The organism is Rhizobium sp. BK529, from assembly GCF_014194105.1.
In the GTDB taxonomy this organism is placed as follows: Bacteria; Pseudomonadota; Alphaproteobacteria; order Rhizobiales; family Rhizobiaceae; genus Rhizobium.
Map to the genome: position 1 here is coordinate 2,124,182 of NZ_JACIAU010000001.1, position 222,543 is coordinate 2,346,724.

A 222,543-nucleotide genomic window follows, 5' to 3' on the forward strand; every position below is an offset into this window, starting at 1 on the left:
GCCGCCTTCGGCCAACGCCGTAAGATGCTGCGCCAGAGCCTGAAGCCGCTTGGCGGCGAAGGCCTGCTGACCAAAGCTGGCATCGATCCGGCCCGGCGGGCGGAAACCCTGTCGGTTGAAGAATTCTGCCGGGTGGCGAACAGCCTTTAGAGCATTTCCAGGGCGCAAAACCGCTGCAGCTCTTGCTAGAATGCCTTAGAGAACCGGCGTCTCCTCGAGCAGTTCACGAACGAAGTCGAACATGCCGTGGCGGCGGTCGCGCCGCAGGCGTTCTGCCTTGACGATCGATTGCACCGCATCGAAGGCAGCGTTCAGGTCGTCATTGATGATGACATAGTCATATTCGCGCCAATGCGCGATCTCGGCACGCGAGTTTGCAAGGCGCGTCTGGATGACCTCCTCGGAATCCTCGGCGCGGCGATGCAGGCGGGACTGCAGTTCTGTCATGGTCGGCGGCAGCACGAAGATCGAAACCACGTCGGCCTGCATCTTCTGCTGCAACTGCTGAGCACCTTGCCAGTCGATATCGAAGAGCATGTCGCGGCCTTCCGACATCGCCTGCTCCACAGGCTCGCGGGGTGTGCCGTAGAAATTGCCATGAACTTCCGCCGATTCCAGCAGGGAATCCGAATCGCGCAGCCGCTCGAATTCCCGCACCGTTTTGAAATGGTAGTGCACGCCTTCCACTTCGCTAGGCCGGCGCTGGCGGGTCGTGACGCTGACGGAAAGGCCGATCTGCTTGTCGGTTTCCAGCAGCGTGCGCGCGATGGTGGATTTGCCGGCGCCCGAGGGCGACGAGATGACCAGCATCAGACCGCGGCGGGCGATCTGGATGGGCGATGTTTTCGCCGGGCTCATGTCCTACTCCAAATTCTGGACTTGCTCGCGGAACTGATCGATCACCACCTTCAGCTCGATGCCGGCTGCGGTGACGGCCGAGGCGTTCGATTTCGAGCAGATGGTATTCGATTCTCGGTTAAATTCCTGTGCAAGGAAATCGAGCTTTCGGCCGACTGGGCCACCTTTCGCCAGGAGATCGCGCGCGGCGGCCGCATGAGCCTTCAGCCGGTCGATCTCTTCACGCAGGTCAGCCTTGGTGGCGAGCAGAGCGGCTTCGGCGTGCAGCCGGTCGCGATCGAGGGAGCCGGTGCCTTCCATGAGTAGGGCAACCTGTGCGGACAGTTTTGCCACGATCTCCTGCGGAGAACGCGAAGGATCGGCCTCGATCGCGCCTGTCAGGCCTTCGATCGTCAAGATATGACCGAGCAGCACGCGAGCAAGTGCTGCGCCCTCCTGCTCCCGCATGATCTTGAGACCGGCAAGAGCAGCCGTCAGTCCTGACAGAATATCGGCATCGCGGGCGGCAACCGTCTCTTCGCTATCCTGCGTCTCTCGGAAATCGACGAGACCACGAATGGACAGAAGTGTGTCGAGCCTCAGCGGCGCCGGATCGATCAGGCCTTCCAGCTTCTCGCGCATCGCGAGAACGGCAGAAAAGGCGTCCTGATTGAGCACGGCCTCAAGTTGGCTTTCGCCTGACGTCAGCGTCAGCGTTGCCTGCAAATTGCCGCGGCTGAAATTCTCACCGGCGATGCGGCGGACCTCCGTTTCGAGCCGCTCCAGGCCGGGTGGCAGGCGAAGTCTGACATCGAGGCCCTTGCCGTTGACCGAACGCAGTTCCCATGCCCAGCGCCAGCGGCCGCTCGTTCCCTCGTGCCGCGCAAACCCGGTCATGGACTGCAATGCCATCAAAGGCCTCCCGATATCAGTTGATCTTCTTTTTCTTGGGCGGAACCGCGGATGTATTGTCCACAGGCTGCTCCTCCGGCTGTCCGTCGACGGCTATCTCCGGATCGGCGCCCTTGTCGGCTTCCAGCTTACGCCAGCGCTTGACGTTGGCATTGTGCTCTTCGAGTGTCGCAGCAAAGACGTGACCGCCGGTTCCGTCGGCGACGAAATAAAGGTCCTGCGTCTTCCAGGGATTGGCGACGGCTTCAAGAGCATCCTTGCCGGGATTGGCGATCGGCGTCGGCGGCAGGCCCTTGATGACGTAGGTATTGAAGGGCGTCTCTTTCTTCAGGTCCGACTGGTAGATCGGCCGGTCGGCGGGTTTGCCCTCACCACCGAAGAGACCGTAGATGATGGTGGGATCGGACTGCAGGCGCATGCCTTTACCGAGACGGTTCAGGAAGACAGAAGCGACATGAGCGCGCTCATCCGGCACGCCGGTCTCCTTTTCCACAATCGAGGCGAGCGTCACGAATTCTTCCTTGCTCTTCAGAAGCAGAGAAGGATCACGCCGTTCCCAGATCTGGTCGACGAGCTTCTGCTGGGCGGCGGCCATCTGATCGATGATCTCGGAACGTTTGGTGCCGCGCGAGAACTTGTAGGTATCAGGCCGCAGGCTGCCTTCCGGCGGCAGGGCGGCCGGCAGATCGCCTTCAAGAACCGGATCGTCCAGCATGCGATCGAACATCTGCCGTACCGTCAATCCTTCGGGGAAGGAGACGGAATAGAGGATCGACTTGCCGGATTTCAGGAGCTCCATGATCTCTCTCATGGACGCATGCGCCTTGATCTCATATTCACCGGCTTTGAGGCTTTCGCCGGCATTGAGATGCGTCGCCGTCAGATAGCGGAAGACGCGGGCGTCCGAAATGATGAGATTGCGCTCAAGGTTCGAAGAGATTTCGGCAAGGCCTGCGCCATTGCGGACGATGAAGTTGGTATTGGTCTGCAGCGGCCCAGGGCTCTGATAGGTCGTGATGGCATAGTAGACGCCGACGAGACCGGCGATGCAGACGATCACCGCCATGGTCATTACGAAATTCAGAAAGAGGACGACCTGGCTGCGGGCATTCCTGGAGCGCTTCGGCGGCTCGGGAACGCGCTCCGGACGCAGGGCTTCGTTCGGCGACTTCGGGATGATCGGCCCCTTCTGCGCCGACTGACCGTTCTGGCCGTTATCGCTGCTCTGGTTGGTCGTGTCGCTCACCGGCAATCCTCTAAAACTAGGCCCCGCTTCGCTATTTCGCGAAGTAATGCGGCAAAAACAGGTTCTGCCGCGCTTCATGACGCCGTTTGACGTTCGCCCGGGCTCGTGAACCGCCTGTTACGCCACGTAGCGGCGCAGCACCAGCGATGCATTCGTGCCGCCGAATCCGAACGAGTTGGATAGCGCCACGTTGATTTCTCTCTCACGAGCCTTGTGCGGAACAAGATCGATTGCGGTTTCCCGCTCAGGGTTATCGAGATTGAGCGTCGGAGGGGCGACGTTATCCCGGATTGCGAGGGTCGTGAAGATCGCCTCGATGGCGCCGGCAGCGCCCAAAAGGTGGCCGGTCGCCGATTTGGTCGACGACATGGAAATCTTCGACGCCGCATTGCCGACGAGGCGCTCGACGGCACCCAGCTCGATCGTATCGGCCATGGTCGACGTACCGTGGGCGTTGATGTAGTCGACATCGGCAGGCGTCAGACCTGCGCGCTTCAGCGCCATGGTCATGCAGCGGAATGCGCCTTCGCCGTCTTCCGAGGGAGCGGTAATGTGGTAGGCGTCGCCGGAAAGTCCGTATCCAACCACTTCGGCATAGATCTTGGCGCCGCGCGCCAACGCATGGTCCAGCTCTTCGAGAACCACGATGCCAGCGCCCTCGCCCATGACGAAGCCGTCGCGATCCCTGTCGTAGGGGCGTGAGGCCTTCTGCGGGTCGTCATTATGCTGCGTCGACAGCGCCTTGCAGGCGGCAAAGCCGGCGAGCGAAATGCGGCTGACCGGTGATTCCGTCCCCCCGGCGACCATGACATCGGCATCGCCGAGCGCGATCAGACGGGCAGCATCGCCAATGGCATGCGCACCGGTGGAGCAGGCGGTGACGACCGAGTGGTTCGGGCCGCGCAGCTTGTGGCGAATAGAGACCTGGCCGGAGACGAGGTTGATCAGTCGGCCAGGAATGAAGAAGGGGGAAATGCGGCGCGGGCCCTTGTCGCGCAGCGTGTAGCCCGCCTCGACAATGCCTTCGATGCCGCCGATGCCGGAGCCGATCAGCACGCCGGTGGCGATCTGGTCCTCATCGGTCTCGGGATGCCAGTCGGCATCCTTGAGCGCCATGTCGGCGGCAGCCATGCCGTAGATGATGAAGGGGTCTACCTTGCGCTGCTCCTTCGGCTCCATCCAATCATCAGGATTGAAGGTACCATCAGAACCATCGCCAACGGGAATGCGGCAGGCAATCTTGGCGGGGAGATCGTCGACCTCGAATTCGGTCACGAGGCGGGCGCCGTTTGCTCCCGCAAGCAGGCGGGACCACGTAACTTCTGTTCCGCATCCCAAGGGCGATACCATACCGGTACCTGTAATAACGACCCTTCTCATCGACTGCTTTCCCCCGTCTGTTATGTTTTATGGAGAAACATGCTCAAAAGAAAAGGGCGGACTCTTGGCCCGCCCTTTCTCGAATGCGCAGAATCAGGCCTGAGCCTTTTCAATGAACTTCACAGCGTCGCCGACCGTCAGGATCGAGTCAGCGGCATCGTCGGGAATTTCAACGCCGAATTCTTCTTCGAAGGCCATGACCAGTTCGACCGTGTCGAGCGAGTCTGCGCCCAGATCGTCGATAAAGCTGGCGCTCTCGACGACCTTGTCGGCATCGACGCCAAGATGATCAATAACAATTTTCTTTACGCGTTCTGCGATATCGCTCATGTCGGTTTCCTCGACTTTATGTCCTGATCGGAATGTCTTTTTGACACCCCTACCCTGTTTCAGCCTGCGATGTTGTCAGACATCCTCGGCAAACTCGTTTACCCGGCTTTAGAGAAGTCCCAGGCTTGCGAAAGCCCGCCGGTCCGTCTGCTTTTTACGGGACGACTGCACACAGTCATGGCCCGCTTAACATGCTTTAAGTCTGCCGCAAAGCCAGAAAATCAACCGTTCGTGATTGGTCAACACGCTATTGGCTGGAATCGGCGACTGCGGCAGCTAATCGCTTCAGATCATGGCCATTCCGCCGTTCACGTGCAGCGTCTGGCCCGTCATGTAGGCAGCCTCGGCGGAGGCGAGGTAGAGGACGGCGGACGCGATCTCGGCGCCGGTGCCCATACGCTTCATGGGAATCGCCCCCATGATCGCTTCTTTCTGCTTGTCGTTCAGCTTGCCGGTCATGGCGCTTTCGATGAAGCCCGGAGCGACGCAGTTGACCGTCACATTACGGGTGGCAATTTCCTGTGCCAGCGATTTGGAGAAGCCGATCATACCAGCCTTGGAGGCACAGTAATTGGCCTGACCCGGATTGCCGGTGACGCCGACAACGGAGGTGATGTTGATGATCCGACCGTAGCGACGGCGCATCATCGGGTGGGTAAGCTCGCGGGTCAGGCGGAAGGTTGCCGTCAGGTTCACTTCGAGCACAGCATCCCAGTCCTCGTCGCTCATGCGCACGAACAGGCCATCCCTGGTGATGCCGGCATTGTTGACGAGGATATCGACGCCTTCTAGATCGGTTTCCGCCTTCTGGCCGAGAGCCTTGACCTCGTTGCGATCCGACAAGTTCGCCGGGAAGATCTTGACGCGCTCGCCGAGCTCGTTTGCCAGGGCTTCAAGCTTTTCGACGCGGGTACCGTGCAAGCCGACTATGGCGCCCTGCTTGTGGAGAAGGCGGGCGATTTCCTCGCCGATGCCGCCCGATGCGCCGGTGACGAGAGCCTTGCGGCCGGAAAGATCGAACATGAGAACGTTCCTTATATAAAGTAGAGCTATCAGGCCGTGAGAGCGGCAATGGCGGCGTCGATATCGGCCGGACCATTGACCGCGACACCATTGATATTCTTGTCGATGCGGCGTGCAAGGCCGGTCAGCACCTTGCCGGCACCTAGTTCATAAAGCGTGGTGACGCCATTTGCGCCAAACCATTCCACCGTTTCGCGCCAGCGGACCTGTCCGGTGACCTGCTCGACGAGAAGCTTGGCAATCTCTTCGGCATCCGTGACAGGCGCGGCGCGGACATTGGCGATGAGTGGCACGACTGGGTTCGCCTTCTTCACGCCGGCGAGCGCTTCGCGCATGGCATCTGCGGCCGGCGCCATCAACTTGGAATGGAAGGGAGCGGAAACCGGCAGCAGGATAGCGCGCTTGGCGCCCTTGTCGGTCGCAAGGCCGGCGGCCTTTTCGACGGCCGACTTTTCGCCTGAAATGACGAGCTGGCCGCCGCCATTGTCATTGGCGATCTGGCAGGAGCCGATGGCTGCGGCTTCTTCGCAGACGACCTGCACGTCAGCATGTTCAAGGCCGATGATGGCGGCCATGGCGCCGACGCCGACCGGAACTGCAGCCTGCATGGCATTGCCGCGAATGCGCAGGAGGCGGGCGGTATCGGCGACGGAGAAAGTGCCGGCCGCACAAAGGGCCGAATATTCGCCGAGAGAATGGCCGGCGACACAGGCGACCTTCGACTTCAGATCGAGGCCCTTGGCTTCCAGAACACGGATGACAGCCATGGAGACGGCCATCAGTGCCGGCTGGGCATTGGCCGTCAGCGTCAGCTTGTCCTCAGGACCATTGAACATGACATCGGAGAGCTTTTCACCGAGCGCTTCATCGACCTCTTCGAAAACGGCGCGGGCTTCCGCAAAATTCTCGGCGAGCTCCTTGCCCATGCCGACGGCCTGGCTGCCCTGGCCGGGAAAAGTGAAAGCAACGGTCATTTTTTCGGTCCCTCGATAGTGCCTATTGGGCGATTTCGCCTCCAATTGACGTTCTTTCCTTCGGAGTCAAGTGGCGACGGATTCTCTCCAAAGCCTTTCGCCGCAGCGGGAAAGCCAGGTTTTTTCTCTTGCGCTTCATCAAATCCGGCCTAGATTTGCGCGGCCCTTCCCAAGCCCTTCCCTCCCTAGCTGACGTCCAAGGTTCCCGATGAAATACAATAAACTAGGCCGCACCGACATTTCCGTATCCGAAATTTGCCTTGGCACCATGACCTGGGGAACGCAAAACAGCGAGGCGGAAGCCCATGAGCAGATGGACTACGCCGTCGAGGAGGGCATCAATTTCTTCGATACTGCCGAGCTCTACCCGACGACGCCGGTTTCGGCCGAAACGCAAGGGCGCACGGAAGAATATATCGGCAGCTGGTTTGAGAAGACCGGCAAGCGCAAGGACATCGTACTTGCCACCAAGGTTGCCGGCACTGGCCGCTCCTATATCCGCAATGGCGAAGGCGCCGATGCCAAGAACATCCGCCTTGCGCTCGAAGCCAGCCTCAAGCGGCTGAAGACCGACTATATCGACCTCTACCAGATCCACTGGCCGAACCGCGGTCATTTCCATTTCCGCCAGAACTGGCACTACGATCCTTTCAAACAAGATCGCGCCAAAGCCATCGCCAATATGACCGAAATTCTGGAGACGGTGGGTGCGCTGGTAAAGGAAGGCAAAGTCCGCGCCTTCGGCCTGTCGAACGAAACGACCTGGGGCACACAGAAATATGTGACGCTTTCCGAGCAGTTGAACCTGCCGCGCGTCGCGAGCGTGCAGAACGAATACAATCTTCTCTACCGTCACTTCGATCTCGACATGGCGGAGCTCTCGCATCATGAAGACGTAGGTCTGCTCGCCTATTCGCCGCTCGCTGCCGGCATCCTGAGCGGGAAATACATCAACGGCGAGAAGCCCGAAGGCACGCGCGCTTCGATCAACGGCGACCTCGGCGGCCGCCTGCAGCCGCTGCAGGAAGCGCCGACCAGGGCCTATCTGGAGATTGCCGCCCGCCATGGCCTCGATCCATCGCAGATGGCGCTTGCCTTCTGCCTGACCCGCCGCTTCATGACGTCGGTCATCATCGGCGCGACGTCGATGGCGCAGCTGAAGACGGATATCGGCTCGGCCGATGTGAAGCTCAGCAGCGATGTGCTTGATGACATCGAGAAGGTTCACCGGCTCTATCCGATGCCGATGTGAGGGCTCGAGGGAACAGGCGCTACACCACCGGCGTCTTCAACTCGTAAGCGCATTGGCGGGCTTTTCTGCCATATGCGCTTGCCTTTCGCGGAAAAATCCGTATAAGCGCGCCTGTTCGTTAACCCGGTCTTCTGGCTGGTGGCTGAACGGAGGGCCGGTTTGCTTCTTGCGAACCGTTCGGAACGGAAGCGTTCCAGCCTCCCGTGTCTCCGCTCTCGACCGTCTCGGAAACGCTTTTCTTGCTTGGCGCTTATCGCCTCTCAGGAGCAGTCGTTGAGGCTTAGCCGCCGAATGCCGGGTTCTGATCAACGCAAGAAAGGCAAAGCTGTCATGGCTCTTTATGAACATGTATTCCTTGCCCGACAGGATATTTCCACCCAGCAGGTCGATGCCCTCGTAGAACAGTACAAGGGCGTGATCGAAGCTAACGGTGGCAAGGTCGGGCGCATTGAAAACTGGGGCCTCAAGTCCCTCACCTACCGCATCAAGAAGAACCGCAAGGCTCACTACGCCCTGATGGACATTGATGCACCGGCGGCTGCGATCCAGGAAATGGAACGCCAGATGCGCATCAGCGAAGACGTTCTTCGCTACATGACCATCGCTGTTGAAAAGCACGAAGATGGCCCGTCTGCCATGATGCAGAAGCGCGATCGTGACGACCGCGGCCCGCGTGAAGGCGGCGATCGTGGCCCGCGCCGCGAATTCGGCGACCGTCCGCCGCGTCGTGATGGCGATTTCCAGCGCGCTCCGCGTCCGGATCGCGCTCCCCGCGAAGACCGTGCATAAGGAGAAATAAGAATGTCTGAATCTTCCTCCGCTCCGGTCCGCCGTCCGTTCCACCGTCGTCGCAAGACCTGCCCGTTCTCCGGCGCAAATGCTCCGCGCATCGACTATAAGGACGTCCGTCTTCTGCAGCGCTACATTTCCGAGCGCGGCAAGATCGTCCCGTCCCGCATCACGGCCGTTTCCCAGAAGAAGCAGCGCGAACTCGCTCAGGCGATCAAGCGTGCACGCTTCCTCGGCCTGCTGCCGTACGTCGTAGCCTAATTTGATACCGAAGCCTCGGATCTTCGGATCCGGGGCTTCCTCCCTTCCGCGATGGGCGCGGATCGGAACTTTAAAACCCATGTTGAGGCATCTCCCGCACTTGCCCGGGGAAATCCTCTAACTGCTTTGTGAAGCAGGACAGCGAAGTGACACGATTGAACCTGAAAACGCTTGCGACCGGCGCACTCGCCGGAGTGACCGCCGCCTTGCTGGTGCTTGGCGCGAGCATGCAGCCGTCGTTCAGTGCCGTGCTTTACGCCGCTTCTGCGCTTCCGATTCTGCTTGTCGGCCTTGGCTGGGGCAATATTGCTGCCATTTCGGCCGTCATCACCGCCGCCGCGGTTGGCGCGATCGCCATCTCCCCCTCCTTCGCACTGGTCATGACGCTGGTGACGCTGCTGCCGGCAGGATGGCTCAGCCATCTTGCGAACCTCGCGCGGCCGGCTTCCGAACTCGGCGGCCCGGACAATCTGCTCGCCTGGTATCCGCTTTCCGATATCCTGCTGCATCTCTGCGGCCTTGTGACGATCGCCGTCATCGTGACCGGCATCATGATCGGTTACGGGCCTGAGATCACCGACCGGATGGTCGATGCACTGATGAGTTCGCTGCAAGAGCAGCAACCGGATTTCATTCCGGACCCGGCCGCGACCGCACAGACGAAGTCGCTGGTCGTTCTGATGTTGCCTGCGCTGCAGGGTGGCATCTGGGTCGTCATGCTCTTTGCCGCCTATTATATCGCCACACGCATCGTTGCGGCGTCTGGCCGGGGCCTGCGTCCGCGCGAGGACATTCCCTCGTCGCTGCGCATGAACCGCAATTCGATCTTCATCTTCCTCGCCGGTCTTGCCGCCACGTTCATGGGCGGCGTTCCGGCGATGATCGGCGCCACGGTGGTCGGAGCCTTCGGCGCCGGCTTCCTGATGTCCGGCTTCGCCGCCCTGCATTTCCGCACGCGCGGCAAGGACTGGCGCTTGCCGGCCCTCATCCTCTGCTACCTGGCATCCACCATGATGCTGCCAGCACTTTTCATCCTCGTGCTCGGTCTAGCCGATACCCGCAAGGCGATCGCCCTGACCCCGACCAAGGATGCCGATGCCCCCAAACAAACCGATACCGAAATCTGAGAACAAGAAAGGAAAAATACCATGGACGTCATTCTTCTCGAACGCATCTCCAAGCTCGGCCAGATGGGCGAAACCGTAAAGGTTCGCGATGGCTTTGCTCGCAATTACCTCCTGCCGCTCGGCAAGGCACTGCGCGCCAACGCTGCCAACAAGGCCCGTTTCGAAGCCGAGCGCGCAACGCTCGAAGCCCGTAACCTGGAGCGCAAGTCCGAAGCCCAGAAGGTTGCCGATGTTCTTAACGGCAAGTCCTTCATCGTCGTCCGTTCCGCTGGCGAAACCGGCCAGCTCTACGGCTCCGTCGCTGCCCGTGACGTCGTCGACGTTCTCGCCGCAGAAGGCTTCAACATCTCCCGCAACCAGGTTCACCTCAACACGCCGATCAAGGCGATCGGCCTGCACAAGGTCGAGCTGCAGCTTCATGCCGAAGTTGAAATCAACATCGAGCTGAACGTTGCCCGCTCCACCGAAGAAGCCGAACGTCAGGCCAAGGGCGAAGAGCTCACCTCGGTCGATGCCATCTACGGCGTTGACGAAGATGCCCTGCGTCCGGAAGACTTCTTCGATCCGGAAGCCGAAGGCCTCGACGAAGAGGAAGCATGATTTTTTCGAGAGGTTCCTCTCGACATGGACTGAAGCCCGGCTCGCGCCGGGCTTTCTGCTTATTTGGCTGCCGTGTTCTGTCTCGGCGCAGCGCTCTTGTCGACATCGACAACGACCGAGAGCCCTGGGCCGAGATCCTTGACCGCCGGCTGGTCTGGGTCGAAGCGGATGCGCACGCCGACGCGCTGGGCGATCTTCACGAAGTTGCCGGTCGCATTATCGGCCTTGATAACTGCGAATTCCGATCCCGCGGCGGGGGAGAAGCCCTCGATGTACCCGCGCAATTGCTGCCTGCCGAGCGCATCGACTGTGATGGTCACGGGCTGCCCCACCTGCATGCCGTACAGCTGGGTTTCCTTGAAATTCGCGACGACCCACACATCTTCGGGCACGACTGCCATGAGCTGCGTTCCGGCGGCCACATATTGCCCGAGCCGAACCCCGACTTCACCGAGATGACCATCGCGCGGCGCTACGATCTTCGTGTTCTGCAGGTCGATTTCCGCGAGCTTTACGACAGCTTCGGCGCTCGCGACATTCGCCTCCAGCAGCGAGCGATTGACGATGATCGTCGCTAAATTCTGGTTAGAAACCTCCAGCGCAGCCTTTGCCTGGTTCACGGCGGCCTTAGCCTGATCGAGCGTCGCCTGCGCAGCCTCCGTTTCACTCTGCGATGCAATGCCGCGGTTGCTCAGATTGTTGACGCGATCCCAAGCCTGCTGCGCCCGCGTCAGCGCTGCATTTGCGCTATCGACCTGCGCCTGGCTAGAGGCGATGCTCGCCTTCGCCGCGAGTTCGGATTGGCGGGAGTTCTCCAGCGACGCCTTCTGCCCATCGAGCGCGGCACGCGCCTGGGCAAACTTCTGGAGGTAGATGCGGTCGTCGATCTGGGCGAGCGTATCGCCCTGCTTGACCTGCTGATAGTCCTTCACCGGCACATCGACGACATAGCCGCTAACCTGTGGGCTTATGATCGTGACATAACCTCGAACATATGCATTGTCCGTCGTCTCTACCGAGGTGACGAACGGCGGCAGGCGCCATGCGTAGAGAACGAGGAGGACGCCGGCAATGCCGGCAAGCACTGCGATGATAGTCGAGGGGGATCGAACGTATTTCAACATGCCAGGCCCTCGACATCACGATTGAGCGGGAATTGCATCGGGCTCGCCTCTCCCTGACCAAGGCAGACGGCGCCATGCCTGATGCAGAAGAATGATGATCAGACCGAAGACGGACGAGTAGCCTATCACAAGGAAAGTATCGTTGTAGGCGAGAATATACGCCTCGCGACTGACCTGCTGGGCCAGCAAGGTCAGCGCTTCCGCATTGAGCAGCGTCTTGTCGCCGAGCACCTTGCCATATGCACCGCTCATCTGAGAGATGCGCTGCGCCACGATCGGGTCCTGCAGCAGAACATGCTCGACGAGAATGCTCGAGTGGAATTTTTCCCGGATCGTTACAAAGGTGCCAAGCATCGCGGAGGCGAAGAGCGAGCCGATGCTCTGCGTGAAAATGAAGATCACGAGGAAATTGACGATATATTGAATGCCGCGGGCGGTCGCCGCCTTAAAGCCGTTCGCCATGACAGGCGGCAGGAACATCGCTGCGCCTGCGGCGACCATTGCCTGGCTTAGATACATCTGAGGCGGCCGGGTGAGACTCGTCGACTGACTATCCAGAAAGGCGCCGCCTGCGATAAGGGCGAGCGCCAGCACGTGAGCGGTCTCGACATAGCGGGTAGTCATCAAAAATGCGCAGAAAAGACCACCTGCCAGAGAGGCGAGAAGGATGATCGCATAAAGCGTCACGGTCTGATCGTTCAGAAGCCCCAGTTGCTGATAGAAATTGGCGGCGGTCGACGACTGCTCGGAGGAGACGAAGCGGAAGAGCAGCAGGACACCTGCCATCCGCATGTTAGCGCCGGAGAACAGCCAGCGGAAATCGATCAGAGGATTGGCGCGCGGCAACTCCAAGGCAAGCATGAGCGCAAGCGCCCCTACCGATACTGCCAGCAGCACACCGATCCATGGCGCCTCGAACCACCAATAGAGCCGGCCGAGCGTCAGCACGACGGCGAGACAGCCAAAACCGACAGCCAGCAGAAGATAGCTCAATATGTCCTGCCGCTGAATGACCGTGGCCCGCGGCGGCGGCGTCAGCGGCAGCAGATAGATCACCGGAAAGGCTATAAGAGCGAGCCCCATCTCGAACGTATAGAGTGCCTCATAACCGCCGAACTGGAGCAGCGAGGGCGAGATGATTCGCGCGACCGGTGCGGCAAACAGCGTGCACATCAGGGCAAGGCTGAGCCCCAACGAGCGCTTCTCTTCCGGCGGAAATGGCTCCAGCATGTATAGGAAGCCAAGCGACGAAAGCGGTGCGGCGGCCATGCCGCTCAGAGTGCGCACGACGATCGCGGAGTGCAGGTCGGTGATGAAAAGATTGAGCGCGGCCGCGACGACAAAGCAGATAATGCTGAGTTCCGCGAAACGGCGGAGGCCGTATTGGCTGCGGATCTTGAAGAGCGCAATCGACATGCTGGCATAGGGTGCCATGTACGCCGCCGAGAGCCACGAGATTTCAGCTGTCGTTGCGGAAAACGAGCCCTGCAGCTGATTGATGTTGGCTGTCAGCAGGTTCATGCCAAGGCCCTGCGTCAGAAAGAGCAGGAGCGACGCCGCCATATAGAGTGGCCTTTTCCAGATGGGCATCAGCACGCCCCCCGCTGGAGGCGACGAAGATGTCTGTTGCGTGTCCGGCTCCCCAGCGGGCCTTAGCGCCACATTGTCGTTAGCGTTCTCGGCTAGGCTCATCGGCAGGATCTCAAACTCTCCAATGCCCTGCAGGTCGGTATGCATGGCTCATGTCAGGTCTAAATTAGTCTCTGGATCGTTTTCGGGAATAGCGAAATGACCTGCGCCCACACCTTCATTGCCATGCCGTGCGTCTCGCCTACCACGACCTCGCCATTTATTGTTTTCCAATGTTTGCAAGTGCCGACGGTCTCTGCCCGGATGCATGTCTCCTGCAACTGGCCTAAACTGCCGGACAAGGCCGATGGAAGTGAGTCGTTTTCGGCCGTGCTCTGCAGGTAACACCCCCGGTATTTTTGTACTTGCCAAAGTGTGACTGTGGAGAAGTCGAACAATGTGCACAGGGCAGCCGATTTGACGAACGCCTGAAAGCTGTTGCTGCAGGACACTTGATTTTATCTGGGCTGCCCTGCAAATCCCGGTTTTGGATAAAAGACAGTACGGATGACGATGAACGAAGCCGCACGAAAGATTGCCGCCGTTGCTCCTGCAGAGCAGCACTATCGCGAAGCGCCGAACAACATCGAGGCCGAACAGGCGCTACTCGGCGCCATCCTGATGAACAACGACGCCTATTATCGCGTCTCGGACTTCCTCAAGCCCACTCATCTCTACGAGCCGCTGCACCGGAAGATCTTCGAGGTCGCCGGCGACATCATCCGCATGGGCAAGATCGCCAACCCCGTCACCGTCAAGACCTTCCTGCCGGCTGACGAGAAGGTTGGCGACATCACCGTTTCGCAATATCTTGCAAGCCTCGTCACAGGAGCGGTGACGATCATCAATGCCGAGGACTATGGCCGGGCGATCTACGATCTGGCGATCCGCCGCGCGCTCATCACCATCGGCGAGGATGTCGTCAATATCGCCTATGACGCGCCGCTCGACATGCCGCCGCAGGCGCAGATCGAAGATACCGAACGCCGCCTGTTCGAGCTTGCCGAAAACGGCCGTTACGATGGCGGCTTCCAGTCGTTCAACGATGCCGTGGCGCTCGCCATCGACATGGCAGCCGTCGCCAAAGAGCGTGACGGCGGCCTATCGGGCATTTCCACGGGCATCCACTCACTCGACGCGAAGATGGGCGGATTGCAGCGATCGGACTTGATCGTGCTCGCAGGACGCCCGGGTATGGGCAAGACCTCGCTTGCCACCAACATAGCCTATAACATTGCCGCCGCCTACGAGGGCGAGGTGCAGCCCGATGGCAGCATGAAGGCGAAGAACGGCGGCGTCGTCGGCTTTTACTCGCTCGAAATGTCATCCGAACAGCTCGCCACGCGTATCATCTCCGAGCAGACGGAAGTTTCCTCCTCGAAGATCCGCCGCGGCGACATCAACGACGCCGATTTTGAAAAGCTCGTCGCCTGCTCAATGATGATGCAGAAGGTGCCGCTCTACATCGACCAGACGGGTGGCATCTCGATCGCCCAGCTTTCGGCGCGCGCGCGCCGCCTCAAGCGCCAGCGCGGTCTCGACGTGCTTGTCGTCGACTACGTCCAGCTCATGACCGGCTCCGGTAAATCCAGCGATAACCGCGTTCAGGAAATCACCCAGATTACCACAGGCCTAAAGGCGCTCGGCAAGGAACTGAACGTGCCGATTATCGCGCTGTCGCAGCTTTCGCGTGCGGTCGAAAGCCGCGAAGATAAGCGCCCGCAGCTTTCCGATCTTCGTGAATCCGGTTCGATCGAGCAGGACGCCGACGTCGTGCTCTTCGTGTTCCGCGAGGAATATTACGTGAAGAATATGGAGCCGCGCGATATCCACGATCCGAAATATCCGGAATGGGAAGCGCTGTTCGACAAGGTGAAGGGCACGGCGGACGTCATCATCGCCAAGCAGCGTCACGGACCCACGGGTACGGTAAAGCTCGCCTTCCAGTCGGAATTCACGCGCTTTGCCGATCTCGCCGATCCATCCTTCTCGCAATATGAGGAACATTGACGCGGGTTTTCCGCGTCAATCCTCCCTTACAAGCCTGCAGCCCGCAGCAAAGCCACTGTCGCTACGCCAATGACGACACTGACGAGCATCGGCAGACGGCGCGCGGCGATTGCCGTTGCGACACAGGCTAGCGTCTCCGCCCAGCCGGTCGCAAAGGCGGTCGGGGCAATGACGGCCATCAGCACGGCCGGCGGAATGGCTTCGATCGCCGTCTTACGGCGCTCATCGATCTCGACGTGACGGATCAGCACGAGACCACTGACGCGGGTGAAGACCGTGGCAACAGCCATCGCAAGGATGGCGATCAGGGTGTTGAGATCGAGCGTCATGCCGCCTGCTCCCTCGCCCTGCCCTGCCAGAGAGCGGTCGCCAACCCGGCCAGCGCGCCGGCCGCGATATACCAGACCCCCGGCACAAGATGGTGGACGGCAACGGATGCGACTGCGCTTGCTGCGAGCACAGCACCGGTTTGCGGCCCCTTCCAGAAACCCATGAGCAACACGACGAAAACGGCGGGAAACGCGAAGTCGAGGCCGATGACGGCGGGATCGCCGAGGAAGGCGCCAAGCAGCGCCCCTGTCAGCGACGAGCCGACCCAGGTGAGGTAGAAAGGCGTGACGATGCCGGCATACCAGGCGGGTGTCAGCCGCGTGCTGCCAGCGCGGAATTCCGCCATGGCCCACAGCTCATCGGCAAGAAACAGCATGGCGGCGTAGCGTTTGACCCCGGAGAAGGACTGCATCTTCGTACCGATCGAGGCGCTCATCAGCACATGGCGGATATTGACGAGCAGGGCCGCGAAGCCGACACCGATCCAGCTTGCGGGATGGTCCAGATATCCATCGCCACGAATTGCGAGCCGCCGGCAAAGACGAGCGCGCTCATCAGCGCTGTTTCCAGCGGAGAAAGGCCCTTGGTGGCCGCAACCGCACCGAAGACGAGACCGATCGGCCAGACGGCGACGATCAGCGGAAAGATGGTGCGCATCCCCAAAAGAAATTCACCGGCAAAGGATTCGCCGGCCGGCCGGCTTCGCTGCAACATGGCAACCTCCACATCAATATGGCGGAGAGGTAACCGAGGCTCTTAACGTGTGTATTGAACGAAAGTGATCAACCGACGCGGAACTGGCCGGGGGTAACGCCGGTGCGCGATTTGAAGTGGCGGGTAAAATGCGCCTGATCGGCAAAACCGCATTCCACGGCGACATCAGCCGGCATACGGCCTTCCCTCAGCAGCCGTCGGGCGACGAGGATGCGCCGGTCCGTCAGGAAGGCATGCGGGGTGATGTGATATTCCCTGCGGAAGGCGCGGATCAGGTGAGCACGGCTTAGCCCCGCCACCCCAGCCAGTTCCTCGAGATTTACGTCGCTGTCGAAATTTTCGATAAGATAATCGCGAGCGCGGGCAACGGCGCTGCGTTCCTTCGTATCGACCGGCACAACGATCGTGCTGCCGTAACGGGCGAAGATCGCTGCCAGCACCGAAAACATGTTCTCATCCGATTCCAGCGCGCCCGCGCCGCTTTCGAGTGTGCGGTGGGCTGCATGGAAGGCTCTGGCAAGCTGCGGATCGCGGGGCAGCGCGCCGGCAAAGGAAGGTGTCGCATTGAAAGCCTTGCCACTAACATCTTCCAGAACATCGATGAAGAGCTTCGTATCCGGGTAGATCATCCGATAGCGATAGCCTTCGCCGCCGGGAGCGCCGTCGTGAACGACGCCCGGATCGATCAGATAGAGGTCGCCAGGCCCGGTTTCCTCCCGCCTGCCGCGGAGCGTGGCGATCTGGCTGCCGCTCTCGATCGCGCCGATGCTGAACGTGTCATGAGCATGCGGCGCATATTCGTGCGTCAGGAAGCTGGCGCTCAGGCACTCCATGTCGCGGAAACGGCGATCCCGCCAGAAGCGGGCCGATTCCACCTTGGCAAGCGGCATGGCGTCTGCCGCCTCTTTCTGGGATACGTTCTGCATCACGCCAGATTAGCGCGGTGGCTTCCTCACGTCTTGAACAAAAGTGATCGCATGTGGGGAAAGGCTGGTATGTCGCCCCTCATGCTTTCTCTTTGCCACAATGCTCTCTAGAGTATTGGCAGCATTTTCCTTTCCCTTTCAGCGCGGCGATTCATGACAGATTTTTCCCTCCCCTTCGAAGACGACGACCTTTTCGCCTCCGCCGGCCTGCGGCTGACTGTCGACCTGACGGCGCTGACCGACAATTGGCGGGATATGGCGCGACGTTCCGGGAAAGCGCGCACGGGCGCCGTCGTCAAGGCAGATGCCTATGGGACGGGGATCGAGGATGCCGGCGAAGCGCTCTATCTCGCCGGCGCGCGGGATTTCTTCGTGGCGACCGTCGATGAGGGCGTGACGCTGCGCATGTTTGCGCCCGAGGCGCGCATCTTCGTGCTGGCTGGCATCTGGCCCGGCACGGAGCGGCGCTTCTTCGAAAACGATCTGGTGCCGGTCATCGCCTCGGAAGAACAGCTTGCCTTCTGGATGGCGGTGCTGGCCGATTATGGCGACTATCCTTGCGCGTTGCATGTCGATACCGGCTTCAATCGGCTCGGCCTGACGGTGGACGAGGCGATCGCGCTCGCCAACGACGTGTCGCGGCCGGCGAGTTTCGCGCCCGTGCTCGTCATGAGCCATCTGGCCTGCGGCGACGATCACTCCTCTGACATGAACAGGCAGCAGCTTGAATCATTCCGCGGGGTTAGCGCCGCCTATGAAGGTATCGATTCAAGCCTGGCTGCGTCCGGCGGCATCTTCCTTGGCGAGGATTATCACTTCGATCTCACTCGGCCGGGCATCGCGATCTATGGCGGACAGGCCGTCAACGGCATGGTGAACCCAATGCGCCCGGTGGCGACGGCGGAGGCGCGGATTATCCAGATCCGTACGGTCAAAGCCGGCGAAACCGTGAGTTATGGGCGGGCGCTGCAGCTTCGCCGCGACAGCCGGCTGGCGATCGTTTCAGCCGGTTACGCCGATGGTTATATGCGCAGCCAGTCGAGCGGCGGGGTGCCGCTACGCCAGGCCGTGCCGCAGGGCGGACAGGGCTTTATTGCCGGCCATAAGGTGCCGGTCGCGGGCCGCATCACCATGGACCAGACGATCTTCGATGTGACCGACCTGCCGGAAGGTGCGGTGCGCGCCGGCGACTATATCGAACTCTTCGGCAAGAACATCCTCGTCGACGATGCGGCCAAGGCTGCGGGCACGATCGGCTACGAGATGCTGACGAGCATCGGCCTGCGCCATGAGCGCAAGTACGAGATGGATGAGGAATAGTCTCAGCGCGTGGTGAGCGCGAGGCGAACGCCGAGCGTCACGAACAATGCGCCGAGACCGCGATCGAGCCACAGGCCGATCTTGACATTTCGCTTGAAGAGATTGGCGAGCCGCCCTCCCGCCAGGATCAGCGGCGGCTCGATGAAGAAAGCTACGACGATGATGAGGCCGCCGTGGACGGCGAGCTGCAACCATGCCGGGCCGGCGCCCTCGACGACGAATTGCGGCAGGAAGGCGAGGAAGAAGATCGCCACTTTCGGGTTAAGCAGCGAGACGAGCACACCTTGCCGATAGATCCGCCGCCACCCGAGCGTCTCGCCTGCCGCACGAACAAAACCACCCTCGCCTTTCGAGCGCAGCGCCTGGATGCCAAGCCAGACAAGATAGATCGCGCCTATCCATTTGACGGCGGAAAAGGCGATCGCCGAGGCAGCAAGGATTGCCGACAGGCCGAAGGCGGCGAGAAGCACGTGCATGCAGGCGCCGGTCCAGATACCGAAGACGGCCGAGAAACCGGCCCGCGTGCCGCTCTTGATCGTGTGGCCGAGAATGAAAGCCATGTCGGGACCGGGCGACAGATTCAGAAGAACCGCTGCCGTAAGGAAACCGATCCAGTGAGCGAGCGAATAATCGAGCATGGCCTAATCCTTGAAAGCCCGCTGATATTGCCAGCCCGGCCGCTGATGGGAAAATCATTAGTTTTGATCAGTGCCGGAAGCCATTATCTAGGGCAGAAATCCGATTCGGGCGCTTGAGCGCCCCTACCTGAAAGCAGTCATCGATGGCCAAGGCCAGAACACAATTCATCTGCCAGAGCTGCGGCGCGGTGCATAACCGCTGGGCCGGCAAATGCGATAATTGCGGCGAATGGAACACCATCGTCGAAGAAGACCCGATGGGCGGCATCGGTGGCGGCCCTGCGAAAACGCCGAAGAAGGGCCGACCTGTCGCGTTGACAGCTCTGTCAGGCGAGATCGAGGAAGCGCCTCGCATCCATACCGGCATTTCCGAACTCGATCGTGTGACCGGCGGCGGCTTCGTGCGCGGCTCGGCGGTGCTTGTCGGCGGCGATCCCGGCATCGGCAAGTCGACGTTGCTCATGCAGGCGGCCGCTGCATTGTCGCGACGCGGACACCGGATCATCTATGTCTCGGGCGAAGAGGCCGTGGCACAGGTGCGGTTGCGCGCCCAGCGCCTGGCAGCGGCCGATACCGACGTGCTGCTCGCCGCCGAAACCAATGTCGAGGACATTCTCGCAACGCTCGCGGAAGGCAAGCGCCCCGACCTCGTTATTATCGACTCCATCCAGACGCTCTGGAGCGAGCTTGCAGAATCCGCGCCCGGCACAGTGACACAGGTACGCACCGGCGTGCAGTCGATGATCCGCTTCGCCAAGCAGACGGGTGCGGCCATGGTGCTCGTCGGCCATGTAACCAAGGACGGCCAGATCGCCGGCCCGCGTGTGGTCGAGCATATGGTCGATGCCGTGCTCTATTTCGAGGGCGATCGCGGCCATCACTACCGCATCCTGCGCACCGTCAAGAATCGCTTCGGACCGACCGACGAGATCGGCGTCTTCGAAATGTCGGACAAAGGCCTGCGCGAAGTCGCCAACCCTTCCGAACTCTTCCTCGGCGAGCGCAACGAGAAATCGCCGGGTGCGGCCGTCTTCGCCGGTATGGAGGGCACGCGCCCCGTGCTCGTCGAAGTCCAGGCGCTGGTCGCGCCAACCTCGCTCGGTACGCCGCGGCGCGCCGTCGTCGGCTGGGACTCCGCGCGCCTTTCGATGATCCTTGCGGTTCTGGAGGCCCATTGCGGCGTCCGGCTCGGCCAGCACGATGTCTATCTCAACATAGCCGGCGGCTTCCGCATCTCGGAACCGGCGGCCGATCTTGCCGTCGCGTCGGCCCTCGTTTCATCGCTTGCCGGTATTGCCCTTCCGGCCGATTGCGTCTATTTCGGCGAAGTCAGTCTGTCGGGCGCCGTCCGGCCGGTTGCGCAAACCGCCCAGCGCCTTAAAGAAGCCGAAAAGCTGGGGTTTTCGGCGGCTCTTCTACCATCCGGCTCCGCCGAACTGCCAAGGGGCAGCGGTCGCTGGAGCGAGATCGAGAGCCTGCCGGATTTGGTCGCGCGTATTGCCGGGTCGAAAGGGGCGCTGCAGCGTGTGGAAGAAGACGTTTGATCCTTCATCACCAATAGCGGGGATGCTATAGGATCAGCCAAACAAGGCGCGACGCGGCCTGCAAGGCGGCAGTCTGGAGTGGAATTTACATGCCCATTACGATTTTCGACGGTATTGTCATCGGCGTTGTGCTCTTCTCCGCCGTTTTGGCAATGGTCCGCGGCTTCTCGCGCGAAGTTCTTTCGATCGCGAGCTGGGGCGGTTCAGCCGCCGCCGCTTACTATCTCTACCCCTATCTCGTGCCTTATGCGAAGCGATATACGGATGATGACCGCATCGCGATCGTTGGTTCGGCCGCCGTCGTCTTCCTCATCGCGCTGATCGTCATCTCCTTCATCACAATGAAGATCGCCGATTTCATCATCGACAGCCGCATCGGCGCGCTCGATCGCACTTTGGGCTTCCTCTTCGGTGCGGCGCGCGGCATACTTCTGCTCGTCGTCGCCGTGGCCTTCTGGAACTGGCTGGTCGATGCCGATCACCGCCCGGCCTGGGTCAACAATGCAAAATCGAAACCGTTCCTGGATTCCCTCGTCGTTCGCCTGCAGGCGGTCCTGCCGGATGAATTTGCCCAGATGATCCAGAAGAGCATCACCGAGAAGCTTGGCGGCGCGAAACAGACGGATGAAAATGCACCGGCTAACGATCAGGCGCCGGCGGAAGATGCAGCACCCGCGCCTAACAATGGCGCACAGCAGCCATCGAATTGACGCAGTGTTCACTAGCTTGACCCGCGGCCTGGCAATTGCCATTTGAGCGGGACGTAAGACCAAAGGTCCGGCCGGGCATTTCGCTTTGCCGGGCCTCAGCCGTTTCAGAGCCGGTGAGCGGATTTTGAGACAGGTGCCGTTCAGCGTGAGACTATCGGAAAGCTCAGAGATTTCCGCTATCATGCTTTTGGAAATGCCGATCCATTCTTGTGAGAGCAGAGGCCCGCAGAAATGAACCAGTCCCATTCCTTCCCGACCGACGATCCGCTGGACGGAGATACGCTGCATGAAGAATGCGGCGTTTTCGGAATCCTGGGACATCCCGATGCCGCCGCACTCACCGCGCTCGGTCTGCACGCCCTGCAGCATCGCGGCCAGGAAGCGGCCGGTATCGTCTCGTTCGACGGCAAGCGCTTCCATCAGGAACGCCATATGGGCCTCGTCGGCGACCACTATACAAACCCGATGACGCTGGCGCGCCTGCCCGGCAGCATTTCGATGGGCCACACGCGCTATTCCACGACGGGCGAAGTGGCGATGCGCAACGTGCAGCCGCTGTTTGCCGAGCTGGAGGAAGGTGGCATCGCCATTGCCCATAACGGCAATTTCACCAATGGCCTGACGCTGCGCCGCCAGATCATCGCGACCGGCGCCATCTGTCAGTCGACATCCGATACCGAAGTCGTCCTCCACCTCATCGCCCGCTCCCGCCACACGTCCACCGCCGATCGCTTCATCGATGCCATCCGCCAGATGGAAGGCGGCTATTCGATGCTCGCCATGACACGCACCAAGCTGATTGCCGCGCGCGACCCCACCGGCATCCGCCCGCTCGTCATGGGCGAACTCGACGGCAAGCCGATCTTCTGCTCGGAAACCTGCGCGCTTGACATTATCGGCGCCAAGTTCGTCCGCGACGTCGAAAACGGCGAAGTCATCATCTGCGAAATTCAGCCTGACGGCTCGATCAGCATCGATGCGCGCAAGCCCAGCAAGCAGCAGCCGGAGCGGCTTTGCCTGTTCGAATATGTCTATTTCGCCCGTCCGGACTCGGTCGTCGGCGGCCGCAACGTCTATACGACGCGCAAGAACATGGGCATGAACCTCGCCAAGGAATCGCCTGTCGATGCCGACGTCATCGTGCCTGTTCCGGATGGCGGCACGCCCGCTGCCCTCGGTTATGCGCAGGCAAGCGGCATTCCATTCGAATATGGCATCATCCGCAACCACTATGTCGGCCGGACCTTTATCGAACCGACGCAGCAGATCCGCGCCTTCGGCGTGAAGCTGAAGCATTCCGCCAATCGGGCTATGATCGAAGGCAAGCGCGTCGTGCTAGTCGACGATTCCATCGTGCGCGGCACCACTTCGCTGAAGATCGTGCAGATGATCCGCGAGGCCGGTGCGAAAGAAGTGCATATCCGCGTTGCCAGCCCGATGATCTTCTTCCCGGATTTCTACGGTATCGACACGCCGGATGCCGACAAGCTGCTCGCAAACCAGTATGCCGACGTCGAAGCCATGGCGAAGTATATCGGCGCGGATTCGCTGGCTTTCCTGTCGACCAACGGCCTTTACCGCGCCGTCGGCGGCGAAGACCGCAACCCGGCTCGTCCGCAGTTCACCGACCACTATTTCACCGGCGACTATCCGACCCGCCTGCTCGACAAGAATGGCGAGTCCATGGGCAACAAGATTTCCATGCTTGCCAGCAACGGCTGAGCCGTTCAGCTTTGACTTTCCTATCGGGGGCGCTTATTGCGCCCCTTATCTTTTCAAGCACATCCGGGATCGGGCAGATGAATATCAATCTCGAAGGCAAGATCGCGCTGGTCACAGGCGCATCGCGCGGCATCGGCTATTTCACGGCCCTCGAACTCGCCAAGGCCGGCGCGCATGTGATTGCCTGCGCCCGCACCGTCGGCGGCCTGGAAGAGCTCGACGATGCCATCAAGGCCGTGGGCGGTTCCGCAACCCTCGTCCCCTTCGATCTCGCCGATATGGAAGCGATCGACCGCCTCGGCGGCTCGATCTTCGAGCGTTGGGGCAAGCTCGACATTCTTGTTGCCAATGCCGGCGTGCTCGGCGTCATCTCGCCGATCGGCCATATCGAGGCAAAGGTCTTCGAGAAGGTGATGAACATCAACGTGAACGCCACCTGGCGGCTGATCCGCTCGGTCGATCCGCTGCTGACCCGCGCCGATGCCGGCCGCGCCGTCATCATGTCGTCGGGTGCCGCCCACAAGTGCCGTCCCTTCTGGAGCGCCTATTCCGCGTCCAAGGCCGCCGTCGAGGCTCTGGCGCGCACCTGGGCCGGTGAGACTCAAACGACGCCGCTGCGCATCACCAGCGTCGATCCGGGCGCCACGCGCACCGCCATGCGCGCACAGGCCGTCCCCGGCGAAGATCCGATGAGCCTGCCGCATCCCTCCGAAGTGGCGAAAGCGATCCTGCCGCTACTTGGGCCAGGTGTGACCGAAACCGGCAAGCTGTTCATCGTGCGTGAGAACAAGCTGGCCGATTACCAGCTGCCAAGATGAGGCTGAGTCCTCAGTTCGTAGCAACGGCCGGGAAGAGATGTGCAAAGCCCGTTTCCGATGGGCACAGTGCATTAAGGTCCACGGCCCCCTTAATGCCGTCCACCGTACCATTGTCGGCAAATTGCCAGATCGACCAGCGACCGCAGCTTTCCTGCGCAGGCTCCTTGAATACACTTCGAAGCCAGAGGTAATGATCGGGAAAGCGCGTTTCATTACCTTTCAGATATTGATCGAAAAATTCCTGCGTGACGTAAAAAATCGGCTTTTCGGGAAAGCCACTCTTCAGCTCGGTGACGAAGGCGTTCACTTCCATCGCCATTTCCTCGAGCGTTGGTACTTTGTCGCAATTGCCGACAAATTCCAGGTCGATGGCGATGGGCAAGGCGTCCGGCGTTTTCGGCACAGTTGCCAGGACATTCTGCGCCTGATCTCTTCCCGGGCGGCAGAAGGTGAAAAAGTGATAGGCGCCTCTCACCAGCCCCGCATCTCCCGCGCGCTGCCAGTTCTCGGCGAACCGGGAATCCCGGTGATCGCCGCCTTCGGTCGCCTTTATGATCGCGAAACGCACGTTCAGCTGCGCAGCCACGGTCTTCCAATCAACGGCACCCTGGTGATGACTGACATCGATGCCTTGGATCGGATAACGGGTCAGTGACGGATTGTTGAAGCGAAGCATTCCAAAATCGTATGCGAAATATGCAGCGGATGCGACTATTAGAATTGTAGTCGCTCCGATCGCCCACCGGACCAATCTTCCCACTCGTTCCCCCAATAATTTATAGCAGCGTCCGCTGGTTAAAGACGATTTGCGCCGCGAGAATGGCGGAAGCTTCAGAGCCTGCACCATATTTTCGCCTGACATCGGTCCCTTCAGTCAGCGCCTCGCAGGGATCGGTCGAGTTCCCGCCGGATGGGCTGTCGCCCTCTTGACCAAACGCCGATCCCACGCCATAAAACGCGTCATGAAAACGGTTACCTGCATTATTTGCCGGAAGATTATTCGCTAGCCCAAAGCTGGCCTGGCCGTTTTCGTCTCCCAAATGTCCAAAGATGCGAAACGCCCCGGCCTGCCGGTGGTGGTATTTTCTGCATATGCATTTTAGGAGAGTAAAATGGGCGGCACGCCGGAACTGAAGCTGTACAATACGCTGACGCGGGAGAAATCGGTTTTCAAGCCGATTGATGCCGAAAACGTCCGCATGTATGTGTGCGGCCCGACGGTCTATGATTTCGCCCATATCGGCAATGCACGGCCGGTCATCGTCTTCGACGTTTTGTTCCGCCTGCTGCGCCATGTCTATGGCGAAAACCATGTCACCTATGCGCGCAACATCACCGACGTCGATGACAAGATCAACGCACGGGCGCTACGGGATTATCCGGGCCTGCCGCTGAATGCGGCGATCCGGGCGGTGACGGAAAAAACCGAGAAACAGTTTCTCGACGACGCCTTGGCACTCGGCTCACTCGAGCCGACCGTGCAGCCGCGTGCCACCGACAATATCGCCCAGATGGTCGAGATCATCGAGCGGCTGATTGCGCGCGGCCATGCCTATCAGGCATCGGGCGAGGTGCTGTTCGATACGAAGTCGATGGCCGATTACGGACAGCTTTCCAAGCGCAATCTCGACGAACAGCAGGCCGGCGCCCGCGTCGCGGTCGATGCTCACAAGAAGAACCCCGGCGATTTCGTGCTCTGGAAACTCTCCGACGAGAACGAACCCGGTTGGGAAAGCCCCTGGGGCCGCGGTCGTCCGGGCTGGCATATCGAATGCTCGGCCATGAGCGGGCGCTATCTCGGCGACGTCTTCGATATCCATGGCGGCGGTCTGGACCTGATCTTCCCGCACCATGAAAACGAGATCGCCCAGTCTCGCTGCGCCCATGGCACGGACGTGATGGCGAATGTCTGGATGCACAACGGCTTCCTGCAGGTCGAAGGCCGCAAGATGTCGAAATCCGAAGGCAATTTCGTCACCATCTACGAGTTGCTGCACACGGAGACTTTCGCCGGCCGGCAATGGCCGGGCGAAGTGCTGCGTCTTGCCATGCTGATGACGCATTACCGCGAGCCCATCGACTTCTCGGTCAAGCGGCTGGAGGAGGCTGAACGCCTGCTTGCCAAATGGCCGGCAGCCGAACCCGGTAACGCCAAGCCGGACGAGACGGTGCTGAATGCGCTGGCCGACGATCTCAATACGGTCGCCGCCGTCCAGGCGCTGCATGCGCTGGCACAATCCGGCAACGATGCGGTCTTTGCCGCCAGTGCCGCGCTCCTTGGCGTGCTGCCGAAAAAGACCGAGATCGACGAGGCAGTGGCGATGGAAATCGATGCCCGGGTCAAGGCACGCCTCGAGCTCCTGAAGGCGAAGAATTTTGCCGAGGCCGACAGGATCCGCGATACGCTCGCCGCCGAGGGCATTCAGCTCAAGGATGGCAAGGATCCGGCAACGGGTGAGCGCGTGACGACGTGGGAGGTGAAGAAATGAACACCTATACTGGCGGCTGCCAATGCGGGGCGATCCGGTTTCGGGCACGCGGCCTGTCTCATCACGCCTCCATCTGTCATTGCCGCATGTGCCAGAAGGCGTTCGGTGCCTATTATGCGCCGCTGGTTTCGGTGCGCCAAATGGAGTTCGAGTGGACCAGGGGAGAGCGGAAGATCTTCCGGTCCTCCAACCTCGTCAGCCGCGGTTTCTGCGGCGATTGCGGCACACCGCTGACCTATGAGGCGCCGGATGGAATGGCGGTTGCGGCCGGTGCGTTCGATGATCCCGCGGCCTTTCCGCCGAGCATCCAGTGGGGTATCGAAGCCAAGATCGATTTTGTCGATCACCTGCACGAACTGCCGGGAGAGCGAACAGAGGCGGATCAGGAGGCTGAATCCTTCCTCCACGAGATCGTGTCCAATCAGCATCCCGACCACGATACACCCGACTGGCCTTCAGGAGCTCATCCATGACAGAGACGACAAGAACAGGCGGCTGCCAGTGCGGCGCCGTGCGCTTCCGCATCACCGGCAAGCTCGGACGCCCGTCCATCTGCCATTGCCGCATGTGCCAGAAACAATTCGGCGGATTCTTTTCTGCGCTGGTGACGGCGCCGGAAGAGGGCATGGAGTGGACCCGCGGCGAGCCTGCCTATTTCCAGTCCTCGGTCAACATCGACCGCGGCTTCTGCCGGGATTGCGGCACGCCGATGACCTATCGCCGTCCGGGCGGTCTGGAGCTTGCGATCGGCACCTTCGACGACCGTAGCGATCTCGCGCCGCAGATCCAGGTCAATTACGATTCCCGCCTGCCCTGGGTCGAGACGATCTTCGACGCTCCCGTCCACAAGGATCCGGATTTCTACGCCCGGCAGGAGGCGATCATCTCTTTCCAGCATCCCGATCACGATACCGCTGTCTGGCCCGCGAAAGGCGTGAAGATATGACCGAAGTGCTGCGCACGCTCTATCCGGAAATTGAACCCTATGCGACCGGCCACCTCGACGTCGGCGACGGCCATGTGCTCTACTGGGAACGCTGCGGCACATCAGGTGCCAAGCCGGTAGTCTTCCTGCATGGTGGCCCGGGCGGCGGCATTTCGCCCGCTCATCGCCGCGCATTCGACCCCAAGCTCTATGATGTCCTGCTGTTCGATCAGCGCGGCTGCGGCAAGTCCACACCGCATGCAAGCCTCGAGGCCAATACGACCTGGCATCTCGTGGCCGATATCGAGCGGTTGCGGGAAATGGTCGGTGTTGAGAAATGGCAGGTCTTCGGCGGCTCCTGGGGTTCAACATTGGCGCTAGCCTATGCCGAGAAGCACCCGGAGCGCGTCTCCGAACTCATCGTGCGCGGCATCTATATGCTGACGCGGGCTGAGCTCGACTGGTATTATCAGTTCGGCGTCTCCGAGATGTTCCCGGACAAATGGGAGCGTTTCGTAGCCCCCATCCCGCCGAAAGAACGCCACGAGATGATGCTCGCCTATAATCGTCGCCTGACCGGACCCGACCGGGCCGTCGCTCTGGAGGCCGCGCAGGCCTGGAGCATCTGGGAGGGCGAGACGATCACGCTGCTGCCGGAAAAATCGACCAGCGGCAAGTTCGAGGAGGCCGACTTCGCCTATGCGTTTGCCCGCATCGAGAACCACTTCTTCGTCCATGCCGGATGGATGGAAGAAGGCCAGCTGCTGCGCGATGCTTACAAGCTGAAGGATATTCCCGGTGTCATCGTCCACGGACGTTACGACATGCCCTGCCCGGCCAAATATGCCTGGCTTCTGCACAAGGCATGGCCGAAGGCCGAGTTCCACCTGATCGAGGGGGCGGGTCACGCCTTCTCGGAGCCCGGCATTCTCGACCAGCTGATCCGGGCAACGGACCGGTTCGCAGGCAAACAATAAAAGCCGCAAGCGGCGACAGGAAACACCACCATGACACGCGAAAGAATCTACCTCTTCGACACGACGCTTCGGGACGGGCAGCAGACACCCGGCATCGACTTTTCAGTCGAGGACAAGATTGCGATTGCAGGCATGCTGGACGAGTTCGGGCTCGATTATGTCGAGGGTGGCTATCCGGGCGCGAATCCGACCGATACCACCTTCTTCGCCGAAAAGCGCACCAGCCGGGCTACTTTCGTCGCCTTCGGCATGACCAAGCGTCCAGGTGTTTCCGTCTCGAACGATCCCGGTATCACCAGCCTGCTGCAGGCGCGCAGCGACGCGATCTGTTTTGTCGCCAAGAGCTGGGACTATCATGTGCAGGTCGCGCTCGGCTGCACCAATGAAGAAAACCTCGAATGTATCGCCGAAAGCGTCAAGGCCGCGGTTGCCGCCGGCAAAGAAGCGTTGGTCGACTGCGAGCATTTCTTCGATGGCTACAAGGCCAATCCGGAATATGCGCTCGCCTGCGCCAAGATTGCTTATGAGAACGGCGCGCGTTGGGTGGTGCTCTGCGACACCAATGGCGGCACGCAGCCGCCGGAGATCCGCGCCATCGTCGAAGCCGTGATCGCCGCAGGCGTGCCGGGCGACCGTCTCGGCATCCATGCGCATAACGATACCGGCCAGGCCGTTGCCAATTCGCTTGCCGCCGTCGAGGCCGGCGTGCGCCAGATCCAGGGTACGCTCAACGGCATCGGCGAGCGCTGCGGCAATGCCAATCTGGTGACGCTGATCCCGACGCTGGCCTTGAAGAGCGCCTATAACACCCGCTTCGAAACGACGATCGATGCGGAGCGACTCACGAACCTCACCCGCCTGTCGCATGCCTTCGACGAGCTCCTCAATCGCTCGCCCGATCATCAGATGCCCTATGTCGGCGCCTCCGCCTTTGCAACGAAGGCCGGCATCCATGCTTCGGCGCTGCTGAAAGACCCGCGCACCTACGAGCACGTGCCGCCGGAAAGTGTAGGCAATTTCCGCAAGGTCATGGTCTCGGATCAGGGCGGCAAGGCGAATTTCATCAACGCGCTGAAGCGGCGCGGCATCGACGTCGCCAAGGACGATCCGAAGCTTGATCTCCTGATTTCCATCGTCAAGGAGCGCGAGGCGTCCGGCTATGCCTATGAGGGTGCGGATGCAAGCTTCGAGCTTTTAGCGCGGCGCACCATGGGCACCATCCCGGATTTCTTCTCGCTCGATGGCTTCAGGGTGATGATCGAACGGCGCTTCGATTCCCACGGCCGTATAAAGATCGTCTCCGAAGCCGTGGTGAAGATCAGCATCGACGGGCAGACGCTGATGTCGGTGGCGGAAGCCGAAGGCCCGGTCAATGCGCTCGACCTTGCGCTACGCAAGGACTTCGGCAAATACCAGCATGAAATCGACGATCTCGTGCTTGCCGACTTCAAGGTGCGTATCCTCAATGGCGGCACCGACGCCATCACGCGCGTTTTGATCGAATCCACCGATTCCAGCGGCGTGCGCTGGTGGACTGTCGGCGTTTCCGACAACATCATCGACGCCTCGTTCCAGGCATTGATGGATTCTGTCATCTACAAGCTGATGAAGAACCGGCAGCTCGCGGGCAAGATCGCCGCCGAGTAAGATGAAGCAGTGCAGCAAAAGCGGCCGCGGTTTGCGGCCGCGATTGTGTGAAATATTCTATAGGAGGCCCCAGTCCTCCTCCGAATACCATTCGTCCTCTTCTGTTGGTGTCTTCCAGCGCAGCCGCGTGACCTCGTCCATGCCGCCACGCCGGAAGCTGGCTTCGAGCGTCTTGTAAGTCTCGAGCGTACCGGTCGCTCCATGGCCCCAGACGAAGACGGTAGAGCTCAGATAACGCGCGCGATAGTCACCCGGCGTGCGCTGGATCAAGAAAAAGCCGCCGCGGGCGCTGAGCGGACGCAAATTATCCCTGCCATCACGGGAGGGGGCGCTGAGCGGAAAGATCAGCCTGCCGCCGACAGCAAGATGGTCGATCCAGGTTTCGGCCGGTCTGTGAACCGCGAAATTGACGTAGATCACGTCGGATGACGACTGCGGCCATTCCAGACCGTTGCCGCAGATGACCTCGACATTGCCATAGGGAGCCAGACTGGCGGCGGCGCGGGCGGCGAGATCGCGGTCATACTCGATCGCCACGACATGGCCGTCGTGACCGACTAGATGCGACAGCATGGCGGTATAATAGCCACCGCCGGCACCGATATGGCAGGCCGTCTCGCCGGGTTTCGGCGCGAGCCAGTGAAGGCCGAGCGCATGCAGCGAGGGGCTGCCGTTGTTGACCTGCCGGTCCTCCTGCAGCGCAATCAGGACATCTTGATAGAGGATGACGGGATCGGTCGACGGCATGTCCTGATAGCCGATGCCGCTCGCCATACGCCATGGCGGCGGATCCAGGAAATCCTCGCGCGGCACCGTGGCAAAGACCTGCCGCAGCCGTTCGTCGCCCGCGATGCCCATCTTCGCGAGCATCTGAATGGCATAGGCTTGCCGGCAAATCAGCAGTTCCTGTTCGTCCATGGTTTGCCTCTGCCCGTCGCCGGGCAAGTGCCGATCCATTCACTGAAATGAATTGGCCTATTCACGCCGCTTAAGCTAATGCGGATCAGAAACAGAACAAAGATGGAAACACCCGATGTCTGTCGATGCAAGCGCCTCCTTGATCAAGAACGAAGACAGTCCACGCGGCTTTGCCTTCGCGCTGACGGCCTATCTTCTGTGGGGCTTTCTGCCGATCTACATGAAGGCGGTCGCGCACATTTCGCCGGCCGAAGTCATCGCCCACCGTATTCTCTGGTCGCTGCCGCTTGCCGGCATCGTGCTCCTGGTCCTGGGACGCACGCAGGATGTCGCGATTGCGCTACGTTCACCGCGCATGCTCGGCATGGCGGTCATGACTGCGGCGCTGATCACCGTCAACTGGGGTACCTATGTCTGGGCGATCGGTGCCGGCCATTCGCTCGATGCGGCCATGGGTTATTTCATCAACCCGCTCTTCAGCATCTTCCTCGGCGCGGTGCTGCTGAAGGAAAAGCTGCAGCCGATGCAGATCGCGGCGATCTGTCTTGCCGGCCTTGCAGTCGTCGTGCTCGCCTTCGACAGCGGCGGCATTCCCTGGGTGGCGCTGACGCTGGCGATCAGCTGGGGCTTCTATGCGCTGTTTCGCAAGACGCTGCCGCTTGGGCCGAACCAAGGTTTCTTTCTGGAGGTGCTGATCCTCAGCCTGCCGGCTCTGCTCTACATTCTCTATCTGGAGTTCGTCACCGGCGAGGGGCACTTGTACCGCACCGGCCTCAGCGATACCGTGCTCCTGCTCGGCTGCGGGCTGATCACCGCCGTGCCGCTGATGATCTATGCCAATGGCGCCAAGCTGCTCAAATTATCGACCATCGGCATCATGCAATATATCGCGCCGACGATGATCTTCGTCATCGCCATTTTCGGCTTCGGAGAGGAGCTTGATACGGCGCGCATGATCGCCTTTCCGCTGATCTGGGCCGGCCTCTTCTTCTACACCTGGTCCATGCTCAGGACATCACGCGGGCGTTAGGCTCGCGAGTATTTCTGACGCAATTCCGGACGCGAAACCGTTACACACTTTTGCTGGAATTGCTCACTACATCTTCGAGATCACGTCGTCTTCGCCGCTGCGGTCGGCGGCAAGCTCTGCTGCCTGTGCCATGATCGCGGGAATGATGCCAGAGATCTCGTCGACGACAAGCGGCTGGACGCGATGGGCGGTGTGCAGGAAGCCCTCGCCCGTCATGTGACGCAGGAGCTCCATCATCGGATCCCAGAAGCCGTTGATGTTGGCGAAAACCATCGGCTTCTCGTGACGGCCGAGCTGCGCCCAGGTCATGATCTCGACGATCTCCTCCAGCGTGCCGATGCCTCCAGGCAGGGCAACGAAAGCGTCGGAGCGCTCGAACATCGCGTGTTTGCGCGCATGCATGTCAGGAGTTACAATAAGCTCGTTGAGCTGGCCTAGGGAATGGCGAGTCGCTTCCATATCGATCAGGAACTCGGGAATGATGCCCGTTACCTGACCACCATTGGATAAGGTCCCGCTGGCTACAGCCCCCATGATGCCTTTCGTGCCGCCGCCATAGACGAGGCGAAGGCCATATTCGGCGATCTCTTTTCCGAGTGCGCGGCCGGCGGCCATATGGGAAGGATCGCGTCCCGGTCGAGAACCGCAGTAAACGCAGATGGATCGAATCGATACAGATTGTTCGCTCATAGGGGAAAAACAACTATTCCATTTCAATGCAGTCAAGAAAATTGACTGAAAAGCGGCGCGCCGGGCTTGTGTAATTGCTTTGAATGCTTGTGGAAAGCAAAGGGAATCGCTAGCAATTTCTGGATACTACGGCAATTTGCCGCCTTGGGAGACGTAATGATGAAAAACCGTGCCGGCTTGCTGGCCCTCGCAGTGCTCGTAATCGCAATCATACTGATGGTGTTTTTCGTCATGCCCCGTCTCGGCTCCGATGTGGCGAAAGTGGGGGACGCCATCAACCAGGCCGGCACCGAGGTCAACAATACGGTTAACGAAGCGTCTAAGACTTCCCGCTCGGCTGTCGCCGATGCCACGGCTGTCACCCAGAAGCTCGCCAGCCTCACCGCCGATGCCGGCCAGACCATCTCCGGCCTGAAAGCACTGTTTGCCGATGGCAAGGCGCCTGCCGCCGATGCGCTTGCAGGCGCCAAGACGGCAGCGGTGAATGCGCTGACCGCGATCGTCGATTTCGCCGCCCCCGAAGGCCTCGACACCGGAACCGCAGGCCTCGTTTCCAAGGCCAAGGACGGTGCGGGCAAGGCACGCGGCATCATCCAGAATCTGCCTGAAAATGCCGCCGATGCCCTGGCCGCGCTTGGAAAAGCTGAGGCCGCTCTAACCGGCGCGCCCGAGCCTGCGGGCACTGCCGATAGCGCTTCCAGCACTGGCCCGAAGATCCCGGCATTCGACGTGCTGCGCGTCGAGCCCGACGGCTCGACCGTCATCGCCGGCTCGGCCGAGCCGCATGGCAAGCTGGAAGTCCTCGACGGCGACAAGGTGGTCATGACGACCGATGTCGACGGCACCGGCGATTTTGCTGCCGTTCTCAACAACCCGCTTCCCGCGGGCGACCATCAGCTGGTGTTGAAGGTCACGGGCAAGGATGGCAAGACTACCCTCTCTGAAGAAGTCGCGACCGTTTCCGTGCCGAAGGACGGTAGCGGCAGCGAGCTGCTTGCCATGGTCTCCAAGCCCGGCACGGCAAGCCGTATCATCACAGCGCCGAAGGCTGAGATCGCCAGCGCCCAGCCGCCGACCGCCAATGATGCCTCTGCGTCTGGATTGAATGCTGCAGCAAACGACGAAGTCGCCATACAAACCCCGAATATGCCCGCAAGCTCAGGCGATGGTGCCAAAACGGCACCAGCCGTTCCCGGCACCCAGCAGGGCGGCGATAACACGGCCGACGTGGTGGTCAGCGCTGTCGAAATCGAGGGCAACAAAATCTTCGTTGCCGGTACGACGCGCGCCAATGCGAAGGTCGTCGGTTATGCCGATGATGCGATGATCGGCAAGGATACCGCAGGGTCGGACGGTCACTTCGTCATCGAAGGCGTGATGGATCTGTCGGTCGGCGACCACAAGATCCGCGTCGACGTCGTTGATGGCGCCGGCAAGGTGCTCGTGCGCGCCTCTGTCAATTTCAACCGTCCTGCAGGCGATCAGGTCACCGTTGCGGCCGGGCCCGGCAACAATGCCAACAGCAATCAGGCGATTGCGGCGGTTGATGAAGGCGAGCTTGGCAAACTCAAGGGTGACGCGACGAAAGCTTTCGGCCTACTGAAGGGCCTGTTTGCAGATGGCAAGATCCCAGGCACGGAACAGCTTGCGGCAGCCCGCTCGGCGACCGAATTTGCACTGCGCTCGCTCGTCGATTTCCATCCTGCCGTCGATGCGACCGACGCCTTCAAGCAGGCATCGGCATCCGCCTCGCAGGTCGCCTCGAATGCACTGACAGTGCTGCAGGGTCTGCCGAAGGATGCTAAATCAGTCGGCGCGGCGCTCGACAAGCTCGGCGCGATCATTGCCCAGCTGACGGTCCCCAATGCCACGCCGTCGAACGAGGTATCCGCCGCCGGCCAACCGAAGACGATCGAACAGGCACCTCTGACGGCAAACAACAATGCGGTCATCATCCGCCGCGGCGATACGCTGTGGCAGATTTCCCGCCGCGTCTATGGCGCCGGTGTACGCTACACAACGATCTACATCGCCAACGAAGACAAGATCCCCAATCCGGACCGCATTCGCCCTGGCCAGATCTTCGGCCTTCCGAAGGATGCGCTGCCGAATGCCGAGGAGCTTCACCGCAAGCGGCTCTCCGGCGGCCATCTCTAGAAACGATAAGCGGCGGCCTCCGGGCCGCCGTTTTGTTAGGGCCGGTCCGCAACACTGCGCTTATAAAGTTCCTATCAATGTTGTATTCCGCCAGCCGGTAACATATCTCGCTGGAACGGCGACAGACCGCGGCAATAGCGGCCCTCCGGGCTGGAGATAGGCATGGCAAACGGCAAGACAGTTTCGGATTCCAACCTGCTCGGAACACTCTACAATCTCTGGCCCTATATGTGGCCGCAAGGACGGCCGGATCTGAAGATGCGGGTCGTATGGGCCTCGGTCTACCTTCTCGTGTCGAAATTCGTCCTGCTGCTGGTGCCCTATTTCTTCAAGTGGTCCACGGACGCGCTGAACGGCAGGATGGATCTGCAGGGGTCGTCCCTGCCGCCGCTGCTCATCGGCGCTACTGCCCTTGTCATCGCCTATAACCTGACGCGTCTCATCCAGCTCGGCCTCAATCAGCTTAGAGACTCGCTGTTTGCCAGCGTCGGCCAATATGCGGTGCGTCAGCTTGCCTACCGCACCTTCGTGCATATGCACGAACTTTCTCTGCGCTTCCATCTGGAGCGCAAGACGGGCGGGCTTTCGCGCATCATCGAACGCGGCACCAAGGGCATCGAAACGATCGTGCGCTTCACGATCCTGAATTCGATCCCGACAGTCATAGAATTCCTGCTGACGGCTGCAATCTTCTGGTGGGGCTACGGCTTCTCCTATCTCGCCGTCACCGCCTTTACCGTTTGGGCCTATATCTGGTTCACGATCCGCGCTTCCGACTGGCGCATCTCAATCCGCCGGGCGATGAACGACAGCGATACGGACGCCAATACCAAGGCGATCGACTCGCTGCTCAATTTCGAGACCGTCAAATATTTCGGCAATGAGGAGATGGAGGCCAAGCGCTTCGACAAGTCGATGGAGCGCTACGAGAAGGCGGCGACCGATGTATGGACTTCGCTCGGCTGGCTGAACTTCGGCCAGGGCGTGATCTTCGGCATCGGCACGACGATCATGCTCGTTCTCTCCGCCTGGTCGGTCCAGCGCGGCGAACATACGGTCGGCGATTTTGTCTTCGTCAATTCCATGCTGCTGCAGCTTTCGGTACCGCTGAACTTCATCGGCTTCGTCTATCGTGAAATCCGCCAGGGGCTGATCGATATCGAGCAGATGTTCGATCTTCTGGAAGTGAAGGCCGAGGTTCTGGACGCGCCCGATGCGAAGGCACTTGCCATCGGCCAGGGCGCCATCTCCTTCAAGGATGTGCATTTCGCCTATGATCCGGCCCGGCCGATCCTGAAAGGCATTTCTTTCGACGTGCCTGCCGGAAAGACGGTCGCCGTTGTCGGCCCCTCGGGTGCCGGCAAATCGACGCTGTCGCGCCTGCTCTACCGTTTCTATGACATCCAGAGCGGTTCGATTACCGTGGATGGGCAGGATATCCGCGACGTCACGCAGAAGAGCCTGCGTTCGGTGATCGGCATGGTGCCGCAGGATACGGTGCTCTTCAACGATACGGTGGCTTACAATATCCGATACGGCCGGCCTTCAGCCAATGAGGCCGATGTTCGGCAGGCCGCCGAAATTGCCCAGATCGCGCATTTCATCGATACATTGCCCGAGGGTTTCGAGACCAAGGTCGGCGAGCGCGGCCTGAAGCTTTCAGGCGGGGAGAAGCAGCGTGTCGCGATCGCCCGCACAATCCTGAAGGCGCCGCCGATCCTCATTCTCGACGAGGCAACCTCGGCGCTTGATACGACGACGGAGCGGGAAATCCAGACGGCGCTCGATATCGTCTCCAAGAACCGCACGACGCTTGTCATCGCCCACCGCCTTTCGACGGTCATCGGCGCCGATGAAATCATCGTTTTGAAGAGCGGCGAGATTGCCGAGCGCGGCACGCATGCCGCCCTTCTCGAAAAGAACGGTCTTTATGCCTCGATGTGGAACCGCCAGCGCGAGGCAACACAGGCCGAAGAACACCTGAAGCAGGTTCGCGAGAGCGATGAGCTCGGCATCGTCAATCGGCTGGCGCCGGCAAGCTAAGCGCCGAAACGGGCAAACTGGCCCGTTTTGTTGTTCAGAACCAGCGCAAGGAAGGCTGCCTGAGGTCCGTGGCATTGCTCCTCAGGTCGTTTTTATGTAACCAGCGGATACGAAAAACGACAGGAGCCTGGCACACATGAGCTTGTTCGATACGGTTCGCAACACGATCGTTCCGGTGCACAAGGAAGGTTACCCTTTCGTCGCCGCCTTCTTCGTCGCGTCGCTCGTATTGGGCTGGATCTTCAAACCGCTCTTCTGGATCGGCCTCATCCTGACGCTCTGGTGCGCCTACTTCTTCCGTGACCCGGAGCGCGTGACGCCGCAGGACGACGATCTCGTGATTTCGCCCGCTGACGGCAAGGTCTCGTCGATCCAGATGGTGACGCCGCCTGCCGAGCTGAACCTTGGAGCCGAGCCGATGCTGCGCATCTCGGTCTTCATGAACGTCTTCAACTGCCATGTGAACCGCGCGCCGATGCGCGGCCGCATCGTCAGCATCAATTACCGCCCGGGCAGCTTCGTGAACGCCGAACTCGACAAGGCGAGCGAAGACAACGAGCGCAACGGCCTCGTCATCGAAACCCGTCATGGGCAGATCGGCGTGGTGCAGATCGCCGGACTCGTGGCGCGGCGTATTCTCTGCTTTTCGCATGTCAATGAACCCGTCGATGCGGGCGAGCGTTTCGGCCTCATCCGCTTCGGCTCGCGGCTCGACGTGTTCCTGCCGGCGAATGCCGCACCGCGCGTTTCGCTTGGCCAGACGGCGGTTGCCGGCGAGACCGTCATTGCCGAATTCGCTTCGGCGAAGGGTCCGGTCATCAGCCGCCGCAGCTAAGTTTCAGGAGAGCGCGATATGGAACCACCCTTTCCGCCCTTCGAACCGAATGGCCCGGTCGACGATTCCGCCCGTGGGCCGCGCCTGCGCGAGATTCCGATCCGACTCGTCGTTCCGAACCTCATCACCATTCTCGCTATCTGCGCCGGCCTGACCGGCATCCGGCTCGCCTTCGAGAGCCGCTATGAACTGGCTGTCGCCATGGTGCTCGTCGCCGCCTTCCTCGATGGCGTCGACGGCCGCGTGGCGCGGCTGATGAAGGCCACGTCGAAATTCGGCGCGCAGATGGATTCGCTTGCCGACATCGTCAATTTCGGCGTCGCCCCTGCCCTCGTGGTCTATGTCTATGCGCTTGACGAAGCGCGCTCGCTCGGCTGGATCGCAGCACTCATCTATGCGATCGCAGCTGGTCTGCGGCTGGCCCGCTTCAACGTGATGTCGGAGCGCGAGAACCGCGCACCCTGGCAGTCAGAATATTTCGTCGGCGTGCCGGCGCCGGCTGGCGCAATGTTGGTATTGCTGCCGGTTTATCTGGGCTTCCTCGGTCTCGCCACCGACCGAACCTTTGCCTTCCTCGCCTCGGGCTACACGGTCCTCATCGCCTTCCTGCTCATCAGCCGCCTGCCCGTCTGGTCCGGCAAATCCGAGAGCCGCATGCGGCGCGATCTCGTACTGCCGGCCATGCTCGGCGTCGTCATCTACGTCGCGATGCTGATGAGCTTCACCTGGGAAGTGATGGTCTTTACCGTCTGCGCCTACCTCATTTCCCTGCCCTTCGGGGCGCGAAAGTGGAGGCGCAAATATGGCACCCTGACTATCGAGGAGCCGGGTGTCGGAGAGGACGATATCGGTCGCCACATCTGAGCGTCTATTTTATTAAGTAAGTGTTAACGTACGCAGGCTTCGGTTAAGCCTCGCGAATTATGCTCCGTGGTTATATTTCCTGATAAGCAATGCCTCGCTTTTGTCGTTATTGAAGACAAAAGACCAAGATACATAAAACTCTAGGGAACCACGTGAGGAGAGTATCGTGACCTCGAAGAAGACCACGGAACAGCAGCAGGCAGCCAAGCCGGATCTCACTACCAACTATCGCCCGCTCGGCCTCAAGGCCGTGGCTGCGGCCTCGATGATGGCAAAGCCTGTAAAGGTCAAGAAGACCGCCTAAGCGGGGTTGAAGAAGCGGACGAGCAGGCTGATCCCCAGCAAGCTCATGACGATGCTGATAATGACATCCAGAACCCGCCATGCCGCGGGTCTGGCAAAAACGGGCTGCAAGAGGCGCGCCCCATATCCCAGCGCGAAGAACCAGACAAATGACGCCGTGGCGGCGCCGACGCCATAGGCCAGACGATCTGCGCCGTGATAGGCGGCCGACAGGCTGCCGAGCAGCACGACCGTATCCAGATAGACATGCGGATTGAGGAAGGTGAAGGCGAGGCAGGTTGCGACCGCCGCCTTAAGCCCCAGAGCCTGCGGCGCACCCGCCTGCATGGCGGCCGGACGCAGCGCTCGGCGCGAAGCCATGACGGCGTAGGAGCCTAGGAATATAGCGCCGCCGATCGTCACCACCGAAATCAGCATCGGCGATTGCGACACCAGCGTGCCCAGCCCGCCGACGCCTGCGGCAATCAACACGGCATCCGAAAGCGCGCAGATCAGGCAAAGAATGAAGACATGCGAGCGCAGCAGCCCCTGCCGCAGGATGAAAGCGTTCTGTGCGCCGATCGCCACAATCAGAGAAGCGCCAAGCAAGAAGCCGGCAAGCGCCGCGGATGGAGAAATCATCATATTTTCCGGTAGATGGGGAAGCGTTCAATTCTCGTTTTCACGGATCGTTATGGCGAAACCGCGGCATACTTCCGCGCGACATGCGTCAGAAGAAGCTGAGCTGGCCGCCATCGGGTGGCGTTTTCTTCTGGGGCGGCTTCGGCGGCTTTTCGAGCGGCACCGGTTCGTGCAGATCTGGCCCCATATTGGCGACCTTGTTGACCTTGTCGGAAACCGGGATCGCCTCGAAAAAATCATCCTGTACCGGCTGCATGAGGTCGATGACCTCACGCGGCTCCTGCGTCTTGCAGTCGAGCCAGCGGGAGAAATCCTCCGGCTGGATGACGACGGGCATGCGGTCATGGATCGACGAAATCGCGCTATTGGCCCTGGTCGTCAGGATAGCCCCTGTATCCACTTCCGAGCCATCGGCCGAGGACCATGTTTCCATGAGACCAGCAAAGGCGATGACGCCACCGCGGCGCGGCCGGATCCAGTAGGCCTGTGCCTTCTCGCCGCTTTCCTTCGAAGGGCGATGCCATTCATAGAACCCGGAGGCCGGGATGAGGATACGGCGATGGCGCATGGCGGCGCGGAAGGACGCCTTGCCGATCGCGGTTTCGGCGCGTGCATTGATCAGCAGCGGAAACTCCTTGGGATCCTTAACCCAGCCCGGCGTAAAACCCCAGCGCACCAGCAGGGCACGTCGGTCCGGAAGGTTGCTGCCCGGCTCCTGCCCCTCGCCCGAGATGACGACGAGAATCGGCTGCGTCGGCGCGATGTTGTAGCGCTCCGGGAAAGCATCGATATCAAGCGTCGAGAAAAACTCCTGCACAGCGGCATTGGAGCTCGTCAGGGCAAAACGTCCACACATGGGGATTTCTTTGCATCCTGCCCGGCATCGGTCAAGGCGCTTTGCTCCCGGGCATTCTCGCTGCACATCTTTTGCGGAACTGCCCTAGCTGCGTGGCGCAAAGAGGATGACTGCCGAGCCAGTGAGGCAGATCAGCGCGCCGCCGATATCCCAGCGGTCGGGAATGCGGTTTTCCACCAGCCAGAGCCAAAGCAGCGAGGCGACGATATAGACGCCGCCATAGGCTGCGAAGGTGCGCCCCGCTGCCTCGCTCGGCACAAACGTCAGCAACCACGCAAAAAGTGCCAGTGACACCAGGCCCGGCGCGAGCCACCACACCGGCTTTGCCAGCCGCAGCCAGGCCCAGAAGGCAAAGCAGCCGGCAATTTCGAAGACGGCAGCAAGAAAATAGATCAGATAGGTCAAGAGCATCTCGCAGGAATCGCAAAGGTCATATTCCACGCAATGCCGGCGGTTGCGCAAGGCGAGCGGAGCGTGAGATAAGGCGGTATTGCAGCAAAGCGTACGAAGCCATGATTTCCGAAGCCAGACCCGCCTCCTCCGCCATCCTCGAACGTGACGGCCGGTTTCTTCTCGTATTACGGCGAAACCCGCCCTCGGCCGATATGTACGCCTTTCCCGGCGGGCGCGGCGAGCCGGGCGAAAAGCCCGAAGAGACGGCATTGCGAGAATTCTTCGAGGAGACCGGCATTCAGGCCCGCAACCCCCGCCTCTTCTCCACTTACGACCTAAAGACCCATGCGCCGGACGGTAGCATCAGCAGCCATTTCTTCCTGTCCGTCTTCCGCGTCGAAGCAGACCGTCATCTTGTTGCCGAAGCTGCCGACGATGCGGCCGCGATCGGCTGGTACAGCGTAGAAGAGATCCGGCGCTTGCCGGTGCCGCAAAGCGTACTCGAATGTGCAGAACGGCTTGCGGCGGGAAAATGACGCGGCAACCGGGACAGTCTGCAGAATAGAAGTGGAAAGTGCGGCATTCGCCTTGTTCCCGTCATGCTCGCTGTATCAACTGTGAACATGATTCCCGTTGGACGCGTTGTCTTGTCATCTTTCGTCTTTATCGGCCTTACCTGGGCTGGTCCCACAATGGCGCAAGGCGGCAAGAATGCGGCCCCTCCGCCGCCGGCAGAGGTCGCACCGCAGGTTGTGACCGTGCCCTACGACGACAAGCTGGCGCGGCTGGCGGAGGTCCTGGGTTCGGTGCATTACCTGCGGACGCTCTGCAAGGCACCGGGCGCAGACGAATGGCGGACCGACATGCAGCAACTGCTTGATTCTGAAACGAATGGGGAGCCGCAGCGCAAGGAAAAACTGACCGCAGCTTTCAATCGCGGATACCGGGCATTCGCCTCGGTTTATACCGATTGCACACAGGCGGCCATCGTGGCAGAAGAGCGCTACCGTAACGAAGGTGCAACACTCGCCACAGAAATTACTTCGCGCTTTGGAAATTAACGATTAATTAACCTGTTTTCGCATGCGGACGTGTCGTTTTGGGAAAAGGCTGTTAGTCTTGTTAACGCAGCGGTAAGACATCAGAAGTTCTGAGGAAAAGACAATGGAACCAAGCCTCAACGACATCGACGACATGATCGTCCACGAAAAGATGCAGGCGGCTCTGGAATACCAGAACGAGGCTTGGGCCGACGGCATGGCCGATGGCATCGAGCCTGAAATCATTGCCGATGCTGCAATTGCGCATGCGCTGCGCGAGACGATCAGGCTGCATGGCGAGGGCAGCGCCGAGGCCTTGCTCGATTCGCTGCGCGATCGCATGCTGGCAGGTGAATTTTCCACCAACCGCACCTTGCAATAAGGGCATCACAGAGAGTCTCATGCGTACCGGTAAAGATATGTCCTCGCGAATTTCACTCGCGCCGGTTGTTCTTGCTGTCGGTCTCGTCGCTGGCAGCGTACTGTCCGCTTCTTCCGCCTACGCGCTTTCCGAACTTCAAAAGATTCCGGGCCAACCCGATGCGCCTGCTGCGACGGCGCAACAGGGTCAGACGCAGCCGGCTGCACCGCAGAACGGTTCTCCCGGCGTTCCCCAGCCTGATCCGCTCGTCAACAAGAACAGCGGCCAGGGCGTCGACAAGACGCCGGGCGCATCCGACGATTCGAAACCCGTCGAAGTCATTTATGACATTAGCAAGGTGCCGGAACCGGTTCGCAAAATGCGCGAACAGATCGTCGAGGCCGCTGCTTCAGGTGATCTGGAACGCCTGCGCCCGCTGATGGGGACCGGCGCCGACCAGACGCAGGTGACCGTCGGCGAGCCGACCGACGATCCGATCGGCACGCTGAAGGATCTCTCAGGCGATCCCGATGGCGATGAAATCCTCGCGATCATGCTCGATGTCATCTCGACCGGCTTCGTGCATGTCGGCCAGGGCACGGCGGACGAGATGTATGTCTGGCCCTATTTCGCCGAAAAGGACCTGAAGTCGCTGACGCCGCCGGAGCGCGTGGAACTGCTGCGCATCGTGACCGCTGGCGATCTCTCCGACATGCAGGAGTTCGGCGGCTATAATTTCTATCGCCTCGGCATCGCGCCCGACGGCAAATGGAAGTTCTTCACCGCGGGTGACTGACGCCGCAACGCTTGCACCGTCAACGTCAAAGACTTACCTCTGAGCGATCACCAACGCGACAGGTTTCGCCATGCCAGCCGTATTCCTGAAAGACCGCTCGCTCATTGCCGTTGGCGGCGCGGAAGCAGAATCCTTTCTGCAAAATCTCATCACCACCGACATCGTCTCGATGGGCGCCGATGAGGCGCGGCCGGGTGCGCTGCTGACGCCTCAGGGCAAGATCCTGTTCGACTTCGTGATCTGGCGCGACGGCGACGGTTTCATCATCGAAACGGACGCGGCCCAGCGCGAAGCCTTGCTCAAGCGGCTGACCATGTACCGCCTGCGTGCGCCGGTGACGCTGACGCCTGTTGCCGAGGATGGCGTGACCGTTTCGTGGGACGAGAATGCGACGGAAGGCGTCAAGGATAGCCGCTTCGCCAAGGCAGGCGTCACGCTTCTTCGCCGCGCCGGCCATCATGGCAACGATAGCGCGAGGTCCTACGATGCGCTCCGTATCGAGAATGGAATTGTCACGTCAGGGCCAGATTATGCGCTTCAGGACGCTTTTCCGCATGACGTGCTGATGGATTTCAATGGCGGCCTCTCCTTCAAGAAGGGCTGCTATGTCGGTCAGGAAGTGGTGTCCCGCATGCAGCATCGCGGTACGGCGCGCCGTCGCGTCGTCATCGTTTCGGCGGGGGCAGCACTGCCTGCCGGCGGCACCCAAATCACCGCCAGCGGCAAAGCGATCGGCACGCTCGGTTCCGTCGAAGGGCAGAGAGGGCTTGCGATCGTGCGCATCGACCGTGCTGGCGAGGCGATGGCCTCGGGAATACTGCTGCTCGCCGGCGACGTTTCCGTGACGCTCAGTCTGCCGGCCTGGTCCGGCCTCAGCTTTCCGACGTCTGCCGACGAGGCGAGCGCGTGACCGCTGCGAAGGCTCCACGCGCCTGGCAACGCATGCTGTCCGGCCGGCGGCTCGATCTGCTCGACCCCTCGCCGCTCGATGTCGAGCTGTCCGATATCGCCCACGGGCTTGCACGCGTTGCCCGCTGGAACGGCCAGACGTCGGGCGACCATGCTTTTTCCGTTGCGCAGCACTGCCTCGTCGTCGAATTCATCTTCCGGCATTTCAACGAGGCCACCCCGAGCGATTGCCTGATGGCGTTGCTGCATGATGCGCCGGAATATGTGATCGGCGACATGATCTCGCCCTTCAAGGCCGTTGTCGGCGGCGGATACAAGATGATCGAGAAGCGGCTGGAAGCTGCCGTGCACCTGCGCTTCGGCCTGCCGCCGCATCCCTCCCGCGAACTCAAGGACAAGATCAAGAAGGCCGACACGATCGCCGCCTATTTCGAGGCGACGGTGCTTGCCGGCTTCACGCCTGCGGAAGCACAGAAATTCTTCGGGCAGCCGCGCGGCATTTCCAGAGACATGCTGCTGATCGATCCCTTGCCGGCGATCGAGGCGCAGCGGCTGTTCTGCGAGCGCTTCGCCGAGATCGAGGCGGCGCGAGGCACGAAGCCGTGACCTTGATCGTGGTTTCTCCGCTGGCGCGTGTCGGCGAAATGGCGGTGCGGCACAAAGCGCGCGAGATGATCAGCCTGATGGCAAAGGAGCAGGCCTTTCACCGGCCGGGCGTCATCCGGGCCGACCGGCACCTGCTGCTCACCATGAACGATATTGCCTTCAAGGGCACCGGTGATCTCGTCGCCCCCGACGAAAAACATGTGCAGGCGATCATCGATTTCGCTGCCGGTTGGCAGCAGGAAGCGCCGCTCCTGATCCACTGCTGGATGGGCGTGTCGCGATCGCCCGCAGCGGCGCTGATTGCGACGCTGTCGCTCGCACCCGAACAGGATGAGCTAGCGCTTGCCCGCCGGCTGCGGGCGGCATCGCCCTATGCGACGCCGAATGGCCGAATCATCGAAATCGGCGATGCGCTGCTTGGTCGTTGCGGGCGGCTCGTCGATGCCGTCAGGGCCATCGGCCGCGGCGCGGAGGCTGACGGCAACGCGCCTTTCCTGCTTTCCGTTCGGGACAATTCAATCGGTTGACGCTCCTGGCCTCTGCTCCATCTAGCTGTCGACGAGGCATTTGTGGAGCAAGTGATGGAACAACAGGCCACCGACTTCATCATCGCAACGCGTTCAGCGCTCGGTCAGGCGAGTGCGCTTGCCGTTCAATATTCCTTTTCCATCCTTGGGGCGATCATTCTGCTCATCGTCGGCTGGGTGCTGGCGAGTCTCGCTAGCCGCTGGGTCTATGAAGGTATCTCGCGCGTGCGCGGCATTGATGAGACACTTGCCCGCTTCTTCACCAACGTCGTGCACTATGCGCTGTTGATGCTGGTGTTCATCACCGTGCTTGGACAATTCGGCGTGCAGACGGCATCGATCATTGCCACTCTCGGCGCCGCCGGCCTCGCCGTCGGCCTCGCGCTCCAGGGCACGCTGCAGAATATCGCTGCCGGTATCATGCTGCTGGTACTGCGGCCCTTCCGTGTCGGCGAATATATCGAGACAAGCAGTGTCAGCGGCACGGTGCTTGAAATCGGCCTTTTCGCCACGGAACTGAAGACGGGAGATGGCCTCTACCGGCTGGCGCCCAATTCGACTTTATGGAATACGCCGATCACGAACTACAGCCGCCAGCCGACCCGGCAGAACGACTTGAAGATCGGCATTGCCTATGAGGACGACCTCGATCTGGCGATGGAAACGTTGATGGGTCTCGCCGCCGACGATAAGCGCGTGCTCAAGGCGCCGGCGCCCACTGCTTTTGTCGACAGCTTCGGCGAAAGCGCGATCTATGTAACGCTGCGCTATTGGGCCAAGACCGGCGATTGGTGGGACCTCAGCCGTGACATGATCAAACGCGCCAAGCTTACCTTTGACGAGAAGGGGATAACGATCCCCTACCCGCAGGTGACCTACAATCCGGCGCAGGCGCCAGCGTCCAATGCTCCGGACCTTCACGCCACCCCGGAGGAGACCCCGGCCAAGGCTCCGGCCCGCAGGAGAGCGCCGAAGGCGTCCGCGCAAACCCAGCCATAGAGCTTTCCTGGTTACTTGATCACCCCGCAGGCGATCCTGTCGCCGGCGCCGCCCGATGGCTGGCTGCGGTAATCATCGGATTCGGCATGCACTATCAGCGCACGTCCGCGCACGCCATCCTCCTTGCCGTCGAGAGAGACCATGCTGTCGAAAATCTGGGCGCGCAGGATGCCGTCCTGTCCGACGTACTGGTTCGGCATGTCGCCCGCATGCGGCCCCTTGGCTGCCAGGAAGCCGTGTTCGGCCTTGGTCGGGTTGAAATGGCCGCCCGCCGTTTCATGATGGGTTGCGGCATCGCAGCGGCCAGTTTCATGGATATGGAAGGCAACCCATTTGTTGGCCGGCAGGCCGGAGATTTCGGCTTCAATGAAGACGCCGCCGTTGGCGGCAGCCGTCAGCGTGGCACGGCCGGAATCCTTGCCGTCAGGGCCGGTAAAATTTGCCGTCGCTGTCTGTTTGTCCTGGGCAAGGCCTTGAGACGCCGCCGCTAAGAGGCCGAGGGCAGCGATGGTGCATACGATTTTCATCAGGTTTCCTTCCGTTTCGGGGACTGTGTCCCAACGTCTCATGGAAGAAGGTGTTCCTGCTTGCCTAAAAGGCAAGAAAAAGCCGACCGGCGGCCGACTCACTTGCTGAGACAGGTGCGTAACGCTCAGTCGGCGATACCGAAATCGAATTCGCCATAGGTATTGCGATAGACCTGCATCGGCTGATCATTGGCATCGGGAGTGATCTGCTGCAGCGCATAGGGAACCGTCGAGCCTGTCAGCGATCCGTTGTCTTGATATTCCATCATCAGGGCAGCCAGATTGCTTCGATATTGCGTCTGGGCGCTGCCGGCATCGTCCACCTCAAGAAATTCACGGATGATGCCAGGCTTTTGATCTGCCGCGCGTTCGCTTCGGCTGAGCACGCCGTCGCCATTGGCATCGAGCCGTGTGAGCGTTGCCAAATATGCATAGGAGACGTCGGAAACCGATGAAAGATGAATCATACAAACCTCCGTTCACCGCTTCTTCCGGTGACAGTCTGTACGCAGTACGCGGGTGGAAAAGATCAAGGTCGATATGCTGGGTAAACTGATTTGCGATTTCGGTCAACAAGCTGTTAACTCCCGATTAACCATGGTTGACAAACTGTAACTGCGCCTTCCGACGGCGCTTTCAACCTCCGTCGGAGACCCCGTTTTTCTCGCTATTTCAGGAGTTTGCGAGATACAGACAAATTGCCGGCTAGGTATAAAGCATCACCCGGCTGCAACCGATTATTAATCGGAGCGGTAGATGATGCCGCTTGAGAGTTGCCGGAAACGGACACTTGCTGCTTATAAAAGTCGGTTCTTGTATTCATTTTAGAAAGGTCTTTTTTATGCCCGGCGCGATATGGCACTTTTGCCAATCGAAGACGCCTTTGCCTTTTGCTATGCTTTCATCGCAACCGTCCCTCAGGGGAAGTTGAGCGCATGAAAGCTGAGACGCTTTTCTGGCAACAGTGCACGCAAGCCGTCAGCGAGGATGGATCGATCGATGCAGAGCGCCTGATGGAGCTCGTCATCACGACCTATCGCAGCCATGAAAGCGAATATGATGAGCTCAAGCGCAACGCCGAAACGCTGCTCGTCGAAAACCGCGAACTGAAGAACACGATCAGTTCCGCAACGCAGGCGCTGGCAGAACAGCGCAAGCTCATCGAGATTGTTCTCAACAATCTGCCGCTCGGCCTCAGCGTCTTCGATGCGGATCAATGCCTAACCCTTTCTAACCTGCGCTTTCGCCAGCTCTTCGGCTTCACCGAAAACGATGTTTCGCCCGGTACCGCAATTGCGGAGCTGATAAGCAAGACGCGCGGCACGGAACAGGCCAATAGCGGGGCGCGCCGCAAGAAGGAGGGGCGGGAAACCTCCTCCAGAGCAGGGCGCATCCGCCGGCGCGAATGGCTGATGGATGACGGCCGCATCATCCAGAGCGTGGTTACTATCCTGGCCGACGGCAGCAATATCGCCATTCATGCCGACGTTACCGAAGACCGCAAGGCGGCCGAGCGCATTACCTATCTTGCCCATCACGATCCGCTGACCGGGCTGCCGAACCGCATTCGCTTCCGCGAGCAGCTGGATGCCGCCCTTGCCGAGCGCAAGGAAGGTGAGCAGATCGCGCTCGTGCATCTCAACCTCGACCGGTTCAAATCGATCAACAATACGTTGGGTGTTTCAGCCGGCGACAAGATTCTGCGACAGGTGGCAGAGCGCATCCGCGCTTCAGCCGGCTCGGAGAATATCCTTGCGCGTCTCGGCTCGGACGAATTCGCGATCCTGCAGACGCGCCGCCAGCAGCCGTGGAACATCACGGCGCTCGCCGACCAGATCCGCCGGGAGCTCAGCGAACCCTTCTTCCGCGGCGATAAGCAGGTGGAACTCAGCGTTTCCATGGGCATTTCGATCGCCCCTGACGATGCCCTCGAGACCGACAAACTGCTGCGCAACGCGGCCGTCGCACTTTCCCATGCCAAGGCGGACGGGCGCCGCCACGAGCGCTTCTTCATCGGCGAAATGGACGAGAAGATGCAGGCCCGCCATGCGCTGGAGGCCGATCTGCGCGCCGCCGTCCAGAACGAGGAATTCGAGCTTCACTACCAGCCGCTTTACGACCTGGCTCAGCATCGCATCTGCGGTTTCGAGGCGCTGATCCGCTGGAATCATCCGGTGCGCGGCCGCGTCTCGCCGATGGAGTTCATTCCGCTGGCCGAAGAGGTCGGCCTCGTAGTCGATATTGGCCGCTGGGTTTTGCGCCGGGCCTGCAACGATGCAGCGCAATGGCCCGAAGATATCAAGATCGCCGTCAATGTCTCGGCCATCCAGTTCTCGAGCAGCGACCTGCCGCAGGATGTCAACGAGGCGCTTGCTGCAGCCGAACTCTCGCCCTCACGTCTCGAACTCGAGATCACCGAAAGCGTGCTAATGGAAAATCGCGATGAGGTGCTGCCGATCCTGCATGCGCTCAAGGAGCGCGGCATCCGCATTTCCATGGACGATTTCGGAACCGGTTATTCGTCGCTCAGCTATCTCTCGAGCTTCCCCTTCGACAAGATCAAGATCGACAAGTCCTTCGTGAACGACATCGTCGAGAACAGGGAAGCGCATGCGATCATGCGCGCCATCATCCTGCTCGGCGATGCGCTCGGCATGCGCGTGACCGTGGAGGGCGTCGAAACCGCCGAGCAGATGGCGCTGCTGGAGCGCGAAGCATGCGACGAGATCCAGGGCTATCATATCAGCCCGCCGAAACCATTCGGCGAGGTGGCCCTCATGCTCTGCATGCCGCCGAAGAAGCAGGGCAACGTTACGCCGCTCACCAAATCCGGCGCTGATTTCGGCACATTGCGACTCGCCGGCCAAGCCGTTATCGACGGAATAGGATTTCTTTGAAAACCGGTGACAACGATGTTCAAGGCCGAAGCCTTCTCTCCTCACGAGGCGCTTGCTGTGGAGCTCATTCCACATGCGAGTGACGGCGACGACGGGTCGCATGACCTTGCCCATATTCTGCGTGTCTTCCGCAATGCCATGCGCATCCATTCCGCGGAAGGCGGCAAAGGCCGGGTGCTTGCGGCTGCCGTGCTGCTGCACGATTGCGTCGCAGTCGAGAAGAACTCGCCGCTGCGCGCCCAGGCCTCGGCGCTCGCCGCAGAAAAAGCCTCGCGGATATTGAAAGAACTCGGATGGGACGACGAGGATATCGCTGATGTCGCCCATGCGGTGACGGCGCACAGTTTTTCGGCCAATGTGCCGCCGGAAACGTTGGAGGCAAAGATCCTGCAGGATGCGGACCGGCTGGATGCCATCGGCATGGTGGGCGCTGCACGCTGTTTCTATATCGCAGGGCGCCTCGGATCGGGCCTCTACGATCCTTTCGATCCCGCCGCCGAGAGCCGGCCGCTCGATGACAAGCGTTATGCAATTGACCATTTCCAGACGAAACTGTTCAAACTGGCGGATGGTTTCCAGACCCGGACCGGCCGTGAACTGGCCGCGACCCGCGACAGAAGCCTGCGCGATTTTCTCGCGGCATTCATGGACGAAATCTAATTGGAACGAAAATCTAGGAGGAGCATGGGATGCGTGTCAGTGATCTCTTCATTTATCCGCTCAAGAGCGCCCGCGGCATTGCCCTGCCCTTTACGGAGATTGACGCCTATGGCCTGCCCGGCGACCGGCGGGCGATGGTGACGGATCCGGACGGACATTTCATAACGCAACGCGAACTTCCTGCGCTCGCCCGTATTGAGGTGCGGCCCGAGGCCGGCGCCTTCCGGCTGCTGATGCAAGGCAAGGCCGATATTGCCGTGCCGCCGCCGCATCCGGACCGGCGGCTCGACGTCATCGTCTGGAAATCGGCCGTCAGTGCCGCCGTTGCCGACGATGAAATCAATGCCAGGCTTTCGGAATGGCTCGGGCGCGACGTGAGGCTCGTCTTTTTCGATGGCCAGGCGCGGCGAACGGCCAATGCCGAATGGGCAGGTGAAGGTTCGCCGGTGGCCTTTTCTGACGGCTACCAGATTCTGGTGACGACGACGGGATCGCTGAAGGCGCTGAACGCAGATCTTGCCGCCCACGCCGAAGGCAGTGTCGGCATGGAGCGTTTCCGGCCGAATATCGTTATCGAAACGGACGAAGCCTGGGCGGAAGACCGCTGGGCGGCCATCGAAATCTCCGGTATCCGCTTCGATCTCGTAAAACCCTGCGCCCGTTGCATCATGACCACGCAGGACCAGTTGACGGGCTCCCGCGAGGTACCAAGCCCCATACCAGCCATGGGCAGGATCCGCATGTCGGGCGACCGGCGCGTGCCCGGCCCCCTTTTCGGCTGGAACGTGACCCCGCGCGGCAATGGCAGGGTCACGATCGGCGACGAGGTGAAAATCATCGAGTCGCGACCGGAGGGTTGGGCCTTCAAGGTTCGCGCCCGGGCATAGTCACACCCGCGCCAGCGCTGCGTCGATCTCTGCCATCACATTGTTGGGCAATGGACCCTTTTCCAGTGCGCCGGCGTTCTCCTCGACCTGCGCGACCGTCCGGAAGCCAGGAATAGGCAAGGTGCGCGACGAACGCGCCCAGAGCCAGGCGAGAGCACCCTGCGTCAGGGTGCGGCCCTCAGATGTCAGCAGGCTGCGCAAGGCATCGAGCCTTGCCGCAAATTCCGGCGCGATCCGGCCGTCCTTGAAATAGACCATCCAGTCGAGTGCGGCGCCGCGCACATCCTTGGCGCCGACCGCCTTGTCCGGCGTGAATTTGCCGGTCAGCAGGCCCATGGCCAGCGGGCCGCGATTGATGGAGATGAGTCCGTTCCTCTCGACGACATCGATCATTTGCGGCACGGGCTCGAAGACATTCATCGTATGCTGGATCGAAACAAAACCGGACCGGCCGACATGGCGGGCGGCACGATCTGGGAAATCCGTGCTCCAGCCGAAGGCATCGATCTTGCCCTCCGCTCGCAGCGCCTCCAGCGTATCGAAGACTTCGTCGGACTGTGCCAGCGGAAAATCGTTGAGATGAAATTGCAGGAGGTCGAGACGCTCCCGCTTCAGCCGGCGCAGCGATGTCTCGACGGACTGGCGAATGAAGGCCGGATCGGCAAAGGCACCGGTCGCCTGCTTCGTCTCCGGATTGGTGGCAAAGCCGAACTTGGTGGCGATGACGATATCGGCGCGATTGCCAATCGCCTGTCCCAGGACCTCTTCCGAATGGCCGGCGCCGTAATTCGAGGCCGTATCGAAGAAGCGGATGCCAAGGTCGATGGCACGGTTGATGGCCGCTATCGATTCATTGTCATCCACCTCGCCCCAGCCGAGCGGCGTGTCGCCTGCAAAGAAGGGACCGCCGATCGCCCAGCAGCCCATGCCGAGGCGCGGAATCTCCTGCCCGTTCCAGAGCGTGATGGTAGTCGATGTTTCGGGTCTGCTCAGCATGGCTTCCTCCTTGAGCGCTCAGTTCAAGGAGACATAGGGGCACGGCGCGTGGGGGTAAACCGCCAAAGCTGAAGGATGTTTTGCACGAATGAAAAGCCGTTCAAGCGGAAAGCTCATCCGGTCGCAAAAGCGTCCGCGCAGCCGGGTTCAGGGCCTTGAGCGCAGCCTGAACGAAGCCTTCACGCGCCGCAGAAGCCTCGAGACCACGCGGTTCGTAGACATGACGATGCAGAAAGAATCCAGTCAGACGGAATGCCGCCGTGAGGCTTTCGAAATCGGCTGCCTGGTTTTCCTGCACACTCAGGAAGGCCGGCAAAAGCAGCATCTTATCGGCCCAGGGCTCTCCGGCGCCGCGACTGACGGCGCGGCCGGACTTCGGCGAGACATAGGCGAGATCGGTGCGGGCTCCAGTCGCCGCACATTCAGTAAGGTCGAGCCCAAAGCCAAGATCGTTCAGCACTGCGAGCTCGAAGCGCACGAAAAGCTCACCGGCATCGGCAGGATTGTGGAGGTGATCGAGGATGATTTCCAGCGCTTCGAAGAGATGCGGGTGCGGATCACGCTCCGGCAGCAGGCGCAGAAGCGCGCCCATGGCCTGCACGCCATAGACGGCGGTTGCCGTCTCCATCAGCCGCGCCGCGCGCAGCTTGACCGGTTCGATGCGGAACTCACCGAGATGCTCGTCCAGCCGGGCACGCCAGATGACTTCCACCTCGTTGCCGGGTTGCAGCACTGGCTGCATGGTGCGCGAACGGCCGGAGCGGACGAGACCGAGGTGACGGCCGCGCTCGCGCGTCATCACCTCGGCGATGACGCTCGTCTCGCCGTGGCGTTTGACGCCAAGAATGATCGCCTGATCCTGCCATTGCATCGGAAAACCGTCCTTCAGCCTGCGGATTCACTCTAAAACCTTTCCGGGTCAGATTGAAGCATTCTGAGCGGGAAAGACTCTAAAGCAGGCTGAGGCCTCAAGTCATTCAGCTGGCGACGGGAAAAGCTTCTGGAGAAAGTCGCGCATCGCGTCCTCGTCGAAAGGCTTGACGAGAAGCGGCACGTCCTGAAGGTCGATCGGGAAATCCTGCGTATCGGAGTAGCCGCTGACGAAGCCAAAGGGGATATTGGCCTGCGACAGATCACGCGCGAAATCGAAGCTCATCGCCTCGCCGAGATTCACGTCGAGGAGCGCAAAATCATAATTTGCAACGCGGATCGCATCGCGCGCCTGATCGAGGCTGTTGGCGATATCGATCACGTCCGCGCCCACGACGCGCAGGATATCCTCCGCCTCCATGGCGATAATCATGCTGTCTTCCAGGACCAGGACACGGGTCTTTGCGCTCATGATCTTCATGCCCCTCGTGAAGCGCAAATTTTGCCGCACCTCTGCCATATCGTAAATATCATTTCCTGCGGTTCCCGCCTGGACCGTTGGGGATGGTTGCCCATCGCTATTGAATAGCCACATTTTTGCCTCCGGTCGATACGAACGAAAATCGAAGGAAAGATGACGTGACTGTATTTTTTCCGGCGTCACTTTGCATTTAAAAAAGACATTCAAGCTCATCGTCTGGCAAGGAACGACTTTAGACGAAAGGACGCTTTTCCTCGCGCAGCCCTTCCCAGCCAGCCATCTGCTTCAGACCTTCCCCATCCAGTACCTCGCAACCACGCTCCTGCCAGCGGATAAGGTCGCGTGCTGCAAGCTTTTTCAAGGTCTTGTTGGTATGAACAATCGAAAGCCCGAGCGTGTCGGCAATATGCTGCTGGGTAATCGGAATGAGATTGCGGCCGTTGAAAAGATTGAGCTTTTTGCCGCGCTCGAAGAGGAAAGCGATCAGATAGGCGGCTCTTTCGAGCGCGGTGCGGCGGCCGATGCTGAGCAGGTGTTCATCGAGAATACGCTCCTCCTGCGCCGCGATCCAGGTGATGTCGAAGGCAAGCGAGGCATGCCGGATATAAAGGCTCATCAGCTTATCGCGTTCGAAGATGCAGAGAGAGACCGGCGACAGGGCCTCCACGGAATGCTGCATCTCGCCCATGATCGTGCCCTGCAGGCCGATCAGGTCGCCCGGCATGACATAATTCAGAATCTGCCGACGGCCGTCTTCCAACATCTTGTAGCGGAAGCCCCAACCTGACAGCACGGTAAAGAGGTGGGCGCTGTGAGCACCTTCGACCAGAATGGTTGCACCGGCATCAGCCGCCAGTTCCCCTCTCTTGAACTTGGAGACGAATTCCAGTTCGTCTCGACTGAACTCCCGGAAATGCGGCAACGGCCGTAACGGACATTGCTCGCAGGGCGTCTTGAAGGAATGGGTGGGTTTTGCCGTCGGCATCTTGTCCCCGCGGTGCCAAAAACCGGCGCTCGCAAATCAATGCGCAGGCAGACCAATTCGTTCCTCGGAACAGACAGTGATTTTTACGCGGAAACAAGGAGCTGGACGCCGCTTGCCAGTTTCGTTGCCACTTTAAGGCTTGCATTTCCGCATGTCGTTACCGCAAAACCGCTGCACACTTTTGCGCGACATGCCTTTTATATTTGCCGCATGTCGTTACCGCAAAACCGCTGCACACTTTTGCGCGACATGCTTTAGTGCGGGAACTCGAGGCCCATCTCGCGGAAGCGTTCGGGATCGTCGCCCCAGTTCTCGCGCACCTTGACGAACAGGAAGAGATGCACCGGCTGTTCAAGGATTTCAGACAGTTCACGGCGTGAGGCCGACGAAATCGCTTTGATGGTTTCACCCCCCTTGCCGAGCGCAATCTTCTTCTGGCTGTCACGCTCGACATAGATGACCTGTTCGATGCGCACGGAACCATCCTTGCGCTCTTCCCATTTTTCCGTCTCGACATGCGAGGAATAGGGAAGCTCCTGGTGCAGGCGCAGAAACAGCTTCTCGCGGGTGATTTCGGCGGCAAGCTGGCGCATCGGCAGATCGGAGATCTGATCCTCAGGATAGTACCAGGGACCCTCCGGCAGGGTCTTTGCCAGATAATCCATTACGTCGTCGCAACCCGAACCGTTTTCTGCCGAGATCATGAAGGTCTGGTCGAAGTCGACCTTCTGGTTCGCCGTAGCAGCGATCGCCAGAAGCAATTCGCGATTGACACGGTCGATCTTGTTCAGAACGAGAATCTTCTTCTGCGGAACGTCCTTGAGGCCTTCGAGAATGGCTTCCGCATCGCCGCGCAGGCCACGCTCGCTATCGATCAGCAGCATGATGAGATCGGCATCCTTGGCGCCACCCCAGGCAGACGTCACCATGGCGCGATCGAGACGGCGGCGCGGCTTGAAGATGCCGGGCGTGTCCATGAAGACGATCTGGGCATTGTTGTGGATGGCAATGCCGCGCACGATGGCGCGCGTCGTCTGCACTTTGTGGCTGACGATCGAGACCTTGGCACCGACGAAGCGATTAACGAGTGTCGATTTTCCGGCATTCGTCGGACCGATCAGCGCGACGAAGCCCGAATGCGTCGGGTTGCTTTCAGCAGCGCTCTTGGCCGCCATTTCGTTTTCTTCTGTCATTAATCCCGTCAATTTCCGGCAGATGCCTGCTGCCAAATGCCTTCGCGCTCGAGCATTTTCGTGGCGGCGACCTGTTCCGCAGCGCGCTTGGAGCGCTCTACGCCCATCTCCGGTGCGACGCCAGCGACTTCGACAGTCACCTTGAAGCGCGGATCATGATCCGGTCCGCTGCGTTCTTCAACCCGGTAGACGGGTGTGACACCATATTTGGCGTGCGACCACTCCTGCAGCTCGGTTTTTGCGTCACGGCGGGCACCATCGGCGCGCACCGCCCTGCCCTCCCAGTAACGCAGGATGAAGCGGCGGGCGACTTCCAGTCCGCCATCGAGATAAAGCGCGGCGATCAGGCTTTCGACGACATCGGCGCGCACATTCATCATGCGCTTGCCGGTGAGTTTCTTCACGTCTGCGCCAGTGCGGATATAAAGATGAAGATTGAGTTCGTCGGCGACGGCCGCACAGGTTTCGGCACTGACCAGCTGGTTCAGGCGTACCGAAAGCTCGCCTTCCGTCGCAGCGCCGAACGTGCGAAACAGCAGATCGGCGATGCAGAGCCCGAGTACCCTGTCGCCGAGAAATTCAAGCCGCTCGTAATTGCCCTTGTCGGTGCGCGCGCTGGCATGGGTCAGCGCGCGATCCAGACGTTCCTTCTCGACAAATTCATGGCCGATCAGGGTTTCAAGCTTAGCGCGGTCCGCCGCTGAGAGCGTCTGCGCCTTGCTCATTCAACAACCTTGAAGAGGCGATCCCAGCGCATGTTGGTCGGCCACTTCCAGATTTCGCGGAAGGACGTGTCGTTGCCAAGCGAGAAGAAGATGACGCTGGCGCGGCCGACAAGGTTTTCCGCCGGAACGAAGCCGACATCGAAGCGGCTGTCGAGCGAGTTGTCACGGTTGTCGCCCATCATGAAGTAATGGCCTTCCGGAACGATGAACTCGCGGGTGTTGTCGCCGCGCGATACCGGCGACTGATCGAGCGTATCGTAGGTCTTGCCGTTATCGAGCGTCTCGCGGAATACCGGCACGTCCTGGCCCGGATCGAGCTTGTAGTCGGAATTGAAAGTGCCATCGGGCACCTTCGGAACCGGCTTGCCGTTGACGAAGAGAACGCCGTCGGTGACCTGGATATGGTCGCCCGGCAGGCCAACGACACGCTTGATGTAATCGACGTCAGGATTCGGCGGGAAACGGAAAACCACGATATCGCCGCGCTTCGGATCGGAACCGAAGATGCGGCCGCTGAAAATATTCGGCGAGAAAGGCAGCGAATATTTCGAATAGCCGTAAGCAAACTTGTTGACGAAAATATAGTCACCGACCAGCAGTGTCGGCATCATCGAGCCCGACGGAATGGTAAAGGGCTGGAACAATACGGTCCTGATAATCATGGCCAGGAGCAGAGCCTGGATGATGACCTTGATATTTTCCCAGAGGGCGTTCGGCTTGGTTTCGACTTTTTCGGACACGCAGTCTTATTCCTTCAAGACGCCGTAAAGGCGCATTTCTTTCTGACGTTCTCTCTAGCGGCTTCGGCTGGTGGCGGCAATAACGACAGCATTAAAAGCGACGAGAGGTCGCTATCATACGGCATCCGGCAGCGCTTCGATGATCACAAAAGCCTGAGCCAAGGGATAATCATCGGTTATTGTCAAATGAATGGCGGCCTTGTGGCCCGCCGGCAGCATGGCCTGCAGGACGACGGCGGCACCGCCCGTCAATTGCATTGTCGGCTTGCCGCTCGGCAGGTTGACGACGCCCATATCCTTCCAGAAGACACCCTGCGAAAGGCCTGTGCCGAGGGCCTTGGAGCAGGCCTCCTTGGCGGCAAAACGCTTGGCGTAAGATTCGGCGCGGTTGGCGCGGCGATCCGAACGGGCGCGCTCGATCTCGGTGAAGCAGCGATGCGTGAAACGGTCACCGAAACGCTCGATGGATTTCTCAACGCGGCGGATATCGATGAGATCGCTGCCAATGCCGATGATCATGCGAAGGGAGCCTTTCCGGATAAATTCAGCTCAGACGGTCGGCAAATTGCCGGCCGGATCGGAAAGCCGAAGACGCGCGCGCTCCATCAGCCGGGCGCGGCGGCGCGTCTGAAAGCCCTTGACGGTGTAGAATGTCAGCGCATAAAGCGCAACCGAACTGATGGCCCCTGGCGGAATGGCACCGATCAGCATCGGCTCCAACACCGGCTTCCATAGTTCCGTGAAATGCAGCTTGTGAAAGAGTTCGGCGAGATCGATCGCTTGGCCACCCGTCTGAGCCTGGCGGCTGAGCAGCAGATGGCCGACTTCCCAAGTAATGCCCCAGATGAACGGATAGGTCAGCGGATTGCCGAAGGCTGCGCAGCCAAGGGCTGCGGCCACCATATTTCCCGACAGGAAATAAGCGATGACGAAGGCCATGATGAAATGCACGCCGATAAAGGGTGTCCACGAAACGAAGACACCCGCGGCAAAGCCCACCGCAACGGCATGCGGTGAGGCAGACAAGCGCAGAACGCGCATCATGATATAACGTGCAGGGCGCAGAAAACCTTTACGGGGCCAGACAATCTCCCGTAGTTTTTCCTTAAATCCTGCTGGTTTGCGACGGCGAAATAACATGGCGCGTATTTAGTGCAGCGCACGTCATCATGACAAGAGCGGCAAATGGAACCGCTTAAACAGACCGTCTACTCTTTTCTTCTTCCAAGGGGCGCGGTTCATGCATAACGCCCCCTTCCTTACGTCAAGTATATCTCAGGCGATTAGCGATTGCGGAACAAGCCGCGATCGACCTGGCGCTGACGATATTCAAGATCAATACGGTCATGCGAGCCGTTGAGATATGCCATTTCACGTTCCTGAGCGGTCGGAGCGCGAAGGGCGCGGGCGAACTTTCTGATCGGTTCAAACATTGCTTTGCCTCATCTTCGTTTCATTTCTTGATGACCAGAAGATAATCGCGGCAAAGGTCAATTACCATCGCTGTAACCTGAACGCAGCCATGCAAGTGACGCATGACTTGCCATTTCAATATGCCTTTTCGGCCATGAAATGATCACAAAATATGCAAAACGCAAATTTGCGTTCGGCAAAACTTTAACAAAAGCCTACTCGTAGAGCCGTCGGACCGTCGCGATGCAGTCCAGATCCTTCAACTGGGCGAGCAGCTGATTGAGCTGACGCAGGTCCCAGACCTCAACTTCCAACACCATTTCGGTGAAGTCGGTTGCCGCACGTACCGTATTCAGCATGCGGATATTGACGTCGAGACTCGCCACCGTCTGCGCCACCTTCGCGAGCGTACCGGGCTCGTTCAGCGCGTTGACCAAGATGCGGGCCGTGAAGCGGGATTTGTTGGCCTCATCCAGATCCCAGCGCACATCGATCCAGCGGTCCGGCTGGTCATCGAAGCGCTGCAGTGCCGGCGACTGGATCGGATAGATGGTGATGCCCTTGCCCTTTTCCATGATGCCGACGATACGATCACCGGGCACGGCGCCGGTTGGCGAGAACTTGACGTCGACATTGCCGGAAAGGCCGCGGATCGGCACGATATCGGGATCGCTCTCGGTGGAGGCACGCTCACCATCGAGATCGGCCTTGCTCTTGCCGGGGATCTTGAAGATCATGCCCGCGGCGCTGCGGACATTGAACCAGCCCTCGTCGCCGGCGGGCTTGACCGTGACGCGCTCATCCTGATGATCGGGATAGACGGCGCGCAGCACGTCGAGCGACGACATTTCACCGCGACCGACGGCGGCGATCGCATCTTCCACATCCTTCTGCCCCAGACGGTGCAGCGCCGGCTTCATTGCATCGCGCGAGAAGATTTTGCCGGCGCGTTCGAAGGTGCGTTCCAGGATGCGGTGGCCGAGACCGGCATATTGCTTGCGGATCGCCATGCGCGTCGCACGGCGGATGGCAGCGCGCGCCTTGCCGGTGACGACGATCTCTTCCCAGGCGGCCGGCGGCACCTGCACGCCGGAGCGGATGATCTCCACTTCGTCGCCATTGTTGAGGCGGGTCACCAGGGGCATGATGCGGCCGTTGATCTTCGCACCGACGGTCGTATCGCCGATATTCGTGTGGACGGCGTAGGCGAAGTCGATGGGCGTTGCGCCGCGCGGCAGAGCAATCAGCTTGCCCTTCGGCGTGAAACAGAAGACCTGGTCCTGGAAAAGCTCGAGTTTGGTATGTTCGAGGAATTCTTCCGGGCTGTCGCCTTCGGCAAGTGCCTCGATCGTGTGGCGCAGCCAGGAATAGGCATTACTTTCGCGCGAGAGAATATCGCCATCGGCATTGGTGGCGCCGTCCTTGTAGAGCGTATGAGCGGCGATACCGAATTCGGCAATCTCGTGCATGCGCTTGGTGCGTATCTGCAATTCAATGCGCTGCATCGACGGGCCGACGATCGTGGTGTGAAGCGAGCGGTAATCGTTCTGCTTCGGCGTCGAGATGTAGTCCTTGAAACGACCTGGCACGACGCGCCAGCGGGTATGGACGATGCCGAGTGCGCGGTAGCAGGAGGGGATATCCTCGACGATGATGCGGAAACCGTAGACATCGGAAAGCTGCTCGAAAGAGAGCGACTTCGACTGCATCTTGCGGAACACCGAATAGGGCTTCTTCTGGCGGCCTTTGACATAGGCGCTCGTCAGCCCATTGGCGATCAGGAGGTCGCGCAACTCGGCCTCGATCTTTTTGACCAGGCCTTCATTGCGCTTCGACAGTTCCTCGAGGCGCTTGGTGACGGTCTCGTAAGCCTCCGGGTTCATGTGCCGGAAGGAAAGCTCCTCCAGTTCCTCACGCATGTCCTGCATACCCATGCGGCCGGCAAGCGGCGCATAAATTTCCATCGTCTCTTCGGAAATGCGCGCGCGCTTTTCCAGCGACATGTGGTCGAGGGTGCGCATGTTGTGGAGGCGATCGGCGAGCTTGACGAGCAGGACGCGCACGTCATCGGAAATGGCAAGCAAGAGCTTACGCAGGTTTTCTGCCTGCTTGGCCTTCTTGGTGACGAGGTCGAGCTTCTTGATCTTCGTCAGGCCTTCGACCAGACGTCCGATATCTTCGCCGAAAAGTTCATCGATTTCGGCGCGGGTCGCCGTCGTATCTTCGATCGTGTCATGCAGGAGGGCGACAGCAATCGTCGATTCATCGAGATGCATGTCGGTCAGGATGGCGGCCACCTCGAGCGGATGCGAAATGTAGGGATCGCCGCTCGCCCGCTTCTGCTGGCCATGTTTCTGCATGGCGTAGACATAGGCTTTGTTCAGCAGAGCTTCGTTGGCATCGGGCTTGTATTTCTGAACCCGCTCCACGAGCTCGTACTGCCGCATCATTCCAAAGCCACTCCAATAAAATAAAAGGGCGCCAATCGCAGATTGGCGCTCACATGGGCAATATTATGCCTAAGCTCTACAGGCGCAAGATTGATGATTGGTAATCGTCAATCTTTTCCCGCGCGGGAAGCACAGCCCTCCAAGGGCCGAGGATGCGCTTAGTAGTCGTCGCTCTTTTCTGGCGGGACGAGACCTTCGATACCGGCCAAAAGCTCTTCTTCCGACATCTGGTCGAAGGTGATCGTTTCCGGCAGATCGTCCTGCTCTTCGCTGTCGGCAGCGGCTGCGGCACCGGCGGCGATCAGGCTTGCCGGATCGGGCTCGGGCTCATCCACTTCCACATGCTTCTGCAGCGAGTGGATCAGGTCTTCCTTGAGATCGTCAGGCGAGAGGGTCTCATCAGCGATTTCGCGCAGAGCCACAACGGGGTTCTTGTCGTTGTCACGATCAATGGTGATCGAGGCACCCTGAGAAATCAGCCGGGCGCGATGGCTGGCGAGCAGAACCAGCTCGAAGCGGTTCTCTACCTTGTCAATGCAATCTTCTACTGTGACACGGGCCATTGCCTGTCCTTTGCGGTCGTCTTTTCGGGATTAAGACGCCCGATACAATTAAAACCGGGCAAATTCAAGTTTTTCGTTAGGGTTCCCTCGCCTTTATCCGCGGCTGGTCTAAATTTCCATGCACAATATGACATTTCCACCGACGGTTGCTTGGAATAAGTCGAATCGTGCCCTAAATCTTTTATATATGAATAATTCATAAAGTACGGAACAGCTCGACGCCACCTCCACAAGCCGCTGTTTTTATTGGCTAAGTGGCTTATGGATTTAGATTACTCTCTTTGGATTGGTAAGCGATGTTTGACCCACGCGAGAAAATTGCACTATTCATAGACGGCGCCAACCTCTACGCTGCATCCAAAAGTCTGGGCTTTGATATCGACTACCGCAAACTCTTGAAAGCATTCCAGAAACGCGGATATCTGCTGCGTGCTTACTACTATACCGCGCTGATCGAAGACCAGGAATATTCCTCGATCCGTCCCCTTATCGACTGGCTGGATTATAACGGCTACAAGGTCGTTACGAAGCCTGCCAAGGAGTTTACCGACTCCATGGGGCGCCGCAAGATCAAGGGCAATATGGACATCGAGCTCGCGATCGATGCCATGGAGCAGTCCGAAACGGTCGACCATCTCGTCATCTTCTCCGGCGACGGCGATTTCACCACTCTGGTCGAAGCGCTGCAACGCAAGGGACGTAAGGTTTCAGTCATTTCGACCATGTCGACCCAGCCGCCGATGATCGCCGACGACCTGCGTCGCCAGGCCGATCACTTCATCGATCTACTGTCGCTAAAAGCTGAGATCGGCCGGGATCCTTCCGAGCGCCCTCCGCGTCCTGCTGAAGTGGCACCAGCCAGCGATTTCGAGGACTGAAGCCTTATTCGCGAATAGCGAATGCTACAGGAAATGATCAGCCGTTGCCTTTCAACAGACGGCTCTTCTGCCTGTTCCAATCGCGCTCCTTCTCGGATTCGCGCTTGTCATGAAGCTTCTTGCCCTTCGCGAGTGCCAGCTCAAGCTTGGCGCGGCCGCGATCGTTGAAGTAGATCTTCATCGGGATCAGCGTCATGCCTTCGCGGTTGATGCCCGCGCGCAGGCGGTTGATCTCGCGTCCAGACAAAAGAAGCTTGCGGCGGCGGCGCGGCTCGTGGTTGAAGCGGTTCGCCTGCAGATATTCCGGCAGATAGGAATTGATCAGCCAGATTTCGCCATCCTCATCCGAAGCGTAGGATTCGGCGATATTGGCCTTGCCTTCGCGCAATGACTTGACCTCGGTGCCCTTCAGCACCAGGCCCGCCTCATAGGTATCGATGATCTCATAGTTGAAGCGGGCCTTGCGGTTTTCCGCGACGACCTTCTTCACGATGCGCTGGCTGCCTTTGGGGGCCATGACGATAATTCCATTCAGGGGCGCGAATTCCGCACCCTTATTTCCTGTCATCTATGTAAGAGAACGGCCCGATCTTGTGAAGATGGGCCGGTTATCAGCCTCAGTTGAGCAAGCCGGCGTGACGCATGGCAGCGTCGATCGCCGCCTCCGTCGACGGCTCCAGTGAGGACATCAGCGGCGAGCGTACGTTGCGGCTCATTCGGCCGAGCTTCGACAGGCCGTATTTCGCGCCGCAGACGCCGGGCTCCATGAAGACCGCCTTGTGCAGCGGCATCAACCGGTCCTGCAGTTCCAGCGCCTTGGCATAGTTGCCGGCAATCGTCGCAGCCTGGAACTCCGCACAGAGACGCGGCGCGATATTGGCCGTCACTGAGATGCAGCCGACGCCGCCGTGAGCATTGAAGCCGAGCGCCGTCGCATCCTCGCCGGAGAGCTGCTGGAACTCCTTTCCGCAAGTGATGCGCTGCTCGGAGACGCGCTCGATCTTGCCGGTCGCATCCTTGACGCCGACGATATTCTTGTGTGCTTTCGCAAGCGCGCCCATCGTCTCCGGTGTCATGTCGATAACCGAACGGCCGGGGATATTGTAGATATAGATCGGCAGCTTAACAGCTTCGGCGATTGCCGAATAATGGGCGATCAGACCCTTCTGCGTCGGCTTGTTGTAATAGGGGGTAACGACGAGGACGGCGTCGGCACCAACCTTTTCGGCATGTTGGGCAAGCTCGATCGCTTCGCGCGTATTGTTCGAGCCGGCGCCAGCCATGACCGGCACGCGTTTGCCCGCGACTTCGATGCAGAGTTCCACTACCCGTTTGTGCTCGGCATGCGACAGCGTCGGTGACTCACCGGTCGTGCCGACCGGAACGAGGCCGCTGCTGCCCTCCCCGATCTGCCACGAGACATGAGCGGCGAAGCTGTCTTCGTCAATCAGGCCGGCGTCGGTGAAGGGAGTGACGAGAGCGGGGATGGACCCATTGAACATGCAAAGCTCCTCACGGCTGATAACCTTGCTTCAGCCGCATTCCATGAATAAGAGTTGTGCACCATAGAGCGGCAATATGGCCGCGACAAGCGCGCATAGATCGGTTTAGGGCAAATTCCGATAGCAAATGTGAATGAATTTTACCGGATTTGGTAAGGTTTCGTTAAGGTGCCTCCAGCCAAATGGAAGGGCATGTTTTCGTTGCGGGTAACCTAATGAAGAGAGCCGTTTTGATCCTGTCTGCCTTCGGTCTGGTGGCCGCGGCCTGGGGCAGCGCTGCATCGCAGCTGCCCGGCGAAGGCGCTCCCGTACCCACCGTCAAGCCGCTGGCTTTCGTGCCGGAAACCGCCTCTTTCCCCGAGGCGATCACCACCGGCGCAATCCCGCGCAACCCGGCGATCGCGCCCGTCAACAGCGATTTGAAGGCGGGCCTCGATGCGCTCTCCAACAAGGATCCGCAGCAGGCGCTCGCCATCCGCAACACCATGACGGCGGGAACGCTCGACCGTCATATCCTGACCTGGGCAATCGCCACCTCCGGCCTAAAGGGCGTCCCTTCGTATGAGATCGCCAGTGCCTCGGACGAGCTGAAGGGATGGCCGGGTCTGGAACGTCTGCGCGGCAATTCCGAACGGGCGCTTTATGACGAGAATCCCGCCCCTGCGGCGATACTGAATGCCTTCGGCGATACGGCGCCCGAGACGCCGCAGGGTGCGATGATCCTATCGCGTGCGCTAGTGGCGACCGGCAAGTCTGCGCAAGCAGCAAAATATATCGGCAAGATCTGGCGCGGGCAGGTGCTCGACAAGGCAACCGAAGACAAGATCCTGGCCGAATTTGCCGGCCTGCTGACCGTCGCGGACCATAAGACGCGGATGGATTACCTGATGTATCGCGGGCGGGTGGCGCAGGCCAAGCGCTTCGGCGACATGGGGCAGGCGCAGTCGCTCTACAAGGCCTGGGCTGCCGTCGACAACAATGCGGGTAATGCCGGTGCATTGCTGAATGCTGTCGAAGCCAAATGGCGCAGCGATCCAGGCTTTCTCTTCGCGCGCATCGAATATCTGCGCAAGCAGGACAAGTATCTCGAGGCCGCCAAGCTGCTGCAGCAGATGCCGCGCGACCGAACCGAACTGATGAACTCAGGCGAATGGTGGAACGAGCAGCGGATCGTCAGCCGCGGCCTCGTCGACCAGGGCCAGTTCAAGGCAGCCTACGAGATCGTCGCCGCCTCCGTCGCGACGGTGCCGGCGGATATCGTCGAAGCACAATTCCATGCCGGCTGGTACGCGTTGCGCGGTCTGCAGGACCCGACGACGGCTGAGACACATTTCCGCAAGATCCTGCAGGTTTCCAACGGCCCGCTGTCCGTCTCCCGAGCCTGGTATTGGCTCGGACGCGCTGCGGAGGCTGGCGGGCCGGGCAAAGCCAGTGAATTTTTCGCCAAAGCCGCGAATTTTCCCGGCACTTTCTACGGTCAGCTTGCCGCCGAAAGGCTCGGGCGCAAGACATTGAACGTCACCTATCCGGCGCCGACAGCTGCCGACCGTCAGAACCTGCAGCAGCGTGAGGCCGTGCAGGCAATCGGACGGCTGGAGGCAGCAGGTCATGGTTGGCGTGCGGCAGCCATTTACCTGGCACTTGCCGACCAGCTTCAAAGCCCCGGCGAGCTGGCGATCCTGACGGCCAAGGCCGAGCAGGCGGGCGACCATCACCTTTCGCTGCAGATCGGCAAGATCGCCTATGGACGCGGCATCGATGTCGCAGCACTTGCCTTCCCAGTCGGTGTCATACCCGCCAATGCCAATATTTCCGGCTCGGGCAAGGCACTCGCCTATGCGATCGCCCGGCAGGAAAGCGCCTTCAATCCGGCTGCCGTTTCCGCCGCCAACGCCCGCGGCCTGCTTCAGCTTTTGCCTGGCACCGCTCAGGCCGTCGCCAAGCGGCACAACATCACCTATTCCAAGGACAAGCTGACGGCCGACGCCGGCTATAACGCGACGCTCGGCGCGCATTATCTCGGCGAACAGATCGAAGCCTTCGGCGGTTCCTATATCCTGACCTTCATCGCCTATAATGCCGGACCGAAGCGCGTGCCGGAATGGATTGGGCGTTATGGCGATCCGCGTGGCAAGCCGGTCGATGAGATCGTCGACTGGATCGAGCGCATCCCCTTTCCCGAAACGCGCAATTATGTGCAGCGGGTGATGGAGAATTACGAGGTCTACAAGGCTCGCCTTGGCCAGACCCCGGATATCGAGCGCGATCTGATCGGCGGGCGCAGCGCGACCTAAGGCCGATTGGCAGGCCTGCCGAAAGCACGTTACATCTCCTCTGGCACACCGGATGGAGATGTCATGCGCGACGAAGACAAGAACGCATTCACCGAAAAATTCTTTACTTCGACTGATGGGTTGAAGCTTTATGCCCGCGACTACCGGGCGGCAAGCCGAGACATCAATCGATTGCCTGTCATCTGCCTGCCGGGCCTTACACGCAATTCTCGCGATTTTCATGAACTTGCCTTGCTGCTGTCACAGGACGCGGCCTCCCCGCGCCGTGTCGTCGCTCTCGATTATCGCGGGCGCGGCATGTCCGAGCGGGATGCGAACACGACGAATTACAATCTGGCGGTCGAATGCGCCGACGTGATTGCCGCCTGCGCCGCACTCGGCATCGACCGCGCCATCTTTATCGGCACATCGCGCGGCGGGCTGATCCTGCATCTGCTGGCGGGAATGAAGCCGGAACTGCTGGCGGGCATAGTTTTTAACGATATCGGACCGGTCATTGAGCCGGTCGGGCTGATGGCGATCAGGGACTATCTCAACCGGGATCGCAAACCTCTTTCCTGGAGTGATGCGGTTGACATCCTCAAGGAGAACTATGCCGCTGCCTTCCCCGTGCTCGCCGTCAACGACTGGCAGAATATGGCGCAGGCCATCTATAGGGAGCAGAACGGCGTACCAGTTGCCGATTGCGATCCTGATATTGCCGAGCAGCTGAAAACAATCGATTTCAGCAAGCCCCTCCCCGACCTTTGGGCGCAGTTCGAGAGCCTGCGTGCCATGCCGCTGCTGGTTATCAGGGGAGAGAATTCCGATCTGCTATCGCCGCAGACAGTGGATGAAATGGCGAAGCGGCATCCTGATATGGTGCAGATCATGGCGAGAGGCCAAGGCCATGCGCCGCTTCTGCATCTGGGAGACATTCCGGACACGATCAGGATGTTTATCGGCAAGCTGAGTTGAGCTTTCGTGATGCCGCCTAGCGCGGACATCAAAACACCACTCGTTATAGTGAAGGCGTCGACCATAAAAAAAGCCCGGCTCAAAAGCCAGGCTTCTCTATGACCGAAGTCAACTCGAATTAGAACGAGCGCTGCAGACGGAAGTAACCGGTCGTGACGTCGTCGCCATCTTCCGGATCCAGGTACTGGACGGAAGCTTTGGCGTAGAAGTTGTCAACGATCTGGTAGTCAACCGTCAAACCGACCTTCCAGGCATCGCCAAGACCGTCGAAGTCGTCAGGAGCGCCAAGCTTGGCCGGGGTGCCCCAGTAGTTACCGTAGTACTGAACACCGGGAGTGATCTTCAGCTTGTCGGTAGCCTTGATGGCGTATTCGGCAGCAACTGCCCATTCAGACTGCGAGTAGTAGGAGTTCGGGCCGCTGGAGTAGACAGCTGCGAGGCCGAGCGTGCCCGGGCCGAGTTCAGCCGTACCCATTGCGCGGATTGCGCCGTCTTCGTTGTCGAAGTCCCAGCCGCCGGTGACCTGGTAGCTGAAGGCGCCAGCCTTGCCGCCGATGCCAAAGGCAACGCCGACGTTGTTCGGCTCTTCGCCAGTCTTGAAGACGCCGTCTTCCAGTTCGTCGACGCTGAGGCCAGCGTAGAAGGAACCGGTTTCGTACTGATAACGGATGGAGTTATGCAGCGTTACGACGGAACCGATATCGTCCGTCTCGCCGGAGAGACCATCGTCCCACCAGGAGTAGAAGAGACCAGCGCGGAAGCCCGCGACGTCGAGGTAAGCGGAGTCGAGCTTAGCAACTTGGGTCGATGCGTTGTCGGCATTGGTCTGAAGAACGATCACGCCAGTGAGCGGGCCGTATTCGGTGTCGCTCTTGGCGGTGAACTGAAGCTGACCGCGGGTTACAGCATCCCAATCCGAGTCGCCGCCGACGTTTTCGCCAGCGTTAACCTGGAAACGGATGTAACCGTTGATCTTCAGGCAGGTTTCCGTGCCAGGGATGTAGAAGTAGCCGGTGCCGTAAGCGTCGCAGACGCGAACGTATTCAACCGGTTCCGGCTCGGCTGCAACGATTGCGTCAGCAGCCTGAGCGCCGGAAACTACTGCCATAGCGGCAGCAGAGCCAAGAAGAAGGCTCTTGATGTTCATAATGACCTCCAATTCAAGTTTCGATCGGAGGTAAGATCACGCCTTACGGCGTTTCCCTGCCCTACCCCCGGTGTTTGAAGAAGTCGGGCGGTCAGGCCCTTGCTTCCGAGGCTGAAAATACAAGACGGCGGCTGTCACGCAATCACCAACTTGTGTTCAAGAGGGGTTTACGAAAGCCTTACCGAAACGCTGTTGCTGAAAGGCCACAAGTTGGGCAATGGGGCCGCCGTTTGTTTAAGCTTTGTTAAGAAAGTTCTTATTTTCCCAGCGTTTATCGGGATTTCACAAGGCGAAGAGGCGCCTACTCGTGCCAAATTGGCACCACTTTCCAGCCAGATTCGGCTTTTCAAGGTGACCGGTTGAGGACTGACGGACGTTCCGCCGTATGAAAAGCCGAAACCGATTTCAGCTTTGGCCGACGCGGGACAACTGATTCCCATACGCGATTCGCCTGGCGAGCATCGCGATGCTGGGACGGCGCGTGCGCCAGGGAGAATTTCGAACAGGGAAAATTGGCAGCGGAAACAGAAGCCGTGCAAAAAACCGCGGCGTTATCAATGGAGAGCAATGGCGGAGAAGATGCCAGCAAGCCGGATCATCATCGTTCCCACTGTGGCCGGCTGGCTGGCGACTCTGGGCCAGGCGATTCCAGGCCGCCGATCGACGAAGTCCGTTCATCGAAGGTTCAGCCCTGAAAGCTCAAGGTGAAAACCTGAGAGGATACGTCGATGAGGAAGCTATTATCAGCACTCGCAGCCGTTGTCCTGGCTGCATCTTTCGCCCTGCCGCTAAAGGCAGCCCCGATCTTTCCGCCGACTCCCGAACAAGTGCAGATCGGCAGTGTCGAGCTGATCCGACACCGGAGCCATCATTGGCGGGCAGATCGCTACTGGAACCACCGTTACGCTTACCGTTCCTGTGGATATTATGGCAGGTGCTACAACAGATACCCTCGGTATTACGGCTATAGGTACCCTGGGTATTACGGCTATCGATATCCCGGGTACTACGGCTACCGCGATTATCCCGGGTATTACGGCTATCGCGATTATTACCATCGCCGGCCAGGAGTGAGTTTATATTTCCGCTTCTAGCCGGTCCTAGCATTTCGCAGGAGGCGGCATGCTTCAACCTCCGGCCTTCAGGACCGATGGCGGTCGCCAACGCCGCCCAAGGCATCTGCCTGAATGCTGCCTGCCCGCTTCAGCGCGGGCGGCATTTTTACGTCCAAAGACGCACCAAAATTCAAGAGAAAAAGAAAAATTACAGCACAAATTCAGCCTAACCCGGCTGCGGCAGGCGAAAATTGTGTGATGGCAACTGTCATGGTCTGATCGGCATCCGCTTCCATCTATCTGATTTCCTTTAATCAAAAGATAGATGGCGGAGAAGATGGGATTCGAACCCACGATACGCTTTTGACGTATACTCCCTTAGCAGGGGAGCGCCTTCGACCACTCGGCCACCTCTCCGGTGGGAGCCCTGATATGGGTATTCTCCCGTACGATCAAGCTTTTTTTGAAGTTTTCACATGTCCTTTATCTAGGTCATCGATAGAATGATGACAGTGCAAAAATACAGGCGCCTCAGAGGCCCTTATGCGGGCAGGCGTCAGACCAGCAATTGCTTCAGATCCGCTGCGGGATCGGCGAGAATGGCGCGGTCGGGATTGATGTCTGATTCCAGCATCTTCTTGCCTGACACGTAAGCTTTCGCATCGTTGATGGCATCGACGGCGATCAGCCTGCCTTCTCGGAAGTACCAGACCGAACTTGCGCCGTCGCGTGCACCGGGTCGCAGCAGCGTGTCGTCATAGCCCATATTGAAGCCGGCGATCTGCAGTTTCACATCATACTGGTCGGACCAGAACCAAGGTTTGGGATCATAGGGATCGTTGCCGCCGGCAATGAGGGCCGCCGCTGCCTCGGCCTGATCCACAGCGTTCTGGACGGATTCGAGCCGAATGCGGCCGCCCCGCCAGGGCAGGCTGGCGCAATCGCCGGCCGCATAGATCGACGGATCCGACGTGCGGGCGAACTCGTCGACGATGATTCCGTTGCCGACGTCGAGCCCCGCCTCCTTGGCGAGAAGATCGTTGGGCACCACGCCAATGCCGACGATGACGAAGTCCACGTCGATGGTGCTCCCATCGGAGAGTTCGGCACCTGCAACGTGGCCGTTCTTGCCGATGAGATGTTTCAGGCCGGTCTTTTCGCGAATCGTCACATCATGGCTCTTATGAATCGCGCGCATGATGTCGGCGGTTTCTTTCGCGGCAACGCGCTGCAGGATGCGGTCGGCCATTTCGATGACGGTCACTTCGAGACCGAGATGGCGGGCGACTGCTGCGGCCTCAAGGCCGATGTAGCCGCCACCGATGATGAGCACGCGACGGCCGGGGCGCATCTCCGCGGCCAGCAGATCGGCATCGCGCTTGTCGCGGGCGATATAGACGCCTTCCAGATCGCCGCCGATCGCTGCCGGCAGCCGGCGAGGCGTCGAGCCTGTTGCGAGCGCCAGCGTGCCGTAATCGAGAACAGAGCCGTCCTGCAGCAGGACCTGTTTGCTCTCGCGCTTGATCTGCTCGGCCCATGTCGACAGGCGGATCTCGACATTATTATCGGGATACCAATGCTCGGGGCGGAACAGCAGGCGGTCGAAGGCCATCTCGCCGAGCAGATATTTCTTCGACAATGGCGGGCGCTGATAGGGAAGCACGTCCTCCGCGCCGATCAGCGTGATCGGACGCTCATCCTTCAGCGTGCGCAACTTGGCGGCCAATGCGAAGCCCGCCTGCCCCGCGCCGATGATTACCAGTCTGTCCGTCACGATGTCACTCCCGAAATATGCGGCCCTTCACCAGAGGCAAGGCCTATCCCCTACCCCGAACGCCGTCAACGGAAGCGAGATCTGTGCTTCAGCCGATCTCGATCCACCGGCGCTCATGGAAAGACTGTGCCATGGCGTGAACCGACTTCTCTATCCTGAGACCGTCTTCGAATGTCACGATAGACGCCGGCTCTCCGGAAATCGCCCGCATCAGCTCGCGGCATTCGATGATCTTCAGGTCATTGAAGCCGAGGCCGTGGCCGGGTGCCGGAATGAAGCGATCATAGGGCTGATGGGCGGGTGCCGCCAGTATCTTGCGGAAGCCCTGTTCGGAGCTGCGCCCCTCGGCCTGGTAGAGCTCGAATTCGTTCATGCGCTCTTGATCGTAGAGGATCGAGCCCTTGGAACCATAGATCTGCAGAGCGATGCGGCCCTTGCGGCCCCAGGCAGCACGGTTTGCCATCAAAACCGCGGAAATGCCGCCACCGAGGCGCATCAGGACATTGGCCGCATCGTGATTCTCCACCGCGCGGCGGCCGCCTTCCTTCACAGGGCGGTCGCCATAGGGCTTCACCATATCGGTGGTGACGGCCTCGACGTGGCCGAAGAGATACCAGAGCAGCGACAGCGGATGGACGGCGAAATCGTCGAGTGCGCCATAACCGGCGGACAGTTCGCTCTTCCAGTAGAAGAAGACATCCGGATCGGCCATGAAATCCTCGTCCATTTCGACGCGGATATGATTGACGGCGCCGATCGCGCCTTCGCCGATCAGCGTCTTTATATGCCGCATGATCGGGTTCTGGATATAATTGTAGCCGAGCACGGCCACCTTGCCGGACTGCCGGGCAACGGCAAGCATGCGTTCGGCATCGGCATAGGCTGGCGCCATCGGCTTTTCGCACCAGACATGCTTGCCGGCCTCAAGGGCCGCGATCGCCATTTCGGCGTGGAACTGGTTGGGTGTCGTGACGGAGACGACATCGACGTCAGGATCGGCAATCAGCGCCCGCCAGTCAGCGGTCGCCTTTTCGAAGCCGAACTCGCTAGCGCGGGCGCGCGCCAGTTCCGCATTGGCCTCGGCGAGATGCACGAGGCGCGGCCGCTCGACATCGCCGAACACGGTTTTCACCGCATTCCATGCCAGCGCATGGCACTTGCCCATATAACCGGTGCCGATCAAACCGATGCCGAGTGGCTTCATATCAAGGTCTCCTCCTCAAATTTCGCGAATTTTTGGAATATTTGGACCGTTTTGACAAGCATGTCCTGAAGCATCACTTCACTCCGCCTCGCGCTAGGCTGTCCAAAACCGTTGAAATTCATGGGATTAAAAACAATTAGGCGCTCCGCACGAAATCGTCTATGCTTCGAAATATGGAATATTTGTTTCATCTCCCGAGCCGTCAGCATGGATAGTGATCCCCAGAGAGCGCGTGTGCCACGCGATTTCGAAAGCCTACGCAGCACCATCATCGAACGCAAGGCGAGCATGCCGAAGCGGTTGGCGCAGGTCGCCGCCTTCGCGCTCGGCAATCCCGATGAAATCGCCTTCGGCACGACGGCAAGCATTGCCGCCGCTTCGGACGTGCAGCCCTCCACGCTGGTGCGCCTTGCCCACCACCTCGGTTATGAAGGCTTCTCCGACCTTCAGAGCATTTTTCGCGAGCGGCTGCGCGACCGGACGCTGAGCTATGAGGAGCGCCTCGTCACGCTGGAGCAGTCCGGCGGGGATGACGAAGATGCCACCCTGCTTGCCGGCTTCATCTCCGCCGCAAGCCAGTCCGTGAACCGGCTTGCAGCGACGGTGCAAACCGACACCTTCGCCAAGGCGGTCGATATTCTGGCGAGTGCCGAGACCATCTACCTCATCGCCAAGCGGCGTTCCTATCCGCTGACGGCGCATATGACCTACGCTTTTTCCAAGCTGCACATTCGCCACCAGATCGTTGCCTCGCCGAATGGCGTCGATCCGGAGATGGTGCAATTCGCGACACCGCGCGATGCGGCGATTGCGGCGAGCTTCTCGCCCTATGCCGCCGACAGTCTCAGCCAAAGCCAGGAGTTGGCCGATCGCGGCGTGCCGGTCATCGCGATCACCGATTCGGCCTTTTCGCCGCTGGCCGCCTGCGCGACACATTGGTTCGAAGTGGCAGAGGCTGATTTCGGCGGTTTTCGTTCGCTCTCCGCATCGATGGCGCTCACCATGGCGCTGCCGGTCGCCATTGCCGAGCGGCGACGCAAGCTGCAGCATTCCAAATCCGCAAAGGCAAAAATGGAATAAATATTCCGAATTGACAAAGATACGGAACCGATGTTTCATTATTAGAAATTCGCGGGCATACCGGACCGTGTAAGAAACTAGCGGGAGGACATCATGGTACAATCGAATCCGGACGCGCCGGAGCCGTCTCTTGACGTGATCACCATCGGCCGATCCTCCGTCGACCTCTACGGCCAGCAGATCGGCTCACGGCTCGAAGATATCGGTTCGTTTGCCAAGTCCGTCGGCGGCTGCCCGGCCAATATCGCGATCGGCACGGCAAGGCTCGGGCTGAAATCGGCATTGATCACCCGCGTCGGCGCCGAGCAGATGGGCCGCTTCATCATCGAACAGTCGGCGCGCGAAGGCGTCGAGACCAAGGGCATCAAGACGGACAAGGACCGGTTGACGGCGCTGGTGCTGTTGGCGGTGGAGGCCGAAGGCGTTTCGCCGATGATCTTCTACCGGTCCGACTGCGCCGATATGGCGCTCGACGAAGACGATATAGACGAGGATTTCATCAAGTCCTCGCGCGCGGTACTCGTCTCGGGCACGCATTTCTCCCGCCAGAATACGGAAGCCGCACAGCGCAAGGCGATCCGCATTGCCAAGGCCAATGGCCGCAAGGTGATCTTCGATATCGATTACCGACCGAACCTCTGGGGCCTTGCCGGCCATGCCGAGGGCTTCGAGCGTTACGTGAAGTCCGACCGCGTGTCCTCGAAGATGAAGGAGACGCTGCCGGACTGCGATCTGATCGTCGGCACCGAGGAAGAAATCTTGATTGCGTCGGGCGCGGACGATGTTCTGGCCGCACTGAAGGAAATCCGCCGCATCTCTCCGGCAACCATCGTGCTGAAGCGCGGGGCCATGGGCTGTATCGTCTATGACGGCCCAATCAGCGACAATCTGGAAGACGGCATCGTCGGTCAGGGTTTTCCGATCGAAGTGTTCAACGTACTCGGCGCCGGTGACGCCTTCATGTCCGGCCTGCTGCGCGGGTGGCTGAAAGATGAGCCGCTTAAGACCTGCGCCACCTGGGCGAATGCCTGTGGCGCCTTTGCCGTCTCCCGGCTGCTCTGCTCGCCGGAATATCCGACCTGGGCGGAGCTCGACTTCTTCCTCAAGAACGGCAGCAAACATCGCGCGCTGCGCAAGGACGAGGCGATCAATCATATTCACTGGGCCTCGACCCGCAAGGGCGAGATACCGCTGCTGATGGCGCTGGCAGTCGATCATCGTTCGCAATTGACCAGTGTCTGCGATGAACTTGGCGTCGATTACAAGCAGATCGTCGCCTTCAAACGGCTTGCCGTGGAAGCCGCGGCACGCGTTGCCGATGGCCGTCGAGGTTACGGCATGCTGATCGACGAGCGCTTCGGCCGCGATGCCTTCTTCGATGCAGCCACCAAGAATTTCACCTGGATCGGCCGCCCGGTCGAGCTTCCGGGTTCCAAGCCGCTGCGATTCGAATTCAGTCAGGATATCGGCTCGCAACTGGTGGAATGGCCACTCGACCATTGCATCAAATGCCTGTGCTTCTATCATCCGGTCGATCCAGCCGACTTGAAGACGGAACAGCAGGAGAAACTGCGCACGCTTTTTGAAGCGGCTCGCAAGGTCGGACGCGAGTTGCTGGTCGAGATCATCTCCAGCAAGAACGGGCCGCTGACCGATGATACGGTTTCGACTGCGCTCGAAGAGCTTTATGCGCTCGGCATCAAGCCGGACTGGTGGAAGCTGGAACCGCAGGCCTCGACCGGCGCCTGGAGGAAAATCGATGCAGTGATTGCCAAAAATGATCCGTTGTGCCGCGGTATCGTGCTGCTGGGGCTGGAGGCCCCTGCGGACGAGCTGGTGAGGGGATTCGAGGCAACGCTGGCTGCCCCTTCGGTCAAGGGCTTTGCGGTTGGTCGCACGATCTTTGCCGAGGCGGCGCGCGGCTGGCTTTCGGGCAAGATCAATGACGAGGAAGCGATCACCGATATGGCAGGCCGCTTCAAACAATTGACAGAGGCCTGGCTGAAAACGCGCGGGCTTCGGTAGAAGTAGATTTAGACCCCTTCCCAACCCCTCCCCACAAGGGAGGACTTAACTTGGGGCACCGCCTAACGCCACAGCAAGCGTCCTCTGGATGAAATGTTGCAGCGGAATGCGGAGAGCCCGGCAGGTTAGCCCCCCCCCTTGTGAGGAGGGGTTGGGGAGGAGAACAGATAGAGCGAAGGTTCGGGAGGACCCGATGAGTAAGACAATCCGTTTGACGATGGCGCAGGCCGTCGCGCATTTCCTCAAAAAGCAGATGACGATCGTCGACGGCAAGAAAGTGCCGATCTTCGGCGGCGTCTGGGCAATCTTCGGCCACGGCAATGTCGCGGGCATGGGCGAAGCGCTCTATCAAGTGCGTCAGGAACTGCCGACCTACCGCGCTCATAACGAACAGGGCATGGCCCATGCGGCAATCGCCTATGCCAAGGCGAGCTTCCGCAAGCGTTTCATGGCCTGCACGACCTCGATCGGCCCCGGCGCGCTGAACATGGTGACGGCGGCTGGTGTGGCGCATGTGAACCGCATCCCGGTCCTCTTCCTGCCCGGCGACATCTTCGCCAATCGCGCGCCCGATCCGGTGCTGCAGCAGATCGAGGATTTCGGCGACGGCACGGTATCGGCCAACGATGCCTTCCGCCCGGTCTCGCGCTATTTCGACCGCATCACCCGGCCGGAACAGATTATCACGGCCTTGAAGCGCGCCATGCAGGTGCTGACCGATCCGCTCGATTGCGGCCCGGTGACGCTGTCGCTCTGCCAGGATGTTCAGGCGGAGGCCTTCGACTATCCGGAGAGCCTGTTCGACGAGAAGGTCTGGACGGTGCGCCGTCCGCAGCCGGATGCCGATGAGCTTGCCAATGCGATCGCACTGATCAAGGCGTCGAAGAAGCCGGTCATCGTTGCCGGCGGCGGTGTTCTCTATTCGCAGGCGACCAAGGAGCTTGCAGCTTTTGCCGAGACACACGGCGTTCCCGTCGTCGTGACGCAGGCGGGCAAATCGGCGATCGACGAGCGCCATCCGCTGGCGCTCGGCTCGGTGGGGGTGACCGGCACCTCGGCCGCCAATGCCATCGCCGAGGAAACCGATCTGGTGATTGCCGTCGGCACGCGCTGCCAGGATTTCACGACGGGCTCCTGGGCGCTCTTCAAGAATGAAGGTTTCAAGCTGCTCAGCCTCAATATCGCAGCCTATGATGCGCTGAAGCATGACAGCCATCCGCTCGTCGCCGATGCCCGCGAAGGGCTGAAGGCGCTCTCTGCGGGTCTCTCCGGCTGGAAGGCGCCGGCGGCACTCGCCGAGAAGGCTGCTAGGGAAAAGAACATCTGGATGGAGGCTGCCGCCAAGGCCATGGGCACCACCAATGCCGCCCTGCCCTCCGATGCGCAGGTCATCGGCGCGGTCGCTCGCTCGATCGGCGGCGAGAAGACCACGCTGCTTTGCGCCGCCGGCGGTCTGCCGGGCGAATTGCACAAGCTGTGGCCGGCCACCGTTCCCGGCAGCTACCACATGGAATACGGCTTCTCCTGCATGGGCTATGAAATCGCCGGCGGCCTCGGTGCCAAGATGGCGCATCCGGAAAAGGAAGTCGTCGTCATGGTCGGCGACGGTTCCTACATGATGCTGAATTCCGAGCTCGCGACCTCGGTCATGCTCGGCTTGAAGCTCAATATCGTGCTGCTCGATAACCGAGGTTACGGCTGCATCAACCGCCTGCAGATGGCAACCGGCGGCGCCAACTTCAACAATCTCTTGAAGGACGCCTATCACGAGGTCATGCCGGAGATCGATTTCCGCGCGCATGCGGAAGCGATGGGCGCCATCGCGGTAAAGGTGTCCTCGATTGCCGAGCTCGAACAGGCGATCGCCGATTCAAAGAAAAACGATCGCACCTCGGTCTTCGTCATCGACACCGATCCGTTGATCACGACCGATGCCGGTGGCCACTGGTGGGATGTCGCGGTGCCGGAAGTCAGCCCTCGTGGTGAGGTCAACAAGGCGCACGAAGCCTATGTGAAAGCACGCGCGGCCCAGCGCGTCGGCTGATCGATCATTCTCAATTTTCTGGAGGAGCGGAAACGCTCCTCCACACTATTTTCAAGGAGACCATAGATGAAGGCCAAGCTCGGCATGTCGCCCATCGCCTGGTGGAACGACGACCTTCCCGAACTCAGCGACGATGTATCCCTCGAAGAATGCCTGCGGCAGTCGCGCACCGCCGGCTTTACCGGCATGGAGCAGGGTCGCCGTTTCCCCAGCAATCCTCAGGAAATGCTGCCGATCCTGCGCGCGGCCGATGTGACGCTCTGCGGCGGCTGGTTCTCCGGCACGCTGGTCAATGAGGAACTTGCGGCCAACAAGGACCGCATCCAGCCGATGATCGAGCTCTTCAAGGCCGTCAATGCGCCCTGCATCGTCTATGGCGAAGTCGGCCGCTCCATCCAGGGCGATCGCTCCAAGCCGCTCGCGACCAAGCCGCGCCTTGCCGATGACGAGATGAAGGCCTATGCGCGCCGCGTCACCGAATTCGGCGAATGGTGCGCCGATCAGGGTATGCCGCTTTCCTACCACCACCATATGGCCGCAGTCGTGGAAACCGAGCCGGAACTCGACGCCTTCATGAAGAATTCAGGCGAAGGCATTCCGTTGCTGCTCGATGCCGGACATCTCGCCTTTGCCGGCGGCGACGTGCTGCGCGCGATCGACAACCACCACGCGCGCATCAACCATGTGCACGTCAAGGATATCCGCAAGGCCGTCGTTGAGGGGCTCGATCGCAGCAAGCAATCCTTCCTCGATGCGGTGGCGCTCGGCGCCTTCACCGTGCCGGGCGACGGCTCGCTCGATTTCGGCGCGATCGTCAAGCGGTTCGCCGATTACGGTTATGAAGGCTGGTTCGTCGTCGAGGCCGAGCAGGATCCGCGCAAGGCACCGCCGCAGAAGATGGCGGAGATCGGTCATGCCGAATTGATGCGGGTGATGACGGCGGCTGGTTATACGGTGGAGACGGAAGGTTTCCCGAAGGGGTAACGGAACAGAAAGACCCCTCCCCAACCCCTCCCCACAAGGGGGAGGGGCCGAACGAGCCTCCCCATAAGTGCCACAAGCGATCTTTGCAAAAGTCACTGCGGGGATGTGGAGGGAGACGGTGCGTGAGACTTAGCCCCTCCCCCTTGTGGGGAGGGTTGGGGAGGGGAATTTTCCAGGTAACGGAGGAGAAACACCAATGCCAAATCTCAAGGTGAAACCGTCTGGCAAGAATGGCCGAGTCACGCATGTCACGCCGGAAAACGCCGGCTGGACCTATGTCGGCTTCGACCTGTACCGCCTGAAACCGGGCGAGACGGCCTCCGGCGAAACCGGCGAGCGGGAAGTCTGCCTCGTCTGGGTGAGCGGCAAGGGCAAGGCTTCGGCCGGCACGAAGGATTTCGGCACGCTTGGCGAGCGCATGAGCCCCTTCGACGGCGCGCCGCATGCTCTTTATATCCCAATGGAATCGGCATGGTCTGTCACGGCCGAGACGGATCTTGAGCTTGCCGTCTGCTCGGCACCCGGCGGCGGCACCTATGAGGCCAAGGCCATTCCGCCCGGCACACATCCGCCGCTGACCCGCGGCAAGGGCACCAACGTGCGCTACGTCAACAATATCATGCCGGAAGACGATAGTTCGGCACATTCGCTGCTCGTCGTCGAGGTGATCACGCCGGGTGGCCACACCTCCTCCTATCCGCCGCACAAGCATGATCAGGACAACCTTCCGCACGAAAGCCTGCTAGAAGAGACCTATTACCACCGGCTCAACCCGCCGCAGGGCTTCGGCTTCCAGCGCGTCTATACCGACGACCGCTCGCTCGATGAGGCGATGGTGGTGGAAGACGGCGACGTGACGCTGGTGCCCAGGGGTTATCACCCGTGTGCGGCAACGCATGGCTATGATCTCTATTATCTCAATGTCATGGCAGGGCCGAAGCGCATCTGGAAGTTTTACAATGCGCCTGAGCATGAGTGGCTGCTGAAAGCCTGATACGGCGGCAGATCGCTAAATATTCTGACAGCGGGCGGGCCGTGCAGATGGTTCAATGCCTCCATCCAAACGCAATGGATGGAGGAACACCATGCGCAGCCCAGATCTTACATTCTGCACTCAGACCAACCGCCAGACGGAAACGCCGCAATCCAGGCTTATTGCCGGCCTTGCTGACGGATTCCGCTGGATGGCGCGCAAACTCGCCGAGCAGCGCCGCCGCAGTGCCGTCATGGAACTGTCCGACGATCAGCTGAAGGATATTGGCCTCTCCCGCGGCCAGATCGAAAGTGACGTGCATGTCTCAAGCCACTACTGGAACAACAAGGGATTGTGATAGGGTGATGCGGCGGGCAACGCTCGCCGCGCAAAAACCCGGAAAGACCGATGTCGCAATTTTCGACCGCATTGCTCTTGAAGACGAAGACTGTCGCGATCCGTGACGTTGTCTGCAATGGCGAATGCCGTCACAAGAGCGATGAGGAATGCGCGCATAAGACCAGCCTCGTCTATCCCTATCGCGGCGTCTTCATGCGCCATGTCGGGCGCAATGACACTGTGGCAGAAGCCAATCAGATGTTGTTCTTCAATGCCGGGCAAGGATACCGCATCAGCCATCCCGTCGACGGTGGCGATGCCTGCATCGATCTGTCGATCGATCAGGCCCTGCTTGCCGAGCTTGCACCGAGGGATCAGGTGCAGGCCGGTGAGCTGTTCGGTTTCAAACGCCAGCGCCGTCGTATCGATCCGCGCGCACAGGCGCTCGTTGCGCTTCTTCGCCATGGCTTACGCCGTGGTGCCGCAGAGACGCTGGAGGCGGAAACGCTGGCGCTAACCCTTGTGCACCGCTCTCTCGGCGAGCGCACCTCGCATGCAGCGGGTGCCAGCGCCGGGCGACAGAAGCTTGTCGACCGGGCGAAGCTCGTGCTCTCCTCTGATCTCGCGCGACGCTGGACGCTCGCTGATATCGCCACGGAGGTCGGCGTTTCACCTGTTTATCTCACACAGGTCTTCCAGCAGGTAGAGGCTATTCCGCTCTATCGCTACCAGCTCCGGCTTCGGCTTGCCCGCGCGCTCGATCTTCTCGCCGAGTATGAGGATCTGACGGCGCTAGGGCTCGATCTCGGCTTTTCCAGCCACAGCCATTTCACCTCATCCTTCCGCCAGACCTATGGTCAGACACCGGCGGAGTTCCAACGCGCAACGCGGCTTCGGGCTTAAAGTCGCTAAAGAATTCGACAGCGGCGGGAAGGCTTTCGATGGTCTTATGATCCTGCCCCGGACGGGCACTGAAAGGAGGATCACCAGATGAAGAAGACCACATGCGCTGCCTGTGACTGCGAACTCGGACCGGACGCCATCAGCGTCAAGCTCGGCGGCAAGACCGTTGAGGTCTGCTGCGAGGAATGCGCGCAGGCACTCGGGGAAGCGAAGGCCGCCACGGCATCCACGCCCGCAGCCAGCAAGGATTGAAAACAGGGCCGCGCCCTGCAGGCGCGGCCTTATCTCTTTGTTTTACGGAATTTTGCTGAAGCGGCGGCACCCTCAGGCGGGCAATAGCCCATAACGCCAGCCGAGTCGCCTCGAGTTCCGGCTAAGGACAATAAAAGCCAGCAGGAACATGCAGGCTTCGGCAAAGACCGGAACCATCCAGATGCCCATCTCGCCGAAGCCATGCGGCAGCAGGAATGTCAGCGGCAGCGCGAAGAGATAAGCCCGCGACAGACCGAAGATCGCGGCTCGCTTAGCATCGCCAATCGCCTGGAAATAACCGGACAGCACGATCATCTGACCGAACAGGAAATAGGCGCCGACTGTCCAGGGCAAGATGCGGGAGACCTCGGCGATGACGACAAGATCGTCGACGAAGATATGACCGAAACGGGTTGCCAGCAGTTCGACCGTGATCTCCACGCCGGTGCAGTAGACGAGCGCGGCAATCAGGGCGATCTGCAGGCTGCGGCCGACGCGTACCGAAAGGCCGGCCCCGTAATTATTGCCGCAGATCGTCTGAAAGGCGATGTTGAGGCCGAGCAGCGGCAGATAGGCGACGGTCATGACACGGGTGATGATGCCGTAAGCGCCGACCGTCGCGACATAATCCCGCTCGCCCCAGACCGAAAGGTTAAAGATGACTGCCGCCGATGAGAGCGAGATGCCGATGAAGCCAAGGCTCATCGGCGCACCGAGCGCCAGGATCGGCCGCCAATCGGAAAACGAAAAGCGGGCAGCCGGACGCAGGGCGCTATCATTGCGCCAGCGATAGATCAGCACTGCAGCAAGGCAGATTGCCTGTGCGAGCACCGAGCCGAGCGCCGAGCCCGCCACACCCCATCCAAGGATCGCCATGAAAAACCAGTTGGCGGCAATGTTCAGCACTGTCGCGGCCAGCATCACCATGGTCATGAAGCCTATCCGGCCTTCGCTGCGCAAGGCATCGATATTGAGCGACAGGAAGAAAGCGACGGGTGCGGCACCGACCATGATGGCCATGAAGGTGCGGGCATTTTCGGCAACGGCGAGATCACCCGCCGCGGCATTGTTGACGATGTGCCGGCCGACGATCCAATAGATGACGTTGACGAGAAGCACGACGACGATCGCCAGCATATGGGCGGCTGCGAAGGTGCGCCGTGCCGCATCGCGATTGCCGCCGCCAAGCTCGCGGGCAAGGATGCTCGCCATGCCGTTCGAAACGAGCGACTGCAGGGCGAAGAGCATCATGAGGCCGGGGAAGATCAGGGTCACGGCTGAGAGTGCGCCTGCCCCGACATAGGCGCCGAGGAAATAGGCATCCACCACGGCAAAGAGGCCATTGATGGTGGTGATGAGGACGATTGGCAGCGCGGTGCGGGCAAAGACCGCGGGCAGCGGGCCAGTCAGAAAGGCATTGGCTTCTGAACGAGAGGTCATGGACGGATTCCGGGCGTTACGGGCGGCAACAAGGCGATCAGATATCGAGAACGAGGTGCGGCAGACCGTTCGAAGTCTTGCGCGGCGAAACACCGTTCTCGTCGATCTGGGCATGGATGCGTTGGCGGAAGGCCGAGAAGCTCTCGAAGGTCACGACATCGGCAGGCTCATCGAAATGAATGGTGATCCTGTAGAACTCGCTGCCGGGGATGGCGGAAAGCGCGAGAACCTTGCCGGTGAAGTGCTGGTTCAGGTAGCGGCCGCTGACATGGGCGCCGACGAAGATCGGTGACGACGGTTTGTCGTTCGGCTTGGCAGCAAGGGCAGAGAGCGTGTTCCAGTCGCGCGCGCCATATTGGCGGGCGATCAGTTCCAGAGCGGCGCCGTGGGTGATTTCACTGCCGCGCTCAGTCATGGCTTGGCGCAGGCGTTTTGCCTGGGCCTTCAGCTCGTCGACCGCAGGGTAAGTCATAGTCATAGGTTCAGCCTTTCAAAGGCATGCCATTCGACTGTCAGGGGGGCTCGCATTGCCGTCAGTCAGCATGCACAGGGGCTGTGACCATGATCGCGAGGCTTCACCATGGATCTTCATCCGCGAGCGGCCGGTGCCTCGAACCGGCTTCTCTATGCGCGACGACAGGCCGCAAGTCAATGGCGGCATAGCGATGGCGAAAAATTGGGCAGATTCTGAACAGTATTGCCCGCGATAAATGCGTTTTGCCAATAGATTTCGCACAAGCTCTCAATTTTTAAAGATGTTGTTCAGCAGATGTGAGCAATCCTGCGTTAAAATCCGATCGTACAACAAGCGGAGGCTGATATGGCCTTTCAGATGCACCTCGACACAGAACATCCCAAGCCCGAACAGGCTTATAAGGAATTCAACCTCGACCGGCCCGGCAACATCATCTTCGTCGGCCACCACTTGAGCACCGGCACACAGGTCCGTTGCCTGATCCGCACGATCACGCTTGCTGGCGCGCTGCTGGAAGTCAGCCCCAACCTGGACATGCCGCTGCATTTCTTCCTGGAAATCCTCGGCATCCGCGACGAGATCGGCTCGACCATGGTCAAGCGCGAAGGCGAATTCGTGACGATCAGCTTCAACATGCTGCTGAACCCCGAATTCCTGCATCACGTCCTGCGCTTGAGCTTCGAAGCCAGCCTCTGATATCGAGCCTTCTCGACGCATAAAACGCGAGCCTTGCGACCCGCGTTTTGATGCATGACGGCGATCAAGCGGCGAGATGCCGCTCGATCTCATCGACGGGAAGGTTGGTGTAATCCTTCGCCACTTCCGCCGAGATCGCCGCCTGCGCCTCCGCACTGAGATTAGGGCGCAACGCGCCGAGAGCCCGCGGCGGAGCGACGAGAACGATGCGGCTTGCTTCCTTCTCATGCACCAGTTCGTCGAGCTTTTCGGCAACCTCCTTCAGGAATTCTTCTTCCGCCTGGTCCTGCCAGTTGGTCTCCTCCATGGCGCTGCCGCTCGTGCCATCCGGCGCATAGGATCGGCCCGGCCTGTCGGTACCGATTTCGCGGGTCGGCTGATTGGGTTGCGTCAGGGTTTCACGAACCTGAAGGTTCATGAGTTCCGCGTCACCGGCATTCTGCAGGATCAAGGCTTTGGCACCATCGCAGACAACGACCCAGGATTCCCAGGGAACTTTGACGTCTGTCATTTGAGTTTCCTCGCTTTCATGATTGGCAGCAGCGCATCATCCAGAACGCCATACGTCCATCTGGACAGGCACAGGACGCTCTGAATCTGTGCATCGTGCTTTCTCGAAAAGGATTCCGATTTTCAGGCCGATGCTAGGGGGAAAAACGCCCGGCAATTGAAAGAGTTCGGGAAAACTCTGCTGAAAAAGAACTATTGGCGATCCGACGTCAGCCAGCTTGCATATGGTTTCATTTTGAGACCGGCGGCTTATGCAGCCTATGACACCGCTAATTTGTCGACATTGAAGAGCCGGCGCTTGCCATGAGCATGGCAGACATGGCCTAGCCTACCTTTCCGACGGCACTTGTGCTGCTGGAGGCTACTGCGCGGTAGGATTGCTCGCCTGAGCGACGACGGTTTATTCCCAAGAGGGCACAATAGATGTGCCGCTAACGTACAAAATTCAAACTCGTTAAAATTGTAGTTCTATATTTGACGAATGTGAAAAACATTCGTGTGAGCCTCTGTCGAGCAGCCTGAAATTTGAGCTGTCTGACGGAGAATGCGAAATGGAAATGCTCCGCGCAACACACCTCGCTACAGTGAAGTCGGCTGTCTATGACATTCGCTGGGAGGAATTCAACGTCAAGCGGCCGGCCCGCATCGTCGCCGTTCGCCCCTGTCTGACCGGGATTTCGATGCGGAGCGCCGAAATCCTCGAGATTTCTCAGGGCGGCGCAACCTTCGTCGTTTCGACCACTGCTGGCCTGCCCAAGCATTATTATCTGAACATTCTGGGCCTTGCCTACCGCATCGGCTGCGCCGAAGTTTATCGGCACAACGAGCGTATCGGCGTTCGCTTCATCAACCTGATCGAGCAGGACGTTCTACGCAAGGTAGTGCGCGCCGATTTCATGATCGGCAACGTGGAAGCGATCGACGCGCGCCGGAACGGCAGCCGCATCTGAGCTGTATCGAACGAAAAATAATCTTGCTTGCCTTGGCAGGACGAGAGCCTATTGTTGCGCCGCTTTTTCAATAATTCTGGGAAATTGCCGTCGCATGTCTGCCTTCTCGCGCTTCACGCCCCTTGTCAGCGCCCTGCCCTCCACCGTTCCTTTTGTCGGCCCCGAGGCCATCGAGCGCCAGCGCGGACTGAAGGTCGAAGCGCGCATCGGCGCCAATGAAAACGGCTTCGGCCCGGCCCCCTCGGTCCTTGCCGCCATGCGGGAACAGGCCGGCGATATCTGGAAATATAACGATCCGGAAAATTACGCGCTGCGCGAAGCGCTCGCCGCCCATCTCGGCGTGACACCGGCCAATATCGCCATCGGCGGCGGTATCGACGAATTGCTCGGCCAGATCGTGCGGCTGGTGATCGAGCCCGGCGGCACTGTCGTCACCTCCCTCGGCGCCTATCCGACCTTCAATTTCCATGTGAACGGTTTCGGCGGCCGGCTGGTCACCGTTCCCTATGCCGGCGACCGGGAGGATCTCGATGCGCTGCTCGATGCGGTCAAGCGCGAGAATGCGCCGCTCGTCTATTTCGCCAATCCCGACAATCCGATGGGAAGCTGGTGGGATGCCGAAGAGATCGTCGCCTTTGCGCGCGCCCTGCCGGAAACCTGCATGATGATCCTCGACGAAGCCTATAACGAGACCGGTCCGGCCTCCTCCCTGCCGTCGATCGCCTCACTCATCGATCTGCCGAACATCGTGCGCACCCGTACATTCTCCAAGGCCTACGGGCTTGCCGGCGCTCGCGTCGGCTATGTCATTTCCACACCGGGCACGGCGCAGGCCTTCGACAAGATCCGCAACCATTTCGGCATGAACCGGCTGGCAACGGTCGCAGCCCTCGCCGCGCTCAAGGATCAGGCCTATCTTTCCGAGGTGATCGATAAGATCCATGCCGCACGCGACAGGATCGCTGATATCGCCCGGGCGAACGGCCTGCAGCCGCTTCCATCAGCCACCAATTTCGTGGCCATCGATGCTGGACGCGATGGCGCTCACGCGCGGGCGATCGTCGACGGGCTGATGGAACACGGCGTCTTCATCCGCATGCCGGGGGTGGCGCCGCTGAACCGCTGCATCCGCGTCAGTGTCGGACCGGAAGCCGATATGGCCCTGCTCGAAGAGGCCCTGCCGCTGGTGCTGAAGAAGCTCGGCTGAAGCCGATTGCTTTGCGTAATTCCGGACGTAAAACCGCCACGCCGTTTTGCTGGAACGCTTCAAACGGGTAAACCGCGGCCGGCAGAGGACAAGCCGGTCGCGGTTTCCTTCTCCTGGCATCGGCCCCGTCCGAAGCGCCCCGCCAGCTCCCCTCTTTTGAGGTTGTTATTCTGTTATTGCCGTGTTCTCGGGAGACGGCCCGTAAAGCGCATGTCGTTATCGCAAAACCGCTGCGCACTTTTGCGCGACATGCTTTAGTGGATCGTCATCCATTCGCGGGCGGCACGGAGCGCAGATGCAAGCTGCATCTTGCTCATCGACGCGGCGACATCGGCGCGCAGCTCGGCAGCGCGGTCGTTGCCCTTGATTGCGGCGATGTTCAGCCACTTGTGAGCGGCGACGAGATCGATCTCGCAACCTCGGCCGGTCGCATACATCAGACCCATTTCGCAGAAGACATCGGCGCTGTTGTTATCGCCACCCATGGTGGCCATTTCAGCATTGTGCATTTCAAAGCGTGCCATCGGTTCTATCCCTGTTAGCCTGTTAAGACGTACCCTGTTTTACCTTCGAGCCTTGCCGTCTTCTGCGGCTTTCGGCCTCTCCGGTCCGGCGGGTTAACCCCGCTCGTTTGATGGGCTCACTATGTCAAACGGCTTTCAAAAAACGCCTAAAATGCATGATTAATTTGACGCAAACAAAGTGCAAATGCTTGGTAAAATTGGGTTTTTGTTAAACATCAGAATCCCTGCCAATTAAGGATTTTCGCACGTCTTTTACAGAATGTTAGGATTTGGAAATTGAGGATTTATTTACCATGAAATCAGCCCGGATCAGGCTGTCAGCAGAAAAACTGGAGGCGAAAGCCGGATTTCCGGTGCTTCTGCGGCGTGTTTACCTTTACGTTCGCGTTAGCTATTTTCGCGCCAATTCATATCTCATGGAGGAAGAGATGATCCGTACCCTCGTTCTCGCCAGCGCGCTGGCACTTGCGGCGGGCCTTGCCCAGGCCGAAGAACCTATTGTCGGCAAGTGGAAGACTGTCGCCGGCGATACGGCAGTGATTGCCCCTTGCGGCGGCGGATACTGCATTACGCTGAAGTCGGGCAAATATGCCGGCAAGAAGATCGGCACGCTGGCCGGAACCGGCGGTAGCTACAACGGGGAGATCACCGATCCCTCCGACGACAAGACCTACAGCGGTTTTGGCAACATTTCCGGCAGCTCTCTGAGGCTGAAGGGCTGCGTGATGAACGTCCTCTGCAAATCTCAGACATGGACACGTCTTTGAAGAACGGTCTTCGAGAACCTTAGCCGGCCTCGGAAACTGAACGCCAAATGAACCGCCATCTCAGCACCCGTTCAGCAGCGTCATGGCAAAACAGGACCATGAAGGGCGCATATCGGGGTAAGGACGTGGACGTGTTCATTCTAGCGAGACGGTTTACAATCATAACGCTCTTTGCGGCGATCTTCGCGATCTCGTTTTCGGCGGTGGTCGTACGCACCGGCGCCGGCGGCGCGCAGCAGTCGCATTTCGGCGCGAACTATACGTGCCTTGAAAGCACCGGCGGTTTCTGCACCGCTATCCGCTGAGATCTGGAAATATCGGGAAAAATATCTGGGTCTCAGCCCTTGCGCGTCGTTTGCTTGTTAAAAACAACCCTCTATAATACCTCATGAGCAAACGAATCTATCCACTATCCGCTTTCGATATTTCGTCCCCTCCCCCTTTCGAGCCGCAAACCTTCGACGATCCGGCAAAGGCTGTGGAAGCGCTGACGGCGCTTTACGAGCGCAATACCTCTTTCCTGATCGAGAGCTTCACGAAGCTCGCCCAGGGTGCGCCTATCACCTGCCACTATCGCGCCTTCTACCCGCAGGTCAGCATCGAGACGGCCAGCTTCGGCCATGTCGACTCCCGTCTGTCCTACGGCCATGTGACGGCGCCGGGCGTCTATACGACGACGATCACTCGGCCTAAGCTCTTCAAGCATTACCTGAAGGAGCAGCTGCTGCTTCTGATGAAGAGTCATAATGTGCCGGTCGTCGTTTCAGAATCGTCGACGCCGATCCCGCTGCACTTCGCTTTCGGCGAAGGTGCGCATGTGGAAGCATCGGCTTCGGCTTTCGTCGATGTCCCGCTCCGCGATCTTTTCGATACGCCCGACCTCAACATCACGGATGACCTGATCGCCAATGGCGAATACCTGCCGCCTCCGGGCGAACCGTCGCCGCTTGCGCCCTTCACCGCGCAGCGCATCGACTATTCGCTCGCCCGCCTGTCGCACTACACGGCGACAGGTGCCGAGCATTTCCAGAACTTCGTGCTGTTTACGAACTATCAGTTCTATATCGACGAGTTCTGCTCCTGGGCGCGCAAGCTGATGGCTGAGGGCGGCGATGGCTACACGGCCTTCGTGGAACCCGGCAATATCGTCACGCTGGCGGGATCGAGCGTCCCGGAAACGGATGCCACGCTTGCCCGCCTGCCGCAGATGCCGGCCTATCACCTGAAGAAGAAGGGGCATGCCGGGATCACCATGATCAATATCGGCGTCGGCCCGTCCAACGCCAAGACGATCACAGACCACGTGGCCGTGCTGCGCCCGCATGCCTGGCTGATGCTCGGCCATTGCGCCGGACTGCGCAACAGCCAGCGGCTCGGCGACTATGTTCTGGCGCATGCCTATATGCGCGAAGACCACGTGCTGGACGACGACCTTCCAGTCTGGGTGCCGATCCCCGCACTGGCCGAAGTGCAGGTGGCGCTGGAAGCCGCAGTTGCCGAGATCACCGGTTACGAAGGCTTCGAGCTGAAGCGCATAATGCGCACCGGCACGGTCGGCACGATCGACAACCGCAACTGGGAACTGCGCGATCAGGCAGGCCCGGTGAAGCGCCTGTCGCAGGCCCGCGCCATCGCGCTCGACATGGAATCGGCAACGATTGCCGCCAACGGCTTCCGCTTCCGCGTGCCCTATGGAACGCTGCTCTGCGTTTCCGATAAGCCGCTGCATGGCGAATTGAAGCTGCCGGGCATGGCGACCGCCTTCTACCGCACGCAGGTGAACCAGCATCTGCAGATTGGTATCCGCGCGATCCAGAAACTCGCTGCCATGCCGACGGAAGCCCTGCATTCCCGCAAGCTGCGCAGCTTCTTCGAGACGGCATTCCAGTAAGATATCAAGGGCGGCCCGTCCTTATCAGACGGGCTTCCCGATCTCTGGTCTAGACACTCGCGGCGAGCTGCAGCGCCTCGACAAGGCCGGCAAACGCCGCCAGCGCAATCCCGGTCCTCAGAAGCACCCTTATCGCTTCGGCATTCTCAAGCGGCGGCATCTTGCGTGCACCGCGTGCGACGATCAGATGTGCTATTCCGATTTCAAGCATGCTCATTGCCCATCTCCTCAATGTCTCAGATGGAGCTTTGTCGAATGCCGCCTCGACCTTTCGACATTCATTCCCGCTAAAAGATTTTTTTCTTCCCTGTCGAAAAGCGCATAGGCTGCTCGTCCAAAGGCTGTGGACGCGCAGCGTGGAGGACAGAGGAATGAAATATCTATGCCAGGTCTGGTTCGACGGCTCGATGCTGTCGGCGATGTCCGATGAGGAGAAGAACAAGCTCGACGGGGATTCGCTTGGCTACGATCGTGACCTGGCCGGCAGCGGCCACCTGATCGTTGCCCAGGCGTTGCAGCCACCGCAATCGGCCGTTACCGTCCGCGTGCGCGGCGGCGAGATGTCGGTGACCGATGGTCCCTTCATCGAGACAAAGGAAGCGCTCGGCGGCTTCATCCTGATCGAAGCCAAGGATCTCAACGATGCGATCCGGGTTGCGGCCGGCATTCCGCTGGCAAAGCTTGGCGCGATCGAAGTTCGCCCCATTCATGAATTCGGCTGAGGAGGTCATGCCATGAAGTTTCTGGGTCAGATCTGGTTCGATACCGAAAAGAGCAGCAAAGTGACGCCGGAGGAATGGGCCGCAGTCACGCAGGAATGCATCGTCAGCGACGACCAATGGCGCGCCAGCGGCCATATGCTCAGCGCGCTGGCGCTTTACGAGCCGGAGCAGGCCGTGACGCTGCGCGTTCGCAACGGCACCGTCGCCGCGACAGATGGCCCCTTCGCCGAAATCAAGGAGCATCTAGGCGGCTTCGTGGTGATCGAAGCCAAGGATATGGCGGAAGCACAGTCGATTATCTCCACCTTCCCGATCCTCAAATATGCATCAATCGAAATCCGGCCGGCCTATTCGATCAAGGATGGGAGGTAGGCCATGCGCTTCGTCTGTCTCATCTATAATTCCGCCGATACGGACGGTACGCTCAGCCCGGCAGAAGGCGACGAACTCGTGAGGGCGCATTTCCGGTACGACGAAGAGCTTGAGCGCAACGGTATCATGATCCATTCCGATGCACTGGAAGGACCTGACAGCGCCTCGGTGCTGAGAGTGCGCCAAGGCGTTCTGTCCTCGACCGATGGCCCCTATGTCGAGACCAAGGAACATCTGGCCGGCATCTACATCATCGAGGCGGCCGATCTCGAAGAAGCGCGCAAGGTTGTTGCGGGCATCCCAAGCGTCCGTTTCGGGGCGATTGAATTACGGCCGGTGAGAATACTCACCCTGCCGCCGTGAGGATTCAATTTTGGAGCAGGTGATCGAGGATATTTACCGCCAGCATTCGCGCCGGGTTCTGGCAACGCTGATCCGCCTGCTCGGCGATTTTGACCGGGCGGAGGAGGCGCTGCATGACGCCTTTGCGGCGGCTGCGCGGACATGGCCGGTCGACGGCATGCCCAACAATCCCATCGCCTGGCTGGTTTCGACCGGCCGCTTCAAGGCGATCGATCATCTCAGGCGGCGGGCACGCTTCAATGCCTCGCTGCAGCATATCGAAGACGGGCTTTACCCTGGCGGCACAGAAACGGAAATCGGCGACATGGAACCGATCGAGGACGACATGCTGCGGCTGATCTTCATCTGCTGCCATCCGGCCCTTGCCGCCGATGCGCAGATGGCAATGGCTTTGCGTGAGGTCTGCGGACTGACGACGGAAGAGATCGCCCACGCCTTTCTGGTTCCGGCCCCGACTGTCGCCCAGCGCATCGTGCGCGCCAAAAACCGGATCAAGACGGAGAAGATTCCCTATGAAGTGCCTGCTGGTGCCGAGCTGCCCGAAAGGCTCGACCGGGTGCTGCATGTCATCTACCTCGTCTTCAACGAAGGCTATTCGGCATCCTCAGGCAATACGATCGTACGCGCCGACCTGACGGCAGAGGCGATCCGGCTAGCTCGGCTGCTCGCGGCCCTGCTGCCGCATCCGGATGTCGCGGGCCTTCTGTCGCTGCTTCTGCTGCAGGAATCGCGCCGTGCTGCCCGGCAGGATAGCGACGGGGCGCTGGTGCTGCTCGCCGATCAGGATCGCTCGTACTGGGACCGCGGCATGATTTCCGAAGGGCTTTCGCTGCTTGCGATCGCCATGCGCACACCAGAGATCGGCGTCTATACCGTCCAAGCGGCAATCGCCGCCGAACATGCGAAGACCGCCAGAACAGAGGAAACGGATTGGCGCCGGATCGCCTTCTATTACGATCTGCTGATTGCCGCCCATCCTTCCGATATCGCCGAGCTCAATCGCGCGGTCGCAATCGCCATGACGGAGGGGCCGGAAAAAGGGCTTGCGCTTGTCGATGCCATCATCGCCAAGGGGCAGCTTTCAGCCTATCACTTGGCCCACTCGGCACGGGCGGATTTCCTGCGCCGGCTCGGCCGCAAGGCCGAAGCGATTGGAGCTTACGAGACGGCACTGGCATTCTGCCGGCAGGAGCCGGAACGGGTCTTTCTGCGCAAGCGTATTGCGGAGCTTAGAGCCCTTCCTGGTTAGGAAAGGCTCTAGGACCTGATCTGGCGGCGGCGGCCGAGGGGCAACGAGATCGCCGTACCGGTCAGGGCGGAAACGATGATCAGGAGATGCGCGTTGACGCTTGCCTGTGCCAATAGATCCAGCGCCGAGCGTTCACTCGATGCGCCGAAGGCGACCGCGCCAGCGGTAATGCCCGCCGGATAGGTGCCGACGCCGCCGGGCGCATGCACCGGCAGCACCGAGGACAGCTCGCCGCCGAGCGCGCCGCCGAAGCTTGCAGCCATAGGCATGACGCCCATCAGACCGAGCGCCCAGGCGAGCACCAGAACCTTGACCAGCCAGTTCACGACCGTCATCGCCCAGGCACGGGCAAAGGCGACTGCATCGACGGGCAGTCCGTTCTCGATTTCATGAAGCAGTGCCTGTGCCTTGTGCGGCGCGAGCCTAGCGCCGAGGCGCAGCAATGGCTTGCGGGCAGCAAAGGCGAAGACCGGCAGAAGCAGGAAGAGCGCCCAGACCAGCCATGCAAGCGCCCGATTAGAGGCTTCGGCAGCAAAACCCATGCCGGCGGCGGCAAGCAGCGCATGCAGGTCGAGCAGCCGCATGACGAGCAGCGCCGAGGTGCCGCGCGTCAGCGGAATGCCGAATTCGGTGCGCATCAGCACTGGAAAGCTGGTCTCGCCGGCGCGGAAGGGCAGCATGATATTCAAGAGGTTATGGATCTGCGTGACGCGGAAGAGCGCTGCAAACCGGCCCACCGTCTCCCGGGGGAAATAGTCGTAGATACGCCATGTCCGGAGGAAATAGGTGCTGGTCAGCAGGATCAGCGCGCCGATGATCGGCCGTGGACCGACGGCGGCCCATTGCTGTAATATGACCGCCCAGCCCCAGAACCATTCGATGAAAAGCGCATAAGCTGCGACGATTGCGACGGTCAGCAGGCTCATGCGATTGCGTAGAAACCAGGATTGCCCGCTTTCAACACTCGGGGTCTTCATGTATCAGGCTTCCTAAGTTTGGCTGCGGCGGCTGGTGTTCCAGGGTCTTCCATTGCCGGGCCTTTTAGGAGAAATGAAACTTGCAGACAACGGTAGAGTCCATTCTCGATACGAATGATCCGGTACAACCGCTCGAACTGTCGCTGGTCGTTCCGGTCTTCAACGAGGAAGAAAGCATCGGCCCGCTCGTCGAGCGCATCGTCGCGGCCATGACCGACTATCCGCATCGCTGGGAACTGATCCTCGTTGACGACGGCAGCACGGACGCGACGCTCGTCAATGCCCGCAAATATATCAATCAGGAAAGGCTGACGCTGCGCATCGTCGAGCTGCAGCGCAATTTCGGCCAGACCGCCGCCATGCAGGCGGGCATCGACACGGCGCGGGGCCGGCTGATCGCCACCATGGACGGCGACCTGCAGAACGACCCGAAGGATATTCCATCGATGGTCGCGGAACTGGAGCGGCGCGAACTCGACCTTCTCGTCGGCTGGCGCAAGAACCGCCAGGACGGCCTGCTGTTGCGGAAGATTCCCTCCTGGTGCGCGAACTACCTGATCGGCCGCATCACCGGCGTAAAGCTGCACGACTACGGCTGCAGCCTGAAGATCTATCGCGCCTCGATCATCAAGCAGGTGAAGCTGATGGGCGAGATGCACCGTTTCATCCCCGCCTGGGTCGCCGGCGTCGTGCCAAGCTCGCGCATCGGCGAAATGGTCGTCACCCACCATGCGCGCCAGCACGGCACATCGAAATACGGCATTTCGCGCACTTTCCGCGTAATCCTCGACCTGCTGTCCGTCATGTTCTTCATGCGCTACAAGGCACGTCCGGGCCATTTCTTCGGCTCGCTCGGTCTCGGCCTCGGGGCTCTTGCAGTGCTGATCCTGCTCTATCTCGGCTTCGACAAGTTCATCATGGGCAATGATATCGGCACGCGACCGATGCTGATGGTCGGCGTCGTGCTGCTGCTCTCATCGGTGCAGATGATCACGACGGGCATCCTGGCGGAGATGATCGCACGCACCTACTATCGCGACGACGCGTCGCCGAACTATATCGTGCGCCAGATCTTCTCCAGAGAAAGCTGACGTGCAGAGCCTCATCAGCCGCCGGCCACATCTGATCCTGGCGGTGCTTGGAACCTATTTTCTGCTCCACCTGATCGTCCGGCTCAGCATTCCCAATGCGCTGGAACTGGACGAGGCGGAGCAGATACTGCTCTCGCAGTGGTTTGCGTTCGGCTACAATTCACAGCCGCCCTTTTACAACTGGGTGCAATACGGCGTGACATCGCTCTTCGGCGTGTCGCTGTTTTCGCTGTCGATCCTCAAATGCAGCATGCTGTTCCTCTCCTATGTCTTCTATTGGCTGGCGGCGCGGTCGACCTTAAAGAACGGCAGCCTGGTGGTGGTGGCGACGCTCGGCCTGCTAACCGTGCCGCAGGTCGTCTTCGAGGCGCAGCGGGACCTGACGCATTCGGTGGCGACGATCTTTGCCGGCTCGCTGTTCCTCTATGGGTTTTTCCGCACGCTGAAGACGCCTTCGGCGATCTCCTATGCCATTGTCGGCATCGCGACCGGCATTGGCGTGATCTCGAAGTATAATTTTGCACTTCTTCCCGCCGCAGCCTTCATCGCCGCCCTGATCGATACCGATTTCCGCAAACGGCTCTTCGACTGGCGGCTGATCCTGACCATCGTCCTGGCGATCGCGATCGTCCTGCCGCACGCGCTCTGGTTCCTGGATCACCTCGATCTTGCGATCGACCGCACGCTGCACAAGATGACGGGCGACGAAAGCAAAGGCCTCGCCTTACAAGTATCGACCGGTTTGCTTCGGTTTGTCGTCGCGATTATCGGCATTGCCGGTCTTTCGGTCGTCGTCCTTCTGTCGCTCTTTGCCAGATCACTGCCGGCGATGTGGCGCGCTTCCAGCCGCTGGTCGCGGATATCGGGTTGTATCCTGCTGATCGAGATCGGTGCCATTGCGCTGATGATCTTGTTTGCAGGCGTCGACAATATCGCCGACCGCTGGCTGACGCCGCTTTTCCTCATTCTGCCGCTCTATATCTGCATGAAGGCCGAAAGTGCCGAGGTCGATACCGGCGTGCCCTTGCGGGCATCGCTTGCGGTCAGCGGCGTCATCATGGCTGTGGTGCTCGTCGTGCTCGCCATGCGCGCCTATTGGGGGCCGCTCTTTGGCGACTATCAGCGGCTGAACATTCCCTATGACAGTTTTGCCGACACGATCCGCAAGGATATCGGCGGTGAGCCGGGACTGATCGTCGGTTACGACCCACATCTGGAAGGCAATATGCGGCTGCAGATGCCTGGCACTCCGGTGCAGTCCTATTTTTATCCGGACTTCAAGCCAACGTTCCATCTTGACGCGAAACATCCGGTCGTCTTCGTCTGGCGCGATGACAAGGGCAAGACGCCACCCGCCTGGCCGAACGAATATTTCGGGGATGTGCTGACGGAGAACGGCTTGAAGCAGCCGGAAACGCATGTCGTCACCCTGCCCTATATTTACGGCCGGCCGGGTGACACCTATCAGTTCGCCTACGCTGTCGCCTATCCCTACGCGGCGTCTCTCTAAGAGCGCAGTTCCTTCCAGGCCGCGTCCAGCGCAATCTTTGCGATGCGCGCCATCTCATCCACCTCCTCATGGCTGATGATGAGCGGTGGCGAGGCGAGCATACGGTCGCCGGTGGCGCGCAGCACGAGACCGTTTGCGAGTGCGTGATTGCGCACTAGGGAGCCGATCGGATCAGGCTTCTCGAAACGAGTACGAGTTTTCTTATCGGCGGCCAGCTGCAGGCCGCCCATCAGGCCGATACTTTGCGCCTCGCCGACGAAATCATGCTCGGCAAGTTCACCCCATTTCTTTGCGAAATAGGGGCCGATATCGTCGCGCACGCGCTCGACGAGTTTCTCTTCGTCGATAATGCGGAGGTTTTCGAGTGCGGCGGCAGCGCAGACCGGGTGGCCGGAATAGGTGAAACCGTGGTTGAAATCGCCGACCTCATTGATCAGCACATTGGCGATGCGATCGCTGACAAGCACGCCGCCGATCGGCAGGTAGCCTGACGACAGGCCTTTGGCGATCGGCGCGAAATCGGGCTCGACGCCGAAATATTGATGGCCGAACCATTCGCCGAGGCGACCAAAGCCGCATATGACCTCATCGCTCACGAGCAGGATGTTCCGCGACTTGCAGATTCGGTCGATCTCCGGCCAGTAGGTCTCCGGCGGAATGATGACGCCGGCCGCTCCCTGGATCGGCTCGGCAACAAAGGCGGCGACATTGTCTTCGCCGAGTTCATCGATCTTTTCTTCAAGTTCCCGGGCCACCTTCAGGCCGAATTCGGCAGGCGTGAGATCACCGCCCTCCCCATACCAATAGGGCTGACCGATATGGACGATGCCAGGAATCGGCAGATCACCCTGCTCATGCATGTATTTCATGCCGCCGAGACTGGCGCCTGCAACCGTCGAACCGTGATAGCCGTTGCGACGGGCAATGACGGTCTTCTTGGAAGGCTTGCCGACCGCCGCCCAATAGACGCGGGCCATGCGAAACCACGTGTCGTTCGCCTCGGAGCCGGAGCCGGTGAAGAAGATATGGTTGAAGCGCGGGCCCGCCTTGGACGTCACTTTCTCCGCCAGCAGGGTCGTCGGCGGCGAAGTCGTACCGAAGAAAGTATTGTAATAGGGCAGCTCGTTCATCTGCTTTGCTACGGCATCGGCGATTTCCTTGCGGCCATAGCCGATATTGACGCACCAGAGGCCGGCGAAACCATCGAGATACTTCTTGCCCTTGTTATCGAAGATGTGCACGCCCTCGCCGCGCTCGATGATGCGCGTGCCGTCGGCATTCAGCTTCTTCATGTCGGAGAAGGGATGCAGGTGATGGGCGGCATCGATCGCAGCAAGATTGGACATCGGGTAAGTATCGGACATGATTGGACCTTCGGATTGAAAGGCTTTGACTGATCGTTTACGAGCTTGGCCTTCTGCGAGAGGATTTTCAAGGTCATGGCGAGCAACGGCAAAGAGGCTGAAGCGGGCGATCCGCGTTTCGAGATCCTAATCGTCGGCATGAATGGCGACCTGCGCGGCAAGCAGCTTCCGCTTTCCGCCGAAAAGAAGGTCTGGGCCGGCGATATCCGCCTGCCGACCTCGACGCAGTCGCTCGATATCTGGGGCGACGACAATGACGACATTACCGGCCTGTCACTGACGATCGGCGACCCCGACGGCAATGTCATTCCTGACCGCCGCAGCCTGGCCCCTATGCCCTGGGCGCCGAAGGGTTCCATGCAGGTGCTTGCCACCATGCATGAGTTCGACGGCAGCCGCAGCTTTATGGATCCGCGTGGCATCCTCGCCTCCGTTCTCGAGCGCTATGCCGAGCGCGGGCTGACGCCTGTCGTGGCAACGGAGCTGGAATTCTATGTCGTCGAGGAGAATTGGCGCGAGACAGGCACGCCCTGCCCGCCGGCAAGCCTTACCTATCGCGGCGATCCGAACGGTTTTCAGCTCTATGACATGAGCGCCGTCGATGCACTCGACAGCTATCTGCTGACGCTGCGCAACTATGCCAATGCGATGAACCTGCCGGCAGAGGCGACGACGGCGGAGTTCGGTCCCGGCCAGTTCGAGGTGAACCTGCTGCATCGGCCCGATGCGCTGGCCGCAGCCGACGACTGCCTGTACCTGAAGCGCATCGCCGAGCAGGCAGCGCGCAAGCACGGGCTAAAATCGACTTGCATGGCCAAGCCCTATTCCGACCATGCAGGTTCCGGACTGCATGTGCATGCGAGCATCATCGACAGCCAGGGCAACAATATCCTCGATGCCAGGGGCGGCGAACCGACGCTGCTGAAATCGGTGACGGCAGGCATGCTGCAGACCATGCACGAGGCCCAGCTCGTTTTCGCGCCCTTTGCCAATTCCTACCGCCGTTTCCAGCCGGGATCCTTCGCGCCGACCGATCTGACCTGGGGCAACGGGCATCGCGGCACGGCGATCCGCATTCCTGACAGCAACGGGCCGGCCGCGCGCATCGAGCATCGCGTGGCCGGTGCCGATGCCAATCCCTACCTGCTGCTGGCGGCCATCCTCGGCGGCATGCTGCTCGGCCTCGACGGCGATCTAAATCCCGGCGAGGAAACGACGCCCGCCTATACGCCACCAGGCGCAAAACGGCTGACCCATGATTTCCTGACGGCGGTGGAGACATTCCGGCAATCGGCCTTCATCGCCGATATCTTTGGAGAGCGGTATCGCAAGCTTTATGGCGACACGAAGTACAAGGAAGCGATCGCACATCTGCGCACTGTATCCGATTTCGATTACCGCACGTATCTTCCACGCCTCTAACCTGCGCAGGACCTGATCAACGGTCATGTCGGTTTTTCTTCTGGCAAATGAGGCACTGCGGCGATGTCAGGCCGCAGGCTCGCGCCGTTCACGTTCGCCTTCCTGCGCCGCCAATCCCTGCTTGACCAGCACCTTCAATTCGCCGGGATGAAGCTTGATGGCGACATCGCGCTCCAGCGGCAGCAGTTCGCCATCCATGACGCAGTTCGCCTTGGCGCGCAGCTTCGGAAAATGCAGATGCACCTCGGCCGGATGCATGACCATGACCGCATCGTTCTCACGGAACTTGCCGCGCAGCATGTCGATCGCCAACCGTGCGACGCCGAGCGGCTTCAGCGGTCTTGCGGTATAGAAACCAAGCTCGCCGCTGCGCAGGTTGTCGGCATAGAGCAATGTGTTTTCGCCGAAAGGGTTGTTGGAGACCGAGATGGCGGAAACGCGACGGGTCTCCCTCATACCTGCCGCCTCGAAGACCACGTCGAATTCCGGCGGATTGAAGACGACGCCGAAAGCGGCACGGGCGCTCGCCCGCATCTTTCCGAAGCGGGAACGATAGCTGTAGGAATTGCGGTATCGCACCATGCGTGCGTGCAGGCCCGCGGAGAACTGGTGAATGAAGGGCCTCCCGTTGGCGCTGGCGATATCAACATTGTCGAGTTCGCCAAAAGCCAGGACCTCAAGCGCCTGCCAGATATCGAGCGGCACTTTCAGCGAGCGGGCAAAGAGGTTCATGGTACCTGCCGGCACGACGCCGAGCGCCACGCCGTTTCTCCAGGCGATCGAAGCAGCGGCAGAAATCGTGCCGTCGCCGCCGCCGGCAACGATGCCGTCGATGTCGTCGCGCCGCCCGGCGCGTTCCATGGCGGGAACGATCTCATTGCCGGAGAAGACGATGGCATCGAAATCATGCCCGGCCTGGCGGAAGACCTCTTCAGCCCGCCTCTCGTACGCCTGCATGTCCGTCGTTCTGAAGGTACCGCCGTCGCGATTGAAAAAGCCGACGAGCTTCATGAGGTCCCGGTTTCCTATCCTCGCTGTCCCTGCCCTCAAGAAATGGTTGAAGCGGTTGCGATTTCAAGCCGGAAGGTTTGACCAGTCACATCGCCGAAACGCAAATATTGCAATACACGTATGCAGATAACACGACGCTGCACTGCAAAAAAAGCACTCGACGCTCCCGACCTCCTGTTCGATAGATGGCATAATGGAGAGCGTATCTCCACCTCCCGCCATTTCTGCCCATCATTTCTGACTGCCGACCCTGCCCCATGCCAGAGGTCGCCGACAAGCACAGATTCGCCGAGGACCGCCCGTGAGCCAGGTTGCCGTAAACGATTCCATCGATGATGATTCCACCGATTCGAGGCCGGAGGCGGAGCTTCCCTCTTGCATGACCGTGGCCCTGGTGCAGCTGGCCCTTGCCGCCGGCGGTTTTGGTATCGGCACCGGTGAATTCGCCATCATGGGTCTGCTACCAAATGTGGCGGACACCTTTTCGGTCACCACCCCGCAGGCAGGTTATGTCATCAGCGCCTATGCGCTCGGCGTGGTGATCGGCGCGCCTGTGATCGCTGTCCTTGCCGCCAAGATGGCGCGGCGTACGCTGCTCCTCTGCCTCATGCTGCTCTTTGCGGTCGGCAATATCCTGAGCGCCGTCGCGCCGACCTTCGAGAGCTTCACGGTGCTGCGCTTCATCACCGGTCTGCCACATGGCGCCTATTTCGGCGTGGCCGCCCTCGTCGCTGCCTCCATGGTGCCGGTGCATCGCCGTGCCCGCGCCGTCGGCCGCGTCATGCTCGGCCTCACGGTTGCTACCCTGCTCGGCACGCCGTTGACCACCTTCTTCGGTCAGGCGCTGGACTGGCAGGTCGCCTTCCTGACCGTCGGCATCATCGGCCTGGTGACGGTCGCCCTCATCTGGTTCTACGTGCCGCGTGACAAGGTCGCCGAAGGGGCAAGCGCACTGCGCGAACTCGGCGCCTTCCGCCGTCCGCAGATATTGCTGACGCTTGCTATCGCGGCGGTCGGCTATGGCGGCATGTTCGCGATGTTCAGCTATATCGCTTCGACAACGACACAGGTCGCAATGCTGCCGGAAACGGCCGTTGCGCTTATGCTCGTGCTTTTTGGCGTCGGCATGAATGCCGGCAATGTCATCGGCTCATGGCTTGCCGACAAGTCGCTGCTCGGCACGATCGGCGGCTCGCTGGTCTATAATATCGTCGTGCTGACGATGTTCTCGCTAACCGCCTCGAACCCCTACATGCTCGGGCTCTCAGTCTTCCTCGTCGGCTGCGGCTTTGCGGCGGGCCCGGCGCTGCAGACGCGCCTGATGGATGTCGCGGCCGATGCGCAGACGCTGGCTGCCGCCTCCAACCATTCGGCCTTCAATATCGCCAACGCGGTCGGCGCCTGGCTCGGCGGTCTCGTTATCGCCTGGGGTTATGGCTTTGCAGCGACCGGCTATGTCGGCGCCTTCCTGTCTTTCCTCGGCCTTTTCGTCTTTGCGGCCTCGCTACGCCTGGAGCTCCGCAGCCGGCGCGCTTAGAGCCTTCGCAATATGCAGTTCCCGGCCTTCGGGGCTACAGAAGACGAATTCGTCACCCCAGGCGGCAAGTGCCCGGATGACCGGCTTCAGCGTGGAACCGAGCGGGGTCAGCGCATATTCGACGCGCGGCGGCACGACCGGGTAAACTGTTCGTGAGATGAGGCCGGATTCTTCCAGCTCACGCAGCTGCTTCGTCAGCATGCGCTGGGTGATCGCAGGCAGGTGGCGTCTGAGTTCATTGAAGCGCAAAGTCTTGTCCATCAGGTGGAAAAGGATCACGCCCTTCCATTTTCCATCGAGATAACTGAGCGTCGCCTCCACCGGGCAGCCGGGAAAATTCGTGAGTAATTTGGCGCGCGGCAGCGACATCGACAGTATCCTTTTTGGTACTACGTACAGAATTTGTGCATTCTTGCGTTGCCGGAACATAGGTCGCATCTAGCTCTCGTGCAATGAACACAGGAGTTTCAAAAGATGCGCGCCGTCGCCTATAAGACCCCACAGCCGATCACTGCCGAAACCTCGCTGATCGACGTCGAATTGCCGACGCCTGAGGCCAAGGGTCACGACCTGCTGGTCGAGATCAGGGCCGTCTCCGTCAACCCCGTCGATGTGAAGGTCCGCGCCGGCATGGCGCCACCAGCCGACGAGCTGAAGGTGCTGGGCTTCGATGCCGCCGGCATTGTCAAGGCTGTCGGTTCCGACGTCACGCTGTTCAAGCCGGGTGATGAGGTCTTCTATTCCGGCGTCATCAATCGCCCCGGCTCGAACGCCGAATTCCAGCTCGTGGACGAGCGCATTGTCGGCCGCAAACCCAACAGCCTCGACTTTGCAGCGGCGGCTGCCCTGCCGCTAACCTCGATCACCGCCTATGAAGCACTGTTCGACCGGCTGCGCGTCACCGATCCCGTGCCGGGTGCTGCCGCTGCCGTGCTCGTCATCGGTGGAGCAGGTGGCGTCGGCTCGATCGCCATCCAGATCGCCCGGGCACTGACGGATCTTACCATCATCGCCACAGCCTCGCGTCCGGAGACCCAGAGCTGGGTGAAGGAACTCGGCGCGCATCACGTCATCGACCATTCACAGCCGCTTGCCCCGCAAGTCGCAGCTCTCGGCCTCGGAGCACCGGGCTTCATCTTCTCGACGACGAATACTGACAAGCACGTCGGCGATATCGTCGAGGCACTGGCGCCGCAGGGCCGTTTCGGATTGATCGACGACCCCAAGACGTTTGATATCGTGCCCTTCAAGCGCAAGGCTGCTTCCGTTCACTGGGAGCTGATGTTTACACGGCCGCTCTTCGCTACACCCGACATGATCGAGCAGCACAAGATCCTGAACAAGATTTCCGAACTCGTCGACGCCGGCAAAATCCGCTCGACGCTGTCGGAAAGCGTCGGCACGATCAATGCCGCGAATCTCAAGAAGGCCCACGCCATGGTCGAGAGCGGCAAGATGAAAGGCAAGGTCGTTCTCGCCGGATTCTGAGGTTTTCGGAAGCGAAAATCCGCCTTTTCAGGCCTTTGGAATAATGCGTAAATGATGCTGACTTATAATGCCGCGCCAAGGGTGCGGCATTCTGGCGTTAAGCATTTAAGCAGCTTGACTTTTTTCGCATTCGAGACCACCTAGTGTGACACGTGCATGACATACGTCGTGCACGGATATCAACGGAGCCATCATTCAGATGCCAAGCGACAGTAGCAGTCGATTGCCTTTGCCGTACGCGGCCGCCGCGCGCTGACCTGGATGCTCCAGGCTCGCCCGTTCGGACGCTACGGCGGATCGACGGAAAGGCGAGCCAGTGAATATCAATCGCTTCCCCCTGCGGGCCGGCTATGCCGCTCGCGCCTTCATGAACAACAACCGTGTCGCGACCATTGCCGAGCGCGTGGAGTCGCTGAACGCGCTCGCCCCGGCTGAAGCCGGCCGCATCCTTTCGCGGATGCCGCAGGACTATGCCGTAAATATTCTCGACCGTCCGGAACTGCGCAATGCACCGGCCATTCTGGCGCTGATGGACAGCGCGGATTCGGCCCGTCTTCTGCACGGCATGTCCAACGACCGCGTCGCCGACGTTCTGCTTGAGCTCGATGTCGATGACCGCGTGCGTCTGTTCTCCAGCCTGGAGGAGCCTGTTCGCGTCGCCATCCAGCATCTGATGGGCTATCCCCCGCGCACAGCCGGCAGCATCATGACGACGGAATTCGTCAGCGTGCCCGACGACTGGACGGTCGCGCAGACGCTGGACCATGTGCGGCAGGTCGAACGCTCCCGCGAGACCGTCTATGCCATCTATGTGCTGGACCATAATTCCGGCGCACTGCTGCATGTCGTGACATTGCGCCGCCTCATCACCGGCGAGCCTGATGCTTCGATCCTCTCGGTAGCGCAGAAAGGCATCCCCGTTTCGGCCAATCCCATGATGAAGCAGGAGGACGTCGCACGCCTCATTCGCAAGCACGATCTCCTGGCGCTGCCGGTGGTCGACGACCATGGCCTGATCCTCGGCATCGTCACGGTCGATGACGTCATCGACACAATGATTGCGGATACGACCGAAGCCGCCCAGAAATTCGGCGGTATGGAAGCGCTTGGTCGGCCCTATATGAAGATCGGCTTCGGCGGCATGATCCGCAAGCGGGCTGGCTGGCTCTGTGCCCTCTTCCTCGGCGAGATGCTGACGGCCAGCGCCATGCAGCATTTCGAAGGCGAGCTGGAAAAGGCCGTCGTGCTGACGCTCTTCATTCCGCTGATCATGAGCTCCGGCGGCAATTCCGGTTCGCAGGCGACCTCGCTTATCATCCGGGCGCTTGCCGTCGGCGAGTTGAAGCTGACCGATTGGTGGCGGGTGCTGCTGCGCGAGTTGCCGACGGGCGTCGTGCTCGGTGCGATCCTCGGCCTGGTCGGCATGATCCGCGTAATCTTCTGGCAGACGGCCGGGCTCTATGATTACGGCCCGCATTGGCAGCTGGTCAGCCTGACGGTTTTTGCAGCCCTCGTCGGCATCGTCACCTTCGGCTCCATGTCGGGTTCGATGCTGCCCTTCCTCTTGCAGAAGCTGCGGCTCGATCCGGCAACGGCATCGGCTCCGTTCGTCGCCACGCTGGTCGATGTGACCGGACTTGTTATCTATTTCTCGGTGGCGCTGCTCATCCTCAGCGGGACGCTGCTGTAGATCCTGCTTCGGGATTTCAGGCCATCCGGCCTGAAATCGTTTGCGCATGCAGAGGCCTGTTTTCATGCAATTCCGAACCAAACCCGCTTCGCACGTCCCTTGTCCGGGATGAGCATTAGTTGCGCTCTGGCAGCTTCAGCGGTCCATGCGTCTTGATGCTGCGGATGGCGAAATTCGATCTGATATCAGTGACGTTCGGCAGTGTCAGCAGCGTCTCCGTCAGCAGCCGCTCATAGGCCGAAAGGTCTTCGACCACGACCTCTGCCAGGAAATCAGCCGTGCCCGAAATCAGAAAGCAGGAGACGATTTCGGGGATGGCGAGCAGCGCTGCCTGCTGCGCCTCGGAATTCTCCCGGCTGTGGTGAGCGACCTTGAACTCGACGAAGACCGTAAGGCCGAGGCCGACCTCCTTGCGGTCGATATCGGCCGTATAGCGGCGGATGACGCCGAGCTTCTCGAGATTGCGGATGCGGCGCAGGCAGGGCGACGGCGAGAGGTTCACCTTGTCGGCGATCTCGACATTGGTGGCGCGCGCGTCCTCCTGCAGGCATTTCAGGATGGCAATATCGAATTTATCGAGATTTGGCATTTTTGCGAACCGTAACGGCACTCATTGGCAGATCATTGCGCGTAGCACGATTTTTGAGCCATAGATAGCAAGGACATGCCTCGGCATCTGGCGCTAATCTTCTCCTCAACCGGATGAGATCCGACTGGAGGAAAGGACAGAACGATGAGCACGATCGCATTTTCGAACGACAAATCGCCTTCACAGGCCCTCGGTTATGCCGCCGGCACGATTACCGTGCTGATCTGGTCGACATGGTTTCTGGCGACCCGTCACAGTGCCGCAACGCCGCTCGGCTCGATCGATATCGGCCTCATACGCTTCGGCATCCCAGCACTCGCTCTCTCACCGGTATGGCTGCGCACGGGACTGTTGCCGAAGGGCCTGCCGCTCACCCTGCTGGCAATCATGGTCGCCGGCTGCGGCGCGATCTTCTTTCTGGTGACGACGCTTGCCATTCACTCCACGCCGGCCGCTTCGTCCGGCATTCTGCTCGGCGGCTCCATGCCGCTTGCTACAGCGCTGATCGGCATTCTCCTGTTTCGCGAGCGGCCGGATGCGACCCGCATCGCCGGACTGGCGGCGATCGTCGCCGGTGTGCTGATCCTGCTCCTTCGTAGCCTGGCCGATGCTTCCCTGCCCTGGACGAGTTTCTTGATGCTGCCGGCCGGCGCCATTCTCTGGGCGAGCTATACGCACGCCTTCCGCCGTTCGGGTCTGACGGCCATTCAGGCGAGCGCGCTGATTGCCGTCTGGTCCTTCCTGATCATGGCAGCACTGGCGCTGGTCTTCGGCATCTCCTTGCCCCTGGCGTCGCTTCCGGAAGTCGGCCTGCAGGTCCTGAGCCAAGGCGTTCTTTCCGGCCTCGTCGCCATGGTCGCCTATGGCACGGCTGTCCGCACTCTCGGCGGAACGCAGGCTGCGGCCTTCACGGCCCTGACGCCGGTTCTTGCAACGCTCGGCGGCGGCCTCCTGCTCGGCGAACAGATCGGCCTTGCCGAGATCAGCGCCGCCTTCATTACGGGCGTCGGCGTGGCGCTCTCGACCGGAATTGCCGCCAAGCGGCGCTGATCGTTAGAACGGAAAAGGCCGCCAGCAGTCATCAACTGCGGCGGCTTCGCGTGACAGAGCGTTTTCGTTTCGCTTCAGTTCAAATGAACGCAGGACTTCTTGAGCCCATCCGACTTCTGTTTATGCACGAATTTCGCAATTTGCCCTGCGGGACACTGACCGTCATTAAAAAGCACTGCGTGGCCCGCTGGCAACGACTGAGTTGTAGGCCTTTGGGTAACGGTCCTGATACCGGCCAATGCGTGCGAAGCAGTGGCAAGCATAGATAGCACCATGATAGAATTTATCACATTTATACTACGCATTGCGGTTCTCCCCTTAGGAATAAGCCGCAGTATATTGAGCGCACTTGCCTCACCCGTCAATTACTCCGCCATCGACAACGTTCGCTCGAAGGCATCTCGTTGCTTAAAGTGGCCGTGGACTTGGCGGACGTATTCAGCATAGGGCTCAAGCTGTCGCCTGGATGACCACGACCTTGGCGCCGACTTCGACCCGATTATAGAGGTCGATGACATCGTGGTTCATCATGCGGATGCAGCCGCTCGACATGGCAAGGCCGATCGATTGCGGCTGGTTCGTGCCATGGATGCGGAAATGCGTGTCGTTGCCGCCGCGATAGAGATACATGGCGCGCGCACCCAGCGGATTGTTCGGACCGCCCGGCAGGCCGGCGGCGAGCTTGCGATAACGCTCCTCGCGTCGCTGCATGTTTTCGGTCGGCGTCCAGCTCGGCCATTCGGCCTTGCGGCCAACATAGGCATTGCCGGCAAAGGCAAGCCCTTCGCGGCCGACCCCGATGCCGTAACGCATCGCCCTGCCATCCCCGATAATGTAATAGGCGCGGCGCGCAGGCGTATCGATGATGATCGTGCCCGGCGCATAGCTGCCCTCATAGGTGACTTCGGTGCGGCGCAGCTCCGGCTTGATCTGATCGATCGGCACCTGTCTCAGCGGAAACTTCTCATCCGGAAGTGCAGCGTAATTCGTCTGGCTGTTCAGAGTGGTCGAAGAGCAGCCGGCAACGAAAAGGGGCAGTGCGATCAGGAAGCCCCGGCGCGAGATCGTCATGAACGTGTCCTTAGTGCGTCAAGAAGATGTCGCAGGCTAAGGAGATTATGGTTAATGAAATGCTAATCGGACGTTGCGACGAGGCGTAACGAATGCGTTATCAGGTATAAACAGCGCGCTACTTGGCGATCCCTTCAGTACTACGCATCAACGCGAGATATTCGCTTCGGCGCCGAAAAGCCATCCGTATCACATGTTCGGATAGACCGGTCCTTCACCGCCCTGTGGCGGCACCCAGTTGATGTTCTGGTTGGGATCCTTGATGTCGCAGGTCTTGCAGTGGACGCAGTTCTGGGCGTTGATGACGAAGGTCTGGTCGCCATCCTTCTCCACCCATTCATAGACCCCGGCCGGACAGTAACGCGCCGAGGGGCCGGCATAGATGCCGAGTTCGGAGGATTTCTGCAGCGCCATGTCCTTCACCTGCAGATGAACAGGCTGGTCTTCTTCATGATTGGTGTTGGACAGGAAGACGGAGGACAGGCGGTCGAAGGTGAGCACGCCATCGGGCTTCGGATAGGCAATCGGCTGATGCTGGGCGGCCGGCTCCAGCGAGGCGGCGTCGGTCTTGCCGTGCCTCAACGTGCCGAAGAAGGAGAAGCCGAAGAGCTGGTTGATCCACATGTCGAAACCGCCAAGGGCAACGCCAAGGCCGGTGCCGAATTTCGACCAGAGCGGCTTGACGTTGCGCACGCGTTTCAGGTCCTTGCCGATATCGCTCTTGCGCCAGTCGTTTTCGATCTCGACCACTTCGTCGTTGGCACGGCCCGATGCAATCGCCTCGGCGATACGGTCAGCCGCCATCATACCCGAGAGCACGGCATTGTGGCTGCCCTTGATGCGAGGCACGTTGACGAAGCCCGCCGAGCAGCCGATCAGCGCACCACCCGGGAAAGAGAGCTTCGGCACCGATTGCCAGCCGCCTTCGGTGATGGCGCGCGCACCATAGGAAAGGCGCTTGCCGCCCTCGAAGGTGCCGCGGATCGCCGGATGCGTCTTGAAGCGCTGGAACTCCTCGAAGGGGTAAAGATAGGGGTTCTTGTAGTTCAGGTGAACGACGAAGCCGACGGCGACGAGATTGTCTTCCAGGTGATAGAGGAAGGAGCCGCCGCCTGTGCTCATGCCGAGCGGCCAGCCGAAGGAATGCTGCACGAGGCCCTGCTTGTGGTTCTCCGGCTTGACCTCCCAGAGTTCCTTGATGCCGATGCCGAATTTCTGCGGCTCGCGATGGCCCTGCAGGTCGAACTTGGCGATCAGCTGCTTGGCTAGGGAGCCGCGCACGCCTTCGCCGATCAGCACATATTTGCCCATCAGCGCCATGCCGCGCGCATAATTTGGGCCGGGCTCGCCGTTCTTCTCGATGCCCATGTCGCCGGTTGCGACACCGATAACGGCGCCCTCATCGTTGTAGAGCACTTCGGTGGCAGCAAAGCCCGGATAGATCTCTACGCCGAGTTCTTCCGCCTTCGTCGCCAGCCAGCGACAGACATTTCCGAGCGAGACGATGTAGTTACCGTGATTGCTCATCAGCGGCGGCATCATGATGTTCGGCAGGCGGACGGAGCCGGCCGGGCCGAGCAACAGGAAATGGTCGTCCGTCACCTCGGTCTTGAAGGGATGGCCCCCCTCTTCGCGCCAGCCGGGCAGCAGGCGGTCGATGCCGATAGGATCGACGACGGCGCCGGAGAGGATATGAGCGCCGACTTCAGCCCCCTTTTCCAGCACGACGACCGAGAGTTCCGGATTGATCTGTTTCAGACGGATGGCCGCTGAAAGGCCGGCCGGACCGGCGCCGACGATCACCACGTCGAATTCCATGCTCTCGCGTTCCGGCAGCTCAGTCATTTCGGTCATCCATCCGTCTCCGCTCGGCCGTCCGACGGCCGTTCATCCCAATCAGCTAACTCTCTTGTCAAAACCAGAAAACATTGTCGAGCCGGGAAGCGACAGGCGATCCTCCAATTCGCACAATGATAGTTCTCTACACAAAAGATTATATAACGCTTACGTTAACGTAAATTTTTGAAGCCTTGCAAGTTCGCCTTGGTCCTTTTCTTGCGCATGGCTTGCCCCCTATAGAAAGGGCAACAGAAAATGGAGGAAATCATGGATCTCGGCATCAAGGGAAAACGCGCTCTCGTATTGGCGTCCTCGCGCGGCCTCGGGCTCGGCATTGCCAAGGCTCTGGCACAGGAGGGCGCGAACGTTCTTCTGTGCGGACGCAGCGGAGAGCAACTGGAAGCCAATTGCAAGGCGATTAATGCCGAGGGCAAGGGCAAGGCGGACTGGATCTGGGCCGATCTTTCCGACGACAATTTCGTCCAGACTGTCACCGCTGCCGTACAGGAGAAATTCGGCGGGCTGGATATCCTCGTCAACAATACCGGCGGCCCGACGCCAGGCACAACCGAGGATATGACGCCGGAAAGGCTCGAGACCTATTTCCTCTCGATGGTCGCGCGCGTCATCACGCTGACCAATGCACTTCTGCCCGGCATGAAGGCACAGGGCTGGGGCCGCATCCTGACGGTCGCCTCATCAGGCGTGATCGAGCCGATCGCCAATCTCGCCCTGTCGAACACGCTGCGCCCGGCGCTTGCCGGCTGGAGCAAGACGCTGGCATCGGAAGTGGCCGGCCATGGCGTGACCACCAACCTGTTGCTGCCCGGCAGCATCCTGACGGCGCGGCTGGACGACCTAGATGGTGCCGCCGCCAAGCGGACCGGCAAGAGCGTCGAGGAGATCCGCGTCGAGAAGGAAGCGCGCATTCCCGTCGGGCGTTACGGCAAGGTGGAAGAGTTTGCCGCAACGGCCGCCTTCCTCTGCAGCAAGCCGGCGAGCTACATCACAGGCTCGCTGATCCGCTGCGACGGGGGTGCGGCGCGCTCCGTTTGATCGCTGGCATCATCCGGCATAGGCCGAGGCAACCGCCCACGCTGCAACGCTGTCGACCCTTGCGCCGATATAGGCAGGATCATCGGCAAGCTCCGCGAGCTCGGACAGGCGATGGAAGCCTGTCAGGATCGCGATGCGCCGGCGGTCGAGCTGGCGACCGGTCAGCGTCTCGTAGGCCGAGACGATGCGCGCAGTCAGATCGGGCGAGATGAAGTTCGAATAGATGAACTCCTGATGCAGCGGACCGAAGCCTGAATCGGCGAAGTCATAAAGACCATTCAGCCTTCCCGCAGCATGATCGAAGGCCATGTTCCAGCCGTGGCCGTCGAAGAAGCCGAAGATAGTGCCGTAGGGATCAGGCGGCAGGGCCTGGTAGTCCCAGATGACGGTTTCCGCATAGTTTGTCAGTTCGGACGGCAGTAGCGGCAGGGCCTTGTCCTTGACGGTCTCGGGAGATTGCCAAGGCAGGATCGGCCCGGCGCCAAGCGCGCGCATGCGGTCGCTGTCAAGATCGTGCAGCTCGGCATAGAAGCGGGCGAGATCATCGCCGAGGTGCTGGCGAGCCGCCTCCGGCAGAGCCTCGTAATCCTCCGTCATGAGATGTTCGCCCCGCAGCTTGGCGTGGCTCGAGAAGATCGGAGGACCGTCGTGGATGCGCATGTCGGGGACAGCCATCGTTAGCGACGGCCTGATGACGCCGAGGAACGCCGCTTCCCTTATCAGCGCCCTTTCGGCACGCAGATTCAGAGGGAATTTGAAGATCAACCGGTCGTCCACATCGACGGCCATCGAATCCCAGCCCTTGGTCGCGAGTTTGAAGACGGAGCCTGTCAGTTCCGGAAAGGTGGTTGTGATGAGTGAGCGAAATTCGCCAGCATTCAACTCGGCCATATCTGCTGCCTCTGCGATTTCCAGGATCTATCCCGCGCAAGAGCTGCAATGCGGATCCAATGACGTTTCGCCGGTACAGCCCGCGCCGGCACGTCCCAAGATGGACACAGTGCCTACCTGACTATATATTAGTAAAGTTTGAATATTACAGATTGTTCATTACGAAAATTTAAGCCGCTATAACCGCTTAGTGATCACACCAAGCGTGACTATGTCTTTTTTGCGCCGCAAAATAGGCGGCTCAATCGAGCTTGAAAATCAGGCAATTTGCTCAAGACAAACCGGTCTCGCCCATGAAGAAATTTTGGATCACCGTCAGCATCGTAGCCGTGGCCGCCGTTGGCTTCTGGCAATTCGGGGACAGGGTCCCCTATGCCTCTGATATCCCCTACCTGTCGCAGTTCATCAAGAAGCCTGACGACGTCCGCAGCGGTGGCCATCAGCAGGCGCAGGCCGATCAGGCCCAAGGCGGTGGCCAGCAGCAAGGCGGCGGGCAACAGGGTGGCGGACGCCGGCGCGGCGCGATGGGCCCGACTATGGTCAAGACCGTGGCGGCCGTGAAGGCCACGCTGCCGATGGATGTGACGGCGACCGGCTGGGCCGATGCCGAGGACAATACGACGATCGCCGCACAGGAGCAGGGGCTGGTCGTCAGCATCGAGGCTCAGGACGGCGCAACGGTCAAGGAAGGCGATCTGATCGCCAAGCTGGACGACCGGACGGCCAAGGCTTCCGTCGACAAGGACAATGCGATGATCGTCCGCGACACGGCGACTCTCGCGGAAGCCGGAACGGCGTTGATCCGCGCACAGGACCTGTTCAACCAGAAAGCCGGTACGCAGCAGAGCCTGGATCAGGCGACCGCTGCGCGCGACACGGCCGCCGCCACCGTCGAGGCTGACAAGGCGACGCTCGCCTCCGACCAGATCATTCTGGAACATACCGACATTCGCGCACCCTTCGACGGCCGCCTTGGCGATATCGCTGTCAGCAAGGGCGCCTTCGTCAATGCCGGTGCAGCGATTGTCACGATCGCCAAATACGACCCGATCTATGTGAAGTTCCATCTTCAGGAACGTTACCTGCGGGAACTCAAAACGGCGCTCGCCGCCGGTCCGGTCGACGTCAGCACGGCGCCTGATTCCGCCAAGGGCGAAGTGCGCAAGGGCGAGATCAGCTTCTACGACAATACGGTCGATACGGCATCGGGCACGATCCTCGCCAAGGCGAAGTTCGAGAATGCCTCAGGCGCATTGTGGCCCGGCCAATCGGTCAATATTGTCGTGCATTTCAACAGTGACGAGCAGCAGGTGGTCGTGCCGACGGTTGCCGTCAGCCCCGGCCCCAACGGCTTCTTCACCTTCGTGGCCAAGGATGGCAAATCGCATCTGACGCAGGTTACCGTCGCCCGCGCCAATGGCGGCTTTACCGCGATTGCTTCCGGCCTCTCGGAAGGCGATCACGTGGTCATCGAAGGCCAGGGTCAGCTCAGCGATCAGCAGGCAGTCAACGAACAGTTCGATGAGAAGGCGCTGAACGTCGCTTCCGCCGACGCGCCTCAGCAACAGCAACAGGCCGAAACGATCGCTGTGGGGACTGAGCCATGATCCCGAATTTTTGTATTCAGCGCCCTGTCGCCACGACGCTGCTTGCGATCGGCGTGATCCTGGCTGGCCTTGCGGGCTACCAGCTCGTGCCGGTCGCGGCTCTGCCGCAGGTCGACTTTCCGACGATCAACGTTTCGGCGCAACTGAGCGGCGCTTCGCCGCAGACGATGGCCACCTCGGTCGCGACACCGCTGATCAAGCAGTTCGAGACCATCCCCGGCATCAGCGAAATCAGCGCGTCGAGCTCTCTCGGCAGCACCAGTATCGTGCTGCAGTTCGACCTGAACCGCGATATCGATGCGGCCGCCGCCGACGTGCAGGCGGCCATTTCGCATGCGACGCGGCAGTTGCCCGACAACATGACGACGCCGCCGAGCTACCGCAAGACGAACCCGGCCGATGCGCCGGTCATGCTGCTTTCGGTGCAGAGCAACACCATGCCCCGCAGCAAACTGGATGAAATCGCCGAAGACATCATCTCGCCGTCGCTGTCGACGCTTCCGGGTGTTGCCCAGGTCAGCGTCTTCGGCGCGCAGACCTATGCGGTGCGCGTCGAGGTCGATCCCAACAAGCTGCTCACCCGCGGCATCGGCATCGATACCGTCAACAAGGCGCTGGCGGCTGCCAATAGCCAGCAGCCGGTCGGCACGCTGCAGAACAATTCGCAGGCTATGACGATTACGGCGAACACGCAGCGCACCAATGCCGAACAGTTCCGGTCGCTCGTCATCGCCAATCCGAACGGTGCGCCGATCCATCTCGGCGATATTGCCGATGTGCAAGACAGCGTCCAGAACCAGTATACGGGCAGTTGGTATGACGGCCAGCGCGGTATCATCCTCGCCATCCAGCGCCAGCCGGATGCCAATACGGTCGAAGTCGTCGATGCGATCAACGCCAAGCTGCCGCAACTTCACGCCGAAATCCCGCCTTCGGTTACCACTGTCGTCATGAACGATGCGGCAAAGCCGATCCGCGACGCCATCGCCGACGTGAAATTCACGCTGCTCCTGACGATCGGCCTCGTCGTTCTCGTCATCTACCTCTTCACCGGCCACGCCACGGCGACGATCATTCCTGGCCTTGCCGTTCCACTGTCGCTGATCTCGACATTCGGCATGATGTACGTGCTGGGTTACAGTATCGACAATATTTCGCTGCTCGGCCTGACGCTCGCGGTGGGCCTCGTGGTGGACGACGCGATCGTCATGCTGGAAAACATCCTGCGCCATGTCGAGGAAGGCATGCCGGTGCGGGAAGCGGCCATCAAGGGTGCGGGCGAAGTCAGCTACACGATCATCTCCATGTCGGTATCGCTGATCGCCGTCTTCATCCCCATCCTCTTGATGGGTGGCGTCGTCGGCCGCGTGTTCAACGAATTCGGGATGGTGGTGGCGATCGCCATCATCTCTTCGGCGATCGTCTCGCTGACGGTCACGCCGATGCTCGGATCGCGCCTATCCAACAATCACAGCCGGCCGCCACTCCTCATCCGTATTTTCGATGCCGGTTTCGAGCGGACGCTGCGCGGTTATGACAACGCGGTCGGCTGGTGTCTTCGCCATCGCCCCTTTATCCTCGGGGTCTTCCTCGCTTCCGTCGCGCTGACAGTCTATTTCTTTATGGCCCTGCCGACGAGCTTCTTCCCGCAGGAAGATATCGGCCGCCTGACCATCAGCACCCAGGCACGGCAGGATATTTCCTATTCGGCGATGGAGGCCCTGCAGCAGCAGGCGGCAGCCGTGGTCAAGGCAAACCCGGCCGTCAACCATGTCATGTCGACGATCGGCGGCAATCCGAACAAGCCGCTCAACAACGGCTCGATGTTCGTCGAACTGAAGGACAAGGAACAGCGGCCGCCGCTCGACCAGACGCTGCGCGAGCTGCGCACCGCAATCAACAAGATCCCCGGCCTGCAGGCCTTCGTGACGCCGAACCAGAGCCTGCGTTTCGGCGGCCGCCAGACTGCCAGCCAGTATCAGCTGGTCATACAGGCGCTGAATGCCGACCAGACCAATCTGTGGGCCGGCAAGATGCAGCAGGCGATGCGCGGCGAAAGGCTCTTCACCGACGTCACCTCGGATGCTCAGAACAACGCGCTGCAGGCCAATATCGTCATCGATACCGAGCGGGCCGCCGCCTACGGGATCGACAACGACACGCTGCGCACGACGCTGCAGGAATCCTTCAGCGGCTATGCAGCGGCGGAAATCCAGTCGACCGGCGACAGCTACGACGTCATCGTCGAATATGACACGAGCAAACCCTGGGACGATCAGAAGCTTTCGGAAATCCGCGTCGCCTCGTCCAACGGCAGCCTGGTTCCGCTGTCGAACTTTGCCCATGTCGAGCGTACCGTCGGCCCCGTAACCATCAACCAGACGGGTCAGCTCGTCTCGACCACGGTTTCCTTCAACCTGCCGGAAGGCGTGTCGCTCAGCAATGCGACGGCAGCGATCGACCAGATCAAGAAGGATATCGGCATGCCGGCCGACGTCTTCACCTCCTATGGCGGTACGGCTGAGATCTTCCAGCAGTCGCAGGGCAACACGCCCTATCTGATCCTAGCCGCCGTGCTGACCATCTATGTCGTGCTCGGCGTGCTCTATGAAAGCTTCATCCACCCGCTGACCATTCTCTCCGGTCTGCCGGCTGCCGCCTTCGGTGCGTTGCTGGCCTTGAAGATCATGGGCTTCGACCTGTCGATCATCGCCCTTATCGGCCTGCTGATGCTGATCGGCATCGTCAAGAAGAACGCGATCATGATGATCGACGTGGCGGTGGAGACCATGCGAACGACGGGCGAGAAAGCGAGCGCGGCGATTCACGAAGCATGTGTACGACGCTTCCGCCCGATCATGATGACGACCTTCTGTGCCCTGCTCGGCGCGCTGCCGATCGCGCTCGGCACCGGTGCAAGCTCGGAGCTGCGTCAGCCGCTCGGCATTGCCGTCGTCGGCGGCCTCATCGTCTCGCAGATGCTGACGCTGTTCATCACGCCGGTCATCTTTGTCGAGATGGATCGCTTCGAGAATTTCCTCCACCGCATGCTCAGCCGCAAGAAGACGGAAGCGCATGCGGCAGAGGAACCGCGGGCGATCGCCGCGGAATAAGAAGACAGAAAGGGGGCGCCCTCCGGCGCCCTTTTCATGTCACTGACCTTCAACCAGCTTTGGAAAATCCGCGATCAGCGTATCCCGCGTCTCGAAGCTGATGGGATTGTCGGCGTAGCGGTGATTGGCGATATAGAGTCTCGCAAAAATGAGCCGTCTGTCGCCCTTCGTCGCCCAGCCGACGAACCAGCCGAGCGGCCGCTCGTAATTGGTCTTGCCGGCCGCATTACGCAGCCAGCCGGAGCCTGTCTTGCCCTGGATATTCCAGCCGTCGGCCGCCTGGAAATGCGGGACGATCGCCTCGGTCATCTGCTGTGCGCGCTCCGAAATCGGCAGGCGGCCGGTGCGGAACCGGCGCAGGAACCGCACCTGATCCTCGGCCGAAATCTTCAGCGACGACATCAGCCAGGCTTCGGTGAGCCCATCCGTACCGCCGGGCCCGCCCGAGACATCCTGATTGCCGTAACCGAAGCGCTTGACGTAATCCGCAAAGGCACGCTTGCCGATCTTTCGGGTCAGGGCCTGCGAGAACCAGACGATGGAATCACGCTCCCAGATGGTCGGGTCGGTATCCTTCTGTTCGCGTGGGGGTCGCTTCAGCTTCGGATCATATGTCCAGAGCGGATTGTGCTCGTCGACGAGAATGCCGGAATCATAGCCCATCATGGCCAAAGGCAATTTGAACGTCGATTGCGGATAGAAGCCTTGATCGCAATTGCCTTGACGGTAGATCGTGTCACCGGTCTTCTCGTCGATGATGAGCGTGCAGCGAATGGGATCGGCTGCATAGGCAGGCCCAACGGCCGCGGAAACTGCTGTAATGGTTAGGAAAAATCCAAGAAGAAGAAGTCTTTCGAAAGCCACTTTTTTCTCCATATGGTTCGACCTGAGCTTTCTAAGCTGGCGGGGAAGGCCCAATCAAACGACGATATTTCCGGTCAGGCATAAATCAGATTAGGCCATTGCCATGGTTCGACCATATCTGCCGCTGAATTCGCTGCGCGCCTTCGAGGCGGCGGCGCGGCATCTTTCCTTCACCAGGGCGGCCATCGAGCTCTGCGTCACGCAGGCGGCCGTCAGCCATCAGGTCAAGCTTCTGGAGCAGCGTCTCGGCGTCAGCCTGTTCCGCCGCCTGCCGCGCGGGCTGATGATCACCGAAGAAGGGCTGGCGCTTCTGCCGGCGCTGCAGGACTCCTTCGATCGCATGGCCGGCATGCTGGAACGCTTCGAGGGCGGCCATGTGCGCGAAGTCCTGAAACTCGGCGCCGTCGGCACGCTGGCCGTCGGCTGGCTCCTGCCGCGGCTTGCCGATTTTCGCGAACAATATCCGTTTATCGACCTCAGGCTTTCGACCAATAACAACCGCGTTGATATCGCCGCCGAAGGGCTTGATTATACAATCAAGTTCGGCAACGGCGCCTGGCACGACATAGAAGCCGAAGCCCTGTTCGAAGCACCACTTTCGGTGCTCTCCATCCCCTCGATCGCCCGCCAACTCTCCTCTCCCGAGGATGTCGCCCATCAGACCTTGCTGCGCTCCTACCGCACCGACGAATGGCCCGGCTGGTTCGAGAAGGCTGGCGTTACCTCTCCGCCGATCCGCGGCATGGTCTTCGATTCCTCGGTGCTGATGATCGAGGCAGCGCTGCAGGGCGCCGGCGTGGCGCTGGCACCGCCCTTGATGTTCTCCCGCCAGCTCGCGGCAGGTGAACTGGAACAGCCGTTTCCGATCTGGATTTCCAAGGGCAGCTACTGGCTAACGAGACTCAAATCCTGCTCCGTTACACCTGCCATGGAGATGTTTCGCAGGTGGATATCCAGGATGGCCGAAGAGACACGCGTGCAACTCGGAAACTGATCGGGACGGGTTGCTTTCCGCCTTGTGCTGTGCGATCACGCGCCTCTCACAACATGTCAGGGGCGCGCAAAACGGCGCCCTTTCGTATTTCGGGGCACCTGCTCCGGTTCAATGATTTTCGACAGATTTGATAGGGAGCACGGCCATGGCACAGGCGCTCGGGCTTGACTTCGGCACGACCAATACTGTTCTCGCGCTTGCTGATGGCGGCGCTGATACGCATTCCATATCGCTGACCAGCAGCGCCGGTACGGCCGACAGCATGCGCACCGCGCTCTCCTTCATGAAGGATCCGCAGCTCGGCGCGTCTGCGCTGAAGGTCGAGGCCGGGCATGCGGCAATCCAGCAGTTCATCGACAATCCCGGCGACTGCCGCTTCCTGCAGTCGATCAAAACCTTTGCGGCAAGCGCCCTCTTCCAGGGCACGATCATCTTCGGCAAGCGGCAGAGCTTCGAAGATTTGATGGAGATCTTCATCCGGCGCCTGCGCCATTATGCTGGCGAGAACTGGCCTGCGGATGTCACCCGCATCATTGCCGGTCGTCCGGTGCACTTTGCCGGCGCCAATCCGGACCCGGTGCTTGCCGTTCAGCGCTACAACGAGGCGCTGACGCGCTTCGGCTTTCCGGAAATTCACTATGTCTATGAGCCGGTTGCCGCCGCTTTCTACTTCGCGCAGAACCTGAAGTCCGATGCGACCGTTCTGGTCGCCGACTTCGGCGGCGGCACGACCGACTATTCGCTGATCCGTTTCGAGACCAAGGCCGGCAAGCTGACGGCGACGCCGATCGGCCATTCGGGCGTCGGTGTCGCCGGCGACCATTTCGATGCGCGCATGATCGACAACATCGTCGCGCCGCAGATCGGCAAAGGCAGCCATTTCAAGAGCTTCGACAAGATCCTTGAGGTTCCCTCGAACTATTACGCGAGCTTCAGCCGCTGGAACCAGCTGTCGATCTTCAAGACCACAAGGGAGTTCGAGGACCTGAAGAAGCTGGTGCGCACGGCGCTGGAACCGGAGAAGCTGGAAATCTTCGTCGATCTCATCGACCATGACGAGGGCTATCCGCTCTATCAGGCGGTCTCGGCAACGAAGATGGCGCTCTCTTCCGCCGAAGAGGCGCCCTTCGATTTTGCTCCGCTCGGGCGGGGCGGCCACCGCACGATCAAGCGCAGCGATTTCGAAAGCTGGATCGCCGACGATCTCGCCCGCATCGAAGGCGCGCTCGACGAGGTGCTGGAAAAGACCAATACGGATGCATCGGGCATCGACAAAGTGTTTTTGACCGGCGGCACGTCCTTCGTGCCGGCGGTGCGGCGCATCTTCACCGAGCGCTTCGACAGGGACAAGATCGAGACGGGCGGCGAACTGCTCTCCATCGCCCATGGTTTGGCGCTGATTGGCGAACGCGACGACATCGGTCAATGGACCGTGCAATAGTGGGGACCATGCAATAGTGGGGGACCGTACAATGGCGGGGGACTGTGCAATAAAGGCCGAAAGGATGCAGACGGCTCTGCCCGCCCTTTCATTGCCGTTTTCGCTCCGCTAAAGTCCCACCATGATCTCCGCAAACGACCTGAGTCCGGCCGAACTTGCAGCGCTTCTGCATTTCCATGCGGAGGCGGGTGTGGACTGGTTGCTGGAGGAAGAGCCGGTCGATCGTTTCGCCGAGTTCGAGGCGATAAAGGCCGCACGTCGCGCGGCATCTCCTGCCACACAGCCAGAAAGACAACCGCAACCGGACAGGCAGGCAGCCGCCCGCCCTGCCCCTCCAGCGCCGCAACAGCGCGCAGCTGCGGCTCCTGCGCCTGCCTCGCGTGTACAGCCGGCAATACCGGATAGCGAGGCCGTGCAACAGGCGCGGTTCGCCGCCGAGAGCGCCCGCTCGCTTGCCGAACTCAAAACCGCGCTCGAAGCTTTCAACGGCTGCAACCTGAAGAACAGCGCCCGCTCGACCATCTTCGCAAGCGGCGATCCGGCGAGCGGCATCATGGTAATCGGGCCGGCCCCGGGTGCCGATGACGAGCGCGAGGGCATGGCCTTCGCCGGCCGGCAGGGCCAGTTGCTGGACAGGATGCTGGCCTCGATCGGGCTCGAGCGCTCAGCCATTCTCCTGACGCAGATCATTCCCTGGCGTCCGCCGGGCAATCGCATGCCGTCGGCGGCCGAGACGGAAATCTGCCGTCCCTTCATCGAGCGGCAGATCGCGCTGGCCGAACCGCGTGCCATTTTGCTGCTCGGCAACTACACGGCGCGCTTCTTCTTCGGCGATAATGACACTATTCACGGGCTTCGCGGCCGGTGGAAAGAGATCGCTGTCGCAGAACAGGTCATTCCTGCAATCGCAAGCCTGCATCCCCAGGACCTGTTAACTGCACCTGTAAACAAGCGGCTGGCCTGGAGCGATTTGCTGGCCTTCCAAGCTAGACTTAAATCGCTTTCCCTGCTTAGAAATTAGCCAAGTTTAAAAATATTATGAAAAAGACCATGCATTAAGCGCATAGCTGCATCCTGCTTGGATGCCTTGAAGAATCAATGCTGCACTGCAATATACAGAGCGTGTCTTGGGAGGAATGAACAGGAACCAAGGCCATGAGCAAGCGTTTTCGTCCTATACATTGCGGGTTTGAAACCCTGCGCCAAGCAAGCGATCAGGCTCGCACCATCCAGGGCTACAGCCGTTTCGGCTTTGCCACGAACGAACAGATGATCGCCCGCGGTACCGGTATCAGCGGTCGCACCGCGCGTCCGGCGGCTATCTTCGCGGACTTCCAGGAATATTGAATATTCCGAAATGATCATCCGGCAGGCGGTTCGCCTGCCTTTTCGATTTTCAGACGTATCGACCGATGTCTTCAATCCTGATTTCACTGCTGCGCAACATCGGCTCTTTCGAGCATATCCGCGCTGCCGTCTGTGCCGCGCAAGAATATCGGCGCGAGCTTTGCGACACGCCGCCCGAGGTCAAGATTCTGGCTTGCGCCATCGCCCTTTGATCAGCACCGTGCGCTTTCAAACTGCGCCTTTGCCCATTCGAAGGCTTCGTCCACATAAGCGAACTTGATCGCCTGCCAGCCGACATATTCCCTCAGGAAATCGCGCGAAAGCCACAGCTGCGACTTCTTCTCGTCGTACCAGCCAAGGCAGCCGCGCTGCGCGCCCCTGGCGAGCAGCCGTTGAAGATGCGTGCGCGACATCATGAAATCGCCGGCAAGAGAGCGGGTCTCCACCTTACCGACCAACAGACGTGTCGGATCGGTTCCTTCTAGATCGAGCCGGGACATGAAATGGTCGATGACCATGCCGCCCGCTTCCGTCCAGAGGAACATCGCCACCTGCTCCGGCGGTTCGCGCCAGTTGGTATCCTCAAGGCAGTTATAGGCGACACGCGGCTGGATCTGCCGGAAAAGCGTGGGATTTTCCTGCAGGAATGCCGCCCGGTTTCCACCGTCGAGCAGATCAAGCGCACCGAGATTGGAGAACAGCCAGCCGAACATCGCCTGATGGCTGACTTCGGCCGGCTCGAAATGCCGAGGGCGGCGGCGCTCATCGCCGGGCCTGTGGGCAATGAAGCGATAGGTGAAGAGTTCTTCGATGAAGGCGAGCACGGTATTGCGGCTGGCCACCTTATGAGCAGTGATCTTGCCGGTCAGCCGAACCGCGGTGAAACCCGATGTCGCGTCCTGCGGATCGCGTTCCAGATGCAGCGCATAGGCCGTCTGCGTTAGCAGCCAGCGTTGATGCGAGGCCAGCAGGCGCGCCAGCCGCGGCCCCGCATCGAACAGGCCGCGCATTTGCCCGGCCAGAAAACGAATGCTCATAACAAAGTCGGGGTTCTGCGCCAGCTGTTCTGCCGTGAACGCCATAATGCTTTTCCTCAACCCTCGCTCGCAAGCCAGCGTTCGGAGCAGCGATGCTGAAACTCCCCTGCATCTATGGCCTATCGATTATGCACGACTTTGAATAAATGAAAGTAATTCACTTTCATAACCACATTTTTGCAAGAAGCGAAATCCCAAGATTTCGTGATACCACACTCTTTTGAGAGGCCCGCGGGGGAATTCTGCAATCTACGCGCTATAAAAATCGATTTTTAGTGTGTATCCGAGATTTTTTGGGCCAATTTGACGATTTTATTTGCCGAAGCAGAGCCGGCGCTCCGTCACATTTCCGCAACCAAAGAATGGGCTAGACCGACGACAATAGCAACTTATCCACTCAAGATTGTGGCGTGCCGGCTTTTCGGGCTTCGCGCCGCTCAAGGCCAAGCTGATGCTCGCGGTAGATGATGAAGATGCCGGCGGCAATCACGATGATGGTGCCGAGCAGCATGGTGCTGCTCGGAACGTCGTCGAAGACAAAATAGGCGACGATGCCGCCAAGCAGGATCGAGCTGTATTCGAAGGGAGCGATGGTGGAGACATCCGCGTGCCGGTAGCTCTCGGTCAGGAGGATCTGCGCGACGCCACCGCAGAAACCGGCGGCGATCAGGAATAGAGCCGAAGACCAGTCGAGCAACAGCCAACCGAATGGCAGGGTCACCAGGGAGAAGACCGACGCCGTGATCGAGAAATAGAGCACGATCGTCGCCGTCTTCTCTTCCTCGACGAGGCGGCGCACCTGGATCATTGCCATGCCACCAAGAACGGCGGAGAGCAGCACGCAGAGCGCGCCGACCGCCTGTTCTGCTTCCATGCCGCCTTGCCGGAACAGTGTGAGCTTCGGCCAGGAGATGATGGCGACACCGACAATGCCGAAACAGACGGCACTCCAGCGATAAACGCGCACCGTCTCGCCCAGGAAGATGGCCGCGAAAATGACGGCGACGAGCGGCGTGGCGTAACCAAGCGCGATCGCCTCCGGCAGCGGCAGATGCAGCAGCCCGTAAAAACCGAGGCCCATGGAGATGATGCCGAGCGTGCCGCGCTTCAGATGGCCGATCGGATTGGCAGTATAGAAAGCAGACCTCAGCTGATAGCGATAGCCGAGATAGGCCATAATCGGAAAGAGCGCGAAGAAGGAGCGACAGAAAGTCACCTGCCCCGGCGGAATATCCGACCCTGCCAGCTTGATGAATGTCTGCATGGCCAGGAAGACCACGACCGATGAGACTTTCAGCGCAATGCCTCTCATCGGGTTTCTGAGAACCGATTCCATGATCCAGGCTCTTATGCGGGCATGCCGAGCGGGGAGACGCGTTCGACTCGAACGCAGCGGACGATTTTTTCATCGTAACCGAAGAACTGCGCCGGCGGGAAAAAATCTGCACCTATCAAGTAGCAAGTATTTACCCGCTCTTTATCTGCCGCTTTTCTGTGCAATTCCCGTTGCTGATGAAAAAACTTTACGTTTTAGGCTCATTCTCCCGAAAATGTTCTCATTTGCACCCACGACGTTAACCGGTTGCAAACCATGCAGCCGCATCTTTCCAGTCAATTAATCATACAAAAGATCCCGCATTCATTTTCGCAGCCAGTCGCGTCTGATCATTTTCAGGATCCTTTTAAATGAAGCCACTCAGCGTAGAGATCATTGCCCGGTCGCAGAACGCAACGCCCCGCTCGATGCGTGTCGTGACCGACGGCATCAGCACGGATCTGGAGCGGTTCAGCACCGACAACACCAGCATCGTCAAACAGATCAAGCTGCTTGCCATCAATGCGCTGATCGAGGCGGCCCGCGCCGGCGAAACCGGCAAGGGCTTTGCCGTCGTCGCCAACGAAGTGCAGCGCCTGGCCCAGATCGCGACTGAAATCACCAGCAAGTTCGAGAGCAACGTGCTCGGGCGTATCGGCCTCAGCCGTACGATGGCGGATTCGCTGGTCACGGAGATGGAAGGCGTGCGGCTGACCGATCTCGCACAGACACTGGTCCAGCTCATCGTGCGCAACCTCTTCGAACGTACTGCAGACGTGCGCTGGTGGGCAACGGATACCGCGCTCTGGCAGGCGCTGCAGGAGCCGGACAAGGATCGTGTCGCCTTCGCCGCCGAGCGGCTCGGCACTATCAACCGCTTCTATACCGTCTATCTTGATCTTGTGATGACCGATCTCTCCGGCCGGGTGATCGCATCGGCCAACCCCAACTTCCGTCGCAAGATATCGGGTTCATCGCTTGCCGGCGATCCATGGTTCCGGGCTGCGGCAGGCTGCGCGTCCGGCGACGACTATATTGTCGACGACGTAAAGCCGAGCCTTCTGCACGACCAGCGGCATGCGCTGGTCTACGCCACCGGCATTCGCGAAGGGGGCAAGGTCGATGGCAAGCTCTTGGGTACGTTGGGTGTGTATTTCGACTGGCAGAACCAGGGCCAGGCGATCGTCGAGAAGGAAGCGAACCTGCCGCCGCAGCTTGCCGAAAAAACCACCGTCATGCTGCTCGACGGCGCAAGCCGGGTGATCGCCAGCACCAATCCAGCCATGCTCTTCACCCATTTCGCGCTCGCCAACCAGACGGGCCAGCCGAAGGGCAGCTACTACGACAATAGCGGCTCGATCGTCGCCTTCGCCCGCACGCTCGGTTACGAGGATTATGACGGGCTCGGCTGGTATGGCGTTGTCGTTCAGCAGACGGAAAGCGACGCCGAGATCAAGACCGCCCTCAATCTCAAATAGCAGACTTCTCGTTTCAGCTGCAGACACGACAAATTGAACATAATAATTTGGGTGAGAACTTCGTGCTCACGACCAATTTGCTTTAACTTTAGTTCAGACTTTAATGTAACTATGGCGCCGAATTTAAGCAGGGTGCGCCCGCCTCTGTATTCGGCCATTGTCTAATAAAGGTCTTCACGGAACATGCGAACAGATACCGGCCAGGTCATCAATCTGGCAGATTACCGCCCAACCGATTTCGTGCTGGAACGCGTCGACCTGACCTTTGAACTCGATCCGACAGAAACAAAAGTGGAAGCACGGCTGATCTTCCACCGCCGCGAAGGCGCCGACGCTTCGGCCCCCCTCATCCTCGACGGCGACGAACTCACGCTTACCAGCCTGCTCGTCGACCAGAATGAAATGGCGCCGGAACGCTACACGGCAACGCCCGAGAGCCTCACGATCCGCGACCTGCCGGAAACGGTACCTTTCGAAATCACCGTCACGACACTGATTAATCCCGAAGCCAACACCCAGCTGATGGGCCTTTACCGCACCAACGGCATCTATTGCACGCAGTGCGAGGCCGAAGGCTTCCGCCGCATCACCTATTTCCCCGACCGGCCGGATGTGCTGGCGCCCTATACGGTCAACATCATCGCCGACAAGGATGCCAACCCGCTGCTGCTGTCGAATGGCAATTTCCTCGGTGGCGCCGGATACGGCCCCGGCAAGCATTTCGCCGCCTGGTTCGACCCGCATCCGAAGCCGAGCTATCTCTTTGCCTTGGTCGCCGGCGATCTCGGCGTCGTCGAAGATACGTTCACCACGATGTCCGGCCGCGAGGTCGTGCTGAAGATCTATGTCGAGCATGGCAAGGAGCCGCGTGCGGCCTATGCGATGGACGCGCTGAAACGCTCGATGAAGTGGGACGAGGACGTCTTTGGCCGCGAATACGATCTCGATATCTTCATGATCGTCGCCGTCTCCGACTTCAACATGGGGGCGATGGAGAACAAGGGCCTCAACATCTTCAACGACAAATACGTGCTCGCTGATCCCGAGACGGCGACCGATGCCGACTACGCCAATATCGAGGCGATCATCGCGCATGAGTATTTCCATAACTGGACCGGCAACCGCATCACTTGCCGCGACTGGTTCCAGCTCTGCCTCAAGGAAGGCTTGACCGTTTATCGCGACCACGAATTCTCCTCCGACCAGCGCTCGCGCCCGGTCAAGCGCATTGCCGAAGTGCGCCATCTGAAATCCGAGCAGTTCCCGGAAGATGGCGGCCCCCTCGCCCATCCGGTGCGCCCGACCAAATATCGCGAGATCAACAACTTCTATACGACGACGGTCTATGAGAAGGGCAGCGAAGTGACGCGCATGATCGCGACCCTGCTTGGCCGCGAGACCTTCAAGAGGGGCATGGATCTCTATTTCGATCGCCATGACGGCCAGGCCGTCACGATCGAGGAATTCGTCAAGTGCTTCGAGGATGCAAGCGGTCGCGATCTCTCGCAGTTCTCGCTCTGGTATCATCAGGCAGGCACGCCGCTGGTGACCGCATCCGGCACCTATGATGCAGGTGCCAAGAGCTTCAGCCTGTCGCTCGAACAGATGATCCCGGCCACGCCCGGTCAGCCGACCAAGGAGCCGATGCACATTCCGCTGAGCCTGGCGCTCTTTGCCGAGGACGGCTCCAAGATCGAGCCCGCCTCCGTCGATGGCGCGGAATATGCCGGCGAGGTTCTGCATCTGACCGCTCGCACGCAAACTGCCGTCTTCCACGGCGTTGCCTCGCGTCCGGTCGTTTCGATCAACCGTTCCTTCTCCGCGCCTATCAACCTGCATTTCGACCAGAGCCCGGCCGATCTAGCGCTGCTCGCCCGTTACGAGACAGATCATTTCGCCCGCTGGCAGGCGCTGACCGATCTGGCGCTGCCGAACCTCCTGAAGGCCGCCCGCGATGCCCGGGAGGGCGCGGCAATCGTCTGCGAGCAGACCTTCGTCGATACGCTGATTGCGGCTGCCGCCGATGAAAGTCTCGAGCCCGCCTTCCGCGCCCAGGCGCTGGCGCTGCCGAGCGAGTCCGACATTGCCCGCGAACTCGGCAGCAATATCGACCCCGACGCCGTGCATGCCGGACGTCAGGCCGTCATGAAGCAGATCGCCGATGCCGGCAAAGCCACTTTCGCCGCCCTTTACGACGCGATGATCACATCAGGCGAATTCAGCCCGGATGCCAAGAGCGCCGGCCGCCGCGCACTGCGCAACGCTGCGCTGACCTACCTCTCCTATGCCGAGGACAATCCCGATCGCGCCAAGGCAGCCTTCGACGGCGCCAACAACATGACCGATCTCAGCCACGCACTGACGATCCTCGCCCATCGTTTCCCCGACAGCGCGGAGGCCAAGACGGCGCTCGAAACCTTCCGCAGCCGTTTTCAGGAAAATGCGCTCGTCGTCGACAAGTGGTTTGCGATCCAGGCCGGCATTCCCGGACCGAGCGCGCTCGGCCGCGTCAAGGCACTGATGGAAAACGGGCTTTTCAAGCGCACCAATCCGAACCGCGTACGCTCGCTGGTCGGCACCTTCGCCTTCGGCAATCCAACCGGTTTCGGCCGCGCCGATGGGGAAGGCTACCGGTTCCTGGCGAATCAGATTCTCGATATCGACCAGCGCAATCCGCAGCTCGCCGCACGCCTGCTGACCTCGATGCGCTCCTGGCGTTCGCTGGAACCGGCACGCGCCGATCATGCACGCGCGGCGCTAACCGAGATCGAAAAATCAGCCAGCCTTTCGACCGATGTTCGCGATATCGTCGAGCGCACCCTCAAGGGGTGATTTGCCGCAACTGATTTGCCGCCTGGCTGTCTTCCATCGCGAAGACAGCCATGTGTGCTATCAGCGAATCTCTCTGAAAAAACCAGCGTTTATAAATGGTTGACAAATTTTTACCGCCAGCTCTGGACAAGGCGAATCACGCGTGATTCCATACGTGTAATTCGAGCGAGCGGCGCGCGAATCACACGAGGGACAAGGTTCAGAGATGATGGACGTGCGGCGGGCAACCGCGGCCGAAGGACGGCTGCGTGTCGATTTTGCCGGGCTCAAAGCCTGGCGCGACAGTCTGTCCGAGCAGGCCGCAACCGCTCCTGAACCCTTGCTGCGCCATCTGCCGAAGGCCGAGCTTCTGCTGAAGCGTACCATTCCGGTTCTGATCGTCGCCTTCCTTGCAGTCGTGGCCGCCTCGCATTTCTTCGGCATGATCAGCGAATACAGCCGCATGGAGGCTTCCGCCCGCCACGCGACGGCGCTTTCCGCCGTGACGGCGGCCGCCGTCTTCGCCGATGCGACCGATCTCTTCGATAGCGGCAATGCCATGGAAGCGCAGACGCGGCTTGCGAAATTCCTGCCGCAAGACCGCCTGGAAAACGGCGGCTTCGTGCTTTTGGTGCAGGCGAGCGGCAAGGTCTTTGCGGCAACGGCGGCAGGGGCCACCTATGTCGGCGCCGATGTCTCGAGCCTCTTTCCCGAAATCTCCGCCATTCGCCGCTTCGGCGATCACACCGATGTCATCGAGACGAGCATCGGCGGCGAGCTGCATTATGCCGAAATTGCCCTAATGGGATCGGCCGGCGGCTACATCATCTCGGCCACTTCGCTCAACGAGATCAACCGCCTCTGGCGCGAGGAGCTGACGCTCAACGTCACGCTGTTTGCCGGCATTTCTTCCATCCTGCTGGTCATCCTCTACGCCTATTACATGCAGGTGAAGCGGGCGCGCGATGCCGACGATATCTTCCTCGAATCGAACCTCAGGGTTGAGACCGCGCTGTCGCGCGGCCGCTGCGGCCTCTGGGATTTCGATTTCCAAAATCGCGAATTCTTCTGGTCGCGCTCGATGTACGAGATGCTCGGACTTGCCGGTTCCGACAAGACGATGCGATTTGCCGATGCGGCCCGCCTGATGCACCCCGAAGATAACGGGCTGCATGAGATCGCCCGCGCCGTCGCCAATGGCAACTCCGGCCAGGTCGACCAGATCTTCCGTATGCGCCATGCGGCCGGCCATTACGTGTGGATGCGCGCCCGCGCCCAGGTCATCCGCAGCCATTCCGGCCGCGTGCACATGATCGGCATCGCCATGGACGTGACCGAGCAACATCGCCTCGCCCAGCGCTACGCCGAGGCCGACCAGCGACTGGCCGACGCCATCGAGTGCACCTCGGAAGCCTTCGTGCTGTGGGACAAGAACGATCGGCTCGTCATGTGCAACGCGCATTTCCAGCAGGCCTACGGGCTTCCGGACAGCGTGCTGGTGCCTGGCACCGAGCGTTCGGTGGTCAATGCCGCTGCGGCGCGCCCGGTCATCGAGCGGCGTATCGCCGATGCCGATGGTTCAGGCTATTCGCGCACGACGGAAGTACAACTCGCCGACGAACGCTGGCTGCAGATCAACGAACGGCGCACCCGCGACGGCGGCCGCGTGTCCGTCGGCACCGATATCACGCTCCTGAAGCGACACCAGGATCGCCTGCGCGACTCCGAGCGCCGCCTGATGGCGACAATCAACGACCTCTCCGCCTCGCGTCAGACACTGGAAACGCAGAAGGCCGAGCTTTCCACCGCCAACTCCAACTATCTCGTGGAGAAGGAGCGCGCGGAAGCGGCCAACAAGGCGAAATCGGAATTCCTCGCCAACATGTCCCATGAGCTGCGCACGCCGCTCAACGCCATTCTCGGCTTCTCGGAAATCCTGCAGAACCAGATGTTCGGCCCCCTCGGCTCGGCCAAGTACTATGAATATGCCCGCGATATCCACGACAGCGGCAAGCATCTGCTGAATGTCATCAACGACATCTTAGACATGTCGAAGATCGAGGCCGGCCATATGCTGCTGTCGCGCGAGCCTACCGACCTCGCACCACTGATCGAGGAAAGCCTGCGCTTTACCGCCATTCCGGCAGCCGAGAAGAACATCGTCATCGAACAGCGCATCTGCTCGGGCATGACACTGATGGCCGATCGCCGCGCCATGAAGCAGGTGCTGCTGAACCTGCTCTCCAACGCCGTGAAGTTCACGAACGAGGGCGGGCGCATTGCCGTTCGCACCCGCCGTGTCGCCGATGGCGTCGTCGTGACCATCGCCGATACCGGCATCGGCATTCCGCAGACGGCGCTCACCAAGATCGGCCAGCCCTTCGAGCAGGTACAAAGCCAGTATGCTAAGAGCAAGGGCGGTTCCGGCCTCGGACTCGCCATTTCTCGGTCGCTGACCCATCTTCACGGCGGCAGCATGAAGATCCGCTCTCGCGAATCCATCGGCACGGTAATCTTGCTGCGTATCCCCGATCACGCCTAAGATGGTTAGACGACCTTCACCACCGTCTGAAAAATCTTGCGGACGGCCTTGGAAAGCCGCTTCACCTCACCTTCGAGTGTCTTGATATCCGGGCAATCTCCAGCACGGCAGACGAGTTCAATGAGGCCGGCCGGCGCGTCCTTTGGATCGAACGGGCCGTCAATACATAGGCGGATAAGCTGTGAAAGCTCGGTGTAAAGCGCGAAGGCTTCCAGGCAGGTGTCCAAATCGGCGGAGGCCATCAGGCCAGAACCCAGCGCTTTCAGCGCCGCCCCTGTGGTGAGGCCGTTCACCCTTGTATCAACACCCTTTGCCGGGGCGATCAGCGCCAGATATTGGGCGATGAATTCGATATCAACCACACCGCCCGGAATGAGCTTCAGATCCCAGCCATTTTCCGGCGCCTTCTCCTTTTCGATCAGCTCACGCATCTCGGCAACGTCATGGGCGACTTTGGCGACATCGCGCTTTTTCGACAGGACGTCGGCAATGATGTCTTCGGCCTCGCCGATCAGACTCGGATCGCCGCAAATCAGCCGGGCGCGGGAGAGCGCCATGTGTTCCCAGGTCCAGGCCTCTTCGCGCTGGTACTTACCGAAGGCATTGATGCGGGTGGCGACCGGTCCCTTGTTGCCGGAGGGGCGAAGGCGCATGTCGACTTCATAGAGCACGCCTTCCGCTGTCGGAGCGGAGAAAGCGGCGATCAGGCGCTGGGTGATGCGGGTGAAGTAGCGTGTCGCGTCGAGCGGCTTTGCGCCATCGGATTCGGCTGACGCGTCGTCGTAATCGTAGAGCAGGATGAGGTCGATGTCGGAGCCCGCCGTCAACTCAAAACTGCCGAGCTTGCCCATGCCGGCAATGGCGATGCGCCCGCCCGGGTAATCGCCATGGACCGTTCGTATCTCGTTCATGACCGCATTGAGCGCGGCTTCGATGATAAGGTCGGCCAGATGGGTGAAGGCGCGCGAGGCCATGTCGCCGTTGATCGAGCCTGTCAGCAGGCGGATGCCGATCAGGAAGCGCTGTTCGGATGCAAAGATGCGCAGCCGATCCAGCACCTCTTCATAATGCCGCGCCTGCACGAGCGAGGCCTTCAGCCGCTCGCCGAGATAATCGCGCGTCGGAAGCTCGGCCATCAAGCCGGGATCGAGCATGCCGTCAAAGACATGCGGCCGCGCCGCAATGACCTCCGCCAGCTTCGGTGCCGAGGACATGATGTTGACGATGAGGGACAGCAGGGCCGGATTGCTGCCAAGCAGCGAGAAGAGCTGAATGCCGGATGGCAGGCCGGAAATGAAGCTGTCGAAGCGCAGCAGCGCCTCGTCCGCCCGCTTGCTTTCGCCGAAGACGCGCAGGAGCTCGGGCGCCAGCTCCGTCAGACGTTCGCGCGCCTCGACCGATTGCGTGGCGCGATAGCGGCCGTAATGCCAGGTGCGGATAACGCGGGAAATATCCGAAGGGCGTTCGAAGCCGAGCTTCTTCAGCGTCTCCAGTGTATCGGGATCGTCACCCTGGCCGGTGAAGACGAGATTGCCCGTCCCAACGGAGAGTTTGGTTTCCTGTTCGAAGAGATCGGCGTAGCGACGTTCGACGGTCTTCAAGACCTCCACCAGCCGCTCGGAAAAGCTCGGCGTATCGGTAAAACCCATCATGAAGGCGATACGCTTCAGCTCCGCGTCGGTTTCCGGCAGGAGATGGGTCTGCTCGTCGCGCACCATCTGGATGCGGTGTTCGACGTCCCTCAGGAACCAATAGGCCTCCGTCAGCTCGTCGCGCGTCTGCGCGTCGATCCACTTCGCCGCCGTGAGTTCGGCGAGCGTCTCCTCCGTCACACGGGAACGCAGGGCCGGCATGCGGCCGCCGGCGATCAGCTGCTGGGTCTGCACGAAGAATTCGATCTCGCGGATGCCGCCGCGCCCGAGCTTGACGTTGTGGCCCTTCACGGCGATCGCGCCATGGCCCTTGTGGGCGTGGATCTGCCGCTTGATGGAATGGATATCGGCAATCGCCGCATAATCGAGATATTTGCGGAAGACGAAGGGGACGAGGCCGCGCAGGAATTGCTCGCCGGCTGCGATATCGCCGGCAACTGCGCGGGCCTTGATGAAGGCCGCCCGCTCCCAGTTCTGCCCCCTGCCCTCATAATAGATCATGGCGGCATCGACAGGGATGGCGAGCGGTGTCGAGCCTGGGTCGGGCCGCAGCCGAAGATCGGTGCGAAAGACATAACCATCCGCCGTGCGTTCCTGCAGGATGCGCACCAGCCGCCGCATCATGCGCGGGAAGATCTCGATCGCATCATCGGGATCGGGCACGATGCCGGCCTCTTCGTCGAAGAAGACAACGAGGTCGATATCGGAGGAGTAGTTGAGCTCGAAGGCGCCGAGCTTGCCCATGCCGAGAACGATCAAGCCGGAGCCTTCGCTTGGGTCTGCTACATTGCTCAGTTTCAGCTTACCGCTTTCATGCGTGGCGAGCAGCAAGTGATCGATAGCGGCCGCTACCGAAGCCTCGGCTAGTTCGCTGAGCCAGCCGGTCGTCGCCCGACCGTCGAAGATGCGGGCGAGATCTGCAAGGGCGACGAGGAAGGCCACCCTGCGCTTGACGATGCGCAATCTCGTCATCACCTGGCCTTCGTTCGGCGCGCTTCCTTCACTGTCAGGCTTCCAGCAGTCGCGCGCTTCTGAAATCAGCGCCTCGATCTGCGGCTCCAGTGGATCGGTGATGGCTGAGACGAGGATAGCCGGATCGAGATTGGCGATCTCGCGCAAATAGGGAGAAAGCGTCAAAGCGGCGGTGACGAAATCGCGGAGCGGCCCCTCGGTCTTCAGCATGTTGGCGACGACAGGCTCACTCTTGCCGATATCCTGCAGGTCAACCAGCGCCGCTTTCAGTTCCGTCTGGTTCAACGGCCGCAGAAGTCCTTCGGTGACATCCTTCAGCCCGTGCTTCGATTTCGTCAGCATTCGCTCTCCCCGCCATGCCGCAATGCGACATTAAACTAGGGCCTCAAGCCGAAAGCGCCAATATGAAAATGATCAGGAAAATCAGGCTGGCTTGGCAGGGAAAACCATGCTGACGGTGAGGCCCGGTCGGTCGACATTGCTGGGTTCGGTGTCGGAGAGTTCCAGCGTGCCGCCATGCAGTTCCATGATCGCTTCCACCAACGACAAGCCGAGGCCGGTGCCTGGCTTCGAACGGCTCTCATCCAGGCGCACGAAACGCTTGAGCACATCCTCGCGCCGATCGGCAGGGACGCCCGGGCCATGGTCGGCGACGGAGAGGCAGATGCCGTCGGGGCGGCGGCTGAGCTTCACCAAGACCGAGCCTGCTCCCTCGGCATCAGCGGAATATTTGATCGCGTTATCGATCAGATTGAAGATCGCCTGACCGATCAGTTCGCGGTTGCCTTGGATCTCGATGTCAGGCTCGATCTCGGAGATCAGCGCCATTCCCGCCTCTTCGGCGACGGGCTCGTAGAGTTCGGCGCTATCGGCGACGATGGCAGACAGCTCGATCGACGACATTTCCGCGGCGACAGAACCGGCTTCGACGCGGGAGATCATCAGCAGCGCGTTGAAGGTGCGGATGAGCTGGTCGGATTCGGAAATGATGCCTTCCAGTGCGCCGCGGCGCGCTTCGCCATTTTCGCTGTCGAGCGCATCTGCCGCTTTGTTGCGCAGTCGCGTCAGCGGCGTCTTCAGGTCATGGGCGATATTGTCGGAGACCTGCCGCAGGCCCTCGTTCAGCTTCTCGATGCGCTCCAGCATCGTGTTGAGCGAGATGGAGAGACGGTCAAACTCGTCGCCGGAGCCGCCGACCGGCAGGCGCTGCGCAAGGTCGCCGGCCATGATCTTCTTGCTGGCATCCGACATGCGGTCGATGCGCTTCAACGCGTTGCGGCCGATGCCGAACCAGATGATGATGGCGCCGAGGCCCATGATGGCAAGCGCGATCATCAGTGCCTGGCGCACCAGCACGCGGAAACGCTCCGGCTCGCCGAGGTCGCGGCCGATCAGCACCCGCAGGCCGTTGTCCAGAACGAAGATATTGGCAATCGCCGTATGCCGCACCACGCCGCTATCGGTGTAGCGCTGATACATGAAGGGTATCGAGGTCCAGCCCTGCTCCTCGAAAACGCCCGGCTGCACCGAGGCGACGTTGCCGGCGAGGATATCGCCCGAGGGACCGGCGATGAGATAGAGATTGGCACCCGGCTGGCGGGCGCGGCGCTCCATCGTGCGCAGCAGCAGGTTCATGCCGCCGGCATCATAGGCGCGCTGGACCTGCGTCACCTCCTGGGCGACCGCCTCACGGATTTGGCCGGTCAGCAGCCGCTGAGACATCGCCGTCACATAGAAGACAAGCGTCGCGGCGCAGATCGAGAAGAGCAGAATATAAAGGGCCGAAAGGCGGACTGCTGTGGACTTGAAGAGAACCCAGAAACGGCTCATCCCTCGTCCTTGATCATGTAACCCGCACCGCGGATCGTCTTCAGCAGCGGCTGGCTGAAGTCTTTCTCGATCTTGGAGCGCAGGCGCGAGACATGCACGTCAATGACATTGGTCTGCGGATCAAAATGGTAATCCCAGACATTTTCGAGCAGCATGGTGCGGGTCACCACCTGGCCTGCATTCTTCATGAGATATTCCAGAAGGCGGAATTCGCGCGGCTGCAGGGGGATTTCCTTGCCGCCGCGGCGGACCTCGTGCGAGAGGCGGTCGAGCTCGAGATCGCCGACGCGATAGACGACGTCCTGATCGGGCGTGCCCTTGCGGCGGCCGAGCACTTCGACGCGGGCGAGCAGCTCGCTGAAGGCATAGGGCTTCGGCAGGTAATCGTCGCCGCCGGCGCGCAGACCCGTTACCCGGTCGTCGACTTGGCCGAGGGCGGAGAGAATAAGAACGGGTGTGTGGATGCCCTTTCGGCGCAGCTCGCTGATGACGGAAAGACCATCGCGGCGCGGCAGCATACGATCGATGACGATGACGTCGTAGGTATTTTCCGAACCCATGAAGAGGCCGCTTTCGCCGTCGCTTGCATGGTCGGCAACGATACCCGCCTCACGAAAAGCTTTCGTGAGATAGACCGCCGCCTCCAGATCGTCTTCGATGATGAGAATCTTCATTCGGCCGACATTACCCTCCGGCTGCTTTTCGGCAAGGCTGAAAGCGTTTTCCTGTGGTGCAGAGGTCATTGCGGGCGTCCTTCATAATTGAAGAATTTGGCGGCTGTGAAGAATTCGGCAAACTTAAATAAATTGGCAGAACTGGAAATCTGGAACCGCGCAGCATCTGCGCGGCTCCAGATTCTGGGGCAGAAGATCAGCCTTGGCCGTTGATCGGAAGGGCGACGAAGCGGCTGCCGTCCTTCGACTGGATCTGGAACAGCGCACGGGTGCGGCCGTCCTTCTTGGCCTGGTTGATGACGCGGACGACATCGTCAGCACTGGAGACTTCCTGGTTGTTGACCGAGGTGATCGTCTCGCCTTCCTTGATGCCCTTGTCGGCAGCATCGGAGTTCGGATCGATGCCGGTGATGGCAAGACCCTTGCCGTCTTCGGCCGGACCGACCGTCAGGCCGAGATCGGCGAGCGCCTTTTCGGATGCCGGCGGCTGAGCCTGCTCCTGCTGGTCGTTGTTGTCGTCAGCCGAGGCCTGCTGGTCGGCCGGCAGTGTGCCGAGTTCGACGGTGACGGACTGGGCCTTGCCGGAACGCCATAGCGAAAGCTCGACCTTGCTGCCCGGCGTCATGGCGCCGATGCGGCGGCTGAGATCGCGCGCATCCTTGACAGGTTCGCCGTTGACGGCGGTGACGACGTCACCGGTCTTCATGCCGGCCTTCTGGCCCGGCGTGCCGTCCTGTGCGGAAACGACCAGAGCGCCACTTGCTTCGGAGAGGCCGAGGGAGTCGGCAATGTCCTTGGTGACCGGCTGGATCTGCACGCCGAGGTAACCGCGGGAAACCGTACCGTCCTTCATCAGATCGGCAACGACATCCTTGGCGGTGGAAGCCGGGATTGCGAAGGCGATACCGACGCTGCCACCCGACGGCGAGAAGATCGCGGTGTTGATGCCTACAACCTGGCCATTGAGGTTGAAGGTCGGGCCACCGGAGTTGCCGCGGTTCACGGCTGCGTCGACTTGCAGATAATCGTCATAGGGGCCGGAGCCGATATCGCGGCCGCGGGCCGAAATGATGCCCGCCGTCACCGTGCCGCCGAGGCCGAAGGGATTACCGACGGCGACGACCCAGTCACCGACGCGAACCTTGTTGTCATCGGCCCAGTTCACATAGGTGAACTTGCGGCCCTTGCCATCGACCTTCAACACGGCGAGGTCGGTGCGCGGGTCCTTGCCGATCAGCTTCGCGTCAAGCTCAGTACCGTCGTTCATGACGGCAACGAAGGCCGAGCCATCGGAAACGACGTGGTTGTTGGTAACGATGTAGCCGTCTTCGGTGATGAAGAAGCCTGAGCCCTGGGCGACCGGGCGCAGACGGCCCTCACCCTGATGGCCGAAGCGGCGCTGCTGGTTCTGGCCCTGACGGTTTTGCTGTTCGCCGAACTGACGGAAGAACGGCTTCAGAGCGTCGGGCAGATCGTCAAAGCCGCGACCATTGAAATCGAAGGAGAAACCGTCGCCATCATCGGAAGCAGGCTTCATGCGGCTTTCGACACGGACGGAGACGACAGCGGGGGAAACGGCGTCAACGACGTTGGCGAAGCTCGGAACCGAGGGAGCCTGGACATTGACAGCCTCGGCGTAAGAACGGGAGATCTCGACAGGGATACCGGTTGCGAGCACGGCGGCAGCCAGACCAGCAACGGTGGATGCCTGAAGCACCGTTTTGAGGGACGGACGTCCGCGGAATTTATTCAGCATTTGAGCACCTTCTCTTCTTGTTCAGATCTCGTCCCGGCAGGCAATGCCGGATCGGTGATGATCGAGATATAGGACGTAACACCTTACTGCGAACTGTCTAGCCGATGAAAAATTCGTAATGTACCGGCAATCTTTTGCGCTCGTCAGACGGACGAGGCGTTCGCCCATCCTTATTTAACCGATCGGTTGACAAGCAGGCCAACGCCCTATATTTAACCATAGAGTTATATACGAGGCAGATCATGCAGACTGACGCTTTGAGTGCCGCTTTCGCGGCCCTCGCAGACCCCACACGCCGGGCGATCATCGCGCGGCTGGCCGAAGGCGAGGCTTCCGTCAACGAACTTGCCGCCCCCTTCGAGATGAGCCTTCCGGCCGTTTCGAAACATCTGAAGGTCCTGGAAAAGGCGGGGCTGATCAGCCGGGGCAAGGAAGCGCAATGGCGGCCGGCGAGACTCGAGCCGATGGCAATGAAGAGTATTGCCGACTGGCTGGAACAATACAGACGGTTCTGGGAAACGAGCTTCGACCGACTGGACGATTACCTGCAGAAGGTCCAGAGAGCGGACGATAGCGGCCCACGCAACTGAATGTCGATGCGCATCCTCAATCAAACAGGGAAATAATTATGGCCGATCAGCTATCGCGCTCCACATTGCATATGCAGCGGGTCTTCAATGCGCCGCGTGCGCTCCTCTGGGCTGCCTGGACGCGGCCGGAAATGGTGGTCGGCTGGCTCGGCCCCGTCGAATGGCCGGCCGTCAGTGTCGTACAGGATTTGCGTGTCGGCGGTGCTTATCGTGCCTGCCTGAAGAATGCGGAAGATGGCCGCCTCCTATGGCAGAGCGGTGTCTACAGGGAGATCGAGGAGCCATCGCGTCTCTCCTTCACCTTCCAGTGGGAGGGATCGCATGAGGATGGCGCCCCGGTCGTGACACTCGTAACCGTCGTCTTCGAGGAACTGGCCGATGGCCGCACGCGGATGGATTTCACCCATGCGGATCTGAGATCCGAAGAGAGCGTTGCCGGGCACCGCTATGGCTGGGAGAGCACCTTCGGCAGGCTGGAACGCTGGATTGCAGCGCAAGGACATCAAAGGGAGTGATGACCATGAAACTCGTAACGAACCTCGTTTTCAAAGGCGAATGCCGGCAGGCCTTCGAATTTTACGCCAAAGTGCTCGGCGGCAAGCTGACGGGCATGTTCACCTTCGGCGAAGCACCCGGCGACGTGCCGGTCGATGCGTCCTTCAAAGACAAAATCATGCATGCCTGGCTCGATGTCGGCGACCAGTCCCTGATGGGCTGCGACGCCCCTCCCGGATATCAGGAGGATATGGGCGGTTTCAGCGCCACCTATCATAGCGAGGACGCGGCAGAGACGAAGCGGGTCTTCGACGCGCTCTCCGAAGGCGGCAGGATCACCATGCCTTTCAACGCAACCTTCTGGTCGCCTGGCTTCGGCATGTTCACCGATCACTTCGGCACGCCCTGGATGGTCAACACGATCCCGGCGGGCCAGCGATGAATGAAACGGCGATGATCTGGACCGGCCGCGTGCTGACCGGGCTTTTCGCACTCTTCATGCTTGGTGCATCGATAGCGCCCAAACTTCTGGGTCTGTCGGTCGCCGAAGAAACGATGACGCAACTCGGCTGGCCGAACGGCTATGTGCTGATGATCGGCCTGATCGAGCTTATCTGCCTCGTGCTCTATCTCATCCCGCAGACGAGCGTCTTCGGCGCAGTGCTGATGATGGGCTGGGTGCGATGGCGACGCAGATCCGCGCCGGAAATCCGCTCTTCAGCCACATTCTGTTCAGCATCTATCTCGGGCTGTTCATGTGGGGCGGGCTGTGGCTAAGGGATCCGGCTGTGCGGGCGCTATTTCCCTATCGCAAGACATAGGAGCGATCATTCCGTCATGTGCCTTGGCGGAATGATCGCTTCCTTCTCCAGCAATTCGGCAAGCCTTTCCTGCTCTTCCGCCGTGAGTTTGCTTCCGGTCGGCTTGCCGGCTCGCTTGCGGGCAAAGACGACGAGGGAGATGCCGCCGGCCAGGATCAGCAGCACGGGCGCGCCCCAGAGGAGCAGCGTTCGCATGCTGAAGCGCGGCTTCAGCAGGACGAATTCGCCATAGCGCGAGACGATGTAGTCCAGCACCTGCTGGTCGCTGTCACCATCAGTAATGCGCTCGCGCACGAGCAGGCGCAGATTCTTGGCGAGATCGGCGTTGGAATCGTCGATCGACTGGTTCTGGCAGACCATGCAGCGCAGTTCGGCTGAGAGCGTCCGGGCGCGGGCTTCGAGGGCGGGGTCGGCGAGCATCTCGTCGGGGTTGACGGCGAAGGCCGGGGCGGCCGCCATCAACAGGGTCAGGGCGAGGAGGAGCCGCCGCATCATTCCGCCGGCTCCATGGCCGGTGCTGCCGGCTTGCCGGTCTTTGCCTTCGCCTTCCTGCTCGGCGCCCCGACCCGCAGGCGCCGGTCGCTGAGCGAGACGAAGCCGCCGAGCGCCATGACGAGCGCCCCGCCCCAGATGCACAGAATGAACGGCTTCCACCAGATGCGCACGACGATGCCGCCGTCATGGGTGGCGTCGCCGAGCGACACATAGAGCTGGCTGAGCCCGAAGGTCAGGATGCCGGCCTCCGTCGTCGGCATCTGCCTTGCGGTGTAGAGGCGCTTGGCCGACCAGACATCGGCGATCTCGGCGCCGGCACGGCGGATCGAGAAGTGGCCGCGATCCTCGGTATAGTTCGGGCCGGTCGCCGGCTGCATGCCGTCAAAGACGATGCTGTAGCCGCCGGCTTCCGTCGCCTGGCCCTGCTTCATCTCGATCACATGCTCGGTCTGGAAGGTGGTCACGGCGACGATGCCGAGCACGGTGATGCCAAGGCCGGCATGGGCAAGCGCCGTGCCGAAGGCCGAACGCGGCAGGCCGGTCAGCCGCCGCCAGGCAATATCGACCTTCACCTTGCCGATGCCGGCGCGATACCAGAGATCGGCGGCCGCGCCCAGGATCAAGAACAGACCGGCGGCAAGGCCGAGCATGGCCATGACCGGACCGCCATGTTCGATATAGAAGAAGACCAGGGCGGCGACGAAGGCGAGGCCGGCCACGACATAAAGCCGCTGCAGGGCGCCGAGCAGATCGCCGCGTTTCCAGGAAAGCAGCGGCCCGAAGGGCACGATGACGAGCAGCGGCGCCATCAGCAGGCCGAAGGTCAGGTTGAAGAAGGGCGGGCCGACCGAGATCTTGTCGCCGGTCAGGGTTTCCAGCACCAGCGGATAAAGCGTGCCGGTCAGAACCGTGCCGCAGGCAACCGTCAGGATCAGGTTGTTGACGACGAGCGCCCCCTCGCGCGAGATCGGCGCAAACAGACCGCCGGCCGACAGTAGCGGAGCGCGCAAGGCAAACAGCGACAGCGCCCCGCCGATGAAGATCAACAGGATGCAGAGGATGAAGACGCCGCGGCTCGGGTCGCTGGCGAAGGCATGCACCGAGGTCAGGACGCCGGAGCGCACCAGGAAGGTGCCCATCAGCGACAGCGAGAAGGTGAGGATGGCGAGCAGCACCGTCCAGATCTTCAAGGCCTCGCGCTTTTCCATGACGAGGGCCGAGTGCAGCAGTGCCGTGCCGGCAAGCCAGGGCATGAAGGAGGCATTTTCCACCGGATCCCAGAACCACCAGCCGCCCCAGCCGAGTTCGTAATAGGCCCAGTAGGAGCCCATGGCGATGCCGAGCGTCAGGAAGGTCCAGGCCGCCAGCGTCCAGGGCCGCACCCAGCGCGCCCAGGCGGCATCGATGCGGCCGTCCAAGAGGGCGGCAACGGCAAAGGAGAAGCAGACCGAGAAGCCGACATAACCGAGATAGAGCAGCGGCGGATGAATGGCGAGGCCGACATCCTGCAACACCGGGTTCAGATCCTTGCCTTCGGCCGGGGCCGGATCGAGGCGGATGAAGGGATTGGAGGTCAACAGGATGAAGAGGATGAAGGCGACCGAGATCCAGGCCTGGACCGAGAGCACATTGGCCTTCAGCCTATCGGGCAGATTGCGGCCGAAGATCGCCACCAGCGCGCTGAACAGCGACAGGATCAGGAGCCAGAGCATCATCGAGCCCTCGTGATTGCCCCAGACGCCGGAATATTTGTAGATCAGCGGCACCAGCGAGTGCGAGTTCTCCCAGACGTTCTGGACCGAGAAGTCGGAGACGACATGCGCATAGGTGAGCACGCCGAAGGAGAAGGCGACAAGGCCAAAGAGCAGGATGGAGCCCAAGGGCGCCACATCCATCATCGCCTGATCGCCGCGCCTGGCACCGATGAGGGGCACGACCGACAAGACGATTGCCGTTGCGAGCGCCAGAACCAGCGCATAGTGGCCGATCTCGATGATCATCGCGTCGCCCTTGTCTGTTGTCCTTGGGCTTCCTGGCCCTTTGCTGCCTCGCCTTGCGGTGCGGCGCCCTTGCCCTCTTCCCACAGGCCTTGTGCCTTCAGCTTGTCGGCGACGTCCTTCGGCATGTAGGTCTCGTCATGCTTGGCAAGCACGGTGTCGGCGGTAAAGACATTGCTGCCGGTTTCGAACGTGCCTTCGGTCACCACACCCTGCCCTTCGCGAAACAGGTCCGGCAATATGCCCTGATAGCGGACATTGACGATCTCACCGCTCGGATCGGTCACCGCAAAACGCACCACCGAGCCCTCGCCACGCATCACACTGCCCGCTCCGACCAGGCCGCCGAGGCGGATGCGGGTGCCCGGCGCGATCGGGTTATGGGCGAGATCACCCGGCATGTAGAAATAGGCGACCGACTGGCTGAAGGCGAACATGACGAGCAGCACGGCAGCAGCAATGAAGCCCATGCCGCCGGCAATCACCGCCAGGCGTTTCTGCTTGCGCGTCATTCACTCTTTCCTTCCCTGGCCACCGATCCGTCCGCGGCAATGCCAAGTTCTTTCGCCAGCGCCAGCAATTGTTTGCCCTCTTCCCCTGGGGCCGGGAAGGCCGCAAGCCCGCGCTTCAGGGCATCTGCAGCGCGATCCTTGTCGTTTAAAACGGCGTAAGAGCGGATAAGACGCATCCAGCCGTCAAAATTGTTGGGATCGGCAGACAGTTTGGCATCGAGGCTTTCCACCATGGTGCGGATCATCTGCTGGCGATCACCGCTGCTCATCGTCTCGGCCGCCGCGACATCCTCGGCGGTCGGTCCGCCGGGTGCTGCCGATTGTGCGGCAGGCGGTACTTGTGCTGCCACCGCCGTGCCGCCGTTCTTGGCAATGTGCTCGTTGACCAGCGGCAGCCATGGCGCATCGGCCGGAGATTGCTTCGCCAATTCCTCGAAGGCGCCACGAGCCTCATCCGACTTGCCCGCCTGCTCCAGGCTCAGCGCAATGTAGAAACGCGCCCGCGGATTGTTCGGCTCCAGGGAGAGCGATTGTTCCAGTATCTTGCGGGCATCTTCCGTCACCACGCCCTCGGCGATTGCCATCAGCGTTTCGGCGAGGCCATCGAGGCGCGCCGGGCTCGGACCCAGCAGGCGGATGGCGTTGCGATAGGCGGTCTCGGCATCGGAGGCCCGCATGGTGTTGAAATAGATCGGCGCCAGCACATCCCAGCCCTTGCCGTCGTCAGGATTTTGCGCCAGATGCCGTTCCGCCTTGGCAACGAGAACGGCGATGTCATTGCCGGGATTGGCAAGCCGCGCCTGCAGCGGCTGCGATGGCAGTTCGGGCCTTCCGGTATTCATGTAAAGACAGAGCCCGATGATCGGCAGGAGCAGCACGATGAAGGCTTCGGTAACACGGTGATGCCTAAGGGGTTTGCTCTTCCCTGCCGGGGCAACACCGGAAACGGCGATCAGGCGCCGGCCGATTTCGGCGCGCGCATAATCGGCCTCTTCAGCGCTGATCAAGCCGCCGGCCAGATCCCGATCGAGTTCAAGCAACTGGTCGCGATAGACAGCGGCCTCGCCAGCACGCGTATTCTCAGCCGCCTTCGCTCCACGCAGAAGAGGGTAAAGCAGGATGGCGGCAACGGCCGCCGTCAGGAAGGCCACAAGAATCCAGAACAGCATATCGGCCCAATTACTTGAAGCGCGCCCTCATTCCAACTGCCAATGCCATGTTGACGAAGATTTGAGGCTTTTGGCCGCAAGGATAACGGGCGACAGAGCTCAGCCCAGCGGCGACCAGGTGCCATTCTCGTTGCGGCAGGCCGCACCGCGCGCGAGCGTATCCTTGCCATCGACAGTGACAGTATGGGTGTACTGTCGGCAATTCTGCGAGCCGACCTGATACGGCGCCGCCGCTACGACGCTGCCTTTCGCTTCGCGGCCAGTCCAGGTGACTGGCTGGCCGACGGCAGCGCCTTCCAGCGCTCGATATTCGGCTTCCAGTGCCCGCTGCTTGTCGCTATCGCTCAGCTGCACACCGGTGCGGGCGACGATGCCGCCCTGTAACGCCGAGATGAAGGCTGCCGAAGCCGGGGGCTTGCCGCCGCCAAAAAGACCGCGCGAAGCGGCACCCTTCGTCGTCGTGCAGCCAGAGAGCGCGACGGCGGCGATAAGGGAAGAAACGATCATGCCTTGCCAACGTAGAGTCATTGCAATCGAACCACGATCAGGGGTGGATTATCAGCCGATCGAAGTGCAGAGTCCCCGTGTCAGCATTAAGGCAAAGCATGCTATACATTTGCCACTATCTTTGTGACATCAAGCAGTTGCTCATGCAACATCCTTTGTCACACCCGGCAAGATAAGCTTGGCTTTCAGCCCGCCCCACTCTCCGCGCGAGAGCTCTAATCGGCCCTGGTATTCATTGGAAATTTCGGTGACGATGGAAAGGCCGAGGCCGGTGCCGGGCTTGCTCTCATCCAGCCTTCGGCCGCGCTTCAGCGCTTCGCGGATCTGGTCGGGCTCCAGACCCGGACCGTCATCCTCGACAGAAAGCTCCACCCAGTGCTTTCGGGCGCTTGCTTCCGTTCCCTTGACATCTTCGCCGGCCTCGACGGCCGAGAGGCGCACCTTGCTCTTTGCAAAGCGCGCGGCGTTTTCCAGGAGGTTGCCGACGGTCTCTTCGAGATCCTGCTGTTCCATGGCGACGGCCAGATGCGGCGGCTGGACGACCAGTTCGAATTCGGTCTCGACATTCAGGCGGCGCATGACGCGCACCAGCCGCTCCAGCGCCGGTTCGGCCTCGGTGCGGGCGAGCACGGATTCGCGCTGGGCGGCAATACGAGCGCGGTTCAGATAGGACTGCACCTGCCCCTGCATGGCTTCCGCCTGGTTGCGCACCAGATCGCCATGCGACCTGTCGAGCACACGCGCCTCATTGAGCAGCACGGCAATGGGCGTCTTCAGCGAATGGGCGAGATTGCCGACCTGCATACGGGCGCGCTCGACGATGCGGCGGTTGCTGTCGATCAGCGCATTGACCTCATTGGCAAGCGGCAGGATCTCGCGCGGGAAATCGCCCTTCAGCTGCTCGCTTTCGCCGGCGCGGATACGCTCCAGAGCGGCGCGCGCCTTGTCGAGCGGCTTGAGGCCATAGAGAATGGCGAGCGCGTTGACGATGAGACTGCCGACACCAAAGCCGGCAAGCGCGAGATAAAGCCGGTGGGAGAAATTGCGGACGTCATCCTCCACGACATCGACATTGCCTGTCACGCGGAAGCGCGCTGCGCGACCATCGGTATCGAGCACCACTTCGGTTTCCGCTACCTGCACCCGGTTCCCGGCTGCGTCCGTCACCTGATAATAGCGCTCGTAATTCTTGTCGAAGGGCGCTTCGACGACCGACAGAACAGGGATGGTCGCCGAACCCAACGAGGGTGAGACGAGCGGCGCGGTCGTATAGGTGCCGAGTGGCTCTACCACCCAATACCAGCCGGTCTTCGGCTGAGCGAAGCGCAGATCGCCGAGCTGCGGGCTGCCGGAGAGAGCGCCCTGATCGCCGATCGTCACGGAATTGATGACGTTGTAGAGCTGGGCGCGCAGCAAATCCTGAAAGCCGCGCTCGGCACTGCGCCGATAGAGCGTCGAGATCAACAGGCCGATCACCACCAGCGCCACCGTCGACCAGACTGTGGTCAGAAGCAGCACGCGTGCGGTGAGCGACTTAATTCGCATTGGTCGGCGCTTGGATGCGGTAACCGAGACCGCGCACCGTTTCGATCAGATCGACACCCATCTTCTTGCGCAGGCGGCCGACAAAGACCTCGATCGTATTGGAATCGCGGTCGAAATCCTGATCGTACATATGCTCGACCAGCTCCGTGCGCGAGACCACCTCGCCCATATGATGCATGAGATAGGCCAGCAGGCGATATTCATGCGAGGTGAGCTTCAGCGTCGCGCCGTTGACGATCGCCTTCGAGGTCTTGGTGTCGAGGCGCACCGGACCGCAGACGATTTCGGAGGAGGCATGGCCGGCCGCACGGCGGATCAACGCACGAATGCGGGCGAGCACCTCTTCGACATGGAAGGGCTTGGTCACATAATCGTCGGCGCCCGCATCGATGCCGGCAACCTTGTCGCTCCAGCGGTCGCGGGCGGTCAGGATCAGCACCGGCACGGTGCGGCCGGCGCCGCGCCATTTTTCAAGCACGGTCACGCCATCCATTTCCGGAAGGCCGATATCGAGGATGATTGCATCATAGGGCTCGGTATCACCAAGAAAATGGCCCTCCTCGCCGTCGAACGCCTGATCGACGACATAGCCCGCCTCTTTCAGCGTGTCGCTGAGCTGCCGGTTCAGATTGACATCGTCTTCGACTACCAGAATGCGCATCGCTTCGCCTTCTTCCGCTGCAAATCACTGGAACCTTGAATAAGCCGATTCCGCTTACATCGGAACCTTTACCGTCACCTTGCGCGGACGCTGGCCGTTGCCCTGAACGAGAACGGTGATGATGCACTTGTCACCCACCGGCTGCACGGAGAGAAGTTGGCCTCCGGTTTCCTCCACGACCTGCTGGGCTGCGGCGCTGCAATCGCCAGCCACACGCAGGACAAGCGTGTGCGTATCGTCCGGTGAGGGCGCCGAAACCGCCAGTCCGGCGGCCAGTGCTGCGACGCTCAGAGGAGAGGCCATGTGCTGTGCTTTCAATGTAATCCAACTTGGCCCGAATATGTACTCACGCGACCTGAATGGCAAATGAATGCACGGTAATGCGGGAATTTTAAAATAATTCTCGACTATTGCGCGAAATATGCTTGAATCCTGAATGATGGCCGCATGCCTTTTCATTGCAACGGAAATCTCGGCATCCACCAAATTCGTGCTGCATTTGTCCGATCGAACCTTTCGCCGTATGGTTGAAGCTGCTATCGCGTTCCCGCCTTCATCCATTCAATTTCAGAATCATGCAGAAATCATTCTCGATCCGTACGGCGCAGACAGTTGGCGTGCTCGCCGTCACTCAGCTTGTCGGCTGGGGCACCACCTTCGATATGCTTGGCGTCATGGGCCGCGTCATCGCGCCGGCACTTGGGCTTCCGAATGAAGCGATTTTTGCCGGCCTGACGATCATGATGGTGATCAGCGCTTTTGCCGGTCCGGTCACCGGGCGCTGGCTTGGCCGTTATGGCGCGGCAAAAGTGCTCGCCGCCTCGTCAATCACCTTCGCGATCGGCCTGCTGCTGCTTGCCGCCACGACAAACATCGTCGTCTATGCCATCGCCTGGGTCGTTATCGGCTTTGGCGGCGCGCTTGGCCTTTCGGCGCCCTGCTATACGGCCGTCGTGGAGCGCGAAGGGGTCAATGGCAAACGGGTCATTTCCATCCTCATGCTGTTTACCGGTCTCTCGGCCACCATTTTCTGGCCGGTCCTGACGCTGCTCAACGAGAATTTCGGCTGGCGCGTTACTTTTCTCGTCTCGGCCGGCCTGCAATTGCTCGTCTGCCTGCCGCTGCATCTCTTCGGCCTGCCGAAACCGGTAGCCAGCCATACGCAGGGCGCAGCCGCCGAGACGGCGCCGGTGGAGCTTTCGCCAGCCGACCGCCGCAAGGCTTTTCTGCTGATTGCCATCTCCACCACGCTCTGCACCTTCATCACCTTCGGCGTCTCGCCATCCCTGCTCGAAATCTTCCGCCAGACCGGCGCATCGCCGGCCCTTGCCCTGCAACTTGGTTCGGCCCGCGGCGTCATCGGCATTTCGGCGCGGGCGCTCGACATGCTGCTCGGCAAGCGCGGCAATCCGATCCTCACGTCGGTTATGGGCGTCAGCCTCATGCTGTTCAGCTTCCTGATGCTCTTCATCGTCCCGCCGTCGACGCCGCTGCTCGTCACCTTCGTGCTGCTCTACGGTTTTGGCTCCGGCGTGCTGGCTGTTGCCCGCGCGCTGCTGCCGCTCGCCCTCTTCTCGGCCAGGGAATACGGGTTGCAGGCCGCCCGCCTCTCGATGCCGCAGAATCTCGCCAACGCCATTGCGCCCGTCATCTTCACAGCCATTCTCGACCGCGCCGGCGCCGCCCCGACGATCATCACCTGCGCCCTGCTTGCGGCCGTCGCTTTGGTTTTCGTGCTGATGCTGATGGCGTTGGTGCGCAGCGCAAGGCCGAGCGCGCAGCCGGCCTGACCGGCAGCGGGCAAGGCGGCGCTGGCCTGCCGCATGCTCACTTCGCTTTCGAGATCAGCCATTCTCAATATCTATCGAGCTGGCCGCCCTGCCGTCAGCGCAGCGAACCCCCTCATGCGGCACCCGGAGCGGTCAATCCATTAAGCTTCTGAATCATTTGCAGTTTTTCTCTCAAAGATTGATTCAGGTCTTTCACGGATTGATTCATCTGCAGCCGGCATCATTTCCGGATTCCCTATCCATTTGAATCTGAATAAGAATTTTCAAAATTGGCCTTTTTTGCAGTGTTTTTTGAGCTAAGTCATTGATCCTGAATAAGTGATCCACTTTCCCTCATAATTTCGCATAAGGAAATTTCAAATCAAAGCAGGCGTTGCTGAACGAAAATTATTATAAAAAAGTCTAGGCGCGAGGCGTCACTTATTCAGAATCAATGACTTAGCCCAGCATAAAAGGGCCTTATCGAAATTCTTATTCATTTTCAGGCGATTAGACTGACGCAACCATCATCGTCAATCCTACAGGGGCCTGGTGACTGCCTTGCTGCTATCGAAATCGGCCGCAATCCTGGTATCGCGGAGCGGTTTTACGGTGCGGGTGGAACGGTCATAATCGGGATGCGCCTTGTAGGCGGCGAGCGCCTCCTCGCTTTCGAATTCGCCGTAAACGACGAAATCGACGGCGTTGCCCCACTGGTCCGTCTTGACGTTTTCGCCGATCTCCAGCTTCAGCGCATACGGAATGCCTGTCAGGATGGAGAGCCCCTTGCGCACCGCTTCGCGGTTTTCCTCCGGCACGGTGAAGAAGACGATATGGCGGATCACGCGGGATACTCCTGTGGCAATTCTCCAGGCCTAAGCTCTCTGGGCCCAAGCGGGGCGATAACACGCGCTGCCCGGGCCATCAACCGGGCCACAGTGCCGCGTCAGGCTCTGGGCCGGATCGCTGCCAGGAAGGCTCGCCCATATTCGGCAAGCTTTTCCGCCCTGTCGGTACCGTTGACGATGCGGCGGGCGTTCACCCAGTCTTCCTTCTCCTCATTGAGGTGGTCGGAAAGACGATGGCTGGTGAAGCTGCCGCGCAGCATGCCCTCGATCAGGATCGCTACGGCCGGCGCCATTTCCATGGCGCGGTCAGGCTGAGCAACAAGATCGATGCCGGTCACCTCGCTCATCGCTTCGTAATTGCGCCGGTGTGTGAGCTGCACCAGCCCGCGCCCGAGCCAACTCTTGCCGTCCTCGTCCGGCCGCCAATAGGGCGTCTTCACCCAGGAAAGCCGGCCGCTTGCAAAGGCCGTCTCAAGGATCTCGACGGCGCGCGAATCGCTTGTTGCCAGCGTCTCGCGTACAGGCTGCATCGTGTAGGCCGTTTCATGAAAAGCGGTGGCCAATATATAGGCCAGCCATCGTCGATCTGCGGTAGCCAAATTCGCGTCCCAGTAGTCGATGATAGCGTTCATGCCTTCGATCTGGGCCGGCGTGAGGCTGCCCTTGAACAGGGTGGTATGCACGGTGTCGAAGAAGAATTGCCGGTCGAGCGGGACAGTCATGATATGCTTCTCAGAGGCCTGTTGTGGTTAACGTCCGCTTAATCGATTGAAATTAATTTAATCGTTTCAAGTGTGACGCCGGTTCATTTACACGCAGTTTGTATTGTGCGATGCATCAATCCGTAAGCACATCCTTGCTGAGGAAGAGAGGAATAAGATGCAGACGAGCACGGAAACTCCGACCAAGATCCCCCAGCACGTCGTTGACCAGATGGAAAACGAGTGGCGCCAGGTACGCACGCAACGCGAGAGCCCACGCCCTGTCCACCTGCCCTCACAGAAAGACGCTTAAACACAACTCTGCCGGGTGAGGCCGTCATAGACCCCTCACCCGCGGGTTCCCGGGCTCGCCGCAGCGGCGTTTCTGCCGACTGAGATGCCATCCAGTTATCCTCCAGATTTCGCCGCAGCCAATCTCTCAGCCAGCCGATCCAGGGTCCTGCGGAACATATCCCTGTCATCCAGCGCCCGCGAAAGCACCAGCGCGCCCTGAATGCCGGAGACAACCTCTTCGGCAGCAGCAAGCGCGGTGTCGTCATCGCAACCGGCGCGGATCAGAGCCTGGCGCAACGCCTCGATCCAGCGAACGAAATAGTCCCGGATGGCGGGGGAAAAGCGCTGGCGGGTTTCGTCCAGCGCAAAGGCACCGACGAGGCAGATGCGGCTGCCGGAGCGGAAATAGTCCATCACATTCACCCACATCGCCTCGATCGCCGCGCTGGCATCATCGCGGCGCAGGGGTTCATAAACAGCGCGTTCGAACCAACCGTCAACATCGGCAAGAACGACGGCAGCCATTTCCTCCTTCCCTCCGGGGAAGAAGTGATAGAGGCTGCCCTTGCCGATGCCGGTACGCTCGGTGATGCGGCTGAGCGTCGTGCCCTCGTAGCCGAGCTCGCGGAAGACTTCGCCGAGCAGCGGCACGACGTCGGCACGTTCATAAACGGTCTTCACAATTCACCTTGCCTTCTGGCCTCAAAGGCCGAGGTCGGAAAGGCCCGGATGGTCATCGGGCCGCCGGCCGAGCGGCCAGTGGAACTTGCGATCCGATTCCCGGATCGGCAGATCGTTGATGCAGGCGAAACGGCGCTGCATCAAGCCCTCGGCATCGAATTCCCAATTCTCGTTGCCATAGGAGCGGAACCAGTTGCCGCTGTCGTCATGCCATTCATAGGCAAAGCGCACCGCAATGCGATTGTCGGTGAAGGCCCAGAGTTCCTTGATCAGCCTGTAGTCCAGCTCCTTTGCCCACTTGCGGGTCAGGAAAGCGACGATCTCGGCGCGGCCGGTAACGAATTCGGCGCGGTTTCGCCACTGGCTATTCTGGGTGTAGACAAGCGAAACGCGCTGGGGATCGCGGCTGTTCCAGCCGTCTTCCGCCAGGCGGACCTTCTGAGCTGCGGTTTCCTGTGTGAATGGGGGAAGCGGTGCAGGCATGATCAATCTCCGTTGCGTTTCTGTACCTTTCGTTATTCATTGTACTAATCGGTACAGTATTGCAACAAATCTTGGCACTCGATGTCTGCGGCATTTTGACTGGATTTGGGAGGAGTGCCACTCGCGGTGCGTGCGCCCAAACCCCGCGCATATTCGACCGAATGAACCTTTAAATTGCATCCTATACGTATATGATCCGATACGGAATCTTGGGACGCTTGAAGAGAAATATAAAATTGCGAGCGGCCCTCTATTTCGGAACATGGGAGGGGATAGATGCCTGCGGATGTTGCAATCCTTCATGGCTGGAGCGACACGGCCCAATCCCTCACTCCGCTTCGCGATTTTCTTGCTCAAAACAACTTCAACGCCCAGCGCATTCTGCTTGCCGATTACATCTCCCTCTATGATGATGTCCGTATCGAGGATGTCGCTGCGCGCATGGATATCGCCGTCAATGCGGCGATCAAGAGCGGCCGGCTCAAGCCGCCTTTCGACATGATCGTGCATAGTACCGGCGGACTTGTCGCACGCGAATGGATTTCCCGATTCTATCCCGATGGCGCCAATTGCCCGGTCAGGAAGCTGGTGATGCTGGCGCCGGCCAATTTCGGCTCGCGGCTCGCCTCCACCGGCAAGAGCATGCTCGGCCGTGTCATCAAGGGCTGGAACAACTGGTTCCAGACCGGTACGGAAATGCTGAACGGGCTGGAGCTCGCCTCCTCGTATCAATGGGATCTCGCACTGCGAGACCTGCTCGACCCGTCAGGCCAGGCTGCCGGCCCCTATGGCACCGACAAGATCATGCCTTTCGTCATCGTTGGAACCATGGGCTATGACGACGCGCTGCGGCGGATCGTCAATGAGAATGGGGCGGACGGGACGGTGCGCTGCGCCGCCGCCAACCTCAACGCTCGCGGCTTCACGGTGGATTTTTCCCGGGATGAGGACAATCCCGAAGTCTCGATCTGGCATATTCGCTCCGGAGACACGGTCTTTCCCTTCGCAATCCTGCCGGACCGCAACCACGGATCAATCATCAAGCCGAACGAAGAGAGCGACGCCGGCGCAGCCGTATCAAGCCGGCTCGGCAAACTGATCCTGCAAGCGCTAAACTGCAAGGATGCGGGAGAATATACCGCCATTTCCAGCGAATGGTACGATATCAGCGAGGAAACAGCGGCAAGCACGCCCGCGAAGATCGGCAAAGCAATGCCTGACGATCCCAACGCGCTTCACCAGTATTTTCAGCTCATCATCCATGTCCGTGATGACCAGGGGCAATCGATCGATGACTACTTCATCGAATATTTCTCGCCCCATCAACGCGGTACTGATGAATCGGTCGTCTTCCATCGAGAAGTGCTCGATAACGTCCACGTCAACAGCCTGGCGCCGTCGCGCCGCTGCTTCTTCGTCGATCGAACAGACCTGATAGGCAAGTACTACAAGATCATCAGCAAGGATGAAAACCAGGTCGTTGCCGTCAGTCTCTCGGCCAGCGACCCGGGCAAAAACGTCCACTACTTCGATGCCCAGAAGGTCGGAGCTGCGGGCAATCTCATCGTGCATCGCGCTTCTGACGATCGGCAGACGGTGCTAGGTCCGCAATGCCTCAGGCGCAACACCACCCATCTGGTCGAAATCATCATTCCGCGCCGGGGGATCGACAAGGTCTTCAAGATCTGAGGATCAGGAAGGACTGTGCATGCCCCGGCATGATGCCGCAAGCCGCCGATCGCTCGGCCCAGTCACAGAGGCCATCACATAGATCGACCGCACGTCAGGCGAGCTTGCCCTCTTCCGCCTTGTAGAAATACTGGCTTGCGACCAGCCATCCCTTCAGCGGCCTCAGTGGCGGAATACAGGTGGCGAACATGAAGGGACCGGTCACCAGCAACTGGACCCAGAGCGGCGCCGAGAAGGCAACTTCCAGCCACACGCCGAGCAGCACACTCGGCACGCAGGCGAAGCAGATGACGAAGAAGGCCGGGCCGTCGGCCGGATCGGCAAAGGAATAATCCAGCCCGCAGACTTCGCATTCCTTCTTCAGCGTGAGGAAACCCTTGAACATATGTCCCTGTCCGCAGCGCGGGCAGCGCCCCCGGATGCCGGTCTGCATCGGAGGGAGAGGAGGATATTCGGTGTCCATGACGATCTCTCTTTCAGCGGTCTCAGGCATCGCGCAATATGCATTCAATGCCAACAATGAGTGCATACAATATAACTACATTGAAAGCGAATTGCCAGTCTATTAGTCAGAATGACGCAGAGATGTTGTTGGTTCGATTTACGGGGTTTGGCGACGGCGGGATTTGTCACCGCTGGAACAAGTTTGAGCGCTCGCCAAAACCCCTCCCCACAAGGGGGAAGGACTAACCCGTGGCACCACGTCACCCATCCAGGAACGTCGAAGAAGCAGCAGACGGGCGCGGCAAATTAAGCCCCTCCCCCTTGTGGGGAGGGGTTTGGGGCGGGGTCTTTATTGATTCATTCGATAACGGAGGACGAAGCAGGGTCGCTCCGAACCGGAAGTCTGTAGTCTAGAAGAACGAAGCCGACATTTCCGGCGGGCCTTCCAGGGCGTGGGCCATGAAGTCCAGCGCGCCCTTCAGCCTCTCGCGGATGATCGGCCCGCCGAGGCAGACGCGCACGGCTTCGGCAGGCGTACTCTCCACTGTGAAGGCATCGCTCACCACCACGCCAATGCCGGAGGCGCGCATATGGCTGCCGAAAGTCGAGCGTGTCCAGCCGTTGGTAAGCGGCAGCCAGATATTGAAGCTGATCGGATCGGCCTTGTAGCTCTCCGGCGGCAGGATATCCGCAACCATCTGCTGGCGGGCACCCGCTTCAGCGCGGATGAAGCGCAGGATCGCGTCCGCCGTGCCATCCTCGATCCAGCGGGTCGCCAAGGCCATGTTCATCGGCGAAGCCATGACATTATTGGTGCGCATGGCGCTGGCGAAGGGCCAGATCGCTCTGGTATCCGGAGCAACCACATAGGCAAGCCGCAGGCCGGCGCCGATGCATTTGGCGAGACCACCGATATGCCAGGTGAGGTCAGGCGCGATCGCCGCCAGCGGCGATGGTCCATCCAGGGGAATGAAGCCATAGGCATCATCCTCGACGATGGGCACATGATATTTGCGGGCGACGGCAGCGATTTCCTCGCGGCGCCTTTGCGGAATGGTGAGCGTCAGCGGGTTCTGCAGTGTCGGATTGAGATAGAGCGCCTTTGGCTGCAATCGCTCGCAGGCATCGGCAAAGGCATCCGGCAGGATACCCTCTTCATCCATCGGCAGGCCGAAGAGATTGAGGCGGAGCTGGGCGGCGATCGAGCGGATGCCGGGATAGGTGATGTTTTCCGATAGGACGGTCTCGCCCGGTTTTGCGAGCAGGCCGAAGATCGCGAGCAACGTCGGATGGGCGCCTGGCGTCACGAAGATGCGCTCCTGCGACGGCGCCACGCCACGGCGGCCAAGCCAGACGGCAGCCGCCTCCTTGTCCATGCCGGAACCACCGAACGCCTGATAGCGCAGCAGCGGGACAAGGTTGGCCGCCACGACCGACATGCCCTCGCGCATGCGGGCGAGCAGTTCCGGATCGTCTGGCTCCGGCGGCAGGTTCATCGAAAAATCGACCACGGATGTGCGGCGCGGATCTGGGGCGGCTTCGGCAATCGGGTCGCGCCGCTCCCTGCCCTGCCCGCCAGTGACGAAGGTGCCGCGGCCGACATGCGAATCCACCAGCCCGCGCTTTTGCGCCTCCACATAACCGCGCGCCACTGTCGTGAAATCGATGTTGAGCCGCTTTGCGAGTTCGCGTTGCGGCGGCAGCCTGTCGCCGACGGCCAGCGCGCCACTGCGCAGATCCATCTCGATCAGATCCGCGATCGCCATGTAGCGGGGGCTCGATGAGCGGTTGAGATCAGGATGCCAGTCTTTCATGTCGTGATCCACGAGCTGCGATCGGGGGCGAGATCGGGTTCGGTGGGAACCAGATAGAATTGACTGTATATTGTTGCGCGACGATCCTGTCATCCAAAAACATCTGTCTGCGACAGCGTATCACTCAGCCGCCCGTTCGGCCTCCTCGAGCGCATCATGCAGGACATCGAAAACCTTGCTATCGAGCGTTTGGGAGACATTGAAGCGCATGAAGCCGGTGGCCGATTGCGACAGGCTGAAGGCATTGCCCGGTGCGAGCACGACATTACGGGCGAGCGCGGCACGCGCGACGACAGCGGCATCCAGACCATCCGGCAGGCGGCACCAGAGGAACATGCCGGCCTGCGGCTCCAGCCAGGGGCATATGCCCAAGGTCTTCAGCCGGGTGCTGACATCGAACATCGCCTTGGAAAGGCGGCCGCGCAGGCTTTCCGTATGCTTGCGGTAGCTGCCGTCGCTCAGCACGCCGAGCACCAGTTCGGCCGAGAGCCGGCCGCCGCCGAAGGAGGTGGCGATCTTGAGGTCCGTCAGGCCCTCGATCCATTCGGGCTTGGCGGCGATGAAGCCACAGCGCGCCGAGGCGGAGAGCGTCTTCGAGAAGCTGCCGATATGGATGACGCGGTCCAGCCCGTCGAACGCAGCAAGGCGGGGTGCGGCTGCATGTTCGAAATCGGCGAAGATATCGTCCTCGATGATGGTCAGGCCGTGCTGCTCGGCGAGCTTCAGCAGGCGATGGGCCGTGACCGGCGAAAGTGTGGCGCCGGTCGGATTGTGGATTGCCGAATTGGTGATGTAGAGCCGCGGCCGGTGCTCGGCGAGCGCGGCGGCGAAGAGCTCGATATCGGGGCCGGAGGGCGTATAGGGAACGCTGACGACCTTGGCGCGATGGGCTCTCAGCAGCGCATGAAAGTTGAAATAGCAGGGATCGTCGACCAGCACCGTATCACAGGGCTCGATCAGGAAACGGCAGAGGAAATCGATCGCCTGGGTTCCGGATTCCGTCAGCATCAGTTGATCCGGCGAAGCCTCGATGCCGCGCTCGGCCATGCGCCGGACAATGAGCTGGCGCAGGGGCTGGAGGCCGAGAGGCGAGCCGTAATCGGCGAGGCTTGTGGGATCGGCGCGCGACAAAGATCGAAGGGTTCGGCGGATCGCGTCTTCGGGAAACCAGGAAGGCGGCAGCCAGCCGCAGCCGGGCTTCAAGTCGCTTTCGCGCGCCTCCAGCGACTGCCGCGATATCCAGAAGGGATCGACGGCGCGATCGAGCTTCGGGCCGATATCGGCAAGCGAGAGCGGTGCTGCCTGGCTCGCGACATAGAAGCCGGAACCGGGCCGCGAGAGAATCGCGCCTTCCGCCACCAGCCGCTCATAGGCATCGGCCACGGTGGAGGCCGAGACTTTCAAGCTTGCCGAGAGGCCTCGGATCGAGGGCAGTTTTGCGCCGGGTGTAAGGCTGCGGCCGGCGATCCGTTGCCGGATGGTCGCCATGACCATTGCTGTCAGTGTATTTCCCTGCTCCCGGTCGCCCATCCGTACTGGTCCTTTCACCATTACAGTTTTGGCCAACTGTACCGAACTGTGGCTGGCTGCGCCAGTGCGAAACGTTGATAAGCGTGGGACGAACAATGAGGAGTGCCGCATGGATCGCACAGCGACCGGATGGATCAATGGTTTTATTGGCGTGCTGATCTTCAGCGGATCGCTGCCGGCCACGCGTGTGGCTGTCATGCAGCTCGATCCGGTCTTCCTCACGGTGGCGCGAGCGGCGATTGCCGGCATTCTGGCGCTCTGCCTGCTGATCGCCTTCCGAGAGAAGCGGCCCTCGCGCCAGGATCTCATCTCGCTTGTCGTCATCGCGCTCGGCGTCGTGGTTGGCTTCCCATTGCTGACAGCGTTGGCGCTGCAGCATGTGACCTCGGCGCATTCCATCGTCTTCATCGGCCTTCTGCCATTGGCGACGGCGATCTTCGGGGTCATCAGGGGCGGCGAGCGGCCGAAGCCTGCCTTCTGGCTCTTCTCGTTTCTCGGCAGCGCTTTGGTCGCTGGTTTTGCGCTGATGCAGGGGCTCACCGCCTCGCCCATCGGCGATGCGCTGATGCTCGGCGCCATCATCGTCTGCGGGCTTGGTTATGCCGAAGGCGCACGGCTGTCGCGCCGGCTCGGCGGCTGGCAGGTGATCTCCTGGGCGCTCGTCGTATCGCTGCCGGTCATGTTGGTGGCTGCCATCGCCTACCGACCGCCGTCCTTTGCCGATATCCAGACGCCCGCCATGCTGGGGCTTGCCTATGTCTCGCTCTTCAGCATGCTGATCGGCTTCATCTTCTGGTATCGCGGGCTTGCACAGGGCGGTATCGCTGCCGTCGGTCAGCTGCAGCTGCTGCAGCCCTTCTTCGGCCTGGCGCTGGCCGCAACGCTGCTGCGTGAAACGGTGAGTTGGTCGATGCTTGCCGTGACAGTGGCGGTCATTCTCTGCGTGGCCGGAGCACGCAAATACGCGAAATAGGCTCTCGCCTCCGAAATTTGACAGGCTCCGCATCATGTAATAATCAAAGTTACATGATTAGAGACGATTGGCATCCGAACACATCCGACACTCCCAAGCCGGGGTCCCCGTTCATCGGGGATGCCGTCAAATCCTATCTCGAAGGTCCGCCACGGCAGGTGCCGGGTTTCTCAAGCCTGCATCGCATGGCGGCGATGCTGATTGCCGAACGAGCACCCGAAGACGGCCGGGTGCTAGTGCTTGGTGCCGGCGGCGGGCTGGAACTGAAGGCCTTTGCCGAGGCGCATCCGGGCTGGACCTTCGACGGGATCGATCCCTCCGCCGACATGCTGCAGCTGGCGAAGCAGGTGGTTGGTGATCGTGGCAGCCGCATCGGCTTTCATGAGGGCAGCATCGATGTTGCGCCGGAGGGACCATTCGACGCGGCCGTTTGCCTGCTGACCTTCCATCATATCCCTATCGAACAACGGCTTGAAACGCTTCGACAAATTCGCCGTCGGCTGAAAACGGATGCAGCCTTCGTGGTTGCGCATGTGAGTTTCCCTCAGACGGAGCCGGAGCGATCGATATGGATTGATCGTCACATCGCCTATGGCGCACCCGATGGAGCGGACCCTGCCCTGTTGGATCATGCTCGCAAGGCTATGCGCGAAAGGCTGCATATCCTTGCGCCGGAACAGGAAGAGGCCATGCTGCGCGAAGCGGGCTTTTCGGATGTCACGCTTTTCTATGCCGCCCTCAGCTTCAGGGGATGGGTGACCTACGCGTGAAAACTTTCCGATACTGGAAAGTGTCTTGCCCTGCTGTTATGATGACGATATAGTTTCCAATATTGGAAACCATAGGTGACTCATGACGCTGACGCTTTACCTTCATCCCCTCGCCTCCTTCTGTCATAAGGTGCTGATTGCGCTTTATGAAAACGGGACCGCATTCGACAGCGAGATCGTCGATTTCGGCAATCCGGACTCCGCGGCAGCGCTGCTCGACAAGTGGCCGGTCGGCAAGATCCCGGTTCTGCATGATCAGGCGGCGCGGCGCACGATCCCGGAGACGTCGATCATCATAGAATATCTGCAGGCCCGCCATCCCGGGCCGGTGCGGCTGCTGCCGGACGATCCGGAAGAGCTCTTGCAGGTGCGGCTCTGGGATCGTTTCTACGATCTCTATGTGAGCGTGCCCGTGCAGAAAATCGTCACGGACAGGATCCGGCCTGCGGATGCCCATGATCCGCACGGCGTTGCCCAGGCGCACGCAACGCTCGATCAAGCCTATAAGATGATCGAGGCGCATATGCAGGAAAAGCTCTGGGCAACAGGGAACGATTTCACGATGGCCGACTGCGCGGCCTTGCCCGCACTGTTCTTCGCCTCCATCGTGCATCCGTTCACCGGGGAGCAGCAGGCGCTTTCCTCCTATCTGGAGCGTCTGTTACAACGTTCTTCCGTCAAACGCGTGCTGTCGGAAGCGCAGCCCTATTTTTCGATGTTTCCCTATCGGGAGGCGATGCCGGCGCGGTATCTTGAAGCTGCGGTATCTTGAGGCAATGGAATGGCAGAACTGGCGCCAGCCGAATTCGACCGGATGTTTCAGGCGCTCGCCGATCCCTATCGGCGCGGCTTCGTGGAGCAACTTTCGAAGGGACCGGCCTCCGTCACGGAACTGGCAGAGCCCGCCGATGTCGGCCTGCCGGCCGTGCTGAAACACCTACGCATTCTCGAAGAAAGCGGCATCGTCATTTCAGAAAAGACCGGGCGCGTGCGCACCTATCGCATGCAGCCAAAGGCATTCGGCGCCATCAACCAGTGGATCGAGCAGCGACAGGCCGAAATGCATGCGGCCTTCGACCGCCTTGCCCTGCTGATGGCGGAAACCCCTGAGGAAAAGGATCACTGATGGGTGTCACCGTCAATCATCGAACCTTCGTCATCGAGCGCGATCTACCCGGCAGCGTCGCGCATGCTTTCCGTTTCTGGTCGGACCATCAGCTGAAGCGGCGCTGGACGGCCTGTCATCCCGACTGGCAGGTGATGGAAGATCGTTTCGACTTCGAGATCGGCGGGGCCGAGCGCATGACATGGCGCAAGCCAGACGGGACCGAGCAGGCGATGCGCGCCCATTATCTCGAAATCCATCCGCGCGAGCGCATCGTCTATGCCTATACGATGCTGACGGCGGGCAAGAGCATATCCTCATCGCTGGTGACGGTCGAGTTCACCGGACGCGGCGCCACGACGCTGATGACCTTTACCGAACAGGCCGTCTTTGGCGACCCCAGGGACGGCGATATCAGAGAAAGCGGCACCGGCATCGGCTTCGACCGGCTTTGCGAGGAAATGGCGGCTACGCCTGCTTGACCCGGTGACGGTGCGCCGCCTGCTTGGCCCGGTTGCCGCAGAGCGCCATGCTGCACCAGCGCCTGCGGTGGCCGCGCGTGTGATCCGCAAAAAGCAGCGTGCAGGACGGGCCTTCGCAAGCCTTCACATTCGAAAAATCCTCCGTACAGACGAAGCGGCCGAGCGCTTCGCCGACCGGTAGCAACAGCGCTTCCGGCGAGCGCCACTTGCGCATCGGCTGAAACTCGAAGATCTCGCCTTCGCCCGTCTGACGCGCCACGACGCGGCTATAGCCTTCGTCGCGCTCCAGCAGGCGGTTCAGCGGCTCCAGCTCGGTGAGCGCATCAGGCTTTAACTGCTTTCCCTTATGCTCGCGGACGAAAATCCGGAACCACTCGCGCAGGCTCCGCGCCTGATCGGCGACCTTGTCCAGCTCGCCCGGCAGCGCCTGGGCGCGGATGGCATCGAGTGTTTCCGGCGAGACGAGCCTTGCCTGCTGAAGCCAGCGCAGCAGGCCTTCCCCATCCTCGATCCAATCGATCGGCACATCGACCGGTGTCGCCACCGAATTCAGAAAATCCAGCGCCAGCGCATCGCCGAGAAAAAGAGCTGGAGAGTGGTTATCCATCATAAATCCTATTCAGGCTACCGCCTGCAATGCATGGCAGCGCTCCAAATACACGGATTATATGTAACCGTTTAAAATGTAGTTGACAAGTTACTTACTCAGTAGTAACCATTCTACGTGAGTTTGGACGGTTATGTCGCTCAAATAAGAAGAAGGCAGCCGCATAGCGATGGCGACGGCGCGAGAAGCTGAGCCGCAAGTCATCCGTGAGCGGCGGCGAGCGTGGCCACAGGCTGAATCCACCTGTCAATCGAGCTCCGAGGAGTGAGGCAAATGCGCGAGCATAAGGTTACGACAGAACGCGTCGGCGCGTTTTCGGACGGCATGATCGCCGTTGTCATCACACTCATGGCGCTGGAACTGAAAGCGCCGGAGGAAGCAACGGTCGGCGCGATCCTGGCGCTCTGGCAAACACCGCTCAGCTACGGCCTGAGCTATCTGTTCATCGCCATCATCTGGGTCAACCACCATCATCTGCTGCGGTTGGTGCGCTATGCCTCGCCGCAACTCATCTGGATCAACTTCGCGCATCTGTTCCTGGTGTCGCTGCTGCCATTCACGACGGCCTGGATGGCGCGCACGAATCTGGCGCCGGTCCCGGTCGCCGCCTATGCGATGGTCTTCGTGCTCGTCAATATCGCCTATCTGTTCTTCGAGCGGGAAATCCTCGCCCATGCCGAGGCAGGCGACATGCCGGAGTAGGCCCGCAGGCTGGCCCGCCGCCGGACATTGCTCGGCCTTGCCACCTTCACGGCAGCAGGGCTTGCCGCCCCGGCCCTGCCGCTTCTGGGCTTCGCGCTGATCTGCTGCGCGCTGCTGCTCTATCTGCGGCCGGAAATCTTCAACCATCGCCAACAGCAACACCGGGGCCGCTGACGCCCGCCCGACACCACGATCCCAACCATGTCAACTGCACAACCACGTCAACTGAAGGAATCATGATGATGACCAATATCAGCTACCGTACAGCCACTGTTGATGGCACCAAGATCTTCTATCGCGAGGCTGGTCAGAAGGGCGCTCAGAAGCTTCTGTTGCTGCACGGCTTCCCAACCTCGGGGCACATGTTCCGCGACCTGATCCCGCTGCTGGCCGACCGCTACCACATTATCGCTCCCGACCTTCCGGGCTTCGGCCAGTCTGACGATCCTGTGGCCAACAGCTTCGACAGTATCGCAGATACGATCGACCGCTTCACCGAGATCGTCGGCTTCGACCGCTTTGCCGTCTATGTGTTCGATTATGGCGCGCCGACGGGCTTCCGGTTGGCGGTAAAGCATCCCGAGCGGATCACGGCGATCATCTCGCAGAACGGTAATGCCTATGAGGAAGGCCTCAGCGACGGCTGGAACCCGATCCAGGCCTATTGGCAGGATGCGACGGAAGATAACCGCAATGCGCTGAAGGCGTTTCTCGGGCCGGAAGCAATCGTTTGGCAGTACACACATGGCGTTACCGATACGGCCAGGATTTCACCCGATGGCTATTCGCTCGACAATTTCTATCTCTCGCGGCCGGGTGCTGAAAATGTGCAGCTCGATCTGATGGGCGACTACAAGAGCAATGTGGCGCTCTATCCGACCTTCCAGGAGTATTTCCGTACCTACAAGCCGCGCTTCCTCGCCGTCTGGGGCAAGAACGATCCCTTCTTCCTGCCGCCGGGCGCGGAAGCTTTCGCCCGCGATATTCCTGATGCTGTGATCAAATTCTTCGACACCGGCCATTTCGCGCTTGAAACGCATGCGGAAGAAATTGCCGCTGCGATCCGCGATTTCCTCGGCTGAGGCTGACCGGCTATCCGGAGGTGATGCAGAAATTGTTGCCTTCCGGATCGTTCAGCACGGTGTAATCAGCCGTTTCGCGCACAAAGGTCGCTCCCAGGGATATCAGGCGCGCGACCTCTTCTTTTCGGTCGTCGGCGGCGATATCGAGATGGACGCGGTTGCGGGCGGGCCGTTCTCCGCGCCGAAGGTGGAAACAGAGGCGTGTGCCCGGCCCCTCCACCATCACCACAGGGTCAGTCTCAGGTGTCAGACCTAACGCGGCGAGGCGGGCGATCTCGGCATCGTCATAGGGCAAGATTTCGTAACCATCGAGCGCCGCGGCCCAGAAGCGGGCGACGCGGAAGGGTTGATCGCAATCGATGACGATTTCCTTCAGCCGCCCCATCGGCGCCTCATGTCAGCTGAGGCGAAAGGGAGTGCCTCCCGGTATCGGCAGTGATCCCCACTTCGTGCATCAAGTTAGGCGCTCGCTTTCTTCGATGCAGGTTTACGCGCGGTGTTCAGCGCCACCGCAGCCTGCACGAGGGCCTTCAGCGCCGCCTCATTGATCTCCTCCCCTTGGCGGATATCGATCGCGCGTCGCGTATTGCCTTCGAGGCTCGAGTTGAAAAGACCTGTGGGGTCTTCCACGGAAGCGCCCTTGGCGAAGGTCAGCTTCACCACGGCCTTGTAGGTTTCGCCGGTGCAGATGATGCCGGCATGTTCCCAGACCGGGACGCCGCGCCATTTCCACGTTTCCTCCACCTCCGGGTCGGCCTCGCGGATGATGGCTCTGACGCGGGCAAGTGTTTCGCCGCGCCAGTCGCCAAGCTCCTCGATCTTGGCATCAATGCGTTCGGAGGGAGAGGCTTCCTCCGGTTCCGCTTCCTTCTTCGTCGTCGACGCCTTCTTCATGGTCTCTCCTTACATTTTCTCGCCGGGCAGCAGGCTTGCCTGTTTCACCCAAGATGTAAACTGCGCCTCGTCGATCTCATCCTGTTCGCGAATGTGGAAATAGCGTGTTTCCGCGGTCTTGGGTTCTCCCGGCGGAACGGGCTGCAAGGCAGCGCCGCGGAAGAAGGCGACCTTGATATATTTGTCGAAACAGTGGATGCCGAGGAACCAGCCGTCGCCTTTCTTGCCGTAGAGCGGCGAGTTCCATTTGACGGCTTTGTGGGCATCGGGGACGGTGCTCATGATCAACGTGTCGAGGCGGCGTCCGACCTCGCTTTTCCAGCCGGGCATGGCAGCGATATAGGCCCGCACCGGGCCATCGCCCTCGCCTTTTGCGATCTGCGGATTGCCCCCGGATAACAGCTTCGGCGCTGCCGGCTTGGCTGATGTCTTATCGGTCATGAGTTCCTCCACGGGTGGGGATAATAAGGGAGGCTGCCTCGATTTCCAGTCACACGGAACCGGCCGTTTTCAACATCACAGCTTCATGACGCTGAAAACCTGCGACAGGAGCGAAAACCCGTGGCATAAGGGCGCCAAATTCTTCCAAGCTCCCGCGTCAAACATGATCCGTATCGAAAATATCAGCAAGCAGAACAGCCACCGCATCCTCTTCATCGAAGCCACTGCCGCCCTCAATCGCGGCGAAAAGATCGGCCTCGTCGGCCCGAACGGCGCCGGCAAGACGACGCTTTTCCGCATGATCAACGGCGAAGAGCTACCGGATGAAGGCCAGGTCTCGGTCGAGAAACACGTGACCATCGGCTATTTCAACCAGGATGTCGGCGAAATGGCCGGCCGCAGCGCGGTTGCCGAGGTCATGGAGGGCGCCGGCCCCGTCAGCGTCGTCGCGGCGGAATTGCGCGAGCTGGAAGCGGCCATGTCCGACCCCGATCGCATGGACGAGATGGACCAGATCATCGAGCGCTATGGCGAAGTGCAGGCGCGCTACGAGGAACTGGACGGCTATGCGCTCGAAGGCCGCGCCCGTGAGGTTCTGGCGGGCCTCAGCTTCAGCCAGGAAATGATGGACGGCGATGTGGGCTCGCTTTCGGGCGGCTGGAAGATGCGCGTGGCGCTGGCCCGCATCCTCTTGATGCGCCCGGACGTAATGCTGCTCGACGAACCGAGCAACCATCTGGATATTGAAAGCCTGATCTGGCTGGAAGAGTTTCTCAAGACCTATGAAGGCGCACTGCTGATGACCTCGCACGACCGCGAGTTCATGAACCGCATCGTCACCAAGATCATCGAGATCGATGCCGGCTCGCTGAACAGCTATTCCGGCGACTACGGCTTCTACGAGCAGCAGCGGGCGCAGAACGAAAAGCAGCAGCAGGCACAGTTCGAGCGCCAGCAGGCGATGCTCGCCAAGGAAATCAAGTTCATCGAGCGCTTCAAGGCGCGCGCCAGCCATGCCTCGCAGGTGCAGAGCCGCGTGAAGAAGCTGGAAAAGATCGAGCGCGTCGAGCCGCCGAAGCGCCGCCAGACGGTGGCCTTCGAGTTTCAGCCGGCGCCGCGTTCGGGCGAAGATGTCGTCAATCTCAAGAACGTGCACAAGAAATACGGCAGCCGCACCATCTATGAGGGGCTGGACTTCATGGTCCGTCGCAAGGAGCGCTGGTGCATCATGGGCGTCAACGGCGCCGGCAAATCCACGCTCCTGAAGCTGGTGACCGGCACCGCCGATCCCGACGCCGGCACGGTGACGCTTGGTGCGAGCGTGAAGCTCGGCTATTTCGCTCAGCACGCCATGGACCTGCTCGATGGCGACCGCACCGTGCTCGAATGGCTGGAGGATTCCTTCCCGCTTGCCGGCCAGGCACCGCTGCGCGCACTGGCGGGCTGCTTCGGCTTTTCGGGTGACGATGTCGACAAGCGCTGCCGCGTGCTTTCGGGCGGCGAGAAGGCCCGTCTTGTCATGGCGAAGATGCTGTTCGACCCGCCGAACTTCCTCGTGCTCGACGAGCCGACCAACCACCTCGACCTCGACACCAAGGAAATGCTGATCAAGGCGCTCGCCGACTTCGAGGGCACGATGCTCTTCGTGTCGCACGACCGCCATTTCCTGGCTGCGCTTTCCAATCGCGTGCTGGAACTGACACCCGAGGGCATCCACCAGTATGGCGGCGGTTATACCGAATATGTCGAGCGCACCGGCTACGAGGCGCCCGGCATCCACGCTTAAGAGCGAGTGAAAGCGTCTATATTAGTCAGTTCCGCCGAGAGCGCCCACAAACGGGCCGCCTGGTCGGGATCGACGGCATAGGCACGCACGCTGGTTTCCGCACCGTCATCGGAGATGACGGCGACATCGCAATCTGCGCAATAGAGGCCGCCGAGTCCTTCCAGCTGCGGCGAGGTTGCGGCCCAGACCTGTGTCGCGGCACCCTGCGCGGGCGTCTTGAAACTTGGGTCTATCGCGTTGCCCTCGGCATCGATCCAGCCGGCGGCGACCATGTCCTCCTTCTCCAGATGCCGCTGCAGCGGTGTCAGGATCTTGCCGGGATGCAGCGAGAAGGCGCGTATGCCGGCATCCCTGCCCAACCTATCGAGCTGCACCGCAAAGAGCGCGTTTGCGGTCTTCGACTGTCCATAGGCCTGCCACCGGTCATAATCCCTGGAGAACTGGACATCGTTCCAGCGGATAGGCGTGATGCCATGGGCACCGGAGGAGACCGCAACCACGCGGGCTCCGCTTGCAATCGCCGGCCGGAGACGGTTGACGAGCGCGAAATGGCCCAGATGGTTGGTGGCGAACTGCGCTTCCCAGCCCGGCCCCACCCGCGTTTCCGGGCAAGCCATGATGCCGGCACTGTTGATGATGATATCGGCCTTGTGTCCCGAAGCGACGAAGCGCTCGGCAAACTGCCGCACGCTTTCAAGGTCGGCGAGATCGAGTCTGTCGATCTCCACATTTCCGACATCTGCGAGTGTTTGGGTGGCCTCCTCTGGCCGGCGGGCGCCGACCAGCACATGCGCGCCTGCCCGCGACAGCGCCTTGGTCGTTTCCAGCCCGAGGCCGGAATGGCCGCCGGTGACGATCGCGAGCTTGCCCGAGAGATCGATGCCGGCGAGCACGTCGTCAGCCGTCGAACGGGCGCCGAAACCGGAGCCGATGGGGTGTTGTGCGTTTTCCATTGATGTCTCCCTTCTGCTTTCGGTCGAAGAGTAATGCGGTGGCGCGCATACGATCTATGCGCTAAAGTCCGTAATCTGTTTGCAATCGTCCGGATTTTCGCATGAATTCTGTTTCGGTGGATCCCCTTTCCGACGTATTGGCGCTCCTGAAGCCGAAGAGCTATGTCTCGCTGGGGCTCGATGCCGGCCGCGACTGGGCGATCGATTTCCCGCCGCCTCAGGGCATCAAGTTCAATGCCGTGCTTTCAGGCAGTTGCTGGCTGGAGATGGATGGTATCGCTGAGCCTGTCCGGCTGGAGGAAGGCGACTGTTTTCTGCTGACGCAGAGCCGGCCTTTCCGCATGATGAGCGATCGCAGCCTGCCGACAATCCCGGCCCATGATATCTATGCGCATGCGAAGGACGGGATTGCCACCTGCAACGGCGGCGGCGCCTTCTTCCTGGTCGGCAGCCGTTTCGGCTTTTCCGGCGCTGGCGCGGACTTGCTGGTCGGCATATTGCCGCCCGTCGTCCACATCAGCGAACATTCGGATCAGGCTTCGGTCCTGCGTTTTGCGATCGACCAGATGGCCCGCGAGCTGCGCAGCCGGCATCCGGGCGGTTTCCTGATGACCGAGCATCTGGCGCATATCATGCTGATGCAGATCCTGCGGCTCTATCTTGCCGCACCCGATACCCAAGGCACCGGCTGGCTCTTTGCGCTTGCAGATCGGCAGATCGGCCTGGCGATCGGCGCCATGCATGCCGAACCCGCCCGCCGCTGGACGCTGCAGCAGCTTGCTGCCCTGGCCGGCATGTCGCGCTCCTCCTTTGCCGAGCGCTTCAAGGAGAAGGTTGGAGCAGCGCCAATGGATTATCTCACCCGCTGGCGCATGATGCTGGCAAGCGACCGGCTGACAAACGGCAGCGAGCCGATCGGCACGATCGCTCTTTCGCTCGGCTACGAGTCCGAAAGCGCCTTCAGCACCGCCTTCAAACGGGTGATGGCACGCTCGCCGCGGCGATATGGCCGGGAGGCGGCCAGCCAAGCGAGATAAGATCACGTAAAATAAGGCCGACGGGTAAAAGACCGCCGGCTGCAGGTCTTGCAGCGGAGCGTTCGGTTACATAGTTATCAGGGGAATGGTATGCGTCCGGCCCTTGCCGGCCCTCGCAACATTCCCGGCCTTTGTGCCGCGCCTTACGAGGATGAAACCATGAATATCGACAGGATTCTGCGGTCAGTTGTGGCCGTTCGCGCCTCCATCCCCGAAGATGCCTTCACCGCGAATACGCTGGGCACCCGCCGGGAAGGAAGCGGCGTCGTCATCAGAGATAACGGGCTGGTGCTGACCATCGGCTACCTGATCACCGAAGCCGATGAGATCTGGCTGACGCGCCAGGACGGCAAGGTCGTTCCCGGCCATGCGCTGGCTTACGATCAGGAAACCGGCTTCGGCCTCATCCAGGCGCTTGCGCCCCTCGACCTGCCGGCCGTCGAAATCGGTGACAAGGTCAAGACGGCGGTCGGCGATGCCGTGCTCTTTATCGATGGCCTTGGTGAATTCGTGGAGGCTCATATTGTCGCCAAACAGGAATTTGCGGGCTATTGGGAATATCTGCTCGATGAAGCGATCTTCATTGCGCCCGCCCATCCTTCCTGGGGCGGCGCGGCGCTCATCAGCGACGAGGGCAAGCTGCTCGGTATCGGTTCGCTACGCCTGCAGATGGTCCAAGGCGACGAGGTCGCCGATATCAACATGGTCGTGCCGATCAATCTTCTGCCGCCGATCCTTGAGGACGTGCTGAATCACGGCCATATCGACAGACCGCCACGCCCCTGGCTCGGCGCCTTTTCGGCCGAAAGCAACGGCGAAGTCGTGGTCATGAGCGTTGCCAAAGGCAGCCCGGCGGCCAAGGCCGGCCTGCAGCAGGGTGACGTCATCTCGGAGATCCGCGACGGCGAAGTTGACGGATTGGCCGATTTCTACCGCAAGGTCTGGAAGAGCGGCCCCGCCGGAGCCGAAATCCCGATGCGCGTGCTGCGCAATGGCCGCGAGGCCTGGCTGCGTATCAAATCGGCCGACCGTAACAGCTTCCTCAAAAAGCCGCTGATGCAGTAAGGCGGGGCGAGAGCCCCGCTGGCCGGTATCAGAGATAGAGTTGCCCCACCCGGCAGCTTTTATATGTAGAGGAGCGCCATCCGGCAGTCTTTATATGTAGAGTGGCGCCATCCGGCGCCAGGCTCCGGCGCGGTGTGCCCTGCCATCCCAGAAATGCAGCTGATGGCCGACGCCTTTTTCCGCGAGCAGGCGGCTGAGATAGCGGTTGTTATCGAGGAAGGGATCCTCGTTGCCGATCGCCAGAACGATATCGACCTGCCGCAACTTCTCCAGCCGCCAGTCGGAGTCGAGACCTGGAAGGAAATGCGTCGGCATGTGGAAATAGACGGTTTCGTCGTAATAACCGTCGAAGAGATCGCCGAAGGATTCGACCTTCATCGTCAGGTCGTAACGGCCGGAAAAGGCCACCAGCTTGCGGAAGAGATGCGGGTGGCGGAAGACGAGGCTGGCTGCCTGAAAGGCGCCGAGGCTGCAGCCGTGGACGATGGTGCATTCGTGGCTGTTGCGGCCCTCCATCAGCGGCAGAACCTCGTTCAGTACATATTCCTCGAAGGCGATATGGCGACGGATGCGATCGGCAGGATGACGGCCGAAGTCGTAGAAGGTCTCGTTCGCAAGACCCTCGATGCAGAAGAGTTGCAGATGGCCGGCCTCGAGTTTGTCCCTGAGGCTCGCGACGATCCCGAGATGTTCATATTCCCAAAAGCGCCCTTCCCGCGTTGGGAACATCAGGACTTTGGCGCCGGTGTGCCCGAACACCAGAAGCTCCATGTCACGATGGAGCCGATCGCTGTACCAGCGCAGATATTCTCGGTTCATAGACCCCTGAAAAACCGCCCGACTCGCTCACGCAGCGAAGCTTGCTGCGCTGCACTGTCAGAATAGTCGAAATGCCCGGCATCCAGGATGAAGATTTCATTAAATTTTGACTTCGGCAGCGCGTTCGCCACCGCGAACTGACAGGGCGGCGCCACAGCCGGATCGAAGAGCGCGACGGCGGCCAGCATCGGCACGGTAATGCGGGTGGCGGCCGTCGCGGAATCGAAAAGGCGAAGGTTTTCAAAGACCTTTGGATGGGTCTTCGCGTATTCCTGCACCGAATGGGCGCTGCCAACCGTCGGCAATGTCAGCCACTGCTTTCTATCCCCGAAGGTCGGCACGGTCAGATGGCCACGTTTGATCCTGTTATCGAAGGGAATGCCGAGCGCACCGATACCACCGCCGAAACTGATGCCGCTGTAGCCGATACGGCCCTGGACCACGGGATAGAGTGATAGCAGCGCCGAGACGGCAACCCAGAGATCCTCGACGCAGCCGCCGATCACATAATGATCGGGATGGTCGATATCGTGCAGCACATGCCAGGGGGCGTCGGGCGAGATCGACAGATGGGCGCTGCGCGACATGCCGCGGAAGCAAGGAAAAAGGATCGCGGTTTCCTCGACCGGAATATCGAAGTCCGGCTGGTCGCGGCCCCCATAACCATGGCCGACGACGAGTCCGCGTTTGACTTCACCCCTGCGGGGCGTGAGCAGCCAGCCCCCGATGCTGAAGCCATCGGTGGACGTATAAACGATATCCCGCACCTGCCAGTCCGGATGGGTATCCTGGCTCGGGCTCAAGCGCGGCTCAGGCTTCACAGCCAGCGCTCGGGCATAGCGCTTCTGCCAGAAGGCATCGAATCCCGGGGGCGCTTCCGGCGGGCGGATCGCCCGCAAGCCGGCGAGTGTCATGCCGTAGGTCGGATCGAAGTCGAAAGGATAGTCTGTCGGGATGCTCATGCAACGCTTGTTGCCGCGAAATCAGCCGCGCAGCAAGGCCTGCAGGAGGAAAAGCATCTATGCTTGGCCGTCGCCTTCGATACTTTGCGGATCGACGTTTCAACCCACGATCAAATGGCCCCCCGAAATTGCGTGACAGCCTCGCCCGGCTGGTCTTAACTGTATCAGCGCCATGCACGCCGACTCAGGCGACGGCGCGTTTTCGGTTGCGTTCATTTCATCGGTCGGAGGGACCGCTTCAAATGAAAATCCTTGTTATCGGCGCGGCCGGAATGATCGGCCGCAAGCTCGTCCGTGCTTTGTGCGAGCGCGGCACGCTGAATGGCAAATCCATCGATGCGCTGGTTCTGGCGGATGTTGTGACACCGGAAAAGCCTGCCTTCGGCGGCGCGGTGGAGGCCTTGGCGGCGGATCTTTCGCAGCCGGGCGCGGCCGAACAGCTGATCGCCCATCGGCCGGACCTGATCTTCCATCTGGCGGCGATCGTCTCCGGCGAGGCTGAGGCCGATTTCGAGAAGGGCTACCGCGTCAATCTCGACGGTACGCGCTTCCTGCTCGAAGCGATCCGGCTTGCCGAACAGCCCTATTGCCCGAAGCTCGTCTTCACTTCTTCCATCGCCGTCTTCGGCGAACCGCTGCCATCGGTCATCGGCGATACGCATCATCTGACGCCGCTGACGAGCTACGGCACGCAGAAGGCGATCTGCGAGTTGCTGCTGGCAGATTATTCCAGGCGTGGCTTCCTCGACGGTATCGGTATCCGCCTGCCAACCATCACCATCCGCCCCGGCAAGCCGAACAGGGCCGCCTCCGGCTTTTTCTCCAGCATTCTGCGCGAGCCGCTGATCGGCCAGGAGGCGGTGCTGCCGGTCGGCGAAAGCGTGCGCCACTGGTTTGCAAGCCCGCGCGCGGCCATTGGATTCCTGCTCCGGGCGGCCGAACTCGATACCGCACCGCTCGGCCAGATCCGCACACTGACCATGCCGGGATTGGCGGCGACCGTCGGTGATGAGATCGAGGCGCTCAGGCGCGCGGCCGGCGAAAGTGCCGTGAAGCTGATCCGGCGTGAACCCGATGCTGGGGTTGCCAAGATCATTGCCGGCTGGCCACAGAGCTTCGATGCCAGCCGCGCCCTTTCGCTCGGTTTCACAGCCGAGACATCCTTTGACGACATTATCCGCGTCCATATCGAGGACGAACTGGACAACAGACTGCCGGAGCGCACCTGACATGCTGCTTGGAGCCATTGCCGATGATTTCACCGGCGCCAGCGATCTTGCCAACACCCTTGCGCGCGGCGGCATGTCGACCATGCAGTTCGTCGGCCCAGGCCGCGGCAAGGTAAATTGCGAAGCGGGCGTGGTGGCGCTGAAGACGCGTTCGGCGCCGGTCGAGGACGCGGTGTGGCAATCGATGGATGCGGCGCGCTGGCTGCTGGATCAGGGCTGCGAGCAGATCTTCTTCAAATATTGCTCGACCTTCGATTCCACGCCTGAAGGGAATATCGGCCCGGTGGCCGAGGCCTTGCAGCGGCTGACCGGCGCCACTGTCACGGTCGTCTGCCCCGCCTTTCCGGCGACGGGCCGGCGGGTGTTCATGGGTCACCTCTTCGTCAAGGACAAGCTGCTCAGCGAATCAGGCATGGAAAACCATCCGCTGACGCCGATGACCGATCCCGATATCCGCCGCTGGCTGCGGCACCAGACGCGCGGCGGCATCGGCAGCATCACGCTCGATACGGTGCGAGAAGGTTCTGGCGCCATTCGCAGCCGGCTGCGTGACGAACTGGCTGAGGGCAACCGCCTCGTCGTCGTCGATGCGATCGAGGATGCCGATCTTCTGACCATCGGCGAGGCCGCTGCCGATCATGAGCTGGTGACCGGCGGATCGGGCCTGGCGCAGGGGCTGGTGCGCAACTTCGCCAAGCGCGGCAAACTATCCGGCGTTCCCGCCGAAGTGCCTGCCGTCAGCGGGCCGGGCGTCATCCTCTGCGGCTCCTGCTCGCTTGCCTCGCAGAACCAGGTCGCCTGCCATCTGCAGAACCATCCGGGACTTTCTATCGATCCGGCGGCCATCGTGCGCGGCACCATGTCGATCGAGCATGCCGCCCGCTGGGTGGCCTCCAACGCGGCCGACAATCCGATTGTCTATTCAACCACTTCGCCCGACGTCGTCAGCTTCGTGCAGCAGCGCTTCGGCCGCGAAGAGTCGGCAAAAATCCTTGAGGATTTCTTCGGTGGTCTTGCCAAGCGGCTTGCCGATTCCGGCACGCGCCAGATCGTCGTCGGCGGCGGGGAGACGTCAGGCGCCGTCGTCGAAGCACTCGGCCTGACGCGGATGGTCATCGGTGCGGAAATCGATCCCGGCGTGCCTGTGCTGGTTTCCGAGCGCGGCCGGCCGATGCGGCCGATCGGCCTGGCGCTGAAGAGCGGCAATTTCGGCTCCCCGGACTTCTTCGCCAAGGCTCTCGACAGGATTGCCGGCCATGAATGAGACAGCACTGCGGGAAGCCATCGTCCGCTGGGGAAAATCGCTGTTCGAACGTGGGCTTACGGCCGGTTCCTCCGGCAATATTTCGGTGCGTATCGCGGACGGCTATCTCGCAACACCGACCAATTCCTGCCTCGGCTTTCTCGATGCCAACAGGATTTCGAAACTCGACAGCAACGGCAAACATGTTTCCGGCGATGCGCCGACCAAGGAACTGCCGCTGCATTTTTCCTTCTATGAGAAGCGGCTGCAGACGGGGGCTGTCGTGCATCTCCACTCCACGTATGCGACCGCCCTTTCCTGCCTCGCCGATACCGATCCCAAGGATGCTATACCGCCGCTGACGCCTTATGTGGTGATGCGGGTCGGCAAGGTGCCTGTGATCCCCTATACGCGGCCGGGTTCGACCGATGTGAAGCCGCTGATTGCCGAAATTGCCGGTGAACACAGCGCGGTGCTCCTGGAAAACCACGGGCCGATCGTATCAGCCGCTACGCTTGATTCCGCGGTCTTTGCCATCGAAGAGCTGGAAGAGGCGGCGAAGCTCTCGATCATCACCCGCGGCATGAAGGTGCGGCAGCTGAACTCTACGCAGATCGCCGATCTGGAGAAGCATTTTAAGCTTCGCTAGGCAAATTCAAGTAAAAGCGCCCGGTGGTCGGAAACCTCTGGTCGCTCGACAACCTCGAAGCGCTCTACCGCTACCTCCGGCGTCACCAGCATATAATCGGCAAAACGCCCTTCCTTCGGATAGAGAGAGGTGCGGGTATCGATAAAACCTCTGCCGATGACGAGATCATTGAGGCCGAGGCGGCCAAGCTTCTCGAAGGTGATGCTGTCAGGCAGCACATTGAAATCACCGCAGACGACCAGTCTTTCGTCACCGGGCCAGACGCGTTCGATCAGTTCGACCAACGCGTCAGCCTGGGCATGCCGGGCCGGAATGTCGCTCTTGCCGGCGGGATCACGCAGGCCGTGAAGCTGCGCGACAGTGACGGGAAAGCCGCCAGCATAGTCGAATAATCGGATGCAGTGGGCATTGCGGGCGCGCGGATGCTCGCCCCAACCATCGGGGGAGAACCGGCCATGGATGAAATCTGCTGCCTGACCGATCACCGGATATGATTTGCGCACGAAGGTGGCGATGCCGAATTCGGTATGGAAAGTCGTCTCCCCGTGAAAGAGATCGCCCCGCGCAAAGGGAAAGAAAAAGCCGTCATGGCCGGGCAGAAGGGCGGCGATCTCGTCATAGAGATGGGCACGCTGCGGCAGGACCGTGTCGCCGTCACGATATTCAAGCCAGTCCGGAGTATCGGTGGCCGATCGCACCACTTCCTGCAGGCAGAAGACATCGGCCTCTGCCGTCGCGAGATAATCGGTCAGCGGGGCGTGGATGCTGCCGCCCCAGACATTCAGCGAAATGATGCGCAAAGCCATACCCTCTCCCTCTTTGGCGGGAGACTAACAGATTCTCCGGCGGAACAATGCCGCTGCTGCCCTGTTGTCCTCTTGAACAGCAAAGGAGAAACGTAATGGCATCGAACAGCCCCAAGGATGGTGCGCCCGGCACCACGGATCAGTCGCCGCGCTGGGAAGGGCCGCAAGGCACGAAGCCCTCAGGTTATCTGCATGCGAAGGATGATCCGGAAAAGGCCCGTGACGCACACGGTGAAAATCTCAACCACCCCAAGGTGAAAAAGGTCTCCGATGCCTTCAAAACCAAAGAAGACGATTAAGAGGATGGGACGATGGCCAAACCGCAACCTTTCATGAAACCGGAAGAAGGCTCGCCCGCCGATATCCGCAAACGCGACGCCGATGGGAAAAAGACGGATGGGCAGCCCGTCATCACCCCCGAGTCAGGTGATGACGAAAAGCAACAGCAGGCTCCGCTGATCAATCCATCGGGCGGCGGTGGCGTGACCCGATGAATCACCGGTAGCCGGTATCATCAGCCGGCTTGCCAGCCTCCTGCACCTCGGCAAGGTAACGCCAGCAATCCGGGCGCGTACCGTCGAGATCGTTGAAGCCGTAGGCATCGGCCAGCTGGAAGCTCGAAAGCGATTGGCCGTTCCATCTGTTGCGGTCGGGATCGGCAGCCAGCGCTGCCACTCCCCTGCCGGTGAATCGCGGTGTCTCCGAGATGACAAAATGCGGCTGGACCTTGACGCCATCCCGCCAGTTTTCTTCCGTGACGCCATAGATCTCCAGCATCATTTCCGAGCGCATCCAGCCGGGCGAGAGCGACACCGCAGTCGCGCCGCGCGACGCCAGATCCCTGGCATGGGCCCAGGCCATGCGGTTCGTGCCGGTCTTGACGAGATCGTAATAGGGGCAGAGCCGATAATGCGTGGCATTGTATTCGGCCGTACCGTCGGTCATTTCGACCAGCAAGCCGCCCGGCTTTTCGATCATCAGCGCCAGAGCGTAATGGGCGGTGATGAAATGGGTGTCGATGGCAAGCCGCAGCATGCGAAGGCCCTTGTCGAGGGAATGTTCCCAGACAGGCTTGTCCCATTCGGTCAAATGCTCGCCGCCCCAGATATCATTGACGAGGATATCCAGCCGGCCCTGTTCGGCCCGGATGCGGGCAACCAGCGCTTCAACTTCACCCGGAATCAGATGATCCACCCGAATGGCGATGCCATTTCCGCCCGCAGCGCTCACCAGCTCGGCGGTTTCTTCAATCGTTTCCGGACGCCCGTATTCGGATTGCTGCGCGCGGGTGGTGCGTCCGGTCACATAGACGGTCGCGCCTGCGGCACCCAACTCCACCGCGATGCCGCGGCCGGCGCCGCGCGTTCCACCGGCGACGAGCGCCACCTTGCCCTTCAGATCCACTGTCATTTCGCTGTCCTCCTCGCTAGAAGCAATCGTGGCCAACCGGCTTCTTGAATATAAACGAATATTCGTTCATAAACACGGCGAACACAAGAGGAAATTCCATGCCGCGCCCGCGTACGCTTTCCGACGAGCAGCTGCTTTCCATCGCCCTCGGCGTGATCCAGTCCGAGGGGCCAGACGCGGCAACCTTTGCGGCGGTTGCCAAGGCAAGCGGCCTTTCGGCCTCGACACTGGTGCAGCGGTTCGTCACCAAGGCCGGCATGTTGCGGGCTGCCCTGCTCTATGCCTGGGACAGGCTGGATGCGGAAACGGCGCGGCTTGCAGACACCATGCCCAAGACACCGGATGGTGCGATTGCGCTGCTCGCCGGCCTCTCCCTCGACTATGGCGACAATCCTGCCGCCTATGCGGAGGGTCTGCTCCTGCTGCGGGAAGATTTTCGCGATCCGGTGCTGCGCGCCCGGGGTGCTGTCTGGGGCGCCACGCTGACAAGGGCGCTTGCCGAGCGCCTCGGACAAGAGAAGGAGCCGCAGATCATCGCCCGATTGATGCTGTCGCAATGGCAGGGGGCACTTCTCTGGTGGGGCTTTTCATCAGAGGGCTCGGTGGCCGATTACGTGGAGCAGGAATTGCGCCTTTTCCTGGCCGCTCTTGGGTCCTTCGGCTGACCGTCAGGATGCCGAGCCCAAATTTATCTAGGGTCTCCTGCGAGTTCTTCTCGTTTGTAGTGGGGCAAAGGGGCGCGCTATCGACCATGCATCGGCCATGTCGCCGGATGCAGATGGAGAAAACGCTCGTGAAATTCAGACACTGCCTTATCGCCCTCACCTTGTCGGCGAGCCCGCTTCATGCCGCCGAAATGACCGATAAAGCGTTCCATGAGATGGCAGACCGCGTCTTTCAGCCGGTGATCAAGGAATACGACATTCCGGGGATCGCCGTCGGCGTTTCAGTGAACGGCTCCGATTTCTACTACACCTATGGCGAAGCCTCGCGAGAGACGAAAGCGCCGGTTACCAGCGACACGATCTTCGAGCTCGGCTCCGTCAGCAAAATTTTTAACGTCACGCTTGCCGCACTCGCCGAACAGCGCGGTCTGCTTTCTCTAAACCAGCCGGTTTCTGCCTACCTGCCCGAGCTCAAAGGCAGTGCCTTCGACAAGATCACGCTTGTCAATCTCGCCACCCACACATCGGGCGGCCTGCCGCTGCAGGTGCCGGACGCGGTGAAGGACGATGCCGAGTTGATGACCTATCTCAAGAACTGGAAACCGCCCTACAAGGCGGGCACGATGCGTTCCTATTCGAATGTCAGCATCGGCCTTCTCGGACGCATCGCCGGACAGCGCTTGGGCAGCAACTATAAGCAGGCCGCGGAAGGCCAGCTGTTCCCGGCCCTCGGTCTCAAGAGCACGTTCGTCGAAGTTCCCGCCGCAGCCATGGATCGTTACGCCTTTGGTTATGCCAAGGCCAGCAAGCCGATCCGCGTCGGCCCCGGCGTCCTCGATGACGAGGCCTATGGCATCAAGTCCACCGTCCGCGACATGGTTCGTCTGCTGGAATTCAATCTGAAGCCTGGCACACTGGCCCCGGACCTGGCGGCAGCGATCGAGAAGACACATACGGGCTATTTCGACACGGCCTATTACACGCAGGACATGGTCTGGGAGCAATATGCCTGGCCGGTCGCGCTCAAGCGGCTTCTCGACGGCAATTCCGCCAAGATGAGCCTGGAAAGCCAGCCGGTCAAAAAGCGGGCAAAGCCGCTTGCGCCGCAGACATCAGTGCTGATGAACAAGACCGGATCGACGAACGGCTTCGGCGCTTATGTCGTGTTGGTGCCGACGGCGCAGATCGGGCTGACGGTGCTGGCGAACCGGAACTATCCGAATAACGCACGCGCCGAAGCAGGACTGAAGCTCATCCAGGCACTTGAGGCATACGCCGCGAAATAGCCGCCACGTCGGCCGGTCGCGGCCGGCCGACGTCACTGGTGGTGATACCCTATCCATTCGTGTCAGAGGACAGAACTTCTTTATCCGTGATATAGGGTCGAACGCCCCAACCAGGATGCAATGCATGTCATGGACTATGGTGGACGATCCGCTGTATCAGTTTATCGCTCTCGTTCTGCTCAGCGCCGTGGCACGGTTCATCTTCGGACGAAACCCGACCTTCCGGCTGATCGCCAATTTCGTCTTCTTCGCACTGCTGACGTGGCTGCTCATCGAGAACAAGATTGCGCCCTATACGTCAGACATGGGCGAAGCGACGGATCTTTTCCGGCGCATTTTCGTCGGGGTCGCCAAGGCGGTCTGGTGGATCGGCGGGGCGATGGTGCTGGCAAGCTCGGTGCGGCTCTTCCTGATTTTCGAGCGCAAGCCGCGCGAGGCGCGTCTGCTGCAGGATCTCGTCGTCGCCGTGATCTATGTCGGCGCAGCACTTTCAGTCGTAGCCTATGTCTTCGGCGTGCCCGTTGCCACGTTGATCGCCACCTCGGGCGTCTTCGCCATCGTGCTCGGCCTTGCGCTGCAAAGCACGCTGAACGACGTCTTCTCCGGCATCGCGCTCAATCTCGGCCGGCATTACAGCGTCGGCGACTGGATCGTGCTCGACGACGGCGTGCAGGGCCGCGTGGTGGAGACGAACTGGCGCTCCACCCACCTTTTGAACGGCACCAACGACCTCGTCATCGTTCCCAATAGCGCGCTCGCCAAGGCGCGGCTGACGAACCTCACCAGCCCCGAGGAAGCACATGGCATTTCGCTGAAGATCCGGGTCGTGCCGACTATCTCGCCGGCGGCCGTCGAGGAGACGATGCGCACGGTGCTGCTCAGCAGCAATGCCATCCTGAAATCCCCCGCGCCCGTCGTCAGCGTCACGGGGCTGGACAGCAGCGCCATCGAATTCGAGCTTTCCTTCCGCGTCTCCGGACTTGGCGAGGCGACGGCCGCCAGGAACGAGGTCTACGACCTCGTCTATCGTCATGCCAAGGCCGCGGGCCTGCAGCTCGCCTCACCTGCCGGTTCGCCGCCGGTCAATCCGTTTGCCGATCCGCCGGAGGAAGCTGGAAAACACCTGAACTCGGCGTGGCGGCTGCTCAACGCCATCCCGCTCTTCTCGACGCTGACGGAAGACGAAAAGGAGTCGCTTGCAGCAGACATGAAACGGCTGACTTTCCGCAAAGATGCGCTGATCGCGACGCAGGATACGTCGCTGACCTCGCTGATGATCGTGCGGCGCGGCGTTGCCGTCGTCGAGCGGAAAGAAGGCAATGAGATCATCGAGCTCGCCAGAATTGCGCCCGGCGACCTGTTCGGGGAGCGCGGCGTGCTGATGGGAGCGCTGGAGCCGGCCAATATCCGCGCGCTCACGTCCGTCGTGGTCTACGAGATCGCCAAGGACCATCTTGCCACGATCATGCAAGAGCGGCCGGCACTTGCAGAAGAACTAGGCCTGCTGCTGTCGCGGCGGATCGAATCCGAGAAACATCGCTTCAGTGCAGGCGTATCGGCTGAAGCCAGCCATCCGACGACACTGACGACGCGCATCCGGCACCTATTCCAGATTCCCCACAACAACTGGTCGTAGCGCTTAGCTGACCTTTTCCTCGGCTTCTTCGGCATCTTCTCCGACCGTCAGCGGCCAGTCGACGACGTAATCCTCGAAATCGTCGAGATCGACGTCATTTTCGCTGACGGTGCGGCCGCGGGCGGAAATGCCGGCGGCATGGACGGTGTCGGGATCGCCCGAGATGAGCGGGTGCCACCAATAGAGATCGCGGCCCTCGTTGACGAGCCGATAGCCACAGGTCGGCGGCAGCCATTCGATCTCTGGAACGTTCTCCTTGGTGAGCTGAACGCAATCGGGAACGAAGTCCCAGCGGTTCGCATAGCTGGTACAGCGACAGCTCTCGCTGTCGAGCAACTTGCAGCGGATCGAGGTGAAATAGACATCGCCGGTATCCCATTCCTCGATCTTGTTGAGGCAACAGAGGCCGCAGCCGTCGCAGAGGCTTTCCCACTCCTCGGCATTCATTTCGGCAAGCGTCTTGCGCTTCCAGAAGGGCAGATCGTTCATGGTTCGCTTCTTGCAACAGCCGCCCGCAAATTCGCGTGACGACCGTTCAACTCTCTTGTTCTTGTCCGCAAAATCAACCAATTATTCAACATGCTCCGGCTATCCGGAGAGTTGCGGCCCCTTTCAGGCCCCGCTCCGGCGTCCGGTTCTACCGCCGCCGAGCGCGATCAGGCGGGAATATAGGACGTGCAGGATCCGGACAACCCAAATAATGGGCCAGAAGAGGCCAAAAACGGGCAAGGCAAGAAGCAGCCGTCGAAAAACCGGCACCTGCTGCTGCGTATCGATTCATGGATCGACTCGACCGTCTGGAACGCCGGCTTCCGCGCCGCCGAGATCTGGGAAGATACCACCATCTTCTTCCGTCGCTTCCGCGTTCGCGGCTGGAAGCGCGCGGTATTCGAACTCGCCGGCGAAGGGCTAACGCTCGGCGCCGCCGGCATGGTGCTGATGCTCGCGCTCGCGCAGCCGGCCTTCGAAGCCACCAAGGAAGACTGGCGCAACCGCGGCGATTTTGCCGTCACCTTCCTCGACCGCTACGGCAATGTCATCGGCCATCGCGGCGTCATCCATCAGAATTCCGTGCCGATCGACGAACTGCCGGATTCGCTGATCAAATCTGTCATCGCTACCGAAGACCGGCGCTTCTTCGATCATTTCGGCATCGATGCCATCGGTCTCTTCCGCGCCATGGTCACCAATGCCCAGGCCGGCGAAGTCGTCCAGGGCGGCTCGACGCTGACACAGCAGCTCGCCAAGAACCTGTTCCTCTCGAACGAACGTTCCATCGACCGCAAGATCACCGAGGCGTTCCTCGCGTTTTGGCTGGAGGCGAACCTCTCCAAGAAGGAAATCCTCGCGACCTATCTGGACCGGGCCTATATGGGCGGCGGCACATTCGGGGCGGCGGCAGCGGCGCAATTCTATTTCGGCAAGAACATCACCGATGTGAATCTGGCCGAATCCGCCATGCTCGCCGGGCTCTTCAAGGCGCCGGCGAAATATGCCCCGCATGTGAACCTGCCGGCCGCCCGCGCCCGCGCCAACGAGGTGCTGACCAACCTCGTCCAGAGCGGGCTGATGACCGAGGGGCAGGTGATCGCCGCACGACGCAATCCTGCCAATGTCGTCGACCGCAACGAGGTGGAATCGCCCGACTTCTTCCTCGACTGGGCTTTCGATGAGGTGCAGCGTCTCTCGCCGCGCTTCCATCAGCGCTCGCTGATCGTGCGCACGACGATCGACATGGGCATCCAGCAGGCGGCGGACGATTCGATCGAGACGTCGCTGCGCGAATATGGCGAAGCCTATCATGCCAAGCAGGGCGCGATGGTGATAATCGAGAATGGCGGCGCCGTGCGCGCCATGGTCGGCGGCCGCGACTATGGCGAGAGCCAGTTCAACCGCGCCACCAAGGCGCTGCGCCAGCCGGGCTCCTCCTTCAAGGTCTATACCTATTCGGTGGCCATGGAGAGCGGGATGACGCCGAAGACGACGATCATCGACGCGCCGATCTCCTGGGGCAACTGGAGCCCGCATAATTACGAAAACCGCTACGCCGGCCGCATCACATTGGAAACGGCGATCGCCCAGTCGATCAATACGGTGCCGGTACGTCTTGCCAAGGAAAAGCTCGGCATCCAGCCGATCCGCGCCATGGCCAAGGCGATGGGCGTCGAAACCCCGATCCGCGACGACGTGACGATCCCGATCGGCACGTCCGAGGTGACCGTTCTCGATCAGGCGACCGCCTATGCGGTATTCCCGACCGGCGGCTATCAGTCGCGCCGCCACGGGATCACGCAGATCCTCGACTACGGCGGCGATGTCCTTTACGACTTCGACCGTGATGAACCGCCAGCCCAGCGGGTGCTTTCCGAACAGGCCGACAGCTATATGAATCAAATGCTGTCACGTGTGCCCTATTTCGGTACCGCACGCAAAGCCGCGCTCGACAACGGTATCGTCACCGCCGGCAAGACGGGTACGACGCAGGCCTATCGCGACGCCTGGTTCGTGGGCTTCACCGGCAACTATACCTGCGCCGTCTGGTTCGGTAACGACGACTATACGTCGACGAACAACATGACGGGCGGCTCGCTGCCGGCCATGACCTTCAAGCGCGCCATGGACTATGCCCATCAGGGCGTCACGCTGCGTCCGATCCCCGGCATCGAAAATCCGCTGCCATCCGAGAAGGATATCGCCAAGGCGCAGGCCAACAAACCAAAGGACGGCACGCCGACCCTCGTTCGCCCGCGTATGCTCTCGGTGCAGTCGACCAACATTCTCAAGGGCATCGGCCAGAAGCTGGAGACTGCCGCGCCACTCGCGGTGCAGAAGGTCGCAAGCGCGGAGTGATGTTTCCGCTATTTTAGCAAACCGGGATGGCTGGGTCACCAAGACATGGGGGACACATCGCCCCATGGCATTCCACCTCGCCAGAATCAGTGGTAACCCTCTCAACTGATTTGATCTTCAAGGGCGCAAGGTGTTTCGGTTCCCCCTTTTCATCCTGATCACCCTGATCGTCGCCTTCGGCGGCGGCATCATGATTTCGCTCTATGCGCTGGATGCGACGCAGGGGTTCGGAGCGATCAAGCTCGGCGCCTGGGAGGCTTTTCCGGAGCTGCAGACCGTCGATGCCGACCCTTATGCAAAGTCGCACCGGGCGCGCGCCGGCAAGCTGCTTTATGGCAGCGCTGAAGGCCTGACTTTTACCGCGAGCGTGGATGATAGCGGCGAACGGCTGAATGCCGCCTGCCATTACCGGATCATCGGCCAGACACCACCAGCGCGGTTGTGGACTCTGTTTACTGCCGACAATGCCGGCAACCCGGCCTCGCTGCAGCAGACCCTGCCTGCGGCGCTGAATTCGTGGACGGTGCTGCGCCAGCCGGATAGCAGCTTTGCGATCGACATCTCGTCGCACGCCCAGCCAGGCAACTGGCTGGCGCTGCCGCAGGCCGGCACGTTTCGACTGGTGCTGACGTTGTTCGATACGCCGACGGCCGGCAGTTCCGGGGTGATCGATCTTTCCATGCCGAAGCTCACCAAGATCGGGTGCGGCGATGCTTAGGGTGTTCTTCGCGATCATAACAGGGCTTTTCGGCGCCGCGCTGCTCCACCTCGTCATCATCCTCGCGCTGCCGCACTTTACCGGTCGCGATGCGGCGACGCGTGTCGCGGCGGAGGGCGATCCGAACAATTTCTATCTGCTGACCAACCGCTACGACGAGGCAGGGCTTGCCAACGGCGATCCGTTCGTGCGCACGGCCGTCTGTTCTTTCGATGTGAGCGATGCGCCGGTGCATTTCACCGCCAAGGGCAATGTGCCTTTCTGGTCGATCGCAATCTATGACAGCGCCTCCAACGAGGTCTTCAGCATGAACGACCGCACTTCGGTCGGCGGCGCGCTCGACGTTCTTGCTGCAAGCCCGATCCAGCTGACCGACCTGCGCAAGAACCTGCCGGAGGAGCTGCAGCAGACGATCCTGGTGGAAATGGCGCATCCCGAGGGATACGCAGTGCTGCGTACGCTGGCGCCGCAGGCAAGCTTCGACGAGGCTGCGCGCGCCTTTCTGACTGCGGCGGGCTGCGACGAATTCGGCACCCGCTAGAGTTGTCTACTCGCTTTACTTGTTCTTGACACGCGGCGCAGAATGCGCCGGTTTCTTGTCGGGGGTTTCGACGAGCCGCTCGTAACGGACGCCGGTGAACCAGAGGATTTTTGCTTCGCGGGGCTCATGTCCCGTGCGGCGCGGCGACTGGGGCAGCCGGTCCGCCAATGCGACTACAATTGCCATTCTCGTCTCCATGCACTGCCCGAGACGGATGAACTTGCGATGGATTTCACCCTGCCCGCCATGCTGCGGGCCAGCGCGTCCTCAGACGCCGGATGAACCGGATCGAGGGCATTCGCGCCTTTCTCACGGCACCTGATCGAAATACCGTGATGCTGCGGAGCTTCCACGATCCAGACCTCCAAACCGCGTCGTTCCTGTCCGAATTGAGACACACGACCGTTAACAGATTACTAATATTCGGCCACTGCTTTCGGCAGCCTGCGCGACGGAGAGATAACGCGCAGAATGGTTGTTTGGTTTCAGCCGCAGAAAAGAAAAGATATGCTGAGAGCCAGTCGATAAAATTAGAAATAATCCAAATGGTTAATTGCTCTTCTCCACCAAAGAGGCAATCTCGCCGTGGGTGTTGCAAATATGCGTCACGGAAATATTAATTGCTGCAAGGGTGGATAGGTGTATCGTGATCTCATCGGCCGAGGGTTAAGGCGACGGCCGCTTGGGAGATGATACGTGCTCTTGCCCTCATACGGAGAGGAACCCATGCCCTTTCTGTATAATTCCGCATTCACCTCAAAAGATCTGGATGTGTTACGTCGTGCGCTGGATGCGTGGTGCGCGGAAAAGCATGTCGACATCGGAAGTGTCGAAGCGCAGTCCGCTGCTTCGGCTGCGCTCGACCTCTATCAATCAGGCTATAACGATCATGACAAGCTGCTGGCGGCACTCAGGGATCGCAAGGGCCTTTAGGTTATATGCCGGTATTATGAGAACTGGCAATCGCCCACTTCCGGCGCGTTGATTTTATTTTGACGGCTTATCAAGCCGCAACACGCAAAACGTGTATAATTCTGTTGCATTTTAATAGAATCTTCAGCAAGCATTAACCGTACCGGTGTAGGATTTGTTCATAACCGTATGGTCTGACACGCGTCCCGCCAGCGCTTGTCGGCTCACGGTCTCCCGCTTGTTCTGCGTTTTCGGGGTGTTCTTGTGCGTGACCGGTTTCGAGACCTAGAGGGCCCTATGGCCATCAGGAAGAAGGACGTGGTGTTAATGGCGACCGTCAGCAGTTTCGAGAACCTGTCGCATCCGACACGCTCCGAGCTGCGTCAGTTTGCCGAACTCTTCATGCCGCTTTTCCAGGCCTCCTCCGAAGAGGCAAGACGCCAGGCGGTTGCAGCCCTTTCCCAGTGCGAGAACATACCGGCAGCTGTTGCGCTCTTCATCGGCAATCAGCCGATCGAGGTCGCCGCGCCGTTCCTCGCCTCCTCCAAAGCAATCAATGACGATACGCTGATCACGATTGCCCGCACCCATGGCGCTTCGCATGTGAGGGCGATCGTCAGCCGCGATGCCCTATCGCCCAAGGTCATCGATGCGCTGGTGGCGCTGCGCCAGGCCGAGCCGCGCCCGGCCGCGGCTGCCGACTCTGCCGAACCGCAAGCCATGCCGCTTTCGTCCTTGCCCGCCAAGCCCGAAGTGGATCCACAGGAAGTACAGCGCCTTGAAAATGAAGAGGCGCTGCGCGAGCGCATCCGCGGCCTTGCCGGACATCTCGGCCGCAACGATCAGGACCGGCTTGGCCTGCGCTCCTTATCCGATATTCAGGAGGCGCTGCTGGTGCGTTTTGCGCGCTCGCGGGAAGCTGCGCATTTCGCCACTGCTCTGGCCGATAGTCTGTCGGCGAGCCGCTGGCTTGCGGAGCGCATCATGCTCGACCTCTCGGGCCAGCAACTCGCCACGACGCTGACGAGCCTTGGCATGGGCTTCCTCGATTCCGTCTTCGTGCTGGAGAAGCTCTATCCGCATCTTGCCGAAGTGCGGGAGAATGTCAGCCGCGCTTTCCTCGTTCTCGATGCGCTGGACCCGGAAGAATGCCATGCCCGCGTGGAAGCGTGGCGTCGCGCAGACCGCTATACCTATAATCCGCAAGCGCCGGCCCCGGCCCAGCCGGCTCCCGCCACACAGGCGCCGGCACCCGCTTACCGTTTCATCCGGCAGGCGCCGATGCGCGATCTCAATAGCGTCAGGCGGGCGCGCTAGGAGCATTTCCCGGAGACTGCCTGGATAGCCGTTCTCGTCTCAGGTCCTTACGGCAGAATCGCTTGGCACTTTTGCGCGATATGCTTGACGCTCCGGCAGCTCCAGCCGGCGCGTGATGCCGACCATTTCCAAAAACACCTCATCGTGACTGACGATTAGCAGCGCGCCGTCATAGGCTCTCAGGCCGGCTTCGACGGCGGCGATGGAATCAATGTCCAGGTGATTGGTCGGTTCGTCGAGGATCAGCAGCGCCGGCGGTGTCGCGCCGCCGAGAACGCAGGCAAGGCCGGCGCGTAAGAGCTGGCCGCCCGACAGCGTGGACACGATCTGCAGCGCCGCATCGGCCCGGAACATGAAGCGGGCAAGCGAGGCGCGGCAGGCATTTTCATCCGATTGTGGGTTCAGCCGCCGGAAATTGTCGCGAATCGACATCTTGGGATCGAGCAGGCCGACACGCTGGTCGAGCATAGAGAATGAGGTCAGCACGCGGACCGTCCCCTCCCACGGCTGGAGATCGCCCGAGATCAGCGCCAGCAATGTCGTCTTGCCCGAACCATTCGAGCCGGTGACGGCAATACGTTCGGGTCCGGTGATTTCGAAAGATAGCTTGCGGATGATTGGTTCGCCTGCCTCATAGCCGGCCGTGACCGCATCGATCTTCAGCACTGATCTGCTTGGCGGCAGGCCAGTCGAAGGCAGCTTGACGGAGAGCGGCTGCAGGATCTCGATGCGTTTGCGCGCCTCCTCGGCATCCTCCAGCGCCTGGGCGTGGCGGCGTTCGGCAAGGCGAGCATTTTCACCGCTGGTATTTTCAGCCTGACGCTTCAGGCCGCCAGCAACGATACGCGGCATGTCGCCCTTGGCGGCCTTCTTCTTGCCGGCGCTGTCCTTGCGCGCCTTCCGCTCGGCCGTTTCCTGGGCGCTGCGGGCAACCTCCGCCACGCGTTTCCTGGCATCGGCGAGATCATGTTCGGCGGCGGCCAGTTCCAATGCCTTGCGAGCGCGGTAATCGCTCCAGTTTCCGCCATAGCGCGTGGCGCCAAGCGTCGTCAGCTCGACGATGGCATCCATCGTCTCCAGCAGCTCACGGTCATGGCTGACGATCAGAGCGCCGTGCCGCCAGCCGCCGAGAAGCGAGATCACCGCCTCGCGGCCATCGCGATCCAGATTGTTGGTCGGCTCGTCAAGGATGAGGAAATCCGGCTCCGCGAAGATCAGGGCGGCGAGTGCCGCGCGAGTGCGCTGACCGCCGGAAAGGGCGGCAAGAAGCGTCTGCGGCCCGGCGGCAAGGCCGGACCGTTCCAAGGTTGCATCAATGCGGGCTTCGAGGGTCCAGTCGGCGGCAGCAAGTTCGTCAGCGCTCGCCTCGCCGCTTTCGGCACGGCTGATGACAGCGAGAGCTTCGGTCGCACCGAAGAGATCGGCGACCGTGTCATCCGGCCCGACCTGCACGCTCTGACGCAGGATGCCGATCGTGCCGGACACTGAGACGGAACCCGTCTGCGGTTGCAACTCGCCGGCGACCAGCTTCAAAAGCGTGGTCTTGCCCACACCATTGCGACCGACGAGGCCGGTGCGCTCGGCGTTGAAGCTCAGATCGATATTGGAGAAAAGCGGCCGGCCGTCAGGCGTGGACCACGAAAGATTGGAAAGCGTGATGGATGCAGGCATGGAAATCCCCGATGGCAAGGCGAGTTGGCATTGCGATCAGGTTCGAATCCATTGTGCACCATCCTGTTGGTATTGCGAATGGCGGTAAACTAGGCGGGAATGACTGTGAATTCAAGGCAGTTGGTCGCGGGCAAGCGGCACAAGCGCCGAAACCTCGTCTGCCTCCAGCTCGACAATCCAGAGATCGGGGTCGAATTTGCGTTCTCGGTCCAGGATCTCCCGTACCTGGTCCGGCTCGACGCGTTCGAGCCGGAGTTCGAACAGGCGATCGCCGCTGCTCTCTTCATCGAAGAAGGTTTGTGGGGCGGGCGCGTAGAGGGTTTCGAGACCATCGCGGAAGCGCTGGCGGATGAAGATAGCACCGGCCTCCTCCGCACCCTTCTTCTCTACGGCAGCGAAATTGCCCGCGGCGAAGACACGGCGGACGAGAGCGGAAACGTAGATATCGGTGCGCAATCTCATGAGCGGGATATAGACTGTGCGGCAAGTGGCAGCAACGCTTATACCTTGACTGCCAGCCGCAAGCTGACCCGACCGGAGGCGTCATGCCGCTGTCGGCCGCAAAGCCACGGATCGCACCTGCGTCATGCGAGTAAAGAGCAAACCTCCGGGGATCGCCATATCCTCAGCTCTGCGTCAGGCCCGTTAGTCTTTCGCTCATCTGCCAGAGGCGTTCGGCAAGTTCCGGATCGGTCGCCCAGGGACGCACACCGAGCATCTCCTCAGAATCGGCGGGCACGGCCCTCGCGATATCGCAATTTTCGCAATAGACGCCGCCCATGCCTTCGAGTTTTTCGCTGACTGCGCACCAGACGGTGGTCGCAGCCCCCTGTGCGATGGTCTTCTTGTTGTTCTCGGGGTCGATCACCGGGTTGCCGTCAGCATCCACGAAGCCGGTCGACTGCAGATATTCGCGCGACTGGTGGCGGACGAGATCGGTCGTGACGATGCCGCCCGGATGCAGCGAGAATGCGCGAACGCCCTCCCTTGCGCCTAACGCATCCATGGAGACGGCAAAGAGAGCATTGGCCGTCTTCGACTGACCATAGGCTGTGTAGGGCTGATATTCGCGGTTTTCGAACATCGGATCGTCGAAATCGACGCCAGAGCGGATATGGGCGCGCGAGGAGACGGCAACCACACGAGCGCCTTCCGCCTTCACCAGCGCCGGCCAGAGGCGGGCGGCGAGCTGAAAATGGCCGAGATGGTTGGTGGAGAACTGCGATTCATAGCCGCGTCTGTCGCGCGTCAGCGGATTCGCCATGACGGCAGCATTGTTGATGAGGAAATGCAGCGGCTCGCCATTCTCGAGGAAACGATCTGCAAAGTCGTCGATCGTATCCGGATCCATCAGATCCATATAATCAAGCGTCAGGCCCGGTACGGCCTCTGCAGCCGCCCTTGCCTTCTCGATGTTGCGGGCGGGCACGATGACCTTGGCGCCGGCCGCTGCCATGACGCGCGCGGTCTCGAGGCCAAGGCCGGCATAACCGCCTGTGACGATCGCTACCTTGCCGGCGAGATCATGGCCGGCAATCACGTCTTCCGCCGTGGAAGCCGCGCCGAAACCGGATCCGATAGGAGCTTGGGGAGTGGACATGGGATGTCTCCTTTCTGGAGCCTTTCCGTTTCTCTCCGAGTCACGAAAATGCTCTGTACCTTTGCTTTTCCGCAATTCCGGACGCAAAACCGCTGCGCACTTTCGCTGGAATTGCTTTAGTCGGGAAACATCTATGTCCGGCAAGCGGGATTCTGAATGCTTGTAAATCCCGATTTCTTGCGCCATCGTACAAACATGACGAGTGATCCCCTCTCCGAAATGCTCAATCTGCTCGACGCGCGCTGCCTGATGGCCGGCGGGCTGATTGCCGGCGGGCCCTGGGCGCTCGCCTTCCCGCAGCCGAACCGCATCAAGATCAGTGCGGTTGCCAAGGGCCGCTGCTGGCTGGTGCTCGACAATGGCAACCCGCCGATCCTGCTCGAAGCCGGCGACGTCATCCTGTTGAACGGCCAATACCCGTTCATGCTGGCAAGCGATCTGGCAGTGAAGCCGACGGATGCCGCGACTGCCTTCAAGGAGAAGGTTAACGGCATGGCGCGACACGGCGCCGGCGAGGATTTCCTCTATATCGGCGGCCATATCGCGCTCGGACCGACCGGCATGGCGCTGCTGCTCGATGTCCTGCCGCCCGTCATCCATGTGCGGGCCACACTTGCGGAAGCCGGCGTGCTGCGCTGGCTGCTCGATCAGCTCGTGCGGGAAATGGCGGCCGGCAAGCCGGGCGCGCTGCTTGCCTCGGCTCAGCTCTCGCAGCTCATCTTCGTGCAGGTGCTGCGCGCCCATATCATGACATCGGAGCCGCTGACGGTCGGCTGGCTGCGCGCCTTCGGCGACGAGAAGATCGCCCCCGCATTGCGGCAGATGCATGCGGATCCGGCGCATGACTGGCAGCTTGGGGAATTGGCGAAAGCCGCCGGCATGTCGCGCACCAGCTTTGCGCTGCGCTTCAAGACGGTCGCGGGTGTGGCACCGCTCACCTATCTGACCGCATGGCGCATGCGCCTTGCCGAACGGGCGCTCCGCGAGGGATCGATGCCCGTCTCCTCACTGGCGCTTTCGCTCGGCTATACTTCGGAAAGCGCCTTCTCCAACGCCTTCAAGCGGGTAACCGGCGTTGCGCCGAGGCGCTACCGAAGTTCGGCGGCCATCAATATCGGACCGATCGAAGAAGTGGTCGATGTGGAGGGGCGGGCGCCGACAACGGATTACCGGCCCCTGCGGCTGGCGAACCAACCGTCAGCCCCGGCGCGGCAGGGCTGATCTCGGTCTCGTATTTGGCTTTTCATGATTTACGCGAGTTGACGATCAGATCGCGCCGATTTCTTTGAGTTTCTTCAGCACGGCTTCGCTCGGCTCGCCATTTTCCGGCAGATTATAGTGTTTCTGGAAGTGACGGATGGCGGCGCGGGTCTGTTCGCCAGCGACACCATCGACGCCGACATTGGCGTAGGCCATGTTGGCGAGGCCCTTCTGGATCTTCAGTACCAGATCGACATTGGCGATTCCCGATAGCGGAACCTGCTTCGGCGAGGCCGGCGCCGTCTTGACGGTCTTTTCGGCGCTACGGATGGCGGCGGCGACCGGATCTTCCTCCGTTGCCTTCGATGTCACATCTTCCGGCGGTTTTTCGACAGGAATGGTCGAGGGGCCGACAGCATCGGTCCTGAGCGCGGCAAGCACATCCGGTGTAGCGTCGCCGCTTTGCGCCATGCCGACCGTTTCCTCGAAGAAGAGGATGGCAGCGCTGGTGCGCGGGCCGATGACACCATCGGCATTGCCGTTATAGAGGCCGCGGCGGATCAGTTCCTTCTGAATATCCATGACGAGTTGGTTCGGCTGCTGGCCGGAAGCAACCGGTGGCGTGGATTCGGTGGTCGCGGCAGCATCATCCGGCCGCTCGATGCGGAAGGTGGTGACATCGCCCTGCGGCTCAGGCTGCGGACGAAAGCCGATGGCATAAGGCGCGTCCGGATCGCGGGTGCGGAAGATCGGATGCGGGTGTGCACCCGGCTGATACCAGAGCGCATTGGCGGCAACGAAAGAAAAGATGACGACGAAGGCGATCGTGCCGCCGGCAATGGAGGGATTGCGGCCGATGACGCCGCCGAGCGCGCCAGCGCCCTGCAATCCAAGGCCACCCAGCGCCGCTACGCCCTGCACGCCGATACCGCCGAGTGCTGCCGCACCGGTCATCAAAAGGCCCTGCTGATGCCGGCCCTTTTTGCCCTTAGGCGATTTTCGCTTGCGCGCGGCCATCGAAGAGCCCCTCCTCCACTTCCGCGGCATCCACCGCGCTCTTCAGCCGCGGCGGAAATTCGACCGCCCCCGTCTGGTTGTTAGCCTCGCCAGTGCAGGCGCCGGAACCATCCGCCGCGACCTCGATGGTGATGATCGTGCCCTCGCCGGGCTGGCTGGCGATGGCGAAATGGCCGCCATGCAGGGCAACGAGCCCTTTGACCAGCGAGAGGCCAAGACCCGTACCCTCGAATCGGCGGGTATAATCATTCTGGATCTGGACGAAAGGTTGGCCGAGCGTCGCGAGCCGGTCGGCCGGAATGCCGATGCCGGTATCGCTGACCGTCAGCTTGAGGATACCGTCGCGCATCGCCGCATCGACGGTGACCACGCCGCCGGCCTCTGTGAATTTCACGGCATTGCCGACAAGATTGATAAGGATCTGCTGCAGCGCGCGCTGGTCGGCAACGACCTCGCCGATGCCGCGCTGGACGCGGCTCGTCAGCGTCACGCCCTTGCTCTTGGCCTGCAGGGCAAGCATCGATTCGCAGGAACGGATCGAGGCACCGATATCAAAGGGCTCCAGCATCAACTCGTAGCGGCCGGCTTCGATCTTGCTCATATCCAGCATCGTGTTGACGACCGAGAGCAGATGCGCGCCTGATTCACGGATCAGGCCGGCATATTCGCGCTGACGCTCATTCTCGAACTTGCCGAAATATTCGCCGATCAGAATGTCCGAAAAGCCGAGGATGGCGTTCAGCGGCGTACGCAGCTCATGGCTGACAGCGGCGAGGAAACGGGATTTGGCATCGTTGGCCGATTCCGCATCTGTCACGCGCGCCTGCGCTTCGGCGCGAAGCCGCTGCTCCACCGACACGTCGTGCAGCTGGGCAATGACAGCCGAAAGCATGCCGTCGATATCCCGCCGCGCGGTCATATCCATACGCAGATAGGCGAACTGGCGGTAGTCGTGCGAGACCGAGGGACGCTCAAACCTCAGATCGACGATTGCTTTTTCCTCACCCTGTCGCAGGGCATCCAGTGCCTGCAGGAAATGGATGCGGTCGGAGACATGAACCTGCTCGAAGAAGCCCCTGCCTTTCGGATCGCGCATCCAGGCAAGATAGTCGCGCTTATCGCGGCCACCCGCCTCCGTCACGCTGCCGTGCGGATCGAGGAAGAGCACAAGGCCCGGGCTCATTTCAAGGAAGAGATCGTCGGCGCTTGTCGTAACAGCGTTCTGGGGCGCAGCCTGGCGGGCCAGCGCAATACTGCCGACGGCCGAAAACAGGAACGCGGCGCAGACGGTGGCGACGCCGGCGGGCAGTGCGACAGCGGGGCTGGTGACGAGGGAGAGGCCAACAGGCGCGGCGACAAGGGCGGCAGAGGACAGGAATACAAGGCGGCGCAGAATGGCGAGCTCGCTCTGGCGCACAGCTTCGCCACCACTCGTCCGGGAGAGCCAGCCTGCCGCTGCCCGGTCCACGAGGGCCGTCGCCCGGCCGCCAATGTCACTCAAAAAACGCACGCAATACCTGCCCGAAAGGCCTTTCATTAACCCGGACAATAGGCCCCCGCGGCTTAAGGAAAGGATAAGGCAAAGTCGCCCTCCACAGCCCAAAACCGCCAAAAGTCCCATTTTGGGCCATCTGCACGGCTCTTTGGATTTTGTGGTTAATAGCCGGTAAGCGACGGATTTTCCTTGTATTTCAGCATCGCGTTAACTCTTGTGGCAAGGCGGCGGGCCAAAAGCCCAGCAATTGCAGTCCGCGGCTGCCACCATGCTTAACAGCGATCGGTAGAATTTGACTGAAATGCCCCGAAAATGCCGATCATTAAAATTCGAATCAAATTTGCCGTAAATGCCGTGGAGTTTCGAAAAGCGGCATTCGCAACTTCACGATAGGGTTCAATCACACCGGACAACCGGCCCTGATTCGGCAGCAAGACCGGACGGGGAAACAGGATGGGCAAGACAATGTGGTTTCTGATCAAAGGATCATTCTGGTTTGGCCTAGTGCTCGTAGCGCTCTCCGTTTTCTCTTCGGAGAGCTCCGACAATGCCGGCCACACACAATTGCAGTTTTCCGACGCCTTCACGGCGGTCAGCGGCGCCTATGACTATATGACCGGCATGTGCGCCGAAAAACCCGAGGTCTGCACCAAGGGTGCGGAGACCTTGACGGCTCTCGGCTACCGGGCCCGTGAAGGCGCCCGTGTCGCCTATGAGCTGCTCGATAGCCAGTTCAAGGACGATGCGTCCAAAATGGCTTCCGCAAAGTCGGCTGTGCCGCCGGCGCCTGTGGCGCTTGCCGCTCCTTCCCTGCCGGAAACGGTCACCAATACGGTGCGTGAGGCGCAGGCTGCGCTGAACCAGCCGATGCCGCATATGCCGCAGCCCTACCGCCCGCCGGTCGATGACGGCGCTTCAGCCGAACAGGTCGTCACCGGCACCATTCCCGCCGGCACGATCCCGCTGCCGACGCCGAAGCCGGCGATCTGACGAATTCTGCGGGCGATCCGCCCGTGTCCAAGCTTGCATCGGTGGTCCGCATGACGCGGAGATGCCCCATGCCTGACGTGCCTGCCCTGTTTATTTCAGCACTTTGCTGCGCCGTGAGGATGCCCATCCCTCACGGCGTTTCTTTTTGACGGTTCAATTCTGCGGTCGGTTCGCCTATATGATCAGGTAATAGCGAAAGGCCTGACAAGCATGGCAACCCTCGACCAGATCATCGACGACTTCTCCTTCCTGGACGATTGGGAAGACCGCTACCGATATGTCATCGAACTCGGCAAGGCTCTGCCGGAGCTGGCCGAGGAAAAGAAGACCTCCGAGAACAAGGTGATGGGCTGTGCCAGTCAGGTGTGGCTGGTGACGCATACATCAGGCAATCCGGACAATCCGCTCATGACGTTCGAGGGCGATTCCGATGCGCATATCGTGCGCGGCCTCGTCGCCATCGTGCTCGCCACCTATTCCGGCAAGATGGCATCCGAAATCGCCTCGCTTGACGCTTTCGAGATCTTCTCCAGGATCGGGCTCACCGAAAACCTCTCCTCGCAGCGCTCCAACGGGCTGCGCTCGATGGTCAATCGTATCCGCGAGGAAGCACGCGTGCGGGCCGCCGCCTGAGGCAGCCACGCGCCCGGAGAAATAGCCTCCGGACGCGTCGCAATTTCCGATCAGATCATTTGCTGTCGGCCATCTTTTCACGCAGGCGCTCTTCCTGCTCGATGAGCTCCGGCGTGAAGGCCTCACCGAAATCGGCAGCTTCAAAGACCTGACGGATTTCAATCTCGCTCGGGCCCGGCATCGGATTAGGGCAACGCTTAACCCATTCGAGCGCCTCCTCCATGTCCTTGACCTGCCACAGCCAGAAACCGGCGATCAATTCCTTGGTCTCGGCAAAGGGGCCGTCGATCACCATGCGCTTCGGACCATCGAAGGCGACGCGCTTGCCCTTGGAAGACGGATGCAGGCCCTCGCCTGCCTGCATGATGCCGGCATTGACGAGATCTTCGTTATACTTGCCCATGGCGGCCAGAAGCTCGGTCGAGGGCATCACGCCCGCTTCGCTGTCCTCAGTCGCCTTGACGATAACCATTACGCGCATTGTCTCTTCTCCTCTTATTACGGCGGCACGAGCGCCCGCCTGTCCTCAAACTTTTCATGCAATTCCGAACGCAAAACCGCAGCGCATTTTGCTGGAATTGCTCTAGAGACGGATGGGCTATTAGCAGGCCGACATTTTTGTCGTGTTTTCTTCGAAGATAAATGACAGTGGGCGAATGGTCATTCGAGATGCGCGCCATCTTCGGAGCGCAAATACGAAAAAGCCGGGCACCAGGCCCGGCTCTTTGTATCGTCCAGCGGTGTGAGACCCTTCAGCCGCGGCCGCGCTTGCGGCGCTGTCCCAAACCCATTTCCTTTGCGAGGCGCGAGCGCGCTTCGGCATAGGCCGGGGCCACCATCGGGTAATCGGCAGGCAGATCCCACTTCTCGCGATATTCTTCCGGCGCGAGATTATGATGCGTCATCAGGTGACGCTTCAGGGACTTGAAGTTGCCGCCACATTCCAGGCACGTAATCTGCTCGTCCTGTACGGACTTGCGGACAGAGACTGCGGGCTTCTGCTTTTCGACGACCGCTGCCACCGGCTGCGGTACGGACGTGTTGCTCAGTGCCGAGTGTACGTCGGAAATCAGATTGGCCAGGTCGCTGACCGGCACAACGTGGTTGCTGACATAGGCCGCGACGATATCGGCCGTCAGTTCCACAAGCAGCTCCGGCGCATTGCCGGTCGCCATATCCGTCATATTCTTTCTCCTGTTAGCATGCTCAAACGGTCCTTCTCCCAGAAGGCAAAGAACCCTCGTCGTAGAGCTAAACAGCAAAAGAGCAGGATGCAGCCTTTGTTCCGAAAAACCGGAAATCCACCCCTAGATTCCGAAGACCGTTTTCTGCACCAATACTGCCTGAAGGTGAGCTAGTACATGTTCTTCCAGGCAGTCACCCAGTTAGACATTGGCAATCAAGGCTGAGGGACTTGGAAGCAGTACGATTCTAATTCACAATCAGAACTCTACTTGGATTTTCAAATAGCATCGTTTTCCCAAAAGGCCAATTATTAATTGTGATTTTCCTAGAAAAAAAATCCATCACAAAGAATTGGTCAGCAGTTTGGAAAGCTTTACTCGCGATTCCAGTGCGTAAGTTTGCGTAAATTGCTTAAAATTCTGAATAGCCCTCATCCTCGGCGCATTCGCATATCGTCACGTATTGAGATAGGAGCTGGGAAATGACCAGTTTTATGCGAAGCTCTCGCAAGAAGGTGTGCAGAAACAGGCGCTGTTAGAATGAAAAACAAGAAACCGGCCAGTGCTCTGGCAAACACGGCAAGTTCGCCCGAGTAAAGTCCGGCGGCAAGCAACAAGAGGCCGGAACCGACGGTGCCGGCTTTGGAGGCGGCGTGCATGCGCGTGTAGAGATCCGGTAGACGCACGATGCCGATTGCTGCCGCCAGCGCGAAGAACGCGCCTGCCAGCAGCAGCACCGCCGTGATTACGGCAAGCATATAGTCCATCATTCGCTTCTCCCATGCGACTCGCGCTCAGCCTCTCTCAACGCTCTGCGCGAAAGCACAAAACGGGCGAAGGCGACGGTTGCCAGGAAACCGACGAGGCCGAGCGAAATGGCGATATCGATGTAAAGCGAGAAGCCGGTGCGCACGGCGACAACGGCGATGAAGCCGATCGCGATGCCCGTCAGCATGTCGAGCGCCAGAATGCGATCCGGCAGGCTGGGTCCGGTCACTACACGCCAGACGGTGAGGAAGAGCGCGACGCAGAGAATGCCAAGGGCCGTGACGGCGGCGACGGACACGATGGCGGCGGGTGTCATGATCCAAAGGCCTCCATGATGCGGCGCTCGAAGCCACCAGCGATATCGCGTCTGACCGCCTCCGGATCGGCGCAGTCCAGTGCATGGACATAGAGCGTGCGGCGATCCTCGGATACATCGACCGAGAGCGTTCCCGGCGTTAGCGTGATGAGATTGGCAAGGAGCGTAATCTGGAAATCGCTCCTCACCGTCAATGGGAAAGCGAGAATGCCCGGAGCAAGCTGCATGCGCGGCGAAAGCACCGTCAGCGCCACCCGCCAGGCCGAAAGCGCCAATTCCTTCAGGAAAAGACCGGCAAGCAGGAGGATGCGCAGCGGACGGATGCGGCGCGGCGCGGACCGGCCGGTAAAAGCCTCGCGCACGACGGCGAGCGACAGCAGCGACAGGGCCAGACCGAGCACGAAATTATGCGGCGAGGCGCTGCCTGTCACGGCAACCCATGCAACGGCGAGCGGCAGGCTCAGGAACAGGACGATCATCGCACGGCTCCTTCCGGAAAGACCGAGAAGATATAAGCGTAGGGATCAGCAAGCCCGTCGGCCGCTGATCGAGCAGCCTGCAGCAATTGTTCCGGCAAGATACCGAAGCCGGTGACGAGGATCGTCAATACGACAAGCGGCACGCCGACTGTCCAGCGCGTCCGCACCCGCGGCAGGGGCAGCACGGACGGACGCCAATAAGCAAACAGGAAAAGGCGACCGAACGCGATTGTAAGCAGGAAGCCGCCGAGCAGAATGGCGCCTGCCAGCCACCACGCACCGAGATCGAGCGAAGCCTTGACCAACAGCGCCTTCGGCCAGAAACCGGAAAAAGGCGGCAGGCCGCAGGCGGCGAAGAACAGCATGAGAGACATCGCAGCGAACCCGCCGTTCTGGCGATAGAGTCCCCCGAGTGCCGCAATCGAGAAGGAGCCGCCTCGCCTGCCCGCTTCGCCGGCCAGCAGATAGAGTGCCGTCATCAGCACGACCGAATGCAATGCATAGAAGACTGCGCCCCCGAGGCCATCGGCGGTGCCGAGGGCCGCGCCGACCAGCATATTGCCGATGCCCGAGATCACGACATAGCCGAGCATCCGGCGCAGGTCGGATTCGGCGAGCGCACCCAAAGCGCCGACGAGGATGGTCAGGGCACCGACGATGGCGATCAGCAGGCTGAGTTCATCCCGCTCGGTGGGCAGCAGCATGACGAGGACACGCAGCAGCGCATAGACGCCGACCTTGGTCAGCAGGCCGGCAAAGAGCGCTGACACGGCGATGCGAGGAGTATGATAGGAGGCCGGCAGCCAGAAATTCACCGGAAAGGCGGCGGCTTTCATGGCGAAGGCCAGCAGGAAGAGGCAGGCAAGCGTCATCAGCGGCGCCGTGCCACTGAGCCCCGCCGCCCGCTCGGCGATATCTGCCATGTTGAGCGTGCCGAAGCTCGCATAGAGGACGCCGACAGCGATGAGGAACAATGTCGTGGCGATGAGGTTCAGCACCGCATATTTCAGTGCGCCATCGATCTGCGCCCGTTCGGAGCCGAGGATCAGCAGGCCGAAGGAGGAAATGAGCAGCACCTCGAACCAGACATAAAGATTGAAGATATCGCCGGTCAGGAAGGCGCCGGTGACGCCGGCCATCAGCAGCATCAAAAGCGGGAAAAAACCGTATCGCCGGCCGCTTTCGGTCGTGTCCGACAGGGCGTAGATGCCAGCGGCAAGGGCGGCGACCGCTGCGGCGAGCGCCATCAGCGCGCTGAAAACATCCACGGTGAAAGCAATGCCGAAGGGCGGAAGCCAGCGGCCCATGACCATGGTAAGCGGGCCGTTTCGGGCGACCTGCCATAGGAGAGCGGCGTCGAGAAGCAGCAGGATGACGAGACTGGCGATGGCGATCCATGCCTGCAGCCGGGGAAGGCTGCGCAGCATGAGCAGGAGTGCCCCGAGGCAGATGCAGATTGCAACCGGCAGGATCGCCAGCCAGTGCGCCGGCGGGACTGGGGTGGTGACCATGGCTGCCGAGAGATCGGAAACGGGCGCGGCCATTAAGGAGCGACTCCCTTTGTGGTCGGCGGATAGGCACCCCCCTCTGCCCAGCCAATCTCCCCCACAGGTGGGGAGATTGGCTGGGCGCACCCGCCCGCCCAAACAACAGTTGTCAAACGGGACCTTGCCGCGAGTCGATCTCCCCCCTTGTGGGGGAGATGCCCGGCAGGGCAGAGGGGGGTAGGCATCCGCACAACCATCCTCAATACCCCATCGGTGGCATCGGCCGGTCTTCGGGCTCGGCATCGTGCATGTGAGTCGTATCGTCCGTACCGAGCTCCTGATAGGCGCGATAGGTCAACACCAGCAGGAAGGCGAGGAAGGAGAAGGAGATGACGATCGCAGTCAGGATCAGCGCCTGCGGCAGCGGGTTAGCAGCGCTTGCCGGCAGCGCATCGGCACCCGCGGGGACGATCGGCGGGACCTCGCGGGTCAGCCTTCCCGCCGTGAAGATCAGGAGGTTCACTGCATTGCCGAGGATGGCAATGCCGAGCATGATGCGGATCGAGAAACGCGACAGCATCAGATAGATGGCGGCCGAGAAGAACAGGCCGACGAGGATGGCGAAGAGCGGCTCCATCAGTCCACCTCCCTTTCTTCCAGCGCCAGCGCAATCGAGGCGACTGCTCCGAGCACGACGAAATAGACGCCGAGATCGAAGAGCGTGACGCTGGAGAGCGGCACTTCCACGCCGAGGACGTTGGGATAGACCCAGAGGCCGGTCATGAAGGGCACGGCAAACAAGATGGATATCAGACCAGCGAAGCAGGAGAGCAGCAGGCCGAAGCCGGCAATTGCCAGCGGATGAAAGCGGATCGCCCGGCGCACCGCCTCCACACCGAACGCAATGCCGTATATCGCGAGCGCAGAAGCGGCGATCAACCCGCCGATGAAACCGCCGCCCGGCTCGTTATGCCCTCGCAGCAGGATGAAGACGGAAAAGAGCAGCATCAGCGCGGTGATGAAGGGTGCAACCGTGCGGAAGATGAGGGTGTTCATGCGGCGCCTCCGCGAAGAGGCGCTACTGGATCAATCGAAAACCGATTGGAAGTATTCAAGTAACGGGTCGGGAGCAAACCTCCCTCCCTCATTCCTGTGCTTGTCACAGGAATCCAGCCACGGCGCGTCCGCGCCGTGAATGACTCGTCTTCTGAAAGGGAAAGGGTCTCCTGTGCCCAAGGACTTGGGCACGCTGGATTCCTGTGACAAGCACAGGAATGAGGGAGGTCAAGGATACGCGCCGAGCCAGCAAACATCATTCCGCGCCCTCCGTATCCGGATCGTTCGTCGCGAGCTTGCGTTCAGCATTGCCGCGGACGCGGATGAGCGCGAGGATCGCCAGCCCCGTCACGGCCACGACGGCGATTTCGCCGAGCGTATCCGTGCCGCGGAAATCGACGATGATGACATTCACGACGTTGGCGCCGTGGGCGATCAGCTTCGAATGGGCGTTAAAGAAATCGCTGAGCGTCGTGTTGAACGGTGCTTCCGTGGCGCGCATCAACAGCAGCGCGAAGCCGAGGCCGCAGGCGAGCGAAAGGGTAATATCGAAGAGGCGCCGAACTCCGTGGCGCCGATCCGTCGGCGACAGGCGCAGCCGGGTCATGACGAGGGCGAGGATGACAACTGCGAGCGTTTCGACCATGAACTGCGTGAAAGCGAGGTCCGGCGCGCCGAAAAGTAGAAAGATCAGTGCAACCGCAAAGCCCTGAATGCCGAGCGAGACGATCGCCATCAGCCGGTCGCGAGCGATCAGCACGGCAAGAAGGCCGGCTACCGCGATGAGCATGATGCCTGCCTCATGCGGGCGCAGCTCGGCGGGCCAGACAAAAGGCAGCGGCAGTTCGCCATGGACGATAAGCGGCACGAGCAGGATCGCGGCGACGCATACGAAGGTGGAGGCGACGTAGATATCCAGCCGCCCCGGCTGAACGACGCCGATGGCGCGATGGGCGAAACGGACCAACGCCGTGACGACATGGTCGAAGCCGCGATCCGGACTCCGGGCGGAACGCAGGAGAAAAGCCACGAGCGTGCGAGCGTGGTCGAGCTGCCAGTAGACGACGATACCGAGCACCACCGTCAGCAGCGACAGCGCAAGTGGCACGCCGACATGCGGCGCAAGTGTAACGGAGACGACGTTGGTGGCTTTGCCGGCAACGGCAGAGGCCATGGGCGAGGATAGCCCGCCATGCGTGAAACCTGAGAAGAGCGCCGCAAGCAGGCCTGCCAGAGCGAGGGTTGCCGGGCCTAACCACAGCAGCACCGGCGCCTCATGCGGATGTTTCGGCGTTTCCACCGGCCCGCCGATAAAGGGTCTCAGCCCCACGGCAAAGGCGATTGCAAACATCAGCGCATTGCTGAAAACCGCGATGGCCGTGACGAGGATGGAATAGGGATCGCCAACGGCCAGAGCGGTATAGATTTCCTCCTTGGCGAGGAAGCCGAAGAAGGGGGGCAGGCCGGCCATGGAAAAGGCGGCGGCTATGGCGATCGCGAAGGTCAATGGCATCGCCTTTCGCAGGCCACGAAGCCGCGTGATGTTGCGCGTGCCGGTCTCGTGATCGATGATGCCTGCGACCATGAAGAGCGCGCCCTTGAAGAGCGAATGCGCCACCAGATAAAGCACTGCTGCCTTGATAGCATAGTCAGAGCCGAAGCCGGTGAGCAGCACCAGCAGGCCGAGAGAGGAGACGGTCGTATAGGCGAGTTTCAGCTTCAGATCCGTTTGGCGGATGGCGAGCACCGAGCCGGTGAGCAGCGTCAGGCCACCAAAGATGGGAAGCAGGACTTCCCATGCCGGAGTCGCTCCCATGACCGGGTTCAGCCGCATCAAGAGGTAGACGCCGGCTTTCACCATCGTGGCGGAATGGAGGTAGGCGGAAACCGGCGTCGGCGCTTCCATGGCGTTCGGCAGCCAGAAATGAAACGGAAACTGCGCCGATTTGGTGAAGGCACCGCCAAGCACCAGCAGCAACGTCGTGAAATAGAGCGGGCTGCCTCTCACGACATCGCCTGACTGCATCAGTTCGGAGAATTGCGCAACGCCTGTCAGCCCCCAGAGGATAAGCAAGCCGGCGAGCAATATCAGTCCGCCTCCGCCCGTGACCACCAGCGCCTGAAGAGCGGCTCGCCGCGACGCCTCCCGCTCATGATCGAATCCGATCAGCAGGAAGGAGGTAATGGAAGTGAGCTCCCAGAAAATGAAGAACGTTAGGAAGCTGTCGGAGACGACGACGCCGAGCATCGCGCCCATGAAGAGAAAGATGAAGGAGAAGAACCGGCCCTGATCCGGATGCCCTTTCAGATATCCGCCGGCATAGAGCACGATCAGCGTGCCGATACCGGTAATGAGCAGCGCGAAGGCGAGCGACAGCCCGTCCAGGAACCAGGAAAACCGGACGCCGAGGCTCGGCACCCAGTCATAACCGCCCGTCACGATCCGGCCGCCGGCAATATCGGGCACGAGACTCAGGAAATGCAGGAAAGCCAGCAACGGAGCAACGGCGAGCAGCCATGCGCCGTTTGCACCGGCAACGCGGATGAGAACCGGCCCCGCGAGAGCACCGATCAGCGGCAGGCACAAGGCCAGAAATGTCAGGGCCGTGACATCGGCCATGTCCCCTCCCCGCGAATTCGGATGAAAGCCAGTAAAAACAGCCAGTTTTCATGACTTAGGCGACTCGGCTGATCGCCTCAAGCAATTTCAGCCACCTGTCGGAGGTGGATGCGGCTGTCTTCACAGGCTTGGTGTTCAAGAAAGGCGCGTAGCGAGCCGGGAAACGGAGCTGTACAGGACGAAGAAGACAAGCGGCAGGGGCCGGAAAAAAGGTAATTCATCGTCATGCGCCGATTGGGTAAAGCTTAAGTTGCGCAGCGAAACGGCACGGCCTGATTCAGCGGCCCGGTCAGACGCAGGCTTGTATCATCGTCCTGAAGGGAAAAGAACCGCAGACAGATTATTCTCAGATCAACCTAAACGAGGCCTACAGGATTCACGGATCATCAATCGGCCCTTTAGAACGATGTGCCGCGGCTCACGTCGCTTCTTGTCGGCAACCCGACTGAGAATGAGTTCTGCAGCCTGTTCTCCGATCGCTTGAACCGGCTGCGCGATGGTCGTGAGATTGGGCTGAAACACGTCGGCCCAGGGGAAATCATCGAAACCCGCCACCGAAATATCACCGGGGCAATCCAGACCGACGTCGCGGATGGCCTTCATGACACCGATGACCATCAGGTTGTTGGCGGCAAATATTGCCGACGGCCTGTCCGGCCGTGTCAGCAACTGCATCGTCGCGGTGTAGGCATCCTTTGCCCGGAAGTTGCCGAGCCTGACGAACTCATCGCCGTAGTCGATGCCGGCCTCCTGCAAGGCGGCGAGATAGCCGGCCAAGCGATCCCGGCCTGTCGATGTGGAGAGCGAACCGGAAATATAACCGATGTTCCTGTGTCCAAGGTCGATGATGTATTTCGTGGCCGACTTGACCGCATCCTCGTTATCCACGACGACCGCATCGGCGTCGAGATCATGACATAGGCGGTCAATGAGGACCACCGGAGTATTTGCGCCGCGCAAATGACGCCGCAGACCGTCATCGTCACCGGCCGCCGCGATGATCAACCCGTCAACCATGCGATCCAGCAGCAGCGATATCTGCTCTTCCTGCAAGGATGCGCTTTCATCGGTGCAGCAGAGCATCACGGCATAGCCGGCACGGTGAAGCACGTCCTGGATGACGGCGACCACGTCGGTGAAGAATGGATTAGTGATATCGGCAACAACCAGCCCGACCGTCGTCGTCGTGCCCATCTTCAGGCTTCGGGCAACGGCATTACGCTTGTAGCCGATCTCCTGGATCGCCTGCTCGATCCGCTCGCGCAACTTCTTGCTCACCGGCGCCGTTCCGTTGACTGCGGCGGAAACAGTTGCAACCGACACGCCAGCCGCCACGGCGACGTCCTGCATCGTCGGGACAGCCTTGCTTATCTTGCCTGAGATACGGTCCATGATTCGAAACGTTTCAAATATTTTTCTGAGCCGATGTTAGGAAATAACCTTCTATTTTGCAATCTTCTGCTGCTGCTGAAAGCGTGAAAGCTTGACAATAACGAAACGTTTAGATTAGCGTCAGATGATAAATGCGGACATGCTGGAGGGGAGGCCATGGTGTCATGCAAAGCGGACCTCGGGTCCCACAGGGACCTCATGTTTCTCAGGTAGACCCGCCACGTGGTCCTGGCGACCCCCTGCTGTCGGCACTGCATGTTTCAAAGAGGTTCGGCGGGATCGCCGCGCTGACGGACGTGGCATTCGACCTTCATGCCGGCGAGATCCACGCGCTGATGGGAGAAAATGGCGCGGGCAAATCAACCCTGATGAAGATTTTCTCGGGCGTGCATACCGAATATGAGGGTGAAATCCAGCTCGATGGCCGGCCTGTGAAATGCGCCAGCGTACGGGATGCCGAGGACGCCGGAGTGGCGATCATACACCAGGAACTGAATCTCGTTCCGGAGCTCAGTGTCGCCGAAAATATCTTCCTCGGTCGCGAGCCGCGTATCGCCGGCCTGTTCATCGATAAGCGCAAATGCGTGGTCGAGGCGCGCGCCCTGCTGAGGCGGCTCGGCATTGATCTTGCTCCTGAGGCGCGTGTCGGTTCGCTGCGGATCGGCGAGCAGCAACTGGTCGAGATTGCAAAGGCACTCTCCCTCTCCGCCCGCGTGCTCATCATGGACGAGCCCACTTCGGCGCTATCGCCTGGAGAATGCGTGCGGCTCTTTGCCATCATGCGCCAGTTGGTGCGGCACGGCGTCGGCATCGTCTACATCTCGCACCGAATCGACGAAGTCATGCAGCTCAGCGACCGCGTGACGGTGTTTCGCGATGGCCGGCATGTGTGGACCAGAGTGATGTCGGAGACCGACGAAGATCGGATCATCGCCGCCATGGTCGGACGCGATCTTGGGCATGGCGAAAGCCAACGCAGTTCGACCGCGAAGGAAGTACTGCTTTCCGTCCGGGATCTGTCGCTCGCCGTAACGGGCCGGCGCGGTAGGCGCAACGTGCTGAAGGAGGTCGGTTTCGACCTTGCGGCAGGCGAAATTCTCGGCATAGGTGGGCTGCTCGGCGCCGGCCGGACGGAAATTCTGCAAGCCATTTATGGCGCGGCTGCCGGCCAGGTTGGCGGCAATATCTTCATCGACGGCAAGCCTGTGCGTCTCCGCTCTCCCGTCGAAGCGCGCCGCCGCGGTATCTCGCTGCTCACCGAAGATCGCAAGTCACAAGGACTGCATCTGCGTGACACGATCACCGACAACATCGCCCTGCCCGTGGTCAATCGGCTAGCACGTTTCGGCATTCGCAAATTTGGTTCGGAAGAGAAGCTGGCGACTGATGCGGTCAAGTCACTTGGTATTCGGGCCGCTGGCATCGATCAAGCCGCCGGTACGCTCTCCGGCGGCAACCAGCAGAAGGTGGTGATTGCAAAGTGCCTTGCGGCGAATCCGAGAATCCTGCTTCTCGACGAGCCGACTCGCGGAATCGACGTCGGGGCGAAGCGGGAAATCTACGAGCTGATCTTCAAACTCGCCGCCGATGGTATCGCGATCATCGTCGTTAGCTCTGAGATGCCGGAACTTCTGTATCTGGCCGACCGCATCCTGGTTATGTCGGAGGGACGGCAGACCGGCATCCTGGATCGCGCCACCGCGACGGAAGAACGCATCATGCAGCTTGCCGCTCCGCGGTCGGCACAGCGCGAAAAGGCAGTGCAATGAATCTCATTCTCAGGACCAAGCTCTATTGGGGACTGATCTCGATTTTCCTGATCGGGGTGCTCGCGTCGCCGACGACATCGTCCGGCAAGAACATCTTCCTGTCGGCCGGCAACCTTCTCGACGTGCTGCGTCAGGTTTCGACGACCGGACTAATTGCAACCGGCATGACCGCCGTCATCCTGACGGGCGGCATCGACCTGTCGGTCGGCTCGATGATGGCGATCTGCAGCGTGGTTTGCGCCATGCTGCTTACCGTTCCGGGCGACACATCAGCGGTGTGGATCGGCATACCCTCCGTCTGTCTCGCCGCACTGGTGATCGGCGCGGCCGGTACGCGCTTTCTGTTTCTCAATATCGAAAAATCACGGGGCGCCGGAGCCCGGGACACAGCGCTCGACAGGGTGAGGGGCATCGGCATTCCGGCCGTAGTCGGCCTTCTGCTCTGCGCCTTGCTGCTCTTCTATCTTCTGCCGCAGATCGACCGCAAGTTCGGCGTGATCGGCGTCCTGCTGATCACGCCCGCGGTCGGCCTGCTATTCGGGACGATCAATGGCGTTGTCATCGTCGCCGGCCGGCTGCAGCCTTTCATCGTTACGCTGGCGATGATGGTCACCGCGCTCGGGATCGCGCGGCTGACGGCGGGGCAGAACAATGCCGTTTTGCCGGTATATACCGGATCGAACGCAACGGAGGACTTCGAGAACCTCCGTTCGCTGGTCTTCGGCATCGTGCCGACGCCTGGCATCTTCTTCCTGGCAGCGATCATTCTTTATGCCGCCGTGCTCAGGTTGACGCCGTTTGGTCGCTATATTTATGCCATTGGCGGTAACGAGGAGGCCGCGCGCCTTTCGGGCATCGACAGCGGCAATATCAAGATTGTCGCCTATGCGCTTTCCGGCCTGCTAGCCGGCATCGCCGCCGTGCTTTACGTCGCGCAGTACCGCCAGGGCAAACCCGATGCCGGCGCCGGCCTTGAACTCGATGCCATAGCGGCAGTGGTGATCGGCGGCACCAGCCTGATGGGCGGCCGTGGCGGACTAGCCGGCACCTTCTGCGGCGTCCTCATTTTCGGCCTGCTCTCCAATATCCTGCAATTGCACAACATCGATTCCAATCTCCAGCTGGTGCTGAAGGGATTGATCATCGTCGGTACCGTGCTTGTCCAGGAGCGCAACGCCAGTGACATTCTCTCGCGTTTCCAGCTCATGATGCCGAAGACGGTGAGAAATCCAACGTCCGCGGAGGAGCGGTCGTCAAAAGAGATCCTGTCTCTTAACAACCTCGGAGGAAACGAAAATGAAACGTCGTGATTTGCTAAAGCTTGCTGTCGCAACAACCGCACTCGCCACCACGGCCCTGATCACGGTCAATTCGGCCGCGGCTGCCGACAAGAAATGGCGCATCGGCTTCTCGCAGGCGACAACGATCGAGCCCTGGCGTGCGCAATTCAACAAGGACATTATCGCCGAGGCCGCTAAACATCCCGAAGTCGAATTGATCATCACCGATGGTGAGGACAAAACTGAGAAACAGGTAGCGGACGTTGAAAACCTGATCCGCCAGGAAGTCAACGCACTGCTGGTATCGCCGAAAGAATCGGCTGGCCTTACCGGCGCGGTGCAGGAAGCCATCGATGCAAAAATTCCGGTCTTCGTACTCGACCGCAACGTCGACACCGATAAATATGTGCAGTTCGTCGGCGGCGACAACAAGCTGATCGGCGAGGCGGCCGGCCAGTATGCCGTTGAGCTTCTGGGTGGCAAAGGAAAAGCCAAAGGAACCGTCGTCGAAATCTGGGGTGGCATGGGGACGCAGCCGGCCCATGACCGGCACGACGGCTTTCATGAATTCACGGACAAGGAGCCGGGGATAAAATATCTGCTGGATCAGCAGTCGGGCGACTGGAAGCAGGATCAGGCCTACAACATCATGGCGACTGCGCTGCGCAACAACGAGCACATCGATCTGGTCTACGGCCACAATGATCCGATGGCTTACGGCGCCTATCTCGCAGCCAAAGATGCCGGCCGCGACAAAGAGATGAAATTCATCGGCATTGACGGCCTGCCGAACGAAGGTGTGCAGCTCGTCAACAAGGGAGAGCTGACGGCAACCTTCGTCTACGCAACGCCCGGCGCGGAGGGGCTGCGTCAGGCCATCAAGTATCTGAATGGCGAGAAGGTCGAGAAGACCGTCGTCCTGCCCACCATGAAGATTACCAAGGAAAACGCGCCTGACATCCTCAAAGCCAATGGACTGTAAGCAGGCTGAGACGACGATGCTCCCGGCACCTGTGTCGGGAGCATCGACCCGTTCCCCTTCGTCCCAGACTTGATCAATCGTGCCCAACGCACCACATTTGCGCACGAAAAGAGATTGCCCCCGGCGAAAGGAGCACTCCATGGCCGAAACGACCGCCACCCCAAAAGTTCACAGGACCGATGCCGAATGGAAGGAACTGCTGACTCCCGAGCAGTACCGCATCACCCGCCAGCATGGCACCGAACGCGCCTTTACCGGCCCCTATTGGGATTCTTTCGAGACCGGTCTCTACCGCTGCGTCGGCTGCAATGCCCCGCTCTTCCGCTCCGACACGAAATTCGATGCCGGATGCGGCTGGCCGAGCTATTTCGAGCCGGTTTCGCCTGATGCCGTGACCGAGCACCGCGATACCACCTATGGCATGGTGCGCACGGAAATCCGCTGCGGCACGTGCGAGGCCCATCTCGGCCACGTCTTTCCCGACGGGCCGCCGCCGACCGGCCTGCGCTATTGCATCAACGGGCATTCGATGGTTTTCGAGCCCGGCAAGTAAGGGAAAGCAGCCCTCCAACGCGCCCGCGGCTGCCGCAAGCAATTCGTGAAGCTATCCTGCGGGTACGTCTTCCGCGAACGCCGGTGTTCGCGGTGTCAAAAAGATTCAATGCAAGACCGTCGCTTCAATTGGAATCTGCGACGAGCACAGCCGCCGCTTTTCGGGGTTGATCCTCATTTACGGGCTGAGCCGCATTCGACAATTTCCAGACTAGTCGAACTTGGTCTTCTTGATCGCATCGAAGTTTTACGGTATCGATATTTATGAGGTACGTACCTCATAAAGCCATTCGCGCGGCTCCGGCTCATCGAGTGGTGCTAGAATTTTCTGACGCTGAGAATGAAAACGGAACGCCGGGCAAGGCTGATCAAACCGTCGAGAGCATATGATGAATGAGTTCAAGCTTAATCCAGAATTTGCCATAGGAGATGAACAATCTCTTCGAAGTCTCTTCGACGCCACTCACGCCCTGGCAATACTGAAGTGCCAGGATACTCTTGGCGAGCATGCGCGGGAGTTTATCAGGCGTTCGCCGTTCTTGTGCATCGGCACACAAAATCCCGATGGAAAAGCAGATGTCAGTCCTCGCGGCGATCCTGTCGGTTTCGTTAAAATTCTGGATGAGCGCACACTGGCCATACCAGATCGACCGGGCAATAACCGCCTGGACACTCTGGTCAACATCATCGCCAACCCGAGCGTTGGACTGCTATTCATCATTCCTGGGTTTGACGACACATTGCGCGTGAATGGGCAGGCCACTCTGGTAAATGATCCTGAACTGCTGAAGAGCATGAGTGTCAATGATCGCGCGCCCAAACTCGCGATCGTGGTTAAAGTGAATGAAGTTTTCATGCATTGCGCCAAGGCCTTTCGGCGCTCTCATTTATGGAGCCCGGAACATTTCCAAGATCGCACCGAGATGCCCTCTCTCATGAAGATCATTCTGGACGAAACAACGGGCGCGCCCAGCAATAAGGACGAGATGCGCCAAATGGACGACGAGCTGGAAAAAGATTACCAGAAGACACTTTATTAGCCGTTTGATACGCGCAGATAGTCTGCGGCGGAAACATCAAATTTCGCCACAGATGGTGCTCCAGTTAAGAGCAGGCCCTACCGGATTCGCTTCTTACATCAGGCCAGCGGGCGGGATGAGCGGCGAGCGCCTGCCTTCCAGCACATGCTCCGCGGCAAGCCGGCCGAGCAGCGGCGCGAGGATAACGCCGGGATGGCCGACCGCAGCATAGGCACCCTCAACGCCGGGCAGGAAACCCAGCCGCGGCATTCCATCGGAGAAGAAGGGCCGGTAACCGGCGACGGCCTCGACTAGTGACACGCGCTCGGGCAAGCGCAGGCGCTCATGCATGATCTTCAATATCCGCCGGCCTACACTTTCCGGCGCGTTTTCCTCGCGATCATCGATATAGCCCTTGGCGACGTTCAGCCTGTTGTCCGCGGATTGGCGGATTTCCAGGCCGGGGCCTCGGAGGATGCGGCTTAGCACGGGTTCGGTGCAGCTGTAGCGCAGGATGATCGACGGTGAGGCTTCGACACCGGTGCGGAAGCCGAGGTTTTCTGCCAGCCGGTCAACGGCAGTTCCGGCGGTCAGGATCACGAGATCGGCTTCGATCACGCCGCCATCGTCGAAGCGCACACCGGTTACTATGTTGCCTGAAAGGGTAAGGCTTCCGACCTTGCGGCCGAAGGTGGCGGTTATGCCGGCGGCATCGATCAGATCCCGCGCCAGCCTTGCAGGATCGAGCGCGAGATCGAGGGGCGAAAAGATGGCGCAGGCGGGAGGCTTGAGCAAATTGGGCTCCCATGCGGCGATCGTCGCGGCATCGACCAGTTCGACATCCGTCCCCGCAGTGCGATGGGCCGCGGCGAAGGCCTCGGTTTCAGCGGGGCTTGCAAGCCAGAAGAGCGAACCGGCGCGCGCGGCCACGAAGACACCAGGCAGATCTGCCTGCAGGCGGGCATATTCGACGAGCGCCTCCTGCACGAGGCCGTAATTTATGGCTCCCGGCGCAATATTGATGATATTCACCCAGCCGAAGGCGCTTGACGTCACGCCGCTGCCTGCGGCCACGCCCTCCTCCACCATATGGACCTCGGTTCCGCGCCGAGCAAAATGGAAGGCGAGCGAGGCTCCGACAATGCCGGCGCCGACAATGATGACGCGTATCTTCGCAGGTGCCATGGCGGGAGTCCTCCTGTAGAACCGAACCGGGAACCGGCGCGGCTTAGGCGTGCTCCATGACAGAGGGATGAAACGATGACGGCCATGCGGGAAATCCTGCGCAGCGACCGGCTGGTGTTGCGCGAAATCACCGTTGCGGACCTACCGGCGCTCGAGCGCATCTTCGGCGACCCGCTGTGCATGCGCCATTACCCTTCCGTGAAGGATGGCGCGGCAACGCGGGATTTCTTCGAAAGGCTTGCCTTCGGAAGCTACGAGAAAAATGGCTTCGGCCTCTGGGCGATGATCGATCGTCGGAGCGGCGATCTGCTCGGCGACTGCGGGATCACGCTGCAGGAAACGTCGAGTAGGACAGAGCCGGAGATCGGCTACCATCTCTGGCGAGATCATTGGGGCAAGGGCTATGCCACCGAGGCTGCAACTGCCTGTCGCGACCATGCCTTCTCGGTGATGGGATTGTCGCGCATCGTCAGTATCGTCAGCCTGGAAAATCTCCCCTCGCAGAAGGTCGCCGAGCGGGTACATCAGAGGAGAGAGATATTCAGCAAGCAGAATGCGGCCGGCGAGACGGTCGAGCGCTATCTCTACATCAGCGAAAAAACATCAGGCACATGAGCACGGTTTCCGACGATCCCCTCTACCGCGACCCTTCCCTTGCGCAATTTTACGACGCGGCCAATCGCTGGGGTCCGGATTTCGATTTCTGCGTGAAGCTTGCGGAAGGTGCGCAGTCTGCACTCGACCTTGGCTGCGGCACCGGCGAGCTGACGGCTGCCCTTGCTGCGACGCGTATCGTCACCGGCGTCGATCCGGCTGCGGCAATGCTCGATATCGGCAGATCGCGGCCGGGTGGCGACCGGGTGGAATGGGTCGAGGGCGACGCCCGCATCGTTCGCCTCGGCAGGAAATACGATCTCGTCGTGCTGACGGGGCACGCCTTTCAGGTTTTCCTGACGGAAGAAGACCAGCGCTCAGCACTCGCCACGATCGCAGCCCATCTCAGCCCTGCCGGCCGCTTCGTGTTCGATACACGCAATCCCGGTTTTCGAGGAGAGCGTGATGTGCGCCACAGCAGCGTGCGTCAGCTCGAACATGCGCAGCTTGGAACGGTCGAGGCCTCGGACGAGTCGCATTACGACGAGGCGACCGGCATTCTTTCCTATGAGAACGTCTATCGTGTTCGTGCGACGGGTGAGCGTTTCGCCGGCCGCTCGAAAATCCTCTATACCCCACGCGACAAGCTCTCGGGCATGATGCGCGATGCCGGGCTAACCGTCGATGTATGGTATGGCGACTGGGAGGGCAGCCCATTCCACGTGCGCTCGCGCGAGATTATCCCGGTTGGTCGACTTGCCTGAGCCTGGGTCTTTTACGCAATTCCAAACGCAAAACCGGTTTGCTGAAATTGCTTAGTCCTGCTCCTGCGGGCAGGGCCAGTTCGAAGGGACGGAAAGCCCCGGAGGCAGCTTGGTGGAGGAATCGCCGCAGGCGAGATCGATCTGCGCCTGCTGCAGACCAGTGGCGGCGGACAAATCCAGCCCCTCGATGCGGGTCAGAAACATGAAGGCGCGGTCGAAACTGATCGGGCCATCATAACTTGCACCGGTCAGATCGGCGCGGGAGAGATTGGCGAGCGCGAAGCTGACGCCGGTCAGCACCGCCTTGTCGAAATTGGCACGGCCGAGCTCAGCCTTCTCGAAATTCGCCTTGGTCAGCTGCGCGCCTGTGAAATCCGCCCGCTGCAGCTCTGCACCGGCAAAGTTTGCACCATCGGCGACAGCGCCGGCAAAAGTCGATCGATAGGCTTCGATTTTTGCGAAGTTGGCGCCTTGGACGGTGGCGCCTCCTAGCGAGGCCCGCACGAAGGTCGCCTTTTCCGCATTCGCGGAGTTGAGGTTCGCACCGCCGAGATCGGTCAAAGAAAAATCCGTGCCGACGAGATTGGCGCCCTGGAGGTCGCTGCCCTGAAGCATCAGGTTCTTCTTGGTGCATTCCTGCCAGTCCAGCTTCGGCGAAGCCGTACTGCCGCAACTGGCGGCCATTGCGGGCAGCGAATAGGCCGCTATAGCCAGGAAAGCCGAAAGACCGAGCACCGGGCGTCCAAACATCAACCTCTCCTCTACGAGTCGTGCCATCAGAGATTTTCTACAAGGCGCAGACTACGATAAAAATATGGTTAGTGCCCCGCCGGCAATCAATCTGGACATGGGCAATCTGGACATGGGCAATCTGGCTTTGGGCAATTCGGTTACGGGCAATCCGGAGACGACCCTGTCAGGCTTTCGGTACGCGCAGTTCCATGCAGGTCAGGTCCAGCCAGCGGCCGAACTTGATGCCGACCTCGGAAAATGTGCCGGCGACGCGGAAGCCGAGCTTTTCGTGGAGCTTGATGGAGGCCGTGTTTTCAGCCTCAATGCCGGCGATCATGACGTGGACATTGCCGGCACTCGCGTGCTCGATCAATGCGCGCATCAGCTTTTCGCCGATGCCCGCACCGCGGCAATCCTTATCGACATAAACGGAATGCTCGACCGTGTGTCGGTAGCCGTCGAAAGCGCGCCAGTCGCCATAGGAGGCGTAGCCGGCGACTTTGCCGTTCATTTCGGCGACGATGACCGGAAAGCCCCTGCCCTTGCGGGCCTTGAACCATTCCAGCCGGTTGTCGAGGTCGACGAGCGTTTCATTCCAGATCGCCGTCGTATGCTCGACCGCGTGGTTGTAGATGTCTCTGATGGCAGGAAGATCGGCTTCGGCGGCGTCCCGGATGAGAACGGTATCGGTCATGTGGCAGGCCCGGTTCGGAATGGTCTTGCTTTTCGCGGCATACGCCGGGCGCGGTCCGATGTAAACGCCAGATATCAGAAGGTTGGGACTGGGAGGCTGAAGCAGGTGAGCACGGCCGAATAATGTACGGCGGCGGCGGCCACCACGAAGCCGTGCCAGATGGCATTCTGAAAACGCAACCTCTCCCAGACGTGAAAGATGACGCCCAGCGAATAGATGATACCGCCGATGACGATCAGCAGCATGGAGGCATAGGGGATGCGCGAGGCAACGGGTTCGGCCACGAGTATGCCGCTCCAGCCCATGGCGAGGTAGAGCAGGATCGCCAGCCGGTCGTATTTCCCCGGAAAGACGCATTTGACGAAGATGCCGAAGGCGGCGATCAGCCAGATGAGGATCAGCATGCCCCACAAAAGCGGATCGTCGGCGCCACGTTGCAGGAATGGCGTGTAGGTGGCGGCGATCAGGATGAATATCGCCGAATGGTCGAACCGGCGCAGATACCATTTGGTGCGCGACACCGGCCAGATATTATAGGAAAAGGAAATGCCGAGCGTCAGCACCAATCCTACGCCGTAGACCCAGGCGGCAACCACCGCGCCGGCGGGGCTCCAGAGAGTGGCGTAGAAGATCAACACGGTCGCGCCGATCAGCGCAAAGAACAGACCGACGCCATGGACGATGCCGTCTGCGATCAGCTCATATCTGTCGTAAGCCCAGCGAATGCCGTTGAACTCGCCCATGCTCGCACCCTTGCTCAGCACAAGGGAATGGTCGCATTGAATTCGCAAAGGCGCAACCGGACGTCTGGTAGCGTCAGGTTAAATCTTTGTGACGGGCCATGCTCATTTTTGATGGCGCTCTACCTGTCCGCCGCGCAATCCTCACAGAGCGGCGTCTGCGGCAGCACTGCGAGGCGCGCCTCGGATATTTCGGCGCCGCAGCGGGCGCAGATGCCGTAGGTGCCCTTAGCGATGCGTTCGAGGGCGGCGTCGATGGCGCGAAGCTCGTCCTCGCCAGCCTGGCCGAGGCCTTCCAGCACTTCGTCATTCTCGTTTTCGATGGCTCGGTCTTCGTCATCGGCCGCCTTGGTGCGGCTGAGGTCCGTATCAATCTGGCGCAGGCGCGCTGTCAGTTCATGCCAGCGGTCGCGCAGAATCTTTTCCTGAAGTTTCGTATCCATGGCTTCACGTCCTACCGATCCACCAGCACCGAGCACTTTGCGTGGCGCACCACGCGGTCGGCGGTGGCGCCGATAAAGTAATTGTAGATATCGGGAATGTGCGAGGCGACCATGATGAGGTCTGCGCCGTGGTCTTCCGCCGCGGCAAGGATGCCGTTGGCGGGTGGGCCGTTGCGGACTTCGACAGTGGCCGAAATGCCGGTTTTGGCGACGAGCGCGCCCAGCCGGTCGCGCCCTTCCTTCATGGCATCCTCGACGATGTTTCCCGGAAGCTCGATGGCGACATAGGTCGGAACATCCTCGACGACGTTAAGCAGGATGATCTCGCCGCCGTCATCGAGCAGCCTTGCCGCCTTACGGAAAATCTTCTCGCCTTTATCGATGCTGCCGATTTCTATGGGAACAATGATCTTCTTGTACATCTGGCCCTCCTGGAGGTGTTGCTCTTCGTCAACTTCGTCTCTGGATAGATAAAGCGCATTGACTGATATCAAGTGGGGCGCGAGTGGTCGTCAACGTCTGCAGAACGCTTCATCTTCAAAAGCCGGCCTTCTGTGAACAATGAAAATGGGCCATATAGTCATCAAGTACAGCAGCCGAGGGAGCTTACAGGCGAATGGACCGGCGAAAATTCCTCGCGCTCGCTACGGGCGGCACTTGCCGCCATCGCCGGTACGTCTCAATTCCAAGGCAGGAGATCATCCCATGACGTCACCAAAAACATCTTATGCGCTGACGCGCCCTGCCTATATCGACCAGTCGCATCTGGTCGTGAAAGACTTGGCCGCGGTCTCCGGTTTCTATCAGAAGATGCTTGGCCTTTCAGTGCTCGAAAAGACGGCGAGCGGCGAAGTTCTCGGCGTCGCCGGCGTGCCGCTGCTGACGCTGACAACGGATAGCAATGCGCGCGAAGCGCCCCGCAATGCTGCCGGCCTCTTCCACACCGCTTTCCTGATGCCAAACCGCACCGAACTTGCCCGCTGGCTGCGTCATGCCGCTCGGAACAATGTCGCGCTCGATGGCGCCTCCGACCATCTGGTCAGCGAGGCGATCTACCTTTCCGATCCGGAGGGCAACGGTATCGAAATCTATGCGGACCGGCCGCATGAGAGCTGGAAATTCCATCCGGACGGCATGGTGGAAATGTCGACGCTGCGCCTCGACCTGCAGTCACTCCATGACAGCGCGCCTGATGATGCCTGGGGCGGCATGGCCGACGGTACCGCGATCGGTCACATCCATCTGCAGGTCGGCGACATCCCGCAGGCGGACGCCTTTTATCGGGACGTGCTCGGCCTGAAGGTGATGGCGCGTTATCCGAGCGCGAGCTTCTTTGCGACCGGCGGTTACCACCACCATCTCGCAGCCAATATCTGGAACAGCCGCGGCGCCGGCATACGCGCCGACAATATGACCGGCCTTTCGGACTATAGGATCCGGTTCAACGATAAGGAAACGCTCGACAAGGCCGTTTCCAAGCTCGACGAGCTGGAGATCAAGAGCGAGAAGCGCGATGGTGGCGTCTTCCTCAGGGATCCGTGGGGTATCGGACTTACGCTTTCCGCCTGAGGAATATCTTCTAAAGCATTGAAAAGGACCGTTTTGGTATTCGCCGAAACGGTCCTTTGCGTTTTCAGCGAACTCCCAAAACAGTCGCACTCTATTTGTCGCCTGGACGGTCGCACAGCAGCGATTGCGCCAGGCTCGACGCTATCATGCGGCTGTAATAAACTGAACGTATCTTGCCGATTTACAACCCTCAATAGATTTCGCAGCCATTCCCCATCGTACACCGACGAAATGTCCGCCATCGGACGGAGGAGGCAGAGTGACAGTGGAGGACTCCCAGCGCGTTCGGCAGGTCGCAGAGCAGGTTGCGGCCGCCAGCCCGCCGGATGTGCAGGCGGACATCAACGCGCTGCTACGCAGTGCACAAAAACCCGGCTGGCTCGATGAAGCCGGACGCGCCATGAATATCCGCTACGGCGGCGTGCGCGCATTGATGAACCGGGATCAGCCGGTCGACGAAGGCGTCGATATCGGCCCGCCTCCAGTAGGCGATTTGGAGACGATCGTCTTTGCGGTGGGTACGCCGGTTTTCCTCGTCAGGAACAATGCCGTCGACATCGACAGCGCCCGCGAGGAAGCGAAAGCCTGGCGCCGTATCCTCACCGACAATGCTGCGAACGTGAACCGGGCGATGGTTTCGATTGGCCGTGTCGACGTCACCAATGCCGACCGCGACTATGCCGGTACCGCGTGGGTGATCGATGATGGTCTTGTCGTCACCAACCGCCATGTGGCCAATCTCTTTGCGGAAGCAAGCGGCACCGGCTTCAAGTTCAAGATCGGTTTCGATGCGCGCCACGATATCGGCGTCAACATCGACTTCCTGGAGGAATATGGCAACGCCGCCAGCGATGAGGTGAAGATCGAACGCGTCGTCTGGGTGGCGCCCGAAAGTGGGCCCGACGTTGCCTTCCTTAAGCTGGAGCAGAAATCCTCGCCGGTCGGCCGCCTGAAGCTCGATCTTGCTTCCGACCTGCCGGTGCGCAACCTGCCGGTTGCCGCAATCGGCTATCCCGCCAGCGATTCCCGCTTCTCCGATCAAAGGCTTGCCGAAAAGATCTTTGGCGGTGTCTTCACCAAGAAGCGGCTTGCCGTCGGCAACCTGCTGGCCGCCGACGAGAACCGTATCACCCATTCATGCTCCACCCTCGGCGGGAACTCCGGCTCTCCGCTCCTCGACATCGGCACGGGCAGGGTGACGGGGCTTCATTACAGCGGAACGGAATTCATCGAGAATGATGCGGTGCCGGCAGCCCTTCTGCGGCGCTGCCTGCAGCGCGCCCAGGGATTGCTCCAGCAACCGCCACCGAACGAGGAAATCACCGTGAACGAAGGCGATAGAAGTGGAGGCGGCGGCAAAGTGACATTCACCGTGCCGCTAAAGATTACCGTCGAACTGGATACCGCGGCACTGCAATCCTCGCTCGCAAGCGGAGCCGCGACCGCGCCTTCGGGGCCGGCCATCGTTATGAGTGCGACCGGTTCCGGTCCCAATCCGCTGCCCCCCTCGCCCATCCCGATGCCGACCAAGGAGCAGGTATTGGCAGCGGTCCGCACCGCAAGATCTCTGCTTGCCAACCGGGATGACGTCGTTGCCATCAAGTCGGGCTATCGCTTCGAGAATGGCGAGATCACCGATCAGCGCGCCGTCGTGATCGCGGTCAACCGCAAGCTCGAGCTCGGTGCCCTGGAATCGCGGGGCCGCACGAAGCTGCCTGACTATTTCGACGGCGTGCGCACCGACATCACCGTCGCCTCGGCCCAGGATCTCTTCGGCCTCGACATGGACGAAGCTGCGCAGCCGAGCTGGCATACGAGTTACAAGAAGCGCGACGATCTGCCCCTGACCCGGCGCCCGGTCAACGGCAAATTCGTCATCCATACCGGACCTGACGCGAGCTGGCCGCAGCTTGGCCCGTTCCTGTCGAAGACCCGCAAATCGCTGGTCGTTGCCATGTACGATTTCGGAGCGACGAATGTCGCCAATGGCGTGCTCGATGCGGTCAAGGGTCAGGCAGAAACCATCTCTATGGTGCTGCAGATGGGCGGCAAGGTGCATGACGGCGATCTGACGGATGCCGAAGCGGTCGCGGAGATCCGCGAGGCAAAGGGCAACAAGTTCGATTTCGCGCCGGCTAGCGTCGGCAAGAACGGCATCTTCGACTCCGCTTATCATATCAAAGTCGCCGTACGCGACCACAATGCCATGTGGCTTTCGAGCGGCAACTGGCAAAGCTCCAACCAGCCCAATGTGGCACCTTTGACAAACAAGGACGACGCAGCGTCAGCGCTGCGGCTCTACAATCGCGAATGGCATGCCATCCTCGAAGATGCCGGGCTCAGCAAGCTCTACGAGGATCATATTCTGCGCGATCTGGAAGAGGCCAAGGCGGTAACGGAGGCCGGCATCGTATCGGAACAACTGGTGTTCCTGCCTGCCAACCTCGCCATCGACACGCTCGAAGCGCCTGAAAAGCCCCGCTACTTCCAGCCGCTGACCGGCGAGCGCACAATCGACGTGCAGCCGATCCTGACGCCCGACAACTATATCGATACGGTATTGCCCTTTATTCAATCGGCCAAGAGCCGGATCTACTTCCAGAACCAAAGCTTCAACACCAAGACCGTGGGCGACGGCTATCGCCGGCTGCTGGATGCGCTGCTCGAAAAGCAGAAGGGCGGGCTCGATGTGCGCATCATCTTCCGCAGCTTCGGCTCCGAAGACCGCGACGTCATCAGCAACGCCAAGGAATACGGCTTCGATACCAATAAGATCCGCAAGCAGAAGAACTGCCACACCAAGGGCATCATCATCGACAGCGAAGCCGTGCTGATGGGCAGCCATAACTGGACGACAGCCGGCACCGGCTTCAATCGCGATGCGAGCCTGATCTTCTATGATGTCGAGATCGCCAAATTCTACGAGGAAATCTTCCTCTACGACTGGAACCGCATCGGCCCGGCAAAAATAGATGAAAATCTGCCGCCGCCGATGCTGGCACCGGCCGGAGGCGAGACGGCACCACCGTCAGGCTACATCGCCGTCCCGCTTTCGATCGCGCTTGGACGATGAATTTCGAAGCGCAGCATCCAGACGACAAATGGCGCCGCTTCCGGCGCCATTTTCATTTGCATGCCTCAGACTTCAACGACGGGGCTCAATCGTCACTTCGCCGAACATGACGCCGCGCGTGAGTGGCTTGGCGAGAAAATCATGCGGGAAGCCGAGGACGATGGCGCTTGCCTCGGCGAGGCGGGCGCGATGCTCATCCGACAGCACGACATCGAGTGCGCCCAGATTGTCTTCGAGCTGGGCCATCGTCTTCACGCCCATGATCGGCGAGGTGATCGCCGGATTAGTGAGCGTCCAGGCGATCGCCACCTGTGCCGGCGTCCTGCCGATGTCGGCGGCGATCTCCTTCACCACATCGGCGATACCGAGATTGCGCTCCGTCAGCGAACCGTTGCCGGCGGCGACATTCTTGCGGGTGCCGACAGCGCTCGCCGTGCCACCACCGATATCGAGATCGGCGCGGCTATATTTGCCGGTCAGGACGCCCATGCCGAGCGGCGACCAGGGGATGACGCCGAGGCCGAGCTCATGCGCCATCGGGATCAGATCACGCTCCACCGTGCGCTCGATCAGGCTGTATTCGATCTGCAGAGCCACCAGCGGTGCCCAGCCGCGCAGGTCGGCAAGCGTCTGCATGCGCGCGACCTGCCAGGCAGGTGTATCGGAAATGCCGGCGTAGACAATCTTGCCGGCACGCACGAGGTCGTCCAAACCGCGCATCACTTCCTCGACCGAGGTCGTGAAGTCCCAGGCGTGCAGATAGAAGAGATCGATATAATCGGTGTTCAGCCGCTTCAGGCTGTCTTCCACCGAGCGGACCATGCTGCGGCGATGGTTGCCGCCGGAATTCGGATCCTTCGGACGCGAGGTGATCGTATATTTGGTGGCGATGACAAGCTCATCGCGGCGGCCTTCGGCAAAGCGGCCGACAAGTTTTTCGGAGGTGCCGCTGGTATATTGGTTGGCGGTATCGATGAAATTACCGCCGCGATCGACATAGGCGTCGAACATGCGGCGCGATTCCTGCTCATCCGCACCCCAGCCCCAGTCGGTTCCGAAGGTCATGGCGCCGAGCGACAGCGGCGAGACGCGCAGGCCGGAACGGCCGAGCAGACGGTAGCGGTCGAGGGACAATGTATCGGTCATAGGAATCTCCTGTCGTTGCAGACAGAAGATGCGCCTTGCCGATACTAACAACAATGCTACATTATCAGCATAGCTTGTTTAGAAAAGAGAGCATAATGCGCGGCAGCGACTATGCGGAATTGAAGGCTTTTGCGGCAGTGGCCGAGCATGGCAATTTTGCGCGTGCGGCCGCGCGCCTCGGCATATCGCCTTCGGCGCTCAGCCAGACGATCCGCACACTCGAGGAGCGGATGGGCATCCGGCTGCTCAACCGCACGACACGCAGCGTGGCGCCGAGCGAGGCGGGACAGCGGTTGCTGGCTCGGCTTCTGCCGGCGCTTGCCGATCTCGACCAGGCGGTGGCGGATGTTTCAGCGCTGCGCGATACACCGGCCGGTCTGTTACGCATCAACGCGCCACGGGTCGCGATCGTCCACAGGCTGGCGCCGCTGATTGCCCCCTTTCACGCGGCCTATCCTGACATCGTCATCGATATCGTGGTCGAGGACAAACTCGCCGATATCGTCGCAGATCGCTTCGATGCGGGCATCCGGCTGGGCGAGATGGTGGAAAAGGACATGGTGAGCGTGAAGCTCGGCGGCGAGATGCGGCTCATCGTCGTTGCCTCGCCCGATTACGTCGCACGTCACGGCATGCCGGGGACGCCGCGCGACCTGCGCGACCATCCCTGCATCGTCTCCCGCTGGCCGACGGATGGCAGCCTCTATCACTGGGAATTCGAACGCGGCGATGAAAAGCTTGAGGTGTCGGTTTCAGGGCCGCTCAGCACCACCGACAACGATCTGATGCTGCGGGCGGTTCTCGACGGGATCGGCATCGGCTATCTCTTCGATTATCACGTCGCCGACTATCTCGCCGACGGCCGGCTGATCAGCATGCTCGACGACTGGACGCCGCCCTTCCCCGGCTTCCACCTCTATTATCCAAGCCGGCGCCAGATGCCGCCGCCCTTGCGCGCCTTCGTGGACTTCATCGCACGGCAGCGCTAATCCAGATAGTTGACTAGGAAACAATATTCATATAGTTTCCTAGTCAACAAATGGAGACGCGTATGCAATATCCGTCGATTTCAGCCCTGACGTCGCATCTCGGTTATTGGATGCGAATGGTTTCGAACCAGGTGTCCTTGGCATTCGCAAAAAAGCTGGAGGCGAAGGATGTCACCGTCGCCGAATGGGTCGTAATGCGCGAACTCTACGATGTTGAGGCGCTAGCCCCAAGCCGGCTGGCAGAGCGCATGGGCATGACGCGGGGCGCGATCAGCAAGCTCGCCGACCGGCTGATCGTCAAGGCGCTGATCGCGCGTCATGCCAGCCCCGATGATGGACGGGCACAGACGCTGGCGCTGACGCCGGAAGGCCGGCGGCTGGTGCCGGAACTGGCGGCTCTCGCAGACACCAATGACGCGGAATATTTCGGCCATCTACCGCCTGACGAAAGACGGATGATCGAGGACACGCTGAAGGCCATCGCCGAACGACGGGACATACGCACGATACCAGTCGAATAGACCGTCAAAGCTATACCCAAACGCAGAAAAGGAGCGCGCAGATGGATGCGCAACAGAGAATCGTTGCCGAAGAATGCACAGCCGCATCCGAAAAGGACCGTATGAGCTTTTCCCAGGTGCTGGGCGCGCTCGCCGGCGCCGGCTTCGAGGGATATTTTACCGACCTGCGCCGGGCGGTGAAAATCTATTATCTGCCTGACGGCGGAAACATCGAGATCGCGACCGGCGGGGAAACGCCGCCCGTTGCCGACGTCTTCGATTCCGCCGCTATCGCCGAGGCCGTGCGGTGGGCGCAGGCAGCAGAGGCTGACTACAGCTACAAGGGTTTCTGCGAAAGGATCATGGCCGCCGGGTGCATGGGCTATCTCGTCTCGCTGCTGGGTCGCCGCGCAGTTTATTTCGGCCGCACCGGCGAAACGTATGTCGAGCATTTTCCGAACCGGTAGCTTTCCCCGGCCCCACGGAACCGGCAGCAGCCCTTTCGCGTTGATTGGCGAGGCAATGGGGCTTCGGGGACGGATCACACATGGACATCGCCAATGGCATCAAAAGACAGTCTGGCAAGGCCCCTCTTGGCGAACGCCATGTGAGCGCATGGGCACGAACGTTTCAGGAGGCGGCGGAAGAGCTTCCGTCGGCTCCGATCCGCCGCGTCGAGAAGGATGGGCTCGATGTCAGCATGGCATGGGCCATCATCGGGATTTTCAGCATTCTGGGGCTTGCCGCCGTCTACCTGATGTCGCTGATCCTGATTCCGATTACCCTCGCCGTCGTCGTCGGCATGATCCTCGGTATGGCGGCGGAAAAACTTTCGAAGATGGGCGTGCCGCGTTTGGCCAATGCGGCGATCCTTTCCATCGGCGTCGCGCTCATTGTCTTTCTGCTCATCAATTCGCTTGCCGGACCTCTGGCGATGCTCGCCAACGAGGCACCCGGTTTCATCGACCGTACTGCGCAGCACATGATGCCCTATCTGGAGCGGATCGAATGGCTGCACATCACGCCCGCCACCTTCCAGAGCGGACCGATGTCCATCGACGCGCTGCTCGAAAACACCGGCAACGTGCTGCATGTGGTAACGACAAACCTGACTCCCGCGCTGGTGCAGGGGCTGATCTTCTTTGCAGCGCTGCTGCTTTTTCTCGCGAGCCGCGTGAGCCTGCGCAAAACCATCATCATGACTTTTCGCACCCGTGCGCAGCGGTTGGCGGCCATCCGCGTCATCAATGCCGTGGAACAGGCGCTTGGCTTCTATTTTGCCACCGCGTCGCTGATTTACGTGGCGCTCGGATTCATGATGACCGTCATCGCCTATGCGGGCGGGCTGTCCATGCCTGTCCTCTGGGGTTTCTTCGCCTTTCTTTCGAGTTTCATCCCCTATCTCGGCATCACGATGATGACCGTCGCCGTTGCCATTGGTGGCATCCTGACCCATGACGGCTTCATCATCGGCCTTATCCCTGCTGCGGCCTTCTTCACCGTCCACCTTGTGATGGAGAATCTGATCTTTCCGGCGGTCATGGGCAGGCGTCTGGAGATCAACCCGTTCATCGTCTTCCTGGCGATCATCTTCTGGACATGGATGTGGGGCGCGGTCGGCGCGATGCTGGCGTTGCCGCTCTCGCTCGTCGTCATGACCATCATCGACGAATTGCTCATCGACGAAAGACCGCAGCCCCAACTGCCTAAGTAAGCACCATCGGACGACACACGCCGATTTCGCCTAGTCCGTCGTCTTGTCGTCGCCTGTATCAGCGACGTCCTGCAGCCGAACGAACTCCGTACCCTTGGCCTTGAGGTCGACCAGCGCCTTAGCGACACCCTCGCCGGCCGCATGGGTCGGCTGGTTGATGTGGGAGATCACGACATCGCCATCCTTGGCCGAGGAAATACGCTTTTCCGTCACCGCCGCGCCGAGCAATGAGCCGCCGTCGCCATTTACGGAATAGCCGGCGATGCGATAACCCATGGCGCGGATCTGGCCGATGGCGGAGAGATCATATTTGGCGGTCGAGCCGCGGAACCAATGAGGTGCAGGAATGCCTGACGCGACCATGGCCGCAGCGCCGCCCTCCACCTCCTGCCTGACGGCATCGGGCGAACCGGCGGATGGGATGCCATAGACCAGCACCGGCTTGTCGATCGCCGGAATGTGTTTCTCGCCGTGATTTTCCAGCTCGAAGAGATCGGGATACTGTAGGAAGACGGCAACGGCCTTCGGATTGCGCTTCAACCAGCGGGCGGTGACGAAGATCGTCGCGGGAATGCGTTCGTTGACCAGCGTCGAGAGGATGCGCTCGTCGGCCTCGCCCATGCAGGCATCGAAGGTGATCGCGATGCGCGCATGGCCGGCGAGGTTCGAGCGAGCGATATGCAGATGTGGCTCGACCAGTTTGGGACCCGTGGCGACGGG

The 222,543-nt window shown here is 60.6% G+C and carries 226 protein-coding genes, 1 tRNA gene and 3 pseudogenes (2 of these 230 only partly in view); 121 read left to right on the plus strand and 109 right to left on the minus strand.

Translation table 11 applies throughout. The annotated features are described in order from the left end of the window. A protein-coding gene (rsmA, locus tag FHX08_RS10795; RefSeq protein ID WP_132651054.1) for a 16S rRNA (adenine(1518)-N(6)/adenine(1519)-N(6))-dimethyltransferase RsmA crosses the window boundary here: on the plus strand, positions 1-150 show its final stretch. 678 nt of this gene lie to the left of the window's left edge; 150 of the gene's 828 nt are visible here — the last part of the coding sequence; the start codon falls outside the window, past its left edge; the stop codon is at positions 148-150. Positions 151-195: 45 nt separating this feature from the next. On the opposite strand, the gene gmk is transcribed toward rsmA, so the two are convergent. From gmk to fabD, 7 genes are all read right to left on the minus strand, one after another. Continuing rightward, positions 196-858 (minus strand): guanylate kinase, encoded by a 663-nt coding sequence (gmk, locus tag FHX08_RS10800; protein ID WP_132651053.1) that lies wholly within the window; start codon positions 856-858, stop codon positions 196-198. A 3-nt stretch (positions 859-861) separates the two neighbouring features. Then, positions 862-1,749, minus strand: coding sequence for a YicC/YloC family endoribonuclease (locus FHX08_RS10805; protein WP_132651052.1), 888 nt, complete (start codon positions 1,747-1,749; stop codon positions 862-864). A 16-nt stretch (positions 1,750-1,765) separates the two neighbouring features. After that, complete coding sequence (mltG, locus tag FHX08_RS10810) at positions 1,766-2,995, minus strand: endolytic transglycosylase MltG (RefSeq protein ID WP_132651051.1); 1,230 nt, start codon at positions 2,993-2,995, stop codon at positions 1,766-1,768. 117 nt (positions 2,996-3,112) lie between these two features. After that, the gene (gene fabF / locus FHX08_RS10815) at positions 3,113-4,375 is read right to left on the minus strand and encodes a beta-ketoacyl-ACP synthase II (RefSeq protein ID WP_132651050.1); all 1,263 of its coding nucleotides are present in this window, start codon (positions 4,373-4,375) and stop codon (positions 3,113-3,115) included. 93 nt (positions 4,376-4,468) lie between these two features. After that, positions 4,469-4,705 (minus strand): acyl carrier protein, encoded by a 237-nt coding sequence (locus FHX08_RS10820; RefSeq protein WP_003547058.1) that lies wholly within the window; start codon positions 4,703-4,705, stop codon positions 4,469-4,471. A gap of 285 nt (positions 4,706-4,990) precedes the next feature. Continuing rightward, positions 4,991-5,728 (minus strand): 3-oxoacyl-[acyl-carrier-protein] reductase, encoded by a 738-nt coding sequence (gene fabG / locus FHX08_RS10825; RefSeq protein WP_132651049.1) that lies wholly within the window; start codon positions 5,726-5,728, stop codon positions 4,991-4,993. A gap of 29 nt (positions 5,729-5,757) precedes the next feature. Further along, positions 5,758-6,702 (minus strand): ACP S-malonyltransferase, encoded by a 945-nt coding sequence (fabD, locus tag FHX08_RS10830; RefSeq protein ID WP_132651048.1) that lies wholly within the window; start codon positions 6,700-6,702, stop codon positions 5,758-5,760. A 208-nt stretch (positions 6,703-6,910) separates the two neighbouring features. On the opposite strand from fabD, the gene FHX08_RS10835 reads away from it, so the two are divergent. From FHX08_RS10835 to rplI, 5 genes are all read left to right on the plus strand, one after another. Next, complete coding sequence (locus FHX08_RS10835) at positions 6,911-7,954, plus strand: aldo/keto reductase (protein WP_132651047.1); 1,044 nt, start codon at positions 6,911-6,913, stop codon at positions 7,952-7,954. Positions 7,955-8,284: 330 nt separating this feature from the next. Continuing rightward, complete coding sequence (gene rpsF / locus FHX08_RS10840) at positions 8,285-8,743, plus strand: 30S ribosomal protein S6 (protein ID WP_132651046.1); 459 nt, start codon at positions 8,285-8,287, stop codon at positions 8,741-8,743. Between the two features lie 12 nt (positions 8,744-8,755). After that, entirely contained in the window at positions 8,756-9,004 is a 249-nt protein-coding gene (gene rpsR / locus FHX08_RS10845; RefSeq protein ID WP_007531286.1) for a 30S ribosomal protein S18, read from the plus strand. Positions 9,005-9,150: 146 nt separating this feature from the next. Continuing rightward, positions 9,151-10,131 carry a DUF2232 domain-containing protein gene (locus FHX08_RS10850; protein ID WP_132651045.1) on the plus strand — a complete coding sequence of 327 codons (981 nt, stop codon included), beginning with the start codon at positions 9,151-9,153 and terminating at the stop codon, positions 10,129-10,131. Between the two features lie 21 nt (positions 10,132-10,152). Continuing rightward, on the plus strand, positions 10,153-10,731 hold the full coding sequence (gene rplI, locus FHX08_RS10855) for a 50S ribosomal protein L9 (protein WP_132651044.1): 579 nt from the start codon (positions 10,153-10,155) through the stop codon (positions 10,729-10,731). A gap of 59 nt (positions 10,732-10,790) precedes the next feature. Here the strand turns inward: rplI and FHX08_RS10860 are convergent, their stop codons facing one another. Then, positions 10,791-11,855 carry an HlyD family secretion protein gene (locus tag FHX08_RS10860; RefSeq protein ID WP_132651043.1) on the minus strand — a complete coding sequence of 355 codons (1,065 nt, stop codon included), beginning with the start codon at positions 11,853-11,855 and terminating at the stop codon, positions 10,791-10,793. Between the two features lie 15 nt (positions 11,856-11,870). After that, on the minus strand, positions 11,871-13,547 hold the full coding sequence (locus FHX08_RS10865; RefSeq protein ID WP_132651970.1) for an MFS transporter: 1,677 nt from the start codon (positions 13,545-13,547) through the stop codon (positions 11,871-11,873). A 450-nt stretch (positions 13,548-13,997) separates the two neighbouring features. Between FHX08_RS10865 and FHX08_RS10870 the strand changes: the two genes are divergently transcribed. Next, entirely contained in the window at positions 13,998-15,494 is a 1,497-nt protein-coding gene (locus FHX08_RS10870) for a replicative DNA helicase (protein WP_132651969.1), read from the plus strand. A 26-nt stretch (positions 15,495-15,520) separates the two neighbouring features. On the opposite strand, the gene FHX08_RS10875 is transcribed toward FHX08_RS10870, so the two are convergent. From FHX08_RS10875 to FHX08_RS10885, 3 genes and pseudogenes are all read right to left on the minus strand, one after another. Beyond that, positions 15,521-15,823 carry an AzlD family protein gene (locus FHX08_RS10875; RefSeq protein WP_132651042.1) on the minus strand — a complete coding sequence of 101 codons (303 nt, stop codon included), beginning with the start codon at positions 15,821-15,823 and terminating at the stop codon, positions 15,521-15,523. Next, a pseudogene (locus FHX08_RS10880) lies at positions 15,820-16,538 on the minus strand (AzlC family ABC transporter permease). Before FHX08_RS10880 ends, FHX08_RS10875 begins: the two are co-directional and overlap by 4 nt. Before the next feature lie 68 nt (positions 16,539-16,606). Beyond that, positions 16,607-17,428 (minus strand): AraC family transcriptional regulator, encoded by an 822-nt coding sequence (locus FHX08_RS10885; RefSeq protein WP_132651968.1) that lies wholly within the window; start codon positions 17,426-17,428, stop codon positions 16,607-16,609. Positions 17,429-17,617: 189 nt separating this feature from the next. Between FHX08_RS10885 and alr the strand changes: the two genes are divergently transcribed. After that, entirely contained in the window at positions 17,618-18,784 is a 1,167-nt protein-coding gene (alr, locus tag FHX08_RS10890) for an alanine racemase (protein WP_132651040.1), read from the plus strand. 2 nt (positions 18,785-18,786) lie between these two features. Here alr and FHX08_RS10895 read toward each other — a convergent pair whose 3' ends face one another. Further along, on the minus strand, positions 18,787-19,422 hold the full coding sequence (locus tag FHX08_RS10895) for a LysE family translocator (protein WP_132651039.1): 636 nt from the start codon (positions 19,420-19,422) through the stop codon (positions 18,787-18,789). 143 nt (positions 19,423-19,565) lie between these two features. Between FHX08_RS10895 and radA the strand changes: the two genes are divergently transcribed. The 4 genes from radA (at position 19,566) to FHX08_RS10915 (ending at position 24,216) form a co-directional block, all read left to right on the plus strand. Further along, a complete protein-coding gene (gene radA / locus FHX08_RS10900; protein WP_132651038.1) occupies positions 19,566-20,966 on the plus strand; it encodes a DNA repair protein RadA in 1,401 nt (466 codons plus the stop codon). Positions 20,967-21,055: 89 nt separating this feature from the next. Further along, positions 21,056-21,676 (plus strand): CvpA family protein, encoded by a 621-nt coding sequence (locus FHX08_RS10905; protein ID WP_132651037.1) that lies wholly within the window; start codon positions 21,056-21,058, stop codon positions 21,674-21,676. Between the two features lie 231 nt (positions 21,677-21,907). Further along, complete coding sequence (gene purF / locus FHX08_RS10910) at positions 21,908-23,398, plus strand: amidophosphoribosyltransferase (protein WP_132651036.1); 1,491 nt, start codon at positions 21,908-21,910, stop codon at positions 23,396-23,398. A 77-nt stretch (positions 23,399-23,475) separates the two neighbouring features. After that, the gene (locus FHX08_RS10915) at positions 23,476-24,216 is read left to right on the plus strand and encodes an SDR family NAD(P)-dependent oxidoreductase (RefSeq protein WP_132651035.1); all 741 of its coding nucleotides are present in this window, start codon (positions 23,476-23,478) and stop codon (positions 24,214-24,216) included. A 10-nt stretch (positions 24,217-24,226) separates the two neighbouring features. Here the strand turns inward: FHX08_RS10915 and FHX08_RS10920 are convergent, their stop codons facing one another. Continuing rightward, positions 24,227-24,976 carry a GH25 family lysozyme gene (locus tag FHX08_RS10920; RefSeq protein ID WP_132651967.1) on the minus strand — a complete coding sequence of 250 codons (750 nt, stop codon included), beginning with the start codon at positions 24,974-24,976 and terminating at the stop codon, positions 24,227-24,229. Positions 24,977-25,328: 352 nt separating this feature from the next. Between FHX08_RS10920 and cysS the strand changes: the two genes are divergently transcribed. The 5 genes from cysS to cimA are packed head-to-tail and all read left to right on the plus strand — an operon-like array spanning position 25,329 to position 30,254. Continuing rightward, on the plus strand, positions 25,329-26,705 hold the full coding sequence (gene cysS, locus FHX08_RS10925; protein WP_132651034.1) for a cysteine--tRNA ligase: 1,377 nt from the start codon (positions 25,329-25,331) through the stop codon (positions 26,703-26,705). Beyond that, positions 26,702-27,178, plus strand: a complete 477-nt coding sequence (locus FHX08_RS10930) for a GFA family protein (protein ID WP_132651033.1) — start codon at positions 26,702-26,704, stop codon at positions 27,176-27,178. Before cysS ends, FHX08_RS10930 begins: the two co-directional genes overlap by 4 nt. Next, the gene (locus tag FHX08_RS10935; protein ID WP_184327177.1) at positions 27,175-27,651 is read left to right on the plus strand and encodes a GFA family protein; all 477 of its coding nucleotides are present in this window, start codon (positions 27,175-27,177) and stop codon (positions 27,649-27,651) included. The genes FHX08_RS10930 and FHX08_RS10935 overlap by 4 nt, the downstream gene beginning before the upstream one ends. Continuing rightward, positions 27,648-28,607: a prolyl aminopeptidase gene (gene pip, locus FHX08_RS10940; protein ID WP_132651031.1), complete on the plus strand. Its 960-nt coding sequence runs from the start codon at positions 27,648-27,650 to the stop codon at positions 28,605-28,607. Before FHX08_RS10935 ends, pip begins: the two co-directional genes overlap by 4 nt. A 30-nt stretch (positions 28,608-28,637) precedes the next feature. Next, complete coding sequence (cimA, locus tag FHX08_RS10945; protein ID WP_132651030.1) at positions 28,638-30,254, plus strand: citramalate synthase; 1,617 nt, start codon at positions 28,638-28,640, stop codon at positions 30,252-30,254. A 57-nt stretch (positions 30,255-30,311) separates the two neighbouring features. Here cimA and FHX08_RS10950 read toward each other — a convergent pair whose 3' ends face one another. Beyond that, positions 30,312-31,172, minus strand: coding sequence for a protein-L-isoaspartate O-methyltransferase family protein (locus FHX08_RS10950; RefSeq protein WP_132651029.1), 861 nt, complete (start codon positions 31,170-31,172; stop codon positions 30,312-30,314). A 115-nt stretch (positions 31,173-31,287) separates the two neighbouring features. On the opposite strand from FHX08_RS10950, the gene rarD reads away from it, so the two are divergent. After that, on the plus strand, positions 31,288-32,202 hold the full coding sequence (gene rarD, locus FHX08_RS10955; RefSeq protein WP_132651028.1) for an EamA family transporter RarD: 915 nt from the start codon (positions 31,288-31,290) through the stop codon (positions 32,200-32,202). A gap of 66 nt (positions 32,203-32,268) precedes the next feature. Here rarD and FHX08_RS10960 read toward each other — a convergent pair whose 3' ends face one another. Then, on the minus strand, positions 32,269-32,892 hold the full coding sequence (locus tag FHX08_RS10960) for a TIGR00730 family Rossman fold protein (RefSeq protein ID WP_132651027.1): 624 nt from the start codon (positions 32,890-32,892) through the stop codon (positions 32,269-32,271). Between the two features lie 156 nt (positions 32,893-33,048). Between FHX08_RS10960 and FHX08_RS10965 the strand changes: the two genes are divergently transcribed. The 5 genes from FHX08_RS10965 to FHX08_RS10985 all read left to right on the plus strand — a co-directional run bounded on the left by FHX08_RS10965 (position 33,049) and on the right by FHX08_RS10985 (position 39,095). Then, the gene (locus FHX08_RS10965; protein ID WP_132651026.1) at positions 33,049-35,049 is read left to right on the plus strand and encodes a LysM peptidoglycan-binding domain-containing protein; all 2,001 of its coding nucleotides are present in this window, start codon (positions 33,049-33,051) and stop codon (positions 35,047-35,049) included. A gap of 162 nt (positions 35,050-35,211) precedes the next feature. Continuing rightward, positions 35,212-37,092: an ABC transporter ATP-binding protein/permease gene (locus FHX08_RS10970; protein WP_132651025.1), complete on the plus strand. Its 1,881-nt coding sequence runs from the start codon at positions 35,212-35,214 to the stop codon at positions 37,090-37,092. A gap of 127 nt (positions 37,093-37,219) precedes the next feature. Then, positions 37,220-37,927: a phosphatidylserine decarboxylase gene (locus tag FHX08_RS10975; protein WP_281026254.1), complete on the plus strand. Its 708-nt coding sequence runs from the start codon at positions 37,220-37,222 to the stop codon at positions 37,925-37,927. Positions 37,928-37,945: 18 nt separating this feature from the next. Beyond that, positions 37,946-38,791, plus strand: coding sequence for a CDP-diacylglycerol--serine O-phosphatidyltransferase (gene pssA / locus FHX08_RS10980; RefSeq protein ID WP_132651023.1), 846 nt, complete (start codon positions 37,946-37,948; stop codon positions 38,789-38,791). A 166-nt stretch (positions 38,792-38,957) separates the two neighbouring features. Beyond that, positions 38,958-39,095, plus strand: coding sequence for a hypothetical protein (locus tag FHX08_RS10985; protein WP_165911818.1), 138 nt, complete (start codon positions 38,958-38,960; stop codon positions 39,093-39,095). On the opposite strand, the gene FHX08_RS10990 is transcribed toward FHX08_RS10985, so the two are convergent. From FHX08_RS10990 to FHX08_RS11000, 3 genes are all read right to left on the minus strand, one after another. Further along, the gene (locus tag FHX08_RS10990) at positions 39,092-39,715 is read right to left on the minus strand and encodes a LysE/ArgO family amino acid transporter (RefSeq protein ID WP_132651966.1); all 624 of its coding nucleotides are present in this window, start codon (positions 39,713-39,715) and stop codon (positions 39,092-39,094) included. The genes FHX08_RS10985 and FHX08_RS10990 overlap by 4 nt on opposite strands. An 88-nt stretch (positions 39,716-39,803) precedes the next feature. After that, positions 39,804-40,571, minus strand: a complete 768-nt coding sequence (locus FHX08_RS10995) for an SOS response-associated peptidase (RefSeq protein WP_132651022.1) — start codon at positions 40,569-40,571, stop codon at positions 39,804-39,806. 84 nt (positions 40,572-40,655) lie between these two features. Continuing rightward, positions 40,656-40,976: a YnfA family protein gene (locus tag FHX08_RS11000; protein ID WP_132651021.1), complete on the minus strand. Its 321-nt coding sequence runs from the start codon at positions 40,974-40,976 to the stop codon at positions 40,656-40,658. Between the two features lie 107 nt (positions 40,977-41,083). On the opposite strand from FHX08_RS11000, the gene FHX08_RS11005 reads away from it, so the two are divergent. The 8 genes from FHX08_RS11005 (at position 41,084) to FHX08_RS11040 (ending at position 46,202) form a co-directional block, all read left to right on the plus strand. Further along, positions 41,084-41,500 (plus strand): NUDIX hydrolase, encoded by a 417-nt coding sequence (locus FHX08_RS11005; protein WP_132651020.1) that lies wholly within the window; start codon positions 41,084-41,086, stop codon positions 41,498-41,500. Positions 41,501-41,563: 63 nt separating this feature from the next. Further along, on the plus strand, positions 41,564-42,025 hold the full coding sequence (locus FHX08_RS11010; protein WP_184327178.1) for a TIGR02301 family protein: 462 nt from the start codon (positions 41,564-41,566) through the stop codon (positions 42,023-42,025). Between the two features lie 103 nt (positions 42,026-42,128). Then, positions 42,129-42,386, plus strand: coding sequence for a hypothetical protein (locus tag FHX08_RS11015; protein ID WP_018115578.1), 258 nt, complete (start codon positions 42,129-42,131; stop codon positions 42,384-42,386). A 19-nt stretch (positions 42,387-42,405) separates the two neighbouring features. Beyond that, positions 42,406-43,161 (plus strand): hypothetical protein, encoded by a 756-nt coding sequence (locus FHX08_RS11020; RefSeq protein WP_132651019.1) that lies wholly within the window; start codon positions 42,406-42,408, stop codon positions 43,159-43,161. Between the two features lie 70 nt (positions 43,162-43,231). Further along, a complete protein-coding gene (locus tag FHX08_RS11025; RefSeq protein WP_132651018.1) occupies positions 43,232-44,071 on the plus strand; it encodes a YgfZ/GcvT domain-containing protein in 840 nt (279 codons plus the stop codon). Next, positions 44,068-44,676, plus strand: coding sequence for an HD family hydrolase (locus tag FHX08_RS11030; RefSeq protein ID WP_132651017.1), 609 nt, complete (start codon positions 44,068-44,070; stop codon positions 44,674-44,676). Before FHX08_RS11025 ends, FHX08_RS11030 begins: the two co-directional genes overlap by 4 nt. Continuing rightward, positions 44,673-45,203: a tyrosine phosphatase family protein gene (locus tag FHX08_RS11035; RefSeq protein ID WP_132651016.1), complete on the plus strand. Its 531-nt coding sequence runs from the start codon at positions 44,673-44,675 to the stop codon at positions 45,201-45,203. Before FHX08_RS11030 ends, FHX08_RS11035 begins: the two co-directional genes overlap by 4 nt. Positions 45,204-45,257: 54 nt before the next feature. Beyond that, positions 45,258-46,202, plus strand: a complete 945-nt coding sequence (locus tag FHX08_RS11040; RefSeq protein WP_132651015.1) for a mechanosensitive ion channel family protein — start codon at positions 45,258-45,260, stop codon at positions 46,200-46,202. Between the two features lie 11 nt (positions 46,203-46,213). Here the strand turns inward: FHX08_RS11040 and FHX08_RS11045 are convergent, their stop codons facing one another. Both FHX08_RS11045 and FHX08_RS11050 read right to left on the minus strand, forming a co-directional pair. Beyond that, entirely contained in the window at positions 46,214-46,729 is a 516-nt protein-coding gene (locus FHX08_RS11045; RefSeq protein ID WP_132651014.1) for a superoxide dismutase family protein, read from the minus strand. 125 nt (positions 46,730-46,854) lie between these two features. Beyond that, a complete protein-coding gene (locus FHX08_RS11050; RefSeq protein ID WP_132651013.1) occupies positions 46,855-47,196 on the minus strand; it encodes a hypothetical protein in 342 nt (113 codons plus the stop codon). Between the two features lie 468 nt (positions 47,197-47,664). Here FHX08_RS11050 and FHX08_RS11055 point away from each other — a divergent pair, with 468 nt between their 5' ends. Genes FHX08_RS11055 through FHX08_RS11065 form a run of 3 tightly spaced genes read left to right on the plus strand, consistent with a single transcriptional unit; the run spans position 47,665 to position 51,173 of the window. Further along, positions 47,665-49,626, plus strand: a complete 1,962-nt coding sequence (locus FHX08_RS11055) for a putative bifunctional diguanylate cyclase/phosphodiesterase (RefSeq protein WP_245508199.1) — start codon at positions 47,665-47,667, stop codon at positions 49,624-49,626. A 15-nt stretch (positions 49,627-49,641) separates the two neighbouring features. After that, positions 49,642-50,286 carry an HD domain-containing protein gene (locus FHX08_RS11060; protein ID WP_132651012.1) on the plus strand — a complete coding sequence of 215 codons (645 nt, stop codon included), beginning with the start codon at positions 49,642-49,644 and terminating at the stop codon, positions 50,284-50,286. A gap of 29 nt (positions 50,287-50,315) precedes the next feature. Further along, positions 50,316-51,173: an MOSC domain-containing protein gene (locus FHX08_RS11065; protein WP_132651011.1), complete on the plus strand. Its 858-nt coding sequence runs from the start codon at positions 50,316-50,318 to the stop codon at positions 51,171-51,173. On the opposite strand, the gene FHX08_RS11070 is transcribed toward FHX08_RS11065, so the two are convergent. The 12 genes from FHX08_RS11070 to rpoZ all read right to left on the minus strand — a co-directional run bounded on the left by FHX08_RS11070 (position 51,174) and on the right by rpoZ (position 61,589). Continuing rightward, positions 51,174-52,169, minus strand: a complete 996-nt coding sequence (locus FHX08_RS11070) for an aldo/keto reductase (RefSeq protein WP_132651010.1) — start codon at positions 52,167-52,169, stop codon at positions 51,174-51,176. A gap of 100 nt (positions 52,170-52,269) precedes the next feature. Continuing rightward, complete coding sequence (recO, locus tag FHX08_RS11075) at positions 52,270-53,040, minus strand: DNA repair protein RecO (protein ID WP_132651009.1); 771 nt, start codon at positions 53,038-53,040, stop codon at positions 52,270-52,272. 102 nt (positions 53,041-53,142) lie between these two features. Further along, complete coding sequence (locus FHX08_RS11080) at positions 53,143-53,634, minus strand: response regulator (RefSeq protein ID WP_409527393.1); 492 nt, start codon at positions 53,632-53,634, stop codon at positions 53,143-53,145. Between the two features lie 118 nt (positions 53,635-53,752). Beyond that, positions 53,753-54,505 carry a Crp/Fnr family transcriptional regulator gene (locus tag FHX08_RS11085; protein WP_132651007.1) on the minus strand — a complete coding sequence of 251 codons (753 nt, stop codon included), beginning with the start codon at positions 54,503-54,505 and terminating at the stop codon, positions 53,753-53,755. A gap of 254 nt (positions 54,506-54,759) precedes the next feature. Then, positions 54,760-55,698 (minus strand): GTPase Era, encoded by a 939-nt coding sequence (era, locus tag FHX08_RS11090; RefSeq protein ID WP_132651006.1) that lies wholly within the window; start codon positions 55,696-55,698, stop codon positions 54,760-54,762. An 8-nt stretch (positions 55,699-55,706) separates the two neighbouring features. Next, the gene (gene rnc, locus FHX08_RS11095; RefSeq protein WP_132651005.1) at positions 55,707-56,423 is read right to left on the minus strand and encodes a ribonuclease III; all 717 of its coding nucleotides are present in this window, start codon (positions 56,421-56,423) and stop codon (positions 55,707-55,709) included. Further along, positions 56,420-57,163: a signal peptidase I gene (lepB, locus tag FHX08_RS11100; protein WP_132651004.1), complete on the minus strand. Its 744-nt coding sequence runs from the start codon at positions 57,161-57,163 to the stop codon at positions 56,420-56,422. Before lepB ends, rnc begins: the two co-directional genes overlap by 4 nt. A 114-nt stretch (positions 57,164-57,277) precedes the next feature. Next, positions 57,278-57,682, minus strand: a complete 405-nt coding sequence (gene acpS / locus FHX08_RS11105) for a holo-ACP synthase (RefSeq protein WP_132651003.1) — start codon at positions 57,680-57,682, stop codon at positions 57,278-57,280. Between the two features lie 30 nt (positions 57,683-57,712). Beyond that, entirely contained in the window at positions 57,713-58,303 is a 591-nt protein-coding gene (locus FHX08_RS11110) for a DUF2062 domain-containing protein (RefSeq protein WP_184327179.1), read from the minus strand. 143 nt (positions 58,304-58,446) lie between these two features. Next, positions 58,447-58,596: a DUF3563 family protein gene (locus tag FHX08_RS11115; RefSeq protein ID WP_132651001.1), complete on the minus strand. Its 150-nt coding sequence runs from the start codon at positions 58,594-58,596 to the stop codon at positions 58,447-58,449. 195 nt (positions 58,597-58,791) lie between these two features. Next, on the minus strand, positions 58,792-61,026 hold the full coding sequence (locus FHX08_RS11120; RefSeq protein WP_132651000.1) for a bifunctional (p)ppGpp synthetase/guanosine-3',5'-bis(diphosphate) 3'-pyrophosphohydrolase: 2,235 nt from the start codon (positions 61,024-61,026) through the stop codon (positions 58,792-58,794). Positions 61,027-61,184: 158 nt separating this feature from the next. Then, a complete protein-coding gene (rpoZ, locus tag FHX08_RS11125) occupies positions 61,185-61,589 on the minus strand; it encodes a DNA-directed RNA polymerase subunit omega (protein ID WP_112565751.1) in 405 nt (134 codons plus the stop codon). A 296-nt stretch (positions 61,590-61,885) separates the two neighbouring features. On the opposite strand from rpoZ, the gene FHX08_RS11130 reads away from it, so the two are divergent. Beyond that, positions 61,886-62,467: an NYN domain-containing protein gene (locus tag FHX08_RS11130; protein ID WP_112565748.1), complete on the plus strand. Its 582-nt coding sequence runs from the start codon at positions 61,886-61,888 to the stop codon at positions 62,465-62,467. A gap of 37 nt (positions 62,468-62,504) precedes the next feature. On the opposite strand, the gene smpB is transcribed toward FHX08_RS11130, so the two are convergent. Both smpB and dapA read right to left on the minus strand, forming a co-directional pair. Further along, the gene (gene smpB, locus FHX08_RS11135; protein ID WP_132650999.1) at positions 62,505-62,984 is read right to left on the minus strand and encodes an SsrA-binding protein SmpB; all 480 of its coding nucleotides are present in this window, start codon (positions 62,982-62,984) and stop codon (positions 62,505-62,507) included. A 100-nt stretch (positions 62,985-63,084) separates the two neighbouring features. Beyond that, positions 63,085-63,969 carry a 4-hydroxy-tetrahydrodipicolinate synthase gene (dapA, locus tag FHX08_RS11140; protein ID WP_132650998.1) on the minus strand — a complete coding sequence of 295 codons (885 nt, stop codon included), beginning with the start codon at positions 63,967-63,969 and terminating at the stop codon, positions 63,085-63,087. A 215-nt stretch (positions 63,970-64,184) separates the two neighbouring features. Here dapA and FHX08_RS11145 point away from each other — a divergent pair, with 215 nt between their 5' ends. After that, positions 64,185-66,263 (plus strand): lytic transglycosylase domain-containing protein, encoded by a 2,079-nt coding sequence (locus FHX08_RS11145; RefSeq protein WP_184327180.1) that lies wholly within the window; start codon positions 64,185-64,187, stop codon positions 66,261-66,263. A gap of 63 nt (positions 66,264-66,326) precedes the next feature. Further along, entirely contained in the window at positions 66,327-67,220 is an 894-nt protein-coding gene (locus FHX08_RS11150; RefSeq protein WP_184327181.1) for an alpha/beta fold hydrolase, read from the plus strand. 118 nt (positions 67,221-67,338) lie between these two features. Here FHX08_RS11150 and FHX08_RS11155 read toward each other — a convergent pair whose 3' ends face one another. Beyond that, entirely contained in the window at positions 67,339-68,367 is a 1,029-nt protein-coding gene (locus FHX08_RS11155; protein ID WP_132650995.1) for a porin, read from the minus strand. 728 nt (positions 68,368-69,095) lie between these two features. Between FHX08_RS11155 and FHX08_RS32035 the strand changes: the two genes are divergently transcribed. Together FHX08_RS32035 and FHX08_RS11160 are read left to right on the plus strand one after the other, a co-directional pair. Beyond that, complete coding sequence (locus FHX08_RS32035; RefSeq protein ID WP_132650994.1) at positions 69,096-69,461, plus strand: hypothetical protein; 366 nt, start codon at positions 69,096-69,098, stop codon at positions 69,459-69,461. A gap of 93 nt (positions 69,462-69,554) precedes the next feature. Then, positions 69,555-69,701: a hypothetical protein gene (locus tag FHX08_RS11160; protein ID WP_165911817.1), complete on the plus strand. Its 147-nt coding sequence runs from the start codon at positions 69,555-69,557 to the stop codon at positions 69,699-69,701. Between the two features lie 47 nt (positions 69,702-69,748). Here FHX08_RS11160 and FHX08_RS11165 read toward each other — a convergent pair. From FHX08_RS11165 to FHX08_RS11175, 3 genes are all read right to left on the minus strand, one after another. Beyond that, a tRNA-Ser gene (locus tag FHX08_RS11165) sits at positions 69,749-69,839 on the minus strand. Positions 69,840-69,978: 139 nt separating this feature from the next. Beyond that, on the minus strand, positions 69,979-71,196 hold the full coding sequence (locus FHX08_RS11170; RefSeq protein WP_132650993.1) for an NAD(P)/FAD-dependent oxidoreductase: 1,218 nt from the start codon (positions 71,194-71,196) through the stop codon (positions 69,979-69,981). A gap of 88 nt (positions 71,197-71,284) precedes the next feature. After that, complete coding sequence (locus tag FHX08_RS11175) at positions 71,285-72,400, minus strand: Gfo/Idh/MocA family protein (protein WP_132650992.1); 1,116 nt, start codon at positions 72,398-72,400, stop codon at positions 71,285-71,287. A gap of 207 nt (positions 72,401-72,607) precedes the next feature. Here FHX08_RS11175 and FHX08_RS11180 point away from each other — a divergent pair, with 207 nt between their 5' ends. The 8 genes from FHX08_RS11180 (at position 72,608) to FHX08_RS11215 (ending at position 81,000) form a co-directional block, all read left to right on the plus strand. Continuing rightward, complete coding sequence (locus FHX08_RS11180) at positions 72,608-73,480, plus strand: MurR/RpiR family transcriptional regulator (protein ID WP_132650991.1); 873 nt, start codon at positions 72,608-72,610, stop codon at positions 73,478-73,480. Positions 73,481-73,573: 93 nt separating this feature from the next. Next, positions 73,574-75,505, plus strand: a complete 1,932-nt coding sequence (gene iolC, locus FHX08_RS11185; protein ID WP_132650990.1) for a bifunctional 5-dehydro-2-deoxygluconokinase/5-dehydro-2-deoxyphosphogluconate aldolase — start codon at positions 73,574-73,576, stop codon at positions 75,503-75,505. 193 nt (positions 75,506-75,698) lie between these two features. Further along, positions 75,699-77,549: a 3D-(3,5/4)-trihydroxycyclohexane-1,2-dione acylhydrolase (decyclizing) gene (iolD, locus tag FHX08_RS11190; RefSeq protein WP_132650989.1), complete on the plus strand. Its 1,851-nt coding sequence runs from the start codon at positions 75,699-75,701 to the stop codon at positions 77,547-77,549. A gap of 66 nt (positions 77,550-77,615) precedes the next feature. Beyond that, positions 77,616-78,533, plus strand: coding sequence for a myo-inosose-2 dehydratase (gene iolE, locus FHX08_RS11195; protein ID WP_132650988.1), 918 nt, complete (start codon positions 77,616-77,618; stop codon positions 78,531-78,533). A 196-nt stretch (positions 78,534-78,729) separates the two neighbouring features. After that, positions 78,730-79,527 (plus strand): 5-deoxy-glucuronate isomerase, encoded by a 798-nt coding sequence (gene iolB, locus FHX08_RS11200; protein ID WP_132650987.1) that lies wholly within the window; start codon positions 78,730-78,732, stop codon positions 79,525-79,527. A 91-nt stretch (positions 79,528-79,618) separates the two neighbouring features. Further along, positions 79,619-79,864 (plus strand): DUF1127 domain-containing protein, encoded by a 246-nt coding sequence (locus FHX08_RS11205; RefSeq protein WP_132650986.1) that lies wholly within the window; start codon positions 79,619-79,621, stop codon positions 79,862-79,864. A gap of 50 nt (positions 79,865-79,914) precedes the next feature. Next, complete coding sequence (locus FHX08_RS11210; RefSeq protein WP_132650985.1) at positions 79,915-80,748, plus strand: helix-turn-helix transcriptional regulator; 834 nt, start codon at positions 79,915-79,917, stop codon at positions 80,746-80,748. Between the two features lie 87 nt (positions 80,749-80,835). Continuing rightward, positions 80,836-81,000: a hypothetical protein gene (locus FHX08_RS11215; protein ID WP_165911816.1), complete on the plus strand. Its 165-nt coding sequence runs from the start codon at positions 80,836-80,838 to the stop codon at positions 80,998-81,000. A gap of 72 nt (positions 81,001-81,072) precedes the next feature. Here FHX08_RS11215 and FHX08_RS11220 read toward each other — a convergent pair whose 3' ends face one another. Together FHX08_RS11220 and FHX08_RS11225 are read right to left on the minus strand one after the other, a co-directional pair. Next, positions 81,073-82,440, minus strand: a complete 1,368-nt coding sequence (locus tag FHX08_RS11220; protein ID WP_132650984.1) for an MATE family efflux transporter — start codon at positions 82,438-82,440, stop codon at positions 81,073-81,075. Between the two features lie 37 nt (positions 82,441-82,477). Beyond that, positions 82,478-82,918: a glyoxalase superfamily protein gene (locus tag FHX08_RS11225; protein WP_132650983.1), complete on the minus strand. Its 441-nt coding sequence runs from the start codon at positions 82,916-82,918 to the stop codon at positions 82,478-82,480. 354 nt (positions 82,919-83,272) lie between these two features. Here FHX08_RS11225 and FHX08_RS11230 point away from each other — a divergent pair, with 354 nt between their 5' ends. After that, positions 83,273-83,611 (plus strand): hypothetical protein, encoded by a 339-nt coding sequence (locus FHX08_RS11230; protein WP_132651964.1) that lies wholly within the window; start codon positions 83,273-83,275, stop codon positions 83,609-83,611. Between the two features lie 64 nt (positions 83,612-83,675). On the opposite strand, the gene FHX08_RS11235 is transcribed toward FHX08_RS11230, so the two are convergent. After that, entirely contained in the window at positions 83,676-84,122 is a 447-nt protein-coding gene (locus FHX08_RS11235; RefSeq protein WP_132650982.1) for a host attachment protein, read from the minus strand. A 550-nt stretch (positions 84,123-84,672) separates the two neighbouring features. Between FHX08_RS11235 and FHX08_RS11240 the strand changes: the two genes are divergently transcribed. Both FHX08_RS11240 and FHX08_RS11245 read left to right on the plus strand, forming a co-directional pair. Next, positions 84,673-85,071, plus strand: a complete 399-nt coding sequence (locus FHX08_RS11240) for a PilZ domain-containing protein (protein ID WP_132650981.1) — start codon at positions 84,673-84,675, stop codon at positions 85,069-85,071. Between the two features lie 94 nt (positions 85,072-85,165). Continuing rightward, the gene (locus FHX08_RS11245) at positions 85,166-86,278 is read left to right on the plus strand and encodes a pyridoxal phosphate-dependent aminotransferase (protein ID WP_132650980.1); all 1,113 of its coding nucleotides are present in this window, start codon (positions 85,166-85,168) and stop codon (positions 86,276-86,278) included. A gap of 254 nt (positions 86,279-86,532) precedes the next feature. Here the strand turns inward: FHX08_RS11245 and FHX08_RS11250 are convergent, their stop codons facing one another. Continuing rightward, entirely contained in the window at positions 86,533-86,802 is a 270-nt protein-coding gene (locus FHX08_RS11250) for a sel1 repeat family protein (RefSeq protein ID WP_132650979.1), read from the minus strand. 428 nt (positions 86,803-87,230) lie between these two features. Here FHX08_RS11250 and FHX08_RS11255 point away from each other — a divergent pair, with 428 nt between their 5' ends. The 3 genes from FHX08_RS11255 to amn all read left to right on the plus strand — a co-directional run bounded on the left by FHX08_RS11255 (position 87,231) and on the right by amn (position 89,460). Continuing rightward, the gene (locus FHX08_RS11255) at positions 87,231-87,569 is read left to right on the plus strand and encodes a DUF2147 domain-containing protein (protein WP_132650978.1); all 339 of its coding nucleotides are present in this window, start codon (positions 87,231-87,233) and stop codon (positions 87,567-87,569) included. A gap of 125 nt (positions 87,570-87,694) precedes the next feature. Beyond that, entirely contained in the window at positions 87,695-87,874 is a 180-nt protein-coding gene (locus FHX08_RS11260; protein ID WP_165911815.1) for a hypothetical protein, read from the plus strand. 83 nt (positions 87,875-87,957) lie between these two features. After that, the gene (gene amn, locus FHX08_RS11265) at positions 87,958-89,460 is read left to right on the plus strand and encodes an AMP nucleosidase (RefSeq protein ID WP_132650976.1); all 1,503 of its coding nucleotides are present in this window, start codon (positions 87,958-87,960) and stop codon (positions 89,458-89,460) included. Between the two features lie 49 nt (positions 89,461-89,509). Here amn and FHX08_RS11270 read toward each other — a convergent pair whose 3' ends face one another. After that, a complete protein-coding gene (locus FHX08_RS11270; RefSeq protein ID WP_165911814.1) occupies positions 89,510-89,677 on the minus strand; it encodes a hypothetical protein in 168 nt (55 codons plus the stop codon). A gap of 154 nt (positions 89,678-89,831) precedes the next feature. Here FHX08_RS11270 and FHX08_RS11275 point away from each other — a divergent pair, with 154 nt between their 5' ends. From FHX08_RS11275 to FHX08_RS11290, 4 genes are read left to right on the plus strand one after another with little or no spacing between them, the layout of a single operon-like run. Next, a complete protein-coding gene (locus FHX08_RS11275) occupies positions 89,832-90,182 on the plus strand; it encodes a YciI family protein (protein WP_132650975.1) in 351 nt (116 codons plus the stop codon). Between the two features lie 12 nt (positions 90,183-90,194). Further along, on the plus strand, positions 90,195-90,554 hold the full coding sequence (locus tag FHX08_RS11280) for a YciI family protein (protein ID WP_132650974.1): 360 nt from the start codon (positions 90,195-90,197) through the stop codon (positions 90,552-90,554). 3 nt (positions 90,555-90,557) lie between these two features. Then, positions 90,558-90,917, plus strand: a complete 360-nt coding sequence (locus FHX08_RS11285) for a YciI family protein (RefSeq protein ID WP_132650973.1) — start codon at positions 90,558-90,560, stop codon at positions 90,915-90,917. A gap of 10 nt (positions 90,918-90,927) precedes the next feature. Further along, positions 90,928-92,166 carry an RNA polymerase sigma factor gene (locus tag FHX08_RS11290; RefSeq protein WP_132650972.1) on the plus strand — a complete coding sequence of 413 codons (1,239 nt, stop codon included), beginning with the start codon at positions 90,928-90,930 and terminating at the stop codon, positions 92,164-92,166. 8 nt (positions 92,167-92,174) lie between these two features. On the opposite strand, the gene FHX08_RS11295 is transcribed toward FHX08_RS11290, so the two are convergent. Next, positions 92,175-93,143 (minus strand): lysylphosphatidylglycerol synthase domain-containing protein, encoded by a 969-nt coding sequence (locus FHX08_RS11295; protein WP_132650971.1) that lies wholly within the window; start codon positions 93,141-93,143, stop codon positions 92,175-92,177. A gap of 80 nt (positions 93,144-93,223) precedes the next feature. On the opposite strand from FHX08_RS11295, the gene FHX08_RS11300 reads away from it, so the two are divergent. Together FHX08_RS11300 and FHX08_RS11305 are read left to right on the plus strand one after the other, a co-directional pair. Beyond that, entirely contained in the window at positions 93,224-94,234 is a 1,011-nt protein-coding gene (locus tag FHX08_RS11300) for a glycosyltransferase family 2 protein (RefSeq protein ID WP_132650970.1), read from the plus strand. A gap of 1 nt (position 94,235) precedes the next feature. Continuing rightward, a complete protein-coding gene (locus tag FHX08_RS11305; RefSeq protein ID WP_184327182.1) occupies positions 94,236-95,744 on the plus strand; it encodes an ArnT family glycosyltransferase in 1,509 nt (502 codons plus the stop codon). On the opposite strand, the gene FHX08_RS11310 is transcribed toward FHX08_RS11305, so the two are convergent. After that, positions 95,741-97,108 carry an aspartate aminotransferase family protein gene (locus FHX08_RS11310; protein ID WP_184327183.1) on the minus strand — a complete coding sequence of 456 codons (1,368 nt, stop codon included), beginning with the start codon at positions 97,106-97,108 and terminating at the stop codon, positions 95,741-95,743. The genes FHX08_RS11305 and FHX08_RS11310 overlap by 4 nt on opposite strands. A 75-nt stretch (positions 97,109-97,183) precedes the next feature. Here FHX08_RS11310 and FHX08_RS11315 point away from each other — a divergent pair, with 75 nt between their 5' ends. Continuing rightward, entirely contained in the window at positions 97,184-98,530 is a 1,347-nt protein-coding gene (locus FHX08_RS11315) for a glutamine synthetase family protein (protein WP_184327184.1), read from the plus strand. A gap of 66 nt (positions 98,531-98,596) precedes the next feature. On the opposite strand, the gene FHX08_RS11320 is transcribed toward FHX08_RS11315, so the two are convergent. Next, positions 98,597-99,541 carry a diacylglycerol kinase family protein gene (locus FHX08_RS11320; RefSeq protein WP_132650966.1) on the minus strand — a complete coding sequence of 315 codons (945 nt, stop codon included), beginning with the start codon at positions 99,539-99,541 and terminating at the stop codon, positions 98,597-98,599. A gap of 301 nt (positions 99,542-99,842) precedes the next feature. Between FHX08_RS11320 and FHX08_RS11325 the strand changes: the two genes are divergently transcribed. Further along, on the plus strand, positions 99,843-101,078 hold the full coding sequence (locus tag FHX08_RS11325) for an MFS transporter (RefSeq protein ID WP_132650965.1): 1,236 nt from the start codon (positions 99,843-99,845) through the stop codon (positions 101,076-101,078). Here the strand turns inward: FHX08_RS11325 and FHX08_RS11330 are convergent. Next, the gene (locus FHX08_RS11330) at positions 101,046-101,447 is read right to left on the minus strand and encodes a helix-turn-helix domain-containing protein (RefSeq protein WP_132650964.1); all 402 of its coding nucleotides are present in this window, start codon (positions 101,445-101,447) and stop codon (positions 101,046-101,048) included. The genes FHX08_RS11325 and FHX08_RS11330 overlap by 33 nt on opposite strands. A 105-nt stretch (positions 101,448-101,552) precedes the next feature. Between FHX08_RS11330 and FHX08_RS11335 the strand changes: the two genes are divergently transcribed. Continuing rightward, on the plus strand, positions 101,553-102,566 hold the full coding sequence (locus FHX08_RS11335; RefSeq protein WP_132650963.1) for a zinc-binding alcohol dehydrogenase family protein: 1,014 nt from the start codon (positions 101,553-101,555) through the stop codon (positions 102,564-102,566). 316 nt (positions 102,567-102,882) lie between these two features. Continuing rightward, positions 102,883-104,256: a magnesium transporter gene (gene mgtE / locus FHX08_RS11340; protein ID WP_132650962.1), complete on the plus strand. Its 1,374-nt coding sequence runs from the start codon at positions 102,883-102,885 to the stop codon at positions 104,254-104,256. A 115-nt stretch (positions 104,257-104,371) separates the two neighbouring features. Here the strand turns inward: mgtE and FHX08_RS11345 are convergent, their stop codons facing one another. Further along, on the minus strand, positions 104,372-104,845 hold the full coding sequence (locus FHX08_RS11345) for an Lrp/AsnC family transcriptional regulator (RefSeq protein WP_132650961.1): 474 nt from the start codon (positions 104,843-104,845) through the stop codon (positions 104,372-104,374). Positions 104,846-104,989: 144 nt separating this feature from the next. Between FHX08_RS11345 and FHX08_RS11350 the strand changes: the two genes are divergently transcribed. Further along, complete coding sequence (locus tag FHX08_RS11350) at positions 104,990-105,895, plus strand: DMT family transporter (protein WP_132650960.1); 906 nt, start codon at positions 104,990-104,992, stop codon at positions 105,893-105,895. Between the two features lie 74 nt (positions 105,896-105,969). Here FHX08_RS11350 and FHX08_RS31935 read toward each other — a convergent pair whose 3' ends face one another. The 3 genes from FHX08_RS31935 to FHX08_RS11360 all read right to left on the minus strand — a co-directional run bounded on the left by FHX08_RS31935 (position 105,970) and on the right by FHX08_RS11360 (position 108,820). After that, positions 105,970-106,200 carry a DUF6719 family protein gene (locus FHX08_RS31935; protein WP_132650959.1) on the minus strand — a complete coding sequence of 77 codons (231 nt, stop codon included), beginning with the start codon at positions 106,198-106,200 and terminating at the stop codon, positions 105,970-105,972. Between the two features lie 145 nt (positions 106,201-106,345). Next, the gene (locus tag FHX08_RS11355; protein WP_184327185.1) at positions 106,346-106,966 is read right to left on the minus strand and encodes a L,D-transpeptidase; all 621 of its coding nucleotides are present in this window, start codon (positions 106,964-106,966) and stop codon (positions 106,346-106,348) included. Positions 106,967-107,155: 189 nt separating this feature from the next. After that, a complete protein-coding gene (locus FHX08_RS11360) occupies positions 107,156-108,820 on the minus strand; it encodes an electron transfer flavoprotein-ubiquinone oxidoreductase (RefSeq protein WP_184327186.1) in 1,665 nt (554 codons plus the stop codon). Positions 108,821-109,072: 252 nt separating this feature from the next. Between FHX08_RS11360 and FHX08_RS11365 the strand changes: the two genes are divergently transcribed. Beyond that, positions 109,073-109,861, plus strand: coding sequence for an SDR family oxidoreductase (locus tag FHX08_RS11365; protein WP_184327187.1), 789 nt, complete (start codon positions 109,073-109,075; stop codon positions 109,859-109,861). Positions 109,862-109,870: 9 nt separating this feature from the next. Here FHX08_RS11365 and FHX08_RS11370 read toward each other — a convergent pair whose 3' ends face one another. Further along, a complete protein-coding gene (locus FHX08_RS11370) occupies positions 109,871-110,752 on the minus strand; it encodes a phosphotransferase family protein (RefSeq protein ID WP_184327188.1) in 882 nt (293 codons plus the stop codon). A gap of 293 nt (positions 110,753-111,045) precedes the next feature. On the opposite strand from FHX08_RS11370, the gene FHX08_RS11375 reads away from it, so the two are divergent. Together FHX08_RS11375 and FHX08_RS11380 are read left to right on the plus strand one after the other, a co-directional pair. Beyond that, a complete protein-coding gene (locus FHX08_RS11375) occupies positions 111,046-112,359 on the plus strand; it encodes an efflux RND transporter periplasmic adaptor subunit (protein WP_184327189.1) in 1,314 nt (437 codons plus the stop codon). Next, on the plus strand, positions 112,356-115,472 hold the full coding sequence (locus FHX08_RS11380; RefSeq protein ID WP_184327190.1) for an efflux RND transporter permease subunit: 3,117 nt from the start codon (positions 112,356-112,358) through the stop codon (positions 115,470-115,472). The genes FHX08_RS11375 and FHX08_RS11380 overlap by 4 nt, the downstream gene beginning before the upstream one ends. Before the next feature lie 39 nt (positions 115,473-115,511). Here FHX08_RS11380 and blaOXA read toward each other — a convergent pair whose 3' ends face one another. Then, entirely contained in the window at positions 115,512-116,336 is an 825-nt protein-coding gene (gene blaOXA / locus FHX08_RS11385) for a class D beta-lactamase (RefSeq protein ID WP_184327191.1), read from the minus strand. Between the two features lie 103 nt (positions 116,337-116,439). On the opposite strand from blaOXA, the gene FHX08_RS11390 reads away from it, so the two are divergent. The 5 genes from FHX08_RS11390 (at position 116,440) to FHX08_RS11410 (ending at position 120,330) form a co-directional block, all read left to right on the plus strand. Then, positions 116,440-117,330, plus strand: coding sequence for a LysR family transcriptional regulator (locus FHX08_RS11390; protein ID WP_184327192.1), 891 nt, complete (start codon positions 116,440-116,442; stop codon positions 117,328-117,330). 145 nt (positions 117,331-117,475) lie between these two features. Then, positions 117,476-118,771, plus strand: coding sequence for an Hsp70 family protein (locus FHX08_RS11395; RefSeq protein WP_184327193.1), 1,296 nt, complete (start codon positions 117,476-117,478; stop codon positions 118,769-118,771). Positions 118,772-118,892: 121 nt separating this feature from the next. Beyond that, positions 118,893-119,792 carry a uracil-DNA glycosylase family protein gene (locus FHX08_RS11400; protein WP_184327194.1) on the plus strand — a complete coding sequence of 300 codons (900 nt, stop codon included), beginning with the start codon at positions 118,893-118,895 and terminating at the stop codon, positions 119,790-119,792. A 134-nt stretch (positions 119,793-119,926) separates the two neighbouring features. Next, entirely contained in the window at positions 119,927-120,118 is a 192-nt protein-coding gene (locus FHX08_RS11405; RefSeq protein ID WP_184327195.1) for a hypothetical protein, read from the plus strand. Positions 120,119-120,183: 65 nt separating this feature from the next. Further along, the gene (locus FHX08_RS11410) at positions 120,184-120,330 is read left to right on the plus strand and encodes a hypothetical protein (protein ID WP_165911812.1); all 147 of its coding nucleotides are present in this window, start codon (positions 120,184-120,186) and stop codon (positions 120,328-120,330) included. On the opposite strand, the gene FHX08_RS11415 is transcribed toward FHX08_RS11410, so the two are convergent. Together FHX08_RS11415 and FHX08_RS11420 are read right to left on the minus strand one after the other, a co-directional pair. Then, complete coding sequence (locus FHX08_RS11415; protein WP_132650947.1) at positions 120,331-121,200, minus strand: hypothetical protein; 870 nt, start codon at positions 121,198-121,200, stop codon at positions 120,331-120,333. A gap of 352 nt (positions 121,201-121,552) precedes the next feature. Beyond that, positions 121,553-122,491 (minus strand): DMT family transporter, encoded by a 939-nt coding sequence (locus FHX08_RS11420; protein WP_132650946.1) that lies wholly within the window; start codon positions 122,489-122,491, stop codon positions 121,553-121,555. Positions 122,492-122,841: 350 nt separating this feature from the next. Between FHX08_RS11420 and FHX08_RS31870 the strand changes: the two genes are divergently transcribed. From FHX08_RS31870 to FHX08_RS11435, 3 genes are all read left to right on the plus strand, one after another. Beyond that, complete coding sequence (locus FHX08_RS31870; protein ID WP_132650945.1) at positions 122,842-123,948, plus strand: methyl-accepting chemotaxis protein; 1,107 nt, start codon at positions 122,842-122,844, stop codon at positions 123,946-123,948. 183 nt (positions 123,949-124,131) lie between these two features. After that, positions 124,132-126,780, plus strand: a complete 2,649-nt coding sequence (gene pepN / locus FHX08_RS11430; RefSeq protein WP_132650944.1) for an aminopeptidase N — start codon at positions 124,132-124,134, stop codon at positions 126,778-126,780. A 205-nt stretch (positions 126,781-126,985) separates the two neighbouring features. Continuing rightward, complete coding sequence (locus FHX08_RS11435) at positions 126,986-129,301, plus strand: PAS domain-containing sensor histidine kinase (RefSeq protein WP_132650943.1); 2,316 nt, start codon at positions 126,986-126,988, stop codon at positions 129,299-129,301. A gap of 5 nt (positions 129,302-129,306) precedes the next feature. On the opposite strand, the gene FHX08_RS11440 is transcribed toward FHX08_RS11435, so the two are convergent. From FHX08_RS11440 to FHX08_RS11455, 4 genes are all read right to left on the minus strand, one after another. Further along, positions 129,307-132,267: a bifunctional [glutamine synthetase] adenylyltransferase/[glutamine synthetase]-adenylyl-L-tyrosine phosphorylase gene (locus FHX08_RS11440; protein WP_132650942.1), complete on the minus strand. Its 2,961-nt coding sequence runs from the start codon at positions 132,265-132,267 to the stop codon at positions 129,307-129,309. Between the two features lie 81 nt (positions 132,268-132,348). Continuing rightward, a complete protein-coding gene (locus FHX08_RS11445) occupies positions 132,349-133,755 on the minus strand; it encodes a HAMP domain-containing sensor histidine kinase (protein ID WP_132650941.1) in 1,407 nt (468 codons plus the stop codon). Further along, the gene (locus FHX08_RS11450) at positions 133,752-134,498 is read right to left on the minus strand and encodes a response regulator transcription factor (protein ID WP_132650940.1); all 747 of its coding nucleotides are present in this window, start codon (positions 134,496-134,498) and stop codon (positions 133,752-133,754) included. Before FHX08_RS11450 ends, FHX08_RS11445 begins: the two co-directional genes overlap by 4 nt. A gap of 127 nt (positions 134,499-134,625) precedes the next feature. Beyond that, positions 134,626-136,185: a Do family serine endopeptidase gene (locus FHX08_RS11455; RefSeq protein ID WP_132650939.1), complete on the minus strand. Its 1,560-nt coding sequence runs from the start codon at positions 136,183-136,185 to the stop codon at positions 134,626-134,628. 242 nt (positions 136,186-136,427) lie between these two features. On the opposite strand from FHX08_RS11455, the gene FHX08_RS11460 reads away from it, so the two are divergent. From FHX08_RS11460 to FHX08_RS11475, 4 genes and pseudogenes are all read left to right on the plus strand, one after another. Continuing rightward, on the plus strand, positions 136,428-136,775 hold the full coding sequence (locus FHX08_RS11460; RefSeq protein ID WP_132650938.1) for an ArsR/SmtB family transcription factor: 348 nt from the start codon (positions 136,428-136,430) through the stop codon (positions 136,773-136,775). A 38-nt stretch (positions 136,776-136,813) separates the two neighbouring features. Beyond that, positions 136,814-137,290 carry an SRPBCC domain-containing protein gene (locus FHX08_RS11465; protein ID WP_132650937.1) on the plus strand — a complete coding sequence of 159 codons (477 nt, stop codon included), beginning with the start codon at positions 136,814-136,816 and terminating at the stop codon, positions 137,288-137,290. A 5-nt stretch (positions 137,291-137,295) separates the two neighbouring features. Then, positions 137,296-137,712, plus strand: a complete 417-nt coding sequence (locus FHX08_RS11470) for a VOC family protein (RefSeq protein ID WP_132650936.1) — start codon at positions 137,296-137,298, stop codon at positions 137,710-137,712. After that, positions 137,709-138,091 (plus strand): annotated as a pseudogene (locus FHX08_RS11475) (DoxX family protein). Before FHX08_RS11470 ends, FHX08_RS11475 begins: the two are co-directional and overlap by 4 nt. A 6-nt stretch (positions 138,092-138,097) precedes the next feature. Here FHX08_RS11475 and FHX08_RS11480 read toward each other — a convergent pair. From FHX08_RS11480 to FHX08_RS11515, 8 genes are all read right to left on the minus strand, one after another. Next, positions 138,098-138,586 (minus strand): cytochrome c-type biogenesis protein, encoded by a 489-nt coding sequence (locus tag FHX08_RS11480; protein ID WP_132650934.1) that lies wholly within the window; start codon positions 138,584-138,586, stop codon positions 138,098-138,100. Continuing rightward, the gene (locus FHX08_RS11485; protein ID WP_184327196.1) at positions 138,583-140,586 is read right to left on the minus strand and encodes a heme lyase CcmF/NrfE family subunit; all 2,004 of its coding nucleotides are present in this window, start codon (positions 140,584-140,586) and stop codon (positions 138,583-138,585) included. The genes FHX08_RS11480 and FHX08_RS11485 overlap by 4 nt, the downstream gene beginning before the upstream one ends. After that, the gene (gene ccmE, locus FHX08_RS11490; protein ID WP_184327197.1) at positions 140,583-141,095 is read right to left on the minus strand and encodes a cytochrome c maturation protein CcmE; all 513 of its coding nucleotides are present in this window, start codon (positions 141,093-141,095) and stop codon (positions 140,583-140,585) included. The genes FHX08_RS11485 and ccmE overlap by 4 nt, the downstream gene beginning before the upstream one ends. Beyond that, positions 141,092-142,264, minus strand: coding sequence for a c-type cytochrome biogenesis protein CcmI (gene ccmI, locus FHX08_RS11495; protein WP_132652028.1), 1,173 nt, complete (start codon positions 142,262-142,264; stop codon positions 141,092-141,094). Before ccmI ends, ccmE begins: the two co-directional genes overlap by 4 nt. Positions 142,265-142,363: 99 nt before the next feature. Beyond that, positions 142,364-142,792 (minus strand): hypothetical protein, encoded by a 429-nt coding sequence (locus tag FHX08_RS11500; protein ID WP_132652029.1) that lies wholly within the window; start codon positions 142,790-142,792, stop codon positions 142,364-142,366. Between the two features lie 120 nt (positions 142,793-142,912). Beyond that, a complete protein-coding gene (locus FHX08_RS11505) occupies positions 142,913-144,316 on the minus strand; it encodes a sensor histidine kinase (protein ID WP_132652030.1) in 1,404 nt (467 codons plus the stop codon). Then, on the minus strand, positions 144,306-144,977 hold the full coding sequence (locus tag FHX08_RS11510) for a response regulator transcription factor (protein ID WP_132652031.1): 672 nt from the start codon (positions 144,975-144,977) through the stop codon (positions 144,306-144,308). Before FHX08_RS11510 ends, FHX08_RS11505 begins: the two co-directional genes overlap by 11 nt. 54 nt (positions 144,978-145,031) lie before the next feature. After that, positions 145,032-145,280 carry a hypothetical protein gene (locus FHX08_RS11515; protein ID WP_132652032.1) on the minus strand — a complete coding sequence of 83 codons (249 nt, stop codon included), beginning with the start codon at positions 145,278-145,280 and terminating at the stop codon, positions 145,032-145,034. Between the two features lie 272 nt (positions 145,281-145,552). Here FHX08_RS11515 and FHX08_RS11520 point away from each other — a divergent pair, with 272 nt between their 5' ends. Beyond that, entirely contained in the window at positions 145,553-146,767 is a 1,215-nt protein-coding gene (locus FHX08_RS11520; RefSeq protein WP_132652033.1) for an MFS transporter, read from the plus strand. A 518-nt stretch (positions 146,768-147,285) separates the two neighbouring features. Here FHX08_RS11520 and FHX08_RS11525 read toward each other — a convergent pair. The 4 genes and pseudogenes from FHX08_RS11525 to FHX08_RS11540 all read right to left on the minus strand — a co-directional run bounded on the left by FHX08_RS11525 (position 147,286) and on the right by FHX08_RS11540 (position 149,753). Then, positions 147,286-147,591 carry a Dabb family protein gene (locus tag FHX08_RS11525; protein ID WP_132652034.1) on the minus strand — a complete coding sequence of 102 codons (306 nt, stop codon included), beginning with the start codon at positions 147,589-147,591 and terminating at the stop codon, positions 147,286-147,288. Positions 147,592-147,695: 104 nt separating this feature from the next. After that, a pseudogene (locus tag FHX08_RS11530) lies at positions 147,696-148,316 on the minus strand (hypothetical protein); the annotation flags it as partial. Positions 148,317-148,703: 387 nt separating this feature from the next. After that, complete coding sequence (locus FHX08_RS11535; protein WP_132652036.1) at positions 148,704-149,270, minus strand: TetR/AcrR family transcriptional regulator; 567 nt, start codon at positions 149,268-149,270, stop codon at positions 148,704-148,706. Between the two features lie 21 nt (positions 149,271-149,291). Then, positions 149,292-149,753 (minus strand): DUF1348 family protein, encoded by a 462-nt coding sequence (locus tag FHX08_RS11540; protein WP_132652037.1) that lies wholly within the window; start codon positions 149,751-149,753, stop codon positions 149,292-149,294. Positions 149,754-150,029: 276 nt separating this feature from the next. Here FHX08_RS11540 and FHX08_RS11545 point away from each other — a divergent pair, with 276 nt between their 5' ends. Continuing rightward, entirely contained in the window at positions 150,030-151,442 is a 1,413-nt protein-coding gene (locus FHX08_RS11545) for a triacylglycerol lipase (protein WP_184327198.1), read from the plus strand. Positions 151,443-151,536: 94 nt separating this feature from the next. On the opposite strand, the gene FHX08_RS11550 is transcribed toward FHX08_RS11545, so the two are convergent. From FHX08_RS11550 to FHX08_RS11560, 3 genes are all read right to left on the minus strand, one after another. Next, a complete protein-coding gene (locus tag FHX08_RS11550; protein WP_037105104.1) occupies positions 151,537-151,905 on the minus strand; it encodes a DUF983 domain-containing protein in 369 nt (122 codons plus the stop codon). 391 nt (positions 151,906-152,296) lie between these two features. Then, positions 152,297-153,700: a PLP-dependent aminotransferase family protein gene (locus tag FHX08_RS11555; RefSeq protein WP_132652039.1), complete on the minus strand. Its 1,404-nt coding sequence runs from the start codon at positions 153,698-153,700 to the stop codon at positions 152,297-152,299. Positions 153,701-153,820: 120 nt separating this feature from the next. After that, on the minus strand, positions 153,821-155,251 hold the full coding sequence (locus FHX08_RS11560) for a PLP-dependent aminotransferase family protein (protein ID WP_132652040.1): 1,431 nt from the start codon (positions 155,249-155,251) through the stop codon (positions 153,821-153,823). An 88-nt stretch (positions 155,252-155,339) separates the two neighbouring features. On the opposite strand from FHX08_RS11560, the gene FHX08_RS11565 reads away from it, so the two are divergent. From FHX08_RS11565 to FHX08_RS11585, 5 genes are all read left to right on the plus strand, one after another. Continuing rightward, positions 155,340-156,203 (plus strand): DMT family transporter, encoded by an 864-nt coding sequence (locus tag FHX08_RS11565; protein ID WP_132652041.1) that lies wholly within the window; start codon positions 155,340-155,342, stop codon positions 156,201-156,203. Positions 156,204-156,256: 53 nt separating this feature from the next. Next, positions 156,257-156,973 carry a class I SAM-dependent methyltransferase gene (locus FHX08_RS11570; protein ID WP_132652042.1) on the plus strand — a complete coding sequence of 239 codons (717 nt, stop codon included), beginning with the start codon at positions 156,257-156,259 and terminating at the stop codon, positions 156,971-156,973. 82 nt (positions 156,974-157,055) lie between these two features. Then, a complete protein-coding gene (locus FHX08_RS11575; protein ID WP_132652043.1) occupies positions 157,056-157,745 on the plus strand; it encodes a glutathione S-transferase family protein in 690 nt (229 codons plus the stop codon). Between the two features lie 9 nt (positions 157,746-157,754). Further along, positions 157,755-158,099, plus strand: coding sequence for an ArsR/SmtB family transcription factor (locus FHX08_RS11580; protein ID WP_132652044.1), 345 nt, complete (start codon positions 157,755-157,757; stop codon positions 158,097-158,099). Beyond that, positions 158,099-158,560, plus strand: a complete 462-nt coding sequence (locus tag FHX08_RS11585; protein WP_132652045.1) for an SRPBCC domain-containing protein — start codon at positions 158,099-158,101, stop codon at positions 158,558-158,560. The genes FHX08_RS11580 and FHX08_RS11585 overlap by 1 nt, the downstream gene beginning before the upstream one ends. Here the strand turns inward: FHX08_RS11585 and FHX08_RS11590 are convergent. Further along, entirely contained in the window at positions 158,547-159,167 is a 621-nt protein-coding gene (locus FHX08_RS11590) for a CGNR zinc finger domain-containing protein (RefSeq protein WP_184327376.1), read from the minus strand. The two genes, FHX08_RS11585 and FHX08_RS11590, sit on opposite strands and share 14 nt — an antisense overlap. A 273-nt stretch (positions 159,168-159,440) precedes the next feature. Here FHX08_RS11590 and FHX08_RS11595 point away from each other — a divergent pair, with 273 nt between their 5' ends. The 3 genes from FHX08_RS11595 (at position 159,441) to FHX08_RS11600 (ending at position 160,951) form a co-directional block, all read left to right on the plus strand. Beyond that, complete coding sequence (locus tag FHX08_RS11595; protein ID WP_245508234.1) at positions 159,441-159,869, plus strand: TMEM175 family protein; 429 nt, start codon at positions 159,441-159,443, stop codon at positions 159,867-159,869. Between the two features lie 27 nt (positions 159,870-159,896). Then, entirely contained in the window at positions 159,897-160,043 is a 147-nt protein-coding gene (locus FHX08_RS31440) for a hypothetical protein (protein ID WP_245508235.1), read from the plus strand. Positions 160,044-160,111: 68 nt separating this feature from the next. Continuing rightward, positions 160,112-160,951, plus strand: coding sequence for an alpha/beta fold hydrolase (locus FHX08_RS11600; RefSeq protein WP_132653189.1), 840 nt, complete (start codon positions 160,112-160,114; stop codon positions 160,949-160,951). Positions 160,952-160,961: 10 nt separating this feature from the next. Here FHX08_RS11600 and FHX08_RS11605 read toward each other — a convergent pair whose 3' ends face one another. The 3 genes from FHX08_RS11605 to FHX08_RS11615 all read right to left on the minus strand — a co-directional run bounded on the left by FHX08_RS11605 (position 160,962) and on the right by FHX08_RS11615 (position 162,286). Continuing rightward, entirely contained in the window at positions 160,962-161,336 is a 375-nt protein-coding gene (locus FHX08_RS11605) for a VOC family protein (protein WP_132652046.1), read from the minus strand. A gap of 74 nt (positions 161,337-161,410) precedes the next feature. Continuing rightward, complete coding sequence (locus FHX08_RS11610; protein WP_132652047.1) at positions 161,411-161,845, minus strand: DUF1801 domain-containing protein; 435 nt, start codon at positions 161,843-161,845, stop codon at positions 161,411-161,413. A 9-nt stretch (positions 161,846-161,854) separates the two neighbouring features. Next, on the minus strand, positions 161,855-162,286 hold the full coding sequence (locus FHX08_RS11615; RefSeq protein WP_132652048.1) for a DUF1801 domain-containing protein: 432 nt from the start codon (positions 162,284-162,286) through the stop codon (positions 161,855-161,857). 163 nt (positions 162,287-162,449) lie between these two features. Here FHX08_RS11615 and FHX08_RS11620 point away from each other — a divergent pair, with 163 nt between their 5' ends. Continuing rightward, positions 162,450-164,072 carry an ABC-F family ATP-binding cassette domain-containing protein gene (locus FHX08_RS11620; RefSeq protein WP_132652049.1) on the plus strand — a complete coding sequence of 541 codons (1,623 nt, stop codon included), beginning with the start codon at positions 162,450-162,452 and terminating at the stop codon, positions 164,070-164,072. Here FHX08_RS11620 and FHX08_RS11625 read toward each other — a convergent pair. Continuing rightward, positions 164,069-165,025 carry an SDR family NAD(P)-dependent oxidoreductase gene (locus FHX08_RS11625; RefSeq protein ID WP_132652050.1) on the minus strand — a complete coding sequence of 319 codons (957 nt, stop codon included), beginning with the start codon at positions 165,023-165,025 and terminating at the stop codon, positions 164,069-164,071. The genes FHX08_RS11620 and FHX08_RS11625 overlap by 4 nt on opposite strands. A 116-nt stretch (positions 165,026-165,141) precedes the next feature. Here FHX08_RS11625 and FHX08_RS11630 point away from each other — a divergent pair, with 116 nt between their 5' ends. After that, positions 165,142-166,062 carry an AraC family transcriptional regulator gene (locus FHX08_RS11630; protein ID WP_132653190.1) on the plus strand — a complete coding sequence of 307 codons (921 nt, stop codon included), beginning with the start codon at positions 165,142-165,144 and terminating at the stop codon, positions 166,060-166,062. A 159-nt stretch (positions 166,063-166,221) separates the two neighbouring features. Then, a complete protein-coding gene (locus tag FHX08_RS11635) occupies positions 166,222-167,127 on the plus strand; it encodes a S1C family serine protease (protein WP_132653191.1) in 906 nt (301 codons plus the stop codon). Positions 167,128-167,217: 90 nt separating this feature from the next. Here FHX08_RS11635 and FHX08_RS11640 read toward each other — a convergent pair whose 3' ends face one another. Together FHX08_RS11640 and FHX08_RS11645 are read right to left on the minus strand one after the other, a co-directional pair. Continuing rightward, positions 167,218-167,946 carry an esterase family protein gene (locus FHX08_RS11640; RefSeq protein ID WP_132652051.1) on the minus strand — a complete coding sequence of 243 codons (729 nt, stop codon included), beginning with the start codon at positions 167,944-167,946 and terminating at the stop codon, positions 167,218-167,220. Beyond that, positions 167,943-168,908 (minus strand): acetylxylan esterase, encoded by a 966-nt coding sequence (locus FHX08_RS11645; RefSeq protein ID WP_132652052.1) that lies wholly within the window; start codon positions 168,906-168,908, stop codon positions 167,943-167,945. The genes FHX08_RS11640 and FHX08_RS11645 overlap by 4 nt, the downstream gene beginning before the upstream one ends. Before the next feature lie 242 nt (positions 168,909-169,150). On the opposite strand from FHX08_RS11645, the gene denD reads away from it, so the two are divergent. From denD to FHX08_RS11660, 3 genes are read left to right on the plus strand one after another with little or no spacing between them, the layout of a single operon-like run. Beyond that, positions 169,151-170,137, plus strand: coding sequence for a D-erythronate dehydrogenase (denD, locus tag FHX08_RS11650; protein WP_132652053.1), 987 nt, complete (start codon positions 169,151-169,153; stop codon positions 170,135-170,137). A 1-nt stretch (position 170,138) separates the two neighbouring features. Next, positions 170,139-171,401: a 3-oxo-tetronate kinase gene (otnK, locus tag FHX08_RS11655; protein ID WP_132652054.1), complete on the plus strand. Its 1,263-nt coding sequence runs from the start codon at positions 170,139-170,141 to the stop codon at positions 171,399-171,401. Beyond that, positions 171,394-172,029: an aldolase gene (locus tag FHX08_RS11660; RefSeq protein WP_132652055.1), complete on the plus strand. Its 636-nt coding sequence runs from the start codon at positions 171,394-171,396 to the stop codon at positions 172,027-172,029. The genes otnK and FHX08_RS11660 overlap by 8 nt, the downstream gene beginning before the upstream one ends. On the opposite strand, the gene FHX08_RS11665 is transcribed toward FHX08_RS11660, so the two are convergent. Further along, on the minus strand, positions 172,026-172,835 hold the full coding sequence (locus FHX08_RS11665; RefSeq protein WP_184327199.1) for an endonuclease/exonuclease/phosphatase family protein: 810 nt from the start codon (positions 172,833-172,835) through the stop codon (positions 172,026-172,028). The genes FHX08_RS11660 and FHX08_RS11665 overlap by 4 nt on opposite strands. A 95-nt stretch (positions 172,836-172,930) precedes the next feature. On the opposite strand from FHX08_RS11665, the gene FHX08_RS11670 reads away from it, so the two are divergent. Both FHX08_RS11670 and FHX08_RS11675 read left to right on the plus strand, forming a co-directional pair. After that, complete coding sequence (locus FHX08_RS11670) at positions 172,931-173,134, plus strand: hypothetical protein (protein WP_132652056.1); 204 nt, start codon at positions 172,931-172,933, stop codon at positions 173,132-173,134. Between the two features lie 12 nt (positions 173,135-173,146). After that, positions 173,147-173,329: a hypothetical protein gene (locus FHX08_RS11675; RefSeq protein WP_132652057.1), complete on the plus strand. Its 183-nt coding sequence runs from the start codon at positions 173,147-173,149 to the stop codon at positions 173,327-173,329. Between the two features lies 1 nt (position 173,330). On the opposite strand, the gene FHX08_RS11680 is transcribed toward FHX08_RS11675, so the two are convergent. After that, positions 173,331-174,245, minus strand: coding sequence for an SDR family oxidoreductase (locus tag FHX08_RS11680; protein WP_132652058.1), 915 nt, complete (start codon positions 174,243-174,245; stop codon positions 173,331-173,333). A 98-nt stretch (positions 174,246-174,343) separates the two neighbouring features. On the opposite strand from FHX08_RS11680, the gene FHX08_RS11685 reads away from it, so the two are divergent. From FHX08_RS11685 to FHX08_RS11695, 3 genes are all read left to right on the plus strand, one after another. Further along, positions 174,344-174,910, plus strand: coding sequence for a TetR family transcriptional regulator (locus FHX08_RS11685; RefSeq protein WP_184327200.1), 567 nt, complete (start codon positions 174,344-174,346; stop codon positions 174,908-174,910). A 128-nt stretch (positions 174,911-175,038) separates the two neighbouring features. Then, positions 175,039-176,196, plus strand: coding sequence for a class C beta-lactamase (ampC, locus tag FHX08_RS11690; RefSeq protein ID WP_132652060.1), 1,158 nt, complete (start codon positions 175,039-175,041; stop codon positions 176,194-176,196). Positions 176,197-176,320: 124 nt separating this feature from the next. Further along, complete coding sequence (locus tag FHX08_RS11695) at positions 176,321-177,832, plus strand: mechanosensitive ion channel family protein (protein WP_132652061.1); 1,512 nt, start codon at positions 176,321-176,323, stop codon at positions 177,830-177,832. A gap of 3 nt (positions 177,833-177,835) precedes the next feature. Here FHX08_RS11695 and FHX08_RS11700 read toward each other — a convergent pair whose 3' ends face one another. Then, the gene (locus FHX08_RS11700; RefSeq protein WP_132652062.1) at positions 177,836-178,321 is read right to left on the minus strand and encodes a YcgN family cysteine cluster protein; all 486 of its coding nucleotides are present in this window, start codon (positions 178,319-178,321) and stop codon (positions 177,836-177,838) included. Positions 178,322-178,507: 186 nt separating this feature from the next. On the opposite strand from FHX08_RS11700, the gene FHX08_RS11705 reads away from it, so the two are divergent. The 3 genes from FHX08_RS11705 (at position 178,508) to FHX08_RS11715 (ending at position 181,941) form a co-directional block, all read left to right on the plus strand. Then, positions 178,508-180,682: a transglycosylase domain-containing protein gene (locus tag FHX08_RS11705; protein WP_132652063.1), complete on the plus strand. Its 2,175-nt coding sequence runs from the start codon at positions 178,508-178,510 to the stop codon at positions 180,680-180,682. A 130-nt stretch (positions 180,683-180,812) separates the two neighbouring features. After that, on the plus strand, positions 180,813-181,400 hold the full coding sequence (locus tag FHX08_RS11710) for a DUF1214 domain-containing protein (RefSeq protein ID WP_132652064.1): 588 nt from the start codon (positions 180,813-180,815) through the stop codon (positions 181,398-181,400). Further along, the gene (locus tag FHX08_RS11715; protein ID WP_132652065.1) at positions 181,393-181,941 is read left to right on the plus strand and encodes a DUF1254 domain-containing protein; all 549 of its coding nucleotides are present in this window, start codon (positions 181,393-181,395) and stop codon (positions 181,939-181,941) included. Before FHX08_RS11710 ends, FHX08_RS11715 begins: the two co-directional genes overlap by 8 nt. Positions 181,942-181,956: 15 nt before the next feature. On the opposite strand, the gene FHX08_RS11720 is transcribed toward FHX08_RS11715, so the two are convergent. Then, positions 181,957-182,127, minus strand: coding sequence for a hypothetical protein (locus FHX08_RS11720; protein WP_165911853.1), 171 nt, complete (start codon positions 182,125-182,127; stop codon positions 181,957-181,959). A 540-nt stretch (positions 182,128-182,667) separates the two neighbouring features. Between FHX08_RS11720 and FHX08_RS11725 the strand changes: the two genes are divergently transcribed. Both FHX08_RS11725 and FHX08_RS11730 read left to right on the plus strand, forming a co-directional pair. Then, entirely contained in the window at positions 182,668-182,874 is a 207-nt protein-coding gene (locus FHX08_RS11725; protein ID WP_132652066.1) for a hypothetical protein, read from the plus strand. 243 nt (positions 182,875-183,117) lie between these two features. After that, positions 183,118-184,170, plus strand: coding sequence for a DUF2336 domain-containing protein (locus FHX08_RS11730; RefSeq protein WP_132652067.1), 1,053 nt, complete (start codon positions 183,118-183,120; stop codon positions 184,168-184,170). Positions 184,171-184,209: 39 nt separating this feature from the next. Here FHX08_RS11730 and FHX08_RS11735 read toward each other — a convergent pair whose 3' ends face one another. The 3 genes from FHX08_RS11735 to FHX08_RS11745 all read right to left on the minus strand — a co-directional run bounded on the left by FHX08_RS11735 (position 184,210) and on the right by FHX08_RS11745 (position 187,441). After that, positions 184,210-185,841 (minus strand): ABC-F family ATP-binding cassette domain-containing protein, encoded by a 1,632-nt coding sequence (locus FHX08_RS11735; RefSeq protein ID WP_132652068.1) that lies wholly within the window; start codon positions 185,839-185,841, stop codon positions 184,210-184,212. Positions 185,842-185,952: 111 nt separating this feature from the next. Continuing rightward, positions 185,953-186,303, minus strand: coding sequence for a DUF1491 family protein (locus FHX08_RS11740; RefSeq protein WP_132652069.1), 351 nt, complete (start codon positions 186,301-186,303; stop codon positions 185,953-185,955). A gap of 163 nt (positions 186,304-186,466) precedes the next feature. Further along, positions 186,467-187,441: an oxidoreductase gene (locus FHX08_RS11745; protein WP_132652070.1), complete on the minus strand. Its 975-nt coding sequence runs from the start codon at positions 187,439-187,441 to the stop codon at positions 186,467-186,469. Between the two features lie 156 nt (positions 187,442-187,597). On the opposite strand from FHX08_RS11745, the gene FHX08_RS11750 reads away from it, so the two are divergent. Further along, complete coding sequence (locus FHX08_RS11750; RefSeq protein WP_132652071.1) at positions 187,598-188,662, plus strand: AraC family transcriptional regulator; 1,065 nt, start codon at positions 187,598-187,600, stop codon at positions 188,660-188,662. 45 nt (positions 188,663-188,707) lie between these two features. Here the strand turns inward: FHX08_RS11750 and FHX08_RS11755 are convergent, their stop codons facing one another. Both FHX08_RS11755 and FHX08_RS11760 read right to left on the minus strand, forming a co-directional pair. Continuing rightward, positions 188,708-189,658, minus strand: coding sequence for a peptidoglycan-binding domain-containing protein (locus tag FHX08_RS11755; protein ID WP_132652072.1), 951 nt, complete (start codon positions 189,656-189,658; stop codon positions 188,708-188,710). Continuing rightward, the gene (locus FHX08_RS11760; protein WP_165911855.1) at positions 189,630-191,195 is read right to left on the minus strand and encodes a HAMP domain-containing sensor histidine kinase; all 1,566 of its coding nucleotides are present in this window, start codon (positions 191,193-191,195) and stop codon (positions 189,630-189,632) included. The genes FHX08_RS11755 and FHX08_RS11760 overlap by 29 nt, the downstream gene beginning before the upstream one ends. A 423-nt stretch (positions 191,196-191,618) precedes the next feature. Here FHX08_RS11760 and FHX08_RS11765 point away from each other — a divergent pair, with 423 nt between their 5' ends. Continuing rightward, positions 191,619-192,143, plus strand: coding sequence for a DUF5330 domain-containing protein (locus FHX08_RS11765; RefSeq protein WP_132653193.1), 525 nt, complete (start codon positions 191,619-191,621; stop codon positions 192,141-192,143). 210 nt (positions 192,144-192,353) lie between these two features. After that, positions 192,354-192,776, plus strand: coding sequence for a SufE family protein (locus FHX08_RS11770; protein ID WP_132652074.1), 423 nt, complete (start codon positions 192,354-192,356; stop codon positions 192,774-192,776). A gap of 55 nt (positions 192,777-192,831) precedes the next feature. On the opposite strand, the gene FHX08_RS11775 is transcribed toward FHX08_RS11770, so the two are convergent. From FHX08_RS11775 to FHX08_RS11820, 10 genes are all read right to left on the minus strand, one after another. Next, on the minus strand, positions 192,832-193,257 hold the full coding sequence (locus FHX08_RS11775; RefSeq protein WP_132652075.1) for a YciI family protein: 426 nt from the start codon (positions 193,255-193,257) through the stop codon (positions 192,832-192,834). Positions 193,258-193,528: 271 nt separating this feature from the next. Beyond that, a complete protein-coding gene (locus tag FHX08_RS11780; RefSeq protein ID WP_007821525.1) occupies positions 193,529-193,960 on the minus strand; it encodes a MucR family transcriptional regulator in 432 nt (143 codons plus the stop codon). A gap of 431 nt (positions 193,961-194,391) precedes the next feature. Next, positions 194,392-194,730 (minus strand): monovalent cation/H(+) antiporter subunit G, encoded by a 339-nt coding sequence (mnhG, locus tag FHX08_RS11785; RefSeq protein ID WP_132652076.1) that lies wholly within the window; start codon positions 194,728-194,730, stop codon positions 194,392-194,394. After that, complete coding sequence (locus FHX08_RS11790) at positions 194,727-195,047, minus strand: cation:proton antiporter (RefSeq protein ID WP_132652077.1); 321 nt, start codon at positions 195,045-195,047, stop codon at positions 194,727-194,729. The genes mnhG and FHX08_RS11790 overlap by 4 nt, the downstream gene beginning before the upstream one ends. Beyond that, positions 195,041-195,523, minus strand: a complete 483-nt coding sequence (locus tag FHX08_RS11795) for a Na+/H+ antiporter subunit E (RefSeq protein WP_132652078.1) — start codon at positions 195,521-195,523, stop codon at positions 195,041-195,043. The genes FHX08_RS11790 and FHX08_RS11795 overlap by 7 nt, the downstream gene beginning before the upstream one ends. Further along, positions 195,520-197,067: a Na+/H+ antiporter subunit D gene (locus FHX08_RS11800; protein ID WP_132652079.1), complete on the minus strand. Its 1,548-nt coding sequence runs from the start codon at positions 197,065-197,067 to the stop codon at positions 195,520-195,522. Before FHX08_RS11800 ends, FHX08_RS11795 begins: the two co-directional genes overlap by 4 nt. Before the next feature lie 202 nt (positions 197,068-197,269). Further along, positions 197,270-197,647, minus strand: a complete 378-nt coding sequence (locus FHX08_RS11805) for a Na+/H+ antiporter subunit C (protein ID WP_132652080.1) — start codon at positions 197,645-197,647, stop codon at positions 197,270-197,272. Beyond that, positions 197,647-198,066 (minus strand): Na+/H+ antiporter subunit B, encoded by a 420-nt coding sequence (locus FHX08_RS11810; RefSeq protein WP_132652081.1) that lies wholly within the window; start codon positions 198,064-198,066, stop codon positions 197,647-197,649. Before FHX08_RS11810 ends, FHX08_RS11805 begins: the two co-directional genes overlap by 1 nt. A 256-nt stretch (positions 198,067-198,322) precedes the next feature. Continuing rightward, on the minus strand, positions 198,323-200,686 hold the full coding sequence (locus FHX08_RS11815) for a putative monovalent cation/H+ antiporter subunit A (RefSeq protein ID WP_184327201.1): 2,364 nt from the start codon (positions 200,684-200,686) through the stop codon (positions 198,323-198,325). A gap of 351 nt (positions 200,687-201,037) precedes the next feature. Continuing rightward, entirely contained in the window at positions 201,038-202,036 is a 999-nt protein-coding gene (locus tag FHX08_RS11820) for a LacI family DNA-binding transcriptional regulator (protein ID WP_132653194.1), read from the minus strand. 206 nt (positions 202,037-202,242) lie between these two features. Here FHX08_RS11820 and FHX08_RS11825 point away from each other — a divergent pair, with 206 nt between their 5' ends. From FHX08_RS11825 to FHX08_RS11845, 5 genes are all read left to right on the plus strand, one after another. Continuing rightward, the gene (locus FHX08_RS11825; RefSeq protein WP_184327202.1) at positions 202,243-203,847 is read left to right on the plus strand and encodes a sugar ABC transporter ATP-binding protein; all 1,605 of its coding nucleotides are present in this window, start codon (positions 202,243-202,245) and stop codon (positions 203,845-203,847) included. Beyond that, positions 203,844-205,157: an ABC transporter permease gene (locus FHX08_RS11830; protein ID WP_132652084.1), complete on the plus strand. Its 1,314-nt coding sequence runs from the start codon at positions 203,844-203,846 to the stop codon at positions 205,155-205,157. Before FHX08_RS11825 ends, FHX08_RS11830 begins: the two co-directional genes overlap by 4 nt. Next, complete coding sequence (locus FHX08_RS11835; RefSeq protein ID WP_132652085.1) at positions 205,144-206,109, plus strand: substrate-binding domain-containing protein; 966 nt, start codon at positions 205,144-205,146, stop codon at positions 206,107-206,109. The genes FHX08_RS11830 and FHX08_RS11835 overlap by 14 nt, the downstream gene beginning before the upstream one ends. A 139-nt stretch (positions 206,110-206,248) precedes the next feature. Continuing rightward, positions 206,249-206,662 (plus strand): peptide-methionine (R)-S-oxide reductase MsrB, encoded by a 414-nt coding sequence (msrB, locus tag FHX08_RS11840; RefSeq protein ID WP_132652086.1) that lies wholly within the window; start codon positions 206,249-206,251, stop codon positions 206,660-206,662. A 388-nt stretch (positions 206,663-207,050) separates the two neighbouring features. Next, a complete protein-coding gene (locus FHX08_RS11845; RefSeq protein WP_132653195.1) occupies positions 207,051-207,701 on the plus strand; it encodes a pyridoxamine 5'-phosphate oxidase family protein in 651 nt (216 codons plus the stop codon). A 93-nt stretch (positions 207,702-207,794) separates the two neighbouring features. Here FHX08_RS11845 and FHX08_RS11850 read toward each other — a convergent pair whose 3' ends face one another. Further along, a complete protein-coding gene (locus tag FHX08_RS11850) occupies positions 207,795-208,865 on the minus strand; it encodes an NAD(P)/FAD-dependent oxidoreductase (protein ID WP_132652087.1) in 1,071 nt (356 codons plus the stop codon). Between the two features lie 75 nt (positions 208,866-208,940). On the opposite strand from FHX08_RS11850, the gene FHX08_RS11855 reads away from it, so the two are divergent. Continuing rightward, positions 208,941-209,480: a GNAT family N-acetyltransferase gene (locus tag FHX08_RS11855; RefSeq protein WP_132652088.1), complete on the plus strand. Its 540-nt coding sequence runs from the start codon at positions 208,941-208,943 to the stop codon at positions 209,478-209,480. After that, positions 209,477-210,223: a trans-aconitate 2-methyltransferase gene (locus tag FHX08_RS11860; RefSeq protein WP_132652089.1), complete on the plus strand. Its 747-nt coding sequence runs from the start codon at positions 209,477-209,479 to the stop codon at positions 210,221-210,223. The genes FHX08_RS11855 and FHX08_RS11860 overlap by 4 nt, the downstream gene beginning before the upstream one ends. Before the next feature lie 51 nt (positions 210,224-210,274). On the opposite strand, the gene FHX08_RS11865 is transcribed toward FHX08_RS11860, so the two are convergent. The 5 genes from FHX08_RS11865 to FHX08_RS11885 form a co-directional block, all read right to left on the minus strand. Further along, positions 210,275-210,973 carry a pentapeptide repeat-containing protein gene (locus tag FHX08_RS11865; RefSeq protein WP_132652090.1) on the minus strand — a complete coding sequence of 233 codons (699 nt, stop codon included), beginning with the start codon at positions 210,971-210,973 and terminating at the stop codon, positions 210,275-210,277. Positions 210,974-211,139: 166 nt separating this feature from the next. Next, positions 211,140-211,649: a GNAT family N-acetyltransferase gene (locus FHX08_RS11870; RefSeq protein ID WP_132652091.1), complete on the minus strand. Its 510-nt coding sequence runs from the start codon at positions 211,647-211,649 to the stop codon at positions 211,140-211,142. Between the two features lie 74 nt (positions 211,650-211,723). After that, a complete protein-coding gene (gene trhA, locus FHX08_RS11875) occupies positions 211,724-212,392 on the minus strand; it encodes a PAQR family membrane homeostasis protein TrhA (protein ID WP_132652092.1) in 669 nt (222 codons plus the stop codon). A gap of 119 nt (positions 212,393-212,511) precedes the next feature. After that, the gene (locus FHX08_RS11880) at positions 212,512-212,832 is read right to left on the minus strand and encodes a TraR/DksA family transcriptional regulator (protein WP_132652093.1); all 321 of its coding nucleotides are present in this window, start codon (positions 212,830-212,832) and stop codon (positions 212,512-212,514) included. An 11-nt stretch (positions 212,833-212,843) separates the two neighbouring features. Beyond that, positions 212,844-213,254 carry a universal stress protein gene (locus tag FHX08_RS11885; protein ID WP_132652094.1) on the minus strand — a complete coding sequence of 137 codons (411 nt, stop codon included), beginning with the start codon at positions 213,252-213,254 and terminating at the stop codon, positions 212,844-212,846. A 283-nt stretch (positions 213,255-213,537) separates the two neighbouring features. On the opposite strand from FHX08_RS11885, the gene FHX08_RS11890 reads away from it, so the two are divergent. Beyond that, the gene (locus FHX08_RS11890; RefSeq protein WP_132652095.1) at positions 213,538-214,401 is read left to right on the plus strand and encodes a VOC family protein; all 864 of its coding nucleotides are present in this window, start codon (positions 213,538-213,540) and stop codon (positions 214,399-214,401) included. Between the two features lie 259 nt (positions 214,402-214,660). Further along, the gene (locus FHX08_RS11895) at positions 214,661-217,474 is read left to right on the plus strand and encodes a phospholipase D-like domain-containing protein (protein ID WP_184327203.1); all 2,814 of its coding nucleotides are present in this window, start codon (positions 214,661-214,663) and stop codon (positions 217,472-217,474) included. Positions 217,475-217,546: 72 nt separating this feature from the next. On the opposite strand, the gene FHX08_RS11900 is transcribed toward FHX08_RS11895, so the two are convergent. Further along, entirely contained in the window at positions 217,547-218,620 is a 1,074-nt protein-coding gene (locus tag FHX08_RS11900; RefSeq protein ID WP_132652097.1) for an aldo/keto reductase, read from the minus strand. Positions 218,621-218,715: 95 nt separating this feature from the next. Here FHX08_RS11900 and FHX08_RS11905 point away from each other — a divergent pair, with 95 nt between their 5' ends. From FHX08_RS11905 to FHX08_RS11920, 4 genes are all read left to right on the plus strand, one after another. Then, a complete protein-coding gene (locus FHX08_RS11905; protein WP_132652098.1) occupies positions 218,716-219,609 on the plus strand; it encodes a LysR family transcriptional regulator in 894 nt (297 codons plus the stop codon). Between the two features lie 62 nt (positions 219,610-219,671). After that, positions 219,672-220,130: a MarR family winged helix-turn-helix transcriptional regulator gene (locus FHX08_RS11910; protein WP_132652099.1), complete on the plus strand. Its 459-nt coding sequence runs from the start codon at positions 219,672-219,674 to the stop codon at positions 220,128-220,130. 41 nt (positions 220,131-220,171) lie between these two features. Then, positions 220,172-220,576 (plus strand): DUF1398 family protein, encoded by a 405-nt coding sequence (locus tag FHX08_RS11915; protein ID WP_132652100.1) that lies wholly within the window; start codon positions 220,172-220,174, stop codon positions 220,574-220,576. Positions 220,577-220,656: 80 nt separating this feature from the next. Beyond that, positions 220,657-221,823, plus strand: a complete 1,167-nt coding sequence (locus FHX08_RS11920; RefSeq protein ID WP_132652101.1) for an AI-2E family transporter — start codon at positions 220,657-220,659, stop codon at positions 221,821-221,823. 30 nt (positions 221,824-221,853) lie between these two features. Here FHX08_RS11920 and FHX08_RS11925 read toward each other — a convergent pair whose 3' ends face one another. Beyond that, positions 221,854-222,543: the 3' portion of a polysaccharide deacetylase family protein gene (locus FHX08_RS11925; protein WP_132652102.1), read on the minus strand. It continues 90 nt past the right edge of the window; the window shows 690 of its 780 coding nt (coding positions 91-780); its start codon lies beyond the right edge, outside the window; its stop codon occupies positions 221,854-221,856.

Excerpts from the sequence above, each read along its gene's own strand:
- FHX08_RS11620 (WP_132652049.1), top strand. The coding sequence starts at position 162,450 with ATGATCCGTATCGAAAATATCAGCAAGCAGAACAGCCACCGCATCCTC.
- FHX08_RS11520 (WP_132652033.1), top strand. The coding sequence starts at position 145,553 with ATGCAGAAATCATTCTCGATCCGTACGGCGCAGACAGTTGGCGTGCTC.
- FHX08_RS11745 (WP_132652070.1), bottom strand. The coding sequence starts at position 187,441 with ATGTCCACTCCCCAAGCTCCTATCGGATCCGGTTTCGGCGCGGCTTCC.
- iolC (WP_132650990.1), top strand. The coding sequence starts at position 73,574 with ATGGTACAATCGAATCCGGACGCGCCGGAGCCGTCTCTTGACGTGATC.
- recO (WP_132651009.1), bottom strand. The coding sequence starts at position 53,040 with ATGCAATGGCAGGATCAGGCGATCATTCTTGGCGTCAAACGCCACGGC.
- FHX08_RS11050 (WP_132651013.1), bottom strand. The coding sequence starts at position 47,196 with ATGATTCATCTTTCATCGGTTTCCGACGTCTCCTATGCATATTTGGCA.
- FHX08_RS11815 (WP_184327201.1), bottom strand. The coding sequence starts at position 200,686 with ATGGCCGATGTCACGGCCCTGACATTTCTGGCCTTGTGCCTGCCGCTG.
- FHX08_RS11350 (WP_132650960.1), top strand. The coding sequence starts at position 104,990 with ATGAGCACGATCGCATTTTCGAACGACAAATCGCCTTCACAGGCCCTC.
- FHX08_RS11800 (WP_132652079.1), bottom strand. The coding sequence starts at position 197,067 with ATGGCCGCGCCCGTTTCCGATCTCTCGGCAGCCATGGTCACCACCCCA.
- FHX08_RS11330 (WP_132650964.1), bottom strand. The coding sequence starts at position 101,447 with ATGTCGCTGCCGCGCGCCAAATTACTCACGAATTTTCCCGGCTGCCCG.
- FHX08_RS11845 (WP_132653195.1), top strand. The coding sequence starts at position 207,051 with ATGAATGAGTTCAAGCTTAATCCAGAATTTGCCATAGGAGATGAACAA.
- FHX08_RS11605 (WP_132652046.1), bottom strand. The coding sequence starts at position 161,336 with ATGGGGCGGCTGAAGGAAATCGTCATCGATTGCGATCAACCCTTCCGC.
- ccmE (WP_184327197.1), bottom strand. The coding sequence starts at position 141,095 with ATGACGCGCAAGCAGAAACGCCTGGCGGTGATTGCCGGCGGCATGGGC.
- rnc (WP_132651005.1), bottom strand. The coding sequence starts at position 56,423 with ATGAGCAAGGCGCAGACGCTCTCAGCGGCGGACCGCGCTAAGCTTGAA.
- FHX08_RS11275 (WP_132650975.1), top strand. The coding sequence starts at position 89,832 with ATGAAATATCTATGCCAGGTCTGGTTCGACGGCTCGATGCTGTCGGCG.
- FHX08_RS11775 (WP_132652075.1), bottom strand. The coding sequence starts at position 193,257 with ATGCGCGTAATGGTTATCGTCAAGGCGACTGAGGACAGCGAAGCGGGC.
- FHX08_RS11110 (WP_184327179.1), bottom strand. The coding sequence starts at position 58,303 with ATGTTATTTCGCCGTCGCAAACCAGCAGGATTTAAGGAAAAACTACGG.
- FHX08_RS11830 (WP_132652084.1), top strand. The coding sequence starts at position 203,844 with ATGAATCTCATTCTCAGGACCAAGCTCTATTGGGGACTGATCTCGATT.
- FHX08_RS11295 (WP_132650971.1), bottom strand. The coding sequence starts at position 93,143 with ATGAAGACCCCGAGTGTTGAAAGCGGGCAATCCTGGTTTCTACGCAAT.
- FHX08_RS31870 (WP_132650945.1), top strand. The coding sequence starts at position 122,842 with ATGAAGCCACTCAGCGTAGAGATCATTGCCCGGTCGCAGAACGCAACG.
- FHX08_RS11380 (WP_184327190.1), top strand. The coding sequence starts at position 112,356 with ATGATCCCGAATTTTTGTATTCAGCGCCCTGTCGCCACGACGCTGCTT.
- FHX08_RS11120 (WP_132651000.1), bottom strand. The coding sequence starts at position 61,026 with ATGATGCGGCAGTACGAGCTCGTGGAGCGGGTTCAGAAATACAAGCCC.
- FHX08_RS11480 (WP_132650934.1), bottom strand. The coding sequence starts at position 138,586 with ATGATGCGGCGGCTCCTCCTCGCCCTGACCCTGTTGATGGCGGCCGCC.
- FHX08_RS11435 (WP_132650943.1), top strand. The coding sequence starts at position 126,986 with ATGATGGACGTGCGGCGGGCAACCGCGGCCGAAGGACGGCTGCGTGTC.
- FHX08_RS10965 (WP_132651026.1), top strand. The coding sequence starts at position 33,049 with ATGATGAAAAACCGTGCCGGCTTGCTGGCCCTCGCAGTGCTCGTAATC.
- FHX08_RS11255 (WP_132650978.1), top strand. The coding sequence starts at position 87,231 with ATGATCCGTACCCTCGTTCTCGCCAGCGCGCTGGCACTTGCGGCGGGC.
- FHX08_RS11595 (WP_245508234.1), top strand. The coding sequence starts at position 159,441 with ATGCGCGAGCATAAGGTTACGACAGAACGCGTCGGCGCGTTTTCGGAC.
- FHX08_RS11545 (WP_184327198.1), top strand. The coding sequence starts at position 150,030 with ATGCCTGCGGATGTTGCAATCCTTCATGGCTGGAGCGACACGGCCCAA.
- FHX08_RS11610 (WP_132652047.1), bottom strand. The coding sequence starts at position 161,845 with ATGAAGAAGGCGTCGACGACGAAGAAGGAAGCGGAACCGGAGGAAGCC.
- amn (WP_132650976.1), top strand. The coding sequence starts at position 87,958 with ATGAGCAAACGAATCTATCCACTATCCGCTTTCGATATTTCGTCCCCT.
- FHX08_RS11065 (WP_132651011.1), top strand. The coding sequence starts at position 50,316 with ATGCGTGTCAGTGATCTCTTCATTTATCCGCTCAAGAGCGCCCGCGGC.
- FHX08_RS11285 (WP_132650973.1), top strand. The coding sequence starts at position 90,558 with ATGCGCTTCGTCTGTCTCATCTATAATTCCGCCGATACGGACGGTACG.
- msrB (WP_132652086.1), top strand. The coding sequence starts at position 206,249 with ATGGCCGAAACGACCGCCACCCCAAAAGTTCACAGGACCGATGCCGAA.
- FHX08_RS10835 (WP_132651047.1), top strand. The coding sequence starts at position 6,911 with ATGAAATACAATAAACTAGGCCGCACCGACATTTCCGTATCCGAAATT.
- FHX08_RS11220 (WP_132650984.1), bottom strand. The coding sequence starts at position 82,440 with ATGACCTCTCGTTCAGAAGCCAATGCCTTTCTGACTGGCCCGCTGCCC.
- FHX08_RS11715 (WP_132652065.1), top strand. The coding sequence starts at position 181,393 with ATGCTTAGGGTGTTCTTCGCGATCATAACAGGGCTTTTCGGCGCCGCG.
- FHX08_RS11585 (WP_132652045.1), top strand. The coding sequence starts at position 158,099 with ATGGGTGTCACCGTCAATCATCGAACCTTCGTCATCGAGCGCGATCTA.
- FHX08_RS11045 (WP_132651014.1), bottom strand. The coding sequence starts at position 46,729 with ATGAAAATCGTATGCACCATCGCTGCCCTCGGCCTCTTAGCGGCGGCG.
- FHX08_RS11235 (WP_132650982.1), bottom strand. The coding sequence starts at position 84,122 with ATGACAGACGTCAAAGTTCCCTGGGAATCCTGGGTCGTTGTCTGCGAT.
- FHX08_RS11130 (WP_112565748.1), top strand. The coding sequence starts at position 61,886 with ATGTTTGACCCACGCGAGAAAATTGCACTATTCATAGACGGCGCCAAC.
- radA (WP_132651038.1), top strand. The coding sequence starts at position 19,566 with ATGGCCAAGGCCAGAACACAATTCATCTGCCAGAGCTGCGGCGCGGTG.
- FHX08_RS11555 (WP_132652039.1), bottom strand. The coding sequence starts at position 153,700 with ATGAAAGACTGGCATCCTGATCTCAACCGCTCATCGAGCCCCCGCTAC.
- pip (WP_132651031.1), top strand. The coding sequence starts at position 27,648 with ATGACCGAAGTGCTGCGCACGCTCTATCCGGAAATTGAACCCTATGCG.
- fabF (WP_132651050.1), bottom strand. The coding sequence starts at position 4,375 with ATGAGAAGGGTCGTTATTACAGGTACCGGTATGGTATCGCCCTTGGGA.
- FHX08_RS11280 (WP_132650974.1), top strand. The coding sequence starts at position 90,195 with ATGAAGTTTCTGGGTCAGATCTGGTTCGATACCGAAAAGAGCAGCAAA.
- iolE (WP_132650988.1), top strand. The coding sequence starts at position 77,616 with ATGAAGGCCAAGCTCGGCATGTCGCCCATCGCCTGGTGGAACGACGAC.
- FHX08_RS11615 (WP_132652048.1), bottom strand. The coding sequence starts at position 162,286 with ATGACCGATAAGACATCAGCCAAGCCGGCAGCGCCGAAGCTGTTATCC.
- FHX08_RS31935 (WP_132650959.1), bottom strand. The coding sequence starts at position 106,200 with ATGCGTAGTATAAATGTGATAAATTCTATCATGGTGCTATCTATGCTT.
- otnK (WP_132652054.1), top strand. The coding sequence starts at position 170,139 with ATGCTGCTTGGAGCCATTGCCGATGATTTCACCGGCGCCAGCGATCTT.
- FHX08_RS11675 (WP_132652057.1), top strand. The coding sequence starts at position 173,147 with ATGGCCAAACCGCAACCTTTCATGAAACCGGAAGAAGGCTCGCCCGCC.
- FHX08_RS11820 (WP_132653194.1), bottom strand. The coding sequence starts at position 202,036 with ATGCAGGACGTCGCCGTGGCGGCTGGCGTGTCGGTTGCAACTGTTTCC.
- FHX08_RS11025 (WP_132651018.1), top strand. The coding sequence starts at position 43,232 with ATGCCAGCCGTATTCCTGAAAGACCGCTCGCTCATTGCCGTTGGCGGC.
- FHX08_RS11155 (WP_132650995.1), bottom strand. The coding sequence starts at position 68,367 with ATGAACATCAAGAGCCTTCTTCTTGGCTCTGCTGCCGCTATGGCAGTA.
- FHX08_RS11005 (WP_132651020.1), top strand. The coding sequence starts at position 41,084 with ATGATTTCCGAAGCCAGACCCGCCTCCTCCGCCATCCTCGAACGTGAC.
- fabD (WP_132651048.1), bottom strand. The coding sequence starts at position 6,702 with ATGACCGTTGCTTTCACTTTTCCCGGCCAGGGCAGCCAGGCCGTCGGC.
- FHX08_RS11240 (WP_132650981.1), top strand. The coding sequence starts at position 84,673 with ATGGAAATGCTCCGCGCAACACACCTCGCTACAGTGAAGTCGGCTGTC.
- rarD (WP_132651028.1), top strand. The coding sequence starts at position 31,288 with ATGTCTGTCGATGCAAGCGCCTCCTTGATCAAGAACGAAGACAGTCCA.
- FHX08_RS11370 (WP_184327188.1), bottom strand. The coding sequence starts at position 110,752 with ATGGCCGAGTTGAATGCTGGCGAATTTCGCTCACTCATCACAACCACC.
- FHX08_RS11335 (WP_132650963.1), top strand. The coding sequence starts at position 101,553 with ATGCGCGCCGTCGCCTATAAGACCCCACAGCCGATCACTGCCGAAACC.
- era (WP_132651006.1), bottom strand. The coding sequence starts at position 55,698 with ATGACAGAAGAAAACGAAATGGCGGCCAAGAGCGCTGCTGAAAGCAAC.
- FHX08_RS11230 (WP_132651964.1), top strand. The coding sequence starts at position 83,273 with ATGCACCTCGACACAGAACATCCCAAGCCCGAACAGGCTTATAAGGAA.
- FHX08_RS11570 (WP_132652042.1), top strand. The coding sequence starts at position 156,257 with ATGATTAGAGACGATTGGCATCCGAACACATCCGACACTCCCAAGCCG.
- FHX08_RS11890 (WP_132652095.1), top strand. The coding sequence starts at position 213,538 with ATGACGTCACCAAAAACATCTTATGCGCTGACGCGCCCTGCCTATATC.
- FHX08_RS10895 (WP_132651039.1), bottom strand. The coding sequence starts at position 19,422 with ATGCTCGATTATTCGCTCGCTCACTGGATCGGTTTCCTTACGGCAGCG.
- FHX08_RS11565 (WP_132652041.1), top strand. The coding sequence starts at position 155,340 with ATGGATCGCACAGCGACCGGATGGATCAATGGTTTTATTGGCGTGCTG.
- iolD (WP_132650989.1), top strand. The coding sequence starts at position 75,699 with ATGAGTAAGACAATCCGTTTGACGATGGCGCAGGCCGTCGCGCATTTC.
- FHX08_RS11150 (WP_184327181.1), top strand. The coding sequence starts at position 66,327 with ATGCGCGACGAAGACAAGAACGCATTCACCGAAAAATTCTTTACTTCG.
- FHX08_RS11575 (WP_132652043.1), top strand. The coding sequence starts at position 157,056 with ATGACGCTGACGCTTTACCTTCATCCCCTCGCCTCCTTCTGTCATAAG.
- FHX08_RS11080 (WP_409527393.1), bottom strand. The coding sequence starts at position 53,634 with ATGTGGCTATTCAATAGCGATGGGCAACCATCCCCAACGGTCCAGGCG.
- FHX08_RS10935 (WP_184327177.1), top strand. The coding sequence starts at position 27,175 with ATGACAGAGACGACAAGAACAGGCGGCTGCCAGTGCGGCGCCGTGCGC.
- FHX08_RS11770 (WP_132652074.1), top strand. The coding sequence starts at position 192,354 with ATGGCAACCCTCGACCAGATCATCGACGACTTCTCCTTCCTGGACGAT.
- FHX08_RS10875 (WP_132651042.1), bottom strand. The coding sequence starts at position 15,823 with ATGACGCTCGATCTCAACACCCTGATCGCCATCCTTGCGATGGCTGTT.
- FHX08_RS11360 (WP_184327186.1), bottom strand. The coding sequence starts at position 108,820 with ATGACCGAAATGACTGAGCTGCCGGAACGCGAGAGCATGGAATTCGAC.
- FHX08_RS11310 (WP_184327183.1), bottom strand. The coding sequence starts at position 97,108 with ATGTCCGATACTTACCCGATGTCCAATCTTGCTGCGATCGATGCCGCC.
- FHX08_RS11060 (WP_132651012.1), top strand. The coding sequence starts at position 49,642 with ATGTTCAAGGCCGAAGCCTTCTCTCCTCACGAGGCGCTTGCTGTGGAG.
- FHX08_RS11205 (WP_132650986.1), top strand. The coding sequence starts at position 79,619 with ATGCGCAGCCCAGATCTTACATTCTGCACTCAGACCAACCGCCAGACG.
- FHX08_RS11270 (WP_165911814.1), bottom strand. The coding sequence starts at position 89,677 with ATGAGCATGCTTGAAATCGGAATAGCACATCTGATCGTCGCACGCGGT.
- FHX08_RS11055 (WP_245508199.1), top strand. The coding sequence starts at position 47,665 with ATGAAAGCTGAGACGCTTTTCTGGCAACAGTGCACGCAAGCCGTCAGC.
- FHX08_RS11070 (WP_132651010.1), bottom strand. The coding sequence starts at position 52,169 with ATGCTGAGCAGACCCGAAACATCGACTACCATCACGCTCTGGAACGGG.
- FHX08_RS11795 (WP_132652078.1), bottom strand. The coding sequence starts at position 195,523 with ATGATCGTCCTGTTCCTGAGCCTGCCGCTCGCCGTTGCATGGGTTGCC.
- FHX08_RS11625 (WP_132652050.1), bottom strand. The coding sequence starts at position 165,025 with ATGGAAAACGCACAACACCCCATCGGCTCCGGTTTCGGCGCCCGTTCG.
- FHX08_RS11180 (WP_132650991.1), top strand. The coding sequence starts at position 72,608 with ATGGATAGTGATCCCCAGAGAGCGCGTGTGCCACGCGATTTCGAAAGC.
- FHX08_RS11680 (WP_132652058.1), bottom strand. The coding sequence starts at position 174,245 with ATGACAGTGGATCTGAAGGGCAAGGTGGCGCTCGTCGCCGGTGGAACG.
- FHX08_RS11455 (WP_132650939.1), bottom strand. The coding sequence starts at position 136,185 with ATGCTGAATAAATTCCGCGGACGTCCGTCCCTCAAAACGGTGCTTCAG.
- FHX08_RS11900 (WP_132652097.1), bottom strand. The coding sequence starts at position 218,620 with ATGACCGATACATTGTCCCTCGACCGCTACCGTCTGCTCGGCCGTTCC.
- FHX08_RS10805 (WP_132651052.1), bottom strand. The coding sequence starts at position 1,749 with ATGGCATTGCAGTCCATGACCGGGTTTGCGCGGCACGAGGGAACGAGC.
- fabG (WP_132651049.1), bottom strand. The coding sequence starts at position 5,728 with ATGTTCGATCTTTCCGGCCGCAAGGCTCTCGTCACCGGCGCATCGGGC.
- FHX08_RS11460 (WP_132650938.1), top strand. The coding sequence starts at position 136,428 with ATGCAGACTGACGCTTTGAGTGCCGCTTTCGCGGCCCTCGCAGACCCC.
- FHX08_RS11175 (WP_132650992.1), bottom strand. The coding sequence starts at position 72,400 with ATGAAGCCACTCGGCATCGGTTTGATCGGCACCGGTTATATGGGCAAG.
- FHX08_RS11245 (WP_132650980.1), top strand. The coding sequence starts at position 85,166 with ATGTCTGCCTTCTCGCGCTTCACGCCCCTTGTCAGCGCCCTGCCCTCC.
- FHX08_RS11670 (WP_132652056.1), top strand. The coding sequence starts at position 172,931 with ATGGCATCGAACAGCCCCAAGGATGGTGCGCCCGGCACCACGGATCAG.
- FHX08_RS11440 (WP_132650942.1), bottom strand. The coding sequence starts at position 132,267 with ATGCTGACGAAATCGAAGCACGGGCTGAAGGATGTCACCGAAGGACTT.
- FHX08_RS10950 (WP_132651029.1), bottom strand. The coding sequence starts at position 31,172 with ATGGACGAACAGGAACTGCTGATTTGCCGGCAAGCCTATGCCATTCAG.
- FHX08_RS11665 (WP_184327199.1), bottom strand. The coding sequence starts at position 172,835 with ATGGCTTTGCGCATCATTTCGCTGAATGTCTGGGGCGGCAGCATCCAC.
- FHX08_RS11735 (WP_132652068.1), bottom strand. The coding sequence starts at position 185,841 with ATGCCTGCATCCATCACGCTTTCCAATCTTTCGTGGTCCACGCCTGAC.
- FHX08_RS10865 (WP_132651970.1), bottom strand. The coding sequence starts at position 13,547 with ATGAGCCTAGCCGAGAACGCTAACGACAATGTGGCGCTAAGGCCCGCT.
- acpS (WP_132651003.1), bottom strand. The coding sequence starts at position 57,682 with ATGATCATCGGCATTGGCAGCGATCTCATCGATATCCGCCGCGTTGAG.
- FHX08_RS10905 (WP_132651037.1), top strand. The coding sequence starts at position 21,056 with ATGCCCATTACGATTTTCGACGGTATTGTCATCGGCGTTGTGCTCTTC.
- FHX08_RS11700 (WP_132652062.1), bottom strand. The coding sequence starts at position 178,321 with ATGAACGATCTGCCCTTCTGGAAGCGCAAGACGCTTGCCGAAATGAAT.
- FHX08_RS11315 (WP_184327184.1), top strand. The coding sequence starts at position 97,184 with ATGGCGAGCAACGGCAAAGAGGCTGAAGCGGGCGATCCGCGTTTCGAG.
- FHX08_RS11685 (WP_184327200.1), top strand. The coding sequence starts at position 174,344 with ATGCCGCGCCCGCGTACGCTTTCCGACGAGCAGCTGCTTTCCATCGCC.
- FHX08_RS11085 (WP_132651007.1), bottom strand. The coding sequence starts at position 54,505 with ATGCCGACGGCAAAACCCACCCATTCCTTCAAGACGCCCTGCGAGCAA.
- FHX08_RS11720 (WP_165911853.1), bottom strand. The coding sequence starts at position 182,127 with ATGGCAATTGTAGTCGCATTGGCGGACCGGCTGCCCCAGTCGCCGCGC.
- FHX08_RS11695 (WP_132652061.1), top strand. The coding sequence starts at position 176,321 with ATGTCATGGACTATGGTGGACGATCCGCTGTATCAGTTTATCGCTCTC.
- FHX08_RS11600 (WP_132653189.1), top strand. The coding sequence starts at position 160,112 with ATGACCAATATCAGCTACCGTACAGCCACTGTTGATGGCACCAAGATC.
- rpsF (WP_132651046.1), top strand. The coding sequence starts at position 8,285 with ATGGCTCTTTATGAACATGTATTCCTTGCCCGACAGGATATTTCCACC.
- FHX08_RS11760 (WP_165911855.1), bottom strand. The coding sequence starts at position 191,195 with ATGAAAGGCCTTTCGGGCAGGTATTGCGTGCGTTTTTTGAGTGACATT.
- FHX08_RS11590 (WP_184327376.1), bottom strand. The coding sequence starts at position 159,167 with ATGGATAACCACTCTCCAGCTCTTTTTCTCGGCGATGCGCTGGCGCTG.
- FHX08_RS11725 (WP_132652066.1), top strand. The coding sequence starts at position 182,668 with ATGCCCTTTCTGTATAATTCCGCATTCACCTCAAAAGATCTGGATGTG.
- FHX08_RS11780 (WP_007821525.1), bottom strand. The coding sequence starts at position 193,960 with ATGACGGATATGGCGACCGGCAATGCGCCGGAGCTGCTTGTGGAACTG.
- FHX08_RS11020 (WP_132651019.1), top strand. The coding sequence starts at position 42,406 with ATGCGTACCGGTAAAGATATGTCCTCGCGAATTTCACTCGCGCCGGTT.
- FHX08_RS11500 (WP_132652029.1), bottom strand. The coding sequence starts at position 142,792 with ATGACTCTACGTTGGCAAGGCATGATCGTTTCTTCCCTTATCGCCGCC.
- FHX08_RS11160 (WP_165911817.1), top strand. The coding sequence starts at position 69,555 with ATGCTGCCTGCCCGCTTCAGCGCGGGCGGCATTTTTACGTCCAAAGAC.
- FHX08_RS11010 (WP_184327178.1), top strand. The coding sequence starts at position 41,564 with ATGCTCGCTGTATCAACTGTGAACATGATTCCCGTTGGACGCGTTGTC.
- rpoZ (WP_112565751.1), bottom strand. The coding sequence starts at position 61,589 with ATGGCCCGTGTCACAGTAGAAGATTGCATTGACAAGGTAGAGAACCGC.
- FHX08_RS10960 (WP_132651027.1), bottom strand. The coding sequence starts at position 32,892 with ATGAGCGAACAATCTGTATCGATTCGATCCATCTGCGTTTACTGCGGT.
- iolB (WP_132650987.1), top strand. The coding sequence starts at position 78,730 with ATGCCAAATCTCAAGGTGAAACCGTCTGGCAAGAATGGCCGAGTCACG.
- FHX08_RS11560 (WP_132652040.1), bottom strand. The coding sequence starts at position 155,251 with ATGGTGAAAGGACCAGTACGGATGGGCGACCGGGAGCAGGGAAATACA.
- FHX08_RS10990 (WP_132651966.1), bottom strand. The coding sequence starts at position 39,715 with ATGATTTCTCCATCCGCGGCGCTTGCCGGCTTCTTGCTTGGCGCTTCT.
- FHX08_RS11805 (WP_132652080.1), bottom strand. The coding sequence starts at position 197,647 with ATGGAGCCGCTCTTCGCCATCCTCGTCGGCCTGTTCTTCTCGGCCGCC.
- FHX08_RS11375 (WP_184327189.1), top strand. The coding sequence starts at position 111,046 with ATGAAGAAATTTTGGATCACCGTCAGCATCGTAGCCGTGGCCGCCGTT.
- FHX08_RS11825 (WP_184327202.1), top strand. The coding sequence starts at position 202,243 with ATGCAAAGCGGACCTCGGGTCCCACAGGGACCTCATGTTTCTCAGGTA.
- ccmI (WP_132652028.1), bottom strand. The coding sequence starts at position 142,264 with ATGCTGTTCTGGATTCTTGTGGCCTTCCTGACGGCGGCCGTTGCCGCC.
- gmk (WP_132651053.1), bottom strand. The coding sequence starts at position 858 with ATGAGCCCGGCGAAAACATCGCCCATCCAGATCGCCCGCCGCGGTCTG.
- FHX08_RS11645 (WP_132652052.1), bottom strand. The coding sequence starts at position 168,908 with ATGAGCATCCCGACAGACTATCCTTTCGACTTCGATCCGACCTACGGC.
- FHX08_RS11115 (WP_132651001.1), bottom strand. The coding sequence starts at position 58,596 with ATGTTTGAACCGATCAGAAAGTTCGCCCGCGCCCTTCGCGCTCCGACC.
- FHX08_RS11810 (WP_132652081.1), bottom strand. The coding sequence starts at position 198,066 with ATGAACACCCTCATCTTCCGCACGGTTGCACCCTTCATCACCGCGCTG.
- pssA (WP_132651023.1), top strand. The coding sequence starts at position 37,946 with ATGGAACCACCCTTTCCGCCCTTCGAACCGAATGGCCCGGTCGACGAT.
- trhA (WP_132652092.1), bottom strand. The coding sequence starts at position 212,392 with ATGGGCGAGTTCAACGGCATTCGCTGGGCTTACGACAGATATGAGCTG.
- FHX08_RS11550 (WP_037105104.1), bottom strand. The coding sequence starts at position 151,905 with ATGGACACCGAATATCCTCCTCTCCCTCCGATGCAGACCGGCATCCGG.
- FHX08_RS11660 (WP_132652055.1), top strand. The coding sequence starts at position 171,394 with ATGAATGAGACAGCACTGCGGGAAGCCATCGTCCGCTGGGGAAAATCG.
- FHX08_RS11405 (WP_184327195.1), top strand. The coding sequence starts at position 119,927 with ATGAGCAAGCGTTTTCGTCCTATACATTGCGGGTTTGAAACCCTGCGC.
- mnhG (WP_132652076.1), bottom strand. The coding sequence starts at position 194,730 with ATGATGGACTATATGCTTGCCGTAATCACGGCGGTGCTGCTGCTGGCA.
- FHX08_RS11400 (WP_184327194.1), top strand. The coding sequence starts at position 118,893 with ATGATCTCCGCAAACGACCTGAGTCCGGCCGAACTTGCAGCGCTTCTG.
- FHX08_RS11915 (WP_132652100.1), top strand. The coding sequence starts at position 220,172 with ATGGATGCGCAACAGAGAATCGTTGCCGAAGAATGCACAGCCGCATCC.
- denD (WP_132652053.1), top strand. The coding sequence starts at position 169,151 with ATGAAAATCCTTGTTATCGGCGCGGCCGGAATGATCGGCCGCAAGCTC.
- FHX08_RS10970 (WP_132651025.1), top strand. The coding sequence starts at position 35,212 with ATGGCAAACGGCAAGACAGTTTCGGATTCCAACCTGCTCGGAACACTC.
- FHX08_RS11765 (WP_132653193.1), top strand. The coding sequence starts at position 191,619 with ATGTGGTTTCTGATCAAAGGATCATTCTGGTTTGGCCTAGTGCTCGTA.
- FHX08_RS11865 (WP_132652090.1), bottom strand. The coding sequence starts at position 210,973 with ATGTTTGGACGCCCGGTGCTCGGTCTTTCGGCTTTCCTGGCTATAGCG.
- FHX08_RS11250 (WP_132650979.1), bottom strand. The coding sequence starts at position 86,802 with ATGGCACGCTTTGAAATGCACAATGCTGAAATGGCCACCATGGGTGGC.
- FHX08_RS11210 (WP_132650985.1), top strand. The coding sequence starts at position 79,915 with ATGTCGCAATTTTCGACCGCATTGCTCTTGAAGACGAAGACTGTCGCG.
- FHX08_RS11145 (WP_184327180.1), top strand. The coding sequence starts at position 64,185 with ATGAAGAGAGCCGTTTTGATCCTGTCTGCCTTCGGTCTGGTGGCCGCG.
- FHX08_RS11580 (WP_132652044.1), top strand. The coding sequence starts at position 157,755 with ATGGCAGAACTGGCGCCAGCCGAATTCGACCGGATGTTTCAGGCGCTC.
- dapA (WP_132650998.1), bottom strand. The coding sequence starts at position 63,969 with ATGTTCAATGGGTCCATCCCCGCTCTCGTCACTCCCTTCACCGACGCC.
- FHX08_RS11465 (WP_132650937.1), top strand. The coding sequence starts at position 136,814 with ATGGCCGATCAGCTATCGCGCTCCACATTGCATATGCAGCGGGTCTTC.
- rplI (WP_132651044.1), top strand. The coding sequence starts at position 10,153 with ATGGACGTCATTCTTCTCGAACGCATCTCCAAGCTCGGCCAGATGGGC.
- FHX08_RS11445 (WP_132650941.1), bottom strand. The coding sequence starts at position 133,755 with ATGAGCCGTTTCTGGGTTCTCTTCAAGTCCACAGCAGTCCGCCTTTCG.
- FHX08_RS10820 (WP_003547058.1), bottom strand. The coding sequence starts at position 4,705 with ATGAGCGATATCGCAGAACGCGTAAAGAAAATTGTTATTGATCATCTT.
- FHX08_RS11450 (WP_132650940.1), bottom strand. The coding sequence starts at position 134,498 with ATGACCTCTGCACCACAGGAAAACGCTTTCAGCCTTGCCGAAAAGCAG.
- FHX08_RS11470 (WP_132650936.1), top strand. The coding sequence starts at position 137,296 with ATGAAACTCGTAACGAACCTCGTTTTCAAAGGCGAATGCCGGCAGGCC.
- FHX08_RS11835 (WP_132652085.1), top strand. The coding sequence starts at position 205,144 with ATGAAACGTCGTGATTTGCTAAAGCTTGCTGTCGCAACAACCGCACTC.
- FHX08_RS11420 (WP_132650946.1), bottom strand. The coding sequence starts at position 122,491 with ATGGAATCGGTTCTCAGAAACCCGATGAGAGGCATTGCGCTGAAAGTC.
- FHX08_RS11850 (WP_132652087.1), bottom strand. The coding sequence starts at position 208,865 with ATGGCACCTGCGAAGATACGCGTCATCATTGTCGGCGCCGGCATTGTC.
- cimA (WP_132651030.1), top strand. The coding sequence starts at position 28,638 with ATGACACGCGAAAGAATCTACCTCTTCGACACGACGCTTCGGGACGGG.
- cysS (WP_132651034.1), top strand. The coding sequence starts at position 25,329 with ATGGGCGGCACGCCGGAACTGAAGCTGTACAATACGCTGACGCGGGAG.
- FHX08_RS11415 (WP_132650947.1), bottom strand. The coding sequence starts at position 121,200 with ATGGCGTTCACGGCAGAACAGCTGGCGCAGAACCCCGACTTTGTTATG.
- rpsR (WP_007531286.1), top strand. The coding sequence starts at position 8,756 with ATGTCTGAATCTTCCTCCGCTCCGGTCCGCCGTCCGTTCCACCGTCGT.
- FHX08_RS11355 (WP_184327185.1), bottom strand. The coding sequence starts at position 106,966 with ATGACGATCTCGCGCCGGGGCTTCCTGATCGCACTGCCCCTTTTCGTT.
- FHX08_RS11870 (WP_132652091.1), bottom strand. The coding sequence starts at position 211,649 with ATGACCGATACCGTTCTCATCCGGGACGCCGCCGAAGCCGATCTTCCT.
- FHX08_RS11855 (WP_132652088.1), top strand. The coding sequence starts at position 208,941 with ATGACGGCCATGCGGGAAATCCTGCGCAGCGACCGGCTGGTGTTGCGC.
- FHX08_RS11910 (WP_132652099.1), top strand. The coding sequence starts at position 219,672 with ATGCAATATCCGTCGATTTCAGCCCTGACGTCGCATCTCGGTTATTGG.
- FHX08_RS11510 (WP_132652031.1), bottom strand. The coding sequence starts at position 144,977 with ATGCGCATTCTGGTAGTCGAAGACGATGTCAATCTGAACCGGCAGCTC.
- FHX08_RS11885 (WP_132652094.1), bottom strand. The coding sequence starts at position 213,254 with ATGTACAAGAAGATCATTGTTCCCATAGAAATCGGCAGCATCGATAAA.
- FHX08_RS11860 (WP_132652089.1), top strand. The coding sequence starts at position 209,477 with ATGAGCACGGTTTCCGACGATCCCCTCTACCGCGACCCTTCCCTTGCG.
- FHX08_RS11320 (WP_132650966.1), bottom strand. The coding sequence starts at position 99,541 with ATGAAGCTCGTCGGCTTTTTCAATCGCGACGGCGGTACCTTCAGAACG.
- FHX08_RS32035 (WP_132650994.1), top strand. The coding sequence starts at position 69,096 with ATGAGGAAGCTATTATCAGCACTCGCAGCCGTTGTCCTGGCTGCATCT.
- FHX08_RS11515 (WP_132652032.1), bottom strand. The coding sequence starts at position 145,280 with ATGGCCTCTCCTCTGAGCGTCGCAGCACTGGCCGCCGGACTGGCGGTT.
- purF (WP_132651036.1), top strand. The coding sequence starts at position 21,908 with ATGAACCAGTCCCATTCCTTCCCGACCGACGATCCGCTGGACGGAGAT.
- FHX08_RS11880 (WP_132652093.1), bottom strand. The coding sequence starts at position 212,832 with ATGGATACGAAACTTCAGGAAAAGATTCTGCGCGACCGCTGGCATGAA.
- FHX08_RS10885 (WP_132651968.1), bottom strand. The coding sequence starts at position 17,428 with ATGCCGCTTGCCAAGGTGGAATCGGCCCGCTTCTGGCGGGATCGCCGT.
- smpB (WP_132650999.1), bottom strand. The coding sequence starts at position 62,984 with ATGGCCCCCAAAGGCAGCCAGCGCATCGTGAAGAAGGTCGTCGCGGAA.
- FHX08_RS10915 (WP_132651035.1), top strand. The coding sequence starts at position 23,476 with ATGAATATCAATCTCGAAGGCAAGATCGCGCTGGTCACAGGCGCATCG.
- FHX08_RS11040 (WP_132651015.1), top strand. The coding sequence starts at position 45,258 with ATGGAACAACAGGCCACCGACTTCATCATCGCAACGCGTTCAGCGCTC.
- FHX08_RS11750 (WP_132652071.1), top strand. The coding sequence starts at position 187,598 with ATGCTTGTAAATCCCGATTTCTTGCGCCATCGTACAAACATGACGAGT.
- FHX08_RS11905 (WP_132652098.1), top strand. The coding sequence starts at position 218,716 with ATGCGCGGCAGCGACTATGCGGAATTGAAGGCTTTTGCGGCAGTGGCC.
- FHX08_RS11225 (WP_132650983.1), bottom strand. The coding sequence starts at position 82,918 with ATGACTATGACTTACCCTGCGGTCGACGAGCTGAAGGCCCAGGCAAAA.
- FHX08_RS11485 (WP_184327196.1), bottom strand. The coding sequence starts at position 140,586 with ATGATCATCGAGATCGGCCACTATGCGCTGGTTCTGGCGCTCGCAACG.
- FHX08_RS11345 (WP_132650961.1), bottom strand. The coding sequence starts at position 104,845 with ATGCCAAATCTCGATAAATTCGATATTGCCATCCTGAAATGCCTGCAG.
- alr (WP_132651040.1), top strand. The coding sequence starts at position 17,618 with ATGACAGATTTTTCCCTCCCCTTCGAAGACGACGACCTTTTCGCCTCC.
- FHX08_RS10930 (WP_132651033.1), top strand. The coding sequence starts at position 26,702 with ATGAACACCTATACTGGCGGCTGCCAATGCGGGGCGATCCGGTTTCGG.
- FHX08_RS11395 (WP_184327193.1), top strand. The coding sequence starts at position 117,476 with ATGGCACAGGCGCTCGGGCTTGACTTCGGCACGACCAATACTGTTCTC.
- FHX08_RS11410 (WP_165911812.1), top strand. The coding sequence starts at position 120,184 with ATGTCTTCAATCCTGATTTCACTGCTGCGCAACATCGGCTCTTTCGAG.
- FHX08_RS11740 (WP_132652069.1), bottom strand. The coding sequence starts at position 186,303 with ATGAGATTGCGCACCGATATCTACGTTTCCGCTCTCGTCCGCCGTGTC.
- FHX08_RS11365 (WP_184327187.1), top strand. The coding sequence starts at position 109,073 with ATGGATCTCGGCATCAAGGGAAAACGCGCTCTCGTATTGGCGTCCTCG.
- FHX08_RS10870 (WP_132651969.1), top strand. The coding sequence starts at position 13,998 with ATGAACGAAGCCGCACGAAAGATTGCCGCCGTTGCTCCTGCAGAGCAG.
- FHX08_RS10860 (WP_132651043.1), bottom strand. The coding sequence starts at position 11,855 with ATGTTGAAATACGTTCGATCCCCCTCGACTATCATCGCAGTGCTTGCC.
- FHX08_RS11640 (WP_132652051.1), bottom strand. The coding sequence starts at position 167,946 with ATGAACCGAGAATATCTGCGCTGGTACAGCGATCGGCTCCATCGTGAC.
- FHX08_RS10995 (WP_132651022.1), bottom strand. The coding sequence starts at position 40,571 with ATGTGTGGACGTTTTGCCCTGACGAGCTCCAATGCCGCTGTGCAGGAG.
- FHX08_RS11390 (WP_184327192.1), top strand. The coding sequence starts at position 116,440 with ATGGTTCGACCATATCTGCCGCTGAATTCGCTGCGCGCCTTCGAGGCG.
- FHX08_RS11215 (WP_165911816.1), top strand. The coding sequence starts at position 80,836 with ATGAAGAAGACCACATGCGCTGCCTGTGACTGCGAACTCGGACCGGAC.
- FHX08_RS11505 (WP_132652030.1), bottom strand. The coding sequence starts at position 144,316 with ATGCGAATTAAGTCGCTCACCGCACGCGTGCTGCTTCTGACCACAGTC.
- FHX08_RS11540 (WP_132652037.1), bottom strand. The coding sequence starts at position 149,753 with ATGCCTGCACCGCTTCCCCCATTCACACAGGAAACCGCAGCTCAGAAG.
- pepN (WP_132650944.1), top strand. The coding sequence starts at position 124,132 with ATGCGAACAGATACCGGCCAGGTCATCAATCTGGCAGATTACCGCCCA.
- FHX08_RS11635 (WP_132653191.1), top strand. The coding sequence starts at position 166,222 with ATGAATATCGACAGGATTCTGCGGTCAGTTGTGGCCGTTCGCGCCTCC.
- FHX08_RS11755 (WP_132652072.1), bottom strand. The coding sequence starts at position 189,658 with ATGGCCGCGCGCAAGCGAAAATCGCCTAAGGGCAAAAAGGGCCGGCAT.
- FHX08_RS11015 (WP_018115578.1), top strand. The coding sequence starts at position 42,129 with ATGGAACCAAGCCTCAACGACATCGACGACATGATCGTCCACGAAAAG.
- FHX08_RS11920 (WP_132652101.1), top strand. The coding sequence starts at position 220,657 with ATGGACATCGCCAATGGCATCAAAAGACAGTCTGGCAAGGCCCCTCTT.